General features: G+C 69.5%; 198 protein-coding genes, 2 tRNA genes, 1 other RNA gene, 5 pseudogenes, 2 riboswitches and 1 other annotated feature (2 of these 209 running past the window's edge). Of the genes and pseudogenes, 90 read left to right on the top strand and 116 right to left on the bottom strand.

From position 1 onward, the window contains the following. The 5 genes and pseudogenes from GGQ91_RS08060 to GGQ91_RS08045 all read left to right on the top strand — a co-directional run. Window positions 1-5191, top strand: partial view of an amidase family protein gene (locus GGQ91_RS08060; RefSeq protein WP_182591728.1) — the 3' portion only. It extends 1718 nt beyond the left edge of the window; 5191 of the gene's 6909 nt are visible here — the last part of the coding sequence; its start codon lies off the left edge, out of view; its stop codon occupies window positions 5189-5191. Window positions 5192-5243: 52 nt separating this feature from the next. Next, window positions 5244-5405, top strand: a pseudogene (locus GGQ91_RS08055) (IS5/IS1182 family transposase); the annotation flags it as partial. Between the two features lie 590 nt (window positions 5406-5995). After that, window positions 5996-6324, top strand: a pseudogene (locus GGQ91_RS28070) (IS3 family transposase); the annotation flags it as partial. 289 nt (window positions 6325-6613) lie between these two features. Beyond that, window positions 6614-7373: pseudogene (locus tag GGQ91_RS08050) on the top strand (IS5 family transposase). A gap of 179 nt (window positions 7374-7552) precedes the next feature. Continuing rightward, window positions 7553-7690 (top strand): hypothetical protein, encoded by a 138-nt coding sequence (locus tag GGQ91_RS08045; protein ID WP_170867468.1) that lies wholly within the window; start codon window positions 7553-7555, stop codon window positions 7688-7690. Between the two features lie 395 nt (window positions 7691-8085). On the opposite strand, the gene GGQ91_RS08040 is transcribed toward GGQ91_RS08045, so the two are convergent. From GGQ91_RS08040 to GGQ91_RS08025, 4 genes and pseudogenes are all read right to left on the bottom strand, one after another. Continuing rightward, a complete protein-coding gene (locus GGQ91_RS08040; RefSeq protein WP_043347259.1) occupies window positions 8086-8268 on the bottom strand; it encodes a hypothetical protein in 183 nt (60 codons plus the stop codon). A 27-nt stretch (window positions 8269-8295) separates the two neighbouring features. After that, window positions 8296-8997: a GntR family transcriptional regulator gene (locus GGQ91_RS08035; RefSeq protein ID WP_051044669.1), complete on the bottom strand. Its 702-nt coding sequence runs from the start codon at window positions 8995-8997 to the stop codon at window positions 8296-8298. 287 nt (window positions 8998-9284) lie between these two features. Then, on the bottom strand, window positions 9285-10586 hold the full coding sequence (gene oxlT, locus GGQ91_RS08030; protein ID WP_051044668.1) for an oxalate/formate MFS antiporter: 1302 nt from the start codon (window positions 10584-10586) through the stop codon (window positions 9285-9287). A 238-nt stretch (window positions 10587-10824) separates the two neighbouring features. Then, window positions 10825-11277: pseudogene (locus GGQ91_RS08025) on the bottom strand (pirin family protein); the annotation flags it as partial. Between the two features lie 189 nt (window positions 11278-11466). Here GGQ91_RS08025 and GGQ91_RS08020 point away from each other — a divergent pair. After that, complete coding sequence (locus GGQ91_RS08020) at window positions 11467-12102, top strand: NAD(P)-dependent oxidoreductase (protein ID WP_182591727.1); 636 nt, start codon at window positions 11467-11469, stop codon at window positions 12100-12102. Window positions 12103-12201: 99 nt separating this feature from the next. Then, window positions 12202-13632: an 8'-apo-carotenoid 13,14-cleaving dioxygenase gene (locus tag GGQ91_RS08015; protein WP_182591726.1), complete on the top strand. Its 1431-nt coding sequence runs from the start codon at window positions 12202-12204 to the stop codon at window positions 13630-13632. A 252-nt stretch (window positions 13633-13884) separates the two neighbouring features. Here the strand turns inward: GGQ91_RS08015 and GGQ91_RS08010 are convergent, their stop codons facing one another. Together GGQ91_RS08010 and GGQ91_RS08005 are read right to left on the bottom strand one after the other, a co-directional pair. Next, a complete protein-coding gene (locus GGQ91_RS08010; protein WP_182591725.1) occupies window positions 13885-14613 on the bottom strand; it encodes an SDR family NAD(P)-dependent oxidoreductase in 729 nt (242 codons plus the stop codon). Next, the gene (locus tag GGQ91_RS08005; protein WP_182591724.1) at window positions 14610-15245 is read right to left on the bottom strand and encodes a DUF938 domain-containing protein; all 636 of its coding nucleotides are present in this window, start codon (window positions 15243-15245) and stop codon (window positions 14610-14612) included. Before GGQ91_RS08005 ends, GGQ91_RS08010 begins: the two co-directional genes overlap by 4 nt. Before the next feature lie 456 nt (window positions 15246-15701). Here GGQ91_RS08005 and GGQ91_RS08000 point away from each other — a divergent pair, with 456 nt between their 5' ends. Both GGQ91_RS08000 and GGQ91_RS07995 read left to right on the top strand, forming a co-directional pair. Next, the gene (locus GGQ91_RS08000; protein ID WP_075381955.1) at window positions 15702-16709 is read left to right on the top strand and encodes a formylglycine-generating enzyme family protein; all 1008 of its coding nucleotides are present in this window, start codon (window positions 15702-15704) and stop codon (window positions 16707-16709) included. After that, the gene (locus GGQ91_RS07995) at window positions 16706-19237 is read left to right on the top strand and encodes an arylsulfatase (protein WP_182591723.1); all 2532 of its coding nucleotides are present in this window, start codon (window positions 16706-16708) and stop codon (window positions 19235-19237) included. Before GGQ91_RS08000 ends, GGQ91_RS07995 begins: the two co-directional genes overlap by 4 nt. 468 nt (window positions 19238-19705) lie before the next feature. Here the strand turns inward: GGQ91_RS07995 and GGQ91_RS07990 are convergent, their stop codons facing one another. The 9 genes from GGQ91_RS07990 to GGQ91_RS07950 form a co-directional block, all read right to left on the bottom strand. Beyond that, on the bottom strand, window positions 19706-20719 hold the full coding sequence (locus GGQ91_RS07990; protein ID WP_182591823.1) for a SphA family protein: 1014 nt from the start codon (window positions 20717-20719) through the stop codon (window positions 19706-19708). Between the two features lie 399 nt (window positions 20720-21118). After that, on the bottom strand, window positions 21119-22387 hold the full coding sequence (locus GGQ91_RS07985) for an MSMEG_0569 family flavin-dependent oxidoreductase (protein WP_182591722.1): 1269 nt from the start codon (window positions 22385-22387) through the stop codon (window positions 21119-21121). Between the two features lie 37 nt (window positions 22388-22424). Continuing rightward, entirely contained in the window at window positions 22425-22706 is a 282-nt protein-coding gene (locus tag GGQ91_RS07980) for an MSMEG_0570 family nitrogen starvation response protein (protein ID WP_043378887.1), read from the bottom strand. Further along, the gene (locus tag GGQ91_RS07975) at window positions 22699-23874 is read right to left on the bottom strand and encodes an MSMEG_0565 family glycosyltransferase (RefSeq protein ID WP_182591721.1); all 1176 of its coding nucleotides are present in this window, start codon (window positions 23872-23874) and stop codon (window positions 22699-22701) included. The genes GGQ91_RS07980 and GGQ91_RS07975 overlap by 8 nt, the downstream gene beginning before the upstream one ends. Further along, on the bottom strand, window positions 23871-24866 hold the full coding sequence (locus GGQ91_RS07970; RefSeq protein ID WP_182591720.1) for a sll0787 family AIR synthase-like protein: 996 nt from the start codon (window positions 24864-24866) through the stop codon (window positions 23871-23873). Before GGQ91_RS07970 ends, GGQ91_RS07975 begins: the two co-directional genes overlap by 4 nt. After that, window positions 24866-25411 carry an MSMEG_0567/Sll0786 family nitrogen starvation N-acetyltransferase gene (locus tag GGQ91_RS07965; RefSeq protein WP_043378882.1) on the bottom strand — a complete coding sequence of 182 codons (546 nt, stop codon included), beginning with the start codon at window positions 25409-25411 and terminating at the stop codon, window positions 24866-24868. The genes GGQ91_RS07970 and GGQ91_RS07965 overlap by 1 nt, the downstream gene beginning before the upstream one ends. Beyond that, window positions 25408-26511: an MSMEG_0568 family radical SAM protein gene (locus GGQ91_RS07960; protein ID WP_182591719.1), complete on the bottom strand. Its 1104-nt coding sequence runs from the start codon at window positions 26509-26511 to the stop codon at window positions 25408-25410. Before GGQ91_RS07960 ends, GGQ91_RS07965 begins: the two co-directional genes overlap by 4 nt. Beyond that, window positions 26465-27541 carry a Nit6803 family nitrilase gene (locus GGQ91_RS07955; protein ID WP_043378877.1) on the bottom strand — a complete coding sequence of 359 codons (1077 nt, stop codon included), beginning with the start codon at window positions 27539-27541 and terminating at the stop codon, window positions 26465-26467. Before GGQ91_RS07955 ends, GGQ91_RS07960 begins: the two co-directional genes overlap by 47 nt. Before the next feature lie 82 nt (window positions 27542-27623). After that, window positions 27624-28106, bottom strand: a complete 483-nt coding sequence (locus tag GGQ91_RS07950) for an MSMEG_0572/Sll0783 family nitrogen starvation response protein (RefSeq protein ID WP_012317268.1) — start codon at window positions 28104-28106, stop codon at window positions 27624-27626. Window positions 28107-28462: 356 nt separating this feature from the next. Here GGQ91_RS07950 and GGQ91_RS07945 point away from each other — a divergent pair, with 356 nt between their 5' ends. Together GGQ91_RS07945 and GGQ91_RS07940 are read left to right on the top strand one after the other, a co-directional pair. Beyond that, window positions 28463-29902 carry an aminotransferase-like domain-containing protein gene (locus GGQ91_RS07945; RefSeq protein ID WP_182591718.1) on the top strand — a complete coding sequence of 480 codons (1440 nt, stop codon included), beginning with the start codon at window positions 28463-28465 and terminating at the stop codon, window positions 29900-29902. A gap of 93 nt (window positions 29903-29995) precedes the next feature. Further along, window positions 29996-30142, top strand: a pseudogene (locus GGQ91_RS07940) (IS3 family transposase); the annotation flags it as partial. 828 nt (window positions 30143-30970) lie between these two features. On the opposite strand, the gene GGQ91_RS07935 reads toward GGQ91_RS07940, so the two are convergent. From GGQ91_RS07935 to thiC, 3 genes are all read right to left on the bottom strand, one after another. Further along, window positions 30971-31045, bottom strand: a tRNA-Gly gene (locus GGQ91_RS07935). 528 nt (window positions 31046-31573) lie between these two features. Continuing rightward, window positions 31574-31912, bottom strand: a complete 339-nt coding sequence (locus tag GGQ91_RS07930) for a FlaG family protein (protein WP_043378685.1) — start codon at window positions 31910-31912, stop codon at window positions 31574-31576. Window positions 31913-32676: 764 nt separating this feature from the next. Further along, window positions 32677-34563 carry a phosphomethylpyrimidine synthase ThiC gene (gene thiC / locus GGQ91_RS07925; RefSeq protein WP_043352437.1) on the bottom strand — a complete coding sequence of 629 codons (1887 nt, stop codon included), beginning with the start codon at window positions 34561-34563 and terminating at the stop codon, window positions 32677-32679. A 71-nt stretch (window positions 34564-34634) separates the two neighbouring features. Beyond that, window positions 34635-34740, bottom strand: a riboswitch (TPP riboswitch). A 119-nt stretch (window positions 34741-34859) separates the two neighbouring features. Here thiC and GGQ91_RS07920 point away from each other — a divergent pair. The 3 genes from GGQ91_RS07920 to GGQ91_RS07910 all read left to right on the top strand — a co-directional run bounded on the left by GGQ91_RS07920 (window position 34860) and on the right by GGQ91_RS07910 (window position 37256). Then, window positions 34860-35690, top strand: coding sequence for an alpha/beta hydrolase (locus tag GGQ91_RS07920; protein ID WP_182591717.1), 831 nt, complete (start codon window positions 34860-34862; stop codon window positions 35688-35690). A gap of 13 nt (window positions 35691-35703) precedes the next feature. Continuing rightward, a complete protein-coding gene (locus GGQ91_RS07915; RefSeq protein ID WP_043352432.1) occupies window positions 35704-36078 on the top strand; it encodes an HNH endonuclease family protein in 375 nt (124 codons plus the stop codon). A gap of 107 nt (window positions 36079-36185) precedes the next feature. Continuing rightward, window positions 36186-37256 (top strand): acyltransferase family protein, encoded by a 1071-nt coding sequence (locus GGQ91_RS07910; protein WP_043761276.1) that lies wholly within the window; start codon window positions 36186-36188, stop codon window positions 37254-37256. Window positions 37257-37267: 11 nt separating this feature from the next. On the opposite strand, the gene GGQ91_RS07905 is transcribed toward GGQ91_RS07910, so the two are convergent. Then, a complete protein-coding gene (locus tag GGQ91_RS07905) occupies window positions 37268-37513 on the bottom strand; it encodes a pilus assembly protein PilZ (RefSeq protein ID WP_182591716.1) in 246 nt (81 codons plus the stop codon). 115 nt (window positions 37514-37628) lie between these two features. After that, on the bottom strand, window positions 37629-38096 hold the full coding sequence (locus GGQ91_RS07900; protein ID WP_182591715.1) for a hypothetical protein: 468 nt from the start codon (window positions 38094-38096) through the stop codon (window positions 37629-37631). A 184-nt stretch (window positions 38097-38280) separates the two neighbouring features. On the opposite strand from GGQ91_RS07900, the gene GGQ91_RS07895 reads away from it, so the two are divergent. The 3 genes from GGQ91_RS07895 to GGQ91_RS07885 all read left to right on the top strand — a co-directional run bounded on the left by GGQ91_RS07895 (window position 38281) and on the right by GGQ91_RS07885 (window position 42800). Further along, on the top strand, window positions 38281-38664 hold the full coding sequence (locus tag GGQ91_RS07895; RefSeq protein ID WP_043378674.1) for a hypothetical protein: 384 nt from the start codon (window positions 38281-38283) through the stop codon (window positions 38662-38664). Between the two features lie 140 nt (window positions 38665-38804). Further along, the gene (locus GGQ91_RS07890; RefSeq protein ID WP_182591714.1) at window positions 38805-40997 is read left to right on the top strand and encodes a transglycosylase domain-containing protein; all 2193 of its coding nucleotides are present in this window, start codon (window positions 38805-38807) and stop codon (window positions 40995-40997) included. Window positions 40998-41249: 252 nt separating this feature from the next. Next, window positions 41250-42800, top strand: a complete 1551-nt coding sequence (locus GGQ91_RS07885) for a GGDEF domain-containing protein (RefSeq protein ID WP_182591713.1) — start codon at window positions 41250-41252, stop codon at window positions 42798-42800. 13 nt (window positions 42801-42813) lie between these two features. Here GGQ91_RS07885 and GGQ91_RS07880 read toward each other — a convergent pair whose 3' ends face one another. Continuing rightward, on the bottom strand, window positions 42814-43653 hold the full coding sequence (locus GGQ91_RS07880) for an aldo/keto reductase (protein WP_182591712.1): 840 nt from the start codon (window positions 43651-43653) through the stop codon (window positions 42814-42816). A 281-nt stretch (window positions 43654-43934) separates the two neighbouring features. Here GGQ91_RS07880 and GGQ91_RS07875 point away from each other — a divergent pair, with 281 nt between their 5' ends. The 3 genes from GGQ91_RS07875 to GGQ91_RS07865 are packed head-to-tail and all read left to right on the top strand — an operon-like array spanning window position 43935 to window position 45714. Continuing rightward, the gene (locus GGQ91_RS07875; protein WP_182591711.1) at window positions 43935-45008 is read left to right on the top strand and encodes an adenylate/guanylate cyclase domain-containing protein; all 1074 of its coding nucleotides are present in this window, start codon (window positions 43935-43937) and stop codon (window positions 45006-45008) included. Then, window positions 45008-45211, top strand: coding sequence for a hypothetical protein (locus GGQ91_RS07870; RefSeq protein WP_043378658.1), 204 nt, complete (start codon window positions 45008-45010; stop codon window positions 45209-45211). Before GGQ91_RS07875 ends, GGQ91_RS07870 begins: the two co-directional genes overlap by 1 nt. Further along, window positions 45208-45714 (top strand): YaiI/YqxD family protein, encoded by a 507-nt coding sequence (locus tag GGQ91_RS07865; RefSeq protein ID WP_043354907.1) that lies wholly within the window; start codon window positions 45208-45210, stop codon window positions 45712-45714. The genes GGQ91_RS07870 and GGQ91_RS07865 overlap by 4 nt, the downstream gene beginning before the upstream one ends. A gap of 31 nt (window positions 45715-45745) precedes the next feature. Here the strand turns inward: GGQ91_RS07865 and GGQ91_RS07860 are convergent, their stop codons facing one another. The 7 genes from GGQ91_RS07860 to GGQ91_RS07830 form a co-directional block, all read right to left on the bottom strand. After that, window positions 45746-46006, bottom strand: coding sequence for a BrnA antitoxin family protein (locus GGQ91_RS07860; protein ID WP_043378655.1), 261 nt, complete (start codon window positions 46004-46006; stop codon window positions 45746-45748). A 6-nt stretch (window positions 46007-46012) separates the two neighbouring features. After that, a complete protein-coding gene (locus tag GGQ91_RS07855; RefSeq protein ID WP_053611446.1) occupies window positions 46013-46342 on the bottom strand; it encodes a hypothetical protein in 330 nt (109 codons plus the stop codon). Window positions 46343-46641: 299 nt separating this feature from the next. Then, window positions 46642-47637: an energy transducer TonB family protein gene (locus GGQ91_RS07850; RefSeq protein ID WP_182591710.1), complete on the bottom strand. Its 996-nt coding sequence runs from the start codon at window positions 47635-47637 to the stop codon at window positions 46642-46644. Between the two features lie 4 nt (window positions 47638-47641). Then, the gene (locus GGQ91_RS07845; RefSeq protein WP_043354910.1) at window positions 47642-48124 is read right to left on the bottom strand and encodes an ExbD/TolR family protein; all 483 of its coding nucleotides are present in this window, start codon (window positions 48122-48124) and stop codon (window positions 47642-47644) included. Between the two features lie 53 nt (window positions 48125-48177). Beyond that, entirely contained in the window at window positions 48178-48867 is a 690-nt protein-coding gene (locus GGQ91_RS07840; protein WP_043354911.1) for a MotA/TolQ/ExbB proton channel family protein, read from the bottom strand. Between the two features lie 132 nt (window positions 48868-48999). Further along, window positions 49000-49473 carry a hypothetical protein gene (locus tag GGQ91_RS07835; protein ID WP_043354914.1) on the bottom strand — a complete coding sequence of 158 codons (474 nt, stop codon included), beginning with the start codon at window positions 49471-49473 and terminating at the stop codon, window positions 49000-49002. 73 nt (window positions 49474-49546) lie between these two features. Next, window positions 49547-50038, bottom strand: a complete 492-nt coding sequence (locus GGQ91_RS07830) for a hypothetical protein (RefSeq protein ID WP_170861845.1) — start codon at window positions 50036-50038, stop codon at window positions 49547-49549. A gap of 407 nt (window positions 50039-50445) precedes the next feature. Between GGQ91_RS07830 and GGQ91_RS07825 the strand changes: the two genes are divergently transcribed. Together GGQ91_RS07825 and GGQ91_RS07820 are read left to right on the top strand one after the other, a co-directional pair. Continuing rightward, complete coding sequence (locus GGQ91_RS07825; RefSeq protein ID WP_012320108.1) at window positions 50446-50874, top strand: Hsp20 family protein; 429 nt, start codon at window positions 50446-50448, stop codon at window positions 50872-50874. A 98-nt stretch (window positions 50875-50972) separates the two neighbouring features. Next, window positions 50973-51257 (top strand): BQ00720 family protein, encoded by a 285-nt coding sequence (locus GGQ91_RS07820; protein WP_043354930.1) that lies wholly within the window; start codon window positions 50973-50975, stop codon window positions 51255-51257. Window positions 51258-51278: 21 nt separating this feature from the next. Here the strand turns inward: GGQ91_RS07820 and GGQ91_RS07815 are convergent, their stop codons facing one another. After that, window positions 51279-52046 (bottom strand): alpha/beta hydrolase, encoded by a 768-nt coding sequence (locus GGQ91_RS07815; protein WP_075380533.1) that lies wholly within the window; start codon window positions 52044-52046, stop codon window positions 51279-51281. Window positions 52047-52153: 107 nt separating this feature from the next. Here GGQ91_RS07815 and GGQ91_RS07810 point away from each other — a divergent pair, with 107 nt between their 5' ends. The 3 genes from GGQ91_RS07810 (at window position 52154) to GGQ91_RS07800 (ending at window position 55059) form a co-directional block, all read left to right on the top strand. Next, window positions 52154-53440: a glycosyltransferase family 4 protein gene (locus tag GGQ91_RS07810; protein WP_236952958.1), complete on the top strand. Its 1287-nt coding sequence runs from the start codon at window positions 52154-52156 to the stop codon at window positions 53438-53440. A gap of 208 nt (window positions 53441-53648) precedes the next feature. After that, on the top strand, window positions 53649-54170 hold the full coding sequence (gene infC / locus GGQ91_RS07805; protein WP_020092802.1) for a translation initiation factor IF-3: 522 nt from the start codon (window positions 53649-53651) through the stop codon (window positions 54168-54170). A gap of 103 nt (window positions 54171-54273) precedes the next feature. Beyond that, on the top strand, window positions 54274-55059 hold the full coding sequence (locus GGQ91_RS07800; RefSeq protein WP_043356462.1) for a HesA/MoeB/ThiF family protein: 786 nt from the start codon (window positions 54274-54276) through the stop codon (window positions 55057-55059). Here GGQ91_RS07800 and GGQ91_RS07795 read toward each other — a convergent pair. The 5 genes from GGQ91_RS07795 to rpmI all read right to left on the bottom strand — a co-directional run bounded on the left by GGQ91_RS07795 (window position 55048) and on the right by rpmI (window position 60329). Then, window positions 55048-55929: a DUF1186 domain-containing protein gene (locus GGQ91_RS07795; RefSeq protein ID WP_182591709.1), complete on the bottom strand. Its 882-nt coding sequence runs from the start codon at window positions 55927-55929 to the stop codon at window positions 55048-55050. The two genes, GGQ91_RS07800 and GGQ91_RS07795, sit on opposite strands and share 12 nt — an antisense overlap. 9 nt (window positions 55930-55938) lie before the next feature. Further along, complete coding sequence (gene pheT / locus GGQ91_RS07790; protein ID WP_182591708.1) at window positions 55939-58359, bottom strand: phenylalanine--tRNA ligase subunit beta; 2421 nt, start codon at window positions 58357-58359, stop codon at window positions 55939-55941. Window positions 58360-58457: 98 nt separating this feature from the next. After that, complete coding sequence (pheS, locus tag GGQ91_RS07785) at window positions 58458-59540, bottom strand: phenylalanine--tRNA ligase subunit alpha (RefSeq protein ID WP_182591707.1); 1083 nt, start codon at window positions 59538-59540, stop codon at window positions 58458-58460. A 156-nt stretch (window positions 59541-59696) separates the two neighbouring features. Then, window positions 59697-60074: a 50S ribosomal protein L20 gene (rplT, locus tag GGQ91_RS07780; protein ID WP_043355811.1), complete on the bottom strand. Its 378-nt coding sequence runs from the start codon at window positions 60072-60074 to the stop codon at window positions 59697-59699. A 51-nt stretch (window positions 60075-60125) separates the two neighbouring features. Continuing rightward, window positions 60126-60329 carry a 50S ribosomal protein L35 gene (rpmI, locus tag GGQ91_RS07775; protein WP_007561407.1) on the bottom strand — a complete coding sequence of 68 codons (204 nt, stop codon included), beginning with the start codon at window positions 60327-60329 and terminating at the stop codon, window positions 60126-60128. A gap of 647 nt (window positions 60330-60976) precedes the next feature. On the opposite strand from rpmI, the gene GGQ91_RS07770 reads away from it, so the two are divergent. From GGQ91_RS07770 to dapE, 3 genes are all read left to right on the top strand, one after another. Continuing rightward, complete coding sequence (locus GGQ91_RS07770; protein ID WP_182591706.1) at window positions 60977-62107, top strand: glycosyltransferase family 4 protein; 1131 nt, start codon at window positions 60977-60979, stop codon at window positions 62105-62107. A 148-nt stretch (window positions 62108-62255) separates the two neighbouring features. Further along, on the top strand, window positions 62256-64601 hold the full coding sequence (locus GGQ91_RS07765; protein ID WP_043378625.1) for an amylo-alpha-1,6-glucosidase: 2346 nt from the start codon (window positions 62256-62258) through the stop codon (window positions 64599-64601). 82 nt (window positions 64602-64683) lie between these two features. Beyond that, window positions 64684-65862 carry a succinyl-diaminopimelate desuccinylase gene (dapE, locus tag GGQ91_RS07760; RefSeq protein ID WP_043378621.1) on the top strand — a complete coding sequence of 393 codons (1179 nt, stop codon included), beginning with the start codon at window positions 64684-64686 and terminating at the stop codon, window positions 65860-65862. Here the strand turns inward: dapE and truA are convergent. The 4 genes from truA to recR all read right to left on the bottom strand — a co-directional run bounded on the left by truA (window position 65844) and on the right by recR (window position 68767). Beyond that, on the bottom strand, window positions 65844-66605 hold the full coding sequence (gene truA, locus GGQ91_RS07755; RefSeq protein ID WP_182591705.1) for a tRNA pseudouridine(38-40) synthase TruA: 762 nt from the start codon (window positions 66603-66605) through the stop codon (window positions 65844-65846). The genes dapE and truA overlap by 19 nt on opposite strands. Beyond that, window positions 66605-67534, bottom strand: a complete 930-nt coding sequence (gene fmt / locus GGQ91_RS07750; RefSeq protein ID WP_182591704.1) for a methionyl-tRNA formyltransferase — start codon at window positions 67532-67534, stop codon at window positions 66605-66607. Before fmt ends, truA begins: the two co-directional genes overlap by 1 nt. Window positions 67535-67541: 7 nt before the next feature. Further along, complete coding sequence (gene def / locus GGQ91_RS07745; RefSeq protein ID WP_043378612.1) at window positions 67542-68057, bottom strand: peptide deformylase; 516 nt, start codon at window positions 68055-68057, stop codon at window positions 67542-67544. A gap of 104 nt (window positions 68058-68161) precedes the next feature. Continuing rightward, window positions 68162-68767 carry a recombination mediator RecR gene (gene recR / locus GGQ91_RS07740; protein ID WP_053611458.1) on the bottom strand — a complete coding sequence of 202 codons (606 nt, stop codon included), beginning with the start codon at window positions 68765-68767 and terminating at the stop codon, window positions 68162-68164. Window positions 68768-69170: 403 nt separating this feature from the next. On the opposite strand from recR, the gene GGQ91_RS07735 reads away from it, so the two are divergent. Further along, on the top strand, window positions 69171-70790 hold the full coding sequence (locus tag GGQ91_RS07735; RefSeq protein ID WP_043758414.1) for a phosphoenolpyruvate carboxykinase: 1620 nt from the start codon (window positions 69171-69173) through the stop codon (window positions 70788-70790). Window positions 70791-71004: 214 nt separating this feature from the next. On the opposite strand, the gene GGQ91_RS07730 is transcribed toward GGQ91_RS07735, so the two are convergent. From GGQ91_RS07730 to GGQ91_RS07715, 4 genes are all read right to left on the bottom strand, one after another. Continuing rightward, entirely contained in the window at window positions 71005-71328 is a 324-nt protein-coding gene (locus GGQ91_RS07730; RefSeq protein WP_043347589.1) for a YbaB/EbfC family nucleoid-associated protein, read from the bottom strand. A gap of 73 nt (window positions 71329-71401) precedes the next feature. Continuing rightward, a complete protein-coding gene (locus GGQ91_RS07725; protein ID WP_182591703.1) occupies window positions 71402-73267 on the bottom strand; it encodes a DNA polymerase III subunit gamma/tau in 1866 nt (621 codons plus the stop codon). 35 nt (window positions 73268-73302) lie between these two features. After that, window positions 73303-73401: signal recognition particle sRNA small type (gene ffs / locus GGQ91_RS07720), an RNA gene on the bottom strand. Between the two features lie 41 nt (window positions 73402-73442). After that, on the bottom strand, window positions 73443-73703 hold the full coding sequence (locus GGQ91_RS07715) for a PepSY domain-containing protein (RefSeq protein ID WP_043347585.1): 261 nt from the start codon (window positions 73701-73703) through the stop codon (window positions 73443-73445). A gap of 146 nt (window positions 73704-73849) precedes the next feature. Here GGQ91_RS07715 and GGQ91_RS07710 point away from each other — a divergent pair, with 146 nt between their 5' ends. Then, window positions 73850-75388 carry a YifB family Mg chelatase-like AAA ATPase gene (locus GGQ91_RS07710; RefSeq protein ID WP_182591822.1) on the top strand — a complete coding sequence of 513 codons (1539 nt, stop codon included), beginning with the start codon at window positions 73850-73852 and terminating at the stop codon, window positions 75386-75388. After that, complete coding sequence (locus tag GGQ91_RS07705) at window positions 75385-77142, top strand: bifunctional protein-serine/threonine kinase/phosphatase (RefSeq protein ID WP_210281159.1); 1758 nt, start codon at window positions 75385-75387, stop codon at window positions 77140-77142. The genes GGQ91_RS07710 and GGQ91_RS07705 overlap by 4 nt, the downstream gene beginning before the upstream one ends. Before the next feature lie 10 nt (window positions 77143-77152). On the opposite strand, the gene GGQ91_RS07700 is transcribed toward GGQ91_RS07705, so the two are convergent. From GGQ91_RS07700 to GGQ91_RS07680, 5 genes are all read right to left on the bottom strand, one after another. Further along, the gene (locus GGQ91_RS07700) at window positions 77153-77872 is read right to left on the bottom strand and encodes a glutathione S-transferase (protein WP_053611462.1); all 720 of its coding nucleotides are present in this window, start codon (window positions 77870-77872) and stop codon (window positions 77153-77155) included. A 47-nt stretch (window positions 77873-77919) separates the two neighbouring features. Next, window positions 77920-78369: a hypothetical protein gene (locus GGQ91_RS07695; protein WP_043347577.1), complete on the bottom strand. Its 450-nt coding sequence runs from the start codon at window positions 78367-78369 to the stop codon at window positions 77920-77922. 135 nt (window positions 78370-78504) lie between these two features. Continuing rightward, on the bottom strand, window positions 78505-78879 hold the full coding sequence (locus tag GGQ91_RS07690; RefSeq protein WP_043347575.1) for a hypothetical protein: 375 nt from the start codon (window positions 78877-78879) through the stop codon (window positions 78505-78507). 40 nt (window positions 78880-78919) lie between these two features. After that, on the bottom strand, window positions 78920-80809 hold the full coding sequence (locus GGQ91_RS07685) for a methylmalonyl-CoA mutase family protein (RefSeq protein ID WP_053611463.1): 1890 nt from the start codon (window positions 80807-80809) through the stop codon (window positions 78920-78922). 303 nt (window positions 80810-81112) lie between these two features. Beyond that, complete coding sequence (locus tag GGQ91_RS07680) at window positions 81113-81916, bottom strand: undecaprenyl-diphosphate phosphatase (RefSeq protein WP_053611464.1); 804 nt, start codon at window positions 81914-81916, stop codon at window positions 81113-81115. A 253-nt stretch (window positions 81917-82169) separates the two neighbouring features. Between GGQ91_RS07680 and GGQ91_RS07675 the strand changes: the two genes are divergently transcribed. From GGQ91_RS07675 to GGQ91_RS07665, 3 genes are read left to right on the top strand one after another with little or no spacing between them, the layout of a single operon-like run. Beyond that, a complete protein-coding gene (locus GGQ91_RS07675; protein ID WP_043347569.1) occupies window positions 82170-82862 on the top strand; it encodes a glutathione S-transferase family protein in 693 nt (230 codons plus the stop codon). Next, a complete protein-coding gene (gene queG, locus GGQ91_RS07670) occupies window positions 82859-84037 on the top strand; it encodes a tRNA epoxyqueuosine(34) reductase QueG (protein WP_182591820.1) in 1179 nt (392 codons plus the stop codon). Before GGQ91_RS07675 ends, queG begins: the two co-directional genes overlap by 4 nt. Next, on the top strand, window positions 84034-84897 hold the full coding sequence (locus GGQ91_RS07665) for an SDR family oxidoreductase (protein WP_182591702.1): 864 nt from the start codon (window positions 84034-84036) through the stop codon (window positions 84895-84897). The genes queG and GGQ91_RS07665 overlap by 4 nt, the downstream gene beginning before the upstream one ends. Here GGQ91_RS07665 and GGQ91_RS07660 read toward each other — a convergent pair whose 3' ends face one another. From GGQ91_RS07660 to GGQ91_RS28390, 3 genes are read right to left on the bottom strand one after another with little or no spacing between them, the layout of a single operon-like run. Continuing rightward, window positions 84898-85722: a metal ABC transporter permease gene (locus GGQ91_RS07660; protein WP_051044682.1), complete on the bottom strand. Its 825-nt coding sequence runs from the start codon at window positions 85720-85722 to the stop codon at window positions 84898-84900. A 47-nt stretch (window positions 85723-85769) separates the two neighbouring features. Beyond that, entirely contained in the window at window positions 85770-86570 is an 801-nt protein-coding gene (locus GGQ91_RS07655; protein ID WP_043378579.1) for a metal ABC transporter ATP-binding protein, read from the bottom strand. Then, window positions 86567-86701, bottom strand: coding sequence for a hypothetical protein (locus GGQ91_RS28390; protein ID WP_257787422.1), 135 nt, complete (start codon window positions 86699-86701; stop codon window positions 86567-86569). Before GGQ91_RS28390 ends, GGQ91_RS07655 begins: the two co-directional genes overlap by 4 nt. 124 nt (window positions 86702-86825) lie before the next feature. Here GGQ91_RS28390 and GGQ91_RS07650 point away from each other — a divergent pair, with 124 nt between their 5' ends. Further along, on the top strand, window positions 86826-87311 hold the full coding sequence (locus GGQ91_RS07650) for a Fur family transcriptional regulator (protein WP_043347562.1): 486 nt from the start codon (window positions 86826-86828) through the stop codon (window positions 87309-87311). Window positions 87312-87423: 112 nt separating this feature from the next. Here GGQ91_RS07650 and GGQ91_RS07645 read toward each other — a convergent pair whose 3' ends face one another. Both GGQ91_RS07645 and GGQ91_RS07640 read right to left on the bottom strand, forming a co-directional pair. Then, window positions 87424-88929, bottom strand: coding sequence for an undecaprenyl-phosphate glucose phosphotransferase (locus GGQ91_RS07645; RefSeq protein ID WP_043378576.1), 1506 nt, complete (start codon window positions 88927-88929; stop codon window positions 87424-87426). A gap of 334 nt (window positions 88930-89263) precedes the next feature. Further along, window positions 89264-89602 (bottom strand): heme-degrading protein HmuQ, encoded by a 339-nt coding sequence (locus GGQ91_RS07640; RefSeq protein ID WP_043758394.1) that lies wholly within the window; start codon window positions 89600-89602, stop codon window positions 89264-89266. A 356-nt stretch (window positions 89603-89958) separates the two neighbouring features. Between GGQ91_RS07640 and GGQ91_RS07635 the strand changes: the two genes are divergently transcribed. After that, entirely contained in the window at window positions 89959-90393 is a 435-nt protein-coding gene (locus GGQ91_RS07635) for a helix-turn-helix domain-containing protein (RefSeq protein WP_078947404.1), read from the top strand. A 59-nt stretch (window positions 90394-90452) separates the two neighbouring features. Here GGQ91_RS07635 and GGQ91_RS07630 read toward each other — a convergent pair whose 3' ends face one another. Genes GGQ91_RS07630 through cbiE form a run of 4 tightly spaced genes read right to left on the bottom strand, consistent with a single transcriptional unit; the run spans window position 90453 to window position 94178 of the window. Beyond that, complete coding sequence (locus GGQ91_RS07630) at window positions 90453-91772, bottom strand: cobyrinic acid a,c-diamide synthase CobB (protein WP_043758391.1); 1320 nt, start codon at window positions 91770-91772, stop codon at window positions 90453-90455. Next, a complete protein-coding gene (cobM, locus tag GGQ91_RS07625) occupies window positions 91769-92545 on the bottom strand; it encodes a precorrin-4 C(11)-methyltransferase (RefSeq protein WP_043378566.1) in 777 nt (258 codons plus the stop codon). The genes GGQ91_RS07630 and cobM overlap by 4 nt, the downstream gene beginning before the upstream one ends. Continuing rightward, on the bottom strand, window positions 92542-92964 hold the full coding sequence (locus GGQ91_RS07620) for a cobalamin biosynthesis protein (RefSeq protein WP_043345283.1): 423 nt from the start codon (window positions 92962-92964) through the stop codon (window positions 92542-92544). The genes cobM and GGQ91_RS07620 overlap by 4 nt, the downstream gene beginning before the upstream one ends. After that, window positions 92943-94178, bottom strand: a complete 1236-nt coding sequence (gene cbiE, locus GGQ91_RS07615) for a precorrin-6y C5,15-methyltransferase (decarboxylating) subunit CbiE (protein ID WP_403090980.1) — start codon at window positions 94176-94178, stop codon at window positions 92943-92945. Before cbiE ends, GGQ91_RS07620 begins: the two co-directional genes overlap by 22 nt. 28 nt (window positions 94179-94206) lie before the next feature. On the opposite strand from cbiE, the gene GGQ91_RS07610 reads away from it, so the two are divergent. Continuing rightward, complete coding sequence (locus GGQ91_RS07610; protein ID WP_246410598.1) at window positions 94207-94974, top strand: cobalt-precorrin-6A reductase; 768 nt, start codon at window positions 94207-94209, stop codon at window positions 94972-94974. Here GGQ91_RS07610 and cobJ read toward each other — a convergent pair. The 9 genes from cobJ to GGQ91_RS07565 all read right to left on the bottom strand — a co-directional run bounded on the left by cobJ (window position 94941) and on the right by GGQ91_RS07565 (window position 104329). Beyond that, window positions 94941-95702 carry a precorrin-3B C(17)-methyltransferase gene (gene cobJ, locus GGQ91_RS07605; RefSeq protein WP_043345289.1) on the bottom strand — a complete coding sequence of 254 codons (762 nt, stop codon included), beginning with the start codon at window positions 95700-95702 and terminating at the stop codon, window positions 94941-94943. The genes GGQ91_RS07610 and cobJ overlap by 34 nt on opposite strands. Further along, window positions 95699-96478, bottom strand: coding sequence for a precorrin-2 C(20)-methyltransferase (locus tag GGQ91_RS07600; protein WP_043758383.1), 780 nt, complete (start codon window positions 96476-96478; stop codon window positions 95699-95701). The genes cobJ and GGQ91_RS07600 overlap by 4 nt, the downstream gene beginning before the upstream one ends. Beyond that, the gene (locus GGQ91_RS07595) at window positions 96478-97170 is read right to left on the bottom strand and encodes a precorrin-8X methylmutase (protein WP_257787421.1); all 693 of its coding nucleotides are present in this window, start codon (window positions 97168-97170) and stop codon (window positions 96478-96480) included. The genes GGQ91_RS07600 and GGQ91_RS07595 overlap by 1 nt, the downstream gene beginning before the upstream one ends. Then, entirely contained in the window at window positions 97167-98507 is a 1341-nt protein-coding gene (gene cobG / locus GGQ91_RS07590) for a precorrin-3B synthase (RefSeq protein WP_182591700.1), read from the bottom strand. The genes GGQ91_RS07595 and cobG overlap by 4 nt, the downstream gene beginning before the upstream one ends. Then, complete coding sequence (cobN, locus tag GGQ91_RS07585; RefSeq protein ID WP_182591699.1) at window positions 98504-101896, bottom strand: cobaltochelatase subunit CobN; 3393 nt, start codon at window positions 101894-101896, stop codon at window positions 98504-98506. Before cobN ends, cobG begins: the two co-directional genes overlap by 4 nt. A gap of 71 nt (window positions 101897-101967) precedes the next feature. Beyond that, the gene (gene cobW, locus GGQ91_RS07580; RefSeq protein WP_043758374.1) at window positions 101968-103002 is read right to left on the bottom strand and encodes a cobalamin biosynthesis protein CobW; all 1035 of its coding nucleotides are present in this window, start codon (window positions 103000-103002) and stop codon (window positions 101968-101970) included. Next, window positions 102999-103400, bottom strand: coding sequence for a DUF1636 family protein (locus tag GGQ91_RS07575; RefSeq protein ID WP_182591698.1), 402 nt, complete (start codon window positions 103398-103400; stop codon window positions 102999-103001). Before GGQ91_RS07575 ends, cobW begins: the two co-directional genes overlap by 4 nt. Then, on the bottom strand, window positions 103393-104130 hold the full coding sequence (locus GGQ91_RS07570) for a CbtA family protein (RefSeq protein WP_043348846.1): 738 nt from the start codon (window positions 104128-104130) through the stop codon (window positions 103393-103395). The genes GGQ91_RS07575 and GGQ91_RS07570 overlap by 8 nt, the downstream gene beginning before the upstream one ends. Window positions 104131-104146: 16 nt before the next feature. After that, the gene (locus GGQ91_RS07565) at window positions 104147-104329 is read right to left on the bottom strand and encodes a CbtB domain-containing protein (RefSeq protein ID WP_043348844.1); all 183 of its coding nucleotides are present in this window, start codon (window positions 104327-104329) and stop codon (window positions 104147-104149) included. Window positions 104330-104365: 36 nt separating this feature from the next. Then, a riboswitch (cobalamin riboswitch) is annotated at window positions 104366-104558 on the bottom strand. 166 nt (window positions 104559-104724) lie between these two features. Here GGQ91_RS07565 and GGQ91_RS07560 point away from each other — a divergent pair. Beyond that, window positions 104725-106083, top strand: coding sequence for a discoidin domain-containing protein (locus GGQ91_RS07560; RefSeq protein WP_182591697.1), 1359 nt, complete (start codon window positions 104725-104727; stop codon window positions 106081-106083). Between the two features lie 63 nt (window positions 106084-106146). Here the strand turns inward: GGQ91_RS07560 and GGQ91_RS07555 are convergent, their stop codons facing one another. From GGQ91_RS07555 to secG, 4 genes are all read right to left on the bottom strand, one after another. Then, entirely contained in the window at window positions 106147-107742 is a 1596-nt protein-coding gene (locus GGQ91_RS07555; protein ID WP_210281158.1) for a S10 family peptidase, read from the bottom strand. Continuing rightward, the gene (locus GGQ91_RS07550; RefSeq protein WP_043758368.1) at window positions 107742-108194 is read right to left on the bottom strand and encodes a DNA polymerase III subunit chi; all 453 of its coding nucleotides are present in this window, start codon (window positions 108192-108194) and stop codon (window positions 107742-107744) included. The genes GGQ91_RS07555 and GGQ91_RS07550 overlap by 1 nt, the downstream gene beginning before the upstream one ends. A gap of 57 nt (window positions 108195-108251) precedes the next feature. Beyond that, window positions 108252-109880 (bottom strand): CTP synthase, encoded by a 1629-nt coding sequence (locus tag GGQ91_RS07545; protein WP_043348836.1) that lies wholly within the window; start codon window positions 109878-109880, stop codon window positions 108252-108254. 156 nt (window positions 109881-110036) lie between these two features. Then, entirely contained in the window at window positions 110037-110456 is a 420-nt protein-coding gene (gene secG / locus GGQ91_RS07540) for a preprotein translocase subunit SecG (RefSeq protein ID WP_043348833.1), read from the bottom strand. 308 nt (window positions 110457-110764) lie between these two features. Between secG and GGQ91_RS07535 the strand changes: the two genes are divergently transcribed. Next, window positions 110765-111211: a nuclear transport factor 2 family protein gene (locus GGQ91_RS07535; protein WP_043758365.1), complete on the top strand. Its 447-nt coding sequence runs from the start codon at window positions 110765-110767 to the stop codon at window positions 111209-111211. Between the two features lie 144 nt (window positions 111212-111355). On the opposite strand, the gene tpiA is transcribed toward GGQ91_RS07535, so the two are convergent. Next, on the bottom strand, window positions 111356-112117 hold the full coding sequence (tpiA, locus tag GGQ91_RS07530) for a triose-phosphate isomerase (RefSeq protein ID WP_043348827.1): 762 nt from the start codon (window positions 112115-112117) through the stop codon (window positions 111356-111358). A gap of 187 nt (window positions 112118-112304) precedes the next feature. Here tpiA and GGQ91_RS07525 point away from each other — a divergent pair, with 187 nt between their 5' ends. The 7 genes from GGQ91_RS07525 (at window position 112305) to GGQ91_RS07495 (ending at window position 120136) form a co-directional block, all read left to right on the top strand. Further along, window positions 112305-114206 (top strand): peptidylprolyl isomerase, encoded by a 1902-nt coding sequence (locus GGQ91_RS07525; RefSeq protein WP_182591696.1) that lies wholly within the window; start codon window positions 112305-112307, stop codon window positions 114204-114206. A gap of 3 nt (window positions 114207-114209) precedes the next feature. Further along, window positions 114210-115733 carry an anthranilate synthase component I gene (gene trpE / locus GGQ91_RS07520; RefSeq protein WP_043758359.1) on the top strand — a complete coding sequence of 508 codons (1524 nt, stop codon included), beginning with the start codon at window positions 114210-114212 and terminating at the stop codon, window positions 115731-115733. Window positions 115734-115843: 110 nt separating this feature from the next. Then, window positions 115844-116458 (top strand): anthranilate synthase component II, encoded by a 615-nt coding sequence (locus GGQ91_RS07515; RefSeq protein ID WP_043761266.1) that lies wholly within the window; start codon window positions 115844-115846, stop codon window positions 116456-116458. A 35-nt stretch (window positions 116459-116493) separates the two neighbouring features. Further along, window positions 116494-117531 (top strand): anthranilate phosphoribosyltransferase, encoded by a 1038-nt coding sequence (trpD, locus tag GGQ91_RS07510; protein WP_182591695.1) that lies wholly within the window; start codon window positions 116494-116496, stop codon window positions 117529-117531. After that, window positions 117528-118415, top strand: a complete 888-nt coding sequence (trpC, locus tag GGQ91_RS07505; RefSeq protein ID WP_043378522.1) for an indole-3-glycerol phosphate synthase TrpC — start codon at window positions 117528-117530, stop codon at window positions 118413-118415. Before trpD ends, trpC begins: the two co-directional genes overlap by 4 nt. A 3-nt stretch (window positions 118416-118418) precedes the next feature. After that, entirely contained in the window at window positions 118419-118910 is a 492-nt protein-coding gene (gene moaC, locus GGQ91_RS07500) for a cyclic pyranopterin monophosphate synthase MoaC (RefSeq protein WP_043351646.1), read from the top strand. Next, window positions 118907-120136: a molybdopterin molybdotransferase MoeA gene (locus tag GGQ91_RS07495; protein WP_182591694.1), complete on the top strand. Its 1230-nt coding sequence runs from the start codon at window positions 118907-118909 to the stop codon at window positions 120134-120136. Before moaC ends, GGQ91_RS07495 begins: the two co-directional genes overlap by 4 nt. 3 nt (window positions 120137-120139) lie before the next feature. Here the strand turns inward: GGQ91_RS07495 and GGQ91_RS07490 are convergent, their stop codons facing one another. Further along, window positions 120140-121927 (bottom strand): hypothetical protein, encoded by a 1788-nt coding sequence (locus GGQ91_RS07490; protein ID WP_182591693.1) that lies wholly within the window; start codon window positions 121925-121927, stop codon window positions 120140-120142. Window positions 121928-122118: 191 nt separating this feature from the next. Between GGQ91_RS07490 and GGQ91_RS07485 the strand changes: the two genes are divergently transcribed. From GGQ91_RS07485 to GGQ91_RS07475, 3 genes are all read left to right on the top strand, one after another. After that, window positions 122119-123621 (top strand): NAD(P)/FAD-dependent oxidoreductase, encoded by a 1503-nt coding sequence (locus GGQ91_RS07485; RefSeq protein ID WP_182591692.1) that lies wholly within the window; start codon window positions 122119-122121, stop codon window positions 123619-123621. Between the two features lie 114 nt (window positions 123622-123735). Next, window positions 123736-125019 (top strand): PQQ-dependent sugar dehydrogenase, encoded by a 1284-nt coding sequence (locus GGQ91_RS07480; RefSeq protein ID WP_043351653.1) that lies wholly within the window; start codon window positions 123736-123738, stop codon window positions 125017-125019. A 223-nt stretch (window positions 125020-125242) separates the two neighbouring features. Next, window positions 125243-125560 (top strand): c-type cytochrome, encoded by a 318-nt coding sequence (locus GGQ91_RS07475; RefSeq protein ID WP_043351655.1) that lies wholly within the window; start codon window positions 125243-125245, stop codon window positions 125558-125560. Window positions 125561-125718: 158 nt separating this feature from the next. On the opposite strand, the gene lepA is transcribed toward GGQ91_RS07475, so the two are convergent. From lepA to GGQ91_RS07460, 3 genes are all read right to left on the bottom strand, one after another. Beyond that, a complete protein-coding gene (gene lepA, locus GGQ91_RS07470; protein WP_043351666.1) occupies window positions 125719-127521 on the bottom strand; it encodes a translation elongation factor 4 in 1803 nt (600 codons plus the stop codon). Between the two features lie 373 nt (window positions 127522-127894). Beyond that, window positions 127895-128131 (bottom strand): hypothetical protein, encoded by a 237-nt coding sequence (locus GGQ91_RS07465; RefSeq protein WP_236952957.1) that lies wholly within the window; start codon window positions 128129-128131, stop codon window positions 127895-127897. 25 nt (window positions 128132-128156) lie between these two features. Continuing rightward, window positions 128157-128942 (bottom strand): HugZ family pyridoxamine 5'-phosphate oxidase, encoded by a 786-nt coding sequence (locus GGQ91_RS07460; RefSeq protein WP_051975902.1) that lies wholly within the window; start codon window positions 128940-128942, stop codon window positions 128157-128159. 304 nt (window positions 128943-129246) lie between these two features. On the opposite strand from GGQ91_RS07460, the gene GGQ91_RS07455 reads away from it, so the two are divergent. The 4 genes from GGQ91_RS07455 (at window position 129247) to GGQ91_RS07440 (ending at window position 132800) form a co-directional block, all read left to right on the top strand. Further along, a complete protein-coding gene (locus GGQ91_RS07455; protein ID WP_020094607.1) occupies window positions 129247-129957 on the top strand; it encodes a response regulator transcription factor in 711 nt (236 codons plus the stop codon). Between the two features lie 71 nt (window positions 129958-130028). Next, window positions 130029-131783, top strand: a complete 1755-nt coding sequence (locus tag GGQ91_RS07450; protein WP_051975922.1) for a sensor histidine kinase — start codon at window positions 130029-130031, stop codon at window positions 131781-131783. Further along, window positions 131783-132223 (top strand): HPr kinase/phosphorylase, encoded by a 441-nt coding sequence (locus tag GGQ91_RS07445; protein WP_182591691.1) that lies wholly within the window; start codon window positions 131783-131785, stop codon window positions 132221-132223. Before GGQ91_RS07450 ends, GGQ91_RS07445 begins: the two co-directional genes overlap by 1 nt. Before the next feature lie 175 nt (window positions 132224-132398). Next, on the top strand, window positions 132399-132800 hold the full coding sequence (locus GGQ91_RS07440; RefSeq protein WP_043351658.1) for a PTS sugar transporter subunit IIA: 402 nt from the start codon (window positions 132399-132401) through the stop codon (window positions 132798-132800). Between the two features lie 9 nt (window positions 132801-132809). Here the strand turns inward: GGQ91_RS07440 and GGQ91_RS07435 are convergent, their stop codons facing one another. The 7 genes from GGQ91_RS07435 to GGQ91_RS07405 form a co-directional block, all read right to left on the bottom strand. Continuing rightward, window positions 132810-133697 (bottom strand): EamA family transporter, encoded by an 888-nt coding sequence (locus GGQ91_RS07435; RefSeq protein WP_111473828.1) that lies wholly within the window; start codon window positions 133695-133697, stop codon window positions 132810-132812. A gap of 214 nt (window positions 133698-133911) precedes the next feature. After that, window positions 133912-135225, bottom strand: a complete 1314-nt coding sequence (hslU, locus tag GGQ91_RS07430; RefSeq protein ID WP_043351661.1) for an ATP-dependent protease ATPase subunit HslU — start codon at window positions 135223-135225, stop codon at window positions 133912-133914. Window positions 135226-135326: 101 nt separating this feature from the next. Then, entirely contained in the window at window positions 135327-136823 is a 1497-nt protein-coding gene (locus tag GGQ91_RS07425) for a SulP family inorganic anion transporter (RefSeq protein WP_075380504.1), read from the bottom strand. A 60-nt stretch (window positions 136824-136883) separates the two neighbouring features. Continuing rightward, window positions 136884-136939 (bottom strand) — a sequence feature (sul1 is cis-regulatory element that is thought to sense ions involved in sulfur or methionine metabolism; They are found in Alphaproteobacteria). 64 nt (window positions 136940-137003) lie between these two features. Further along, entirely contained in the window at window positions 137004-138674 is a 1671-nt protein-coding gene (locus tag GGQ91_RS07420) for a methyl-accepting chemotaxis protein (RefSeq protein ID WP_043351674.1), read from the bottom strand. A 135-nt stretch (window positions 138675-138809) separates the two neighbouring features. Then, window positions 138810-140498, bottom strand: a complete 1689-nt coding sequence (locus GGQ91_RS07415; RefSeq protein ID WP_182591690.1) for a methyl-accepting chemotaxis protein — start codon at window positions 140496-140498, stop codon at window positions 138810-138812. Window positions 140499-140994: 496 nt separating this feature from the next. Continuing rightward, on the bottom strand, window positions 140995-141522 hold the full coding sequence (gene hslV / locus GGQ91_RS07410; RefSeq protein ID WP_043351688.1) for an ATP-dependent protease subunit HslV: 528 nt from the start codon (window positions 141520-141522) through the stop codon (window positions 140995-140997). A 128-nt stretch (window positions 141523-141650) separates the two neighbouring features. After that, window positions 141651-142460: an SGNH/GDSL hydrolase family protein gene (locus GGQ91_RS07405; protein ID WP_043758336.1), complete on the bottom strand. Its 810-nt coding sequence runs from the start codon at window positions 142458-142460 to the stop codon at window positions 141651-141653. Between the two features lie 289 nt (window positions 142461-142749). Between GGQ91_RS07405 and GGQ91_RS07400 the strand changes: the two genes are divergently transcribed. From GGQ91_RS07400 to GGQ91_RS07390, 3 genes are all read left to right on the top strand, one after another. Beyond that, on the top strand, window positions 142750-143988 hold the full coding sequence (locus tag GGQ91_RS07400; RefSeq protein WP_043351689.1) for an MSMEG_0565 family glycosyltransferase: 1239 nt from the start codon (window positions 142750-142752) through the stop codon (window positions 143986-143988). After that, a complete protein-coding gene (locus GGQ91_RS07395) occupies window positions 143981-144259 on the top strand; it encodes an MSMEG_0570 family nitrogen starvation response protein (RefSeq protein WP_043351680.1) in 279 nt (92 codons plus the stop codon). Before GGQ91_RS07400 ends, GGQ91_RS07395 begins: the two co-directional genes overlap by 8 nt. 156 nt (window positions 144260-144415) lie before the next feature. Continuing rightward, on the top strand, window positions 144416-144715 hold the full coding sequence (locus tag GGQ91_RS07390; RefSeq protein WP_043351682.1) for a hypothetical protein: 300 nt from the start codon (window positions 144416-144418) through the stop codon (window positions 144713-144715). Window positions 144716-144759: 44 nt separating this feature from the next. On the opposite strand, the gene selB is transcribed toward GGQ91_RS07390, so the two are convergent. After that, window positions 144760-146697 carry a selenocysteine-specific translation elongation factor gene (gene selB / locus GGQ91_RS07385; protein ID WP_051044814.1) on the bottom strand — a complete coding sequence of 646 codons (1938 nt, stop codon included), beginning with the start codon at window positions 146695-146697 and terminating at the stop codon, window positions 144760-144762. A gap of 360 nt (window positions 146698-147057) precedes the next feature. Between selB and GGQ91_RS07380 the strand changes: the two genes are divergently transcribed. The 9 genes from GGQ91_RS07380 (at window position 147058) to GGQ91_RS07340 (ending at window position 156606) form a co-directional block, all read left to right on the top strand. After that, complete coding sequence (locus GGQ91_RS07380) at window positions 147058-148575, top strand: CYTH and CHAD domain-containing protein (protein ID WP_182591689.1); 1518 nt, start codon at window positions 147058-147060, stop codon at window positions 148573-148575. A gap of 675 nt (window positions 148576-149250) precedes the next feature. After that, the gene (locus tag GGQ91_RS07375) at window positions 149251-149712 is read left to right on the top strand and encodes a tellurite resistance TerB family protein (protein ID WP_043351693.1); all 462 of its coding nucleotides are present in this window, start codon (window positions 149251-149253) and stop codon (window positions 149710-149712) included. Window positions 149713-149819: 107 nt separating this feature from the next. Next, a complete protein-coding gene (locus GGQ91_RS07370) occupies window positions 149820-151085 on the top strand; it encodes a Zn-dependent hydrolase (protein WP_403090967.1) in 1266 nt (421 codons plus the stop codon). Window positions 151086-151272: 187 nt separating this feature from the next. Continuing rightward, window positions 151273-152556, top strand: a complete 1284-nt coding sequence (locus GGQ91_RS07365) for a beta-ketoacyl-ACP synthase (protein ID WP_043378480.1) — start codon at window positions 151273-151275, stop codon at window positions 152554-152556. Beyond that, the gene (locus tag GGQ91_RS07360; protein ID WP_182591688.1) at window positions 152553-153320 is read left to right on the top strand and encodes an SDR family oxidoreductase; all 768 of its coding nucleotides are present in this window, start codon (window positions 152553-152555) and stop codon (window positions 153318-153320) included. Before GGQ91_RS07365 ends, GGQ91_RS07360 begins: the two co-directional genes overlap by 4 nt. 3 nt (window positions 153321-153323) lie before the next feature. Further along, window positions 153324-153641 carry an SH3 domain-containing protein gene (locus GGQ91_RS07355; RefSeq protein WP_078947411.1) on the top strand — a complete coding sequence of 106 codons (318 nt, stop codon included), beginning with the start codon at window positions 153324-153326 and terminating at the stop codon, window positions 153639-153641. 11 nt (window positions 153642-153652) lie between these two features. Continuing rightward, window positions 153653-154675, top strand: a complete 1023-nt coding sequence (locus tag GGQ91_RS07350; protein WP_182591687.1) for a zinc-binding dehydrogenase — start codon at window positions 153653-153655, stop codon at window positions 154673-154675. Between the two features lie 139 nt (window positions 154676-154814). Then, window positions 154815-155831: a lipid A biosynthesis lauroyl acyltransferase gene (locus tag GGQ91_RS07345; RefSeq protein ID WP_111473833.1), complete on the top strand. Its 1017-nt coding sequence runs from the start codon at window positions 154815-154817 to the stop codon at window positions 155829-155831. A gap of 7 nt (window positions 155832-155838) precedes the next feature. After that, on the top strand, window positions 155839-156606 hold the full coding sequence (locus GGQ91_RS07340) for a DUF1223 domain-containing protein (RefSeq protein ID WP_051975901.1): 768 nt from the start codon (window positions 155839-155841) through the stop codon (window positions 156604-156606). 20 nt (window positions 156607-156626) lie between these two features. On the opposite strand, the gene GGQ91_RS07335 is transcribed toward GGQ91_RS07340, so the two are convergent. Next, on the bottom strand, window positions 156627-156848 hold the full coding sequence (locus GGQ91_RS07335; RefSeq protein WP_043758316.1) for a hypothetical protein: 222 nt from the start codon (window positions 156846-156848) through the stop codon (window positions 156627-156629). A 243-nt stretch (window positions 156849-157091) separates the two neighbouring features. Between GGQ91_RS07335 and GGQ91_RS07330 the strand changes: the two genes are divergently transcribed. The 5 genes from GGQ91_RS07330 (at window position 157092) to GGQ91_RS07310 (ending at window position 163511) form a co-directional block, all read left to right on the top strand. Then, window positions 157092-157808, top strand: a complete 717-nt coding sequence (locus GGQ91_RS07330) for a DUF1194 domain-containing protein (RefSeq protein WP_043352785.1) — start codon at window positions 157092-157094, stop codon at window positions 157806-157808. 32 nt (window positions 157809-157840) lie between these two features. Then, entirely contained in the window at window positions 157841-159349 is a 1509-nt protein-coding gene (locus tag GGQ91_RS07325) for a M81 family metallopeptidase (RefSeq protein WP_182591686.1), read from the top strand. A gap of 120 nt (window positions 159350-159469) precedes the next feature. Continuing rightward, on the top strand, window positions 159470-160540 hold the full coding sequence (locus tag GGQ91_RS07320) for a malate/lactate/ureidoglycolate dehydrogenase (protein WP_182591685.1): 1071 nt from the start codon (window positions 159470-159472) through the stop codon (window positions 160538-160540). Between the two features lie 107 nt (window positions 160541-160647). Beyond that, entirely contained in the window at window positions 160648-161958 is a 1311-nt protein-coding gene (locus GGQ91_RS07315) for an MFS transporter (RefSeq protein ID WP_182591684.1), read from the top strand. Between the two features lie 29 nt (window positions 161959-161987). Continuing rightward, window positions 161988-163511: a UxaA family hydrolase gene (locus GGQ91_RS07310; RefSeq protein ID WP_182591683.1), complete on the top strand. Its 1524-nt coding sequence runs from the start codon at window positions 161988-161990 to the stop codon at window positions 163509-163511. Between the two features lie 51 nt (window positions 163512-163562). On the opposite strand, the gene GGQ91_RS07305 is transcribed toward GGQ91_RS07310, so the two are convergent. Beyond that, window positions 163563-164609: a saccharopine dehydrogenase family protein gene (locus tag GGQ91_RS07305; protein ID WP_043378461.1), complete on the bottom strand. Its 1047-nt coding sequence runs from the start codon at window positions 164607-164609 to the stop codon at window positions 163563-163565. Window positions 164610-164828: 219 nt separating this feature from the next. Here GGQ91_RS07305 and GGQ91_RS07300 point away from each other — a divergent pair, with 219 nt between their 5' ends. After that, complete coding sequence (locus GGQ91_RS07300) at window positions 164829-165563, top strand: DUF4163 domain-containing protein (protein ID WP_246410597.1); 735 nt, start codon at window positions 164829-164831, stop codon at window positions 165561-165563. 37 nt (window positions 165564-165600) lie between these two features. On the opposite strand, the gene GGQ91_RS07295 is transcribed toward GGQ91_RS07300, so the two are convergent. Continuing rightward, a complete protein-coding gene (locus GGQ91_RS07295) occupies window positions 165601-167520 on the bottom strand; it encodes a hypothetical protein (RefSeq protein ID WP_246410596.1) in 1920 nt (639 codons plus the stop codon). Window positions 167521-167924: 404 nt separating this feature from the next. Between GGQ91_RS07295 and putA the strand changes: the two genes are divergently transcribed. Further along, window positions 167925-171611, top strand: coding sequence for a trifunctional transcriptional regulator/proline dehydrogenase/L-glutamate gamma-semialdehyde dehydrogenase (gene putA / locus GGQ91_RS07290; protein WP_182591681.1), 3687 nt, complete (start codon window positions 167925-167927; stop codon window positions 171609-171611). Window positions 171612-171627: 16 nt separating this feature from the next. Here the strand turns inward: putA and GGQ91_RS07285 are convergent, their stop codons facing one another. The 3 genes from GGQ91_RS07285 to GGQ91_RS07275 form a co-directional block, all read right to left on the bottom strand. Next, the gene (locus GGQ91_RS07285) at window positions 171628-173220 is read right to left on the bottom strand and encodes an ABC transporter substrate-binding protein (RefSeq protein ID WP_053611497.1); all 1593 of its coding nucleotides are present in this window, start codon (window positions 173218-173220) and stop codon (window positions 171628-171630) included. A gap of 162 nt (window positions 173221-173382) precedes the next feature. Continuing rightward, window positions 173383-173676: a DUF2218 domain-containing protein gene (locus GGQ91_RS07280; RefSeq protein ID WP_043352813.1), complete on the bottom strand. Its 294-nt coding sequence runs from the start codon at window positions 173674-173676 to the stop codon at window positions 173383-173385. 258 nt (window positions 173677-173934) lie between these two features. After that, window positions 173935-175383 carry an FAD-binding oxidoreductase gene (locus tag GGQ91_RS07275; RefSeq protein WP_182591680.1) on the bottom strand — a complete coding sequence of 483 codons (1449 nt, stop codon included), beginning with the start codon at window positions 175381-175383 and terminating at the stop codon, window positions 173935-173937. 137 nt (window positions 175384-175520) lie between these two features. Between GGQ91_RS07275 and GGQ91_RS07270 the strand changes: the two genes are divergently transcribed. The 3 genes from GGQ91_RS07270 to GGQ91_RS07260 all read left to right on the top strand — a co-directional run bounded on the left by GGQ91_RS07270 (window position 175521) and on the right by GGQ91_RS07260 (window position 176877). Further along, window positions 175521-176216, top strand: coding sequence for a fumarylacetoacetate hydrolase family protein (locus tag GGQ91_RS07270; protein ID WP_043758285.1), 696 nt, complete (start codon window positions 175521-175523; stop codon window positions 176214-176216). Between the two features lie 13 nt (window positions 176217-176229). Then, complete coding sequence (locus tag GGQ91_RS07265) at window positions 176230-176694, top strand: NUDIX domain-containing protein (protein ID WP_043378448.1); 465 nt, start codon at window positions 176230-176232, stop codon at window positions 176692-176694. A 108-nt stretch (window positions 176695-176802) separates the two neighbouring features. Beyond that, window positions 176803-176877: transfer RNA gene (locus tag GGQ91_RS07260), tRNA-Gly, on the top strand. Window positions 176878-177045: 168 nt separating this feature from the next. Here GGQ91_RS07260 and GGQ91_RS07255 read toward each other — a convergent pair. The 5 genes from GGQ91_RS07255 to GGQ91_RS28065 form a co-directional block, all read right to left on the bottom strand. Next, window positions 177046-178038: a DUF808 domain-containing protein gene (locus GGQ91_RS07255; protein WP_043388102.1), complete on the bottom strand. Its 993-nt coding sequence runs from the start codon at window positions 178036-178038 to the stop codon at window positions 177046-177048. Window positions 178039-178122: 84 nt separating this feature from the next. After that, window positions 178123-178788, bottom strand: coding sequence for a response regulator (locus GGQ91_RS07250; protein ID WP_043346486.1), 666 nt, complete (start codon window positions 178786-178788; stop codon window positions 178123-178125). 13 nt (window positions 178789-178801) lie between these two features. Beyond that, window positions 178802-180880 carry a sensor histidine kinase gene (locus tag GGQ91_RS07245; protein WP_182591679.1) on the bottom strand — a complete coding sequence of 693 codons (2079 nt, stop codon included), beginning with the start codon at window positions 180878-180880 and terminating at the stop codon, window positions 178802-178804. Between the two features lie 164 nt (window positions 180881-181044). Further along, complete coding sequence (locus tag GGQ91_RS28505; RefSeq protein ID WP_343066775.1) at window positions 181045-181263, bottom strand: ribosome modulation factor; 219 nt, start codon at window positions 181261-181263, stop codon at window positions 181045-181047. Window positions 181264-181598: 335 nt separating this feature from the next. Continuing rightward, on the bottom strand, window positions 181599-181796 hold the full coding sequence (locus tag GGQ91_RS28065; RefSeq protein ID WP_246410595.1) for a hypothetical protein: 198 nt from the start codon (window positions 181794-181796) through the stop codon (window positions 181599-181601). Window positions 181797-181820: 24 nt separating this feature from the next. Here GGQ91_RS28065 and GGQ91_RS28060 point away from each other — a divergent pair, with 24 nt between their 5' ends. Further along, window positions 181821-181979, top strand: coding sequence for a hypothetical protein (locus GGQ91_RS28060; RefSeq protein ID WP_246410594.1), 159 nt, complete (start codon window positions 181821-181823; stop codon window positions 181977-181979). 803 nt (window positions 181980-182782) lie between these two features. Here the strand turns inward: GGQ91_RS28060 and GGQ91_RS07235 are convergent. Next, window positions 182783-183154 carry a hypothetical protein gene (locus GGQ91_RS07235; protein ID WP_182591677.1) on the bottom strand — a complete coding sequence of 124 codons (372 nt, stop codon included), beginning with the start codon at window positions 183152-183154 and terminating at the stop codon, window positions 182783-182785. 666 nt (window positions 183155-183820) lie between these two features. On the opposite strand from GGQ91_RS07235, the gene GGQ91_RS07230 reads away from it, so the two are divergent. Next, window positions 183821-184870: a hypothetical protein gene (locus tag GGQ91_RS07230; RefSeq protein ID WP_182591676.1), complete on the top strand. Its 1050-nt coding sequence runs from the start codon at window positions 183821-183823 to the stop codon at window positions 184868-184870. A gap of 554 nt (window positions 184871-185424) precedes the next feature. On the opposite strand, the gene GGQ91_RS07225 is transcribed toward GGQ91_RS07230, so the two are convergent. The 3 genes from GGQ91_RS07225 to GGQ91_RS07215 all read right to left on the bottom strand — a co-directional run bounded on the left by GGQ91_RS07225 (window position 185425) and on the right by GGQ91_RS07215 (window position 189754). Further along, entirely contained in the window at window positions 185425-186642 is a 1218-nt protein-coding gene (locus tag GGQ91_RS07225) for a flagellin N-terminal helical domain-containing protein (RefSeq protein WP_043346491.1), read from the bottom strand. Window positions 186643-186901: 259 nt separating this feature from the next. Further along, complete coding sequence (locus GGQ91_RS07220) at window positions 186902-188329, bottom strand: hypothetical protein (RefSeq protein WP_343066767.1); 1428 nt, start codon at window positions 188327-188329, stop codon at window positions 186902-186904. Between the two features lie 147 nt (window positions 188330-188476). After that, window positions 188477-189754: a lipase family protein gene (locus GGQ91_RS07215; RefSeq protein WP_182591674.1), complete on the bottom strand. Its 1278-nt coding sequence runs from the start codon at window positions 189752-189754 to the stop codon at window positions 188477-188479. A 261-nt stretch (window positions 189755-190015) separates the two neighbouring features. Here GGQ91_RS07215 and GGQ91_RS07210 point away from each other — a divergent pair, with 261 nt between their 5' ends. Further along, window positions 190016-190966, top strand: a complete 951-nt coding sequence (locus GGQ91_RS07210; RefSeq protein ID WP_244539019.1) for an SGNH/GDSL hydrolase family protein — start codon at window positions 190016-190018, stop codon at window positions 190964-190966. An 83-nt stretch (window positions 190967-191049) separates the two neighbouring features. Next, complete coding sequence (locus GGQ91_RS07205) at window positions 191050-191319, top strand: hypothetical protein (RefSeq protein ID WP_043346497.1); 270 nt, start codon at window positions 191050-191052, stop codon at window positions 191317-191319. A 100-nt stretch (window positions 191320-191419) separates the two neighbouring features. On the opposite strand, the gene GGQ91_RS07200 is transcribed toward GGQ91_RS07205, so the two are convergent. Then, complete coding sequence (locus GGQ91_RS07200) at window positions 191420-193039, bottom strand: methyl-accepting chemotaxis protein (RefSeq protein WP_043346512.1); 1620 nt, start codon at window positions 193037-193039, stop codon at window positions 191420-191422. A gap of 336 nt (window positions 193040-193375) precedes the next feature. Between GGQ91_RS07200 and GGQ91_RS07195 the strand changes: the two genes are divergently transcribed. After that, complete coding sequence (locus GGQ91_RS07195; protein ID WP_182591673.1) at window positions 193376-195709, top strand: putative bifunctional diguanylate cyclase/phosphodiesterase; 2334 nt, start codon at window positions 193376-193378, stop codon at window positions 195707-195709. A 7-nt stretch (window positions 195710-195716) separates the two neighbouring features. Here the strand turns inward: GGQ91_RS07195 and GGQ91_RS07190 are convergent, their stop codons facing one another. Beyond that, window positions 195717-197483, bottom strand: a complete 1767-nt coding sequence (locus GGQ91_RS07190; protein ID WP_343066766.1) for an acyl-CoA thioesterase — start codon at window positions 197481-197483, stop codon at window positions 195717-195719. Between the two features lie 281 nt (window positions 197484-197764). After that, entirely contained in the window at window positions 197765-198646 is an 882-nt protein-coding gene (locus GGQ91_RS07185; RefSeq protein ID WP_182591671.1) for a LysR family transcriptional regulator, read from the bottom strand. A 173-nt stretch (window positions 198647-198819) separates the two neighbouring features. Between GGQ91_RS07185 and GGQ91_RS07180 the strand changes: the two genes are divergently transcribed. From GGQ91_RS07180 to GGQ91_RS07155, 6 genes are all read left to right on the top strand, one after another. Then, a complete protein-coding gene (locus GGQ91_RS07180; RefSeq protein WP_043758232.1) occupies window positions 198820-200130 on the top strand; it encodes a dicarboxylate/amino acid:cation symporter in 1311 nt (436 codons plus the stop codon). A 51-nt stretch (window positions 200131-200181) separates the two neighbouring features. Continuing rightward, on the top strand, window positions 200182-201021 hold the full coding sequence (locus tag GGQ91_RS07175; RefSeq protein WP_182591670.1) for a bifunctional allantoicase/(S)-ureidoglycine aminohydrolase: 840 nt from the start codon (window positions 200182-200184) through the stop codon (window positions 201019-201021). Further along, entirely contained in the window at window positions 201018-201530 is a 513-nt protein-coding gene (locus GGQ91_RS07170; protein WP_182591669.1) for an ureidoglycolate lyase, read from the top strand. The genes GGQ91_RS07175 and GGQ91_RS07170 overlap by 4 nt, the downstream gene beginning before the upstream one ends. A gap of 257 nt (window positions 201531-201787) precedes the next feature. Next, the gene (locus GGQ91_RS07165; RefSeq protein ID WP_053610830.1) at window positions 201788-202822 is read left to right on the top strand and encodes a TRAP transporter substrate-binding protein; all 1035 of its coding nucleotides are present in this window, start codon (window positions 201788-201790) and stop codon (window positions 202820-202822) included. Further along, a complete protein-coding gene (locus GGQ91_RS07160; RefSeq protein WP_182591668.1) occupies window positions 202822-204459 on the top strand; it encodes an acyl-CoA synthetase in 1638 nt (545 codons plus the stop codon). Before GGQ91_RS07165 ends, GGQ91_RS07160 begins: the two co-directional genes overlap by 1 nt. 349 nt (window positions 204460-204808) lie before the next feature. Further along, window positions 204809-204973: a hypothetical protein gene (locus tag GGQ91_RS07155; protein WP_164706377.1), complete on the top strand. Its 165-nt coding sequence runs from the start codon at window positions 204809-204811 to the stop codon at window positions 204971-204973. Window positions 204974-204988: 15 nt separating this feature from the next. Here GGQ91_RS07155 and tkt read toward each other — a convergent pair whose 3' ends face one another. From tkt to GGQ91_RS07100, 11 genes are all read right to left on the bottom strand, one after another. After that, window positions 204989-206983, bottom strand: coding sequence for a transketolase (gene tkt, locus GGQ91_RS07150; protein ID WP_182591667.1), 1995 nt, complete (start codon window positions 206981-206983; stop codon window positions 204989-204991). 157 nt (window positions 206984-207140) lie between these two features. Then, window positions 207141-209033 carry a TRAP transporter large permease gene (locus GGQ91_RS07145; protein ID WP_043353068.1) on the bottom strand — a complete coding sequence of 631 codons (1893 nt, stop codon included), beginning with the start codon at window positions 209031-209033 and terminating at the stop codon, window positions 207141-207143. Between the two features lie 137 nt (window positions 209034-209170). Further along, window positions 209171-210187, bottom strand: a complete 1017-nt coding sequence (locus GGQ91_RS07140; protein WP_043353067.1) for a TRAP transporter substrate-binding protein — start codon at window positions 210185-210187, stop codon at window positions 209171-209173. A gap of 131 nt (window positions 210188-210318) precedes the next feature. Then, complete coding sequence (locus tag GGQ91_RS07135; protein ID WP_182591666.1) at window positions 210319-211206, bottom strand: NAD(P)-dependent oxidoreductase; 888 nt, start codon at window positions 211204-211206, stop codon at window positions 210319-210321. Beyond that, window positions 211197-212219 (bottom strand): transketolase C-terminal domain-containing protein, encoded by a 1023-nt coding sequence (locus GGQ91_RS07130; RefSeq protein ID WP_182591665.1) that lies wholly within the window; start codon window positions 212217-212219, stop codon window positions 211197-211199. Before GGQ91_RS07130 ends, GGQ91_RS07135 begins: the two co-directional genes overlap by 10 nt. Beyond that, entirely contained in the window at window positions 212216-213079 is an 864-nt protein-coding gene (locus GGQ91_RS07125) for a transketolase (RefSeq protein WP_182591664.1), read from the bottom strand. Before GGQ91_RS07125 ends, GGQ91_RS07130 begins: the two co-directional genes overlap by 4 nt. 10 nt (window positions 213080-213089) lie before the next feature. Beyond that, window positions 213090-213839, bottom strand: a complete 750-nt coding sequence (locus GGQ91_RS07120; protein WP_043758211.1) for an SDR family NAD(P)-dependent oxidoreductase — start codon at window positions 213837-213839, stop codon at window positions 213090-213092. A gap of 225 nt (window positions 213840-214064) precedes the next feature. Next, window positions 214065-214961, bottom strand: a complete 897-nt coding sequence (locus GGQ91_RS07115; RefSeq protein ID WP_182591663.1) for a LysR substrate-binding domain-containing protein — start codon at window positions 214959-214961, stop codon at window positions 214065-214067. 108 nt (window positions 214962-215069) lie between these two features. Next, window positions 215070-215300, bottom strand: coding sequence for a hypothetical protein (locus GGQ91_RS07110; RefSeq protein WP_182591838.1), 231 nt, complete (start codon window positions 215298-215300; stop codon window positions 215070-215072). A gap of 398 nt (window positions 215301-215698) precedes the next feature. Next, window positions 215699-215839 carry a hypothetical protein gene (locus GGQ91_RS07105; RefSeq protein ID WP_164706378.1) on the bottom strand — a complete coding sequence of 47 codons (141 nt, stop codon included), beginning with the start codon at window positions 215837-215839 and terminating at the stop codon, window positions 215699-215701. 660 nt (window positions 215840-216499) lie between these two features. Continuing rightward, entirely contained in the window at window positions 216500-217717 is a 1218-nt protein-coding gene (locus GGQ91_RS07100) for a flagellin N-terminal helical domain-containing protein (protein ID WP_043353054.1), read from the bottom strand. 220 nt (window positions 217718-217937) lie between these two features. Here GGQ91_RS07100 and GGQ91_RS07095 point away from each other — a divergent pair, with 220 nt between their 5' ends. Both GGQ91_RS07095 and GGQ91_RS07090 read left to right on the top strand, forming a co-directional pair. Next, a complete protein-coding gene (locus tag GGQ91_RS07095) occupies window positions 217938-218648 on the top strand; it encodes a glycosyltransferase family 2 protein (RefSeq protein ID WP_236952954.1) in 711 nt (236 codons plus the stop codon). An 83-nt stretch (window positions 218649-218731) separates the two neighbouring features. After that, window positions 218732-219529, top strand: a complete 798-nt coding sequence (locus GGQ91_RS07090; RefSeq protein WP_182591662.1) for a glycosyltransferase family A protein — start codon at window positions 218732-218734, stop codon at window positions 219527-219529. 93 nt (window positions 219530-219622) lie between these two features. Here GGQ91_RS07090 and GGQ91_RS07085 read toward each other — a convergent pair whose 3' ends face one another. Continuing rightward, the gene (locus tag GGQ91_RS07085) at window positions 219623-220834 is read right to left on the bottom strand and encodes an ATP-grasp domain-containing protein (RefSeq protein ID WP_182591661.1); all 1212 of its coding nucleotides are present in this window, start codon (window positions 220832-220834) and stop codon (window positions 219623-219625) included. 197 nt (window positions 220835-221031) lie between these two features. Next, window positions 221032-223350 carry a Tex family protein gene (locus tag GGQ91_RS07080; RefSeq protein WP_182591660.1) on the bottom strand — a complete coding sequence of 773 codons (2319 nt, stop codon included), beginning with the start codon at window positions 223348-223350 and terminating at the stop codon, window positions 221032-221034. A gap of 285 nt (window positions 223351-223635) precedes the next feature. Here GGQ91_RS07080 and GGQ91_RS07075 point away from each other — a divergent pair, with 285 nt between their 5' ends. Next, window positions 223636-223836 carry a hypothetical protein gene (locus GGQ91_RS07075; RefSeq protein ID WP_043352604.1) on the top strand — a complete coding sequence of 67 codons (201 nt, stop codon included), beginning with the start codon at window positions 223636-223638 and terminating at the stop codon, window positions 223834-223836. Window positions 223837-223875: 39 nt separating this feature from the next. On the opposite strand, the gene GGQ91_RS07070 is transcribed toward GGQ91_RS07075, so the two are convergent. The 3 genes from GGQ91_RS07070 to GGQ91_RS07060 form a co-directional block, all read right to left on the bottom strand. After that, window positions 223876-224043: a hypothetical protein gene (locus GGQ91_RS07070; RefSeq protein WP_164706379.1), complete on the bottom strand. Its 168-nt coding sequence runs from the start codon at window positions 224041-224043 to the stop codon at window positions 223876-223878. A 158-nt stretch (window positions 224044-224201) separates the two neighbouring features. After that, a complete protein-coding gene (gene mdoH / locus GGQ91_RS07065; RefSeq protein WP_182591659.1) occupies window positions 224202-226361 on the bottom strand; it encodes a glucans biosynthesis glucosyltransferase MdoH in 2160 nt (719 codons plus the stop codon). A 56-nt stretch (window positions 226362-226417) separates the two neighbouring features. Next, window positions 226418-227986: a glucan biosynthesis protein D gene (locus GGQ91_RS07060; RefSeq protein WP_182591658.1), complete on the bottom strand. Its 1569-nt coding sequence runs from the start codon at window positions 227984-227986 to the stop codon at window positions 226418-226420. A 155-nt stretch (window positions 227987-228141) separates the two neighbouring features. Between GGQ91_RS07060 and GGQ91_RS07055 the strand changes: the two genes are divergently transcribed. After that, window positions 228142-228596, top strand: partial view of a ribosome hibernation promotion factor gene (locus GGQ91_RS07055; protein ID WP_043380150.1) — the 5' portion only. 142 nt of this gene lie beyond the right edge of the window; only the first 455 of its 597 coding nucleotides appear in the window; the start codon lies at window positions 228142-228144; the stop codon falls past the right edge of the window.

Raw genomic sequence — 228596 nt, 5'->3', positions numbered from 1 at the left:
CCCCTACGCCTCCATCGACGAATTCAATCGCGCCTATGCGAATTGGATCCGGATCTCGACGACGCTGATGTCGAATGTCCGCAAGGCACTCGGTGTCGATGCGGTGGTCGGCTTCCTCGGCACGGACGACGACACCAACGACGGCCTCGGCATATTTACCTTCTCGACGGAACAGACTTCCTCATCGCCCCAACTCAACGTGCCCTTTCAGGTGGGTGGGGCGCCGGCGAACATCCTCATCGACGCCAATCCCTATCAGGAGCAGACGCTGCTGAGGATCGGCCAAGCCCTCCAACAGCAACTGAGCTCCGATGCGTTCCGGCAGTATCGGGTTGTGGCGCCCAATCCTCCCGCGACAGGCTATGGCGACGATCAGCCGAACGATAACGGGCCGCTCCTGCCGCTCGTCCTCAAGAACCTCGACGATCATGGCCGCGCCACCAGGGCCCATCTGCTGACGACCGAGATGGCGCCGCTGGTGCTCGACGTCACTGACGCGAGCATGGCGCCGCACTTCGACGGGCGCATCTCCGGCATTGGCGGCTTGATCAAGGACGGGACCGGCATTCAGCTCCTGACCGGGACGAGCGACTTCACCGGCAGGGTCCTCGTCTGGCAGGGCGGGCTCGCCGTCGACAAGACGGAGGCGCTCGGCGCCCCCAGCAACACCGTGACGCTGGAGAACAAGAGCGCGTTGATCGCCACCCGGAGCTTCGCGCTCGGGCGGCCCGTCATCCTCCGCGACGGCGGTACCCTCGGGGTGCTCGCCGGTGCGACGCTGACGGAGGATGCGGTCGTGTCCGGCAATGGCGGCCTGTCCAAGACGGGCCTGGGCCGATTGAGCCTTCGGGCCGACAACACCTATACGGGCGGCACGCAGATCCTGGCGGGCACCGTTTCGGTACCGCGGGAGGCGAATCTCGGCCAAGCCTACGGGGCTGTCACGATCGGCGACGGGGCCGCCCTGGAGGCGACGGCGAGCTTCACGACCACGCGTCCCTTCACCCTGGAGGGTGCCTCGGGTCTGGCAGTCGATCCGGCGCAGACCCTGACGGTGTCGAACGTCTTGTCCGGTCCGGGGACCTTGTTCAAGCTCGGGCTGGGCACGCTGACGCTCTCCGGCACGAACACCTTCTCGGGCGGTGTCGTGCTCGCGGGCGGCACCCTCTCGGTGGCGCGCGACGCCAACCTCGGCGCCGCCACCGGTTCGCTCGCCTTCGACGGCGGAACCCTCCAGATCACCGGAACCGCCTTCTCCTCCACGACCCGCCCGATCACCTGGAGCCGGAACGGCGGCGGCCTCGACATCGCCGATCCCGCCAACACCGTCACCCTCGCACAGGCCCTCTCCGGATCCGGCGGCCTGACCAAGCTCGGACCCGGGACCCTCGCCCTGGCAGGCACCAACACCTACACCGGCGCCACCACCCTCGCGGAAGGCACCTTGCTCGCCCGCGGCGGGCAGGCCATCGGCGACCGCAGCGCCGTCACCATCGCGGCGGGGGCCACCCTGGCGCTCGCCGACAGCGAGACCATCGGATCCCTCGCCGGACAGGGCCGCGTCTCGCTCGGCAACGCCCGCCTCACCGCCGGAGCGGACGGCACCTCCACCACCTTCGCCGGCACCCTCGACGGAACCGGCGGCCTGACCAAGGCCGGCGCCGGAACCCTGACGCTGATTGGCGCCAGCACTTACACCGGCGGCACCACTATCGCGGCCGGCACCCTCAACCTCTCCGCGACCGCCCGTCTCCTCGCCCCACTCGTCAGCCGGCCCGACACCGTCCTGGTCAACGCCGGAACCCTGGTGGGCGGGCTCACCAATGCCGGCACGGCGTTCAATAGCGGCGCCATCACGGGCGGCGTCGCCAATATCGGCAGCCTGACCACCTCCGGCACGGTGGCGGGCGGGCTGACCAACACCGGCACGGTGCTGGCCAGCGCCGGCCGGATCGACGGCGCCATCCGCAACGACGCCGGGACCCTCGCCGTCACCGGAACTGTGGCCAGCGACGGAACCTTCGCTAACGCCGCCGGTGCGACGCTGGCGGTCACCGGCGCCTACAGCCTCGCCGGGCCGCTCACCAACGACGGCACGGTCGCGGTCGCCCGGGCCGCCAGCCTCACGGCGTCCGCCGGCCTCGGCAATGCCGGCAGCCTCACGAATGGCGGGACGATCACCGGAGGTGTCGCAAACACCGGCTGGCTCACGACCAGCGGAACCATCGCCGGCAGCCTCATCAATGCCGGCTGGACCCAGAACAGCGGCGCCGTCACGGGCGGCGTGTCGAACAGCGGTACGCTCGCCACCTCCGGCACGATCGCGGGCGGGCTGACCAACACCGGCACCGTCACGGCCAGCGCCGGCCGGATCGACGGCGCCATCCGCAACGAGGCCGGCACCCTCGCCGTCACCGGCGCGGTGGCCGGCGACAGCACCTTCACCAACGCCGCAGGCGCAACGCTCGCGGTCACCGGCGCCTACAGCCTCAGCGGGCCCCTCACCAACGCCGGTACGGTCGCGGTCGCGCGGACCGCGAGCCTCACGGCCGCCGCCGGCCTCGGCAATGCCGGCAGCCTCACGAATGGGGGGACGATCACCGGCGCGGTCGCGAACACCGGCACGCTCACGAATAACGGAACCATCGCCGGCGGCCTCGCCAATGCCGGTCAGGCAGCCAACAGCGGCACCATCACGGGCGGTGTGTCGAACAGCGGCAACCTCGCGACGAACGGGGCGATCTCCGGCGGCCTCGCCAATGCCGGCTGGACCCAGAACAGCGGCGCCATCGCGGGCGGCGTGTCGAACAGCGGTATGCTCGCCACTGCCGGCACGATCGCGGGCGGGCTGATCAACACGGGTACCGTCACGGCCTCCGCCGGCCGGATCGACGGCGCCATCCGCAACGGGGCCGGCACCCTCGCCGTCACCGGGGCGGTGGCCAGCGACAGCACGTTCGCCAACGCCGCGGGCGCGACCCTGGCGGTCACCGGCGCCTACAGCCTCAGCGGGCTGCTCACCAACGTCGGCACCGTCACGGTCGCCGACGGCGGCCGATTCCTGGCCGGCGGCATCGCCAATGCCGGCCTGCTCACCGTGGCGCAGAATGCCAGCGTCGTCGACGACCTGCTCAACACCGGCCGCCTCGTCAACGCCGGCAGCTTCACCGCCGACGCCGTCAACGCCGCCGGCGCCACGCTCGTCAACACCGGCACCTTCACCACGGTCTCCGCGCCCTTCGCCAATGCCGGCACCCTGATCAATTCCGGCACCCTCACGGGTGGGCTGGCCAATACCGGCATCGTCCAGGCCTCGGGCGTGCTCGCGGGCGCTGTGAGCAACGCCCCCGGCGCCACGTTCGCGCTCACCGGACCGACCACCGGCATCACCCGGCTCACCAACGACGGCAGCCTCGACCTCGGCCGCACCGACCTCGCGGTCGGCTCGCTGGCCGGCTCAACGCCCGAAGCCGTGCTGGGCAACGGTCAGCTCACCGTCGGCGGCGACGGCGCCTCCACCCTCTATGCCGGCCGGATCGTCGACGGCGCCACGCAGACCAGCCTGACCAAGGTCGGGCCCGGCACCCTGACGCTGTCGGGGCTCAGCACCCTGTCCGGGCCGGTCCGCGTGCTCGGCGGCGAACTCGCCGTCACCGGGGCGCTGCCCAACGCCACCCTCGCGATCGGGCCCGGCAGCCTCCTCACAGGCGAGGCCCGGTTTGGCAGCCTGAGCCTCGGCACCGGCGCGACGCTCGCCCCGGGCATCGGCGCGGGGGCGCTGGGCCGGATCAGCGTGGCCGGCAGCCTCGTCCTGGCGCCGGGGGCGCTCTACCGGGTCGATGCCATCGCGGACGGCCGCGCCGACCGGGTCGACGTCGGCGGCAGCGCCACGGTGACGGGCGCCACCGTCCATGCGGTTGCCGGCACCGGCCAATATGCGCCGCGTACGCGCTACACCATCCTGACCGCGGCGGCCGGCGTGCAGGGTCGGTTTGCCGGGGTGAGCAGCAACTTCGCCTTCCTGACCCCGTTCCTGGGATACGCCTCCGACGCGGTGACGCTGACGCTGGCGCGCAACGACCTCGACTTCGCCGCGGTGGCGCAGACGCGCAACCAGCGCGCGGCGGCTGCGGCCGCACAGGCGGGCGCGGTCGGTTCGCCGCTCTACGACGCCGTGGCGATGCTCTCGGCGCGTCAGGCGCAGTCAGCGTTCGGCGCGCTTTCGGGGGACGGGCATGCCACCCTCGCCACGACCGTGTTCGCCAATGCCGGCCTTCTGCGCGAGGCGGTGCTCGACCGTCTGCGCTGGGACGCGGCTCCGGGGGCGCGGCCGGGCGATGGGTCGGAGCCGGCCGTGAGCCTGTGGGGACAGGGGCTCGGCAGCGTCGGGCGCGTGCGCGCGGATGGCAACGCCGCCGGGCTGTCTCGCCACAGCGCCGGCTTCCTGCTGGGCCTGGACGCGCGGGTCGGCACGTCGCTTGGCGCCCTGCGCATGGGCGCGGTCGGCGGCAGCCTGGAGTCTGGCTTTGCCAGCCCGGCCCAGGTCCAGGCTGGCGCGCTCACGAGCACGTTCGGGGGCGTCTACGGCAGCCTGGAGGCGGGATCGGCCATACTGCGGTTCGGGGCGCTGGCGGCGGACGATCCGGCCCAGCTCCGGCGCGTGGTCGCATTCCCGGGTCTGTCGGACAGCGCCACGGCGCGGCTGGGCGGGCATAGCGTGCAGGGCTTCGGCGAGGCGGGCTATCGGATCGGCCTGAGCGCGGCGGTTGAGCTGGAGCCGTTCGCGGGCGGGACGGTGGTCTCGGTCACCCGCGAGCGGTTCGCAGAGCGGGGCGGAGCGGCCACGCTGACCGGCTTCGGGCAGGAACACACGGTGCCGAGCGCCATCATGGGCTTGCGGATGCAAGCGCCACTGGACCGCGACGTTCCTGCTCTGGCGTTCGTGCATGGGATGATCGCCTTCCGGCGGTCGTTCGGCGACTTGGCGCCGAGTGTGCCGCTGGCCTTCCGGGGGACCGGGGCGCGGTTCGCGAGCCGGGGTCTGCCGCTCGACCGGGACGTGCTGGTGAGCGAGGTCGGGCTCGGGCTGATGCTCGCGCCGGGCCTGAGCGCCGGGCTGTCCTACACCGGGCAGATTGGGGCACGCGCCCAGGACCACGCTGCCAAGGGAAGCTTGGTGTACAATTTTTAGAAATTATTCCCCAATTAGACTGCAATTTGGACGGCGTCCCGGAGTTATTACTGAGCGCCCGTTCGGAACACTAAAGATCTGGATGGGATCAGCGCACTTCCTGGCCTGGATCCTAGCGAAGGTCAGGGCGGGAATGAGCTTGCAGGTTCTGGCCTACACCATGAAGCGGATGATCCAGATCTTTTGGGTCCGTCCGCTGATGGCGGCGATCTGAACCTGAGGCCCGCCACCGCGCTCCGGGAGGCTACTCCGAGCATCTCCCAAACCCTGGGGATCCGCGTTCTCACACGGCCTCGGTCGATAGAGGCCGTCCGCCTTCTGGCAGACCGAACATCTAGCCGCTCTCAGCCACAACCATGCGCCAGAGCTCATCGCGACTGTCGGCCGGCAGGGCAGCACGCCCTTTCAATTGGCGGTGGAGATACACGACCAGGTGGGGAGCAGGGCACGGGAGGTGGCCGAGCGACTCACTTGATGGACAGCAGACTCAGCATCGGATTGAAAGAATAACAGATAAGAAAGGGCGAATCCGAATAAAATCTAGGATACCGGCTATTAATTCTGTATATTTGCATAAAAATATTATAGAATTTGCTTTATGTTTGTCGATATAGCGTCGAGCAATCGATTATATACTTTAAATCATGATTACTCCCAGAGGACAATTTTGATGCGGTCACCCATCGAAGCAGCAGGGCAGGGCGCTTTCGTCGCGAGAAAACGTGGTGCCCTCCCCTGAACATCTGAGAGCGAATCTGCCCATCCGGCGGTGACTCGATTTGGTGGCCCGCACGCAGGTGGGTTGGACGCTACGGCTACCCCGCCGCGTCACGGCGCTACTGCAAGCAGATCGCTGGCAGGCCGGCAAGGATCGGAGCCAGCGTTACCCACGCGTCGCGAGGCGCTTAAGGTCCCCAAAAGCACAGGCCGCACAGCCGACTGTGGCTCAACGACGGCTCGTGTACGCGCCTGCGGCCGCTCTGTAGCGACCATGTCTGGAACTTCGAATTGGTCGCTGGCGCGCCCATCTCCGGCTCGTGCAGACGCACGACGGGCAGAGCCGACGAGCCTGACGCTGATCAACGAACACTGCTGGGCCGCCCTGGCTGAAGGCGGCACAGCGGATCAACAGTCAGGAGGTCTGCCGCGGCTAGCGCCATCGGACGGAGCGCGCGACGTTTCGAAGCCGCCGAGCTTCCGTCGCCAACTTGATCGCACGACATGGCGAGTGGGTGCCTCGCGATGAACTTACGACAAGGCGACACCGAGGCCGGTTCAGAGCTTCGTGAGAGGGCGATGTTGTGCACGGCGGCCGGCTGGCGCTACTCTAGGTCGTTGCCTTAGGGCGTGAACCGAACCAAGCCATTGCTACGGTTTGGCGGTTTATTATTCCAGGCGGCCGTTTGCGGCCTGGAGGTGCCGATGGCGAACCTGTTCTGTTTCTCGGATGAGCAGTGGGCGGTGATCGAGCCGTTCATGCCCAGGGACCAGCCCGGACCTGAGCGGAAAGACGACCGGCAGATCATCTCGGGCATCCTGCATGTCCTGACGTGAGGCTGCCGCTGGCGCGACGGCCCGACCGCGTATGGCCCGCGCACCACGGTCTACAACTGCTGTAACCGCTGGTCGCGGCGCGGCTTCTGGAAGGCGATGCTGACCGCGCTGGCCAAGGCCGGGTGGGCTGGCGATCCGGCCGCTCTCGACAGCAGCTACGTCCGGGCTCACCGGTCCGCCCAGGGCGGGAAAGGGGGGGGCAAGGGCGCAGGCCATCGGCCCGTCGCGCGGTGGTCAAACGACCGAGATCCACACCCTCACCGATGTCCTCGGCCGGCCCGCCATCCTCCTGCTGACGCCGGGCATCGCCAGCGACGTGACGACTGGCCCAGCGGTGCTGGCCGAGGGGCCGGGCCGGATCCGCCGTTTGAGCGCTGACAAGGGCTACGATGCCGACTGGCTGCGCACCGGCCTCCGCAACAGCGGGGTCGCCCCAGTTATCCCGGGCAAACGCGGTCGCAAGCGTCGGATCCACCATGACAAGCCCCGCTGTCGGGAGCCTTGGCGCATCGAGGCGATGTTCAACCGCCTCAAAAACCTCCCTCGCATCGCCACGCGCTACGACAAGCTCGCCCGCAACCACGCCTCAGCCCTCGCTCTGGCCGCCGTCGTCGCGTTCTGGTGCTGATCGCGTCCGGACCCTAGCGTCACCCCGACTTGACGCTTCGCATGACGGCACTCGGCAGACGCCCCTCATCCCGATCTGCTCATGCAATCTCTGCATATCGGGCTTGAGGTATGTGGCATACCAGGCAAGGCGTGCAGTGCGATATCGCTTCTTGCGCACCGCACAACAGGACGCCGCCGATGACCCTGCTCGCCGCTCTCGCTCTCCTCCCCGTTGCCGCCATCGCCAACTTCGCAGTCGTTGTCGCGCTCGCCAATCACTTCGACGGCGACAAGCCGGCCGCGGGTTTCACCGGCCCGGTCCCGACACTGGCCTGAGTCATGACGGGCCGCGTCACGCGGCCTCGCTTGAGGATGTCCCGGAATTCGATTCGGCCGGCAGGTGAGGCTCCGGGATTGCTCCGCCCACCTGCGTGACCGCCTCAGCGAACGCCCGGGGCGTCAACGGACGGGAGGCTGCCCGTGCACGGAAGCCGCCTCAATCCTGGTCTTTCACGTCTATCCCCGACGAAGCAGCGTTGGCTTGAACTCAGGCGCGGAGACGCCGTCCGCTTTAGGGCATGTCTGTCCCGGAAGCGGTGTGACGGACATCTCACTCCGCAGACGCCGGAAGGCCCTTCAGACGTATCGGGAGCAGACCGATCGACCGTCGGAGGCACTGGGCTGGTTCGCTGCCGCACGCGAAGAGGCCGATCCTGCTTGCGCTGTGTCTGTCATTCGGCGAGCACGAAGGCGAGGCCGAGGATCGCCACAAGCACCGCTCCGCCCGCGAGTTCCTCACGCGGCTCTTCTGCAAAACGCGGCGACCGGCTTGCGCTGGCAACGCCCGCTCCGACGAGTCCGATGATCAGGAAGCCGAGGCCGAGCAGGTCGGTGGTCTGAACGGACGGTAGCATGGGTCGATCCTCCGTCAGAGATGTCCCTTATTCTTCTGGCCACGCCCAATGTGCTTCGACGTGGGCGATCAAACCAAGTGCATGATCGCGAACGAGGACCGCAGCCTGATCGGCGTCGCGTTCCTGCAACGCGGTGATGATGGCGGCATGCTCGCGCATCGAGACTTCATACCGCCCCGACCGATGGAGGAAGGCCGATCGAACCGCCCGCATGTGGATGAACAGGTTGGTCGTCATCTCGACCATCAATCCACAGCCGCCGAGACGGATGATCATCTGGTGAAAATCGAGGTTGGCTTCCTCATAAGCGGTCAAATGAACAGGCAATGCCGAGGGATCGAAATCCTGGAAGACTTTGCTCAGGTCGCGGAGATCGGCGTCCGTGGCGTGCGTGGCGGCGGCATGAGCTGCCGAGCCCTCCAGCGCGGCCCAGACCCTGATCATCTCGATGACTTCGCGCTTGGTCTTGCGCGTCACGAAGAGTCCGCGGCGTGGCACCGTGCTTACGAAGCCCTCCCGTTCCAGAAGCGTCAGGGCTTCTCGGACTGGCGTTCGGCTGATGCCGAGATCTTGCGCAATCTGGTGTTCGTTCAGCCGGATCTGTGCCGATCCGTCGTAGAGATCCATCGCGAGGATCGATCGCTTGATGCGGTCGTAGGCCTGCTCACGCAGGCTCACAGTCTGTCCGATCGAGATTAGACCCAAAGAGGTCTCAGGTGGCTGCAGCACAGTCGAGCTCCGAGAGCGCCGAAAAATCGATCTTGGCATCAAATCCGAGGAACGCGCCGGAGCGCACCTGGGAGGCCGCTTGAAAACGGGGGCCTGGAAAGCGGTGCCTGACCCGATGGTGGCTGGAGGCCCGAGTGTTCCAGGCTGTCTGCGACGTGGATGCGTCCTGGAGATGCGATAGGCATGCGGGTGCCGCAACTTGGCCGGTCAGCACGACCCCGGCTCCGGAATTCCGGAGCCGGGGCCTTGAGGCTTTCGCCGGGCCGCGCCGCGGCCGAGCCCGACGCTCAGGCGTGAGCCAGCGCCAGCTTGGGAGCCGCCGCGTCGTTGTTTGCCTTGTGGTGCTGCTTGAGCATCGGCCGCAGCACCGCGATCGCCAGCAAGGCGGCGATCAGGTCCATGCTCGCCACCGTGTACAGGACCGTGGCCCAGGTGCCGGTCGCCTGCATGATCAGGTTGCCCACCGGCACGAACAGCGCCGCGAAGCCTTTGGCGCAGTAGAGCACGCCGTAGATTTTGCCGATGTGCTTGGAGCCGAACGTGTCGGCAGCGGTGGCGCTGAACAGCGAGTAGACCTCGCCCCAGGCCAGGAACACCACCCCGGACAGGATGACGAAGGCCCACGGATTGGAACCGAAATAGCCCAGTGCCACGATGCCGATACCCTCCATCGCGAACGCGATGAACATGGTCTTCTCCCGTCCGATCCGGTCCGAGATGAAGCCGAAGAGCGGGCGCGAGATGCCGTTCATGATCCGGTCGAGCATCAGCGCAAAGGGCAGCGCCGCCATGGCAAAGAAGTACAGGTTGACCTGGAAGTTCTTCACCCCGAGATCCTGCGCGATCACGCCGAGCTGGGCCACCGCCATCAGGCCGCCCGTCACCGTGCAGGTGAACATCAGCAGCATCACATAGAAGACGGGGGTGCGCAGCGCCTCGGCCAGCGTGTAGTCGCGCCGCGACTGAAGGACCTTAGTGGAGAATGGCACCTGGTTCTTGAGTGGCGCGCGCATGGCGATGGCGGCGGCCATGATGATCGCGCCCTGGATCAGACCGAAGATGAAGAAGGCCTGGGCGTAATTGCCGCCGTCGATCATCTTGGCGATCGGCAGGATGGTGAGTGCGGAGCCGGCGCCGTAGCCGCCCGCCGTGAGGCCGACCGCCAGGCCGCGCTTGTCGGGGAACCACTTGAGCGCGTTGTTGACGCAGGTGGCGTAGACGCAGCCGACGCCGATACCGCCGGCCACGGAGCCGAGATAGAAGCCGCTCAAGCTCGTGGCGTAGGAGTTGATGACCCAGGCCAGGCCCGTCATCAGACCGCCGAACATGACGACGCGGCTGGGACCGTACTTGTCGATGAAGTACCCCTCGATCGGGGTCAGCCAGGTCTGGACGACGACGAAGATCGTGAAGGCGACCTGGATCGCGGCGCGGTCCCAGTTGAAGGTCTTCTGGATCTCGGGGACGAACAGCGTCCAGGCATACTGGATGTTGGCCGCTGCAACCATGCAGATCACGCCAAGCACAATTTGTAGCCATCGATTGGTATTGGGCGTTGCCGTACCCGGCACGGCATCTGGCATGGCCATGAGCTTCCTCCCTCGTCCCTGCGCTGACATTCGGCGACGTGCTGTAGTATTGGCGTGCACGTCGGCGGGTTGCTTGCCCGTGCCGGAACCATCTCGCGGGTTCCGAGATTGACTTGGCGGCATGCATTATTCTGTGTGCCAGGATCATATGGCAAGCGAAATAATTCATTTTTTGTTGTCGACAGCGCGGGATGAAAAGTCGGTTCTGCGCGTGCATCCCGATCGGAGATCGCGACCCGTCACCGTGATCCGCGAAGGTCGACGCCGCGTCCTCGTGGCTCTCCGGCAGAGCGAACCCAGTCTGGATCCGGAACAGGCTGTTCGGCCCGCCGCGCGCCGTCGCCGTAATGCGCTCCGAATGGGCGACTCGGCGGCCCGCGACCATCCAGTCCAATGCGCCCGGACGGATGACTCGATCGGCCCCGGGGCGGGTCCGGCGATGGACGTCGCCGCGGCAGAGGCCGGTCACGGTGGCGAGACCGATCTGCGGATGCGGCCAGACATCGATACCCTGGCCCGTCAGACGTGCGGCGGGGCCGGCTTGGTGGAAGACCCTGCATGGCGGGACCGTGCGGCGATCCGGTGCCGGCACGGCGCGTCGAATTTCGAAGCCGCCGAGATCCCTTGCACGGAGACTGATGAGCGTCTCGATCGCGTCGACGCCCACCTCATTGCGGCAACGCGGCTCCAGAACTTGATCCCGCTCATGGCGTCATACTCTCGGTCTGGTTCGGCCGCCCACGATCGTTGCCAAAGGCTTGTGAAAAAGCGCGATCCCCCTTCGGGCCACTCAGACCCGACAGGCCCCGGTCAAGGGGCCACATAGCGCGGCTTCCCGCCATGCGGTCTTGTCGAACACCACGGTGGTGAGGAACCAAGCATGGCACATGTTCTCGTCATAGGCGCCAGCAAGGGCATCGGGTTGGAGACCACAAAGGCGGCTCTGGCGGCCGGGCACCGTGTGCGCGCCTTCGCGCGGTCCGCAGCCGGCATCGGTCTGTCGGATCCGAGCTTGGAACGGTTTACGGGCGACGCGGTGAATGCGGCCGATGTCGCCGCCGCCCTCGATGGCATGGATGTCGTCGTGCAGGCGCTGGGCGTACCGACCAGGGATCTCATCAGGCCCGTCCGCTTGTTCTCGGAAGCGACCAACCTTCTCGTGCCCGCAATGGAGACCGCCGGGGTGAAACGGCTGATCGCCGTCACCGGTTTCGGTGCGGGCGACAGCCGGGATGCGATCGGACTTCTCCAGCAACTGCCATTCCGTTTGGTGTTCGGACGCGCCTACGACGACAAGGACGCGCAGGAGATGCGCATCCGCAGGAGCAGCCTCGATTGGACGCTCGTCAGGCCCGGCGTCCTGACGCCCGGCGCCGCGACAGGCCGCTACAAGGTCCTGACCGAGCCCGCGTCCTGGCGAAACGGCCTGATCTCTCGAGCCGACGTGGCAGGGTACATCGTCGCCCAGATCGACCATCCGTCCCACGAGCGGAAAGCCGTCGTCCTGGTCCGGTAGGCCGGAGGTCGCAGACTTGCCCGCTCCGCATCGTCGGAGCCGGGTCGCCCTCGACATGAGGGCATCTCTGCCCATGACGCACCCAAGGGATAGCTCCCGATGCCAAATCCCATTCGATCCGCCGTCCGCGCTGTCCTCGAAGGCGGCGTCGAACTGGTGGCTGCCTACAACCGGGCGCGGCTGCCAAAGACCCCGAACCCCTTCGTGATCGGCATCCACGAGCCGATGCGGGAGGAGCTGACGCTGCAGGACCTCGCCGTGATCGGCTCGATACCGACCCAGCTCGACGGTCGGTACCTCAAGATGGGCGCGAACCCCGTGCGGCCCGCGTCGGGCGGTCACAACTGGTTTCTCGGCGACGGCATGGTGCACGGTCTCGCCATCAAGGATGGCAAAGCCTTGTGGTACCGCAATCGGTGGATCGGCTCGCGCACGGCCGCCGCCGCCCTCGGTCGGCCCGCCGCACCCGGCCCGCGTCGGGGCGCAAACGACACCGTAAACACCAACGTCGTCGATATCGGGGGCCGCGCCTTCGCGGTCGTCGAAGCAGGCAGCTTCCCTGTCGAACTCTCCGACACCCTGGAGACGCAACGCTACAATCCGTTCGAGGGCACGCTCGCCGGATCCTTCACGGGGCATCCGCACCGCGATCCGATCACTGGCGAGACCCACGCGATCGCCTATGACGGGCGTGTCTGGGACGCCATCCGCCACGTCGTCGTCTCGGCGGCCGGCAAGGTGGTCCGCGACGTACCGATCGCGGTCCAGCACGGTCCCTGCGTCCACGACTGCGCGATCACGGCACGCTTCGTGATCGTGCTCGACCTTCCCGTCACCTTCTCGATGCGGGCCGTGCTCGCCGGCCACCGCTTCCCGTTTCGCTGGAACAGCGCTCACCACGCCCGGGTCGGGCTGCTTCCTCGTCACGGGCGCGCCACCGACATCGTGTGGTGCGACGTCGAGCCGTGCTTCGTCTTCCATGCCGTCAACGCCTTCGACGGTGAGGATGGGCGCGTGATCCTCGACGTGATCGCCTATCCGACGATGTTCACCTCGGAGGGCGGCGAACTCGACACGCTGGGTCGGCTTGAGCGCTGGACCCTGGACCCCACGACGCAACGCGTCGAGCGTCGCGTGATCGACCAGGCCGCGCAGGAGTTTCCCCGCATCGACGAGCGCCGCTTCGGGCAGAGATATCGATACGCCTACACGGTGTCCGTACCCGCGGACGGCAATCCGCAGCTTGCCGGCGCGACGACGCTCTACAAGCATGATCTTGAGAAGGGTGAGCGCCGCGTGCACCCGTTCGGCGAGCATCACGTCCCGGGCGAGTTCGTGTTCGTGCCTGCAAGCGAAGGTGCTGGTGAGGACGAAGGCTGGCTGATGGGCTTCGTGATCGACACGGCGCATGAAACGACGGACTTTGCGATCCTCGATGCTCGCTCGTTCGAGGCGCCCCCCTTGGCGATTGTCCGGCTCGGGCATCGGATCCCGCCATGTTTCCACGGAAACTGGTTTCCGACGCCCTGAGCCGGACAGGCCGCACACAGGCAAGGCTTGCAGGTCCGACCCACGGCCCGAGCCAGCGTCGATGTCCCCCGACGAGACAGTGCCGACGACAACCGAGGGGCCCCGGCCGCTTCAGGGTACGAAGGACTTCGCGTCACAAAACCGAAAGGGGCACATTCTGGAGGCGAATATGCTGGCAACACGAAGACCAGACTTCGGCGTCTGCTATCACCCCGGCATAAACCGTATGACGCGCGTCAGCGGGTGCCGCGCCTAGGCTGGGATACGCGTGCCGTCCCAGGCGAAGACGCCTCCGGTATCCTTCACTTCGAGGTCGCCGAGCACGCGCAGGAGATGAGCCGCACTCTCATCGGGCTGAAAGACACCCTCGGCACTCGGGTCGGGCCGGAAGGGCCGCGACAGGTTGGAGGCGACTGTGCCCGGATGCAGGCCGACGACGATTGCGTCCGGTCGGCTGCGGGCCACCTCGATCGAGAGGGTCCGTAGGATCTGGTTCAAAGCCGCCTTCGAGGCGCGATAGGCGTACCAGCCACCGAGCCGATTATCTTCGATGGATCCGACCCGCGCCGACAACGCCGCGAACACGCACCGTCCCTCCCGCGCCAGCAACGGCACGAAATGCTTGGCGACGAGCGCAGGGCCGATCGTGTTGATCGAAAGGACGGTGGCCATGGCGGCGGGATCGAGCGCCTTGAGCGCCTTCTCGGGCAAGACGCCCTCCTGATGAAGGATGCCGGTCGCGACGATGATCAGACCGGCTGATCCGGCCTCACCGACCTTGGCCGCGGCCGCGGCGATCGACGCCTCGTCGCCCAGGTCGATCGGGTGGGTGCGGACGCCGCGCGGGACTGACGGCTGCGAGCGGGAGAGCGCGAAGATCGGCGCATAGGCCTCACTTGCGGCGAGTCGGGAGACCAGGGCTTGGCCGATGCCGCCGGAAGCGCCGATCACGACCGCGCTGGTCGAGGTCGATGAGGTCAAAGCGATGCCTCCCGGACAGGCGCAGGGGATTGGCCTGTCTTACGGAAGATCAGGCTCAGATTGTTGGCCGGCATCGCGACGCGCTCGAAAAGGTGTAGCCCCTGCGTCCCGGCGGCAGCCGCGACGGCCTCGATGTCACGCACACCCCAGGACGCGTTCCTCGCTCGCAGGCTGTCATCGAACGCTGTGTTGCTCGGCGCGGTGTGGGCACCATTCTCTCGGAACGGACCGTAGAGATAGAGAACGCCCCCCGCCGGAAGCGTTGCGCCCGCGCCGGCCATCAACCCGGTGGTGGCGTCCCAGGGCGCGATATGGATCATGTTGATCGCGACGAGCGCATCGGCCCGCGCCACCGGCCATGGCGGACGGGCCGCATCGATCGCGAGCGGCGAACGAATGTTGGACAGGCCCGAGGCCCGCGCATGGGCGCCGATGCTGCGGCGCGCCGCTTCGTCTGGATCGCTGGGCTGCCAATCGAGCGCGGGCATCGCATTGGCGAAGTGAACGGCGTGCTCACCAGACCCGCTTGCGATCTCGAGAACGAGGCCGTCGGGCGGCATGACGCGCTTCAGGACTTCGACGATGGGTCCGGCGTTGCGCGCCACGGCCGGCGAAAACAGAGCGTCTGACATGGAGCGCCTTTAGCGCCTTTCCGTAAGGGCCGCACGGCTTACCCGCACGGCGCGCCCGTTCTCCGCCGATCAAGCGCGGCACCCGAAACTGCTATCGTAACACGAGGCAGCCCGCCGGATTGGGCCGAGATCTGAACGGCGGCTTTTGGGCGCCCCAGCGGGCTAGACAGTCGTCCCATATCGGCCTGTGCCGCCCCTGAACGGGCCGTCGAAAGGGGCTCTTTCGATCGGGGCTGAAGCGAAGAGTATCCGGAGAACCGGTATCTCGGCCTACGGGTGCGGACCGTGGCACGCAGGCTCAGGGAAACTTCCATCAGATCTAGCCGGATGGGACAGTGCGCTTCCGAGCCGAAACCGATCCCCTGTCCCATTCGGTCAAGCTGCCGTGCGCAGACTTGATACGTTGCTTCACGCCTTCAGCAGGCATTCTCGTTGGTCCGCGTTGAGGCGCGCGCGATGCCGAGAGTTCCCATCCTCCACCGGTTCGCCATGTCGTCAGATCCCTCGCCGGACATGGTCTTTGTGCCTGGAGGGACGTTCCGGATGGGTTCGGACCGGCACTATCCGGAAGAGGCCCCGGTTCATCGAGTCTGCATAGACGGCTTCTGGATCGACCGCACGCCGGTCACCAATGCCGATTTCCGGACCTTCGTGCGCGCCACCGGCTACGTGACGATGGCCGAGCGCCGGCCCGACCCGAAGGACTACCCCGGCGCGTTGCCGCACATGCTGAAGCCCGGCTCGCTCGTGTTCAAGCCGCCCAGGGGCGCGGTCGAACTGCACGATTGGAGCGCGTGGTGGCGCTTTAGATTCGGCGTGCATTGGCGGCGGCCCTACGGGCCGGGCTCCTCGATCGCCGGCCTTGACGATCACCCGGTGGTGCACGTCGCCTACGCCGACGCTGATGCCTACGCAGCCTGGGCCGGCAAGGTCCTTCCGACCGAGGCTGAATGGGAATACGCCGCGCGCGGCGGTCTCGACGGGGCCGAATTCGCCTGGGGCGACAAGCTCACGCCGGGCGGCCGGCACATGGCCAATACCTGGCAAGGCGCCTTCCCGCACGAGAATCTCGCCCTGGACGGCTACGAGCGCACCTCGCCGGTGACCGCGTTCCCGCCCAACGGCTACGGCCTGCACGACATGATCGGCAATGTCTGGGAGTGGACGACCGACTGGTACGCGCCAAGGCATGAGGGCGATGCGCCCAAGGCTTGCTGTATCCCGATGAATCCGCGCGGCGGATGCGTGGAAGGCAGCTACGACCCTGGTCAGCCGGAGATCAACATTCCCCGGAAGGTGATCAAGGGCGGTTCACACTTGTGCTCGCCGAACTACTGCCAACGCTACCGTCCGGCGGCGCGACATGCCGAGGCAGTCGACACTTCGACGAGCCATCTTGGCTTTCGTTGCGTCGTCAGATCCGGGCATCGAACGCGATCGGCCTCAGCGGGAGGACTGCGATGATCAAGAAAAGCGAGCCCTCCGAGACAGCGCCGAATATTGATTTGCCGACCCCCCCCGAAGGCGCAACGTTCCGTCCAACCCGCCGTGCCCTGCTCTCCGGAACGGCCGCTCTGGCTGTGACAGGAACCGCTGTGCACGCGCAGCTCCGCGGAAGCCCGGGCGCGCCGAATGCCGTCGAGTTCCCGAACAGCCGTGTGTTGCCGACGCCAACGCCGCAATTCAGCGGCACGATCATGCCGACGGCAAAGGATAGCGTTGCCGCTTGGCCGCCCGCGGTTGCTGCCCCGGAGGGCGCGCCCAATGTACTTCTGATCCTGACCGACGACGTCGGTTTCGGCGCGCCGTCGACCTTCGGCGGCCTCATCCCGACCCCCGCGCTCGACAAGATCGCTGCGGCCGGTCTTCGATACACGGCCTTCCACACCACGGCCCTTTGCTCGCCCACGCGTGCAGCCATGCTCACCGGCCGCAACCATCACTCGGCAGGGACCGGAAATATCTCGGAAATGTCTTCGGGCTTTCCCGGATACAACTCGATTATTCCGCCGGAGAAAGCCACGGTGGCGCAGACGTTGCGTCTGAACGGTTATTCCACCGCCTGGTTCGGAAAAAATCACAATATCCCTGCGTGGGAAGCCAATCCCGTCGGCCCGTTCGGCAATTGGCCTGTCGGCATGGGCTTCGACTATTTCTTCGGGTTCGTCGGCGGCGATACGAGCCAATGGCAGCCGGGCAACCTTTTCCGCAACACAACACCGATCCATCCTTACGTCGGACGGAAGGATTGGAATCTCGGGACCGCGATGGCCGACGATGCCATCAGCCACATCAGGACGCTTGCGGCGGTCACGCCCAACCGTCCCTGGTTCATCCACTACGCGCCAGGCGGCACGCACGCGCCGCACCAGCCGCCGAAAGACTGGATCGAGACGTTCAAGGGCAAGTTCGACGCCGGTTGGGAAACGCTTGCCCGTCAGATCTTCGACAATCAGAAGACGCTGGGCGTGATTCCGGCGAACGCGCAATTGCCGCCGTGGCCGGATTTTCTGAAGCGGTGGGATAGCCTGTCGATCGACGAGAAGAGGCTCTTCACGCGGCAGGTGGAGGTCTATGCGGCCTATCTCGCCTACACCGACCACGAGATCGGTCGCGTCATCCAGGCGGTCGAAGATCTCGGACAGTTCGACAATACGCTGATCATCTACATCAGCGGCGATAATGGCAGCAGTGCTGAAGGCTCTATGAACGGCACGCCGAATGAGGTCGCCTATTTCAATCTTCAGTCATTCACGGTCGAGCAGCAGTTGCCGTTGATCGAAGCCTGGGGCAGCGACCGCACCTATAATCACATGGCCGTGCCATGGACGTTCGCATTCAATACGCCTTATCGCTGGACCAAACAGGTGGCGTCGCACTTCGGCGGCACACGCAATGGTATGGCAATCTCCTGGCCAAAGCGTATCGCCGATAAGGGCGGAATACGAATGCAGTTCCATCATGTGATTGATATCGTGCCAACGCTGCTCGAAGCGATCGGCATTCCACCTCCCACCATGGTGAACGGGATTGCACAAGCGCCGGTGGAAGGCACCAGTGTTGTGTACACCTGGGACAAGCCCAACGCGGATGCGCCGTCCCATCGCAAGACCCAGTATTTCGAAATCTTCGGCAACCGCGCGATCTACCACGACGGATGGGTCGCGTGCACGACACCCATAGCCACGCCGTGGAATCCGGGCGCCCCGGTTCCCGATGATGCGATCAACGGCTACAATTGGGAGCTGTACAATCTCGCGCAGGATCCCACAGAGTTGAACGATCTTGCGAGACAGGAGCCTGAGCGACTGCGTGTCATGCAGGAGCTCTGGCTTGTGGAAGCGACCCGCTATCAAGTGCTTCCTGTAAACAATTCGGTGATCACGGGTATGATCACGCCACGACCGGGCTCGGCCGCCGGCCGCAAGCAATTCATCTATACAGCGCCGGTCTTCGGCATTCAGGCGAATTCGGCGCCCAATATCCTCAATCGCTCATATCGAATTTCGGCCGAAATCGAGGTGCCGCAGGGCGGGGCCAACGGGATGCTGATTACCCAAGGCGGCCGCTTTGCCGGCTGGGGCCTGTACCTGCGCGAGGGCAAGCCTGTGTTTACAATGAACCTGCTGGGCATGGAGCGACCGAAATGGGAAGCCGCGGTCGCGCTGTCGCCCGGTCGGCACACTCTTGTCTTCGACTGGCAGATGGACGCGAACGGCGCCCCGTTCTCGCGAGGCGGATCGGGTACGCTTTCCGTCGACGGCCAGGAAGTGGCACGGCGTTCCCTGCCGCGTACGCTGCCCTTCACCTTTGCCTGGGATGAAACCCTGGATGTCGGTCTCGATACCGGTACCCCTGTCGATGACTCTGACTATCAGGTTCCATTCAACTTCACCGGCAAGCTGAATCGGATCATTGTGGACCTCGGGGAGTCGAGCGTGACACCTGAAGCGCTCCGCGATTTTCAATCGCAGGCGCAAAAGCGCGCATGAACGATCTGCAAGCTCTGCCTGCGGCGGCATCAAACGCGCTGCAGGACTTCTCCCAATCTGCCCGCCCTTGAAGAAGCCCGTGGTGCGGCCTTGCAGGGCATGACTCATTCCTCCCCGGACGCGATTGGCGCAGGTGGAGGCCTGGCTTAGATCGGCGTTCGGGGACGTTGTCCTTCAGCGCAGTGACCAGCGATGCACGCTGCTCCCACGCTCGAAGTCCGTAGGCTGCAGGCGTCCACGCAGCTTTGGCTTGTCACCGGTCGTGTTCTGGCGCGGTCCGGGAACGCGCCAAGCAGGCTGCATGCTTGAAGAACAAGCCTGTCTGCATCGCATATCCGGGTTCTCACTACCGGCCGATGACGACGCCCGGTGTCTGACCCCTCACCGCCCCACTTGGCCAAATCGACCTCGGATGTGAGGCTAGCCCGTGTGGCCGCGTTCTTGGGCAGAGATAATCCGTAACCGACGTCAGAGCTTCGTCACGAGCGGCTTATGGTCCGCCGGCTGCTGTGCCGGAGCGACCCAGAGTGGCGCAGAGATTGTTAGATACGTTGCCGTGCCGGCGAAGCGGTTCTTGACATCGAACTCGCGGAAGAAGCGCACATTCGTCGAAACCGGGATTTCGCCCAGCTTGAAGGTGTAGCCAATCTGGGCACCGAGTGCCGTGACTCGACCTTTGAACGAGCCGATCCTGTCGCCCGAACCGCTGTCGCCGGTGAGCTGGTTGTAATAGTAGCCAACGAGACCGACCGACAGTTCCTTGCTCAAGTACTTCGACGCCGACCATTCCAGATGGAACTCCGTGCCAGTGAGGTATTGCGTCGCTGGATTGATCCAATTGAATGTGATGCCCGGCACGACCGAGAGCTCGTAGCCGAGAAGCGGATCGAGGTAAGTGAGCGCGGCGCTCAGATCGATCGCCGGGCGATTGAGCGCGATATTGGAGAGCTGGCCGTTCTCGAAACTGCCGGACGGGACGACGCCGAGGAGCGTGCCGCTCCAGTGGAAGTTGCCGGAATGCCAGCCTACGAACGAGGCGAGATAGATGTCGCCGACGGTAAAGTTGGCGTCCCGCTCGCGGCCGGCAATGATACGGTCGATGCGCGGCGAGGCGAGGACGGCCCCGGCACTGACATTGGGTGTGCCGAACGGAATAGTGATGGAAAAGCCGAGATTGCCGCCCAGGATCTCGAACGGCGTGACCCAGATCGGCGTTACGAAGTTCGCGCTCGTGTCGTTCTTGATGTTGGCGGCGACGACGCCGCCGCCCTGGAAGAGGCGGTTTCCGCCGAAATTGCCGGAATAGTAGTAAGTCTCGCTCTCGAAGTAGAAGCCCGGCGGCGGTGTCACCCCCGCGAGCGGGCCGCGGTTGCCGAGAACGTAGATGCCTTGCGCATACTCCGCCGCCTGTGCATCCGGCGCAGCAACGAGCCCCGCGGCGCAGGCGATGGCCAAATAAAATATTCGCCAAGCCCTGCGCATCGCAACGCCCTCGGTATATTCGACGTTGCTGAAGCGTCTCACAAATCGAATGCAGTGGCAATGGCCAAGCTAGGATGCTGGCGCCCCGCTCGTCGCGACATTATTTATTTTCCTGGGGCGAGACGGATGCAAAATCTATCTTCCCGCAGGTCGATATAAAATGATCGCCCGATGTGCGCGATTCGGATCCGGGTGGCCGATCGGGCCAGGATGCTTCGTTTGCAGGAACACAGGCATCGACCGACGTGAAACATCTTTCCTTCGAGCCGCCTACGCGAAACCCGGCAGGCGAATTCAAGATAAATCTCGGGAAGTGGCGCGACTAAGACTTACAAGCCGGGATGCAGCAATGTCCGCGCGTCATCGCACCGACTGTCGGAAAGTGGATGGGGTGGATGGCTACACGGCGAATTTCAGAGCGAACCGCTCGGTACCGAGGCGCTTCTGGATGGCTTGCGCGACGAACTCGGCATCGCGGCCGACCGCGCCGAAGCGGCCCGAGCCCCAGGTGTGCAACCAGGGCAGGCCGATGAAGTAGACACCGTCCTCCTTCGTCACCCCGCGCTTGTGCTTGGGGCTTCCTGCGCCGTTGAAGACGGACGCATCGAGCCACCGGAAATCCGGCGTGAAGCCGATGCACCAGATGATCGACGTGATGCCGGAGCCCGCAAGGGTGAGGCTGGTCACGGGCTCGCCCGGCTCCCAAACGGGTGTGTAGGGCTCCTGAACCGGAGCTTGGATGTCGTTCTCGGCGATGTACTTGTCGATGGCCGCGTTGATGCCGTTGTACGTCCGGTCTGCCCCGTCGAGTGAGCGCTTGAGGTTGTCGCGGAAGCGCAGCGTACCGTCGTGGTAGTCGTCCAACGCGCCGTAGAGCTTCATGCCCTCGCGGGCGAAGCGGCGCAGGTCGATGTCGCGCCCGCCGTCGCGGCCGGTCACGTAGTGGTTGGTGTTGTCGCGGACGCCGTCGCGCAGCGGGTGGTTGTCGACCGTCATCTCGTAGTAGCCCATGTCGGCGAGCCACGTGACGACGTCGCGGCCCCGGTAGAACCGGGCGCAGCGCGGCGCGTCGCCGACCGCGAGATGGACCGTGCGGCCGGCGAGATGAAGGTCTTCGGCGATCTGGGCGCCGGATTGGCCCGAGCCGACCACCAGAACCGCGCCCGCGGGCAGTTGCGCCGGGTTGCGGTACTGGTTCGAGTGGATCTGCGTGACCGAACCCGGCAGCTTCTCGGCCATGCGCGGGATGATCGGCGTATGATATCCGCCCGACGCGACCACGACCTCGCTCGCCGTGTAGTCGCCGTCCGAGGTCCGGACCGAGAAAAGACTATCTTCGCGTCGTTCGACCCGTGTGACCGCGACACCCTCGCGGATCGGCGGGTTCACCTTGGCGACGAAGCCCTTCAGGTAGGCGACGATCTCGTCCTTCTTCATGAACCCGTGAGGATCCGGCCCATCGTAGGGGTGCCCCGGCAGGTCACACTGCCAGTTCGGCGTGACCAGGCAGAACGTGTCCCAGCGCTGCGAGGACCATGTATGCGCCGCGGATTCCTTCTCGAACACGAGGTGCTCGATGCCGCGCTGCTTCAGGTGGTAGCTGACCGAGAGGCCGGCTTGGCCGCCACCGACGATGGCGACAGGGACGTGACGGGACGTGGACGTCATGGCTCTGACTCCCGGATGTTCCTAAGGACGCTCTGGTTCAGGGCTCGAAGGTCTCGACCGTGACGAGGCCGCCCGGGGCCTGCCGCTTCGCCGCGGCCTCGATCCGGGCGAGTTGGGCCATCGCCGACGAGCAGGCGAAGCCGTACCTCTCGCGCACCCGCTCGCTCGCGATGTTGAGGGCCGTGCGGGTCTTCTCGACAAAGTCGTCGAGGGCGTAGCTCTCGCCTGGGGCGAGGAAGTCCTTCACGACGAGGGAAGGTGAGTAACAGGCCTCGCGCCGGCCATCGGGCCAGCGGATGTGGAAATGCATCTCAGGCATGGATCGGCTCCCGTTCGACGCGGGCGCAGGCCGCGTAGGTCGCGAGGTGTCGCTCGGCGCAGGCGCGCCAGGAGTGGGTGGCGGCCCGGGCCGACCCGGCAGCGTGCAGGCCGGCGCGGGTCATCGGGGCCAGGGCGGCCGTCATGGCGTCGGCGATGTTCCGGGGATCGCCAGGATCGACGAAGAGGGCGTCGTCGCTCCGGAGATACTCGGTGAAGGGCGGCCGGCGGGAGACGATCGCCGGAAGGCCGCAGGCCATCGCCTCCAGCACGCAGAGGCCGAAGCCCTCCGTCCAGGAGGGAAAGGCGAGAACGTCCGCCGTCCGATAGAAGGCCGGCATCTCCTCCTGAGAGACCGGCCCGGTCTCGATGACTGCCTCGCCGCGCCCGACCACAAGTCCGTGGGCGCTGAGCGCGGCGCGGCATCGGGCGCCGTAGGACGCATGATCGAGGAGCGATGCGCCGCCCACGACCACGAGCTGCGCCTGCGGGTGGCGACTGCGCAGGAGCGCGAAGGCCTCGATGATGCCGGCGGTGTTCTTGCGCTCCTCAAATCCGCCGACGCTCAGGACGATCGGCCCGCCACCGAGGCCCCAGCGCGCCCGCACGATCGCGTCGGCTTCGGTCGGCATCGCTCGGTAGATCGACAGGTCCACCCCGTTCCCGACGACGGGGATCTCCGTACCGAGATCGCCCGCGATCCGGTCCGCCCAGGCGCGGCTCACGCAGAGCAGGCGCGTGGCCTCACGAATCGAGCGATCCTGCCAATCCGCCAGCACCGGGTCGGAGAAGCTGTCGAGGTGATGGACCGTGCGGACGAAGCCGGGGATCAAGCGGCGGTGCTTGAGCGTCGCGAGGGCATTTCCGCCGATGCCGCAATGGGCGTGAAAGACGTCGAAGTCGCAGGCGGCGGGGGACGCGAAGTGGCGCAGGTAATCGTCGATCCGAGCCCGGACGAGGTCGACCGTCGTGCCGGCGACCGGCCTTGCGGCCACTGAGACCATCGGGCAGGCGGCAGGGCGAAAGAAGCCGCGCCCGGACGGATCGGGCGCGTGGACCACGGCCTCATGCCCGAGCGCGCACAGGGCCTCGGCCAGGGCGAGGCAATGCGCGACCCCGCCCCGCGGATTGGTGGAATGCGTCAGGACGGCGATGCGCAGGGCCGTCATCGGACGGCATCCTTGTCGTCCTGGCCGCAGCCGATCAGCGGGCCGATCGAGAAGTCCCAGACCACGGCTTCCTCGCCGGGCGCATCGCGCACCCGGGCGACGCGGCTTGCATCGAGCTGACCGACCATGGCGACCGCGATGCCCCGCTCGGCGAACCGCGCGCGCACGGCGGCCGTGCGCTCAGGGCGAACGCTCAGGAGGTAGCCGAAGCTCGGAAAGGCGTTGAGCCAGCGGGCGAGCGGTATATCCGCAGGCCGCGGGATCGCGTCGAGGTCGATGACACCGCCGACCTTCGAGCATTCCAGCAGCATCAGGGCGGTGCCGACGACGCCCGCCATGCTGATGTCCTTGGCCGCCCGGCAGAGCCCGTCCTCCGCGAGGCCCGGCAGCAACGCGAGATCACCGCGCAGGCGCTCGCCCGCCGTGCCGGTCGAGGCGTCCCAGTACGGGTAGGGTTCGCGGAAGCGTCCGCGCAGGTCGATCGCCGCGACGAGGTCGTCGCCGGGCGCCGCGTCGAAGCTCGTGAGCAGGCGCGGCCCGGCCCGGCCGAGCACGGCGACCGCCAGGTTGCCCGCCTGGGCGCGCGTGTTGGTGTGACCGCCGACGATCGGGACCCCGTAGAGCGTTGCAGCGTCGGACAGGCCTGCCAGGATCGGGTCCGCCGCCGCGGCATCCCGGCTCCACAGCGCGTCGACCACGGCGAGCGGCCGCCCACCCATGGCGGCGATGTCGCTGAGGTTGACCATGACCCCGCAATAGCCGGCGAAATACGGATCGGCCGCGACGAAGCTGTCGAGAAAGCCTTCGATGGCGAACAGCAGGTGGCCGTCGCCATCCGGTAAGGCGGCACAATCGTCACCGACCGGCACCGCGGCGCGCCGGCTGGTCAGGCCGAGCCGCGCGACCACGGCATCGATGTCGCGCTTATGGGCGACGCCGCGCGCGTCACGGATCTGGCCGGCCAGGGCCTGGAGGTCGAAGCCCGCCGTCATCACGCGGCCTTGCGGAACGTGACGAGCCCGTGCTCCGGATCGTGCATCGGCGGGTAGGCCGCGAGGTCCGCCTGCATCAGGTGATGGGCTCGCCCGTGCAAGGCGACTTCCTCGAGGCTCGTCCAGTTCAGGGCCCGGAACAACGGGACGTTCCGGTCCTGCACATGGGCCAGGAACCGCGTGCAGCCCCGCGCATGGGCCGAGGCGACCGCGACCTGGATGAGCCCGGCGCCCAGCGCGGCGGTGCCGCGGAACGGTCCGGCGACGGCCAGGCGCGAGCCCCACCACTCGCCGGGACGCTCCGATCCGTGGTGGATGCGAACGGTGCCGACGACGGCATCGGCGTCGCCGCCGAGCGTCGAGAGGGCACAGATCGGGATGGCGTGCGCGTCGACGGCGTCCCGGTCGTCTTCGGTGAAGATGCGCTGCTCCGCGCAGAAGACCTGGCGGCGCAGCGCCTCGCAGGCGCGCCGCTCCCACGCACTCGTGGCGAACTTGATGCGGAAGTGGCTTGGCCAGTACGGCGGTACGGGTTCGAGGATCATGAGGTCGCCCTCGCGCGCTCGTAGGTGGAAAGCGCCGAGCAGGCGCCGCAGCGACCGCAGCCGGCCTTGATGTCGGTTGCGCGGAGATTCGCGCCGACCAGCATGTCCGCGAGGGGTTTGAGGATGCCGTGCATGAATTCGGGGCCGGGCGCCGGGTGGCTCTCCAGCGGCGTGCCGGAGATCGGCACGAACGGCACCACGAACGGGTAGACGCCCATCCCGATGAGGCGCTCGGCCATCTCCAGGATCGCCTCCGGCGCGTCGCCGAGGCCGGCCAGGATGTAGGTCGAGACCTGGCCCCGCCCGAAGACCGGAACGGCCGCCTCGAAGGCCGTATAGTACCGCTCCAGTGGCACGCTCGCCTTGCCGGGCATGATCCGGGCCCGGACCTCGGGCGTGACCGCCTCCAGGTGCATGCCGAGGGCGTCGATGCCCGAGGCCTTCATGCGCTCGAACCAGCGGTCGTCATCCGGCGGCTCGCATTGCGCCTGGATCGGCAGGTCGACCGCAGCTTTGACGGCGAAGGCGCTCGCGCAGAGGACGGCGGCGCCCCGGTCGGTCGCGTTCGGGGTGCCTGTGGTCATGACCATGTGCTTGACGCCGTCGAGGAGCACGGCCGCGCGGGCGACCTCGGCGAGCTGTTCGGGTGTCTTGTGCGCGACGGTGCGACCGGCGGCGAGGGACTGGCCGATGGAGCAGAACTGGCAGGTCTTCGTGCGACTGGCGTAGCGGATACAGGTCTGGAGCACGGTGGTGGCGAGCACGTCCCGCCCGTGCAGAACGGCGATCTTCGCGTAAGGCACGCCGTCGAGGGTCGAGAGCGCGTAGAAGCGCGGCTTGCCCGGGAAGGTCGCCTGCCCGATCACCACGCCGTCATGCTCGATCGCCGAGACCCCGTTCGCGTCCGGGTGACGGACCAGGAAGGGCGAGTCGAAGGCGGCCTCGGTGTGGACCGGCACCATCACGGTGCGGCCCGCGATGGTCATGGCCTTGTGGTCCGACGGTCCGGCCCCGCCCCGACGGCTCGGCGCCCCGGCGCGGGTGTCGGCGAGCCTAACGCCGTAGGACTGCAACGCGTTGATCAGGCGCTCCGTCGGCATCCCGACCAGTCCCGCTACCACCGGCGGACACGCGGGACGGCTCGTCGGAAGCGGAGAACGGCTCATGGTCGAGGCTCCGGAAATCGGTCTGGGAATGGATCGGCTGGTGCACGAACGAGGCCGGACGGTCGTCGTGGAGGAGGCTGAGCAGTTCGGGCCTCGCGTAGTGGCCGACCGCGTCCATCATCCGCTTGCGCTTGGTCACCAGCGCGAGGTCCATGTCGGCGACGAGGATGCCTTCGCCGGGCCCGAGGGGATCCGCGAGGTGCTTGCCCTCCGGCGAGACGATGGCGGTGCAATTGCCTCCCCGGCAGGCGCCGCGCAGGCGCTCGTCCGGGCACACCTGTGCCACCTGCGCGTCGGTGAGCCATCCGGTGGCGTTGACCACGAAGCAGGCCGCCTCCAGCGCGTGGTGGCGGATCGTCACCTCCATCTGATCGGCGAAGATCTGGCCCACGAGCGAGCCCGGGAACTGCGCCGCGTGGATTTCCTCGTGGCGCGCCATGAGGGCGTAGCGGGCAAGGGGGTTGTAGTGCTCCCAGCACGCCAGCGCGCCGACGCGGCCGACCGCCGTCTCGACCACGGTGAGCCCGGCGCCGTCGCCCTGACCCCAGATCATGCGCTCGTGGTAGGTCGGGGTGATCTTGCGGCGCTTGAGCTTCAGGGAGCCGTCCGCATCGAAGATCAGCTGCGCATTGTAGAGCGAGCCGTGGTCGCGCTCGTTGACCCCCAGCACGATCACGGCGCCGTGGCGGCGCGCGGCGGCCGAGACGGCCTGCGTCACGGGTCCCGGCACGGCCACCGCGCGCTCGTAGAGGCGGAGGTGCTCGGCGCCCTGCAGCGCGGGCGGCAGCACGAAGGAGAAGTAGGGGTAGTAGGGGACGAAGGTCTCGGGGAAGACCATGAAGCGCGCGCCCTTCGCGGCGGCCTCGTCGATGGCGTTCAGCACCCGCTCCAGGGTCCCCTCCGGCCGGTCGAGATCCGGCGCGATCTGGACGGCGGCGGCCCGCACGATCCGGTTCTCTGACATGGTTCAACCTCCGGCTGTGACGGCGGCCACGTCCCGCATGGCCGCCGGATGCGACGTCCCGGATTGGGGGCCGAGGGCCCGGTCAGACGGTCCAGGTGTCGATGATCACGGCGTTGTCGCGCTTGTGCAGGAGGATGCAGTCGAGGACGTCGAGGGGATTGATCATGCGGATGCCTTCGATGAAGGCGGCCTCGCCGTGTCCGTAGAGCGCCTGGGTCGAGAACCGGCAGGCATAGACCTTGCCGCCCTCGGCCATGAACTTCTCAAGCTGGTTGTTGAAGTTGAGGTGACCTGGAAAGGCCTCGTCGCCGAGCCTCGGGAAGCCGCGCTGGACGCCCAGCGTAATGCCCGGGCCGTAGAGAAGGATGGACGTCTCGAAGCCCTTGCGCTGCAGGCGGGTCGCCTGAAGCAGGTTGACGAGGCCGATGGAGCCCTCGAACGCGACGGTGTGGAAGGTGACAAGCGCCTTCTGGCCCGGCTCGGCTTTGACGTCCTCGAAGACCTTCTCCTCGTAATCGACCAGGACATCGCCCTTCTTGTGAGGCTCGCGGTTCACAGCAGGCATTGATCGTTCTCCTCGATGGATTGAACCGCGGCAGACTGATCTTCGAGCGGTCGCAGTCCATTCATGGCAAGCGGTGTGCCAGAGGGCTTCGATCAATGGGCCATACAAAGCGCGAGTGTCATATTCATACAATAATGCGATCAATAATCACGGATTAGGTTCGCCGGATCTGTATCCGGCGCCTACCAGATGGGCGTGACGTGGACAAAAAATCGCCAACGCGTGCGCATTCGCGGATCTTCGATTATATGGATTGTATGGAAATCACCTAGGGAATGTTCGAGGTATGGCCGCGGTATGGCTATTGCTAGCCATACAATCACGCATTGATCGCATCATGATCTGGACCGCCACGCATGACTTCGCCGGAGCGAGACGCACGACCCAACCCGCAGACGGGTGGGGTCGGACTCTGGGTGCCGGATCTGAAGCGGTGGGGTAAGCCTCGTTACCTCGCCATTGCAGAGGCGTTGGCCGATGACATCCGGACCGGGCGTCTGACGGCGGGGACGCGCCTCCCGACCCAGCGCGCACTCGCCGAGGCGCTCGACCTGAACTTCACGACGATTTCGCGCGGCTACGTCGAGGCCCACAAGCGCGGGCTGATCGAGGGGCGCGTCGGCCAGGGGACCTTCGTGATCGATCCGGCGCGTCCGCCCCGTTCGAGCGGTGCGGCGGCAGCGCGTCGGATCGGGCCGGTCGACTTCACCATGAACCTGCCCCCAGAGCCCGACGCGCCGGCCCTGCAAGCCCGCATGCAAGCCGCGTTCGTGGACCTGTCCGGCGATCTCACCAGCCTGCTGCGCTACCAGGGCTTCGGCGGCACCGAGGAGGATAAGGAAGCGGCTCTGCGCTGGCTGAAAGGCCGCGGAATCGTCCCGCCCCGGGAGCGTCTGCTGATCTGCCCCGGTGCGCACAGCGCCCTGTTCAGCATACTGGGTCAGGTCGCCCAGGCGGGCGATACGATCTGCGCGGAGCGGATTACCTATCCAGGCATCCGCGCGCTCGCCGCGCATTTGCGGCTGCGCCTCGTCGATCTGCCCATGGACCGATTCGGGGTCGACCCGGATGCTTTTGCCGCCGCCTGCACCAAAGTCGCACCGAAGGCCATCTACCTGAATCCGTTGCTGCAGAACCCCACCACCGCGACCCTGCCCAGGGCGCGGCGCGAGGCCATTATCGCGGTTGCGCGGCGATACGCCGTCACCATCATCGAGGACGACGCCTACGCGCGCATCTGCCCGACTCCGCCACCGAGTTTTGCGGAGCTTGCTCCGGAGATCACCTACTACGTGGCCGGTCTCGCCAAGTGCCTGGGTGCCGGACTTCGCCTCGCCTTCCTGGTCGCCCCGAGCGCCCGTTCCGCCCTGCCGCTCGGCGGCGCACTCCGGGCCGCGACCGTGATGGCCTCGCCGATCGCGACGGCCTTGGCGACGCGCTGGATCATGGATGGCACGGCGGAGGCCATCGTCCAGTTCGTTCGCGAGGAATCGGCCGCGCGCCAGCGCATCGCGGCCGCGATGCTTCCAGCCGGGACCTATACTGCCGACCCGCATGCCTTCCACGTTTGGATCACGCTGCCGGAGGGCTGGACGCGCTCGGCCTTCGCCAGCCAAGGTCGGTCGGCCGGGCTCGGCGTCATCGGCAGCGACCCGTTTTGCATCGCGGGGACGCCGCCGGAGGCGGTGCGTCTCTGTCTCGGCGGCCCCTCGACCCGGCAGCAGATCACGCACGGATTGGAAGTGCTCGCCCACGCGCTCGAAGGCTCGCCGGCCCTGGCCTCCGCCTATATCTGACCCGTCCGAGCCGCGCACAGGTCGAAGTGACCTGACCGGCCGGCTTTGGGCCGGGCTGGTTGAGGGGATCGGCCAGGACCGGAGGAGTCGGACATGCGGCGAGGCCAGAAGACGAGCGCGCAACAGATGGTGCTGAAGGTGCGCCAGATCGAGGTGCGGATAGCCCAAGGCAAGAGCTTGGCGCCGGCGTGCGAGGAGGCGGAGATCTCCGCGCAGAGTGATAACTGCTGGCGCAAGGAGTGAGACGTCTCAAGAAACTGGCTGCGGCCCTCGTCGAGCGCCGATGGGTGTGCGCCATCGGCTTTCCGGGATCCGGCTTGCTTCGACGTCGCGCTCCGCAAGCATCGCTGGCGCGATCACCCGGACGATGATTGGCTTGCCGGATTGGTCCGCCCGACGCTGACAGTCCAGCGCACTTGGTCAGGAAATACGGAGTTGATGGTCGTTCGAAACTGACCATCATCTTTCGGATAGGCGGCAGGTGATCCAAAAAGATCGCCTATTGCCGACATCGGCCCACGAGCGCGATGAAAACCTGGTCGCTGTACTTCGTTCGTATCGATAAACAATCGGAGTCGCGAATAAAATCTAAGAACTGACTTGGTCGTCTCGACTTTCAACCAAGCCTTCGTTCCGGCAGGAAGGCCTGCCGTCCCATTCTCCGGCGTGCGGAACCTTCCGGGCCAGCTTTCCTACTTCCGGCTCGAAACAATGGCGCCAGCCTTCCTGCGGAACGAACGAAGGTACGAAGTCAGGATGACCGAATGCTTTGAAGGAACGGGCTCGCAGTTGAGGGGAGGGGATTGCTGCAGCCTCGCGTCCGGTCAGACGATCAGCCACGGCCCTCGCGCGGCTCCTTTGAGCCCGGTGGTCCCTCAGGCCCATCGGACGATGGTTATTCCTTCGCGGGACGTGCTTTGCAGCCGCCGAACATTAGCAGCTACCCCAGACGAAATGCCGCACTGGAGAGGCTGGGTCTATTGTCCAATCGTTGTACGAGAACAGTCGCCGGCTGATGAGCAGCGAACGACGATGCTGCCTTATACCTTGGACAAGTGAAAAAATCTTTGGAGCGGGCGATCGGGATCGAACCGACGACATTCAGCTTGGGAAGCTGACGTTCTACCACTGAACTACGCCCGCCCACATGACTGGTCCGGATCCGGCGTTGACGACGGTCGATCCGTCCGGTCCCAGGCCTTCATGTGCACCAACCGTCTAGCAGTTCGACGGTGATGGCGTCAAACGCATGGGAACCTCTCAGAGCGGCTCCGAGGCCCGAAAAATCTCACGCGACCTGACCGCGGCACGTGAAAGGATCACGGTTCCGAAGGCGATCTTCCTTGCGCTGCATGGCGAATGCTCGACGGGTTTGGATGCACCTTGCGATCTGGTGGAAGCGCTGACCCGGATCACAGACTTCGCGGCCCGGCATCCGACCCCTGCATGGCCATGCGCGCGAATCAGCGCGATTTCTGTGTGCCCTGGACGGCAGTGAGCTCGTCGTCTCGAAGCCGGTCGATCGGAATCCCGGCACCAAGAGCCGCCTGTCGAGAACAGCCTCCTCATCGCATGGCGGCTTGCTCTGGTGGCTCTCCTGTCCCTGGCGCGGTTCAGCCCGGGCCCCGCCCGCTGCGTCGGGCCGCTGGCTACGCGTCTGACCGACGGCGTTCAGGCGACGCGGGAGAGGCTGCCTGTCTGTGCCCCCTGCGTGCCGCGGGCGGAATCGTAAGCGCGATTGCGCAGAGCGGTTTCGCTGGGGAGTTGATCGATCACGTTGCCGGACGCAGGATCAACCACCTGGAAGACGATCGTGCTCGTGTCCGGATCCTGAATGTAGCGCGCCTTACCGCCGTTTGCGCCGATGTCGAGCTTCACCGCGGGTTCGAGGGGCGCGGATGTGCTCTGGGGCACGGGGGCCTCCTGCGTCACGGCGGCGGCGGCCGTCGCGCCTAGGGCGTCGAGGCCCTGCGGCCCCGACGTCGGGGGTGTCAGCGGACGGATCTCCATGGCCGGTCTCCTGCGATCCTGTGATCGAAGGATTGAGACGGGCGGCTGCCTAACCAGCGGTTAACAGCAGCAGGCGATCCACCGGATGGTGGCTCGCGGTCCGAGATGCGATGAACATCCCGTTAGCGTTGCGACACAAATCCGTGCGGCTTTCTCCCCGAGAGGCGGCTCGTCGGGCATCTGATCCATTCAGTCGCCACGGTACCGCGGGCCATCCCGTGTCGTCCGGAGTGCGGTTCAGGCAGGTATCTTCCGATGCTCGCCATCGCGAGCCGGGTGCTCGCCGTGCAGGCGACCGGAGACGATCGGGGAAGCGTGACCCGTTTGTCCGCAAGCCTCGCTGCAAGATCGTTGCGCGGCTCCATGCCATCCACGGGCGCGCACCGGTCGACGTCGGACGCGCCCGCATCATCGTGATCGCATGCGCAGCCGCAGTGCTGCATCCGGTGCCCATTTTCAGGCTCGGGATACCCGCTTGCTCAGCAAGGCTGCGTCGGGCGGCTACGGGGCACCTGACAGGAAGCGCCTGCGACTGGAAGCGCTCCGCTCTGTCCAGGCGGATCAGAGAAGGATTTGCGCCCCGATCGTCGAACTGGGCACCCCGCGCGCCGTCGGCATCGCCGCGGATCAGATGCGTGAGGCGATGCGCGGTACCAATGGCGCCCGACCCGGAGCGGTCCTCGACATTGAGGCCCCGTGCGGTGGAACGCCGGGGCGGAACGGCGGCACGCCCGCATCCGGATCGGACCGGGCGTGCCTTGGCCTCACTCGGCGGCGTCGACGTAGAGCTTGCCGCCCTCGGCCAGGAACTCCTCCGACTTGGCCCGCATGCCGGCTTCGGCCTCGGCCTTGGACATCGCGGGCGACGCGCCCACGACTTCGCCGGCTTCCTCCATCGCCAGCACCTCGGCGCGCAGATCCTGCGTGATCTTCATCGAGCAGAATTTCGGCCCGCACATCGAGCAGAAATGCGCGACCTTGTGGGCGTCCTTCGGCAGGGTCTCGTCGTGGTAGCGGCGGGCCGTATCCGGATCGAGGCCTAGGTTGAACTGGTCCTCCCAGCGGAAGTCGAACCGGGCGCGGCTGAGCGCGTCGTCGCGCAGCTGCGCGGCCGGGTGGCCTTTGGCGAGGTCGGCGGCGTGGGCGGCGATCTTGTAGGTGATCACGCCGGTCTTCACGTCGTCCCGGTCGGGCAGGCCGAGATGCTCCTTCGGGGTGACGTAGCAGAGCATCGCGGTGCCGAACCAGCCGATCATCGCGGCGCCGATGCCCGAGGTGATATGGTCGTAGCCGGGGGCGATGTCGGTGGTCAGCGGGCCGAGGGTGTAGAACGGCGCCTCGCCGCACTCCTTCAGCTGCTTCTCCATGTTGACCTTGATCTTGTGCATCGGCACGTGGCCGGGGCCCTCGATCATCACCTGGCAGCCCTTGTCCCAGGCGACCTTGGTCAGCTCGCCCAGCGTCTCCAGCTCGCCGAACTGGGCGGCGTCGTTGGCGTCGGCGATCGAGCCCGGGCGCAGGCCGTCGCCCAGCGAGAACGACACGTCGTAGGCCCGCATGATGTCGCAGATCTCGTCGAACCGCTCGTAGAGGAACGATTCCCGGTGCCCGGCCAGGCACCAGCGCGCCATGATCGAGCCGCCGCGGGAGACGATGCCGGTGACGCGCCGGGCGGTCAGCGGCACGTGGGCCAGCCGCACGCCGGCATGGATGGTGAAGTAGTCGATGCCCTGCTCGGCCTGCTCGATCAGCGTGTCCTTGAAGACCTCCCAGTCGAGCTTGAGCGGGTCGCCGCCGACCTTCTCCAGCGCCTGATAGATCGGCACCGTGCCGATCGGGACCGGGCTGTTGCGGATGATCCACGAGCGGATGTTGTGGATGTTGCGGCCGGTGGACAGGTCCATGACCGTGTCGGCGCCCCAGCGGATCGACCAGACGAGCTTCTCGACCTCGTCGGCGGCCGAGGAGGTCACGGCCGAGTTGCCGATATTGGCGTTGATCTTGACCAGGAAGTTCCGGCCGATCGCCATCGGCTCCAGCTCGGTGTGGTTGATGTTGGCCGGGATGATCGCCCGGCCGCGGGCGATCTCGTCGCGCACGAATTCGGGGGTGATGAAGGGCGGGACCGAGGCCCCGAAGCTCTGGCCGTCGGCGAGTGCGGCCTCGGCGCCCGCGAGCATCTTCTCGCGGCAGACGTTCTCGCGATGGGCGACGTAGATCATCTCCTCGGTGATGATCCCCGCGCGGGCGAACTCGTACTGGGTCACCCTCTGGCCCGGGGCCGCCTTGCGGATGGTCCGCTCGGCGGGGCAGGGGGCCACGAGCTTGTCGCCCGCGAAGCCGTTATCCTCGGGCTTCACCGCCCGTGGGGCGACGGCCGCGTAACCGCGGGCCGCGATCCAGGGCTCGCGCACGCCGGGGAGGCCGGCATTGAGGTCGATCCGCGCGTCGGTCTCGGTGTAGGGGCCCGACGGGTCGTAGACCCGAACCGGTTCCTCCTTCGGATCGGAGAGGACGATCTCGCGGTAGGGGACGCGGATGTCCGGCCGTCCGGCCGGGCTCGCATAGGCCTTGCGCGATCCGGTCACCGGACCCGTGGTCACGGTCTCCGGGCTGCCTTTCACATCCTTGGGGAGAACGGGTGCGTTCATCGTGGGCCTCTCCTCGTGCTGGAGCAGTCCGGTCCACGCGATGGCCGAGATGAGATGGGGCCGCGCGACATGCGACCGCAGGTTCCCGTCCCTCCGCCGGTATGAGCCGGATCAGGTTCAAGGGTCAGGGCAGCGTGCCCAATCTCAGCCCCCTGCGGGGCTCCCCTCGGAACGGTTCCAGACTCAGGCGCGCGGACGGCTTTGTCAATGCTGACCGGGCGCCCTAGAAAACACATCCCGAAAACCGTTCGATCGAACGCATCCGCTTCTCAACCCCACGGCCTCCCCCGCATCGCATGCGACTCCTCGCCGGCCTCCTGCTCGCCGTGCTCCTGCTCTGCGGGTTGGCCTGCGCCGCGCTCGCCCTCGGACAGCGCCGCTTCCTCTATCCGGGCGCCTTCAGCCCGCCGACACCCTGGCCGGTGCCGCCCGGGGTCGCGACGATCACGGTCGCGACCTCGGATGGCGAGACCCTGCACGGACTGTGGCGGCCGCCGCGGCCGGGCTGCGGCGTCATCGTCAGTTTCCACGGCAATGGATCCCGCCCGGAACCGCACGCGGAGCGCTTCGCCGCGGAGCCGTGGCGGGCGCGCGGCTGGGGTCTGCTGACCGTGGCCTATCGCGGCTATCCAGGCTCGACCGGCAGCCCCAGCGAAGACGGCCTGATCCGCGACGGCCTGGCGGCCGCGAACGCCGCGCGGGCACAGGCGCCCGACGCGCCGATCCTGCTGCACGGCCATTCGCTGGGGGCGGCCGTCGCGGTCGCCGTCGCCGAACGGGTGCCGACGATCGGGCTTTACCTGGAGGCCCCGTTCGACTCGATGATCCACACCGTGCGGCTGCATGTCCCGCTAGTCCCCATCTGGCTCCTGCGCGACACATACCGCTCGGACACGCGCATCCGTGGCGGAACTGCGCCGGTTCTGATCGTGCAGGGACGCGACGACACGGTGGTGCCGCTCAAGTTGGCGCAAGGCCTCGCCGCAGCAGCCGGCCCGCGGGCGCGGATCGCCGTGATCCCGGGCGACCACGTGTCCATCCTGGGGGGCCGGGACCGAGAGGCCGAGGCGATGTTCAGAGAGCGTGTCGGTCCGACCTGCCCGCAGCCGGTCGATCAGCAAGGATAGGAGAGGGGGGCGCGTGGTCGGACGGCGCTCGCAGCGCTGGAGCGCCGAGGATCCGGACGCACCGGGTGCGCAGGGCCGGCCCGAGCCGGTCTGCCCGCTCTGTGAGCGCCCGATTCCGCATCGCGCTCGCTCCAGCCTCCATCACCTCACCCCGAAGCTGAAGGGCGGAACCCATCGCGGTACCGTCCGCCTGCACCAGATCTGCCACTCGGCGATCCATGCACGCTACAGTGAGGCCGAGATCGCCAAGCGCCTGGCCGATCTCGAAGCCCTGCGGACCGATCCGGAGATAGCCCGCTTCCTCGCCTGGGTGCGCGGCCGGCCGGACGATTTTCACGCCGCGACGCGCATGACCCGCGCGCGGCGGTCGGCGCGGCGCAAGGTCTGACCGCCGGCGTTTACCGACCGTTCGTCACATCCGCAGGTTGCGGCGATCACGTTCATCGCCGTCAACCCAAACCGGTCCAGGATCCCTCCGATCGCGAGGGTGGGACGATGGCCGGGGTCGGGGATACGGGTGATCGGCTCGCCTGGGTCGATATCGCCAAGGGGATCTGCATCCTCCTGGTGGTCATGATGCATTCCGTCACGGGCACCGGCGACGCCATGGGCGGGGAAGGTTTCCTCCATCCGGTCGTGGCCTTCGCGAAGCCGTTCCGGATTCCGGACTTCTTCCTTCTGTCCGGCCTGTTCATGGGGCGGGTGATCGACCGCGACTGGCGCCTGTTCTCCGACCGCCGGGTGGTCCATTTCGCCTATTTCTACCTGCTCTGGCTCGTGATCCAGTCGGCCGCCAGATACGGCAAGATCGCCGGCGATGACGGCCCCACGGCCTTCGCGGCGCATCTCGCCCATGCCCTGATCGAACCCTACTCGACGCTGTGGTTCATCTATCTGCTCGCGGTGTTCTCGGTCGTCACCAAGGCTCTGCGCCGCGTGCCCGACGCCGTGCTGCTCGCCGGTGCCGCCGTGCTGCAGATTGCCGACATCCGCAGCGAGTCGACCCTCATCGAGGAGTTCTGCGCCCGATATGTCTTCTTCGTCGCCGGCTATCTGTTCGCCGGCCGCATCTTCGCCCTCGCGGACGCGGCCCGGCACCGGGTCCGGCTCGCCCTGTGCGGCCTCGCCGCATGGGCGTTCCTGGAAGGTTGGCTCGCGCTGACTCCGTCGGGCCTTCCGAATCACCCGACCCTCGCCAGCCTGCCGCTGGTGAGCCTCGCCCTCGGCGCCGCCGGCGCGCTCGCGATCGTGGTGGCGGCGTCGCTCCTCGGCCGCGTCGGGGGCCCGATCGCCGAGGCGGTCCGAACCTGCGGGCAGCGCTCGATCGTGATCTATCTTGCCTTTTCGCTACCCATGGCGGCGACCCGGGAGATCCTCGTGCGCACCGGAGCCATCGCCGATATCGGACTTGCAAGCCTCATCGTCATGACCGTGGCGGTGCTGCTGCCGCTGGTCCTGGAGCGGCTGGTTCGCGGCACGGCGCTCGATCTGCTGTTCGTGCGGCCGCGCTGGTGCCGGCTCGTGGGGTCGGAGTCCCGGACCCGCCCGGTCCTGCAGGCGACCTGAGACGGGCGGCTTCAGCCCTCGAAGGCGATGCCGATCCGGCGGCTGCGCCGCCATGCAACGGCCGCCGCGCGCGGCTCGGCGCCGGCGCTCACGCGGAGCGGGAAGCGGTCCGGCACCACATGATCGCCGTCGACCTCGATCTGGGCGCCGACCTCGGTCGCGTCCCAGACCAGGCAACTGACTTCGCCGCCGTCGAGCAGGACCGAGCCGAAGGTGAAGGCGTTCTTCCGGAAGACGCCGCGGCGATTCTCCCTCATCGACTCCCCCATCCGCACCCGCGGGTCCGCGGAGACGATCTCCGCGGTCCGGGACGATGCCGGATGGGGGTTAACAGGGCAAATACGATCCGTTGCCTGCGCTCTCAGATCGAGATCAATAGTCGTCCGGATCACCCCTGTAGCGGCGCGGCCCAGGCTCATAATCGTCGTCGTACGGGCGGCGTGCGCGCGGCCGGTCGTAGTCGCGGCCATAGCGATAGGCGTCGCGCCGGTCGTCGTAATCGTCGCTCCGGTACCCGCCACCGCCGTAGCCGCCACCGCCAGAGCCGCCCGCAGTGATGCGCGGTGCGTACCAGCAGCTCTTCGCCTGGCCCGGTGCGGGATCGCCAAAGGTCTGGCTGTTACAGGGCACGGCGCCGCCCTGAGGAAACGGCCGACCGTTGGTCCGGCCGGGCACGCCGTAATAGACGTTGGTCGCGTAGGGCATCCGGCAGACGCCGCCTTCCTGGGCGCAGCCGACCAGATTCACCGTGTCGAGCTGATAGGCCCGGGCCGGCGCGGGCATCACCGTGCCGGCTCCCAGCATGATGGCTCCGAAGGCCAGAGCGATCCGAATCTGCACGTCCCCGATTCCCCATTGCGTCGCGGTCCGCGTGCCGAATAATCCGGTCGGCGGCTTCCGGCCAGCGGCCGCGCTCGCTATGGCGTCGCGCACGGATCTGTGCGGGCTGTTTTGGCACCGCCATGACGATGATCGGGCGGAGCCACCCGTGGTCGAACGGGATAGGGCGCCCCAGGAGGCCTTGATGAGGGATGCGTCCGCGCAGGAGCTTCTGTTGCTCAGCGCGCTGCAGGAATGCCGGATCCAGCTCGACGCGGCGCGCAAGGACGAGGCGGCCCGCGCCGCCGTCCGGGAGGAGCTGGAGGCTGCCCTTCGCCGCGAGGCGGCGCTCTCGGCTGTGGTCGCCGAGGAGCGCGAGCGGACGGAGGCCGTCCGTCTCGTGCTTCAGGCGCTGCTGATGAGCATCGGCTGGTTCGGCCTGCGCCGACGCCTGTTCCGGTCGCGCATCGCCCGGCTGGGCCGCGAGACGCCGGATTCAGGTCCGCAATCGGCCCGCCATTCCGTGCTGCTCGCGGAGGCCCGACGGGTGCTCGGCGCGCCGGTCGTCCAGCCTCCTGCCCAACGCTAGGGCGTATCGGCGCGCGGGATGGGGAACGGGCGCCGAACGCTTCGATAACGGCCCCTTAAACCGCCGCATTTAGCGTGCGGAAACCGTCCTGCGGCGCGCCCGACAGACGCGCTGCGGCGGAACATTCGTAGACGGGATGCATGGCCAAGGGTCGGGGCAGGATTGAGCCGAACTTCGACGTGCCCGAGGGGCGTGTCCGGGATCGCGGCGAACTCGATCTGCGCCTGTCCCGGGAGGACCGTCCCGGGGGGGCAGGAGACGGCGTGGCGAAGCGATCGGGCGGCGGAGGAGCGCGGCAGCCGAACAAGGCGCCGGCGCGGACCACCGGGCGGGCGAAGGCCTCAAGTCGCGGCCGACGCCGGCGGTCCTGGCTCGGCCGCATCGTCTACGGCACCGTCGTCCTCGGTCTCTGGGGGGTGATCGGGCTTGCCGGGCTCATCGCCTACCACGCGTCGCAATTGCCGCCGATCGACCAGCTCGCGGTGCCGAAACGGCCGCCCAACATCGCCATCCTGGCGAGCGACGGCTCGCTGCTCGCCAATCGCGGCGAGACCGGCGGCCGGGTGGTCTCGATCAAGGAGCTGCCGCCCTACCTGCCGCGCGCCTTCGTGGCGATCGAGGATCGGCGCTTCTACCAGCATTTCGGCGTCGATCCGGTCGGCATCCTGCGCGCCATCGGTCAGAACCTGACCCGGCGCGGCGTCGCGCAGGGCGGCTCGACCCTGACGCAGCAGCTCGCCAAGAATCTGTTCCTGACGCAGGAGCGGACCGCCTCGCGCAAGATCCAGGAGGCGATCCTCGCGCTTTGGCTGGAGCACAAGTACACCAAGGACGAGATCCTCGAGCTCTACCTGAACCGTGTCTATTTCGGCGCCGGCGCCTACGGCGTCGAGGCGGCCGCGCAGCGCTATTTCGGCAAGCCCGCCAAGGAGGTGAGCCTTGCGCAGGCCGCGATGCTGGGCGGCCTCGTTCAGGCGCCGTCGCGGCTCGCTCCGAACCGCAACCTCCCGGCTGCCCAGGCCCGCGCCGCCCAGGTGCTCGCCGCGATGCAGGAACTCGGCTTCGCCGCGCCGCAGGACGTGAAGGTGGCGCTCGCCCAGCCGGCGAAGCCCACCAATGCCCGCGGCGGCGGTTCGGCCAATTACGTCGCAGACCTCGTGATGGACGTGCTCGACGACTACGTCGGCAAGTTCGACACCGACATCACGGTCCAGACGACCGTCGATCCCGTCCTCCAGGCCGCCGCCGAGAAGGTGCTCACCGACGAGCTCAACGCCAAGGGCGCGCGCTTCAATGTCGGCCAGGGCGCGCTGGTCTCAATGCGGCCCGACGGCGCGATCCGAGCGCTGATCGGCGGGCGCGACTACGCCCAGAGCCAGTTCAACCGTGCCACGACCGCGAAGCGCCAGCCCGGCTCCTCGTTCAAGCCCTTCGTGTACCTCGCTGCCGTGGAGCACGGCGCCACGCCCGACACGGTCCGCGAGGACGCGCCGGTCCGGATCGGCAACTGGGCCCCGGAGAACTACTCGCACCGGTACGAGGGGCCTGTCACCCTGCGGACGGCGCTTGCCCATTCGCTCAATACCGTCGCGGTGCGGCTCGGCCAGGAGGTCGGCCCGAAGACCGTGGTGCAGACCGCCCAGCGCCTCGGCATCACCTCGCCGCTCCAGGCCAACGGCTCCATCGCCCTGGGCACGTCCGAAGTGACGCTGCTGGAGATGGTCGGCGCCTACGGGGCCTTCGCCAACGGGGGCACCGGCGTGATCCCCTACGTGGTGACCGCCGTGAAGAGCCAGGGCGGCAAGGTCCTGTACAAGCGCTCCGACAACGGTCTCGGCCGGGTCATCGATGCCAACGCCGACGGCATGATGAATGCCATGATGCACGAGGTCTTCGTCAGCGGCACCGGCAAGAAGGCGGACATCCCGGGCTGGGACCTGGCGGGCAAGAGCGGCACCACGCAGGACTACCGCGATGCTTGGTTTATCGGCTTCTCGGGCAGCCTCGTCACCGGGGTCTGGCTCGGCAACGACGACGGCGAGCTGACCAAGAAGGTCACCGGCGGCAATCTGCCGGCGGAGATCTGGAAGTCGTATATGACCCAGGCGCTGAAGGGGCAGACCCCGGTCCCGCTCCCCGGCCTCAACCGCTGGCGTAGGCAGCCGGAGACAACCGCCTCGGTGGCGAGTGCCGCGCCGCCTGCACCGGGCGGGCTCCTCGGGCAGATTCTGGGCGAACCGGAGGCACCCGCGCCGCGCCAGTCCGCCCCGGCACGGCGCGCTCAGAAGGATGACCGCAACTTCATCGAAAAGCTGTTCGGGATCGGCGACTGACGCCGCCGATCGGTGACGGCCCGGCGCTCGCCACCCCATCGCGGGCCTGATCGACGGTGCTCAAAATCCGGCTGACCGCTGACTTGAAGCGGCAGCGCTTACAGACCTAGTGCCGATTGATCTATATTGGCGCAAATCGGACGCTTCTTAATTCCTAAAATAACTCCTTTTTCAATATTCGGGACTCAGAATTCGGGTCGATAGCAAGTCCGCTCTCCGGTTGCCGGGGCCGGCGGCAACCCGATCGAGCCCATGGTCCCGCGCGCGACTGCCACAGCGATCCGAGTCCACCTCGCCGATCGCGCCTCGCGTCTGATCGCGCTGGGGGGCACGTGCCTGCTGCTCTGCCTGACGCTGCTCGGGGTCTATCTCTGCCTCGATCTACGCGATGTCGCTTGGCACAATGCGCGCCGCAACGCTGCGAACCTTCTGGCCGTGATCGAGGAGGGGGTCGGCCACAGCCTGCGGGTTTACGATCTCTCCCTGCAGAGTTCCGCGCGCTTGGCGCACCGCGCGGATATCATAATTCTGGACCCGGAACTCAGACGCTTGGCCGTGTTCGACACCGCCGTCGCGGGCTCCGGTCTCGGCCCGATCACCGTCACGGATGCGGCGGGTGATGTCCAACTGACGAGCGATCCCAACCTGCAGAACCGGCCCAACTTGAGCACGCTGCCGGAATTCCAGATCCACAAGTCCAATCCCGATGCGGGTCTGATCCTCACTGGACCGACTCAGTTCCGTCTGACCGGGGAGAGCATTATCCGCATGACCCGGCGGATCCAGACGGCAGACGGTTCCTTCGCGGGGATCGTGTACGGATCGATCAGACTCGCGCATTTCCGGGCGCTCTTCGACCGGCTGCGCTTCGATGACGGTATCGCCCTGAACGTGTTCCATCGGGACGGGACGCTCCTGATCCGCGCGCCGGCCCGGCCGCAACTGCTCGGGCAGAGCATCCGTGCAAGTCCGGCCCATGCGTTCTATCAGGCGCATGCCCGCGGCGAGTTTCAGGGACGGTCGGCCTTGGACGGCGTTGACCGGGTCTACAGCTTCGCGAATCTCGACGACCTGCCGCTGATCGTGACGGTGGCTACGGATGTCGACAGCATCCGCGAGGTCTGGATCTATAAGGCGGCGATCGTCGGTATCCTGATCCTCAGTCTCTGCGTCCTCACCTTCGGGCTGACGGTTCTGCTTCACCGGGAGGTGGGTCGCCGGGCGGCCGCTGAGGCCTCCACGCGCGAAGCGAATGCTGCACTCGCGGTGCTCGCCCGGACCGACGGCTTAACCGGGCTGCCGAACCGGCGCAGCTACGACGAACACTTCGCCGTGGAGTGGACCCGTGCCGCGCGACTGCGGACTCCTTTGGCCCTGATGATCGTCGATGCCGACCACTTCAAGCAGTTCAACGACCGCTTCGGCCACCAGCGCGGCGACGAGGTGCTCAAGGCGGTGGCGCTGTGTCTGCAGCAGACGCTCGATACCGGCGGGCTGAGCTTCCGGATCGGCGGCGAGGAATTCGTCGCGCTGCTGCCGGGACTCGATGCGACGGCGGCGGGGGCGGCGGCGGAGCGCATCCGCCGCGCGGTGGTGAGCCTCGGGATCCCCCATGCTCCGGACGTCGGCGGCAGCGCCACGGTCAGCATCGGCGTGGCCTCCGCCGATCCGGCCAGCGGGGATCCGCCCGATGGCCTCTTCACGGCGGCGGACGCGGCTCTCTATGCCGCCAAGAAGGCCGGCCGCAATCGGGTGCGGGCCGCACCGCCGCCCGCACCCCCGACCCTCGCGATGCGGGCCTGAGCCGGCCCGCGGCTCACAGCATGGGCAGGATCCGGGGGCGTGGCCCCCGAGGGAAATGCGCGTCGATCAGGGCGATCTCGGCCGCACCCAGATGCAGGTCCGCCGCGCCGGCATTCTCGATGGCCCGGTCCGGGCGACCGGTCTTCGGAATCGTGAAGGTGCCGGGCAGCCGGGTCAGGAAGGCGAGGGCCACGGCGTAGGGCGTCGTCCCATGGCTCCGCGCGATGCCCGCCAGGACGCGGCCGCCAGCACTGTCCGGATCGGGAAAGTCGCCGCTGCCGAAGGGCGAATAGCCGACCATCGCGACGCCGTGCTTCTCGCACCAGGGCAGCACAGCATGCTCGATGGCCCGCTCGTTCAGGTGGTAGAGAACCTGATTGCAGGCGATCCGGTCCGGCCCCGCGATGGCGAGGGCGCGGTCGAGATCCTCGACATCGAAATTGCTGACACCCCAGGACAGGATCTTGCCCGCCCGGCGCAGATCCTCGAAGCCCGCGATCGTCTCTTCGAGCGGGTGCTGGCCCGGCCAGTGCAGCAGATAGCTGTCCAACCGATCCGTCCGCAGGCGTCGGAGCGAAGCCTCGCAGGCCCGCGCCACGCCGCGGCGCGTCGCATTGCCAGGGACCACCTTCGAAACGAGGAAGACCTCCTCGCGGCAATCCACGATGGCGGCGGCGACGATCGCCTCGGCGTCGCCGTACATCTCCGCAGTGTCGATATGGGTCATGCCGGCGTCGATTCCGTCCCGCAACGCGCGGATCGCATCCGTCCGGTCCGAACTGTCGATGTGCCACGTGCCCTGGCCGATGACCGGGACCGAGACGCGCATCGCGCCGAAGCTCCTGGCATACATGGCAGCGCTCCCTTTTCGCTGTCACAGGGGTTGCTGACGGCGATCCGGTCGGGATCGGGCCGCCGACGTGTCATGGGTCCGCCGTTCAACTCCCCGGCACGCCTTACTCGCGCCATCTTGGGGCGTTGAGCAATGGCTGGCGGCCTTCCGCGACGCTAAACTTTAGGCCCAGGCTCGAGGTCAGGCTGCGCGGGTATGCCGAGCCTGCGCCTCCCGCAGGGCGCCGCCGCGCCCGGCCACGCGACACCCGGTCCGTCAGTGGCCATGCTGGAGATGTGTCGATGCTGCCGGCCCATCGGATATTCTGGGGTCTGATCCTGCTGGCGGCGGCCGGCGCGGGGTTGCTCTACAACATCATCTTCGCGGCTGGCGCCTCTCCCCTCGCCGGATTCACCTACGGCCTCTGCATGGGTGCCACGGTGCTGGCTTTCGACCGCGGGCTGATCCTGGCCGGCCTGCAGACGCGGATCCGCCGCCTGCCGGCGTGGCTCTACGTGCTGGCCGCGGAACTCGCCTACGTCCTGATGATCATGGCGGGCAACGCCCTCGGCGGCTTGGTCGTCTGGGCCTTCGCCCTGACACCGGACGATCTGACGACCGCGACCCGGATGACCGCGCGGGTCCTCGCCTACGCCTTGGCCGTGTCCGGCCTCCTCGTCTTCGTGATCCGGATGCGCGATCTGATCGGCGGCGAGGTGTTCGTGAACTTCATGATCGGCCGCTACCACAAGCCGGTGGCGGAGGAGCGGATCTTCCTGTTCCTCGACGTCGTCGGCTCCACCGCCTTCGCGGAGGCGCACGGGGACCTGCGCGCCCAGGAGTATCTCGGGGCCGTGTTCGCGACGCTGGCCGAGCCGGTGCGGCGCAACGGCGGATCCGTGGACGACTATGTCGGCGATCTCGCCATGGTGACCTGGCCGATGGCCCGCGGCCTCAAGGACGCGCGCTGCATCACCTGCCTGTTCGACGTGCTCGACCGGATCGAGGCTGATGCCGCGGCCTGGACCACCCAATTCGGGACGGTGCCGCGGCTGCGGGCGGCGCTGCATGGCGGCTCGGTGGTCACGGCCGAAGTCGGAGTCGACCGCCACAAGATCGCGTATTTCGGCGACGCCGTGAACGTGACGTCGCGGATCGAGGCCCTGTGCCGCCCGCTCGGGGTCGGCATCCTGATCTCGCAGGATCTCCTCGGCCGTCTTCCGCGCCTGCCAGCCGGCGTCCGGGCGCGCTCTCTCGGCGCCCATGCCCTCCGCGGCCGCGGCGCGCCGTTGTCCGTGGCGACGCTGGAGCGTGGTCCTGCCGAGAGTGCCGCCGTGGCGGATCTGGCGCCGCGCCGCGCTGCGGTCGCCCGCTGATGGCCCGTGTCAGCGCCGCCCGCGCCAACACCCTGATCGCCGTCAAGATGGCGCTCCGTTTTGGCCTGCCGCTGATCGGGGTCGTGGTCTTCGGCCGCGCCATCGTGCTGTCGGTGGGCGGCGATATCGAGCGCTGGCAGTTCGGCCTGGGTGTGCTTCTGATTTTGGCGGGCTTCATCTCGAAGGTCGTGCCCCGGTCATGAGCGCTGCCACGAGCGACCCGACGCGTGCCACCCCGACCGGCCCGGCGATCTATCTCGACGCCGATGCATGCCCGGTGAAGGACGAGACCTACCGGGTGGCCGCACGCTACGGCCTCACCGTCCACGTCGTCGCCAACAGCGTGCTGAACCTCCCGCGCGAGCCCTGGATCGAGCGCGTGGTGGTCGGTTCGGAACTCGACGCCGCCGATGACTGGATCGCCGCGCGGGCCGGACCCGGGAGCATCGTGCTCACCGCCGATGTTCCGTTGGCTGCGCGCTGCGTGAAAGCCGGCGCCACGGTTCTGGCCTTCACCGGTAAGCCGTTCAGCGAGTCCGGGATCGGCCTCGCGCTCGCCACACGCGACCTGATGCAATCGTTGCGCGAAGCCGGAACCATCACGGGCGGGCCGAAGCCGTTCTCGCGCGCAGACCGATCGGCCTTTCTGTCCGCCCTTGACCGGGCGGTGAACCGGATCCTGCGTGACCGGCCGAAGCCGGGCTGAGACCCGGCCGCCCTCCGATCAAATGGACGATTCAGGCGTCGTCCGCCGGGACGAGGCTTCTGAGCGCCTCGTTGATGCGGTCCTGCCAGCCCGGCCCGTCCTTCTGGAAATGCGCGAGCACGGCGCTGTCGAGACGCAAGCTCACCACCTCCCGCGAGCCGGGGATCGTCGTCGGCCGTGCGGCCGGTTGCGGCGGCGGGGCAGCCGGCTTCGGGGTCGTGGCGGCCCGGAAAGCCGCCTCGGCGGTCGCGCGCGGATCGGTGAAGCGACGGCGGTTGCGGTCCTCGGCCATCGACCCCTAACCCTTCGCGGTCGTCTTCTTCGGTGCCGCCTTCTTCACGGCCTTCTTCGCGGAGCCTTTGGCGGCCGCCTTGGCTTCCTTCTCGGCCGCCTTGGCCTGCGCGTCTGCGGCCTCCTTGGCGAGGCGCAGCGAGCGCAGCCGAAGCGTCCGCTCATCCACAGCCTTGATGGCCGCGTGATGCTCCGCCATGGCCTGGGCGCCTTCGCGCGCCATACGCTCCGCACGTTCCGCACGCTCGGCGCGATTCTCGGCACGCGTCTTCGCTTCCGCTTCCGCGTCGCGGACGGCATTTACCTCGTCGAGGTCAAACTCAGTCTCGTCGCTCATCCTGTCCCTTTCACCCCGGCTCGACGGATCCGACCCGACGCATCCTGCGCGAGACGGTGTCTGAGCGGGTCCGGCCTGTTCGACGGGCGGAGGGCAAGGCCGGATCATTCGCCCTCCCGCACCGCCGTCAGGCGCGCAAGGAGAGCAGCTTCGCGAAGGCTTTAGCATGCCCGCGACGCCGATGGCGAATCCGGATCGACGGTCGGGACTGACCGCGCACACTCTTCGTGCGGGTCCACCTGTCCATGCGGCCCGGGTCCGCGTTCTGACGAAGGATTTCGGCCCCGATCGTCGTTCGATCAGCGCACGCCGAACCGAAGCGGGATGGAGACCGTCAGGTTCGACAGCGTGACACCGGGCGGCGCCGCCGGCATGCTGCCGCGCACCGCCGCGAGGGCGGCGCTGTCGATCTGGCCGATCCCGCTTGAGCGGGCCAGGCCCGCGCCCGTCACCTGGCCCGAGCGCATCACGGTGAAGCGCACCACCGCGGTCCCACCCCCGGTTCCGACGGCCGCGTTCACGTTCATCCGGCTGTGGATCGCTGCGCTGATCGCGCCCTGCCATTGCCGCATGGCGCTCGGATCGTTGCCTGCGGCGGCCCGGCCGACCGCATTCTGACGCGAGGCCGAGGCCGAACTCCGCTCGGCGCCCGCCCGGGCCTTGGCCTCACGCGCCTTCGCCTCGCGTGTGGCCTTGGCTTTCGCCTCCCGGATCTCCTCCAGGCGCTCCTGACGTGCCTCTTCGCGCTTCTGCTCGCGGAGCTTCTCCTCGCGGATCTTTCGCAGCTTGGCCTCCCGTTCCGCCTTGAGCTTGGCGGGGTCCGGTGTGGGCTTCGGCGGTTCCTCGGTCTTGGCGACCTCGGTCGGCGGCGCCGCCAGCGGCTCGGCCGCCTCCGACGTGGAGGTGATCACTTGGTTCTGCGCCTCGACCGGCTGCGCCTCCGCCGGCGCTTCGACCGGCTGGGTGTCCTCCGGCTTAACCTCGGTCATCTCGGTCGGCGGCGGGGGCTGGACGGCCTCGTCGGGCGGCGCGTCCACCGGCTTCGTCTCCGGCGGGGCCTCCTGACTCATCTGCTGCTCCGCCGGAGCTTCGGTGGTCGCATCCGTCATGAGCGGCGCGAGGTCGACGGTGATCTGCTGCTCGCCAGGCGGCGCGGGCGGGGCCAGCCGCAGGAACATCATCGCGGCCAACGCAAGCGCATGCAGCCCGAGGGCGACCAGGAAGGCGGCGACCAGCCCGGACGGGCGGCGCTCGCCGGCCCCGACCGGCAGATCCGTCGACGTGAAGGTGCTCATCGGTTCAGCGCGCGGTCCCTGCGGAGGCGGCCGGAGCGGCGGCCGCTGCCGGAGCGGCGCCGCCGGGCGACTGCGCGATCAGCGACACCTTGGTGAAGCCGGCCTGGCCGACGAGGCCCATCACCTCCATCACCTTGCCGTAGGGCACGTCACGGTCGCCGCGCACGAGGATGACCTGATCCTTGTCGGCAGCCGCCATCTCGCGCAGGCGCGGCACGATGCTGTCCATCGTGAACACCTCCTTGGCGATGGACGGGTTGCCGTCCTTGTCGACCGTCACCTCCGCGGGCTTCTTCGACTGCGCGACTTTGGGGGCCGCCGTCTTCGGCAGCTGGACCGGCACGCCGGTGGTCATCAGCGGTGCGGCGACCATGAAGATGATCAGGAGCACGAGCATCACGTCGACCATCGGCGTGACGTTGATGTCTGACATCGGCATGTCGTCGAGGTCGTCGTCGTCGTTCGCGCGAAGGGATCCCATCGCCATGGGGCGTCTCCGGTACCGTTACGTTCGGTTCTGTGCGGGCGGGCGCGGCGGCTCTATTCGGCAGCCGCCCGATGGGCGCCGGCGCGGTCGCGCGCGAGACGGTTGCCCAGAACCGAAATGTAGGACGAGAAGGTGCTCTGGATGCCGCTCACGTCGCTCGACAGCTTGTTGTAGGCCATCACCGCCGGGATCGCGACGACGAGACCGATCGCCGTGGCGAACAGCGCCTCCGCGATGCCCGGGGCCACCACGGCCAGCGACGTGTCCTGGCTCCGGGCGATCGACGAGAACGAGTTCATGATGCCCCAGACGGTGCCGAACAGCCCGACGAACGGGGCCGTCGAGCCCGAAGTCGCCAGCAGCGACAGGCCGGTGCGCAGGCGCTTCACCTCGAGGGTGAGGGCGCCCTTCATCGCCCGCTCGATCCGGTCGCGGCGCTCGGCCCGGGTCTCGGAGGAATCCTGATCGCGCCACGCGTCGATGGCCGCCTTCACCACGTGGCCGGCGATGCCGCGATGCTCGCCGTCGAGGCTGCCGCCGGAGCGGACCAGCGTGGCGAAGGCCTTGGCCTGACGCCGGGCGGCGGCCAGCCGGATGATCTTCTCGAACACCACCGTCCAGCAGGCGATCGAGGCGATCACCAGCAGGATCATCACGCCCTTCACGATCGGGTCGGCCTGCAGGAACAGACCGAGGAAGGAGAAGTCGTGGGCCGCCTCGATCGGCGCTTGTGTCGGGTCCATCGCGGGCTCCTGGCGTCTTGGTCTCACGCGGCCTTGCGCCGCCGTCATCTCGGGGTGCGGCGAAAGCCGCAGGCCGCCCGGCGACCCTCGCCGCCGGGCGGTTTGGTCTGATCGACCGTCAAACCATCCGCATCAGCGGTCGAACGGGAGGCCGGCCTTGCTGTCGGTCTCGGTCCGCTCGAGGCAGGCCTCGCGCGCGGAATCACCGCCGTCGCAGGCCAGGACGTCGTTCAACAGGACGCGCCCGACCTTGTTGCAGGCGATGCCGGGGAAGTCGAAGATCTTGACGGTGGTCTTCTTCGGCGGCAGCGGACCGAGCTCCACCGCGACACGCTTCTGCGCGACGCCCTCCGGGTCGAAGGCGAAGAGATCCACCTTGTAGGATTTCAGGCCGGGCCCCTTGTTGTCGATCACCATGGTGATCCGGCAGGCCTCGCCCGCAGTCTCGACCTTGTTGAGCTGCAGCTTGATCGGCGCGGACTTCTCCGCGGCATCCTGCGCCAGGGCCGATACCACGAGGAGCGCCGAGAGCGCGAAGCAGGCCGCCGTGTCGAGGGCGATACGCCCGATCCGCCGACGGTACAGGGGGGCGCGCAGGGCAATCACCGTGACCAAGTCCTTTTCAAGTATGTGCCGGCCGGCGTTTCGCGCCGCGCCGGCCGGGCGGGTTGGGGCCGGATCAGTGAAGCACCGCGCCTGCGGGGCAGGACGCCGGGGCGAGGCGTTGGGCCGCCGCATCCAGCGGCCCGACGGCGGCGCGGACCGCCGCCACGAGGCGGGGCGCCGCCTCCCGTCCGGTGATCTCGGCGGCGGCCGCCTCCAGATCCGTCCAGAGGCGCTGACGCCCCCGGTTGATCAGCGTCACCAGGGCGCATTCGTGACCGGTCACGCGGCAGCAACTCGCCGGCATGAACGACCAGTCGCCGTCGCGCTCCGCCCGCAGTGCCCGGATGATCGCGACCACACAGGCGACGAAGCGGCAGCCTTCGGTCGGCCCGAGCAGCTGCTCGGCGCCGTCGAAGGCCGCGTTCCAGCAGGCGACGTCGCTGGTCATGTAGCCGGCGGCCACGAAACGGGCCACCGACAGGGCCAGGATATCAGCCTCATCGCCGCAGATATCGGCGACGCGCCGCATCGCCGCATGATCAGTCCGGGTCAGGGGCGCGCTCATGGACTGCGGTGCCTCGCGTCGCAGGACAACTTGCATAGACCGACCGTCATGGTCGGATCATCTTCTTTCGCGGCAGTATCCAGGCCGGCCGCCCGGATCAAGGCCCAGCGAGAAAATCAGAGCAGTTCCAAACTGTTAGAGGAAAGCGTGGCCGTTCACGTCTTTGCCTATGCGTCCCGGTAATTTTTGCCTAATTATCCTGGATTGGATCGGACCACGCCGTCCGGACGAAACCCGCGGCCTCCCTTGATGGCCCGGACGGCCTTGGCCATATCTCGTTGTTGCCGGCGACGTCTCGTCCGGCGGAGCGCTACTTCGGTGGGCTCCCTGTCGACGAGGTGCTCAGGCATCCCGGGATTGCGGCGGATCCCGGGGTCGGAGGCCTCGCTTTCTGGATGATGGCCGCGATGACCCGATCCTCGCCCTTCGGGCACCCGTTCCTGCTCGGCTTCGACGAGATCGAACAGGCTCTCGACCGGGTCTCAAAGGCCGCCAATGACGGCTATCCACCCTACAACATCGAGCGGCTGCCCCGCACCGAGAGCGAGCCCGAGCGCCTGCGCATCACGCTGGCGGTCGCCGGCTTCACCCGCGACCAGTTGGACGTCATGCTGGAGGAGAGCCAGCTCGTCGTGCGCGGTCGCCAGGTCGACGAGCGCGAGAGGCACTTTCTTCACCGCGGCATTGCGGCGCGCCAGTTCCAGCGGGCCTTCCTCCTCGCCGACGGCATGGAGGTCCTCGGGGCCGACCTCGCCAACGGCCTGCTGTCGATCGATCTGGTCCGTCCGGAACCGGATCGCATCGTGCGCAAGATCGATATCGGCGCCCGCGGCTGAGACCGATTGATTGGACGGCGCGGATCCCCACATCAGTGGGGAGCCGCCGAAGCCTTCAGGATCGGCGGCGCACGCTCTGCCACCCCAGGAGGGCTTTGATGACCAATCTGAACCCGTCTCCGTTGACCCCGGCCGATCTCGACCCGGCCGATTTCGCGCCCGCCGATCTCGCGGCCTTGGGCGAGGGTCACATCGCCTATGTCCGGCCCATCCGGTCCGACGAGGTCCGCCGTTTCTTCCCACAGGCGCCCGAGCTGCTGCCCGGCCTCGATCTGTTTGCCCTCCTCTCGGCGAGTGGCGCTCCGATCATGCTCGCCGATTCGCGGGACGTCGTCCTGGCGAATGCGGTCGCGCAGGACCTGCAGCCGGTCAGCCTCCACTGACCGCTCCGGCCGAGGAACCGGTCAGGCGATCTCGTCCACTGCCGCGACCAGGCGCGCGATGTCCTGCGGCCGCGACAGGCGGTGATCCCCGTCGGCGATGAGCGTCAGCACGGTGCCCTCGGCCGGCAGCCGGCCGAGGATCTTCAGGGCGTGGGTGTAAGGCACATCGGTGTCCCGCATGCCCTGGAGGATGTGGACCGGGCAGGCCGGATCGACCGTGTCGCCGAGCATGCAATGGCGCCGCCCGTCGTCGATGAGGTTCAGGGTGATCGGGTCCGGTTCCGACCCGTAGTCGCTGGGCCTCCGCAGGATGCCGTCCCGGATCAGCATGGCGCGGGCCGCCTCGCCGAGGCGGTTCCAGATCAGCTCTTCGGTGAAATCCAGGGCCGGGGCGATGAGCACGAGACCGGCGGTCGCCTGACCTCCGTTCGCCCGGTCGCGGGCGGCCAGGCAGGCGATCCATCCCCCCATCGACGAGCCGACGAGAATCGGCGCCTCCGTGGCGTAGGCGGCCAGGACGGCCTGCGCGTCCTCGAGCCACGAAGAGATCGTGCATTCCGTGAAGGTGCCGCTCGAGGCCCCATGCGCGGCATAATCGAAGCGGATGAGCGTGCGGCCCCTCTGCGAGGCCCAGGCATCCAGCGCCGTCGCCTTGGTTGCCGTCATGTCGGAGCGGAATCCGCCGAGCCAGACCACCGGTGGCCCGCCCCCCTGACGCACCCGCACGGCGATGCGCCGGGCGGCCTCGCCCGTGCCGACGGTGAGGAACTCGGGGCCCATATCCGACATCGTTCTCTCCGATATCCCTGTCTCGACGTGGAAGAAGTCCGGACCTGAACGGTTCGGCTTCAACTCTCGTTTACCGGACCGTAAAGCCCGGCGGCGATGCTGGATCAATGGTAGCGAGCATTTGGCAGATACCGGTCGGGGGCCTGCGCGTCCTCGCCGATGGACCGCGGACGGGCGAAGGTACACACGCCTTGTCGGGTTTTCCCGCGGAAGTCGGGGCCCTTGCGGGCGCTCGCGTCCTGCAGATCATTCCCGAACTCGACGCCGGGGGCGCCGAGCGCACCACCGTCGATGTCGCGGGCGGCCTCGCGGCCGTGGGCGCCCGCGCGCTGGTGGCGACGGAGGGGGGGCGGCTCGTCGGGGAATTGCAGGCCAAGGGCGGCCACTGGCTTCGCTTCCCGGCCGCCGCGAAGAATCCGGCGCTGATGGCCGTGAACGTCCTGCGGCTCATGGCCCTCTGCCGCCGCGAGCAGGTGCAGATCATCCATGCCCGCTCCCGTGCGCCCGCTTGGGTCGCCCTCGGAGCGGCGCGCCGGCTCGGCCTGCCGTTCGTCACCACCTATCACGGCAGCTATTCCGGCCGGACCAACGTCAAGGTGCTGTACAATTCGGTGATGGCCCGCGGCGACGTGGTCATCGCCAACTCGCACTACACCGCAGACCTGATCCACCGGCTGCATGCCGAGCAGGCTGGCGACCGCGTGCGGGTCATCCATCGCGGCACGGATCTCGGCGTGTTCAACCCGGTCGCCGTCGGCGCCGTGCGGGTCGAGGCGCTGCGCCGGAGCTGGAACGTCGCGCCGCACGAGCGCGTGATCCTGCTGGCCGCCCGCCTCACGGCCTGGAAGGGCCATCGGGTGCTGATCGAGGCGGCCGCGCAGATGCGCGACCGCGGCGTTCCCGATCTGGCGGTGGTCCTGGCGGGAGACCCTCAGGGACGCGCCTCCTACGAGCGCGAACTCGATGCGCTGATCGCCGCGCGCGGGCTCGAAGGCATCGTCCGGCGGGTCGGTCACTGCACCGACATGCCGGCCGCCTTCCGGGCCGCCTCCGTGGTGGCGGTGCCGTCCGTCGAGCCGGAGGCCTTCGGCCGTTCGGCCGTGGAGGCGCAGGCGCTCGGTACACCGGTGGTGGTGTCCGATCTCGGGGCCGTACCGGAAACCGTACTGGCGCCGCCGGAGACGCCAGCGGGCCAGCGTACCGGATGGCGCGTCCCGGCCGGCGACGCGGCCGCGCTCGCCACATCCCTGACCGAGGCCCTTTCCCTCGGCGCCAGCGCCCGCGACGCCCTTGGGCGGCGGAGCCGTGCGCATGTCGCGGCGCATTTCTCCCTCGAGCGCATGGTCGGCGACACGTTGGCGGTCTATGCGGGGCTGCTCGGCCGCTTGCCCTGAGCGGCCGGCTGACCCGGAAAGCGGACCGAGACGCCGCGGCCGATTATTTTCGGCACCGCGGCTTCAGGCGGTTGACTCTGGTCGCGGTTCCACCAACGTTGTACGTCCGGAAGAGACCGGGGCGGCAGGCGGCCAGGAGATCCTTCTGGGAACCGCCGTTTCGCCGTTGCAGCAGGAGACCTAAGCCATTCGTAGACCGATGAGAGCCATGCCGGCCCCGCAGAAGGACGGGCCGCGCGCCAACCGCGACATTCGCGGTGTGCGGGAAGTGCAGCTGATCGACGATACCGGGCAGAACCGCGGCGTCGTCCCCTTCTTCGACGCCCTCAATCTGGCTGAGGAAGCCGGTCTCGATCTCGTGGAGATCGCGCCGAACTCCGTGCCGCCCGTCTGCAAGCTGCTCGATTACGGGCGCTTCCGCTTCAACGAGCAGAAGAAGCAGAACGAGGCCCGCAAGCGCCAGAAGACCGTCGAGGTGAAGGAGATCAAGCTCCGCCCCGGCATCGACAAGCACGACTACGACACCAAGATGAAGTCGGTGCACCGCTTCTTCGAGGAAGGCGACAAGGTCAAGGTGACCCTGCGCTTCCGCGGTCGTGAGATGGCTCACCAAGATATCGGTCTACGCCTCCTGGAGCGCGTGAAGAGCGAGACGGCGGAGATCGCCAAGGTCGAGAGCGAGCCGATGCTCGAAGGCCGCCAGATGATCATGATCCTGGCGCCGCGCTGAGCGGCACCGATCCCGAGACGCGAGACCCGCGCCGCCTCCTCACCGGGGCGGCGTTGTCTTTTCAGCGCTTCCGATTGGCGGCGCCGCGGATTAAGGGGCAGCCATGGCCCTCGCTCCCGATGAGATCGAACGCTACGCCCGCCACCTCGTCCTCGCCGAGGTCGGCGGCCCCGGCCAGGCCCGGATCAAGGCCGCCCGGATCTTGGTCGTCGGGGCCGGGGGGCTCGGCGCGCCGCTGATCCAGTATCTCGCCGCCGCCGGAATCGGGACGATCGGAATCGTCGACGACGATGCGGTTTCCCTCTCGAACCTCCAGCGGCAGGTGATCCACGGCACGCCGGATCTCGGCCGGCCGAAGGTCGAGAGCGCCGCCGACGCGGTGGCGCGGCTCAACCCGCACGTGACCGTCGTCCCGCATCCGGTCCGGATCGATCCGGACAACGCCGTCGACCTGATCGCCGGCTACGACCTCGTGGCCGACGGTTCCGACAATTTCGCCACGCGCTACGCGGTGTCGGATGCCTGTTTCCGCGCGCGCCGCCCGCTGGTGACGGCGGCGCTCGGCCGCTTCGACGGCACGCTGACCACGATCCGCGCCCACGAGACCGGGCCGGACGGGACGCCAAACCCGACCTATCGCTGCCTCTTCCCGAACCCGCCGCCGCCCGGCAGCGTGCCGGCCTGCGCGGAGGCCGGCGTGCTGGGAGCCCTGGCCGGAGTGATGGGCTCGCTGATGGCCATGGAGCTGCTCCGCGCGGTGGCGGGCTTCGGAGAGCCCCTGGTCGGGCGCCTCCTGATGGTCGATGCCCGCGCCATGCGGTTCGAGACGCTGAGCTACGGCTGGGATCCCGACAACCCGCTCAGCGGCACCGGCGCCTCAGCGGCCTAGGGAACCCGGCGGCATCCACGGGCCCTCGACGGTCTCGGCGCCGAGGCAGCACTTCTTGAACTTCTTCCCGGAGCCGCAGGGACACGGATCGTTGCGGCCGACGTCCTTGAGCGGATTGCGCTGCGGCTCCCCCGCGCCCTCCTCGGCCCAGTCGAGGGCTTCCACCGGCTCGTCGAGGTAGCCGTACTGGTAAGGGCCGAGCCGGTCGCGGTCGTCCGGATTGGCCTCGGCCTTGCGCAGAGCGTCCTTGAACCACCCGGCGTCGCTGATCTCGTCGGTGAGGCGTCCGTCGGCACGGGCCGCAGCCGCCCGAGGTGCGAAGTCCCGGAAGCCGAGATGGGCGATCGTCTCCTCCCAACCGACCCAGGCCGGCGCCTCTTCCACGGCCGCCTGGGCGTCGTCGAACCGGACCAGCAGGTCGTGCATCGCGGCCCGGTCGATCCGACCCTCCAGGGTCAGGAAGGTGCAGGCGCTGAGCAGCGCCATGCGCACGTAATCGTCCACCGTGCTGTCCAGGATCAGGCGGAACAGCGGCTGCGGATCGCCGTCGAACAGGCTCGCCAACACCTTGGCAAGGGTCGCCGTGACGGCATCGCCGAGGAGGGCGTCGAGGGTTTCCTCGTCGTGCCGGAGCAGCCTCAGAAGCGGTGCCAGGGCGCGCGTATCCCGGGCATGGGCCAGGACGTGCAGCCCCCAGAAGAGGAGGTTCGTCTCCTCCGGCGTCAGCTCACGTCCGTCGGCCGCGCCCTCCAGCAGCGGCAGCGTCGCCTCCGCGACAGCGGACGGGTGCTTGAGCGCTTCCCGCAACGCCGCCTTCGGCCGGTATTCGGCCGCCGCGAGGTCTTCGATCAGCAGGGCGATCCGGTCCATGGTGGCGCCTCAGGTCCGAAGGGTCGCGCCGGTTTTGCGGGACACCTCGGCGACGATCCTGGCGCTCACCGCCTCGATCTCCGCGTCGGTGAGGGTCCGCTCGACGGGCTGCAGGCGCACCGCGATCGCCACCGACTTCGCGCCGTCCGGCACGCCGGGTCCCTCGTACAGATCGAACACGTCGACGCCGGTGACGAGCTTGCGCTCGGCGTTCTGTGCGGCCTTCACGAGGTCACCCGCCGGCACGTCGCGGCCGACCACGAAGGCGAAGTCCCGCGACAGCGGCTGGAGCTCCGACAGCACCAGGGCTGCCTTGGCCTTGGTCGGCTTGTGCTTGGGCAGGGGCAGGGCGTCGAGGACGATCTCGAAGGCCACGAGGGTACCCTTCAGGTCGAGGGCCTGGAGCGTCCGCGGATGCACCTCGCCGAACCAGCCGATCTCGGTCTTCGGACCGAAGCGCAGGGTGCCCGAGCGGCCGGGATGAAGCCAGGACGGGCCGCCGGCGGTGATCTGGAGGCCGCCGGTCGGAACGCCGAGGCTGCCCAGCAGGGCCAGGGCGTCGGCCTTGGCGTCGAAGGCGTCGACGGTCCCGGCCGTGCCGTGCCAGTGGCGCCCGGCGCCCGACAGACCGGCACTGCCGCGCCGGACCGCCGCCGCCCGGATCGTCTGGCCCTCCGGCGCATCGGAGGCGAAGCACTGGCCGACCTCGAACAGGGCCGCGTCCGGATAACCCCGGTCGGCATTGCGTTGCGCAGCCCGCAGGAGCCCCGGCAGCAGGCTCGGCCGCATGTCAGACAGTTCCGCGGCAATGGGATTGGCCAGGACCAGATCGGCACCGCCGCCGCCGAACAGTTCGGCATCGCCATGCGGGACGAACGACCACGTGACCGCCTCCATGAGGCCCCGGCTCGCCAGGGCCCGCTTCGCGGTGCGGGTCCGCTTCTGCATCACCGTCAGCAGCGGACGGCCGATCCCTTCGAGCGGGGGCAGGGGCTTGGCCTCGATCCGGTCCAGCCCGGCGATGCGCACGACCTCCTCGACGAGGTCGGCCTTGCCTTCGACATCGGGCCGCCAGGACGGCGTCAGCACCTTCACCCGGTCGCCGGTCCCCGAGATGTGGAAGCCCAAAGTCTCCAGGATCACCTTCATCTCGACACGCGGCACGTCGAGGCCGGCTAGGCGGCGGACCTCGGTCCACGGGAAGTCGATGATCCGCTCGGATTCGGGAGGCTCGCCGACGATATGCGCCTCGGTCGGCGTACCGCCGCACAGGTCCACCACCAAGCGCGTCGCGAGATCGAGGCCCGGCAGCGTGAAGGCCGGATCGACACCCCGCTCGAACCGGTAGCGCGCGTCGGTGATGAGGCCGAGGCGGCGGCCCGTCTGGGCGATGTTGGCCGGGTCCCAGAGCGCCGATTCGATCAGCACATCCGTGGTGCCGGCGTCGCAGCCGGAGTCCTGGCCGCCCATGATGCCGGCGATGGATTCGACGCCGTTCCGGTCTGCGATCACCACCATGTCGTCGGTGAGCGCGTGGGTCCGGCCGTCGAGGGCGAGCAGGCTCTCGCCCTCGCGCGCACGGCGCACGGTGAGCGGCCCGGCGACCTTGGCGGCATCGAAGACGTGGAGCGGGCGACCGCGATCGAAGGTCACGTAGTTGGTGATGTCGACGAGCGCATTGATCGGGCGCAGGCCGATGGCCCGCAGCCGGGCCTGCATCCAGCACGGCGACGGCCCGTTCGTGACCCCGCGGACGAGCCGCAGGGCGAAGAGCGGGGCGAGGTGCCGGTCGGCCGGCTCGAAGGCCAGCTCCACCGCGACCGGGCAGGGGCCCTCGCCGCGCACGCCCGGCAGCGTCTCGCGCTTGAGCGTGCCGAGGCCGGCGGCCGCGAGATCGCGGGCGATGCCGTGGACCGAGGTGCAGTCCGACCGGTTCGGCGTCAGGTTGATCTCGATGACCGGATCGTCGAGCCCGGCATAGAGGGCGTAAGCCTGGCCGATCGGTGCGTCGGTCGGGAGCTCCATGATGCCGTCATGGTCGTCGCCGAGGCCGAGCTCGGCGCCCGAGCACAGCATGCCGCGGCTCTCCACGCCGCGGATCGTGCCCACCGACAGGGTGATGTTCTTGCCCGGAACGTAGGTGCCCGGCGGCGCGAAGACCGAGACGAGACCGGCCCGGGCGTTCGGCGCTCCGCAGACCACCTGCACGGGCGCGCCCGCGCCCGTCTCGACGGAGCAGACCCGCAGTCGGTCGGCGTTCGGGTGCTGCTCGGCCGTCAGGATCTTCGCGATTACGTAGGGCTTCAGCGCGGCGGCCTTGTCCTCGATTCCCTCCACCTCCAGGCCGATCCGCGTCAGCGTCTCGGCGACGGTGTCGAGGGTGGCCTCGGTGTCGAGGTGGTCCTTGAGCCAGGAGAGGGTGAATTTCATGATGGACCTTCGAGAGCCCGATATCGGCTCGACCGTCGGAGGAACAGGATGGCGGGGCCATCACCGGAGCCGGAGGGCCCCGGTGAGGCCGGTGCGGCTCAGCCCGTAAGGCCGCCCACGAGGCTCGGAACGTCGAGCGGGCGGAAGCCGTAATGGTCGAGCCAGCGGACGTCGGCCTCGAAGAACGGCCGCAGGTCCGGCATGCCGTATTTCAGCATGGCGATTCGGTCGATGCCGACACCGAAGGCGAAGCCCTGCACGGCATCCGGGTCGAGCCCGCAATTGCGCAGCACGTTCGGATGCACCATCCCGCAGCCCAGGATCTCCAGCCAGTCGTCGCCCTCGCCGAAGCGGATCTCGCCGCCCTTGCGCGAGCACTGGATGTCGACCTCCGCGGAGGGCTCGGTGAAGGGGAAGAAGGACGGGCGGAAGCGCATCTTCACGCCCTCCACCTCGAAGAACGCCTTGCAGAACTCCTCCAGCACCCATTTCAGGTTGGCGATGTTGGCCGCCTTGTCGATCACCAGCCCTTCGACCTGATGGAACATCGGCGTGTGGGTCTGATCGGAATCGTGCCGGTAGGTCCGGCCCGGGATGATCACCCGGATCGGCGGGGTTTGCGCCCGCATGGTGCGGATCTGGACCGGCGAGGTGTGGGTGCGCAGCACCTTGCGCTTCCCGTCGCGGTCCGGCGCCAGGAAGAAGGTGTCGTGCATCTCGCGGGCCGGGTGCCCGGGCGGGAAGTTGAGCGCGGTGAAGTTCAGCTCGTCCGTCTCGATGTCCGGACCCTCGGCCACCGCGAAGCCCATATCGGCAAAGATCGCGGTGATCTCGTCGATCACCTGGGAGATCGGATGGATCCGGCCGCGCACCTCGGGGGCCTCGCGGACCGGCAGGGTCACGTCGACCCGCTCGGAGGCGAGGCGGGCCTCCAGGGCGGCCTCGGCGAGGGCGGTCTTGCGCGCGGTGACGGCGCCCTGGACCCGGTCGCGCAGGCCGTTGATGAGCGGGCCGCGCTCCTTGCGCTCCTCCGTCGTCATCGCACCGAGGGTCTTCAGCAGATCCGAGACACTGCCCTTCTTGCCGAGCGCGGCGACGCGGACCGCGTCGAGGGCCGCCTCGTCGGACGCCGCGCTCACCTGGGCCAGGAGATCGCGTTCGAGGGTATCGAGATCGGTCATCGCTGTCTTCGAGCAGGGTTGGCGGAGTCGGCCGTCGGGCCGTGCTCTCGCGCGTTGTGCGCCCGCACGCAAGCGCGGGGCAGGGGACCTCGTAAACGACGAAGGCGCGGCTCCCCGGGGAACCGCGCCTTCCGTACGTCTCGCCTCAGGCCTGGATCAGGCGGCCTTGGCGGTGGTCTGCGGCAGTGCGGCCTTCGCCTTCTCGACGACGGCGGCGAAGCTCGCCGGCTCGTGGATCGCGAGCTCCGACAGGGCCTTGCGGTCGACGACGATGCCGGACTTCGCCAGACCGTCGATGAAGCGCGAGTAGGTCAGGCCGTGCTCGCGGACCGCCGCGTTGAGACGCTGGATCCAGAGGGCGCGGAACGTGCGCTTCTTGTTCTTGCGGTCGCGGTAGGCATACTGCATGCCCTTCTCGACCGCCTGCTTGGCGATCCGGATCGTATTCTTGCGCCGGCCGTAATAGCCCTTGGCGGCCTTCAGAACTTTCTTGTGCTTCGCGTGACTGGTCACGCCGCGCTTGACGCGGGCCATCGGTTATCTCCTGGATTCGACGAAAGACAGTGGCAACGGGTGTTGAAGGACTTACCGCGCGTTCGGCAGGAAGTACTTCTTCACGTTGGCGGCATCGCCCTCGAACAGGGTCGTGGTGCCGCGCAGGTTGCGGATCTGCTTGGTCGTCCGCTTGATCATCCCGTGGCGCTTGCCGGCCTGGGCGTACATCACCTTGCCGGTGCCGGTGATCTTGAAGCGCTTCTTCGCGCCCGATTTCGTCTTCAACTTGGGCATTTGGCTCTCCGTTGCGCGAAATGATCCCGGACCGCCCCGCAAGGGTCGGATGGGGTTCGCGCGCTGATGCTTCTGGTGGAGCAGCACGAGCCGCCACGGCAGCCCTATCGGCCGGGCGGTTCGACGCGGTGCGGCTTATGACAGAAAGCTGACGCGGCGGCAACGCCCGTGAGGCGTGACGCGGGCCTGGGGGGCGGAGGGCCCTGGACATCCGCGTCGCCGGTCCGGAGCGCAGCGGGCGAGCCCGGGATCCAGAAGCGCCGACACCGCCGTTTCGGGCGCCCGGTCCGTATCCAGGTCCGGGATCTGCTGCGCCGTCCCGGAGTACGGGTTTGTCGGGTCCGGGCGCAACCTGATCCCGATAGCCGGCGTTCGTGATCCTGTGGCGCATGGAGGCGATGCGCGTGTCCGGACCGGAGACGGGCCGGCTCCGCGCGACTGCCCCGCGAGCAGCGGATTGGGCGCCGGTGACCATGTCGCGGCCGCTGATTCGGAGGAATTCGGGGACAGCGAGCGCGCTGCACAAAACGGTGAGCGACAACGGGGGTCGCCAGGAACCATAACCTTGGCCGTCCGTTTCATTCATGTCCCGCTCAGGCCGGCAGGGTTAGACCCCCCGTCAAATTCGGCCAACCAGGAGACACTTCGTGCGCATTGCCCAGATCGCTCCGTTGTCGGAGGCCGTCCCTCCGAAGTTCTACGGCGGCACCGAGCGCGTCGTCAGCTGGATTACAGAGGAACTGGTCCGCCAGGGTCACGAAGTCACGCTGTTCGCCAGCGGTGACTCCGAGACGTCTGCCAAGCTCGCAGCCTGCACGCCCGAGGGCCTGCGCCTGCTCGGCTACCGGGATCACACCGCCAGCCACCTGGCGATGCTGCATCAAGTGCACCGCCGCGCGCACGAATTCGACATCCTGCACTTCCACATCGACCTGCTTCAGTATCCGATGTTCGAGGATCTGAACCACAAGTGCATCACCACGATGCACGGTCGCCTCGACGTGCCGGACTTCATGCCGGTCTACCGCACCTTCACGGGCATGCCGCTGGTCTCGATCTCCGACAACCAGCGCCTGCCCATGCCGCCGACCTCCAACTGGCTGGCGACCATCCATCACGGCCTGCCGGCCGAGAACTGCCCGTACTACCCGGACGCCAAGGGCGGCTACCTCGCCTTCCTCGGCCGCATCTCGCCCGAGAAGCGCCCCGACCGCGCGATCGAGATGGCGATCCGCTCCGGCACGCCCCTCAAGATCGCCGCCAAGGTCGACAAGGCGGACCAAGATTACTGGGACGAGGTCATCGAGCCGATGATCCATCACCCGCTCGTGGAGTATATCGGCGAGATCAACGAGGAGCAGAAGAAGGAATTCCTCGGCAACGCCCTGGCGCTCGCCTTCCCGATCGACTGGCCGGAGCCCTTCGGCCTCGTGATGATCGAGGCCATGTCGGCCGGCACCCCGGTGATCGCCTTCCGCAACGGCTCCGTGCCGGAGGTGATCAAGGACGGCGTCGGCGGCGTTCTCTGCGAGAACATGGACGATGCCGTCGCGGCCGTCGCCAAGGTCAAGACCATGAGCCGCGCCGGCGTGCGCCGCCACTTCGAGAGCGCCTTCACCGCCGAGTGCATGGTGAAGAAGTACGTCGCTGCCTACGAGGACCTGCTCGGCCGTGGCGCCGACGTGATCAAGCTGCCGAAGTCCGGCTACAAGGCGCAATACGGCGAGGTGAACGGCTCCGCACGGCCGGCGATCCCGGTCGCCGCCATGCCGGCCTGAAATCCGGCCCCGGGCTTGCGAGGCAGGTCCGGCTCGGCCTAGCGTCTTAAAGGCGACTCATCCGTAGGATGAACAGGGGCTGCCGCATCGAATGGATGCGGCAGCCCTCTCGATTCGCACCTCTCACTTGCACCCGGAGATGCCCTGCATGGCGGCGGACAACACGGCAGCGGCCCACGATGCGAAGGCCCGGACCGCGGAGAGCGCCGGAAGCGTGGCGCACGGTTTCCAGGACGCGGACGACGTCCTGCCGACCTATCACATCGAGGCGCACACCTCGCTTGTGGAGCGGCCACTCCGCTCGCTGAAGTTCGGCGAGGCCTTCGGCGTTCTCGATTCCTACGGAGATATCGGCGTCCAGCCCGGCCCGGAGGGCCTGTATTTCCAGGACACGCGTTACCTGTCGCGTCTGGAAGTGACGGTGGAGGGTCAGCGCCCGCTGATGCTCTCCTCGGTGATGCAGGACGACAACGGCGCGCTCAGCGTCGACATGACGACGCCCGACATCCGTCTCGATGCCCATGACGAGACCTCGATCCCGCGCGAGACGATCGCCATCGAGCGCACCAAGTTCCTGTTCCGCGGGGCCTGCTACGACCGGATCGGTCTGCGCTCCTACGATTCGAAGCACCGCCGCCTGCGCATCGTCGTGACGTTCGACGCGGATTTTCGCGACCTGTTCGAAGTCCGCGGGACCGACCGCCAGGAGCGCGGCAAGCGCGGCGTCCTGGTGGCAAGCGATCGGGAGGTGCAGTTCCGCTATGTCGGCCTGGACGAGATCGTCCGGACGACGGCGCTGCATTTCGGCCCGAAGCCCAACTCGATCGAACCCGGCAAGGTGGTTTTTGATGTCTCGCTCCCGCCGGAGGGCCGGGCCTCGCTGTTCATCCGCGTGACCTTCGAGGCGCACCGGGCCTTCACCAAGCCGCCGACCGACACGATGGTCGGGGAGGACGCGGCCGCCAAACTGACGCTCGCGGCCAATGCCGGAGGCGCCCGGCGCGAGCCGAAGGACCTCGCCGAGGGCACGATCTTCGCCCGCGCGTATCGCGACTCGCGGCGCGATCTCCGGAGCCTCACCGCCGGGATCACCACGATCATCTCGTCGAACGACCAGTTCAACGAGGGCCTGTGCCGGGCCACGGCCGACCTCTACATGCTGGCGAGCCGCACCCCGGAGGGCATCTACCCCTTCGCCGGCATCCCCTGGTACTCTACGGTGTTCGGCCGCGACGGCATCATCACGGCGATGATGGCGCTCTGGATCGACCCGAAATTCGCCCGGGGCGTGCTGCGCTACCTCGCCTCGACGCAGGCCAAGGCGGTCGATCCGGCCGCCGACGCCCAGCCCGGCAAGGTGCTGCACGAGACCCGGCGCGGCGAGATGGCGATGCTCGGCGAGGTGCCGTTCCGGCACTATTACGGCACCATCGACGGCACCCCGCTCTTCGTGATGCTGGCCTGGGAGTACTACGCCGTCACGGGCGATCTCGACACCGTTCGGGCGATCTGGCCCGCGCTGGAACTCGCCCTGGAATGGATGGACCGTTACGGCGACCGGGACGGCGACGGCTTCGTCGAGTACGCCCGCGACACCGACAAGGGCCTGGAGAATCAGGGCTGGAAGGACAGCCACGATTCGATCTTCCACACCGACGGTCACCTGGCCAAGGGCCCGATCGCCCTTTGCGAGGTGCAGGGCTACGTCTACGCGGCCAAGAACGGAATGGCGAAGCTCTCGGCTCTGCTGGGGCACGACCCGATGGCCGAGCGTCTCACGCAGGAAGCCGTGGCGCTTCGCGAGAACTTCGACGCGGCGTTCTGGAACGAGGAGATCGGCACCTACGCCCTGGCCCTGGACGGCGCGAAGAAGCAATGCGCGGTGCGCTCGTCCAACGCGGGCCACGCCCTGTTCACCGGCATCGCCAAGCCCGAGAGGGCGTCACGGGTCGCCGAGACCCTGCTCGGCAAGGACGGCTTCAACGGCTGGGGGGTGCGCACCATCGCTAAGGGCGAGGCGCGCTACAATCCGATGTCCTACCACAATGGCTCGATCTGGCCGCACGACAACGCGCTGATCGCGATGGGTCTGGCGCGCTACGACCGCAAGCACGAGGCCGCCCGCATCTTCCAGGGCATGTTCGACACCTCGCTCTACCAGGACCAGAAGCGCCTGCCGGAACTGTTCTGCGGCTTCATGCGCCGCAAGCAGCGCGGGCCGGTCTCCTATCCGGTGGCCTGCAGCCCGCAGGCCTGGGCGGCGGCGGCGCCCTTCGCCTTCCTGGCGGCCTGCCTCGGTCTCGAACTCGACCACGAGCGCAACCGCGTCCGGCTCAAGAACCCGATCCTCCCGGCGTTCCTCGACGGTGTGACGCTCTACAACGTCAAGCTCGGCGGTTCGCGCCTGGATCTCCGCTTTCAGCGCTACGACGACGATGTCACCGTCTCGGTGCAGCGTCGCCACGGCGACGTGCAGGTGGTGGTGACCAAGTAGGGCCGGGCACACGGGAGTTCCGGGGCGGCCCGCTTCGGGGTAAGCGGGCCGCGCGGCACGTCACGCCGCCGAGGACGGGTTCATGCCGGCTGATCATCACGCCCCCGACGCGGCCCTGCGCCTTGCACAGGCCCTGATCCGGTGCCCGTCCGTGACGCCGGAGGACCGGGGCGCCCTCGACGTTGTCGCCGACGCCCTCCGGCCTGCCGGCTTCGCCGTCGAGCGGCCGGTCTTCTCGGAGCCCGGCTATCCCGACACGCCGAATCTCTACGCGCGCATCGGACGGGACGGTCCCTGCCTCGTCTTTGCCGGCCATACCGATGTCGTTCCGGAAGGCGAGGGCGCCTGGCGCCACGGACCCTACGCGGGCGAGGTGGCCGACGGGATGCTGTACGGCCGGGGCGCCGCCGACATGAAGGGCGGCGTCGCCTGCATGCTGGCGGCGACGCTCGCCTTCCTGGAGCGGCGGGGCGACGGCTTCGCCGGCTCCATCGCCTTCCTGATCACCGGCGACGAGGAGGGGCCTGCGGTCAACGGCACCGTGAAGCTGCTCGACTGGGCGCGCGCGCGGGGCGAGCGGTTCGACCATTGCGTGCTCGGGGAACCGACCAATCCTGGCCGGCTCGGAGAAATGATGAAGATCGGCCGGCGCGGGTCGCTGACCGGCAAGCTCACCGTGATGGGGCGGCAGGGCCACGTCGCCTACCCCCATAAGGCCGAGAACCCGATCCCGGGCCTGCTGCGCCTCGCCTCGGCGCTGGTCGGCGAGCCGCTGGATCGTGGGACCGCGCATTTCGATGCTTCGAACCTGGAATTCACCACGATCGACGTGGGCAACCCGGCCAGCAACGTGATCCCGGCGACCGCGCGGGCGACCTTCAACGTCCGCTTCAACGACGACTGGACGGCCGAGACTCTCGGGGCCGAGATCCGCAGGCGCCTGGAGCAGGCGGCCGGGAACGCGGTGCGCTTCAGCCTCGACCTTCAGCCTTCGAACGCCCCGGCCTTCCTCACCCGGCCGGACGCCTTCGTGGATCTCGTCTCCGAGGCGATCCGGGCGGAGACCGGCTTGACGCCCACGCTCTCGACCACCGGCGGCACGTCGGATGCGCGCTTCATCAAGGATGCCTGCCCGGTGATCGAGTTCGGGCTCGTCGGTGAGACCATGCACCAGATCGACGAATGCGTGGCCGTCGCCGATCTGGAGCGGCTCACGGCGATCTACGAGCGGGTGCTCGAGGCTTATTTCCCGAGCGCGTAGTCGACGCCCACGAAGGTCAGCCCCGCGGCTGGAGCGAGCGGTCCGCACCGGCGCTTCTCGCCCGAAGCGAGGATCTCGGCCACGTCTTCCGCCGAGAGGCGTCCACAGCCCGCGAGCATCAGCGTGCCCACCATCGCCCGCACCTGATGGTGCAGGAAGGAGCGCGCCGCGGTCGCCACCACGATCTCGTCGTGCAACGCCATCGGAGCCCGGGCGACGTCGAGCTGCTCCAGCGTGCGGATCGGGCTGTTCGCCTGGCACTCGGCGGCCCGGAAGGCCGAGAAGTCGTGGCGGCCGACGAGGCGCTGGGCGGCGGCGTGCATGAGACCGACATCGAGGGGCCACGGCACGTGCCAGACATGGGCCCGCGTGAGCGCGGCGGGGCTGCGCCGGTTGAGGATGCGGTAGCGGTAGTGCCGGCGGATCGCCGAGTGGCGGGCGTCGAAGCTCTCCGGCACGATCTCCGCGGACAGGACCGCCACCGGCTGTGGCCGGAGATGCGCGTTCAGCGCGTCCCGTACCGTGTCGGTCCGCCAGTCCTTGGCGAGATCGAGATGGGCGACTTGATGAATGGCATGCACGCCGGCATCGGTCCGGCCCGCGCAGGTGAGCCGGACATGCTCTCCCGAGAAGCGCGTGACCGCCGTCTCGATCGCGCCCTGGACGGTGAGGTCGTCGGCCTGCCGCTGCCAGCCGCAGAACGGGCCGCCGTCGTACTCGATGACGAGCTTGTAGCGGGGCATCAGCCGAGGCGGGCGCCGGGCGTCAGGCGGGCGCCGCGGACGAACTCGGCCCCGCTCGCGCTGCCGCCCTTCCCGGCGCGTCGCAGCTCCATGAGCCGCACGGCGCCGTCGCCGCACGCGACGGTGCAATCGGTGTCGCACAGCGTGCCGGGTGTGCCCGCACCCTCTGCCGGGGCGGCTCGCAGCACCTTCACGCGCTCGGGTCCCTTGCCGAGATCGACCTCGAAGAAGGCGCCGGGGAAGGGCGACAGCCCGTTGATCCGATTGGCGATTTCACCGGACGACCGGGACCAGTCGATCCGCGCCTCGTCGTTGGTGATCTTGTGCGCGTAGACGACGCCGTCCTCCGGCTGGGGTGTGAACGTCAGCGTGCCCGCATCGAGCCGGACGAGGGCCTGCGCCATCAGGTCGGCGCCGAGGGGCATCAACGCGTCGTGCAGCTCGCCCGCAATCATACCTGGCGCGATGGGTATTCTCGCCTCCAGGGCCACGGGGCCGGTGTCGAGGCCCGCCTCCATCCGCATCACGCCGACGCCGCTCTCGGCATCGCCCGCCATCACGGCGCGCTGGATCGGCGCCGCGCCGCGCCAGCGCGGCAGCAAGGAGCCGTGCAGATTCAGGCAGCCGTGCTTCGGTGCGTCGAGGATCGCCTGGGGCAGGAGCATCCCGTAGGCCACCACGACGGCGACGTCGGCCCGGTGCGCCGCGAAGGTCTCGGCCGCTTCAGGCGTGCGCAGCGTCGCGGGCGTCAGGACCGGTACGCCGAGGGTGTCGGCGAGGGCGTGGACCGGGGAGGGGCGCAGGCTCATGCCGCGGCCCGCCTTCGCCGGCGCACGGGTATAGACCGCCACGATGTCGTGCCCGTCCTGCGCGAGCCGCGCGAGCGTCGGCACAGCGAAGTCCGGCGTGCCCATGAAGACGACGCGCATGGCCGGGTCAGGCCGCGTCGCGCTTGGCCGCCTTGGTGAACTTCTTGATCACCCGGTCGCGCTTCAGCTTCGACAGATGGTCGATGAACAGCACGCCGTTCAGATGGTCGATCTCGTGCTGGATGCAGGTCGAGAGCAGGCCGTCGGCCTCGATCTCCTGCTCGTTGCCGTCGATGTCGCGGAACCTCACGCGCACCCGGTCCGGACGCTCAACTTCGGCGTAATAGTCCGGGATCGACAGGCAGCCCTCGTCGTAGACCCGCCTTTCCTCAGAGGACCAGACGATCTCGGGGTTGATGAAGACCCGGGCGTCGCGGACGCCCTCCTCCTTCGACGTGTCGATCGTGACCACGCGCTTGGCCACGCCGATCTGGATCGCGGCCAGCCCGACGCCGGGGGCATCGTACATCGTCTCGAACATGTCGGCGACGAGGGTGCGGATCTCGCCGGTGATCGGGCCGACCGGTTCGGAACCCAGGCGCAGGACGGGATCGGGGAGGATGACGAGCGGGCGGATGGTCATGGCGGAAACCGGCAGGGAAGGCGCCGGGACGGGTCCAGGCTCAGCGTCGAATAGGATGCGGCCGAAGACCGGTCAAATACCGGCTCGATCCGCGTGATCGCCCGTCAGAAGGCCGTGCGGCTGCGGATCGCCGCCGACAGGGTGCCCTCGTCGAGATAGTCGAGTTCGCCGCCGACCGGTACACCGTGCGCGAGGCGCGTGACCTTCACGTCGCAGTGCCGGATCGACTCGGTGACGTAGTGGGCGGTGGTCTGGCCGTCGACGGTGGCGTTGAGAGCCAGGATGACCTCCGTCACCTCGGGCCGGGCCACGCGCTCCACGAGGCTCGCGAGGTTCAGGTGCTCCGGCCGCACGCCGTCCAGCGCCGAGAGGACGCCGCCGAGCACGTGGTAGCGCGCCTTCACGGCGCCCGAGCGCTCCAGGGCCCAGAGATCGGAGACATCTTCCACCACCACGAGCGTCGTCGGGTCGCGCTCCGCGTCGCGACAGATCGTGCAGGGGTCGGACGTATCGACGTTGCCGCAGCTCGAGCACACGATGATGCGGTCGGCCGCCACCCGCATGGCGTCGGCGAGGGGGCCGAGCAGCGTGTCGCGCTTCTTGATGAGCTGGAGGGCGGCCCGCCGCGCCGAGCGCGGTCCGAGGCCGGGCATGCGGGCCAGCAGCTGGATCAGGCGTTCGATCTCGGGGCCGGCGACGGCTTGGGGCATCGTGCCTCTTGATGAGGAAGGGGCTGTCAGGTCCGGATGGGCATAGACGCCGCCGGGCAGCGCGCAAGGGTGCACGCGTGCGTGTCCGGCATATGGGTATTCCAGAGCCGCTCCGCCGATAGCGTTACGCTGTGCGATGGACGGAACTGCTTACAGACCTGGGTTCCTGAGTCCACAACTGTGCTCTAATCTGTTTGTCCACGTTGCGGGCCCCTGGCGGAGCCCATAATGACAGCGAAGCTTCGCCGCCTACTCGATGGAGAGACGGGAAGCAGCCGGGAACGGAGATCCTGCGTGCGGCGGTCCTGTACGACCGCACGGACGTCTCCCGGGCAAACCCGGACGGCGGAGCCGTCCGGCACAATCGCGTCGACGGTCGAACAGGGGCCCGGGAGATACGATCTTGACCAACATCGGTGATCACAACGCGGCCCACGGCGCCGAGGCGACCGGCTTCCGCGACCTCAAGGCCGTCCACTGGAATTTCGAGGCGCCGCGTCTCTACGAGGAGGCGCTGGCCCGCAAGGAGGCCCAGCTCGCCCGCGGCGGCGCCCTCGTGGCGACCACCGGCAGCCACACCGGCCGCTCGCCCAAGGACAAGTTCGTGGTCCGGGACGCCGGGACCGAGAGCGAAGTCTGGTGGGACAACAACGGTGCCATCACGCCCGATCAGTTCGAGACCCTGCGCCAGGATTTCCTGAAGCACGCCGAGGGTAAGGAGCTGTTCGCCCAGGACCTCTACGGCGGCGCCGATCCGGCCTACCGGGTCAAGGCCCGGGTGTTCACCGAGTTCGCGTGGCACTCGCTGTTCATCCGTAACCTGCTGATCCGGCCGGACCGCTCCGAGATCGCGTCCTACGTGCCCGACATGACGATCATCGACCTGCCGAGCTTCCAGGCGGATCCCGCCCGGCACGGCTGCCGGTCGAAGACCGTGATCGCCATCGACTTCTCGAAGAAGCTCGTCCTGATCGGCGGCTCCGCCTACGCGGGCGAGATGAAGAAGTCGGTCTTCACCTATCTGAACTACATCCTGCCCGGTCAGGGCGTGATGCCGATGCATTGCTCGGCCAACGCGGCCCTCGACGCGGAGGGCGGCTCGGCGATCTTCTTCGGCCTCTCGGGCACCGGCAAGACGACGCTGTCGAACGATTCCTCCCGCCAGCTCCTGGGTGACGACGAGCACGGCTGGTCGAATTCCGGCATCTTCAACTTCGAAGGCGGCTGCTACGCCAAGACCATCCGCCTCTCGCGCAACGCCGAGCCGGAGATCTACGCCACCACCGAACGCTTCGGCACGGTGATGGAGAACGTCGTGATCGATCCCGCCACCCGCGCGCCGGATTTCGACGATTCCTCGCTCACCGAGAACACCCGCTGCGCCTATCCGCTCGATTTCATCGCGAATGCCAGCGCCACCGGCCGGGCCGGGCATCCCAAGAACATCGTGATGCTCACCTGCGACGCCTTCGGGGTGATGCCGCCGATCGCCAAGCTCACGGGCGCCGAGGCGATGTACCACTTCCTCTCGGGCTACACCGCCAAGGTGGCCGGCACCGAGCGCGGCCTGACCGGGCCGGAGGCGACCTTCTCGACTTGCTTCGGTGCGCCGTTCATGCCGCGGCACCCGAGCACCTACGGCAACCTGCTGCGCGACCTGATCGCCAAGCACAGTGTCGATTGCTGGCTCGTCAACACGGGCTGGACCGGTGGCGGCGTCGGTACCGGCCGGCGCATGCCGATCCGGGTCACGCGCCGTCTGCTGAGTGCGGCGCTGGACGGCTCCCTGGCCCAGGCCGAGTTCCGCCGCGACCCGTATTTCGGCTTCGCGGTGCCGGTCTCCGTGCCGGGCGTCGAGCCGCACATTCTGACCCCGGTGAAGACCTGGGCCAACAAGGGGGCCTTCGTCGAGACGGCGGCGCGTCTGGTGAAGATGTTCGACGACAACTTCAAGCGGTTCGAGACCCATGTCGATGCCGACGTGCGTGCCGCAGGGCCGTCCGCTCAGGCGATCGCGGCCTGAAAACGCGATCGGGCGGCCCGAGGGGCCGCCCGCCTTCATCGGGCCGGAGCGACCCACGCATGTCCGAACCGCGCCGGCCTCGCGAGGTGCCGCAAGGTCGCGGAGGCCGCCGAAGAGACCTTCAGCCGGCCGCGCGAGCCCCGAAAGTCTCCGCGATGGCGCGGCCGCACCGCCGGATGCGGATCGGGGACGGGATGAACGGCAATAGACCGACCTAGAACGGCAGTTTCATCCCGGGCGGCAGGGGCAGATCCTTGGTCAGTTCCGCCATGCGCTGCTGCATGGTCGCCTCGGCCTTGCCGCGGGCGTCGTTGCAGGCCGCCACGATCAGATCCTCGAGGATCTCGCGCTCGTCCGCCACCATCAGGGACGGGTCGATGCTGACGCCCGTCATCTGGCCCTTGGCCGTCATCGTCACCCGGACAGATCCCCCGCCGGAGGCGCCGGTAACCTCGATCCCGTCCATCTCGGACTGCAGGTTGGCCATCTTCTCCTGCATGGCCTGAGCCTGCTTCATGATGCCCATCAGGTCGCGCATGCGGCTCTCTTTCCATTTCCTCGTCTGATCTGGGTACGATGCGGCTCCGGCGCCACCGTCGGTCGGGCGCGCCTCAGGCGTCGTCGTCCTCGGCCTCGCCGACCGGCGCGGCATCGCCGTCCGCGGAAACGTCCGGCTCGGCGGAGGGCAGGGCCTCGGGCGCGGTCTCGCGCACATCGACGATCTCAGCCCCGGGGAAGCGTGTCAGCACCTCGCGCACGAAGGGGTCGGCCGCGGCGTTCTCGCGGCGCGTCTCGGTCGCCGCCCGAGCGGCTGCATCGAGGGTCGGCGCACCCTCTTCCTTCGACAGGGCCACCGACCAGCGCCGTCCGGTCCATCGGTCGATGGCGGCGGCGATATCGGTGGCGAGGCTCGGGCGGCCGCCCGGGGCGAGGCGGAACTCGATCCGACCTTCCTCGAAGCGCACCAGATGCACGTCGCGCTCCAGCGCGGTGCGCAGCAGGATGTCCCGATTGGCGTCGGCCAGAGCGATCAGGTCTTCGAATCGCCCAAGACGCGGCGCCGGGGGGGCTGCGGGCACCGGTCTCGGAGACGGCACGCTCATGGCGGTCGGCGCTGTCATAGGCGCCGGCTCCACCGTCGCCGTCCGGGGTGCGGCGGCCAGCGCCGCGGAGCCGCCGCCACGCAGGTCGGGGATCGGCGGCAGCGGCGGCCGCGCCGGCACGGGAGGGGGCTCGTGCGCGGGCGCAGCGGCCGCCTCAGCCTTGAGCTGGCGCAAGGCCTCGTCGGGGGTGGGCAGGTCGGCCGCGTAGGCGAGGCGCACGATCGCCATCTCGGCCGCCGCGAGGGGCCGGGGTGCGGCCTGGACCTCGGGGATCGCCTTCAGCAGGATCTGCCACGCCCGCGACAGGGCGCGGATCGAGAGCTTCTCGGCGAATTCCGCCCCGCGGACGCGCTCCGTCTCGCTGAGCGTGGGGTCGGCGGCCGTCTCCGGAACCACCTTGAGCCGGGTGACGAGATGCGTGAACGCCGCGAGATCGGAGAGGACCACCGACGGGTCCGCGCCGGAATCGTACTGCGCCCGCAATTCCGCAAAGGCGGCCGGGACCGAGCCGCGCATCACCGCCTCGAACAGGTCGAGGATCCGGGCGCGATCGGCGAGGCCCAGCATGTCGCGCACGCTCTGCGCGGTGATCGTGCCGGCGCCGTGGGCGATCGCCTGGTCGAGGAGCGAGAGCGCGTCGCGCACGGAGCCTTCCGCGGCGCGGACGATGGCGCCGAGAGCCTCGTCCTCGACGGAGACGCCCTCGGCCGCGCAGACCTTCGCGAGATGCGCATGCAGGGTCGGCGCCTCGACCCGGCGCAGGTCGAACCGCTGGCAGCGGGACAGGATCGTCACCGGGACCTTGCGGATCTCCGTGGTCGCGAACACGAACTTGGCGTGGGGCGGCGGCTCCTCCAGCGTCTTCAGGAAGGCGTTGAACGCCTTCTCGGAGAGCATGTGGACCTCGTCGACGATGTAGACCTTGTAGCGCGCCGAGACCGGCCCGTAGCGGATGCCGTCGATGATCGCCCGGACGTCGTCGATGCCGGTATGCGAGGCGGCATCCATCTCCAGCACGTCCATGTGCCGGGATTCCATGATCGCCGCGCAGTGGAGGCCGAGTTCCGGCATCGACACGGTCGGGCCGGTGTCGGGCTGGCCGGCGCGGGCATAGTTGAGGCCGCGGGCGAGGATGCGGGCCGTGGTGGTCTTGCCGACGCCGCGGACGCCAGTGAGCATCCAGGCCTGCGGGATGCGGTTGGCCGCGAACCCGTTGGCGAGGGTGCGCACCATGGCATCCTGGCCGATCAGGTCGCCGAAATTGGTGGGGCGGTACTTGCGCGCGAGCACCCGGTAGGGCGTCGCCGCGACGGCGGGCGCTGGAAACCCGGGCAGGCCCGGCTCGTCGTCAGGCGTGCCGGTCGTAGCGTCCATGCCGTGTCGGGATCGAGCTTCCGCGCGCGGGAATGAGGTGGGAGGCTGGACGAAGACCCGCTCGGTCTCGTTAGGGCTGCTTCCTTCCGGACCTGACCCGGTTGGCGAGTGAAACGTCCCTCGCCAACCCCCCGACGGCTATATGGCCGTGCCGTTCGCCGAACGCAAGCGCCGCCTACTCGGCCTTGCGCTTCACGATGGCCAGGGTCTTCGGATCGAGATGCAGATCGAACTGCTTGCCGTTCGCGTCAATCGCATCGTCGACCTCGATCATGCCGTCGTCGAGCTCGATCTCCTTCCACTTGGTGAAGCCCTCCTGCTTCAGCATCGCCTCGACCTTGGCCTGCTGGTCGGGAGGAAGTTTCTCGTCGGCGTGGGCTGCGAGGCCGGTGCCGGCGATCAGGGTCAGGGCGAGGAGGGGCGTGGTCAGACGCATGGCTTTCTCCAGTCCGTCGAGGGTTTCCGGCTTTGAACAGGAATGCGGCACCGGAGTTCCGTCGCGGTGGCGGTCCCCTTGAGCCGCTCCCGAATCTGCCGCACATCTTGGCCGCACCGGAATATGGCGGCGAGGGCAGTGCATCGATGGTCACCCGCGTCGCCACCGTCGCCTTCGAGGGCATCGAGGCGCGGGCGGTGGACGTGCAGATCCAGATCATCCCGGGCTCGGTGGTGTTCACCATCGTGGGCCTGCCCGACAAGGCGGTGGCGGAGTCCCGCGAGCGGGTTCGCGGCGCGCTCATCGCCTCCGGACTGGCGCTGCCCGCCAAGCGCATCACCGTCAATCTCGCGCCCGCCGACCTGCCCAAAGAGGGCTCGCACTACGACCTGCCGATCGCGCTCGGCGTCATGGCGGCGATCGGCGCGATCCCGGCCGACGCGCTCGCCGGCTACTGCGTGCTCGGCGAACTCGCCCTCGACGGCAGCATCACGGCGGTCAGCGGCGTGCTGCCGGCCGCCATGGCGGCGGGGGAGCGGGGGCTCGGGCTGATCTGCCCGGCCTCCACCGGTCCGGAGGCGGCCTGGGCCGGAGGCGAGCTGGATGTGCTCGCGCCGCGCTCGCTCATCCAGCTCGCCAATCACTTCAAGGGCAGCCAGGTCATGGCCCGGCCGGAGCCTGCCGTCGCCGCGCTGGCGGGACCGCTCCCGGATCTCGCCGACATCAAGGGCCAGGAGGGCGCCAAGCGTGCCCTGGAGATCGCGGCGGCCGGCGGCCACAACCTCTTGATGAACGGGCCCCCCGGCTCGGGCAAATCCATGCTGGCGGCGCGCCTGCCCTCGATTCTGCCGCCGCTCAGTCCGCGCGAACTCCTCGACATCTCCATGATTCAGTCGGTGGCGGGCGAACTCAAGGATGGGGCCCTCTCGAATCGCCGGCCGTTCCGGCAGCCGCACCATTCCGCCTCGATGGCGGCGCTGGTGGGCGGCGGGCTCGGGGCGCGACCGGGGGAGGTATCCCTCGCCCATGGGGGAGTCCTGTTCCTGGACGAGCTGCCCGAATTCTCGCCCCAGGTTCTCGACAGCCTGCGTCAGCCGATGGAATCCGGCGCGGTCATGATCGCCCGCGCCAACCACCGGGTCACCTACCCGGCGCGCTTCCAACTCGTCGCCGCAATGAATCCCTGTCGCTGCGGCCAGGGCCTCGAGCCGGGCTACGCCTGCCGCCGCGGCCCGAACGAGCGCTGCATGGCGCAGTATCAGGCGCGGATCTCCGGCCCGTTGCTGGACCGCATCGACCTGCGCATCGAAGTGCCGGCGGTCACGGCCGCCGACTTGATCCTGCCGGCCCCGGCGGAGGGCTCCCGCCAGTCCGCGGCCCGGGTCTCGGCGGCCCGCGCGTTGCAGGGGAGCCGCTATGCCGCGCGGGGCCTGCCGGATTCCAGCACCAACGCGACCTGTCCGGCCAACCTCATCGAAGAGGTCGCGAGCCCCGACGCGGACGGCACGGCGCTGATCCGGCAGGCGGCCGAGACCATGCGCCTCTCCGCACGCGGCTTTCACCGCACGCTGCGCGTCGCCCGGACCCTGGCCGATCTCGACGGCGAGACACAGGTGCGCCGGCTCCATCTCGCGGAGGCCCTCTCGTACCGCGGGCGCGGCGCGGGCGCGGCAGCCGCCGCTTGAGCACCGGATCGGACGTCTCCGGCGATCTGACGGTCACGATCGGCCAGTACAGCAGCGCCGGCCGCAAGGCGGCCAACCAGGACTTCAACGGCATATTGGTGCCGGTTCAACCCGCTCTGGGTCTGAAGGGGATCGCGGTGGCGCTCGCCGACGGGATCAGCAGCAGCGCGGTGGGCGCGGCGGCGAGCGAGACCGCGGTCAAGAGCTTCCTGAGCGACTATTACGCCACGCCGGACACGTGGTCGGTGAAGACCTCGGCCCAGCGCGTGATCGCGGCGGCGAATTCCTGGCTCTACGCCCAGACCCGGCGCGGCGCCGATCCGAACGATGCCGACCGGGGCTACGTCACCACCTTCGACGCCCTCGTCCTGAAATCGCGCATGGCCCACCTCTTCCACGTGGGCGATGCCCGGATCTGGCGCGTGTCCGGCCGGTCCCTCGAACAGCTCACCGAGGACCACCGCGTCGTCGTCTCCGCAGAGGAATCCTATCTCGGCCGCGCCCTCGGGGCGAATGCCCGTGTGGAGATCGATTACCACGTCGTCGGCATCGAGGCCGGCGACACCTTCGTGCTGACGACGGACGGCGTCCACGAGCATGTCCGGCCCCACGACGTGGTTGCGGCGATCGCGCGAGCCGCGACGCTCGACGCGGCGGCGCGGGCGATCGTCGAGGCAGCTCTGGCCGCCGGCAGTCGGGACAACCTGACGATCCAGATCGTGCGGGTCGAGACCGTACCGGCCGGCGCGCCGGCGGATCTCCTCGGGGAGGCCGAGGGGCTGGACCCCGCGCCCCTCCTCGACCCGCCCGCCGAACTCGACGGCTTCCGTCTCGTGCGGATCCTCCATTCCGGACCCCGCAGCCGCGTCTATCTCGCCGTCGAGGCGGAGACGGGTGCCCAGGCCGCCCTGAAGGTGCTGTCCCTGGACCTGCGGGACGACCCGGCCCAGCGGAAGCGGTTCGTGATGGAGGAGTGGATCGCGCGGCGGATCGACAATCCTCACGTGCTCAAGGCGCATCCCCGGGCCGGCCGCCGCAGCCACCTCTACACGGTCATGCGCTACGTGGAGGGCCAGACCCTGACCCAGTGGATGCGAGACCACGCGACCCCCGATCTGGAAACGGTGCGCGGCCTCGTCGAGCAGCTCGCCCGGGGCGTGCAGGCGTTTCACCGGCGGGAGATGGTCCATCAGGATCTGCGGCCCGACAACGTCCTGATCGATACCGCAGGGACCGTCCAGATCATCGATTTCGGAGCCACGACAGTCGCGGGCGTCGTCGAGGGCGATCCGCGGATCGATCCTGCGGAGATCCTCGGCACGGTCCAGTACACGGCGCCCGAATGCTTCCTCGGCGCGCCAGCCAATGCCGGGTCCGACATCTTCGCGGTCGGCGTCATCACCTACCAGATGTTGACGGGACGGCTGCCGTACGGCGACGCCGTTCCGCGGGCGCGCACGCGCGCGGCGCAACGGCGGCTTCGCTACACGTCGGCTCTCACGGTGCGTCCGCTGCTTCCCGTCTGGGTCGACGGGGCGCTTCGCAAGGCCGTTCATCCCGATCCGCTGCGGCGCTACACGGCCGTGTCCGCCTTCGTCCACGACCTGCGGCATCCCAATCCGGCCTTCACGGACGGACGGCGGGCGTCTCTGCTGGAGCGCGATCCGCTGCTGTTCTGGCGCCTGCTGTCGCTGGTGCTGGGGCTCGTCGCGCTGACGCTCGCGGCGATCCTGATTGCCGGGCCGCGGCGGTGAGGCCTGCGCCTCAGGGATCGAGTTCGGGATAGCGGCGAAAGATGCCGTCCTCGTTGAACGGGATCCGGCGGTCGCTGGCGAGATAGGCGGCAATCCGCGGTCGCCGGGCCACGGTCTCGTGGAGCCGCGCCACGTTCGGGTTGGGGCGCAGGGCTGCGGCGGTGGCTTTGGGAAAGGCGTAGCGCAGCCCGTCGACGAGCTGGAACAGCGACAGGTCCGCGTAGGACAGATCCGCGCCGACGAGCCGACCGCCGCCATTCCCCGCCAGAACGCGCTCGAAATAGCCGAAGAATTTCGGCATGCGCTCGGTGCGGAATTCCGCGGCCCGGCGCAGGGCCTCGGGCTTCTGATCCGCGTAATACAGGCCGACACCCAAGGGATGGTGCGTGTCGTGCGCCTCGTCGACCGCGTCCGCGATGGTGAGCTGGAGCTGATGGGTCCAGATCCGGTCGCGCTCCGACGCGCCGACGAGACCGAGCCGCGGCCCGAGATAGAGCAGGATCGCGGCACTCTGCCCGATGACGGTGTCGCCATCGCGCAGGAAGGGCGGCGCCAGGGGCGGCCGCTGGTCACCGGGATCGGACAGGCGATCGAGCATGGGGCCGATCCCGCCATCCTCGTCATCCTGGCGGGTGACGTCGATGTAATCGGCGCCGGCTTCCTCGAGGGCGAGGCGGACGAACTCGCCGCGCCCCTGGATCATCGGCCAGTAATGCAGTTCGTAAGGCATCGCCGTCTCCGCCTCGGGGAAGACACGGACGCCCGGACGGTTCCCGCTCAGTTGCCCTCGGCCGAGTCCTCTGCCGAGGCTTTCTCCACCGGCGGCTCGGCGCTGGCGACGGCCTTGCGGGCGAACATCGGCTGGAGCCGCTCGGCGAGTTGCTGGTCGAGATGCTTGACGTAGGCGCCCTTGAAATAACGCTCGCCCGTCTTTGCGCCGTACAGGCGGTCATGAGCCTGGATCATCGCGGCGACTTCCGGGCGGCAGAGGAAGCCGGTGATGCCGACGGCCTCGTACCAGCGGCCCGCCCGCGCCTCGGCGGTGGCCTTCGGGTTCGACAGCACCGTGTCGGCGAAGCATTCGGTGGCGGCCTGCCGCAGCGGCGCCAGCACCTTCTCGGCCTCCGCCGTGTTCACTTTCGACGCAGCCGGAAGCCGGTGAGGACGCGCCTCGGCCCCCGAGACGAGAGCGAGGACAGCGAAGGTGGCGAGGATCGAAGTCTTCATGCGGGCGGCCTCGTCGGGTGTCCGAACGGTGTTCAGGTCTCGCTCATGATTGCGTCGGGATCGGGGCTTTCGGCCCGGTCGAGCTGCCCGATTCAGGGCGAGATCCGGACTGTTTCGCGACGGCCACACGCGGCCTCAGCCGCGCCGCTCGGCGTTCCAGTGACCGCGGCAGGAGAGGGCGCCGGACGCGACCCAGGTGCCGGCCCCGAATCCGTTCCGGTCAAGCCGTCCCCGCACGTCGGCGGTGGCGGCCCCGTTCGAGATGGATCCCCGGATCGCCCCGTTCCGGGTCACCCCGCCCTCGACCACGAAGGCGGTCCCGATGAAGCGCGCCCGTCCGTTCTCGATCCGCACCGGATAGCGATAGGCGCGGTCGCAGCTCCCGGTCTCGGTGATGATCTCGACGCTCCAGGTGCCGTCGAACCGGTCGGGCGGGGCCGCTTGGCGCGGCGCGGCGGCGGCGGGACTCATGCCGACGAGGAACAGGGCGAGAGCGAAGCGAGACGTCATCGGATCTGGGACGAGGCGGGTTCGCGAGGATTGGCGCCTTTCAGCGTGGGGTCTGCGGCGCAGGACCCCGCATAGCCGCGCGCAAGGCCGCGTTGAGGAGGGCGAGCAGGTCGCAGCCGACATGCAGGAAGGCGGCCACGCCCGCCTGCTTCAGCGGCTCGGCGAGGTCCGTCGGCTTGCCCGCGAGGTAGATCGGACCGGCGCCGGCCTTCGCCAGGGCTTCCGCCGTCGCGACGGCGTGCTCGGCGTAGATCGCGTCGGTGGAGCAGATGCAGGCCAAGCTGGCACCGGAGTCCCGGAACGCCGCCGCCGCCGCCTCGGCGTCGGAAAAGCCCTCGTTCGACAGCGCCTCGATCCCGCCCGCCGCGAAGGCGTTGGCCGCGAAGGTCGCACGGGCGTTGAACGACGCCACAGGGCCGAGATTGGCGAGGAACACCGCCGGCCGGCGGCCCGTCTTGGCGAGACAGGCATCCGAGGCGTCCCGCAGGGCCTCGTAGGGCTCCGCGAGGCGCAGGGACGGCAGCGCGTCGCAGGCGACGGCCGAACCCGCGCCGAAATTGGACCCGCGCGGCCCGGCCACGGGCGGCACGTCGAGGACGGCCGCGGGCTTCTCGGAGAGGTTGGGGAATTCGCTCGCGCCCGTGAGCGGTTCACGGCGGTTCGCCACGGCCTTGGCCCGGGCCTCGCGGGTCAGCTCGATCCGCCGCTGCAGCTTGCCGACGCTGAGCGAGGCGACGATGCCGCCCTCCGCCTCGATCGCCTGGAACGCCGCCCAGCCCGCCTCGGCGAGTTCGGCGGTCAGGGCCTCGAATCCCCCGGCGCCGGCCGCGGGGTCGCTGACGCGCGCGAGATGCGATTCCTCGATGAGCACGATCTGGCTGTTGCGCGCGACGCGCCGGGCGAAGGCGTCGGGCAATCCGAGGGCCTGGGTGTAGGGCAGCACCGCGACGCTGTCCGCGCCGCCCATGCCGGCCGAGGCGGCCGCCATGCCGGTGCGGAGGATGTTCACGAAGGGATCGCGCTTGGTCATCATCCGCCACGCGGTCTCGGCATGGAGCCGCAGCGGCTTGGGATCGAGCCCGCAGGCCTGCTCGACCCGGGCCCAGAGGCGTCGCATCGCGCGGAACTTCGCGACCGTGACGAACTCGTCGGCATCGGCCGTCAGAAGCATCGCGATGCGGTCACGGGCGGTGGAGAGGTCGTGACCGGCATCCTCCAGGGCGCGCAGGTAGGCGACGGCGGTGGCGAGCACAGCCCCGAGTTCCGCCGCCTCTCCGGCGCCGCCCTCGTGATAGGGCCGTCCGTCGGCCAGGAAGGCTCGGCCGGTGAAACCCGCCGCTTCCAGCTCCGCGACGGTCTCGGCGAGACGGGGGGCGATGTCCTTCCAGACCGCTCCGAGGCTTCCGGTCGCCGCCAGAACGCCGACCGGATCGATGCCGAGATCGAGGTCGTAGGTCGAGAGATCCTCGCCCCGGCGCTGCGCCAGCGCGCTCACCAGCCGGGCCACTTCCAGGCCGCGCCCGCCGGCGTCGATCCGCAGGGCGATCAGGGGCAGCATCACGCCCTTCAGCGCCGCGTCGAGGTCTTCGACGCTCGCGGCGGTCAGGCCGTAGCCGCGGGCGCCCGCGGCGCCCGCAAAGGCCAGGACGAGGGCGTCGGCCCCGCCTTCGAGGTCGATGAGCGCCTGTGCGTTGGCGGCGGCGAGATCGGGGTGATCGACCCGTTGCGCGATGCGCCAGGGGCCCGGCTCACGCACCGGCTGGGCCGCCGGGGCGGCGGGTCCGTAGAGGGGTTCGATCCGCAGGCCGTCGGCCGTGTGCGACACCAGCCGCTTCTCGAAATCGGCGCCCTTGAGGACGCCTTCGACGAGGCCGAGCCAGCGCGCCCGGTCTACGGGCTCGAAGAGGTCGGCGAGCGGTGTGTCTTCCATCGGAACGTCCCAGAGCGCGGCGTCTTCTGCACCGCTTCCATGCGTTTGCCTCGCACGCCGCTCCGCCGCTGGCAATCGCCCGATGGTTGAGGAAAGCTGAAGCCGCCCATCACCGATTTTTGATGGTCCCGGCGGCGCGACGGGGAGCCCGGAAACCGGACATGCCGACCCGGCAGGCTTCGGCAAAGCCAGCATTTCCGGATTGCGGGCCCGTCTACGGCGCCCGGACCGACGACCGGACGGATCAAGCCGCCGAGGCGGATCCGCCGATCCGGTCGTCCGGGCCCGAGAGGGACCGGCCCGTCAGCCCAGGATGATCAGGCCGGCGAAGCCGAGGGCGCCGACGATGATCCGCCACCACGCGAACAGCCAGAAGCCGTGGCGGGAGACGTAGTCGAGAAGCACCCGCACCACGAACAGCGCCGAGATGAACGACACGACGAAGCCGATCACGATCAGGCCGACATCGTTGCTCGAAAGGTACTTGTAATTGTCGAGCAGGTCTTTGGCGAAGGCGCCCGCCATCGTCGGCATCGCCAGGTAGAACGAGAACTCGGTGGCCGAGCGCTTGTCGGCGCCCATCAGCATCGCGCCCACGATGGTGGCGCCCGAGCGCGACACGCCGGGGATCATGGCGAGGCACTGGAAGATGCCGATCTTCAGGTCCATCGGCAGGGTGAAGTCGTAGACGTCTTTTTTCTTCACCTCGAGGTCGGTGTCGTCGATGACGAGCAGCACCAGGCCGCCGGCCACCAGGGTCGCGCACACGATCCACGGATTGAACAGGTAGGCTTTGATCAGCTTGGAGAAGAGGCCGCCGATGATCGCCGCCGGCAGGAACGCCACCAGGATGCCGAGCACGAACCGGCGCGCCTTCGGATCGGACGGCACCGCCGTGGCGATCGCCAGCAGGCGGCGGAAATACACCAGCAGGATCGCCAGAATCGCGCCGAGCTGGATCAGCACCTCGAAGGTGTTGTTGGGCGAGTGGAAGCCGATGAAGTGGCCGACCAGCAACTGGTGGCCGGTCGACGAGACCGGGATGAATTCGGTCGCCCCCTCCACAAGGGCGAGCAGCACTGCCTTGCCGATGCTTGCCGGATCCATCGTGACGCCTTGTGCCGTGGGCGCTGCGGCCCCCGTCGAGCCGCCGCCTGCCACGCGAAATGGTTGAGCCCGAGGCTTCGCCCATTAGGGTTGACGAGCGGTTACCGGGCCGGGCCGGGCGTGTTAAGGGCTCGGAAACGGTCGGGCAATAACGCTCGGTCCGAAGTCCTGCGCGCCGAACACCTGCGCATCAGGGCCCTCGACGAGCGCGGGACAGGCCGCGTTGGCAGACCGAACGTCCTCCACGGCCTCGATGGCAACCCTCTACCACTTCCCCTTCTGCGCGAATTCCCGGTTCATCCGTCTCGTACTCGCCGAGATGGGCATGGAGCCGACGCTGTTCGAGGAACGGCCCTGGGAACGGCGCGACGACTTCCTGCTGATCAATCCGGCGGGCGTCACACCCGTGCTGCTGGAGCAGAACGGGCTCGTCGTCCCCGGCGCCGGCGTCATCGCCGAGTATCTCGACGAGACCCGCGGCCTCGGGCTCTCGGGGCGGCGCATGCTGCCGGAGGACACCGTCGAGCGCGTCGAAGTCCGGCGCCTGCTCGACTGGTTCCTGGTCAAGTTCGAGTCCGAGGTGACGGCCTACCTCGTGAACGAGAAGATCTCGAAGCGCTTCATGTCGGCCCATGAGGGCGGCGGCCCGCCCGACATGAACGCGATCCGCGCCGCGCGCTCCAACGTGCGCTACCACCTCAAGTACATCGGCTACCTGATCGCCAGGCGGCGATGGATCGCCGGCGACAACCTGACCTATGCCGATCTGGCGGCGGCCGCCCATCTGTCTTGCGTCGACTACCTGGGCGACGTGCCCTGGGACGAGGACGAGATGGCCCGGAACTGGTACGCGCGGGTCAAGTCGCGGCCCTCGTTCCGCGCTTTGCTCGCCGACCGCGTGCCCGGCATGGCACCGGCCGCCCATTACGCGGATCTGGATTTCTGACCGCCCGACGAACCTATTTCGGCGCCGATCTCCGCCGCCTCGTCGAGACCCGGGCCCGGACGCTCGGCTTCTGCGGCCTGCGCGTCACCCGTCCCGACAGGCTCCCGGACCTTCCGGGCCGCCTGTCGACCTGGCTCGCCGAGGGCGCGCACGGCACCATGGAGTGGATGGCGGAGCGGGCCGACCAACGGGCGAGCCCGGTGGACTTGTGGCCCGGCCTGCGCAGCATCCTGGTGCTCGCGATGAGCTACCGGCCCGAGCACGATCCCCTGGACCTCGTGGCCCGGCCGGATCGCGGGGCCATCGCCGCTTATGCACAGCGGCGGGATTATCACGAGGTTTTGAAGGGTCGTCTGAAAGAATTGGGGGGGTATCTCTCCGCCAAGGGCGACGTGCGGGTGAAGGTTTTCTGCGACACCGCCCCCGTCATGGAAAAGACCCTCGCCGAGGCGGCCGGCCTCGGCTGGCAGGGCAAGCACACGGTGCTGATCTCCCGCGGGCACGGCAACTGGCTGCTCCTCGGGGCGATCTACACGAGCGCGGAATTCGAGCCCGACCCGCCGGAGCGCGACCATTGCGGCTCCTGCCGCGCCTGCCTGGACATCTGCCCGACCGACGCCTTTCCGGCCCCCTACAGGCTCGATGCCCGCCGGTGCATCTCGTATCTCACGATCGAGCATGCCGGTCCGATCCCTGCCGCGTTCCGGCCGGCGATCGGAAACCGGGTCTTCGGTTGCGACGACTGCCTCGCCGTCTGTCCCTGGAACAAGTTCGCCCGTACGGCGGCGGAGAACCGGCTCGCCGCGCGCGCGGATCTGGCGGCCCCGGCGCTGGCGGATCTCGCCGGTCTCGACGATGCGGCGTTCCGGTCGTTCTTCGCCGGCACGCCGGTGAAGCGCACGGGGCGCGACCGCTTCCTGCGCAACGTCATGATCGCGATCGGCAATTCCGGCGATCCCGATCTGGCGGGCGCGGCCGTCGCGGCCCTCGATGACGCGTCTCCCCTGGTGCGCGGCATGGCGGTCTGGGCCTGCGGCCGGCTGCTCGCGCCGGATGCCCTGCACGCGCTCGGCCGCCTTCATGGCGACCGCGAGACCGACGCCCATGTCCGCGACGAGTGGACGGCCGCCGCCGCCTTGACGGAATCGCCCGTGGGCGAGACATCCGCCCCATGAATCTCTTCGTCTTCGGGCTCGGTTTCACCGGCCGCCGTTTCGCCGAACGGGCGCGAGCGCGTTTCGGGACCGTCCGCGCCAGCGTCACGGATCCCGCGGCCGCCGACCGCGTCGCGGCGGAGACCGGGTTCGCCATGCGCGCCTTCGGGCCGGAGGCCGACGATCCCCGGATCGCCGCGGATCTCGCCGACACGGACGTGCTGCTCGCCTCGGCCCCCCCCGGCGAGGCCGGCGACCCGGTTCTCGCCCGCTACGGGGACGCCATCGCGGCGAGCCGGATCGGCTGGATCGGCTATCTCTCGACGATCGGCGTCTACGGAGACCAGGGCGGCGCGTGGATCGACGAGGCGACACCTGCGGCGCCACGCAGCGCCCGGTCGAAGGTGCGCCTCGAGGCCGAGGCGGCGTGGCTCGCGCTCGGCGCCGAGACCGGGAAGGCCGTGCAGATCTTCCGGCTCTCGGGCATCTACGGACCCGGGCGCAACCCGATCGTGAAACTGCGCGAGGGTCGTTCGCAGCGCATCGTGAAGGCCGGGCAGGTCTTCAACCGCATCCATGTCGATGACATCGCCACGACGCTGCTGGCCTCCATCGACCGCCCGCGGCCGGGGGCGATCTACAACGTCACGGACGACGAGCCGACCGCGCCCCAGACGGTGACCGAGCACGCCGCCTCCCTCACCGGCCTGCCGCTGCCGCCCGAGATCGATTTCGAGACCGCCGACCTGTCGCCGATGGCGCGCAGCTTCTACGGCGAGAACAAGCGCGTGCGGAACCGGCTGATCCGCGAGGAGCTCGGCGTGGCCCTCGCTTATCCGACCTACCGCGAAGGTCTCGCGGCCCTGAAGGACCAGCCCTGATCAGGCTTCGAGGTGACGCGGCCGCACGAGGCGGCGCAGCAGGCCGCCGCGCGGCCCCACCATCATCGAGGCGACATAGAGGGCCCCCGCCGCCAGAACGATGGCCGGGCCGCTCGGCAGGTCGTACTGGTACGACAGGCTGAGCCCCGAGACGCTCGCGAGGGCGGCGATCAGCATCGAGACCGGGATCAGTCCGGCCAGGTCGCGGGCCCAGAACCGGGCCGCCACTGCGGGCAGCAGCATCAGGCCGACCGCCAGCAGGGTCCCGAGGGCCTGGAACCCGCCGACGAGGTTGACCACCACGAGCGCCAGGAACGCGAGGTGCACGGGACCGCCGCTGCGGCTGACACTCCGCAGGAACAGCGGGTCGACGCATTCCATCACGAGCGGCCGGTAGATCACGGCGAGCGCCAGCAGGGTCAGCGTGCTGATGCCGCCGAGCAGCCAGAGGGCGGAATCGTCCAGGGCCAGGACCGAGCCGAACAGGAAGTGCATGAGGTCGATCTGCGATCCGCGCAGGGAGACCAGCAGCACGCCGGCGGCGAGCGAGATGAGGTAGAAGGCCGCGAGGTTGGCGTCCTCCCGGATCGTGGTCGCCCGGGTGACGGCGCCCGCGAGCAGGGCCACCGCGAGGCCGGCGACGAGGCCGCCCAGCGTCATCGCCGGCAGGGACAGGCCGGCGACCAGGAAGCCGACCGCAGCCCCCGGCAGGATCGCGTGGCTCATCGCGTCGCTCATGAGGCTCATGCGGCGCAGCGTCAGGAAGACGCCGATGGGCGGTGCCGACACCGACAGGGCGAGGCAACCCGCCAGCGCCCGGCGCATGAAGCCGAATTCGACGAACGGCGCAAACAGAGACCCGAACGGATCGGTCACGCGGCGTCCTCGTGATGGTGATGCGCAGCCCGGCCGTGATCGTGCGCCGGCTCCGCGGGCTTCCGCGGTCCTTCGCAGATCGCCGCGCCCTCGTCCCAGGCCTCGGACAGGTTGCGGGCGCGGGCCAGATTCTCGGCGGTCAGGACCCGCGCGGTCGGCCCCCAGGCCACGGGCTCCCGGGCGAGCAGCAGCGTCGTCGGGAAATGCGCGCGGACCTGCGCGAGGTCGTGCAGGGCGGCGATCACGGTCCGCCCCTCCTTGTGCCAGGTCGCAATCAGCACCAGCAGATCGTCGACCGTCCGCGCATCGATCCCGGTGAACGGCTCGTCGAGGAGCACGACGGGGCAATCCTGCAGGATCAGCCGGGCGAACAGCGCGCGCCGGAACTGACCACCCGACAGGGTGCCGATCGGCCGCGCCGCGAAGCCCTCGAGGCCGACCGCCGCCAGCGCGGCCTCGATGGCCGGCCGCCGCCGGACGAGGCTGCGCCACGCCCCCGCCTGCCGCCAGAGACCCATCCCGGCGAGATCCATGACGGTGAGCGGAAAGCTCCGGTCGATCTCGTCCGCCTGCGGCATGTAGGCCAGGGCGCCCGCACGTTCGATGCGGCCGTCGAGGCAGCGAATCTCTCCGGCCATGCCCTTCAGCAGCGTCGACTTGCCGGCGCCGTTCGGTCCGACCAGCGCGAGCAGGTCGCCCGCTCGCACGGTCCCGTCGAGGTGGTGGACCGCTGGATGCCGGTCGTAACCGAGGGTGAGGCCGACGAGGCGGATCGGATCCGGATTTCGGCCGCTCATGCCGAAAGCGCCCAGGCGATGGTCAGCCAGACCAGCGCCGCGAGCGTCGCGGCGAGCGCCAGCCGCAGGCCGATCCCGCTCTGGAACAGCGATCGTCGGGCCGCGCGTCTCGGGCTGGGAATAGTCGGCAAGGAATCCTCGTCGCGCACTGACACCGGCGCGGGCACCACGCAGAGCTACTGGTGCGGTCCTGGGCCGCGGTGATACACTGTAACAAACCCGCGGGACAACCTGCGGATCATGTTTGGAGCAATCATGCACCGTCACGAGGGTCACGACGCGTGCCACGCCGGCACCGGTGACATTCTCGCGCGGGCCGAGGCCCTCTGTCGCGAGCGCGGTCTGCAGTTCACGCCCCTGCGCCGCGAGGTGCTGGAGGCCGTGGCCGAGGCCGGGAAGGCTCAGGGCGCCTACGACATCGCCGAGCGGCTGAGCGCGCCGGGCAAGCGTGTGGCCCCGGTCTCGGTCTACCGCGCCCTCGATTTCCTGATGGATCAGGGGCTGGTCCATCGGATCGCGAGCCGCAACGCCTTCATCCCCTGCGCGCACGGCCACGCGCCCGGGGAGGGGGTGATTTTTTTGATCTGCCGGACCTGCGGCGGCGTCGACGAGGCCTCGTCGGAGGAGGTCGAGGGCAGCCTCGGGCGCACTCTGGAGCGGGCCGGATTCACGCCGACCCACAGCATCCTGGAGGTCGAGGGCGATTGCGGCACCTGTCGTCAGCGGAAGCTGGCACCCTGAGCCGCGAGACCGAGTTGCCTGGTCCAGCCCGTCCGCGCTGACGGCGGGGAGCAATCCACGAGCGTGCCACGCCTGCGGGCATGGCGCCTCCCGACCGCCTCGCGCCCGCGCCTTAGAACGCGTTCTGGTATGCGCGGCGCGAAATGACCGTCTGGATCATGATCTGGATATCGAACCAGATCGACCAGTTGTCGATGTAGTGCAGATCGCAGGCGACGCGCTGCTCCATGGCGAGGTCGGTCTGGGTCTCCCCCCGGTAGCCGTTGACCTGAGCCCAACCCGTGATCCCAGGCTTCACGTTGTGGCGGCGTGCATACAGGGCGATCCGCCGCTCGAAGCTCCGGTCGTGGGCCAGCGCATGCGGGCGGGGACCCACCAGCGACATCTCCCCGCGCAGGACGTTGATCAGCTGGGGCAGCTCGTCGAGATTGGTCCGGCGCAGGATCGCGCCGACCCGGGTGATCCGACTGTCGTTGCGGGTCGCCTGCCGGAAGGCGGCATTCGCATCCGTGCGCATCGACCGGAACTTGAAGACGCCGAACGGCTGCTGATTGAAACCGTAGCGCTTCTGCCGGAAGAAGACCGGGCCGGGGCTGTCGAGCTTGATCGCAACGGCGATGGCCGCCAGCAGCGGGGACAGCGACACCAGGGCGATGGTCGCCAAGGTCAGATCGAGGAGGCGCTTCAGCATCACCTCGCCCAGATTGAGCGGCCGACGACCGATATTGATCCCCGAGACTCCGCCGACCCGGGCGACCTGCAGATCGGGAAAGCGATCGAGGACGGCGCCGGGGCGCAGATGCAGGGCCGAGGGCACCCGCAGGAACGCGTCGATGCACCGCTCGACCTCCGCGGTGTCGGCCCACGGCACGAGCACGAAGACGTCGTCCGGCCGGAGGAATCGCACCACCGAGACCGCGAGGTCGAGATCCTCCTGCAGCTGGTCGTATCGGGTGGCCACGTCGGCGCCGGGATCGACCCGTCGAAGGTAGCTGGTCCCGATGATCCGCGAGCCGAGATGATCGGCTTCCTTGCCGGCGTAGAAGCGCGCGATGTCCTCCTCGTAGCCGACGAGGTGGATCCGGCTGGCCGTGGCCGAGCCGGCACTGAGCCGCGCCCGCACGAGGCGCCGCACCGATGCCCGGGCCGCGATCAGGACCGGAAGGCCCACGGCGAACGTCCCGAATGAGATCAGGCGCGAATAATCGTTGGTCGTCTTGGTCATGAAGCTCACGACCAGCACGGCGGCCCAGGCGACCAGCCAGAGGGAGGCCACCCGTTGAACGCCCGGCTTCTGCGCCATGACGTTCTCGAGGCTGTACTCCTCGCGCAGGACGTTCGCGGCGATGATCACCAGTCCCAGCAGCGCCGACAGGCGCAGGCCGCGAACGCTGCTCGCCCAGAATGCGCTGTCCTGGGCGAGGGCGTGGTAGGCGAACTCGACGCCCAGGGCCACCATCACGATCGCCACGAGATCGGTCGCGGCGAGCGTCGTCGACAGGGCGATCCGCGCCAGCGCACGACCGCGCCGGGGCAGCAGCGCCGACCATACGTTGCGTCGGCGCTCCGCCGAGGTGGGCAGCGCCTGAAACGTCTCCGGAAGCCGATCGTGAAACATCTGACCCGCAACGTCCCGTCTTAGTCGGACTCTGTACCAGTCTGAGACACGAAAGGTTTCGGCGCCGCCTGGTGACGGTGACGGAGCAAGCCGCGGGCCCGGCAGGGTCGCATTCGCTGTCACGGAGGGAGGCTGCGACCTAGAGCGCGCGCCCAGCCGTTGCAATACATGATTAATGCTGAGCGCCGGCATGACGCATGCGGCGGCCGCCAATGTTGGAGTTCGGCCGTCATCGAACGCGTCGTTTCAATTCAAGCGCGTTTCTTCGTCCGAAGTTTCAACCGGCCCTGCGCCCGCCCCGCATGCGGAACGGGCAAGGACTCTCGGTTGAGCTTTAAGACGTCGCCTCGGCGTCGGCGGGTCTGGCGACGGTCTGGATCGTCTCGAAACCCTCGAACTGGGGATGACCGAGATACAGGGGTTTGGTCGAAGGCACGCGACCGTGCGCCTTGCGGAACTGCTCGGATCGGGTCCAAGCTTCGAAATCCGCGTGCGACCGCCAGATCGTGTGCGAGGCGTACAGGACGTGGTCTTCGTGCTCGGGGCCGCGCAGGAGGTGGAATTCCACGAAGCCGGGCATCTCGCCGAGATGGCTGTCGCGGCCGAGCCAGACGGCCTCGAAGTCGGCCGTCGCGTCCTTGACGACCTTGAAGCGATTCATCGCGATGAACATGCGTCTCTCCTGCGCGCTACCAATCCTACAAGCATCGGCGGTCCTAAGGGGAACACCTGCGCGGCGACAAGGCGCACCACTTAAGCTGCCCAATCATCGCCATCGACATTTCCGCAACAATGTTGCAAAGATGTGTGTACTTAAACTAGAAGCTGTAACCTTTGACTTGCGAAGCTTGACAACTTGGTGTCCAACTGCGGTGCACGCCACCTGTGTCGGGATCAGGGCTATAGCCGCATGAGCGGCAGGGATGACCGGCCACACGGCGTGCACGACATGCGACTTAGGGGCGGGCGGTGAAGCGGCGCGATAGCGAGGCGAAAACACCGCATTCGCAGGAGGATGCATCCCACTCCATGGAGAAGGATTCCCCTGGGCAAACGATGCCGAAGCAGACCACCGACGTCGATCGTCTCGTCGGGATTCGCATCACAGCCCTGCGCAAGGCGCGGGGCATGAGCCAGACCGCTCTCGGCAATGCGGTTGGGGTGACCTTTCAGCAGGTCCAGAAATACGAGAAGGGTCAGAACCGGGTCGGCGCCGGCCGGTTGCGGGAGATCGCGCGCCTTCTCGAAGTTCCGGTTTCCGCGTTCTTCGAGGAGACCGAGCCCCGCGAGAACGCCCAGGAGGACGTGTTCGGCTTCCTCAGCGCCCACGGTGCCATCGAGCTTCTGCGCGCCTACGCCCAGATCGAGGATGAGCAGATGCGCCGCGATGTGCTGGCGCTGGTCCGCAGCGCCGCGCGCCTCGCGCAGAACCGCACGGCGGCGCCGGCGGCGGATCCGGCCTGACAGGCGGGCTGGCGGGCCTCGCCCGGCGCGCCCCGGAGGCGGCTGCATCCGGGACGGTTTCAGGGTGCGTCAGACGCGATCAGGTGGAAGAAGCTGCCGGTGACGGGGCCGACCCGATGTCCGGCAAACCCCAGGTCCACACCCTCCGCATCCGAAACGCGAGCGAGCGCTGATGCCTCCGGTGCGATCGGCGAGAGCTCGGTGGCGTAGTGGAACTCGTGGCCGATGAGGCGCGCCCCGTCTTCTCCGAGCATGCCGGATCCGCAGAGCCGCGCGACGCGATAGCCGAGATGCAACTTGCGGCGGTGATAGGATGTCGCCACCGGGAGGAGGCCCGCCATGGGATGGGTGGTGCCGTCGGCGTCCTGAAGCGTCTGCCCGAGGACCATGTAGCCGCCGCACTCTCCGTGGACGGGGCGTGTCCTGGCGAAGTCGCGCAGCCCGTCCAGGAAACGGACGGCGCCGGCGATCCGGCCCGCATGCAGTTCGGGATAGCCCCCCGGCAGCCAGCAGACGTCGCAATCCTCCGGTGGGCCTTCGTCGGCGAGGGGTGAGAAGGGGACGAGTTCGGCACCGGCCAACCGCCACCCGGTCGCAAGGTGTGGATAGAGGAAGCTGAACGCCGCGTCCCGAGCGACCGCCACGCGTTGTCCGGGCGGCCGCGGTAGCCGGCCGCCGGAGGCCGGCACGGTGCCGCCCGCACTGGCCGTGACGGCGTCGAGGTCGATACCGGCTTCCGCGAGGTCGGCCAGCCGGTCGAGGCGGGCGGTAAGATCCGCGGTCTCGCCGGCCTGGACGAGCCCGAGATGGCGTTCGGGCAGGACCAGCTGCGCGTCGCGCATCAGGGCGCCGAGCACCGGCAATCCAGCGCGTTCCATGCCGGCTTCGACGAGCCGGCGATGGCGGTCGCTCGCCACCTTGTTGAGGATGACCCCGGCGATCCGCACGCGGGGATCGTAGAGCGTGCAGCCCAGCGCTACTGCAGCCGCCGATTGCGCCGCGCCCGACACGTCCACCACGAGCACGACCGGCCAGCCGTAGCGCGCCGCGATGTCGGCATTCGCCCCGGTCCGGTTCTCGGCTGCCCGGACGCCGTCGAACAGGCCCATGGAGCCCTCGGCGATCACCAGATCCGCCGCCGCCGCCGTCTCGCCCGCGAGCGTGTCGAGGAGGGGCGTCGCCATGGCGAAGCTGTCGAGATTGAAGCTCGGATGGCCGGTGGCGGCTTGGTGAAAGGCCGGGTCGATGTAGTCTGGACCGCATTTCGCGCCGCGGACCCGCAGGCCGCGCCGGGTGAGGGCGCGCATCAGGGCGAGGGTCACGGTCGTCTTGCCGGAGCTGGAGCGCGGCGCCGCGACGAGGAGGCCGGGGGCGCTCACGACGGCTGGCCCACGGTGCCGCCGGGCCGGTATCGCCGGTCGTAATCGGGCGCGTAGAGCGCGCTCTCGCGGAAGCCCGCGGCGCTGAGGGCGGGCCCAACCAGGATCAGGGCGGTGCGCTCCAGGCCGGCCGCCGCGACGAGGCCGGGCAACGTAGCGAGATCGCCGACCAGCGCCCGCTCGTCGGGCCAGGAGGCCCGGAACACAGCCGCCGCTGGGCAGGACGGCCCGTAGAACGGGATCAGTTCCGCGGCGACCGCCTCGACCGCATGAATCGACAGGTGGATCGCCAGGGTCGCCCCGGTGGCCGCATAGGCCGACAGGGTTTCCCCCTCGGGCATGGCACTCGCGCGGCCTGAGGTCCGGGTCAGGACCACGGTCTGCGCCACGCCGGGGACCGTCAATTCGCGGCGCAGCAGGGCGGCTGCGGCAGCGAAGGCCGGGACGCCCGGCGTAACCGTGTAGGGAATCGCCAGCGCGTCGAGCCGGCGCATCTGCTCTGCCAGCGCGCTCCAGATCGACAGGTCCCCGGAATGGAGGCGTGCCACGTCCTGTCCGGCCGTGTGCGCCGTCCGGATCTCCGCCATGATGGCGTCGAGGTCGAGGGGGGCCGTGTCGACGATCCGGGCGCCGGGCGGACACCAGCCCAGGATCTCGGGGGCCACGAGCGATCCGGCGTAGAGGCAAACGGGACAGGCCGCGATGCGGTCGCGCCCGCGCACCGTGATCAGGTCGGCCGCGCCGGGTCCGGCGCCGATGAAATGAACGGTCATGTGTCCCGTGTCGTGTCGCATCGGACGGCCAGGGCGCAAGTGGCGCCGGCGCTCGTGATCCGCGGCAGGGCGAGGCGGCTCTGCGGCCCGGCGCCGGCCAGGGCCGTCGCCTCGGCCAGCGAGCCGACGCCGCGCAGCTGTTCGATCCGCGCCGAGCGGGTGACGATCTCGGCGTCGCGCGCCTGCAGCGCGGCGGCTGCCACGGGCTGGGGCGACAGGCCGAACCGTGCCGTCGCCGCGCGGATCGCCGGCTCTGCGGCCCGGTCGGCCGCCGTGGCGACGGCCGTCAGGCTCGACCGGTCGGCACCGAGCGCCGCGAGCGCGCGCTCGATCAGCGCCGCGATCTCGTCGGCGTCGGTCCCCCGACGGAAGCCGATCCCGGCGACCAGCAATCCGGTCACGGCTTGGTCCAGGCCCATTGGGTCACCGGCATGGCGGTGCGCCAGCCATGCATCCCGCCGACCGGGCTCGCCCGCTCGACACCGTAGCGACGCAGGCTTCCGCCCTGCGCCGCGAAGGCCGCGAGCAGCGCGGCCTCGCCTTCGAGGGTGACGGCATTGGCCACGCAGCGACCACCGCTCCGGAGGGCCGCAAGCACCGCTGGCAGGACCCCGGGCTCGGAGACGCCGCCACCGATGAAGACCGCATCCGGCGTCGGCAGGCCCTCGAGTGCCCCGGGGGCGGTGCCGACGACGACGGAGAGGTCCGGCGTCCCCAGTGTGACGGCGTTGCGACGGATGCGCTCGGCCCGGTCCGGGCGTCCCTCGATCGCCGTGGCGCGCAGGCTCCAGTGACGGAGCATCCACTCGATCGCGATCGAGCCTGCGCCGGCGCCGACATCCCAGAGATGCAGGCCCGGATGCGGACGGAGCGCCGATAGGGTCAGAGCCCGGATCTCGGCCTTGGTGAGCTGGCCGTCATTCTCGAACAGGCCGTCGTCGAGGCCCGGGGCGAGGGGAAGGGCGTGACCGGGCCCCGCCACCGCGATCGCCACCGTGTTCAGCGCGTCGATGTCGGCGCGGTCGAACGCGTCCGCGCGGGTCGTACCGACCCGTTCATTCGGACCGCCCATCGCTTCCAGCACCGTCAGCGTCGACGCGCCGAAGCCCCGCGCGCAAAGCAATGCGGCGAGCGCGCCGGGGGTCGTGCCGTCCCAGGACAGCACGAGCACCCGCGCCCCGGGCTGGAGATGCGGCACGATCCGGGTCAGCGCGCGGCCATGGAGCGTGACCAGCGCGCATTCGGCCAGCGGCCAGCCGAGCCGCGCACAGGCGAGGCTGAAGGCCGAAGGCTGCGGGAAGGCGCGGATCTCGGCCGCCGGCACCATCCGGGCGATCTCGGCGCCGATGCCATAGTGGAAGGGGTCGCCGGTAGCGAGGAGGCAGGTCGGCTGCCCCCGCCGCGCGAGAATCTCCGGATAGGCCTCGTGGATCGGGCTCGGCCAGGGCCGCGTCTCCGCATCGAGCGGACCCGCGAGGGCGAGATGGCGTCGGCCGCCATAGACCACGCGGGCGGCATCAAGCGCGGCGGCGGCGGCCGGCGTCAATCCGGCCCGCCCGTCCTCGCCGATGCCGACGATCGACAGCCAGGGTAAGCTCGACAGCGCCTCAGGGCTCATGGACAAGGCGTCCATGGACACGGCGTTCCCGACGAGCGGCACGATGCGGATTCTGATCCTCGGCGGGACCGGCGAGGCGAGCACCCTGGTCCGGTCGCTCGCTGGTCGGGCGGATCTGTCCGTGACGCTCTCGCTGGCCGGCCGGACGGCCGCGCCGAAGCCCGAGCCCGTGCCGACCCGGATCGGCGGATTCGGCGGGATCGAGGGCCTCGCCGACTACCTGAAAGCCGACGCGATCGATTGCCTGATCGACGCGACCCATCCCTTCGCCGCGACGATGTCGCACCATGCGGCGTGCGCAGCCGCCCTGACGGCGGTGCCGATCCTCGCGATCCGCAGATCCGCCTGGACGCGCGAGCCCGGCGATCTCTGGATCGAGGTCGACCGGATGGATGAGGCGGTCGCCGCCCTCGGATCCGCGCCGCGGCGCGTGTTCCTGACGATCGGCCGGCAGGAGGCCGGGGTCTTCGCGGCGGCCCCCCAACACACCTATCTGGCGCGCACGGTCGAGCCGTTGGGCGGGATCCTGCCGGTGCCGCACCTCACCGCCCTGGAAGCCCGCGGGCCCTTCGATGTCGCGTCGGAGGCTGCGCTCATGCGCACGAGCGGCATCGAGATTCTCGTCAGCAAGAATGCCGGCGGGGCGGCGACCTACGGCAAGATCGCGGCGGCGCGCACCCTCGGAATCCCCGTCGTCATGGTGCGCCGGCCGGGCAAGCCCGACGTGCCGAGCGTCCCGGACGCTGCGGGCGCCCTCCGCTGGCTGGAGGCGGGCGATCACGCCGGTTCCTCAACCTTGCGGGCCGTGTAGACGAAGGGCGTCCGGCCGGCGCGCGGGATCAGCCGCGTCGTCGAGGCGCCCAGGATGACCATCGTGGCCATGTCGGCCGGCACGTCGCGCGCCTCGGCGAGGGTCGCGACCCGGATCGCCTCGTCCGGCCGGCTGATGGCGCGGGCGAACATCACCGGCGTGTGGGGCGCGCGGATCCCGGACGCGATCTCCAGAGCCGCCCCGAGCTGCCAGGGCCTGGCGGCGGAGATCGGATTGTAGAGCGCGATCACGAAGTCGGCGCGCAGCACCGCCTCCAGCCGCGCGGTCACCACCGGCCAGGGCTTCAGGTTGTCCGAGAGCGACAGCGCGCAGAAATCGCCGCCGAGGGGCGCGCCGAGCCGGGCAGCGGCGGCCAGCATGGCGGTGACGCCCGGCTCCACGGTGATCGCGAGGTCGCGCCAGTCAGGCTCGCCCTGCTCCACCGCCTCGAACACCGCCGCCGCCATGGCGAAGACCCCCGGATCGCCGCCGGAGACGACCGCGACCCGTCGTCCGGAGGCGGCGAGCTGCAGCGCGTGGCGCGCCCGGTCGACCTCCACCCGATTGTCGCTGGCATGCCGGACCAGGCCGGGTCGCTCGGGCACACGGGCGACATAGGGGAAGTAGCCGACGACATCCTCCGCCGCATCCAGCGCCCGGCGGGCGGACTCGGTCAGCAACGCGGCGTCGCCCGGGCCGAGGCCGACGACGGCAAGGCTTCCGCTCACGGCCGCCGTCCCTCTCCGGGCAGAAGGACCATGGAGAAGTAGGGTGCGTCGTCGTCGGCCTTGTCGGCCAGCATCACCACCCGTTCGCCCGCCATGGTGCCGCGCTCCACATAGACCGCACGGGCGAGCAGCCCGGCGGCCGACAGAGCGGCGCGCACCTTCGGCAGATGGCGCCCAAGCTTCATCACGACGGCGGCGTCGGTGCCGCGCAGGCGCTCCGTCAGGGCCTCGAGCGAGAGGGTCGCCGGCAGGACGGTGAGGACGTCGTCGCCCCAGGTGATCGGCGTGCCGGCCCGAGTCCAGCAACCCGACATCCCGGTGACGCCCGGAATCACCTCCACGGGGAAGCGGTCCTTCAGGCGCCGCCACAGGTGCATGAACGAGCCGTAGAAGAACGGGTCGCCCTCCGACAGGATCGCGACGTCGCGCCCGGCGCCGAGGTGGTCGGCGAGTTTACCGGCCGCCTCGTCGTAGAAGCCCGCCAGCGCGGTGACGTATTCCGGATGCTCGGGATGAATCTCGGTGGTGTAGGGATAGGCCAGTGCCATCTCGCGGGCCGGATCGCGCAGGATCGCGTCCGCGATGGTGCGGGCGTTGCCCCGCCGGCCGCGCTTGCAGAAATGCACCAGCACCGGCGCGCGCATCAGGATGCGCTGCGCCTTCACGGTCAGCAGATCCGGATCGCCCGGGCCCATGCCGACCCCGTAGAGCGTTCCCGTCATCGCCGCCGCGGACAGCTCCTCGGTCGGGCCGTCGAGGCGTTCGAAACCGTCCATCACTCGACCTCGCTGGCGAGCGCGTTGATAGCGGCGGCCGTCATGGCGCTGCCGCCGCGCCGCCCGTGCACGACCACGAACGGCACGCGACCGTCCCGGGCCAGCGCCTCCTTCGATTCGGCCGCGCCGACGAAACCCACCGGGATACCGATCACCGCGGCCGGAGGCGCGACGCCGGCGTCGAGCAGCTCCAGAAGGCGGAACAGGGCGGTCGGCGCGTTGCCCACCGCCACGACGCTACCCGGCAGGCGTTCGCGCCACAGCTCCATGGCGGCTGCGGACCGCGTTGTGCCGAGGCTCCGGGCGAGCTCCGGCACGCGGGGATCGCCGAGCGTGCAGACCACGTCGTTATCGGCGGGCAGCCGTGCCCGGGTGACGCCGTCGGCGACCATGCGGACATCGCACAGGATCGGCGCGCCGGCCTTCAGGGCCGCGACGCCCGCTTCCGCGAAGCCCGGCGACATCTCCACATCGGTCGGCAGGTCGGTCATCCCGCAGGCATGGATCATGCGCACGACGACGCGCTCGGCGGCGCCCGACCAGCGTCCGAGATCCGCCTCGGCGCGGATCATCGCGAAGGAGCGCGCGTAGATCGCGCCGCCGTCGCGGATATACTCATAGCGGGACGGGGATTCGTGGGCCGCGGCCGGCTCCGATCCTGTCTGGCGCAGGGCGTTCTGGCTCGCGCTCATGCCGGTCTCCTGGTCCTCCCGCTGTCCGTCCAGGTCGTCTCCGGCGCGAAGGCGGCGGACAGCCCGACGATCTTGGCTCTTCCTAACCGCTCCGGCACGGCCTCGATAGGGAGATGCATCGCCGGCTCATCGGCGGGGGCACCGCCGATCACCACGCCGTACAGACCATCGCGACCGACGAGGGTCAGGTCGGCCGGCCCCGGTCGGGCGCATCCCTTGGCGCATCCCGAGACGTGCGCGGCGCGGCCCAAGGCCGCCAGGGGAGCGAACGCCGCCGCGAGGCGCGCCGCATCGGTGAGGGTCCGGGTCGACCCGGAGGCGCAGCCCGGGGCACCCGTGCAGGCATCGATCGCCCGCCGCGGGTCGTCGGCGGCAACGATGAAGTCCACCGACAGGGCCTCTCGCACCGCCGCTGCCGGGACGTCCGGGGGGGCCAGGAGCATGAAACCGCGGGTCGGCGACAGTCGAAGATCGTCCGCGCCGAGCGTGACCGCGGCATCCGCGAGCCGGTCGAGGGCGTCGGCCGTACAGCGACCGAAGGGCGCGTCGATGGCGAGGATCTGAAGGTCCTGTCCGCCTCGTGGCTGCCGGGCTTGGCCGGGCCATAAGCTTTCGCCTCCGCGCGCTGCGACGCGTGGTCGCTCTCCGGTCCGCAGCGCCTCCGTCAGCGTCGCCCTTTCGTCTTCCGACAGATCGCGCATCCGGCGCCGGCCGGTCCGCGCGAAGGCGGTGAGCACGGCGGCCACCACGTCGGGCGCTTCCCGTTCCCCGCAGGTCAGAAGATCCTGCCGCCCCTCGCCGCAAGCGATCGTGATCGCAATGCGGCCGGGTCCGTTAGCGATCACGGCGCAATCGGCCTCCGCGGTCGCCCGATCGACGCGTCCCTCGATCACGACCAGGGTCTTGGCCGGCAGGCCGGGAATCGTCAGCCCCGCCGCTTCGACGGCACGGGCCAGTCCCGGCACGTCAATGGCCTCCTCCGGATCGCAGCCTGCCAGCGGGCTCGTGAGTGTCAAGCGCTGAGGCCCGCCATCGGCCCGCACGTCGCCGAGGCCCTGGGCCGAGAGCCACGCGGCAAGGGAAGCCTGCGTCGCCTCGGTGACGCCCCGGATCTGGAGATTGGCCCGCGCGGTGAGATCCAGGTGCCCGTTCCCGAAGCGTCGGGCGCCCTCCGCCACGGCGCGGGCCTGACCGAGCGTCAGGACGCCCAGGGGCGGGTGTACCCGCGCCAGCAAGCCGTCGCCCGTGGGCATCGGCCGGGTCAGGCCGGGGCACCAGCCCCGACGGCTGGCCGCCTCGGGCAGCGCACGTCCATGCAGGCGCGGAGCGACGCTCATTCGGCGGCCTCGTGCAGCAAGGCGTCGGCCGGAAGAGCGTTGCGCCGGCTGTGCCAGAGTCCCCGGTCCCGGGCGGCGTCGAACCGTTCCAGGATCGCCCGGGTGGCCGCGGGGTTGGCGGCCCGCAGGCGCTCGAACACCTCGGTATCGGCGATCCAGGCGGCGTACAGCGTCTCGAAGCCGGCATCGGACACCGCATCGCTGGCGGCGGCGAGGACGAAAACCGCATCGAGCCCCTGAGCCAGCTCCTGCGCGCCGCGATAGCCGTGACGGAGCTGGGCGGCGATCCAGCGGGGATCGGCGAGGCGGCCTCGGATCAGGCGGGCCGCGTCCTCCCGGGCGGTTCGGGCTTTCGGTCGCTCCGGCTGCGAGACGTCGAGGCTGTAGAGCGCGGGGCTCGCCCCCTCCAGGGCAGCGGCGGCCGCGAAGCCGCCCATCGCGTCCACAGCGGCATCCCCGTCGAACAGATCGCGCTCGGCCACGTCGAAGGCGTGGAGATAGGCGTCGGCTCCCGCCACCCGGGCGGAGAAATCCGCATCCGGCGCCTCGCGGTCGCCATAGGCGTGCGTGCTGGCCGCAAGATAGGCGCGACCGAGATCGGCGCGGCCATCCCATGTGCCGTCGAGGGCCGTCGCGGCGGTACCGGCGCCGTAGCGGCCCGGCGCAGCGCCGTAGACCCGCACGGCCGTCTCGCCCCGTCGGCGGGCCGCCGCCAGCGGGTTCTCGTCGTCGGCCTCGTCCCTGTCGGCCACGGCGCGGGTCGCCCGGTCGAGCAGCGCCAGGGTCTCGGGGAACGTGTCGCGGAACGCCCCGGAGACCCGCACGGTGACGTCGATCCGGGGCCGGTCGAGCATGGCCAGCGGAAGGATCTCGAAACCGGTGACGCGAGTGCTGGCATGGTCCCAGACCGGCCGCACGCCCATGAGGGCGAGGGCATGCGCCACATCCTCGCCGCCGGTGCGCAGTGTCGGCGAGGCCCAGAGATCCATGACGATCCGGGCCGGATAGGCACCCTCGTCCTGAAGGTAGCGGGTCACCACGGCGGCGGCGGCCCTCTCACCGAGGAGCGCGGCGGCGCGGCTCGGGATGGCCCGTGGGTCCAGGGTTGCGAGGTTGCGTCCGGTGGGGAGCACGTCGCTGCGCCCGCGGGACGGCGAGCCGGAGGGCCCCGGCCGGACGAATCGGGCGTCGAGGGCCGCGAGCAGCCCGGTCCGCTCGGCGGCGGCGCTTGCCAGCACCGCCTCCGCGGCCTCGCCCGGGGCTCGGGCGAAAACGTGGAGACCGTCGCGGAAGACGGTCTCGCCGAGGTCGCAGAGGTGCGCGTCCAGCCGGGTCAGCGCCTCGTCCATCGGCGTGTCCGCGCCGATGCCGGCGCCGTCGAGCAATCCGGCGGCCTCGGCCTCCTCGAGGATGGTGCGGGCCACCAGTTCGGCGCGGCGGGGATCGAGCACGCTCGCGGCGGCGTATTCCTCCACCAACTCGCGCAGGCGTGCGGCCTCCGGCTTCAGCGCGTGGACGGCGACGTCCGGCGTCAGGTGACCGAGCGCGACGCCGCCGAGGCGCCGCTTGACCGGCGCGGCCTCGCCCGGATCATCGACGATGAAGGGATAGACCACCGGCAGGCCGCCGACGCACAGCGCCGGCAAGCAGGTGGGAGACAGGGCCACGGCTTTGCCGGGCAGCCACTCGGTTGTCCCGTGCGTACCGAGCTGCACCAGAACGTCGAAGTGCTGCTGCAGGCCGAGATGGAACGCCAGATAGGCATGGGTCGGAGCCCGGTCGAGATCGTGGTAGCCGGCCTTGCGATCGGGATCGCGCCCGCGGTCCGGTTGCAGGAAGACGTCGAGCCGACCGCGGTCACGGATCGCCCCGTCCCCGGTTCGATCCGGAGCGACGCTCCGATCGGATGCGGTCGTGCCCGTCAGCATCCGGAACCGGAAGGCGCCGTCGACGCAGGCCGGATCGGATTCGGCCTCGCCCCAGACGGCGGTGATCGAGGCGCGCGTCTCTTCGGGGAGGGTGTTCCACCAGGCCTGGTAGGCGGGGAGGGGCACGCGGAACGCGGCCGGACCCTCCGTGAGATCCGCCATCAGCGTGCCGGCTTCCGGAAGCGCCCCCGTCGCGTAGCCCGCGGCGGCGAGGTCGGCGGCGATGGCGCGGGCGCTCTCGGGCGTGTCGAGACCGACGGCGAAACCGGCCCGGCCGCCCCGGGCCGGATAGTCGGACAGGACCAGGGCCACGCGGCGCGCCGGCCGGGGCAGGGCGGCCAGCCGCAGCCATCCCGCGGCCCGGTCTGCCAGGGCGGCGATGCCTGCGGGGTAGGGCACCGCCCGCCGCTGGGTGAAGCCGGCGACCTCCGGGCTTTCCTCCTTGAAGGAGATCGGAAAGCCCGAGAGCCGGCCGTCGAATTCCGGCAGCGCGATCTGCATGGCAAGATCGGAAGCGCCGAGGCCGCGGGCCGACGCCTCCCAGGCCGCGCGCGGTGACCCTACCGTGAACGCCTGAATGACCGGGCAGCCGGCGCCGTCGAGAACGAAGTCGGTGCCGTCCTCACGCGCGGAGAACGCCGTGGCTGCGATGACGAGGTCGGGTCTGCGCGCCCGCACCGCATCGGCGACCGCCGCGGCGGCCTCGGGCTCCTTCAGGCTCGACACGACCATCGGCAGCGCCCCGATCCCGCGGGCGCGCAGGGCGGCTGAGAGTGCGACGAACGGCTCGGTGTCGCCGCCGAGCACGGCGGAGCGATAGATCAGCAGCAGGGCCAGCGGATGGGCGGGCGACGGCGCGCCGTCGAGCGGGATCGCCGTTTCAGCCGCGGCAATGGCTGTTTCGAGGGGGAGAGCGCCGCAACCCGGACACCAGGGAAAGCCGCGGGGCAGGGGCTGCGGAGGCTCGACCGCCCCCTCGGCGCCCAGCCGGATGGCCAGGGATCGCAGCATGCGCCGGAGATTGCCGGGACCGCCGGCACGGAAATAGGCGTCGAGTTCCCCGGCGAGGGCGGGATCGGTGGAGAACGGCGCGAGACGGGGGTCCGGCCGGTCGTCGCCCGGCAGGACCGCGAGCACGACGCCGTGCGCCCGCGCGGTTTCGGCGCAGCGCTCGATCCCGTAGCGCCAGTAATCCAGTCCGCCCAGACAACGGATCACCACGACCTTGGCGTGCGCCACGACGCGTTCGACGTAGAGGTCGACCGACAGCGGATGCCGCAGTTTGGCGAGCTTCGCGAGCCGGAGACTCGGCAGACCGGGCTCTGCGGCGTGGGCCTGACCGACCGCCGCGAGGTCGCTGTCGGTGAACGACAGCACAACCAGATCGCCGGGCTCCTGCCCGAGATCCACCGCCGCCTCACCCTCGTCGAGCGAGACGGTATCGATGCGCACGAGATGCATCGACGGCCCCTAAACCGCGGCCGCGCGCACCGGCGCGCCGCCGTCAGCCGCGCAGGCGCGCGCGGCGGCCGTCATCCCGCGAGGGCCGCAGCGACGGCGCGCTGGTCGAACCCCTTGAGGCCGATCACCACGAGGTTGCCGTCCCGGGCCTCCCCGGACTTCCACGGCCGGTCGAAATGGTGGGCCACGCGCCGGCCGACCCCCTGCACCACGAGGCGCATCGCCTTGCCCTCGACCTCGGCGAAACCCTTGATCCGCAGGACGCCCGGGATCTCGGCTGCCTTCTCGACCCGGGCCGCCAGATCGCCCGCCGTGATCGCGGGGCGGACGGGCAGCGCCACGGTCTCGAAGTCGTCGTGGTCGTGATCCTCGCCCTCGCCGTGATGCGACGGACGGGAATCGAGATCGTCCTCGGCGGCCGCCGCGAGACCGAGCAGCACCCGCGGGTCGATGACGCCGTTCTCGGTCTCCACCACCTTCACGGCCCGGGGCAGGTGGCCTTCCACCTCGGCACGCACCCGAGCGCGGGTCGGGGCATCGATGAGGTCGGCCTTGTTGAGGACCACGAGGTCGGCGCAGAGGAGTTGGTCCTCGAAGACCTCTTCCAGCGGATTGTCGTGATCGACCGATTGGTCCGCGGCCCGCTGGGCGGCCAGTGCCTCCGGATCGTCCGCGAAGACGCCGGCGGCGACGGCCGGGCCGTCGACCACTGCGACGACCCCGTCGACGGTGACCCGCGAGCGGATCGCCGGCCACTGGAACGCCTGAACCAACGGCTTCGGCAGCGCGAGGCCCGAGGTCTCGATCAGGATGTGCTCCGGCGGCTCGGCGCGGCCGAGGAGAGTCTCCAGCGCCGGAACGAAATCGTCCGCGACCGTGCAGCAGATGCAGCCATTCGGCAGCTCGACGATAGCTTCTTCGGTGCAGCCTTCGACCCCGCAGGCGGCGAGGAAGGACTTGTCGAAGCCGACGTCGCCGAACTCGTTGACCAGGATGGCGAGGCGGCGCCCCCTGGCGTTCTCGACCACGTGGCGGACCAATGTCGTCTTGCCGGCTCCGAGGAAGCCCGTGACGATGGTGCAGGGGATCTTGTTCACGATGGTCATTCCGCGGCCTCCAGGGTGCCGGCGGGGAGCGGGCGGGGTTCAGGGAACGGGGGGATGCGGGCGATCACGCCCTTGCGGAAGGCCTCCGGACGCTCGCGCCAGGGCACGATGCCGTCCGAGGTCGCCGCATAGGCCGCGAGCCCGGCGAGGATGGTCTCCGCCGAGGCGGCCGGATCCATGTCGCCGTAGACGTAGGTCCAGCGGTCGGCCGAGGCGACCGCCACGGTGCAGGGCCGCTTGCAGACCGACAGGCATTCCACTGCCTCGACCCGCAGGTCCGGCGTGCCGGCGCTCCCGGCCTGCAGCGCCTCCAGAAGGCGTGCTCCGGCGCGCGGTCCATCCGGATCGTCGTCCGGAAGGCGGCAGGTCGTGCAGACGTACAGGACGGTCTCAGGCACGGGCCGTTCCCCGTTGCGTGTCGCGGGAAAACGCCTGCCACGCCCAGCCGAGCCCCAACCCGATCAGGATCCAAAAGACGAAGCTGATCGCCAGCGACCGGGCGGCGAACTGTGCGGCCAGTGCGGCCGGAAGCTCCGACGCGCCCTCCGGTGCCTGCGGGGCGCCGACGACGTGGGGGGTTATGATCAGGACGAGGCCACCCAGGATCGTGATCAGAGCACGGCGGATCGTGATCAGGTAGAGTCCCATTCCGGTCGCCGCCGCGGTCATTACCCACCAGGCCTGCCGCGCGGCCAGCGGTGCAGCGGCGCTGCCGGGCAGTTCCGGCGGCAGGCCGAGGCCCGGCGCGAGGGCGACGCTGGCGAAGCCCGCCACCGCGAAGGCGAGACCGACCTGTGGCGTCGGCTCGCGGCCGCAGGCGATCATCACCGCGCCGAGCAGCAGGGCGTAGCCGACGCCGCCGACGAGGGTCGCAAGACCGGTGAAGGCCATCCGCGGCAGGCCGGGGCCGGGCTGCCATTCCGGTGCCGCGTCGGGCGCGGCATGGTCATGCCCGGCATGGGCCAGCACGATCGGAAGGGCCTTCGCGGCCTGATGCGAGGGTTCCTGCTGCTCGTAGCGCTCGGCCGCGACGATCAGCGGCGAGGTCAGCGTGAGTTCGAGGCCCGTCACAACGGCAGCCGCGAAGAAGCCGGCGGCCAGGGCCGCCGACAGAAGCCGAATGATCATCCCTGCGCCGAGGGCGTCAGTGACAGGGGAAGTTCTGGGTATGGCGGAAGTCGTGCGCCGCGTTGTGGAACGCGATCGCCGGCGAGAAACCCGCCATGAACAGCAGGCCGAGGCCCAGCATGGCCGCGAGCGCGACGGCGACCGGACGCTCCGACGAGCGGGTACCGGCGGCGACGGGGGCGAGGGTCTGAGCGGTCATCGTCGAGTGTCTCCAGCCGCCCCACCGGCGGCATTGCGGGATCCTGTTGCGACGGCAGGTCTCCTGGCTCGCGGCTCGGCGCGCCCACTGCCTTCCCGGATCGCTCCGGTGGCGCTTGGCAGGCGCTCGCCGCTCACAGTTGCGGGGGCAGCCGCGGAATCGGGGTGAAACCCCTCACCGCATTCCCTTTTCACCCCGTTGCCGGGGCACCGTCACCGGCACGTTGTAGACGCATGCCGGCGACGACACAACGGAGCGGCGCCAGATCCGTTCGGATTCCCGTGCGTCCCTTCGCGGGTGGCCGGGCTTGACGTCCGCGCCCCGATGCGGGCACCGCCGCACCGGATGCCCGGCCGGCCCGGCATGGGCGCCTCCGCTCAGTTCTCGGAGACCCGATGGCCCTCGCAGACGATCCGAGCCCGGTCCTCGTCGATCTCGCCACTGGCCGCGCCCCCCGGATCGTACAGGACGAAGGCACCGCCTGGCTCGAGTTCGATCTGGACGGTCGCTTTCCGATCCGCGCCGTCGCGCTGCGACCCGTACAGGATACTGTCGCGCCCGAGGTCGGCGATGTGGCCGTCGAGGTCTCGCAGGACGGCGTCACGTGGTCCGCGCCCGACATCGTCGGCTGGACCGCCAAGCCGGGCGCCCTCGTGGCCGCCATCGGCGCCGACGAGCGGGCCTGGGCGCGTCTCGTGCGGATCGCGGTGCCGGATCCGGCGCTCGTCGCAGGCGTCGACATCCGCGCCGATGAAGCCGCCATCGACCTCATCGCCCTGCGGGCGCTGCTCGGGCTCGACATCACGCTCCTGAATGAGAAGCCCGGCGCTAACGTCTACGTCACCTACAATCTCGAAGCCGCGCCTGGCCGGGCTAGCCGCAACCTCGTCGGCCTGTCACTGTTCGAGAACGGCGCCTTCGGCAACTGCCTCGTGCAGTACATCATCGCGGTCTCGATCGCGAAGGCGCTCAACCTGAAATACATCAAAGTCCCGAAGGTCGACCGCAGCAAGGTGATCTTTCTGACCGAGAGGCTGACCTGCGACGGCATCACGTTCATTCCGCCGGACGAGCCGCTTCCGCCGGACGGCTACTTCCTGTCAGGGCTGTATTTCGATCCGACGCAGTTCGAGCGGGTGACGGCTCTGCAGGGCCCGATCGACTCGCGCGCGATCGTTCAGGATGTGATCAGGCCCCTGTTCAACGGCCTGCCGCGGACATTTGCGGCCAAGCCCGACGATCAGCTCCTGATCCATATCCGGTCGGGCGACATCTTCAGCACCTGGGTCGACCCGCACTATCCGCAGCCGCCCTTCGCCTTCTACCGGATGGTCATCGACCGGCTGCAGGCCGAGGGCCGCATTCGTTCCGTCAAGCTTGTCTTCGAGAACCGGCTGAACCCGGTCATTGCAGAAGTGGAGGCCTATGCGGCGCAGCGCGGCCTGCCCGTGGAGATCCAGAGCGAATCGCTGATCTCCGATGTCGCCGCTCTGGTGAACGGCCGCTACCTCGTCTTCGGGCTCGGAACCTTCGGGCCGGCGATCTGCCACCTCTCGGAGCGCGTCGAGCAGGTGTTCTACTTCGCATCCAATTGGCCGCAGGGCTTCCAGTCGATTCCCACGATCGGGAAAGTGGTCGAGGTTCGCGATCGCGAAGGCCGGTACATGAAGGTCGGCGAGTGGCAGAATACCGACGCTCAGCGCCGGAGCATGGTGGAGTACCCGGCCGAAGCTCTCGCCTTCGACGATGTCTGATCGGTCGCGCCGGTCACGATCCGACCGGCGACGACCCCGCTGCCTGCATCCCGACCGAACACGTCACGGTGCGGTCCTGAGACGTTCCGCGGGTGCGCCGGCCGAACGCGCCGAGCCGCCATCGCGGACCTTCAGGGCGTCCGTGTACATCCGTTCGACATCCGCCTTGAAGGCGGCGCGGGAATCTGGACGCGTGTAGAACATGTGGCCTCCGGGATAGACTGCGAGGCTCAGGCGACCGGCACTGTAGGCCGGGACCTGCGCCAGCAGGAGCTTCGAGGCGAAATACGGGGTTACGAGATCGGTGAATCCGTGCGCCACGAGGACACGCAGGTGCCCGTCGAGGGCCAGGGTTCCCTGAAGGTTCGAGAGCACCTCCGGTGCCTGTCGTCCCGAGCCCCAGCTCCAGCCCCGATTGACCGCATTGTTCAGGAGCTCGTAGCGCATGTTGGCCACGGGCCATTTCAGCGTGCGCGCGTAGAGATCGAGCATCGCGCTGGTCAGCGGCGCCTGGAGCGCGGTGAGCTGCGGATCCTCGAAGCTCGATTGCGCGGCGGCCGGATTCGGGTCCCAGCCGGTGATGCCGGTATCGTAGGCGCTCGTCACGCGACCTTCGGCACGATCGATCTCCCGCTGGACGCTTCGGGTCGAGAGGCGCGCCGCCTGTGCGCGGACCAGGGCGGGATCGAGCCCGACCAGCGGGGCGACCTTCTCGGTCATCCGCGCAACCGCCGCGGAATCGCTCGGCCCCTTCAGGAGATCCGTTAGATAGGCACCGGATGCGTAAGCTTCGGCATCCCCCAGCAAGGCCGGCGTGGGTACCGTCCCGGCCCGCTCCAGCGCGCCGGCCGCCAGCGACGGCAACTTCAGCACGTAGCCCCAGGGATTGGCCCGCGGGGTCTCCAGCCACCCGAAGTCGAGCACCGGCGAGAGCAGCACCATGCCCGACAGGCCGACGCCGATCTCTTCCTGGAGCTTCTCCGTGATCAGCGGGCCGCGGAACCCGCCATAGCTCTCGCCGACGAAGAACTTCGGGCTCGCTAGACGATCGTTGTTGCGCAGGTAGCGGGCGATGGCTGCCGAGAGGGTCGCGGCGTCGGACTCGATCGACCAGTAGGCCTTGCCGTTGCCGTCCGCGGCCCGGCTGTAGCCGGTGCCGACGGGGTCGATGAAGACGAGATCGGTGAAGCCGAGCCACGTCCCGTCGTTGGGCGTGAGCGTGACCGGCTGCGACGGGCTGATGCTGTCGCCGCCGACGGGCAGCCGCCAGGGGCCGATCGCCCCGATGTTGAGGTAGGCCGACGCGGCGCCCGGGCCGCCATTGACCGCGAAGGTCACCGGGCGCTCCTGGCCGTCCTTGGACGCCACCGTGTAGGCCACGAAGGCGATCTCGGCCTGCAGCTTGCCAGCCTCGTCGACGAGCGGCAGGCTGCCGGCCGTGGCGGTGAAGTCGAGGACCCTGCCATCAGGCAGCGTGACGCTCTGCTTCGTGACGGAATCCGGCGGCAGGCGTCGTCCGTCCGGCCCGCGCGGTGCCGGCTTGCTCTCCGCGGGCGGATGTCCGTGCGGCGCCTCCTCTGCCCAGCCGGCGGAGGGCAGGGCGATGAGCATGCCGAAGGCGAGCGCGGCGCGCGCGAGACGTCTGTTAAGGGCCACCATCACGCCTTCTTGTTCCAGCGTCCGGAATCGTCCTGCTGCCAGTAGGCGACCGTGTGGCCCGCCTCCTTGGCCTGCTTCCACTGCTCGCGCGCCCTCAGGAGGGCGTCCTGATCGGTCCCGTCGAACAGGATACAGATCCGCTCATACGCGCCGGCATCGGGCGGCAGGTCGGCGCCCTCGACGAGGAAGCGGATCGAGGCCGCGTTCGGGTTCACGTCCCGAAGGGTCAGCACCACCGGCTGGCTCGCCGCGTCGGGCTCGCGATCGGTCCCGTGCGGCAGGAAACTCTCGTCGGAATAGGTCCAGAGGTGGTCGTCCAGCGCCTGCAGGCGCTCCTCGCTGGCGGCCTGGATCGCGGCCTGCCAGCCGCGGTCCAGCGAGCGCTCGACGAGGCTCGGCAGCACCCGTTCCAAGGGCTGCCGCTGCATATGGTAGAAGAGGATCTCGGTCACGATGCCGAGGATATAGGGCTCCGGCCCGCCGCGCGAGCAGCGGCGCGCCGCCGCGGCTCAGACCAGCCGGCTCTGTTCGATCGCGGCGCCGACGAAGCCCTTGAACAGCGGGTGCGGCTCGAAGGGGCGCGACTTCAGCTCCGGGTGGAACTGCACGCCGATGAACCACGGATGCCCGACATGCTCCACCGTCTCGGGCAGGAGGCCGTCGGGGGAGACGCCGGAGAAGCGCAGGCCCTTGGCCTCCAACCGCTCGCGATAGGCCATGTTGACCTCGTAGCGGTGGCGGTGGCGCTCCGAGATCTGCTCGGACCCGTAGATCTGGGCGATCTTGGATGTGGGATCGAGTTTCGCCTCATAGGCACCGAGCCGCATCGTGCCGCCGAGATCGCCGGCCGCAGCCCGCCGCTCCAGCTCGTTGCCGCGCAGCCACTCGGTGAGCAGGCCGACCACCGGCTCGGACGTCTCGCCGAACTCCGTGGAATTGGCGTCCGGCATTCCCGCGAGCGAGCGGGCGGCCTCGATGACGGCCATCTGCATCCCGAAGCAGATCCCGAGATAGGGGATGCGCTTCTCGCGAGCGTAGCGGGCCGCGCGGATCTTGCCCTCGGCGCCGCGCTGGCCGAACCCGCCCGGCACCAGGATCCCGTTCAGGCCCTCCAGGAACGGCGCGGGATCCTCGCGCTCGAACACCTCGGCCTCGATCCATTCGAGGTTGACCTTGACCCGATGGCTGATGCCACCGTGGGTCAGCGCCTCGGTCAGCGACTTGTAGGCGTCCTTGAGCCCCGTGTACTTGCCAACGATGGCGATGGAGACCTCGCCCTCGGGGTTGCGCACGCGCTCGGAGATCGTCCGCCAGCGGCCGAGATCCGGCTCCTCGCCGTGCTCCAGGCCGAAATGGCCGAGCACCTCGCGGTCGAGGCCCGCTGTCCGATAGGAGAGCGGCACCTCGTAGATCGACGCCACGTCCCGCGCCTCGATCACCGCGGTCTCGCGGACGTTGCAGAACAGCGCGAGCTTACGGCGCTCATCGACCGGGATGTCCCGGTCGCAGCGGCAGAGCAGGATGTCGGGCTGGATGCCGATGGAGCGCAGCTCCTTCACGGAATGCTGCGTCGGCTTGGTCTTCAGTTCGCCCGCGGACGGGATGTAGGGCAAGAGCGTCAGGTGGACGTAGCAGCAGGTGCCGCGGGGCAGTTCCTGGCCGAGCTGGCGGATCGCCTCGAAGAACGGCAGCCCTTCGATGTCGCCCACGGTGCCGCCGATCTCGACGAGCACGAAATCGAACGCGTCGTTGCCGTCGAGGACGAAGTCCTTGATCGCGTTGGTGACGTGCGGAATCACCTGGATCGTGGCGCCGAGATAGTCGCCGCGGCGTTCCTTGGCGATGATGTCCTGGTAGATCCGGCCCGTGGTGATGTTGTCGGCCCGGCTCGCCGGGACCCCGGTGAAGCGCTCGTAATGCCCGAGGTCGAGATCGGTCTCGGCGCCGTCGTCGGTGACGAACACCTCGCCGTGCTGAGTCGGGCTCATCGTGCCCGGATCGACGTTCAGATAGGGGTCGAGCTTGCGCATCCGGACCCGGTAGCCGCGGGCCTGCAGCACCGCCGCCAGGGCTGCGGAGGCGAGCCCCTTGCCGAGGGAGGAGACCACGCCGCCGGTGATGAAAACGTACCGCGTCATGGGCCTCGGTCCATAAAGAAGCTGCTGCCGTTTGCCAAACGACCCGTGCCCCGGCCCGCGCATGGGCTGGGGATCATGGAACGCATGGCACGGACCGGCTGAGTGCCGGCCCGTCGGAGATGGAATGAGACGCTGCGCCGTTCCGGGCGCAGCCCGTCAGCGGGATTGCGGCGCGTCCGGGACCGCCGGCTGGGCGGGCGCGGCCGGCTGGGCCGGCGCCGTGGCGGGCACCCGGTCCTGTTGCTGGCGGAGCGTGTCGAGCAGGTTGTCGGCGCCGGTCGGCTGCTTGGCGGGCTGGCCCGACGTCTGCGGCGCGCCGGTATCGAGGATCGATTTCGGCGCCGCGGAGCGATGCGACAGGATGGCGAGCGCCAGGCTGGTGGTGAAGAACAGGGCCGCCAGGATCGCCGTGGCCCGGGTCAGGGCGTTGGCCTGGCCACGGCCGGTCATGAACCCCGCGACGCCGCCGCCGCCCCCGCCGCCGAGCCCGAGGCCGCCCTCGGAGCGCTGAAGCAGCACGACGCCGATCAGCGCGAGGACGATGATGAGGTGGACGACGATCAGGACGGTCTGCATCGGTGTTCCGGGATCTTCTTCAGCGCCGCGCGCCGGCAGCGGGCACCGGGAGACGAACGCACGAGGGCCGGAGCCCGCCGCCGCTTCCGGTGCTCCCCGGCACGCATGCGTGCAGCGGAAGCCTCGTGGGCGACTTTGCGGGCGGACCGGCCGGAATTGGGCGACGGCATACACCACCGGCCGCCCGCCGCCAACCTGACGCGCGCGGCCGGCTGTCGGCGGCGCCCCTCGCCTTCGGCCGCGCCGCGTGGTTTCTGGACGGGAGAGAGCGGCCGATCGAACGCGCCGCCCCGTCCGGGAGGCCAACCATGTCCGTGTCACGCCGGGTGGCGCTCGTTGCCGCCATCGCCGCGCCCGTTCTGATCCGCGCCGTCCCCGGCACGGCCGCCGGGCCCGACGCCGCCGCCGTGGAGCAGGCCGTCGACGCTCTGACCCAAGCCTTGCTGGCCGCGGACGGGCCTGCCCTCGACGCCCTGGTCCTCGACGGTCTGAGCTACGGACATTCCAGCGGTCAGGTGCAGGACAAGACGGCGTTCGTCGAAACGCTCACCAGCAAGCGCTCGGCCTTCCCGAGCATCACCCTGTCGGACCGCTCCGTCTCGGTGGTCGGCGACGACGCCGTCGCCCGCCATGTCTTCACGGGCGAAGTCGTCTCGGGCGGCAAGACGGCGCCGGTGCATATCGGCGTGATGCAGGTCTGGCACCGGGATCACGGCCGCTGGCGGCTGCTCGCCCGTCAGGCCTTCAAGATCTGACAGCGCCTCCGTGCGATCGCCGCTCCGCCCGCGCCAGCGGAGCAGTCCGGTGCCGCTCCACTCAGGCCCTGCAAAGACTGAAGTCTCTTTGCAACGCGTGACGACGGCAAGCGCCGCGAGCGCATCGAACCGTCAGAGGCGCGCTCAGGCGTAGGCGGCGCAGATCCCCAGGAAATCCGCAGCCACGAGACTCGCGCCGCCCACCAGGGCGCCGTCGACGTTGTCCACCGACAGAAGTTCGCGGGCATTTCCGGGCTTCACCGAGCCGCCATAGAGGATGCGGATCTTGTGCGCCTCGTCGCCCACGAGCTTGTCGAGCATCTCGCGCAGGGATGCGTGGACTTCAGCGATGTCGCGCGGCGTCGGTGTCCGGCCCGAGCCGATCGCCCAGACCGGCTCGTAGGCGATCACCGTGTCGGCCGCCGTGGCGCCCTTCGGCAGGCCGATGGCGAGCTGCGCCCGGACGATGTCGAGGGCGCGGCCCTGCTCGCGCTCCTCGATGGTTTCGCCGACGCAGATGATGCCGCACAAACCGGCACGCCGGGCACCCAGCGCCTTGGCGTGGACGCCGTCATCCGTCTCGTGGTGGTAGGCCCGACGCTCGGAATGACCGACGATCACGTATTGCGCGCCGAGATCGGCGAGCATCTCGGCCGAGATCGAGCCGGTGAAGGCGCCGCTGGGGCGGGCATGGAGGTTCTGGCCGCCGATGGCGATGGGCGAGCCGGCGGCCGCCGCCACGCAGGAGCCGATCAGAGTCGCGGGCGGGCAGATCAGCACGTCGATGCGGGCCGCGAGGTCGGGCGAGAGCCCGTCGCGAATCGCTTCGACCACCTGGATGGATGCCCGGGTCCCGTTCATCTTCCAGTTGCCGGCGACAAGCGGCCTGCGCCCCGATTGCGTCATTCCTGCCCTCGCTCCGCCGCGGCGTTTCCCGAAGTTGCCGGGGCCTACCAGAGCGAGCTTGAGCGCGCAAACGCGCCGAAGCGCCTGAGTCTTTGCCTGTGGACGCGAATGGTCTATCGCGGTCGGCTCTCAGGAACAGCGCCGGCCCGGCGACGGGACGGCTGCCGAAGGTACTCGATCACAGACCATGCTTCAGGGCATCCGCAACGCCAGCCAGCACTGGCTCGGCAAGATCGTCTTGACGATCATCTTCACGCTGCTGATCGCCGGCGTCGGGATCTTCGGCGTCGAGGAGTTCTTCCGCGGCGGCGCGAGCAACAAGGTGGCGACCGTTGGCAGCACGCCGATCACCGCCGAGCAGGTGCGCCAAGCCTATCAGAACCAGCTGCAGCGCTATCAGACGCAGTTGAAGCGTCCCCTCACGCCCGATCAGGCGCGGATGCTCGGCCTCGACCGGCAGGTGATGTCCCAGCTGATCACCGAGGCCGCCCTCGATCAGAAGACCCACGATCTCGGCCTCGTCGTGCCGGATTCCGCGGTGATCAAGGCGATCCACGAGGAGAAGAGCTTCCAGAACGCGCAGGGCCAGTTCGAGCCGCAGCTCTTCTACCAGACCCTGCAGCGGGCGGGTCTCAACGAGGGCATGTTCGTGCGCGAGCAGCGCTCCGTGATCGCCCGTCTGCAACTCGCCGAGGCGGTGTCGTCGGACCTGCATGTGCCGGTCGCCATGCGTGAGGCGGTCCATCGCTACACCACCGAGCGCCGTGCCGCCGCCTACCTGATGCTGACGCCCTCGGTCGCCGGGCAGATCCCCGAGCCGACCGACGACGAATTGAAGACCTGGTACGAGGCCAACAAGTCCGGTTTCCGGGCGCCGGAATTCCGCGCGGTCAACCTCCTCGTGGTCGAACCCGAGGCGATGGCGAAGCCGGACGCGATCACCGAGGCCGACGCCCGCGCCGCCTACGCGCTCAACAAGGATCGTTACGGCGCGCCCGAGAAACGCACCATCCAGCAGATCGTCTTCCCAGACCCGGCCGCCGCCGAGGCGGCCCGCAAGGCGATCACCGAGGGCGCCAAGACGTTCGAGGCGGTGGCGACGGAGCGCGGCACCGACGACAAGGATCTGACCCTCGGAACGCTGACGAAGAGCGAGCTGTTCGACAAGGCGGTGGCCGACGCGGCCTTCGCGCTGCCGGAGGGCGGTGTGAGCCAGCCCGTCCAGGGCCGCTTCGGCACGGTGTTGCTGCGTGTCACCAAGATCGAGCCCGGGACGGTGAAGCCCTTCGAGGCCGTGGAGGGTGAGATCCGCAAGGGCCTCGCCCTGGCCCGCGCCCGCGACGCGATGGAGACCACCCGCGACGCGATTGAGGATCAGCGGGCCGGTGCAAAGCCCCTCGCCGACATCGCGGCGGAGCGTGGCCTCAAGATCGTCAGCGTCAAGGCCGTGGACGTGAACGGCAAGGGACCGGACGGGCAACGGGTCGCCGACATCCCCGATCCGGACACCACTGTGCCGGCCCTGTTCCGCGCCGAGATCGGCGGCGACAACGAGCCTCTGCGCACCAAGACCGGCGGCTATGTCTGGTACGACGTCACCGGAATCGATGCCGCCCACGACAAGCCCCTCGACGAAGTCAAGGACGGCGTGAAGGCCGGCTGGACCGCGACCGAGATCGCCAAGCGCCTTCAGGCCAAGGGCCGCGAGCTGGTCGAGAAGATCAACAAGGGCGAGACCATGGAGGCCGCAGCGCAGGAGGTCGGCGTCAACCTGCAGGAGGCCCAGGATCTCGCACGCAATCAAGCCAAGGACATGCTCAAGCCGGATGACGTGAACCTGATCTTCGCGACCCCGGTCGGCAAGGCCGGTACGGCGGCGGCCGGAGATTCGCGCGCGGTGTTCAAGGTCACGGCGGCGACGGTTCCGGCCTTCGTTGCCGACAGCCCCAGCGACAAGCAGATCACGCAGAGCTTCCAGGCCGCTCTCGCCGACGACGTCCTGTCTCAGTACATCAGCGAGGTTCAGAAGAACGCGGGCGTCAAGGTCGATCCGGCGGCCCTGCGCCGCGCCATCGGCGGCGAGTATTGAGGCATGGCCGAAGCGCCCGATTATGCGGCCTTCGCGGCGCGCTACGAGGCCAGGCAGCCGAGCCTCGTCGCGGTCAGCCTCGTCGCGGATCTGGAGACGCCGGTCGCGGCGTTCCTCAAGCTGCGCGCCGGCCATTCCGGTCCGGCCTTCCTCCTCGAATCGGTCGAGGGTGGTGCCGTGCGCGGCCGATACTCCATGATCGGCCTCGACCCGGACCTGATCTGGCGCTGCCGGGATGGCGCGCCCGCGATCGCGCGCGGTGCCGACCTCACCCGGTTTGAGCCGGATGACCGGGCACCGCTGGCGAGCCTGCGGGCGCTGATCGCCGAGAGCGCCATCGGCGAAGAAGCCGACGGCCAGGATCTGCCGCCGATGGCGGCCGGTCTATTTGGCTATCTCGGCTACGACATGGTCCGCGCCATGGAGCGGCTGCCGGAGCCGAACCCGGATCCCCTCGGCGTGCCGGACGCCATCCTGATGCGTCCGCGGGTCATGGTGGTTTTCGATTCCATCCGCGACCTGATCACCGTCGTGTCGCCGGTGAGGCCCACGGCCGGGACGACGGCCCGGGCCGCCTATGAGGAGGCGCTTCAGCGTCTCGACCGGGTCGCCGCTGCCCTGGAAGGTCCCTTGCCGATCGAGGCGCGGGTGGACCTGTCGGCGGTCGCCCATCCCGAGCCGGTCTCCAACACGTCGCCGGACGCGTTCGCCGCCATGGTGGCGCGCGCCAAGGAGTACATCGTCGCGGGCGACGTGTTCCAGGTGGTGCTGTCCCAGCGCTTCTCGGCGCCGTTCACCCTGCCGGCCTTCAGCCTGTACCGCTCCCTCCGGCGCACGAATCCGGCGCCGTTCCTGTGCTATCTCGATTTCGAGACGTTCCAGATCGTCTGCTCGTCGCCGGAGATCCTCGTCCGGGTGCGCGAGGGGACCGTCACGGTTCGCCCGATCGCCGGAACCCGCCGCCGCGGCGCAACCCCGGCCGAGGATGCCGCGCTCGCCGAGGAACTCCTTGCCGATCCGAAGGAGCGGGCCGAGCACCTCATGCTGCTCGATCTCGGCCGCAACGATGCCGGCCGGGTTTCGCGGATCGGCAGCGTCCGGGTAACCGACTCGTTCTTCATCGAGCGCTACAGCCAGGTCATGCACATCGTGTCGAATGTCGAGGGCGACCTCGATCCACGCCACGATCCCCTCGACGCGCTGGCGGCGGGCTTCCCGGCCGGGACGGTCTCGGGGGCGCCGAAGGTGCGGGCCATGGAAATCATCGACGAGCTGGAGCGCGAGAAGCGCGGGCCGTATGCGGGCTGCATCGGCTATTTCGGCGCCCGGGGCGAGATGGACACCTGCATCGTCCTGCGCACCGCGGTGGTGAAGGATGGTCAGATGCACGTCCAGGCCGGGGCAGGGATCGTGTACGATTCGGATCCTGCCTCCGAGCAGCAGGAATGCGTCAACAAGGCCAAGGCGCTGTTCCGCGCCGCCGAGGAGGCGGTGCGGTTCGCCGCGCAGGCGAAACGGGGGCAGTAGGCGGGGCCGCGAACTGGTTCCGCGCCCGATCCGATTGCCGAACGACGGGGATGGTTGACCGCGCGAATGCGAGCGGTCACATCGCCTGCATGCCCGAGCGTGCCGCCGCGATGCCCAACGTCCTCGTCATCGACAACTACGATTCCTTCACCTGGAATCTCGTGCACCTGATCGGTCCGCTCTGCGGGACCGTCGATGTCGTGCGCAACGACGCGCTCACGATCCCCGACATCCGCGCCAGGGCGCCGGACGCGATCGTGCTGTCGCCCGGGCCATGCACGCCCACGGAGGCGGGTATCTGCCTCGACGTGGTCCGTGATCTGTCCGAGGAGATCCCGATTTTCGGCGTGTGCCTGGGTCTCCAGGCCATCGGACAAGCGTTCGGCGGCGATGTCGTGCGGGCGCCCCTGCCGCTCCACGGCAAGGTATCGACGATCCGGCACGGAGCCCGCGGCCTGTTCCGCGGCCTGAACGACAGCTTCGAGGCGACCCGCTACCACTCCCTCGTGGTCGATCGTGCGACCTGCCCGGCCGCGTTGCGGGTCACCGCGGAGGCGGACGGCCTGATCATGGGGCTCGAGCATGCCGAGCGTCCGCTCCATGGCGTCCAGTTCCATCCCGAGAGCATCCGGTCGCAGCACGGCACGGAGATCGTGAAGAACTTCCTCGATCTTGCCACGGCCTGGAATACGGCGCGTGACAGGACGCGTGCCGACGTGCATTGACGCCGGGAGGCCGGGGCGGCCCTCCGTCAGAAGCCATGGATCGTTTCAGACCCCATCTCGCGAAGGTCGCCGGGGGCCTCGCCCTCGACCGTGCCGAGGCCCGTGCCGCCTTCGACGACCTGTTGTCGGGCGAGGTGACGCCGGTCCAGGCCGGCGCCTTCCTCACCGCCCTTAAGGTGCGCGGCGAGACCGTCGACGAGATCGTCGGCGCCGCCGAGGCCATGCGGCAACGCATGACGCGCGTCGCGGCGCCCGCGAACGCTATCGACGTCGTCGGCACCGGCGGCGACCATTCCGGCAGCGTCAACGTCTCGACGCTGGCCGCCATCCTGGTGGCCGCTTGCGGCGTGCCGGTGGCCAAGCACGGGAATCGCGCCGCGACCTCCCGGTCGGGCGCGGCCGACGTGCTCGCGGCTTTGGGCGTCCGTCTGGGCCTCGATCCGGCCGGGCAGGTGCGCTGCCTCGACGAGGCCGGTCTCTGCTTCCTGTTCGCCCAGGCCCATCACCCGGCGATGCGACACGTGGCGGCGGTTCGCTCCGAACTGCCTGTCCGGACGATCTTCAATCTGCTGGGCCCGCTCAGCAACCCGGCCGGCGTCGGCTATCAGCTCTTCGGCGTCGCCCAGGAGGCGCTGGCCGAACCGCTGACGCGCGTCCTTTCGGAACTCGGCAGCCGCCGGGTCTGGACCGTCCACGGGTCCGACGGGCTCGACGAGATCACCGTCACGGGTCCGACGCGGGTGGTGGCCCTCGATCAAGGCAGGCTGTCTCGCTTCACCATCGACCCGCGGGAATTCGGGCTGGCGCTGCGCGCCCCCGAGGAACTGCGCGGCGGCGATCCGGCCGACAATGCCCGGGCGCTTGAGGCCGTTCTGGCCGGCGCCCGCAACGCCTACCGGGATATCGCGGTTCTCAATGCGGGGGCTGCCCTCGTCGTCGCGGGTGCCGCGCAGGCCCTGGCGGACGGCGTCGCGCGGGCGCAGGATGCCGTCGATTCCGGGGCGGCCCGGGCGACGCTCGCCCGCCTTGTCCGGGCTTCGAACGACCACTCCAACGGGGAGGAGGGCCGATGAGCTCGCTGACGCACGACGCGACCCAGCAGACCGGCGCCGAGGCGCCGCCCGAGCGGCCGAACGTCCTCGCGCGGATCGAGGCCTACAAGCGCCGCGAGATCGCCGAAGCGAAGCTGCGCGTTCCGCTCGCCAAGCTGGAACGCCGGGTCGCGCAGGCGGAGCCGGTGCGCGGTTTTGCGGCGGCGATCCGCGCCCACCTCGCCGAGGACCGCCCGGCGCTCATCGCCGAGGTGAAGAAGGCCTCGCCTTCCAAGGGTCTGATCCGCGCCGATTTCGATCCGGCCACCCTGGCCGCCGCCTACGAGGCCGGCGGCGCGACCTGCCTGTCGGTGCTCACCGACGAGCCCTCGTTCCAGGGCCGGCCCGAGTACCTGACGGCGGCGCGCGAAGCCTGCGGGCTTCCGGTGCTGCGCAAGGACTTCCTGTTCGAGCCCTATCAGGTCTACGAAGCGCGGGCCTGGGGCGCCGACTGCATTCTGGTCATCATGGCCTGCCTCGACGACGACGAGGCCGTGGCCCTGGTTGAGACGGCGAATCTCCTCGGCATGGATGTCCTGGTCGAGGTGCATGACGCGGCTGAGCTGACCCGGGCGATCCCCCTCGGTACGGCCCTGATCGGCATAAACAACCGCAATCTCAAGACCTTCGAGGTGTCGTTCGAGACCGCGATCGGGCTCGCGCCGGGCATACCGGCCGATCGCATCGCCGTGGCCGAGAGCGGGATCGGCGACCATGCCGACGTGGTGCGTCTCCGGGACAACGGCCTCGGCGTGGTGCTGGTCGGCGAGAGCCTGATGCGGCAGCCGGACGTCGCGAAGGCGGCCCGGACCCTGCTGTTCGGCGATGCGGAGACCAAGGGCGGCAAGCCGCGGAAGAAGGCTTAAGCGATGGAGCCGGGCTCGACGCTGACCCATCTCGACACCAGCGGCGCGGCCAACATGGTCGACGTCACCGACAAGCCCGCCACCGACCGGACCGCCCGGGCGGAAGGCCAGATCGTGATGAGGCCCGAGACCCTGGCGCTGATCCGCGAGGGCGACGCCAAGAAGGGGGACGTGATCGGCACGGCGCGACTCGCCGGCATCATGGCGGCCAAGCGCACCCACGAGTTGATCCCCCTCTGTCACCCGCTGCTGCTGTCGAAGGTCCGAGTCGAGTGCGAGCCCGACGCGGCGCTGCCGGGCCTGCGCATCGCCGCGGAAGTCCGGGTGCAGGGTCCGACGGGTGTCGAGATGGAGGCCCTGACCGCGGTCTCGGTGGCCTGCCTGACGGTCTACGACATGGTGAAAGCGGTCGATCGCGGTATGCGCATCGAGGGCATACGCCTCATCGCAAAGGACGGCGGTCGCTCGGGCGCGTATCGGGCCCCGCAGGAATGAGCGACCTGATCCCGGTCGCCGAGGCGCTGGCGCGCGTTCTCGCGAGCGTCGCCGGTCCGGTCGAACCCGAAACCGTGCCGCTGGCGCAGGCTGCCGGCCGGACGCTCGCCGCGGATGTCGGCGCCTCCCGCACACAGCCGCCGTTCCCGGCCTCGGCCATGGACGGCTACGCCGTGCGCAGCGCCGACGCCTCAGAGGTGGGGGCATCTCTGCGGATGATCGGCACCAGTGCGGCCGGACACGGCTTCTCGGGACGCATTGGCGCAGGCGAGACGGTGCGGATCTTCACCGGCGCGCCGGTTCCGGAGGGTGCGGATGCGATTCTGATCCAGGAGAATGCGTCCGCGGAGGATGGGACGGTGCGCGTCCTCGAGCCGGTCGAGCCGATGCGGTTCATCCGTCGGGCGGGCCTCGATTTCATCGCGGGCGAAACCCTGATCCCGGCCGGCATGAGCCTCGACGCCCGGCGCTTGGCGCTGGCCGCGGCGGCTGGCCATCCACGCCTCTCCGTGCGGCGGAGGCCGCGGGTTGCGATTCTCGCCACCGGTGATGAGTTGGTGGAGCCCGGGGCGACGCCCGGCTGGGACCAGATCGTCGCTTCGAACAGCCTCGCGCTGGCGGCCCTCGCGGCGGAGGCGGGTGCCGACATCATCGATCTCGGAATCGCGGCCGACGACCACGCCGCCCTGGCGGATGCGTTCCGTCGGGCCCGCGAGGCGCGGGCCGACCTGCTCATCACCCTCGGGGGCGCCTCCGTCGGCGACCACGATCTGGTTCAGAGCGCGCTCGCCAAGGAGGGACTGGAACTCGGGTTCTGGCGGGTCGCCCTCCGGCCGGGCAAGCCGCTGATGCACGGCCGCCTCGGCGACATGCTGGTGATCGGATTGCCGGGCAATCCGGTCTCGTCGATCGTCTGCGGGCTGCTGTTCGTGGTTCCGGCCATCCGTGCGCTCCAGGGGGATCCGCAGGCGGGCGCCGACCGCAGCGAGCCGGCGAGGCTCGGCCGCGACCTTTCGGCGAATGACGGCCGCGCCGACTACATGCGCGCGAGCCTCACCGTGGAACCTGGCCAGCTGCCCATCGCGACCGCCGAGCAGCGCCAGGATTCCTCCATGCTGGGCGTTCTCGGACGCTCTGAGGCCCTGCTCATCCGCGCGCCGCACGCGCCGGCCGCGACCGCCGGCGATCTTTGCCGGATCATCCGTCTCGATCGTCGCCTGTTCTGACGCTCAGGGCATCACGCGCCACGCCTTGAGAGGGCCGGGCAGGTCCAGCGGCATCAGGCGGGCGCTCCGGACCTCGCCCTGGGCGAGTCGCGTGGCGAAGGCCGTCTCGGCCTGAAGATCGTCGGCCGGCCGGGCCGGGCAGGCGACGAGGTATTGAACGCCGAACTCCGTCAGCACCCGGTCGAGGTCGGCCTCGGTACCGCCCAGCCCTTCGATTGCGGCCGTGAGTCCGGGAATCGCCCGGTGATACGGCGCGGCCACGATCTTATGCGGTGTCCGCAACAGGATCGACGGTCCCAGGACGATCGGCGCCAGCACGGTGCCCTCCGGCAGGGCCGCGAGGGGGCGCACGGCGGCATCGCTGAGGCAGGCTGTGACCTCGGCCGCATCCGGCGCGGTGCGCAGGTCCGGCGCCAACGCTCCCAACAGGAGCGCCGGGATCATCCAGAGGCAACTGATCATTCCGGCGCCGAGGAGCGCGATCTGCCAGCGTGGGCCATCGGCAGGCGGGCCTGCGGCGCGCGCCAGCGCCCGATCGAGGATGATGCCCGCCACCAGCGGCACGAAGCCGGAGGCGATGTAGAGGCCGCGGAACTGAATGATGCCGAGGATCAGCCCGGGCCACAGGAACAGCGCCATCACCGACCAAGCCCGACGCTCCGGCCCGCGCCAGGCCATCCCGGATGCGGTGAAGGTCGCGAGGATCACGACGGGATAGAAGACCAGCGCCTCCCACTGGCCGCGCGCCACGAATTTCGTCAGTGGCGCCATCTCGTTGACGGTCAGCAGCCAATGGATCCGCACGAGAGGCGGCATGTCCGGGAAGGGGCCGCCGAGGCAGGCCGGGAAGGCGGCGACGAACCCGACCAGAAGGACGCATCCGGCCAAGCCTGCGAGGGCGAGCCGGGCGCGGATCGTCGCCATGCGCTCTCCCGCGACGGCGACTCCGGTGGCGAAGACGAGGCCGCCCACGGTCAGCCAGAGCCACGGTGGCGAGAGCGCGTCGCAATGCGAGACACCCCAGAGGGAAGGCGCTGTCTGCACGGCGAACAATGCGGGCGCGGCGGCCCCGAGCCCGAGGCCAAAGCCCGCCAGCGGGGCCCGGGCGGGCGCTCCGCGCAGGCACCAGTCGCCCGTGAGATACAGGGCGGCCAGCGCCACGAAGGGCAGCCCCTCAAGCCCGATCGCCAGGGAGACGGCGGCCAGAATCCCACCGATCACGCCCCGCTTCAGATCGCCGCCGATCATGCAGAAGGCGAGGCCGAGGATCGCGATGATCTGCAGATTGTGATGATCGACCCGGCCTGCCTGGAACTGGATCGTGACACCGAAGGTCTGCGTCGCCGCCACCAGGGCCAGGAGCGCGGCCCGGCTCCCGAAGCTGTGCCGGACGCCGCGATACAGAACCCAGCCGTAGAGCCCGAACAGCACCATGGGCCAGAAGGCGGCTGTGAGGCCTTCCGCCAGCGCGCGACCTGTCAGGGGCGTGAGTCCCAGGATCATCGCCGCGATGGGTGCGTCCACGAGGCGCGACCAGTGGCTGGGCGTGCCGGCCGGGGCCAGGAACCGGTACTGGACGTTGTCGAACCAGCCCTGTCCGGCCAGCAGGTCGCGGACTTCCACGAGGCGCATGGCGTCGTCGGTATCCGGAACCCGCAGGTGCCGGATCGTCTCCCACACCGCGTGGGGCGCGTTCATCGTCGCGATGCAGAGGGCAGCGAGCACCCACAGGAGCGTGCGGGTCTCGATCCGCCGGCGCGGTCGGGAGGGCAGGGGCGCCGGAGCCGGCATGGTTGGATCACCCGGGCGGGCGGTCGATGCCCTCGCCGTCATGCTGGCGCGGTTCGGCTTAACGCGCGGTCAAGGGACATCGGCCGCGCGTTCCCGCCGCCGCGCCAGCGATTCCTTAACCACGACCCGGCATCCTGCCGTCCGGTCGGCGTCCTGCGCGTCGCGCGCCGCACCAATCGCCGGAGCATGGGATGAGCCACCACACCGAGACGCTGGTGATCGGCGCGGGGCCCGCGGGTCTGACCGCCGCCTACCTGCTGTCGAAGAAGGGGCGCTCCGTCACCGTCCTGGAGCGGGATCCGGCGCAGGTCGGCGGGATCTCGCGAACCGTTTCCCACAACGGCTACCTGTTCGATATCGGCGGCCACCGCTTCTTCTCGAAGTCGCAGGCCGTGGTCGATCTCTGGGACGAGATCCTTCCCAACGACTTCATCGAGCGGCCGCGCCTGTCCCGGATCTACTACCGCGGCCGGTACTACGCCTACCCGCTCAAGGCCTTCGAGGCGCTCCGCAACCTCGGCGTCTTCACCAGTGCGGCCTGCGTCGCCTCCTACCTCTATGCCCGCCTGCGGCCGATCGAGGAGCCGAAGACCTTCCACGCCTGGGTGCGCAACCAGTTCGGCGAGCGCCTGTTCGCGATCTTCTTCAAGACCTACACCGAGAAGGTGTGGGGCATGTCCTGCGACGCGATCTCGGCCGACTGGGCGGCGCAGCGCATCAAGGGGCTCGACCTCGGCGCGGCGATCCGCGACGGCATCAAGCGCTCCCTGGGCCTGCGCAAGCGGGCCCCGGCCGGCGGACCCGTCATCAAGACGCTGATCGAGTCGTTCCGCTATCCGCGCCGGGGACCCGGCATGATGTGGGAGGCCGCCGCCGCCAAGATCGAGGCCCAGGGCGGCCACCTGCGCCTCGACCGCAGCGTCGATTCCCTAAGCTACGATGCCGGGACCGGCATCTGGACGGTGGCGGCCCGCCGCGCCGACGGCAGCCGCGAGACCTTCACGGCCCGCAACGTCATCTCGTCCGCGCCGGTCCGTGAGCTGGTCGACGCGATCCGCCCGCGGCCGCTCAGCACCTTCAACGCCCGGGCGCTGAAGTACCGCGATTTCCTGACGGTGGCGCTCATCGCCAAGTCCGACAAGAACTTCCCGGACAACTGGATCTACATCCACGACCCGTCGGTGAAGGTCGGCCGGGTGCAGAACTTCCGCTCGTGGTCCCCCGAGATGGTGCCGGACGCGGACCATACCTGCCTGGGCCTCGAATATTTCTGCTTCGAGGGCGACGGCCTCTGGAACGCCGACGATGCCGAGCTGGTGGAGCTCGCCAAGCGCGAGATCGGTCAGATCGGCCTGATCGACCCGGCCGACGTGGTCGATGCCTGCGTGGTCCGCCAGCCGAAGGCCTACCCGGTCTACGACGAGGAGTATGCCGGCCACGTCGTCACCGTGCGGCGGGAGCTGGAGCGGGATTTCCCGACCCTGCACCTCGTCGGCCGCAACGGCATGCACAAGTACAACAATCAGGACCACGCGATGATGACCGCGATGCTGACCGTGGAGAACATCCTCTGCGGCCGGCGCCGGCACGACGTCTGGCGGGTCAACGAGGATGCCGAGTACACCGAGGCTGGCGTGTCGGGGGCCGACGCGGCGCTGGGCAGCGAGCGTCTCGTGCCGCGCAAGGTCGCCTGACGCGCAACAGCACCGGGCCCGCGTCACCGAAGCGGCTTGCCGGTCTCTCCCGCGCCCCTATCGTTCCCTTCCGGTAATGCCCTGAACCGAGGGCCGCCGGGAGGATTTGTTTCGATGCGATCTCTGCTTCTCGCCGCGCTCGTCGCGGGCGTGGCCATGCCGGCGGCGGTTCTGCCCGCCCTGGCGCAGGGCGCCGCCCCTGCCGAGACCAAGGCCAAGACCGACGATCTGGAGAAGCTCGAGGGCTTCCACAGCACGGACACGCAGGCCGCCGCCGAAATCCCGCAGACCGGCCGGCGCGCCGACGCGATCCGCAAGAACCTGTCGAAGATCAAGCTGCCGGACGGCTTCAAGATCGATCTCTATGCCGTGGTGCCGGATGCCCGCGCCATCGCGGTCGGCCCGAATGCCGGGGTGCTGTTCGTCGGCACGCGCAAGAGCAAGATCTTCACGGTCACCGACCGCGACAAGGACCGGGTCGCCGACGAGGTCCGGCCCTTCGCGCCGGGCATCGCGTTCAAGATCCCCAACGGCGTCTGCTTCTCGAAGGACGGCGTGCTCACCGTGGTGGAGCAGAACCGCGTCCTGGCCTTCCCGGCCGCCGAGTTCTTCTACGAGAATCCGGACGTCGCTGCCGGCGTGCTGGTCAAGCAGGGTGCGCTGATCCCGGCCTCCGAGGAGAGCTTCAACCACACCGCCCGGGTCTGCCGGGTCGGGCCGGACGGCAAGACCTACATCGCGCTGGGCCAGCCCTACAACGTGCCGCCGCCCGAGAAGATGGATCTCTACAAGAAGACCGGCATCGGCGGCATCATCCGCATCGATGCCGACGGCAAGAACCGCGAGGTCTACGCCACCGGCATCCGCAACTCGGTGGGGATGGACTTCAACACCGACAAGTCCCTCTGGTTCACCGACAACCAAGTGGACGGCATGGGCGACGACAAGCCGCCGGGCGAACTCAACCGCGCCACCAAGGCCGGCGAGAATTTCGGGTTCCCGTGGTTCGGCGGCGGCGCGGTCCGCACGGTGGAGTACAAGGACCAGACCCCGCCGGCCGACGCCGTCGCGCCGCAGGCCGAGCTGCCCCCGCATGCGGCCGATCTCGGCATGACCTTCTACAACGGCAAGCAGTTCCCGGCCTCCTACAAGGGCGGGATCTTCATCGCCGAGCACGGGTCCTGGAACCGCACCGAGCCGGTGGGCGCCCGAGTGATGTTCGCCAAGCTCGGCGCCGACGGGAAGGTGGAATCGGTGAAGCCCTTCGCCGAGGGCTGGCTCACCGGCGACGGCGAGTATCTCGGCCGCCCGGTGGACGTGGCGGTGATGCTCGACGGCTCGCTGCTGGTCTCGGACGATTCCGCCGGGGCGATCTACCGGATCTCCTACGAGAAGTAGTGTCTTGTGACGGGGCGCCCCTCACCGAGAGGGGCGTCCCGTCGCGAATGGGCGCGACGCACCCCCTCTCCCGTCCGGGAGAGGGTTGGGATGAGGGGTGCGCCGTCTCCGGAAAGATCCGATCCCTCACTCTGTCCCTCTCCCGCACGGGAGAGGGGACCCGCGCCCCGTCCGGAGGCGCGGGTGCCAGTCTCCACCGGTCCGAGAGTTCGAGCCCGCCCCGATGATCCGCTTGCTTCTCCTCCTTGCCGCCACGCTCGTCCCGCTCTCGGCCGAGGCCGGCGACGCCGCTGCGGGCAAGAAGCGCGCGACCGCCTGCCAGACCTGCCACGGGATGGACGGGCTCTCGAAGCTGCCGGAGGCGCCGAACCTCGCGGGTCAGGTCGAGCCCTACCTCGTGAAGGCGCTCACCGAGTACCGCGACGGCAAGCGGCAGAACGAGATCATGAACGTGGTCGCGAAGGAGCTGTCGGACGCGGATATCGCCAATCTGGCGGCGTATTATGCGGGGATCCAGATCGACGTGCTGCCGCCGGGGTAGACGCTCTTTTTGCGCCCCGCAGCGTCGCTGCGCTCGCAACGACGGAAAAGGCCGGTTCCCATTTCAGAACCGGCCATCACGTTCGAACGCAAAAGCAAGATCGGCTCTCGCGTCTTCCTCGTGACAGATGACGGAAAGCGCCTCACCAACGCGGCGCCTCAATCGTCCATCTTCAGCGCCGCGATGAACGCTTCCTGCGGGATCTCGACGCGCCCGAACTGGCGCATCTTCTTCTTGCCTTCCTTCTGCTTGTCCAGAAGCTTGCGCTTGCGCGAGATGTCGCCGCCGTAGCACTTGGCGGTGACGTCCTTGGACAGAGCCTTGATCGTCTCGCGGGCGATAATCTTGCCGCCGATCGCCGCCTGGACGGGGATCTGGAACAGGTGGCGGGGAATCAGGTCCTTGAGCTTCTCGCACATGGCCCGGCCGCGCGATTCGGCGCGGGTGCGGTGGACCAGCATCGACAGGGCGTCCACCGGCTCGGCATTCACCAGGATCGACATCTTCACGAGATCGCCCTCGCGGTAATCCGAGACGTGGTAATCGAAAGAGGCATAGCCCTTCGAAATCGACTTCAGCCGGTCGTAGAAATCGAACACCACCTCGTTCAGGGGCAGGTCGTAGACCACCATGGCGCGCTTGCCGACGTAGTTGAGGTCGATCTGGACGCCCCGACGGTCCTGGCAGAGCTTCAGCACGCCGCCGAGATACTCGTCGGGCGTCAGGATCGTGGCGCGGATCCAGGGCTCCTCGATCGATTCGATCTTCATGATGTCCGGCATGTCGGCCGGGTTGTGGAGTTCCTTCACCTCCCCGTCGCGCATCTTCAGGCGGTAGACCACCGAGGGCGCGGTCGAGATCAGGTCGAGGTTGAACTCGCGCTCAAGCCGCTCCTGGATAATCTCCAGGTGCAGGAGGCCGAGGAAGCCGCAGCGGAAGCCGAAGCCCAGGGCGGCCGAAGACTCCATCTCGTAGGAGAAGGAGGCGTCGTTGAGCCGCAGCCGGCCCATGGCCGAGCGGAGGTTCTCGAACTCGGCCGCGTCCACCGGGAACAGGCCGCAGAACACCACCGCCTGGACTTCCTTGAAGCCCGGCAGCATCTCGGTGGTCTGGCGCTTGTCCTCGGTGATGGTGTCGCCGACGCGGGTGTCGGCCACTTCCTTGATCGAGCCGGTGAAGAAGCCGACCTCGCCCGGGCCGAGGGCGTCGATATCGGCCATCTTCGGCCGGAACACGCCGATCCGGTCGACGCCGTAGACCGCGTCGGCACCCATCATGCGGATGGTCATGCCCTTCTTGAGGGTGCCGTCGATGATCCGCACCAGCACGACGACGCCGAGATAGGCGTCGTACCAGCTGTCCACGAGGAGCGCCTTCAGCGGCGCGTCGCTCTTGCCCTTCGGCGGCGGCAGGCGGGTGACGATCGCCTCCAGCACCGCCTCGATGTTCAGCCCGGTCTTGGCCGAGATCGGCACCGCGTCGGAGGCATCGAGGCCGATCACCTCCTCGATCTGCTCCTTCACCCGGTCCGGCTCGGCCGCCGGCAGGTCGACCTTGTTGAGGACGGGCACGATCTCGTGGTTGGCGTCGAGCGCCTGATAGACGTTGGCGAGGGTCTGCGCCTCCACGCCCTGCGAGGCGTCGACCACGAGGAGGGACCCCTCGCAGGCGGCGAGCGAGCGCGACACCTCGTAGGCGAAGTCCACGTGGCCGGGCGTGTCCATCAGGTTCAGGACGTAATCCTTGCCGTCCTGCGCCTTGTATTCCAGGCGCACGGTCTGCGCCTTGATGGTGATGCCGCGCTCCTTCTCGATATCCATCGAGTCGAGCATCTGCTCGCTCATGTCGCGGAGCGCGACGGTGCCGGTGGCCTGGATCAGCCGGTCGGCCAAGGTCGATTTGCCGTGGTCGATATGTGCGACGATCGAGAAATTGCGGATGGATTCGATCGGGGCTGTCATCGGCATTCCGTTCGGGCGCACGCTGGCGCGCACCCTCTGACGTCGGGACGTATTCGAAAAGATCGGCTCCCGCGCGAGATAGCAGCGCCGCGGGAAGGCGCCAAGCGCGGCCTAAGCGCCTGAGGACCGGCGCCGTCGCGATGAGGGTCCCGTCCCGTCATTCCGGGCGGGCGCAGAAGGGCCCGAATACCAGAACCGCACCGGCTGGCACCGTCGGATCCCGCCGGGTGTCCCGGTCGCGGGCTGCGCGTCGCGGTCCCGGGATGACGGAGGGCATGGACCCGGTCGTCCGGTCCACGGACAAACGACGGGGGCCGGAACGTGCCGGCCCCCGGGTGAACGACGGGACTGTCGCCGACGATCGTCCGTCCGATCAGCGACCGCGGTCGCGGATCAGGCGCTCGATCTCGGCCTCGCCATGGGAGCGCGCCTTGGCCTCGGTCGGATGTTTCCGGTCCGAGCGCTGGTGCAGCTTGCCGTGCTTGCGGATGCTCCACTGGAACAGGGAGCCGCTCTCGCCGACCGGCTCCACATCGAGGCTGAAGGGGTAGGTATCAGTCTGGGTATCGCTCATCGCCCCGATATGGGGCACGCAGCGACTTTTCGCCATGCCTGATCGTGAAGTCCTTGCGCGTTCACGCGTCCGCACCGGTCGCGCGCGCCCGCGCGGCCATGGCAACGAGACTTTTGCGCAGCGCACCCATGTCGGTGACGCGCTCCGGATAGGGGGCCCGGACGGTGCGATCGCCCGCCATCAGGTCCATGCCCTCGGGGTCGAGGCCGGTGAGCCGCCAGGGCAGCCCGGCCTCGCCGCCTGCGCCCGCGGCGTAGAGCGCCAGCGCGTCCGCATGGTCGGCGTTCATATGCTCCACGGCGCCGCGCTCGCCGGCCACGATCGGCTGCGCGTCCGAGAGATCGAGGAGGAGCTGGTCCCGGGTCAGCGTCGCGGCCTTGGCGAAGCCGCCGTTGAGATGGCCGGCGTCCGGCGCGAGGGCGAAGAAGCCGAAATCGGGGAAATCGGCGTAGAGCTTGGCCTTCGGGTGGCGGGCCAGGAACCGCTCGCGTGCCCGCGCCTCAGGTGTCTGGACGGCGCGGCCGACCACCGTCAGCCGCGGATGGGCGAGGGGATCGCCCTTGCCGCCCTGCGCGAACAGCAGCGAGCAGCGCGGCTCGGCGAGCAGGTTGCGGGTATGGGCCGACAGCCGCGACAGCAGCATCAGCGGCGTGCCGTCCACGTCGGTGGCGATGGTGACGAGGGACGCGAAGGGCGTGCCGTCCGGATCCAGGGTCGCGAGGGCACCCGAACGGATGCTGCGCAGGAGCATCCGCGACAGGCCGATCGCGTCGAACGGCGCCGCCTCGGCGGGCAGCGGACGGGCCGGTCCGCCGGGACCCGGACCCGTGTCCATCGTCTCGCCCATCCGCGATTCCTCCCCGGTCCGAATTGCCGCCGCATTCCGCCGCCATGTTAGCGATCTGCCGCAGCGCGCGCGAGGCGTCCGAACCGCGTCAGATGGGCCGCGGCATGCCGCTGTTACGGCCAAGCTATGACCGCCGCTCGCTTTTTCCGATCGGTCGTACTAAAGCACCTGTCCCTTTGCGTGTGCCGGGCTGCGCCGAAACTGCCCGGTTCGCGTTTTCGTCTGCCCCTCGTGGGCCGGGATGCGGCGCGGCCTGTGCGTAGAGCCGGGACCGCGCCTGAGCCCGTTCAGTCAGGGACCGCGCATGCCGACCATCGCCCTCGTCGACGACGACCGGAACATCCTCACCTCTGTGTCGATCGCGCTGGAGACCGAAGGTTACCGCATCCAGACCTACACGGACGGCGCCTCCGCCCTGGACGGTCTGCGCCATTCGCCGCCCGATCTCGCGATCTTCGACATCAAGATGCCGCGCATGGACGGGATGGAGCTTCTCCGACGCCTGCGGCAGAAATCCGACCTTCCCGTGATCTTCCTGACCTCGAAGGACGAGGAGATCGACGAGCTGTTCGGCCTCAAGATGGGCGCGGACGACTTCATCCATAAGCCGTTCTCGCAGCGGCTCCTCGTGGAGCGGGTAAAGGCGGTGCTCCGGCGCTTCGCCAAGGAGGCCCCCGGCAGCACGCCCCGGGGCGAGGCCGAGGTGGCGGCGCGGTCGCTGGAGCGCGGCGCGCTGATGATGGATCCCGAGCGCCACACCTGCACGTGGAAGGGCGAGCCGGTGACCCTGACGGTCACGGAGTTCCTGATTCTGCAGGCGCTCGCGCAGCGCCCCGGCGTGGTGAAGAGCCGCAACGCCCTGATGGACGCGGCCTACGACGATCAGGTCTATGTCGATGACCGGACCATCGACAGCCACATCAAGCGGCTGCGCAAGAAGTTCAAGGTCACCGACCAGAGCTTCGACATGATCGAGACGCTCTACGGCGTCGGCTACCGCTTCAAGGAGGCGTGATCTCCAGGATCCGCCCCGTGACCGCCCGGACCACCCAGCCCCAGACCGAGGATGCCCCGCCCCGCGCCTCCCTGGCCCAGATTCTGTCCCGACCGCTCGGCCTGCCCCGCGCCGTGTGGGACGCGATCGGTCAGCGCGCCTCGTCGAGCCTGACGCGCCGCATCGTCGTCCTCAACCTCGTCGGGCTGATCGCGCTGCTCGTCGGGTTCCTCTACCTGAACCAGTTCCGCCAGGGCCTGATCCAGGCCCGGATCCAGAGCCTCGCCATCCAGGGCGAGATCATCGCGGGGGCGATCGCCGCCTCCGCGTCGGTGGACACCGACACGATCCGCATCGATCCCGACAAGCTGCTTCAGCAGCAGGCCGGCGAGGCGGCGGAGGAGGAATCGCAGCCGCTCGCCTTCTCGCTCAACCCCGAGAAAGTGGCGCCGCTCCTGTCGCGCCTCGTGACGCCGACGGGCAACCGCGCCCGGGTCTACGATCAGGAGGGCGGCCTCCTGTTCGACACCCGCACCCTGTTCAAGCGCGGCGACGCCAGCCGGCCCGATCCGCTGGAGCCCAAGCCCCACAAGCCCGGGATGCTCGAATCGGCCTTCGAGACGATCCAGGCGAAGCTCGGCGGCCTGTTCCGCAGCCGGACCGAGACCGCCGAGGAGACCGGGCCGGTGAACGGCCACTCCCTCCGGGAGGTCCAGGCGGCGCTCGGCGGCAACCGCGGCAGCCTCGTGCGCCGCAACAAGCTCGGCGAGACCACCGTGTCGGTGGCCGTGCCGATCCACCGGGCCGGCTCGGTCCGCGGCGCCCTGCTGATCTCGACCCAGGGCGACGCCATCGACCGGGTCATCGCCTCGGAGCGGTTCGGCCTGCTCCAGGTCTTCCTCGTCGCCTCGGCGGTGATGGTGGTGCTGTCGTTCCTGCTGGCCGGCGCCATCGCGGGGCCGGTGCGCCGCCTCGCCGAGGCCGCCGAGAAGGTCCGGATGGGCATCAAGACCCGCGAGGAGATCCCCGATTTCACCGAGCGGACCGACGAGATCGGCCATCTGTCCGGCGCCCTGCGCGACATGACCCAGGCGCTCTACCGGCGGATCGACGCCATCGAGAGCTTCGCGGCCGATGTCAGCCACGAGCTGAAGAACCCGCTCACGTCGCTGCGCAGCGCGGTGGAAACCCTGCCGCTCGCCAAGACCGACGAATCCCGCGGCCGCCTGATGGCGATCATCCAGCACGACGTGAAGCGCCTCGACCGGCTGATCAGCGACATCGCGGACGCCTCGCGGCTCGATGCGGAACTCGCGCGCGCCGAAGCCCGGCGCGTGGATCTCCGGCGGCTTCTCACCACCGTCGTCTCCGTGGCCAACGAGCGGCGGCGCCCGAAGGACTGCCTGATCCAGCTCGACGTCGAATCGATCGGATCGGAGCAGGATGCGCCGTTCACGATCATCGGCCACGACAGCCGGCTCGGCCAGGTGGTCAACAACCTCCTCGACAACGCCCGTTCGTTCTCGCCGAGCGACGCGAAGGTCCGGGTGGTGCTGCGCCGGGTGCGCGGTGAGGTGGAGATGATCTGCGAGGACGAGGGTCCGGGCATCCCGGAGCATGCCCTGGAGCGGATCTTCGAGCGCTTCTACACCGACCGGCCCGAGCAGGGCTTCGGCCAGAATTCAGGGCTCGGCCTGTCGATCTCCCGCCAGATCGTCCAGGCCCATCGCGGCACGATCCGCGCCGAGAACCGGCCCGGCGCCCCGGATGAGGATGGCGAGCCCACCGTGCGCGGCGCCCGCTTCGTGGTCCGCCTGCCGGCGGCCCCGCGGCAACTCCACGCCTGATGCTCACCCTTCACGGCGCTTGTATCGCGCTGTGCGAGACCGGGATCCTGATTCGCGGCCCGTCGGGCGCCGGCAAATCCAGTCTCGCGCTCCTGCTCGCCGACGCGGCCGACGGGGCCTTCGTGGCCGACGACCGCGTCGTCTGTACGGTGCGCGAAGGGCGACTCGTGGCCTGTCCCCATCCGAGCCTCGCCGGACAGGTCGAGATCCGGGGGCAGGGGATCCTGCCCGTGGCCGAGCTCGGCATCCCATTCCGCCCGGAGGTGGTTCTGGACCTCGCCGTCGATCTCGTGGAGACGGCACCGCGCCTGCCGGAGCCCCCCGAGGCGGCGGCGCTCCTCGGCCTGACCCTGCCGCGCCTCGTTCTCGACCGGGGCGTGCGCGCCGCCGGCCTCGCGCCGCTGCTCATCCGTGCGGCACTGCGAAAGCATCGGCCGTGACTTCGCAGCCGCACAGGCGGTTCGATTCGCCTAAGACTGGTATACCCCCATGGCGCAGCCGCTGCGGCCGTGGCATGATCGCGGAAATGTCCGGGCAAAAAAGTCGCGTTCGCCTTGTGGGGGGCTGTGCGATGCACAACATGGCGGCATTCACAGGACGTTGGAACACGTGTCGATGATTGGCATGGTGCTCGTAACTCACGGGCTACTGGCGACCGAGTTCAAGGCCGCTCTGGAGCACGTGGTCGGCCCGCAGGATCAGATCGAGACGATCACGATCGGGCCGGAAGACGATATGGAATTGCGACGGCGGGACATCATGTCCGCGGTCTGTCGGGTGAATACCGGTGAGGGCGTGGTCGTGCTCACCGACATGTTCGGCGGCACGCCGTCGAACCTCGCCCTGTCCTGCATGAACGGCGGATCGGTGGAGGTCGTGGCGGGCATCAACCTGCCGATGCTCATCAAGCTGGCCAGCGTCCGCGACGAGGAGAAGCTCGGCGACGCCGTGCTTCACGCCCAGGAAGCGGGCCGCAAATACATCAACGTCGCCTCGCGGGTTCTGGCGGGGAAGTAGTCTTCACGATCAGGCTTCCAGTACGGCCGCGGTCGGGGTCGTCCGCCGCGTGCTCACGGTGATTCCCACGGAGGCCGCGATAACCAATCCGATCGCCAGCCATTGGATGGGACTGATTCGCTCCCCCAGGAGAACGAGGCCGGCGCAGGCCGCCACGGCGGGTTCCAGGCTCATCAGGACGCCGAAGCTCTTCCGGTCGAGCCGGCGCAGGGCGAACATCTCCAGGGAATAGGGCAGGGCACTCGACATCACTGCCACGCCAAGGCCTGCGGCCAGGATGCCGGGGGTGAGCAGGGCCGGTCCGGCCTCCGACAGGCCGAAGGGTGCCACCACGATGGCCGCCGTGAACATGCCGAGGGACACGGCCTGGCCGCCGTCGATCCGCCCCGCGCGCTGTCCGAACAGGATGTAGAGCGCCCAGCACAGGGCCGCGCCGAGATCGAGCAGGATGCCGATCGGATCGAGTCCGTCCTGACCGGAGATCGGCAGGAGCAGCGCGAGTCCGGCGACCGCCACGCCGATCCACAGGAAATCCGACCGGCGGCGCGACGCGATCAGCGCGACGGCCAGCGGCCCGACGAACTCGATGGCCACGGCCGGTCCGAGGGGCAGCCGTGCCAGTGCGAGATAGAACAGGAGGTTCATCAGCCCGAGAGCCGTCCCGTAGAGGGCGATCCAGCCGGCCTCGCGCGCCGGGAGGCTGCGCCGCCACGGCCGCCAGACGGCAACGAGGATCAGGGCCGAGAAGCCGACCCGCAGGGCGGACGTCCCGGATGCACCGACCGCCGGAAACAGGCTCTTGGCGAAGGTCGCTCCGCTCTGGAGGGAGACCATGCCGGTCACCAGCGCGGCGACCGAGAGCATCGTGTCGCCGAGGCCGAATCTTATGCGTGACACGCGTCGACATTCCCCAGCACCGCGCCCCGGCGCGGGCCTAGCAGACGCGGCGGCCGCGAAGGGCCGCGCCGGGCCGCATGGCTCACGCCACCCTCAATCATGACTGGAGGTTCCGGGACCGCGTCGCGAAGCCCGGGCTCGCCTCTGGCGCTCCGGCGCGGCGCTCCGGAATGACGGCGTGGCCGCAAACCGGAGCGCGGATGACGTCCAGGTCCTAGAGGATGAACCGACTCAGATCGGCGTTGGACGCCAGGTCCTGAACCCGCTCGCGCACATAGGCCGCGTCGATCGGCACCGTCTCGCCGGAACGGTCTGTCGCGGTGAAGGAGATCTCGTCGATCACCCGTTCGAGAACCGTCTGGAGCCGGCGGGCACCGATGTTCTCCACCGAGGAATTCACCTCGACCGCGACCCGGGCGAGCGCGTCGACAGCGTCGTCCGTGAAGGACAGGGTCACGCCCTCCGTTTCCATCAGCGCGACCGTCTGCTTGATCAGGCTCGCCTCGGTGGCGGTGAGAATCTGCTTGAAGTCATCCACCGTCAGCGGCTGCAACTCCACGCGGATCGGCAGGCGGCCCTGCAGCTCGGGCAGGAGGTCGGACGGCTTCGAGACGTGGAAGGCGCCCGAGGCGATGAACAGGACGTGGTCCGTCTTCACCGGGCCGTGCTTGGTGGCGACCGTGGTGCCCTCGATCAACGGCAGAAGGTCGCGCTGTACGCCCTCGCGGGACACGTCGCCGGAGGACCGGCCCTCGCGGGCACAGATCTTGTCGATCTCGTCGAGGAACACGATGCCGTTGTTCTCGACCTCGCCGATCGCCTCGCGGACCAGCGCCTCGTCGTCGACGAGCTTATCGGATTCTTCTGCCATCAGGGGCGCATAGGCGTCCCGGACCAGGATCCGGCGCGGCTTGCCGCGCTGGCCGCCGAGTGCCTTGCCGAGCATGTCGCCGATGTTGATCGCGCCCATGGAGGCCCCCGGCACACCGGGAATCTCGAACATCGGCATGCCCGTGGGGGCGCCGGAGGTCAGCTCCAGCTCCACCTCCTTGTCGTCGAGCTCGCTGTTGCGGAGCTTGCGTCGGAAGCTGTCACGGGTGGCCTGGCTGGCGGTCGGCCCGACGAGGGCGTCGAGGAGGCGGTTCTCGGCCGCGGCTTCGGCCTTGGCCTTCACGCCCTCGCGCTTCACCTGCCGGGTCAGGCCGATCGCCACTTCGACGAGATCACGGATGATCTGCTCGACGTCGCGGCCGACATAGCCGACCTCGGTGAACTTGGTGGCCTCGACCTTGAGGAACGGGGCGTTGGCGAGCCGGGCGAGGCGGCGGGCGATCTCGGTCTTTCCGCACCCGGTCGGCCCGATCATCAGGATGTTCTTGGGCGCGACCTCCTCGCGGAGCGGACCGATCAGCTGCTGGCGTCGCCAGCGATTGCGCAGCGCGATCGCCACGGCGCGCTTGGCGTCGTGTTGCCCGACGATGAAGCGATCGAGTTCGGACACGATCTCGCGCGGAGAGAACGTCGTCACCGCTGTGCCATCCCTGTTCCCGGCCCGAAATCGGCCCCGCGCCGGGAATGGGGTCCCACGCGGCCCCGCGCAAGGGGGCGCCGCGTGGGCCGATAGCCGCCTCAATGCGCTGCCGGCACCGCTGCGACGCCGGGCTTGTCGTGCTGGCCGAACCGCTCGACCAGGGTCGAGCTGGCGGCGTTGAGGCCGACGACCTCGACGAGGCGCCCGCGGGCGCGGGCCTTCAGCACCACCCGGTCGAGGGCTGCGACCGCCGAGATATCCCAGAAATGCGCCGCGTGGACGTCGATCACGAGACGCTCGACCGGCTCCAGCACGTCGATCGCCTCGGAGAACGTGCCGGCGGAGGCGAAGAACACCTGCCCGGTGATGGCGTAGGTGCGGGTCCGGCCATCGGCCGAGAGGCTGGAGGTGATCCGGTTGAGACGGGAGACCTTGCCGGCGAAGAACACGCCCGAGAGCAGCACGCCGACCAGCACGCCGATGGCGAGATCCTTCGTGGCCACGACGACCAGGACGGTGGCCAGCATCACCGCGGAGGATGGCAGCGGGTTGGTCCGCAGGCGGGCCAGGGAACGCCAGGAGAAGGTGTTGATCGAGACCATGATCATCACGGCGGTCAGGGCCGCCACGGGCACCACGGCGAGCAGATCCTGCAGCGCCACGAGGAGCAGCAGCAGGAAGGCCCCGGCCACCAGCGTCGAGAGGCGGCCGCGGGCGCCCGAGGAGACGTTGATCACCGACTGGCCGATCATCGCGCAGCCGCCCATGCCGCCGAACACCGCGGAGGCCATGTTGGCCACGCCCTGGCCCATGCATTCGCGGTTCTTGTCGCTGCCCGTGTCGGTCAGGTCATCGACGATCTGCGCGGTGAGCAGGCTCTCCAGCAGGCCGACCGCGGCCAACGTCGCCGCGTAGGGCAGAAGGATCCGCAGGGTCTCGAAGGTGAGGGGCACGTCCGGCAGGGCGAAGCTCGGCAGCGCCGAGGGCAGGGCGCCGAGATGGGCGACCGTGCGAACGTCGAGGTGGAAGATCGCGGTGATCGCCGTCAGCACCGCGATGGCGATGAGCGGGGCGGGGATCGCGCGGGTGATCCGCGGCACGCCGTAGATGATCGCCAAGCCCAGGGCGATGAGCCCGTAGGTCGCCGGCGTGACGCCGGTCAGTTCGGGCATCTGCGCCAGGAAGATCAGGATCGCCAGGGCGTTGACGAAGCCGGTCATCACCGACTGCGAGACGAACCGCATCAGCCGGCCCAACCGGAGGAGGCCGGCCAGGATCTGGATCACGCCCATCAGGATGGTGGCGGCGAAGAGGTACTGCACCCCGTGGTCGCGCACGAGCTCGACCATCACGACGGCGGTGGCGGCGGTGGCGGCCGAGATCATGGCGGGGCGGCCGCCCGCGAAGGCGATGGTGCAGGCGATGACCACGGAGGCGTAGAGGCCGACCTTCGGGTCGACGCCGGCGATGACCGAAAAGCCGATGGCCTCAGGGATCAGCGCGAGGGCGACGACGATCCCCGAGAGGGTGTCGCCGCGGATGTTGGATGTCCACGACCGGAGAAACCCAGTCTGTCCGGGTGAGCTGAGTGACATGCTTGATTCCGCACGAGCGGCGTGCCCGCGTCGCTGGCGGGTCATGGCGCGTCTCGAATGCGTGGTCCGGCGGATCGGCGGCCGGAAGAGCCACCCGGGCTTTCACCGGGTCCTTGCGAATGCGCGGACCCTAGGGGCCTGCGCGCTGCAATGCAACATCCGCGCGCGGCGGCGGGACCGTCAGGCCGCCCGGACCTGCGCCACGAAGCCCGCCACCTCGCTCCCCAGCCCGTTGGAGCGGCGGGCGATGTCGGCGGCGGCCGCCAGCACCTCCGCGGCGCTCGCGCCGGTCTCGCGGGCTGCACCCAGGACCAGCGCCATGGTCTCGGTGACGGAGCGGGTGCCGCTCGCGGCCTCCGAGACGCTGCGGGCGATTTCCTGCGTGGCCAATTGCTGCTCCTCGACGGCCGCGGCCACACCGAGGGCGATGCCGTGGACCTGCTCGATCGTGCCGCCGATCTCCTCGATCGCGGCGACGGCCTCGTGGGTCGCCGCCCGCATGGCGGCGATCTGCCCGGCGATCTCTTCGGTGGCCTTGGCGGTCTGTGTGGCCAGATCCTTGACCTCGGTGGCGACGACCGCGAAGCCGCGCCCGGCCTCGCCGGCGCGGGCGGCCTCGATCGTCGCGTTGAGCGCCAGCAGGTTGGTCTGGCCGGCAATCGTGGAGATGAGGGAGACGACCTGCCCGATGCCCTCGGCGCTGCGGGCGAGGGCCTGGACGCTCGTCCGGGTCCGCCGCGTCGCTTCGACGGCCCCCTCGGCCGCGGTGGAGGTCTGCGTGACCTGAACGCCGATCTCGCTCGCCGTCGCGGCGAGTTCCTCGGTGGCGGCGGCGACGGCCTCGACGTTGTAGGCGGTGGTCTCGGCGGCGCGGGTCACGGCCTGGGACTGCGTGCCGGCGTGATCGGCGTTGCCCGCCATGGTGGCGGCGGCGCGCTCCAAGCCGGCTGCCGCTCCGGCCAGGTGATCGACCAGCCCGCCGAGGTTGCTTTGGAACTGATCGGCGAGCCCGGCCATCTCGGAACGCTTGCGCGCCGCCGTATCGACCCGCATCCGCTCGTGCTCGTGCCGGAGGGTCTCGGCCTCGCGCATCGTGTCGCTGAAGACCTGCATGCTGGTCCAGATCGCCCCGATCTCGTCGCGCCCCGGCTTGATCGCGGGCAGGGTCAGGTCGCCGCGCGAGAGGCGCTGGATCGCCTCCGAGACCGCCCGCAGCGGCCGGGCGATCTGCCGCTGCCCGATGAGCAGGCCCAGAGCGCAGCAGATCGCGGTTCCGGCCAGCGCGAGGCCGAGGAGGAGCAGAGTCCGCGCCTGGAACAGCGCCTGGGTGTCCGACTTGATCGCCGCCATCTCGGTCCGGCCCTGCTTCACCAGGGCATCGATGCTCGCCTGGAAGACCTTGCGGTTGGCGCGGTTGGCGTCGTTGAAGCCGAGTTCGGCGGCCGCCTTGGGGCCGGTCGTGTCGCCAGCCTCCGCGAGGGCGCTGCGCAGGGTCCGGAACGCCTCGGCATTGCGCACCATGGCGTCGAAGAGCGGGCGCTCGGCCTCGGTGACGCGCGGCGCCCAGTCCGCCCGGAGCGCGTCCATCTCGGCCAGACCCTTGCGGATGCCGGCGGTGTACTTGGCCGCCTCCGTCCGGTCTGCGGAGGCGTAGACGCCCCGCGAATCCATGGTCACTTCGGCGGCGAGGCGGTTGAAGTTGGCGGCGTCGAGCGCCCGGATCGAGGCGTTCTCGACGCTCGTGAGGGAGTGCTCGAAGCTTCTCAGCGTCGCGACGCTGACCCCGGCTACGATCAGCGTCGTCAGGCTGCACGCGCCGACGAAGCCCAGAAGTTTTCCGCCGATTTTCATTGAGATCCAACCGCAGAGGCTCGATTGGCGCTAAAATGCCGGTTATTCGTCAAAGCCGCGTAAACTAATCGCCGTCGGCATTATTTGTTTTGACGAACGGGCCTCCGTCGCCGGAAGCCCGCTGCGCGGCACCGCTCACGCCGCGCGGACGCTCACGAGGAACCGGTCGACCTCGGCGGTCAGCTTCTCCGATTGCCGCGAAAGCTCGGACGCCGCGTCGAGCACCTGGCCGGCCGCCATGCCGGTCTCCTCGGCGGCGCCCGCGACACCCGAGATGTTGCTCGTCACCTCGCCGGCGCCGACCGCCGCCTGCGCGACATTCCGGACGATCTCCTGCGTGGCCGCGCCCTGTTGCTCGACTGCGGCGGCGATCGAGGTGGCGACGCCACTGATCTCCCGGATCCGCTCGGTGATGCCGCCGATCGACGTCACGGCCTGACCGGTCACCGCCTGGATCTGCGCGATCTGGCCGGAAATCTCGTGGGTCGCCTTCGCGGTCTGCTCGGCCAGCGCCTTCACCTCGGCGGCGACGACGGCGAAGCCCTTGCCGGCGGCACCGGCGCGGGCGGCCTCGATGGTGGCGTTCAGCGCCAGCAGGTTGGTCTGGCCGGCGATGTTCGAGATCAGGCCGACCACGTCGCCGATCCGCGATACGGAATTGCTCAGCTCCTGGACCAGGGCGCCGGTCTGGTCGGCGTCCGAGACGGCGCGCTGCGCCAGATGGGCCGAACCGTCCACCTGCCGGCCGATTTCCTGGACCGAGGAGCCCAGCTGCTCGGCCGCCGCCGCAACCGTGTTCACGTTGGTGGCCGCCTCTTCGGCGGCTGCCGCCACCGTGGTCGACTGGCTCGACGTCTCGGAGGCGGTCGCCGACATGGTCCGCGCGGTCGCCTGCAGCTCCGTGGCCGAGGACGACACCATCCCGACGATCCCGCCCACGGCGCGATCGAAGCTGTCGGCCAGCTCGATCATGGTCCGGCGCCGCTCGGCCGCCGCCGCCGTGTCGGCGATCCGCTTGATCTCGGCATCCTCGGCCGCCTTCCTGGCGACCATGGTCTTGATTCCCTCCACGGCCCGCCCGACCGCGCCGATCTCGTCGCCGCGTCGGGCCTCCGCGATCTCGGCCTCGATCTCACCCCGGGCCATCCGCTGGAGCACCGCGACGAGCCGGCCAAGCGGGCGGGTCAGCATCGCGAAGACCAGGAACGCCAGAAGCGCTGCGATGACGACGCTGGCCACGCTGCCGAGAAGACTGGCGAGATAGGCGGCGCTGAACGAGCGCCCCTGTTCGTCGCTGCGGGCTCCGAGGAGCTCCCGCTCGGCCTGGTCCGCGTCGGCAAGCTTCGCGCGCAGGGCGTCCATGGACGCCTTCCCGGCCCCGCTCGCCTCGATCTGGCGCGCCGCGTCGAGCTGGCCCGCCTCGACGAGGGCGATCTCGTTCCGGGCGATGTCGTTCGACCAGGTCGCGGCCAAGCTGTTCACGGCCGCCAGGCGCGCCTGCTGCGCCGCGTTGTCCACCGTGAGCGCCTGCGCGGTCTCCAGCGCCGCCTTGTACGCCTTCTGGCCGTTGCGGAACGGCTCCAGAAATTTCGGGTCGCCCGAGAGCAGGTAGCCGCGGAGCCCCGTTTCCTGGTTCAGCATCGACTGCGTCACGCCGTCGAGCGCAGAGATGACCTGGTAGGTATGCTCTGTAAGATGATTGACCCGCTCGATCGACGTTAGATGACTGTATCCGATCGCGCTGATCCCGATCGTTACCGCCGCTAAGCTGCCGAAGGCCGCGGTCAGTTTGGTCACGATCCGGACGTCATTAATCGATCGCATAATTCAGCCCTCAGCGCGCATGTTGCGCGACGAATTTTGCTTATTATGGGCCGACTATGCATTTTACAGCGTGAAAATTCCCTTACCGATGCAGTCGTCGTCGTAAGTTTCGGCTGGAGCTGCGCCGCGAGATGGCGGGTCCGGCGCTCAAATTTCAGTGATGGATCCGGAAGCTCTCGTGCTCGGTAGATGAAGCGCACGAAATTTAGCCAATCTGATCGTTTTTACATCAATAAATTGATTGATCGTCGAATTTCCATTTTAGAATTTAGGATTGAGAGGATCTCCTGAAGTCGGCTGGAGCCGCTTCTTTTCCTCATTGCACGCGAATACGACCTGCATCGCAGAGTCCGCTGCGGGTGCGATGAGGATGCGCCGCGTAGCCCGCCCCGGCGGGGCATGCGCGCCCCGACGATCCGGATGCGGGCAGCCACGGTGCGAGAAGCGGCGTCGATCGTACGGTGTCGACGCCGGCTCAGGCCGCAGCCGCGGGAGGTCAGGCTTCGAGGGTCTCGATCACCAGATTGCCGTTCGTGTAGACGCAGATCTCCGCGGCGATCCCCATGGCGCGCCGGACGATCGCCTCTGCATCGAGGTCTCCGTCTTCCAGCGCGCGGGCGGCCGCCAGGGCGTAATTGCCGCCCGAGCCGATAGCCATGACGCCGCTTTCCGGTTCCAGAACGTCGCCCGAGCCCGACAGAAGCAGGCTGACATCGCGGTCGGCGACCAGCATCATCGCCTCGAGGCGGCGGAGGTAGCGATCCGTCCGCCAATCCTTGGTGAGTTCGACGCAGGCCCGCGTCAGCTGACCGGGATATTGCTCAAGCTTGGCTTCGAGGCGTTCGAACAGGGTGAAGGCGTCCGCCGTGGCGCCGGCGAAGCCGCCGATCACCGCGCCCTTGGCCAGGCGCCGGACCTTGCGGGCATTCCCCTTCACGATGGTCTGGCCCAGGCTGACCTGACCGTCGCCGCCGATGACGACACGGCCGCCCTTGCGCACCATCAGGATCGTGGTCGCGTGCATCTGGGGCACCGCGCCCCGGTCTTCATACCTGAATGCATCCTGGCTCAAGGTTCGGCTCCGCTCTCGATCGCGCCGAGATGGGGAGCTTCGCAGGCCGAGTCCAGCCGGAAGGGGCGGTGGGGCGCCCTCTATTCGGCCACAGGCTCGAAGCTCCGCACAGGACCCGCATCCTGCAGGATCGATTGCGCCGCGGCCTCGGCCAGGAGGGCGTAGCCGCGATCGGCCATGTGCAGCCCGTCAGCGGCGAAGAGCTGCTTGGTGGTCAGCTTACCCTCGCGCACCCAGCCGTGCATGAGATCGGCACGGCGGATCACCGGAACGTCGAGGTCGTCGCCGATGCTGCGGACCGCGTCACGGAAGCGGGAGGCGCCCGGCGTGGCTTCCAGCTTCGGGCACCATTGCGGCTCCATCAGCACCACGTCGATCCCGGCCTCGCGGATCCGGCGGATGGCCGACACGGTGGCCTCGCGGAAATGTTCGACCGAGACCCCGCGCAGCGGGTCGTTGCTGCCCGTCTGCCAGATCACGAGCTGCGGTTCGGCCGCGATGACGTCCCGGTCGAGCCGCGCCAGCATGTCGTCGACGTGCTCGCCGCCGATCCCGCGATTGATGACCGCGACGTCGATTCCGTGCAGCTTCTTGCGCAGGTCGATCTGGAGGCGGGCCGGGTAGGCGTTGGCCGGGGTCGACGCGCCGATACCCTGCGTCGAGGACGAGCCGAAGGCCACGATCTTCAGCGGTGCGCCGATGGCGATCTGACGGGCGACGTGCGGCAGGTCTGGGCTCTCACGCAGGTCGAGACCCAGCATGTCGAGCGATTCGGGCAGGAGGTCCGCATAGGCCAGAACCGCCGTCGGCAGGACCAGCAAGGCGCTGAGCAAGCCCAGACGGCGCAGCAGTTTGCGGGCGGGGAAGGCAGTGTTCAGCGACTTGGACACGGGACCGACGGCTCCGGCTCTCGTGAGCGTTAGATACAGTCTGACACACGGTGCTGAAAAGAGCGGTTCCGTGCCGAGCTTGAAAACACACTGAATTCGTAACGCAAAATTAGGCGGCTTTTGGGGCTGGCGACCGGCCGGCCCCCGAAACGGCGCCGACGCGACGTTTCGGCAGGATGCTGCCGCATCCGGCATGAACCATGCGACCGGTGCTGGGCGCATCTCCGTGAGGGCGGCGGAGCGCGTGGTCAGGGTTTCGGGCGCGATCCCCGACCGGCTTGAGGCCTCCATGAACCGTCCCCCGGTCGGCCGCTTGCGCATCGCGATCCTCACGCACTCGACCCATCCGCGCGGCGGCGTGGCCCACGCTCTGGCTCTCGGAGAGGCCCTGTGCCGGCTCGGCCACGAGGCGGTCGTCCACGCCCCCGATCCGACCGGACGCGGCTTCTTCCGCGCGGCGCGATGTCCGGCGATCTCGGTCGCGGCTAAGCCGGTGGGCGGATCGGCTGCCGCGCTGGTCGGTGCCCGGATCGCCGACTACCTCGCCCATTTCTCCACCCCCGCCGCCTGCGACTTCGATGTGTTTCACGCTCAATGTTGCATCAGCGGCAACGCCCTCGCCACGTTGACCCGCCGCCGCCTCATCCCGGGCTTCGTGCGCACCGTCCACCACATCGACGCGTCTACGGATGCGCAGCTTGCGCAGTGGGAGGAGCGGGCGATCCTCGATGCCGGGCGCCTGCTCTGCCTCAGCCGGACCTGGGCGGCGACGCTGGCCGTGGAATACGGCGCCCGGGCCGAGGTGGTCGGCACCGGCGTGGATAGCGCGACCTACACGCCCGATCCCGGACCGGAGGACGAGGCTCTCCGTCGAAGCCTCGGTCTCGGCGGCGGCCCGGTCTTCCTCAGCGTCGGCGGGTTCGAGGCGCGCAAGAACACGTTGGCGGTGATCGAGGCCTTCGCGGCCCTGCGCCGCGCCCATCCCGGCGCGCAGCTCGTCGTGGCCGGGGGCGCCTCGCTGCTCGACCATGCGGGATACGAGGCCCGCTGCTGCGCCGCCCTCGAGCGCGAGGGGCTCGCGGTCGGCACCGGCCGTCCGGTGATCCGCACCGGCCCGGTGGACCAGGCAGACATGCCGAGCCTCTACCGGATCGCCGATACCCTGGTATTTCCCTCGCTCATGGAAGGCTACGGCCTGTGCGTCCTGGAGGCCATGGCCTGCGGCACGCCGGTGATCGTCTCCGCCCGTCCGCCCTTCACCGAGTATCTCGCCCCCGGCGAGGCCCTGTCGGTCAACCCGGAAGACACGGGCGCCATCGCGGCGGCCATGGAGGCGAGTCTCGAACCGGGCCGGCGGGGGCGCCTGCGCAATGCCGGCCGGGAGGTCGCCCGGGCCCATGTCTGGGACGCCTGCGCCGCGCGCCACTTGCCGACCTACGCGGAACTGGCGCCCCGGGACGCACCGGTGCTGCCGGCCGCGACGGGGGCGGCGGCCTGGAACACCCTTCGGATCCCCCGCGATGCCTGAGATGCGTTTCCATATCCGCTGGCCGGATGGCACCCGCGAGGCCTGCTACGCGCCCTCGCTGGTGATCAAGGAGCACCTCGCGGTCGGGCAGGACTATCCCGTCGCGGAATTCGTCGCCCTGAGCCGCCTTGCCCTGGGCATCGCCAGTGCGCGCGTCCGCGCCCGTTACGGGTTTCCCTGCGGCCGCGCCGAGGCGCAGCTCGCCCGGATCGAGGAAACCGCGCGCCGGCAGGCGCCGGGAACCGTGCACGTCGAATCCTTCGAGGTCTGACGCCGGGCTTCGATCGGCCCGGCCGCGGGGCTTCGGATCACAGGGAGACGGGAGCGCCGTCCCCGACGAGCGGCCTTGCGGCGAGGCGACGCAGGACGGGTGAGCGTCCCCGGCGGGTTGTCCGCAGGATCGATGGGACGAGGACAGGCGTCGGCGATGATGACCCGGATTGTGGCGGCCCTGGTCCTGGCCGCGTCACCCGCCGCGGCGCAGACGCGGCCGTCCAGCACGGCCATGACCTGCCAGCAGACGATCCGCCTCGTTCAGGCCCGGGGCGCCCTGGTCCTGGGGACCGGCGGCATGACCTACGACCGGTTCGTCCGCGACCGGTCGTTCTGCGAGCCCACCGAGATCGCCAAGCGCGCCTTCCGTCCGACCCGCGACAACCCGAACTGCCTGATCGGCTACACCTGCTACGAGCCGGGGGCCGGCGACTGGTTCGGCGCTGACTACTAGTCCGCTTACTGGTCCGCGGCGTCGTTGGAGCGCCCAGGCGGCCGTCAGCCCGCGTCCGGTGCGGCGCGCGCGGGTTCGAGGGCCACGATCACCCGGCGATCCCCGGCCCGGCGGGTGAAGCCCGTCGCGTCGAGGTGCTCCAGCAGGGGGATCGAGAACTTGCGCGAGATTCCCAGCGTGGCGCCCGCTTCCCGGGCCAGGAAGCCCATGTCCGGCGTCCCGGCCTCGGGGAAGGCCTCCACGAGGCGGGTCTTGGCGGTGGCGACCGCCTCCCGGTGGAACAGGACGGCGCGGCGCTGGACCCGGTCGACGGCGCGGATCACCGTGCCGGCGCCCACGAGGTAGGTGAGCGCTTCGCGCCGCCGCACGTCGCGTCCGATGGCCTCCGCCTCGTCGGGCGGGCTGAGTCCCGCGCGGCGGAAGACCTGTTCCAGCCGGCGGGCGGCCTCGCTCTCGTTGCGGGCCGGGTCGAACTCGGCTCGCCGCCACAGGGCGCCCGCCTGGGCGACAGCGCCCGCGGCCGCGAGGTCGCGCAGCACCGCACCGGTCACCGTCTCGGGCAGCGCCAGGGCACGGGCGAGTCGCTCCAGGGCGATCCCGTGATCCATCGGGTTGTCGCGGTGATGGTGGGCGAGGGCCGCCAGCGTGCCGCTGCGCAGGGCCGCGAAGGCTGCGGCGCCGATGTAGCGGTCGCCGATCGCGCGGGCGCCCGCTTCGGAGAGAATCTGCCGGGCGCGCTCCGGCGCGATGCCGGCGATCCGGGCGAGTTCGATGAGGGGTGCCCCGGCCGCGCCCAGCTGACCGAGGCGGACCGTGATCGCCTCTCCGGCATGGCCTGCCGCGAGTGCGGCCAGGTCCGCCATGACCCGCGGGTCGTGGCGCCGACGGCGGCGGCTCGCCGGATCGAGGATCCGCCCGCCCGCCACCGTGACGGAGGGCGAGTCGAGCCGCAGCACGAAAGGCTCCCGTGCCGGGACGGCGACCGGTTCGCCGAGATGGAGTTGGGCCTGGGTGCTGGCGCCGGGCTCCAGGGCATCACGGTCGAGCAGGCGCAGCCGCGCCTCGACCTCGGTGGTCCCGAACAGAAGGCGACAGGCCGAGCCGCCCGCCAGGGCGTCCGCACCGGCCGCCGCGGTGATCGTCACGTCGAGCCACGCGCTCGGGGCGAGCAGGCCCGGCGGCGACAAAGCCTGCCCGCGGGCGACCTCGTCGAGGTCGATCCCGCGCAGGGCGACCGCGGTGCGGCGCCCGGGCTCGGCGCGCTCCACCGCACGTCCGTGAATCTGGAGGCCACGCACCACCGCCGTGCGGCCGCCGGGCGCGATCTCCACCGTGTCGCCGACGGCGAGCGGTCCGCGCCGCAGCGTCCCGGTGACGACGGTGCCGAATCCCGGCCGGGAGAAGACCCGGTCCACCGGAAGATACGGGAAGCCGTCGTCGCGGCCGGGCTCCGTCTCGTCCAGCAGCCCCGACAGGGCGGCCGACAGCTCCGGCAGGCCGGCGCCGGTGACGGTCGACGTCGCGATGACCGGACCGGCCGCGATCCCCGCGCGGGCGGCGGCGGCGGCGATCTCGGCCGCGCGGGCCGCCACGGTCTCGGGCGTCGCCAGGTCCGCCTTGGTCAGAGCCAGCACGCCGCGGCGCACGCCGATGAGGCGGGCGATCTCCAGATGCTCCACCGTCTGCGGCTTGATGCCCTCGTGCGCGTCCACCGCCAGCAGGACGGCCCGCATGCCGGTGGCGCCGGAAATCATGGCGCGGACGAACCGCTCGTGGCCCGGCAGATCCACGAGGTCGATCTCACCGCGATCGGACGCCAGCAACGCGAAGCCCGGCACGATGGATACGCCGCGGGCGCGCTCCTCCTTCAGCCGGTCGGTCTCGACGCCCGTGAGCGCCCGGACGAGGGCCGTCTTGCCGTGATCGACGTGCCCGATCACGCCGACGAGGAGTGTCTTCAATGCAGTCACCGACCGGACCATCTCCGCGGTGCCGCCGTCCACCCGGGGCGCACCGCTCGCGCGAAAGGAGAATCCGCCGCGCCGGCGCGTTGCGGCGCCGTTGGCCGCCGGACGGTCGGGGCGGGGGCGTGCGCGGCAGATGGATTGTGGACAATTTGTCTTGCCACGTCGTGCCGTTCCGGGAAAGTGCGTTTTTAACGCAGTGCAGCATGGGGCTTCCGTGCCGGAGTGCCGCGCTCTCTGCTTGACGCCGGGAGGCCTGCCGCCTTTGGTGGATCGGGTGCGTCGGACGGTCACGCCCCGATGCCGATGCCGCGCGGGCCGATGCAACCCAGGGGCATCTGTGCATCGTTAGGCGAGGCAGGTCATCAAGAGGAGCGTATGAGCGACACCGAGAGCCACGCCGCCGAGGAACCCCGCGAGGTCGAGTTGAAGCTCGACTGCGCCGGTGCGGACCTGACGGCGCTCGCGTCCCACCCCCGGCTGAAGCAGGCGGCGACAGCCGAGCCCGAACGGTTGGTCACCACCTATTACGACACCCCCGACGGCGCGCTTCGCGAGGCCGGCTTGACCCTCCGGGTGCGCGCCAAGGGCGGCCGGCACGTCCAGACCGTGAAGGCCGGGAGCGGCGGCGTCGGCCTGTTCGACCGGGCCGAGTGGGAAACCGAGATCGCCGGGGAAGCGCCCGACCCGGCCGCCTGGGCCGACACGGCGGCGGAGCGGATCCTGCGCAAGGCCGACGCCCCGCTGGAGCGGGTCTTCTCCACCGTCGTGATGCGCCGGGAGATCCCGGTGGAGGAGGGCACGTCCCGGATTCTCGTCACGCTGGACGAGGGCCAGGTCGAGACTGCGCGGGGCCATGCACCGCTCTGCGAAGTCGAGCTGGAACTCCAGGACGGCGACCCGGCCGACCTGTTCGTCCTGGCCCAGTCCCTCGCCGAGACCGTGCCGCTGCGCCTCGGCGTGCGCGCGAAGAGCGCGGTCGGCTACGCCCTGCTCGACGGGCGCGGCCCGGCGGTGGTGAAGGCCGAGCCGGTGGACCTGCCGGAGGGAGCGAGCGCCGGGGACGTCTTCCGTCACGTGGCACGCGCCTGCCTGCGCCACATGCGCCTCAACGAGACCGCCTTCCTGGAGGGGGGGCGCCCGCCCGAGGCCCTGCACCAGATCCGCGTCTCCCTGCGGCGCCTGCGCTCGGCGCTGTCGCTGTTCGGTCCGATGCTGCAGGCCGATCCCCGGGCAGCGGGCTTCAACGATTCGATCAAGCAGGTCACCGAGCCATTCGGTCACGCCCGCAACCTCGACGTGTTCCTCAGCGACACGCTTCCGGATCTCGCGAAGCAGCGGCCCGACGAGCCAGGCCTCGACGCGCTGCGCCAGCGGGCTGAAGCGGAGCGCGCCGTCGCCTACGAGGCGGTGATGGCGACCCTGGAAAGCCCACGATGGCGCGCGCTCATCATCGACTTGGCCGGCTGGGTCGAGGCGGGGTCCTGGGCCGACGGGCCCGACGCCGCCGTCGACGGGCGTCACTTCGCGGCGCAGGTGCTCGACAAGGCGCGGTCGCGGCTGAAGAAGCGCGGGCGCGGTCTCCGACACCTCGACCCGCATACCCGCCATCGGGCCCGGATCGCCGCCAAGAAGCTGCGCTACGGCGCCGAGTTCTTCGCCGATCTCTACCGGAAGAAGAAGGCGGTCCGCCGGCAGGAGAAGTTCGGCGCCGCGCTTTCGGACCTGCAGGACCATCTCGGCGCACTCAACGATCTGGAGACGGCCCGGTCGATGACCGAGAGCCTGTCCGGCCCGCCGATGCCGGGACCGGACGACCCCGGGGCGCAGAAGCTGCTCGACGCCGCCGCGGAGGCCCGGTCCGACCTCCTCGACGTCAAGCCGTTCTGGCGCTGACGCGATCCGGGCCGCCCTGCGAGCCGGAGCCGGGTCTGCACGGCTCCCCTCGTGAGGGCGGTGCCGCGCAGGCCATCCTGACCTGCGCGCCCGGCATCTCGTCGTCTCCGGGGGGGCGTCTGATCCGGAGAGGCGGATTCGGGATCTTCGAGAACTCTGACCGTCGGGGGAGCCCGGCGCCGCAACGGCAACCCGCGTCGACGGGGCGAGCGCCCGAACCGTATCGGAGGCCGAACGGGTCGATCCGCGTCGCGCCGAGCCACGGAACGCGCTTTTTGACGGATGGAGCGCCGACCGACCCCGGGCGTTTATCGGCGCGGGATACAGATCCGGCGCCCGCCGGCCCGCGGCCCTGTCGATAGCGGCGGAGTATTGCCCGGGGGAGACCGCCGCCGGCTCGAAGCGCGGGCCTGGGGGGCACCCGAACTTCGTTCCGGCGGCGTGACGACGTGCACGGCTTCCGCGGAGGGGGAATCGCTGAAGCCGCATTTCGCCGGCCGCGCTTTGGAACGCGGTCGACCGAAAATCTCGCATGGCCATGTTGCCGAAGGATGTCTGGTCTCGGGAGCCGACCCCTTTTATGGGCTGACCTTCGGGGATGGGTTTCCTCCGCGCCGCCGTCTGCTATCCCTCCCGATCACTCCCGACGTCCGACCCTGCCGCCGACAGTCCCGAATGAGCCTTCTGCGCGATCTCTTCGGCCATGTCGGCCGTACCGTGACGGCCTATGCCGGTGACAAGGCGCTGATGCTCGCGGCAGTCTCGGCTGCGGCCAACGTCATCGTCGCCGACGGCGAGGTCGCCGGTCCGGAATTCGACGCGGCTCTGCTCGGCCTGAAGGCCGACCCGGTCCTGATGAAGGGCTACGACGCTTTGATGCTGGAGACCGAACTCTACGAGGGCATCGCCCGGGCGAGGACCCGGCTCGGCCGGGCCGAGAATCTGCGCCATGTGGCGGCGGTCGCCGAGCGCCCCGCGAACCAGCGCGAGAACGTCTTCCTGATCGCCGCGGACGTCGCCGATCAGGACGGGATCAGCAACATCGAGGCGAGCGCCCTCGGCGAGATCGCCGTAGCCCTGCGGGTCGACGCGATCGGACTGCTCCGCGCGAATCCGGTCCGACGCCCGCCGGTCTGACAGATCCGGTTGGCATCGCGGTTGCTCGGCGCGGACGCGCTGCCCAGCCGGCCGCGCCCGCCTATAAAGACCCCGTCGCACGGCGACCCGCCGTGAAAGGAACCGGCATGGCCGAGATGAGCCTCAGCAAGACCCACAACCTGCGCGCCGATGGTGCGCGACTCTGGGCCACGATCTTGGAGACCGCGGCGTTCGGCGGCACGCCGGCCGGCGGCATCAACCGCCTGACGCTCTCGGCCGAGGACGGCCAGGTCCGCGACTGGTTCCGGGAGGCCTGCGAGGCGGCCGGGCTGACGGTGTCGGTCGATGCGCTGGGCACCCAATACGCCCTGCGGCCGGGCCGGGACATGGCCCGCAAGCCGATCGCCTTCGGCTCGCATCTCGACACCCAGCCCACCGGCGGCAAATTCGACGGCGTCCTCGGCGTCCTGGCGGGCCTCGAGGTGATGCGCAGCCTGAACGATGCCGGGATCGAGACCGACGCGCCGCTGCTCGTGGTCAACTGGACCAATGAGGAAGGCTCGCGCTTCGCCCCCGCCATGATGGCCTCGGCGGCCTATGCGGGAGACTTCACCACCGACGAGATCCTGGCCAAGCGCGACGCCGCCGGCACGACGGTGGCGGAAGCCCTCGACGCCATCGGCTATCGCGGGGTCGAGGCCGTCGGCACGCGGGAGATCGGCGCTTTCGTGGAACTGCATATCGAGCAGGGCCCGATCCTGGAAGCCGAGGGCAAGACCATCGGCGTGGTCGAGGGCGGCCAGGGCATCATGTGGTTCGACGGCGTCATCACCGGCTTCGAGAGCCATGCCGGCACCACGCCGATGCCGCGCCGCCGGGACGCGCTGCTCGCCCTCTCCGAGTTCGCCCTCGCGGCCGAGCGGATCGCCCTGGCGCACGCGCCCTCTGCCGTGGCCACGATCGGCGAGGCCGCGATCCTGGCGCCGTCCCGCAACGTCGTGCCGGGCCGGGTCGCCTTCACGGTGGATTTGCGTGACCCGCGCTCAGCGACCCTCGACGCCATGGAGGCGGACCTGGCCGAGGCGGCCGCCGAGATCGCTGGACGCCGTCGCCTGGAGATCGCGCTGACGCGGATCTGGCGGAAGGAGCCGGTGCCGTTCGATCCCGCCATCGTGGCGGCGATCGATGCGGCCGCCGAGAGCCTGGGGCATGCGCGGCGCCGAATTATTTCGGGCGCCGGCCACGATGCCTGCAACCTCGCCGCCAAGGTGCCCGCCGCGATGATCTTCGTGCCGTGCAAGGACGGGATCAGCCACAACGAGGCCGAATCCGCCACACAGGCCGACTGCGCAGCCGGCGCCGACGTGCTGCTGCAGACCGTGCTCCGTCTCGCCAACGCCCCGCGCACCTAGAAACCTGCAGCCTGGTGGTTCCGGCCGCACAGGAGAAGCGGCGCGCCGGGTCTCGGACGTCGCCGATCCGAGACCGCGTTGCCATCGTCCCGGCCTCGCCTCCGGCGCCTCGGAATGATGGCAGCGCGGCCGCAAGCCCCTCGGTCCGGAGGTGTACCGCGGCGGAAAATCCCGTAAGGACCGCTCCATGAGCGCGCGATCCTACCGCGACGCCAAGGGCCGGCCGCTCGTCGCGGTTACCGGCATCGGCGTCGTTTCCTCCCTCGGTCGGGGACAGGCCGATACCTGGACGGCCATGACCGAGGGCCGGTCCGGCATCCATGCCATCGCGCGGTTTCCCACCGACGGTCTGCGCACGCGCATCGCCGGGACGGTGGACTTCCTCGACACCGATCCCCTCGTCGCGCCGCTCCTGTCGGAGCGGTTCGCCGCCGTCGCCGCCGAGGAAGCGGTGGCGCAGGCCGGGATCGGCACCAGCGGCGATTTCCCGGGCGCGCTGTTCATCGCGGTCCCGCCGGTGGAGATGGAATGGCCCCAGCGGCAGGCCCTGGCCGAGGCCGCGGGCGGCGACGGTCCGGTCGACTATGCCGGCCTGCTGCGGGCTGCCGCGACGCGCCGCTTCGATCCCTGGCACGACCTGTTCATCTTCGGCACGGTCGCCGACCGCATCGCCGACCGTTTCGGCACCAAGGGCTCGCCGATCTCGCTCTCCACCGCCTGCTCGTCGGGGGCCACGGCGATCCAGCTCGGCGTCGAGGCGATCCGGCGCGGCGAGACCGCGGCGGCGCTCTGCATCGGCACCGACGGGTCGGTGAACCCGGAATCGCTGATCCGCTTCTCGCTGCTCTCGGCGCTGTCCACCCGCAACGATGCGCCGGAAGCGGCCTCGAAGCCGTTCTCGAAGGACCGGGACGGCTTCGTGATGGGCGAGGGCGCGGCCGCTCTGGTTCTTGAGGACGCCGAGGCCGCGATCGCCCGGGGCGCCGCGATCCTCGGCTACGTCCTTGGCTGCGGCGAGAAGGGCGACGGCTTCCACCGCACCCGCTCCAGTCCCGACGGCGCGCCGATCATCGCGGCGATCCGGGCCAGCCTGGAGGATGCCGGCGTCGCGGCCGAGGCGATCGACACGGTGAACGCGCACGGCACCTCGACGCCGGAGAACGACAAGATGGAGGCCCTGGGCCTGGGGGCCGTGTTCGGCGCCCGCGCGGCCAGCCTGCCGGTGACCTCGAACAAGTCGATGATCGGCCACACCCTGACCGCGGCGGGCGCCATCGAGGCCGCGGTCTCGCTGCTGACCATCCGCCACGGCCGGATCCCGCCGACCATCAACCACCGGGTGCCGGACCCCACCATCGCCCTCGACATCGTCGAGACCGCCCGCGACCTGCCGGTGCGCACGGTGCTGTCGAACTCGTTCGGCTTCGGCGGCCAGAACACCTGCCTGGTCTTCGGCGCGGAGCCCGCGTGAGCGCCGCACTTGCCCAGAGCCGCGTCCTCGTGACCGGCGGCGCGTCCGGAATCGGCGCCGCGATCGTCCGCGCCCTGGCCGAGGCCGGGCTGAGCGTCGACTTCACCTATCGCGCCTCCGCCGAGGCCGCGCAGGCCTTGCTGGCCGACCTGCGTGCGGCGCATCCGGACCGGGCCTTCGCGGCCCATTCCGTCGATCTCGGCGATCGGGGGGCGCTGGAGGCGTTCTGCGAGATCGCGGAAGCGGCGGGCTATTACGGCCTCGTCCACAATGCCGGCCAGTCCTGTGACGCCCTCGCGGCGATGCTCGATCAGGAGCGGGCCGAGGCGGCCATGCAGGTCAACTTCTTCTCGTTGACGCGGCTCGCCAAGTCGCTCGTCCGGGAGATGACCCGGGCGCGGTCGGGCCGCATCGTGGCGATCGGGTCCGTCGCCGCCCTGCGGGCGAATGCCGGCAACGCGGCCTACGCGGCCACCAAGGGCGCGCTCATCGCCTATTGCCGCACGCTGGCGATCGAAACCGCCAAGCGCGGTGTGACCGTCAACGTGATCGCCCCGGGCTTCGTCGACACCGCCATGATGGAGCGCTACGCCGCCTACCGGGACGGGATGGAGCGCCAGATTCCCGCCGGCCGGTTCGGGCGGCCCGAGGATGTCGCGGCGCTGACGGCCTTTTTGATGGGCGAGGGGGCCGCCTACATCACGGGGACCGTGCTGCCCGTCGATGGCGGCCTGACCGCCATGATGGGTGTCCACCGGTCCTGACCGGTGGCCCCGCCGAACCGGACCATCCTGACGATGCGCGCCAGCTTCGCCCTATCCGCCGCCTTCTGCTGTGCGGCCGTCCTGATCCCGGGCCACGCCCGGGCGGAGCCGCAGGTCTACCGGATCTCCGGCCTGCCGCCGGGCGAGCCGCTCAGCATCCGCGCCGAGCCGGATCCGTCCGCCGAGCAGATCGGCGAGATCCGCACGCGTGCCCTGGTCTTCGGCTGCACCAACGATACGCCGAGCCGCACCACGTGGTGCCGGGTGAAGGCCGGACGGGTCCTGGGCTGGGCGCGGCGGCGATATCTGGCGCCGGAGTGATGAGAGAGACGATGAAAGCCCTGCAGCTGTTCGGCGACCGCGACCTGCGCCTGACCGAGATCGAGCCGCCGCCCGCACCGGGCGCCGACGAGGTCCGGATCCGCATCCGCGCCGTCGGCCTCAATTTCATCGATGTCTGGGGCTTTCGCGGCATGGCCTTCGCCAAGCGGAAGATGCCGCTGATCGTCGGCGCGGAAGCGGCCGGGATCGTCGAGTCGGTCGGAGCGGCGGTCACCGGCCTCGCGGCCGGGGACCGGGTCGTGCCCTACGGGGCCATGACCTGCGGCCGATGCCGGGCCTGCCGCGAGGGGCGCGACAACCTCTGCGAGGACGTGTCCGGGGTGATGGGCTTCCATCTCGACGGCTTCGCCCGGGAGTTGGTCACCCTGCCGGCCCGCCTCGTCGTGAAGGTGCCGGACGGGGTCAGCGACACCGACGCCGCCTGTGCGGGCATCGCCTTCGGCACGGTCCAGCACATGCTGTTCGACAATGCCCGGCTGGAGCCCGGCGAGAGCGTGCTGGTCCATGCCGGCGGCTCTGGCATCGGCACCGGGGCGATCCGCATGGCCAAGGCGATCGGCTGCACCGTCTACACGACCGTCGGCGACGACGAGAAAGGCCGCAAGGCCGCGGAACTCGGCGCCGACCACGTCATCAACTACCGCACCGAGCGCTTCGAGGGCGAGGTCCGCCGGCTGACGAAGCGCAAGGGCGTCGACGTGGTGTTCGAGCATGTCGGCGCCGACACCTGGAACGGCTCCCTGCTCTGTCTGAAGCGCGGCGGCCGCCTCGTGACCTGCGGGTCGACCTCGGGTGTCTCGACCACCATGAACCTGATGCAGCTGTTTCAGCAGCAATACCGCATCACCGGCTCTTTCGGCTGCTCGCTCGCCAATATCGGTCAGTCGCTCGCGAAGATGGAAGCCGGCATCCGGCCGGTCGTCGACACGGTGTACCCGCTCGCCGATTTCGCGCAGGGTCTGGAGCGGCTCGAATCGCGCCGGGTGTTCGGCAAGATCCTCGTCAGCCTGTAGCGCCGACGGCGGCGCGCCCGTCGGGCGCTGCAATGTCTCCGGGTGTCGCGATCAACATTTCGCGCCGCGAGAGACTTGGCGTAAACGTCGCCGTACGGGTCGCTGGGGGGCCGCCCGGACCGTATCCCTGGAATCGATTGTGCTGCGTCTCGCCCTCCTGCTGAAACGATCGTACCCGCGCCTCGCGGGTTTCGCCATGGTGCCGGTGATCCGGGCCCTGGTCCTTCTGGCGCGCCTCCTCGGGCCGGTGCGGTCCACGGCATTCGCGGCGCTGCTGCTGCGCACCCTCGGACCGCTCCTGCCGGCGCACCGCACCGCGATGGCGAATCTGCGGGCGGCGTTCCCCGACTTGCCGGACGCGGAGCGGAGACGGATCGCCCTGGAGGCCTGGGACAATCTCGGGCGGACGGGGGCCGAGTACGCCCATCTCGACACCCTGTTCGATTACGATCCCGCCGCGACGGGCCCGACGCGGACCGAGGTGTCGGGCATCGAGCACTTCTACGCCCTGCGCGACGACGGCGAGCCGGGTCTCATCTTCTCGGCGCATCTGGCGAATTGGGAGCTGCCGGCGATCTGCGCGGCCCGGTTCGGCCTGGACGCCACCGCGGTCTTCCGCCCGCCCAACAATCCGGCCGCGGCGCGCCTGGTCCAGGAGGTCCGGCGCAAGACGATGGGCGGCTTGGCCGCATCTACGCCGGGGGCCGTCTTCGCCATGCGCGACGTGGTCGAGAATGGCGGCCATCTGGGCCAGCTCATCGATCAGCATTTCACCCGCGGCGTCGTGGTGAACTTCCTCGGCCGGCCCTGCCTCGCCAACCCGCTGCTCGCCAAGCTCGCCCGCCATTACGACTGCCCGGTCCATGGCGTGCGCGTCGTGCGCCTGCCGGAGGGCCGCTTCCGCCTGGACCTGACCCCGCCCCTCGACCTGCCCCGGGCCGCCGACGGGACCATCGACGTGGCCGGCGCCATGCAGGCGATGACAGCCGTCGTGGAGGGCTGGGTGCGCGAAAATCCCGGGCAGTGGCTGTGGATGCATCGCCGCTGGCGGCCCGACATGCTGCCGAGGGCAAGAGTGACCCCAGCACTATCTCAACCGACGGTAGAGGCTTCTCAAGCCAACGTGATTTCACCTTCGGCCTCCCAGACGGTCTGATGGATCGATGACGCCCCGGCCCCGCGCCCCGATCCGCGACCGCCGCGCGCTCCGCGCCGCCGTGTTGGCCTGCGCGGCGCTCGCCGCCATGCCGGCGCGGGCCGAGCCGGTCCGCGCCGTGGTGGAATTGTTCACCAGCCAGGGATGCGGCGCCTGCCGGGCCGCGGATCCGGTTCTGCGCGATCTGGCCCGCAAGCCCGGCGTCGTCGCCCTGACCCTGCCGGTGACCTACTGGGACTATCTCGGCTGGAAGGACACGCTGGCGCTGCGGCCGTTGACCGAACGCCAGCGGGCCTACGCCCGGGGCCGGGGGGCGCGGCAGGTCTTCACACCGCAAGTGGTGGTTGACGGCAACGGGTTCGCCGTGGGCTCCGACCGGCCGGCACTGGACCGGCTGATCCGCGAGGCCTGCCAGCACGGCGGGCTGCCGGTCCCGGTGCGGGGGGAGATGAAGGGCGACCGGATCCTGGTGGAGGTCGGGGCGGCCCCGGAGGCCAAGACCGAGATCCGCGGCGATGTCTGGCTCGTGCCGGTGCTGCGCAGCCGCGCCATCGCGATCCAGGCCGGGGAGAATGGCGGCCGGACGGCGACCTACGTGAACGTCGTGCGGGGCATGCAGCGCCTCGGCCACTGGACGGGCCAGCCAATCAGTTTCGAGGTGCCCGATGCCCAGGCCCACATCGCCGACGCGGACAGCTGGGTCGTCCTCCTGCAGGGCGCGGCCGATGGCAGGCCGGGCCGCATCTTCGGCGCCGCGAAGGGACCCGGGCTGTAGCGCCCGGGTGCCGGCTACGCCTATTTCAGCGAGATCGGGTCGATCTGTCGGCGGCCCTCGCGCTCGTGGCGTGCCCGGGACTCGCGCGCCAGCGCCGCGAGCCGGCCGTCGAGCCGGTCGGACAGGCGGCCCACCAGCCCGATCGCGCCGTCGATCGTCCGGCTGACGAGCGCGACGGTACCGGTGACGGCTCCGACGATCCCGCTCTCGATGGCGCGACCGATTCGGCGAACAAGCTTCATGTCGACGGACTCTGGAAAGGCGGCGCCATCAGCGCCTCTATCCGCGGCAGGTAGGGCAGCGCGTTCGGAGCGTGATGCGGCGGAAAGCGGCGCAGATCCGCGTGCCGGGGGCGGAACTTTTCCGCGCCGCGGCCCCCATTTGCGCAGTGCGGCCGGACGGCCTGAACCGGCGGGGTGGCAGGCTCGTTGCAGAGGTGTGAGCGTCCGCCGTTCCGCACAGGCGCTTGCCATCGAGGGTCGACCATGCGGCGACGCCCGTTTCTGTCCGGGATGCTTGCCGCCCTGTCGCTGGCCGGTCGCCGCGCCCATGCGGCCGATCCGGGGGTCGACCTCCTCCTCGTCCTGGCGGCGGACGTGTCGCTCAGCATCAGCGCGGCCCGGTTCGAACTCGAGCGCAGGGGCTACGCGGAGGCCTTCGCGGATCCGCGCGTGCTCCGCGCCATCGGCGAGGGCCCGACCGGCCGCATCGGTGTCGCCCTGTTCGACTGGGCCGGCCCCGGCGAGCAGCAGGTGGCGGTCGACTGGATGGTGATCGGCTCGGCCGGCGATGCGGCCGCCTTCGCCGCCCGTCTGCTGACCGTACCGCGCCCGTTCTATGGCCGCACCGCCATCGGCTCGGCGATCGCCTTCGCCACCGATCTGCTGGCGCGGGCGCCGTTCCGCGCCGACCGGCGGGTGATCGACATCTCGGGCGACGGCACCGGCAATGCCGGGCGCTCCATCGCGGAGGCCCGGGACGCCGCCGTGGCATCCGGCATCACGGTGAACGGCATCGTGATCCTCAGCGATCCCGAGGGGATGCCGGACTTTCTGAAGGAACACACCAACCCGTCGGGCGGTCTGGCGGCGTATTACCGGGCCGTCGTCATCGGCGGCGAGGGCGCCTTCGTGATGACCGCCGAGAGCTTCGCGGCCTTCGGCCGCGCGCTCATCGCCAAGCTCGTGCGCGAGATCGCCTGATCGTCACCCGGATCCCAGAGGGCCCACCATCGATGCGCCTCGCCGTCCTCCAGTTCACGCACGAGACCGTGACGTTCCTGCCGAACGACACGACCCGGGACGACTTCATCTATCCCGGTTCGCCGGCCGCCGGAGACGCGCTGCTCGCCACCGATCCCAAGGGCTACATGGGCGGCTTCGTGCAAGTGGCGCGGGAATACGACGGCGTCGCGCTGGTCGGCATCACCTCGCCGCTCTGGCCGCGCACCGGCACCGCCTCCGGCTGGATCACTGCGGACGCCTACGCGCATTTCCTCGGACGGATGATCTCGGAGTTGCGGGCGACGGGTCCGTTCGACGGCGTCTACCTCGCGCTGCACGGCGCGATGGCGGTGCGCGGCGTTCCCCGGCCCGAGGCCGACATCGCCCGGCAGGTCCGCGCGGCGGTGGGCGACGCGGCGGTTCTCGTCGGGACCTTCGATCTGCACGGGAACGAGGATCAGGCCTTCCTCGACCATGCCGACCTGGCCTTCGCGGTGAAGTATTTCCCGCATTACGACGGCCACCTTCAGGGCCAGCGGGCCGCCCGGATGCTGGTCCGCGCCGTGCGCGGCGATTACCGGCCGGCGCATCGGACCCTCAAGGTGCCGATCCTGTCACCCACCGTGGTCCAATGGACCGGTGCCACGCCCTGGGCCGACCTCGTGCAGCGCGCCCTCGTCTGGGAGGCGCGCGAGCCGGACGTGTTCGTCAACGTCTTCTTCGGCTTCCCGTGGGGCGATGCTCCGGATGGCGGGATGACCGTGCAGGCGATCACCAACGGCGATCCGGAACTCGCCGACCGCGTGGCGCGGGACGTCGCGGATTTCGCGTGGCGGCAGCGGCGTTCGCTGCTCGAGGCGACGCGGATCCATACGATCGCCGAAGGCGTGCGCCTCGCCCGGGCGGCGGTCGCGGAGGGCGCCGTTCCGGTCGTCCTCGCCGACCACAGCGACCGGTCCGGCCGGGCGACCTGGCTGCTTAGCGAGATCCTCCGGCAAGGTCTCACCCGCACCCTGGTCGCCACCGTCGCGTCGCCCGCGGTCCTGGCGGCGGCGCGGGAGATCGCGGTGGGCGACCCGTTCGACGCGCCGGTCGGCGGCGGCGGCGACCCGTCCGCGGGCGATCCGGTACGGATCACCGGAACCGTGCTGCGCGTCGTCGCGGCACCGGAGCCCGGTGTCGCCGGCAGCGGCGGTGGCGGCGGAACCTGGATCTGCGTCGCCTTCGGAGGCGGCAACGTGCTCGTCCTGAGCCCGCAGCTCGCGCAGATCGTCGACCCGGAGGAGCTGTGGCGTCTCGGCCTGGAGCCGGCCGATTTCGACGTCGTGGCGATCAAGTCGCGGGTGCATTTCCGGCGCGGCTTCGACGACAGCGGCTACGCCCGCACGATCCTGCTGGTGGAGCCCCCGGAGCCGTTCCTCGGGACGGTGCGGCTCGGTCATCTCCCCTACGCGCAGATGCGGGCGGCCGACTTCTATCCCTACGGCGATCCGCCCGGCCCGGTCCCGTCGGATCGTTGACCGAGCCCTCGGGGACGACAGGTGGCGTCTCCCGTCACCCCCGGGTGCTCGCCCTGCACGTCCGAGACCGCTAGGTTCATCCCGCACGCGCTCGGTGAAGCGCGGCGAGGGAGGAACGGAATGCGGATTTCGGCCGACAGGCTGTCCGCCTATGTGCGGGACATCTTCGTGCGCGAGGGCTGCGCCGAGCCGGAGGCCGAACGGATCGGCCGGTTCCTGGTGGCGGCCAACCTCACCGGCCACGACAGCCACGGGGTCGTCCGCGTCACCCGCTACGTCGAATGGCTGCGCGCGGGCGAGGTCGAGGCCGGCCGCACGCCCGAGATCGTCACCGACGCGCCGAACTTCGCCCTCGTGGACGCCCATTACGGATTCGGCCAGACGGCCGGCCCCGTCGCCGTCGATCTCGGGATCGCCAAGGCGCGGGAGAACGGTGTTGCGATCATTGCCCTGCGGCACGCCGGGCATATCGGCCGGATCGGCGAGTGGGCCGAGCGGGCGGCGGCGGCGGGGCTCGTCTCGGTGCATTTCGTCAACGTGGCGGGCAGCCTCCTCGTGGCGCCTTTCGGCTCGGTGGAGCGCCGGTTCTCGACGGCGCCGTTCGCCGCCGGCTTCCCGGTTCCGGATTCCGAGCCGATCATCCTCGACTTCGCCACCTCGCTGGTGGCCGAGGGCAAGGTGCTCGTCGCGTCCCGGGGCGGCAAGCCGCTGCCGGAGGGCGCGCTGATCGAGCCCGACGGCCGCCTGAGCGCCGATCCGGTGACGCTGTTCGGACCGCTGGAGGGCGTCGAGCGCGACAACCAGCGCGGCGCCGGGGCGATCCGGGCCTTCGGCGAGCACAAGGGATCGGGCCTCGCGCTGATGTGCGAGCTGCTCGCCGGCGCGCTCACCGGCTCCGGAACCGCCGGCCCCGGACAGCGGCGGATCTGCAACGGCATGCTGTCGATCTACGTCACGCCCGCCGCCCTCGGCACCGAGGATGTGCTCGCCGCCGAGACACGGGCCTATCTCGATTTCTTCAAGAGCGCCAAGCCGATGCCCGGCGCCGAGGTTCTGCTGCCGGGCGAGCCGGAGCGGCGGATGCGCGCCGAACGCCTCGCCGAGGGCGTGCCGCTGCCCGAGCCCGTCTGGGAAACCCTCCTGGCCGCCGGCCGGCCGCACGGCCTCGACGGGAACGCCTACCGCGACTGAGCCGGACAAGGCCCGGCGCCACACCACGATCGGCGGCGACCCCCGGCCAAAACGGGGGCGCCGCACGGCCCGGGGACGCCATCCCCGGCATTCGGGAGGAGAACGCGATGCCTCGTTTGCGCTGGCTCATGATCGGCCTCTGCATGGCCGCCAACGCCATCAATTACATCGACCGCGCCAATCTCGCGGTCGCGGCGCCGTCCATGTCCAAGGAACTGGGGCTCGACGCCACCGATATGGGCCTGATCCTGTCGGGCTTCTTCTGGACCTACGCGATCATGCAGCTGCCCTTCGGCTACGTGGCCGACCGGGTCGGCGCGCGGCTCTCCCTGGTGGTCGCGGTTGTCTGGTGGTCGGCCTGCACGGCGCTGACCGCGGCCGGACGGGGCTTCCTGTCGCTGCTCGGCCTGCGCATGCTGCTCGGCATCGGCGAGGCCGGGGCCTATCCGTCCTTCGCCAAGGTCGCGGCCTCGTGGTTTCCCCGCGGCGAGCGCAGCTTCGCCAGCAGCATCTTCGACAGCGGCTCCCGGGTGGGCTCGGCGCTGGCGATCCCGCTGGTCTCCTGGGTGATCGCGACGCTCGGCTGGCGGGAATCCTTCATCGTCACCGGCGTGCTGGGCTTCGTCTGGGCGGTGTTCTGGATGTGGCTCTACCGCGAGCCGGAGAACCACCCGAAGGTCTCGCCGGAGGAACTGGCCCGGCTCCGCGCCGCGCAGGACCGGCCGAAGACCGTCGATGCCGCCGACGCCCAGAATCAGGTGCCGTGGCTGTCGCTGTTCCGGTACCGCACCGTCTGGGGGATGATGGCAGGATTCTTCTGTCTGAACTTCGTGATCTACTTCTTCATCACGTGGTTTCCGACCTATCTGGTCAAGGCGCGCGGCTTCTCGCTGGCCGAACTCGGCACGCTGGGCAGCCTGCCGGCCCTGGCCTCGATCCCCGCGGGCTGGCTCGGCGGCTTCGCGTCGGACGCGCTCTACCGCCGCGGCTGGAGCCTCACCGCGGCCCGCAAGACCTGCCTCGTCGGCGGCATGCTGATGTCGTCGGTGATCACGCTGTCGATCATCGCCCCGAACGTCTACGTGGCTCTGCTGTGCTTCGCGGTCGCCTATGGCAGCCTCGCCTTCACGGCGGCGTCGATCTGGGCGCTGCCCGGCGACGTGGCGCCGACGCCGGCCCATGTGGCCTCGATCGGGGGCATTCAGAACTTCGCCTCGAACGTCGCGGGGATCGTGACCACGACCTTCACGGGCATCATGCTCACCGTCACCCAGGGCTCGTTCGTCATCCCGCTGATCGTGGCCGGCGGCTTCTGCCTGCTCGGCGCCTTCATCTATTTGTTCGTGATCGGCGAGATCGCGCCGCTGCCGGTGCGGGAGGCCCGCGCCCCGGCTCTCCGGCCCGAGGCGGCCCGATGAGCGACACGACGGATCGTCAGGAGAGAGAGATGTCCGCCTATCCCGTCATCACCCTGCGTCCGGACGACGGCGTCGTCGTCGCCCGCGGGACCATCGAGCCCGGAACGCCGGTCGCGGAGGGCGTGGTCGCCGCCGAGCGGATCCCGGCCGGCCACAAGGTCGCGGTGCGTCCGCACCGGAGCGGCGAGCCGGTGACCAAGTACGGCCAGATCATCGGCTTCGCGAAGGAGGACATCGCGGCCGGCCGGCACGTCCACGTCCACAATCTCGGGATGGGCGAATTCGCCCGCGACTACGCGTTCGGCGTCGACGCCAAGCCGACGCGGCTCGTCACCCCGCCTGCGACCTTCCAGGGCATCCGCCGCCCCGACGGGCGCGTGGCCACCCGTAACTACGTCGGCATCCTCACCTCGGTGAATTGCAGCGCGCACGTGGCCGACCTGATCGCCGACGCGTTCCGCCGCCACCCGATCCTCGGCCTCGACCCGCTCGCCCCCTATCCCAACGTCGACGGGGTCGTGGCGCTGACCCACAAGACCGGCTGCGGCATGGCGATGGGCGAGCCGCTGCGGCTCCTGCGGCGGACGCTCGCGGGCTACGCGCGGCACGTCAACTTCTCGCACATCGTGATGATCGGGCTCGGCTGCGAGGTGAACCAGATCGGCGCGTTCCTGGAGGAGCAGGGGCTCGGCGACCGGATCCGCAGCATGAACATCCAGAGCCTCGGGGGCACGCGGAAGACCGTCGAGGCCGGCATCGACTTCGTGAAGGGGATCCTGGCCGAGGCGAACGTGGTTCACCGTGAGCCGGTGCCGGCGAGCGAACTGATCGTCGCCCTGCAATGCGGCGGCTCGGACGGGTATTCCGGCGTCTCGGCGAATCCGGCTCTGGGGATCGCCAGCGACCTCGTGGTGCAGAACGGCGGCACGGTGATCCTGTCGGAGACCACCGAGACCTACGGGGCCGAGCACCTGTTCACCCGCCGTGCCGTCAGCCCGGAGGTGGGCCAGAAGCTCGTCGACCTGATGCACTGGTGGGAGGACTACACCCGCAAGGAGGGAGCGGAGATCGACGCGAACCCGTCGCCGGGCAACAAGGCCGGCGGCCTGACCACGATCCTGGAGAAGTCACTGGGCGCCATGGCGAAGGCCGGCAGCACCAACCTCGTCGACGTACTGCGCTACGCCGATCCCGTCACCGCCAAGGGCTTCGTGTTCATGGACACGCCCGGCTACGATCCGGTCTCGGCCACCGGGCAGGTGGCGGGCGGGGCGAATCTCGTCTGCTTCACCACCGGGCGCGGCAGCGTATTCGGCTGCAAGCCGTCGCCGTCGATCAAGATCGCCACGAACTCGGCCATGTACCGGCGGCTCGAGGAGGACATGGACGTCAATTGCGGCACGATCCTCGACGGCGAAGAGAGCGTGGAGCAGGCCGGGCGCTGGATCTTCGACCTGATCCTCCGGGTCGCGAGCGGGGAGCGGACGAAGAGCGAGCAGTTCGATTTCGGCTCCTCGGAATTCGCCCCCTGGCAGATCGGCGCGACCGTGTGAGCCCCGGGCGGCTCGCATCGGATCGAGCGCTGCGCCAGTCCTAAGCGCCGGTCAGAGATCCGTCCGCGTCACATGCGGAAAGCCCAGGATGAAGTCGGCGCCGAAGGCGGTGACGGGCGTGTGGAAGCCCGGCGCGACCTGTCCCGCGGCGACGCGCCGGGCGATCTCCAGGGCGGTCCAGACCGTCAGCGTGTAGCCCTCGGCGGTCTCCATCCGGCTCGCCGCGCGGCGGCCGGCGCCGTCCCAGGCTTCCGCCAGGAAGGTGCTGCGGGCTTTTTCCCGCGCGGCGGCGGACGGGCCGGCGGGCAGCCGGTCGATACCGCGGTTGATCAGGCGCTGCGCGGTGCCGCCGGCGATGATCCGCCGGATTCCGGCGGGCAGACCGGCCGCCGCCGCCATGGCGGGGAAGGCCTCGAAGTAGACATCGATGTTCGGCACCCCGGTCGAGTACCACGCGCTGGACACGTCGCCCCAGCCGAGCCCCACGGTCCGGCGCGGGCCGGCGCCGAAATCGGCGGTGCCGCGGGGCGGGCTCGGCAACTCGACGATGCGTCCGTCCCGGCGCACCCGCGTCCCCCAGGCGATGCCCTCCACCATGGTGCGGGCGGTGCCGCGGCTGAAGCCGCCGAACCCGCCGATGGAGATGCGCAGATGCGTCGCGCCGGGCAGGCGCCCGGCCACGTGGGCGGCGAGGCAATCGCTCGGCACCACATCGAAGCCGGCGGCCGGCAGGAGGACAAGGCCGGCCGCCTTCGCCGCCGCATCCTGCGCGGCGAGCGCCTCCAGCACCGCGATCTCGCCGGTGATGTCGACGTAATGCGCGCCCGCGGCGAGGCAGGCCTCCACCATCGGCCGCGCCGTCTTCGAGAACGGGCCGGCCGCGTGGATCACCGCCGCCACACCTGCGAGCGCGGCGCGCAGGCCGTCGGCATCGTCGAGGCGTGCGACCCGCATCTCCAGACCGAGCCGGGAAGCAAGCGGCCGCAGCGTGTGCGCGTCGCGCCCCGCCAGGATCGGATGCAGGCCCTGCCCGACGGCCTGCGCGGCCAGGAGCTGGCCGGTATAGCCGGTGGCGCCGTAGATCAGGATCGCGGTCATGCGGGGCTTCTGCCACCGCTTCCGCAGGTGTCAAAGCGCGCGCCGAACGGCGTTCGCCGATGGTAGGGACGGACACATCGAATCGCGACACGGCGGGCGGCCCCGGATGTCGGACCCGCCGCCATCGGGAGAAGCGGCACCATGTCCAAGCGAACCGTCCGGCCGAGCGTATGGCGAGCTCGCGGCAGGGCTGCGGGTTGGACCGCGATCCTCCTGGCTTTGGCCACACCCGCCTGGGCCGCCGACGGACCCGTGGTCCTGAAGGCGCCGGCCGACCTGATCCCCGGCCTCGCGGCCATGCCGCAGATCGCTGCGCCGGCCGACGACGCCGAGCGGCGGATCAACGCGGCGGTGAAGCGCCTCGACACGAAGGCCCTCGCGGCGGCGCGGGACTGCAAGGCGCAGGATGGGAAGAACGGCTCCTGGGAGCGGACCGTCGAGACCCCGATGCGCGGCCCGCGTTTCCTGAGCTTCGTGATCTCCGACAGCATGTATTGCGGAGGCGCGCATCCGAACTCCGGCACGATGTCGATCGTCTACGACCTCACGACCGGCGCCCCCGTGGATTGGACCACCCTGCTGCCCGCATCCCTGACCGGCACGCTCGCCCTCGCCGAGGGCGCGGGCGGCACCAAGATGGTGACGCTCGCCTCCAAAACGCTGCACGAACTCTACCTCGCGGGCTATCGGCCGAGGACGGGCGATCCGAAGTCCGTCGATGCGGACAAGGAATGCCGCGAGGCGGTCACCGAGACCTACGACGGCCAGCCACCGGCCATGATGGCGTGGCTCGACGCCAAGGTCGGAGGCCTCGCGGTGCAGTTCGACCTGGCGCACGTCGTCCAGGCCTGCGCCGATCCGGTGGTGATCCCCACCGCCACCCTGCGCCGCAAGGGCGCCCAGCCCCTCCTCACCGAGGCGATCGAGGCCGCCCACGCCCAAGCCATGAAGTGACGGGATCGCGCGACGGACCGTTTCGCGTCCCGCGGCCTCAGGTCGGGCCGGGCGGTGCGGCCGGCCGGTCCGCGAGCGCCGCCAGGACCCGTCGGCCATAGGCGGTGGTCGCGAGGCTGGCTCGGAGTTCGCGAGACAGGGCGTCCGGGCCGAGGTGGCAATCGAGATCGGGCCGCGCGGCGAACCCGTCGAGTTCTTCGCGGATGAGCACGGCGAAGTCGGCGGGATCCAGCAACCCCTCGGCGGCATCGAGGACACCGTGTTCCTCGAGGAAGCCTCCGCCCAGGCTGATCACGCCGTCCCTGTACCGGATCAGCGCAAAATAGACGCCGAACCCGATCATGGCCCTGTCCCGCCAGCCCGTCGCGGCGATGTAGGTCTGCATCATCACCGTGGTGGAGTAGTCCTCGTGCTCCCCGTCGCGCTGGGCGAGATAGTCGCGAAACACGTCGTGGGCCGCCGGATCGAGATGGAGCAGCGCCTGCATCGCCGGCGCCAGCGCTCCCTGGTTGTCATCGGGCCCCCAGATCTGCCGGTACAGGTTCCTGGCGGCCACGAGTGCGGGCTGGACTTCGAGATAGGTTGTCAGGAGCTCACGCAGCACGGGCGCCACCGCGATGCGCTCGCGCGCGATCCGCGCGAAGAAGGCCGGTTCCGTCAGTGCCTTCCCGCCGACCCTGAAGGTCAGCGCCAGGGCGTCGCTCCGCAGAAGGGCGGCGAGATCCGCCCGGATCTGGCCTGTGAGCCAGCCCAACGATTCCGCGATGGCCGCAGCCGAGAAATCCGCCACGGTGACCACCGGTAGCGAGCGCGCCAGGAACCGCCCGACCGCAGACGCGCTCGGCCCCGCCGACGCCTGAGGGCGATACCCGTCCTCGTCCTGCGCGATCAGCCGCGCGGGCCCCGAATCGGCGCACCAGGGTCGCGGAATGAAGACGGCGTCGCTGTAGAAGCGGATCTCGACCCTCTCGGCATCGGCCACGTCGCCGAATGTGGAAACGGCCTTGGCGCCCGCATAGCGGCCGAACGCGAAGACGGGCGAGCGGGCGCCGTCCAGGCCGATGCACTGGAACTCTGTTTTCTGATCCCAGAAGAACCCGTACTTGACCCAGAGCGCCCGCTCGTCCGGTTCCCAGGCCACCTCCGTCATGACGCGGTGCGGCTCGGGGCCCGGGCGCGCGACGAGGGTCGCGACGTGGGCGACGGGTTCGGTCGTCCAGAGTTCGACGGCCTGTGCGCGGTGTCGGGGATCGTCCCCCACCGCATCCGCTGCCGCTTCGGATTCCCTGGGCGAAGGATCGAGGCGCGGCGTGACTGCGTAGCGGCCGCTCGGGCTGAACCAATACGGTTTCACCGCGTCCGGAAGCGGATCGTAGCGCACCGACCCGTCGGTTCGCTCCAGGCGGCAAAGCCCGTAGGACGACCCGCCCGGCCCACATCGGAGGCCGATGAAGGCCAGCCTTCCCTCCGGATCCTCGAACAGATCGCCGTGAATCGTCAGGATGGCCGGTCCACCCGGTCGCGGCGGATAAGCCTCCTCGGCGGAAAGACGTCCGATCGGACCGTCGGACGGCCAGGTGATCCCCCGCCCATCCAGCAGGATTTCGAGATCCGCCGCCCGCAGGACGACGAGGCGGTGGAGGTATTGGGTCTCGTCGCTCGGAACATGGCTCACATAGGCTGCGATCAGCTCGGCATCGCGCGTGACGAACAGCCTACGGGCACAGGAATCCCCGCGCGGCAGGCGCCGCCGCACGACATCCCGGCGCGAGCGCCACGCGATCAGGCAGAGTTCCCCGTCTTCGGACAGGCAGATCAGCCTCTCATCGCCGACAAGGGCGGCGGCGCGGATCGAAGCCCGCGGAAAGGGCATGACCATCTGCCACGCACCGTTGTCTTCGATGGCTGCGACCGTGTTGTAGCGTCGTTCGGTGCCGGTGATCTCCAAACGCGGCATGCGGCGTCCTCATCGAGACGTGGGCTCTGACCTGAGCGGTCCGCAACCGAGGGCGGACAATCCGAATGTGCAAAACGATTGAATGCCCTAATATATCTCAATATAGTCTAATGTAACTCGCGGCTAGCGGACCAATAGACGGCCAAAACATACGACAAGACCTTATGCGGGCGGAAGCCTATGGATTGACCTAGTTCATCGCCGGGGCATCCCTGCATACGGGATCCGATCTCGCGCAGGCGCAGGCTTCGCTCCTGAAAGGTGAGGCCGCGTGACCGTGACCGCCCGGGACGGGCCGGTCGGGCCAAGCCTTTCCGTCGGCACCCCGGCTTCGACGCGGCGCCCGGATTGTGTAGCCTGAGGTCGCAACGGCGCGGCATTGTGCCGTGTCGGAGGGACGGATTATGTCCGGGACCGGCGTCGTCGAAGCTGCGGCCGTCCGGGCGAGCGCTGCCTTCCGCCGGCTCGCCGCCGACCTGCCGGACCGGTCGCCCCTGAGGCAGGCCGTGACCGCGGCCTGTCTGCGCCCCGAGAGCGAGTGTGTGGCGGCGCTCCTCGATCAGGCCCGCCTGTCGCCCGAGGCCGCCCGGCGCGTCGCCGAACATGCGGGACACCTGGTCGAAACCCTGCGTCGGCAGGGGCGCCGCGGCGGCGTCGAGGGGCTGATCCACGAATATGCGCTGTCGAGCCAGGAGGGCGTGGCGCTGATGTGCCTCGCCGAGGCGCTGCTGCGAATCCCCGACACGGCGACGCGGGACGCGCTGATCCGCGACAAGATCGCGGGCGGCGACTGGGCGGCCCATCTCGGGCACAGCCCGTCGCCTTTCGTGAACGCGGCGACCTGGGGCCTGCTCGTCACCGGCAAGCTCGCCGCGACCCGGGACGAGGCCGGCCTGTCCGCCGCGCTCACCCGCCTGATCGCCCGCGGCGGTGAGCCGGTGATCCGCACCGGCGTCGATCTCTGCATGCGGATGATGGGCGAGCAATTCGTGGCCGGGCGGACGATCGCCGAGGCCCTGCGGCATGCCGGGCGGCGCGAGGCCAAGGGCTTCACGTACTCGTACGACATGCTCGGCGAGGCTGCCGTGACCGCCGAGGATGCGGAACGCTACCGGCGCGCCTACGCGGAGGCGATCCGGGCGATCGGGGCGGCCTCCGCCGGCCGCGGCGTGCTCCTCGGACCCGGCATCTCGATCAAGCTGTCGGCGCTCCATCCCCGCTACGTGCGGTCGCAGCGCGACCGTGTTCTGGCCGAACTCCATCCCCGTGTGTGGGACCTCGCCCGCCTCGCCAAGGGCTACGGGATGGGCCTGAACATCGACGCCGAGGAGGCCGATCGCCTCGACCTGTCTCTCGATATCCTGGAGCGGCTCGCCCTCGATCCGGACCTCGCTGGCTGGGACGGGCTCGGCTTCGTGGTCCAGGCTTACGGCAAGCGGTGTCCCTTCGTCATCGACGTGCTGATCGATCTCGCCCGCCGAAGCCGTCGGCGGCTGATGGTGCGTCTGGTCAAGGGCGCCTATTGGGACAGCGAGATCAAGCGGGCGCAGGTGGACGGTCTGGCGGACTTCCCGGTCTTCACCCGGAAGCTTCACACCGACGTCTCGTATCTCGCCTGCGCGCGTCGGCTCCTCGCGGCTCCGGACGCGGTCTTCCCGCAGTTCGCTACCCACAACGCCCAGACCCTGGCGAGCATCGTCGAGATGGGAGGCCCGGATTTTCGGCCCGGCCAGTACGAGTTCCAGTGCCTGCACGGCATGGGCGAGCCGCTCTACGAGGCCGTGGTCGCCGGAGAGCGCCTGCGCCGCCCCTGCCGGATCTACGCGCCGGTGGGCACGCACGAGACCCTGCTCGCCTATCTCGTCCGGCGGCTTCTGGAGAACGGGGCGAACACCTCCTTCGTCAACCAAGTCGCCGACGCGGCCGTGCCGATCGCGGCGTTGATCGCCGACCCCGTCACCGCCGTGGAGGCCATGCCAAGTCCCGGAGCGCCGCATCCGCGGATCGCGGCTCCCCGGGACCTGTACGGTTCGCACCGCATGAACGCCGCCGGTCTCGACCTCGCCGACGAGGTAGCCCTCGCCGATCTCTCGGAGGGGTTGCTGGCGAGCGAGCGCACCGTCTGGCGGGCGGTGCCGTCGGGCGAGGACGACGCGGCGGCCGACGAGCCCGTGCGCAATCCCGCCGACCACCGGGACGTCGTCGGTTTCGGCCGGGCGGCGACGGCTGCGGCGGTCGTAGGCGCCGTGGCCCGGGCGGAAGCGGCCGCCGCCGGCTGGGCGGCGACGCCGGCGGCCGCGCGCGCCGTCTGCCTGCGGCGGGCCGCCGACGCCTTCGAGGCGCAGATGCCGGCGCTGATCGGGCTCATCGTGCGGGAGGCGGGCAAGACCTACGCGAACGCCGTGGCGGAGATCCGCGAGGCGGTCGATTTCCTGCGCTACGACGCCGCCGAGGCCGAGCGAATCCTCGGCGACGCGCACGCGCCGCTCGGCCCGGTCGCCTGCATCGCGCCGTGGAATTTCCCCCTGGCGATCTTCGTCGGGCAGGCCGCGGCCGCCCTCGCGGCGGGGAACACGGTCCTGGCCAAGCCCGCGGAGGAGACGCCCCTGATCGCCGCCGCGGCGATCCGCGTGCTCCACGCGGCCGGGATCCCGGCGGATGCCCTTCACCTGCTGCCGGGGGACGGCCGTGTCGGCGCCGCCCTGGTCGCGGATCCGCGCGTGCAGGGCGTGATGTTCACCGGCTCGACCGCGGTGGCCAAGGCCATCCAGCGCGCACTCGCGGGGCGGCTGAACCGCTTCGGCGAGCCGGTGCCCTTCGTCGCCGAGACCGGCGGCCAGAACGCCCTCGTGGTCGATTCCTCCGCGCTTGCCGAGCAGGTGGTGGCCGACGTGATCGCCTCGGCCTTCGATTCCGCTGGCCAGCGTTGCTCGGCGCTGCGGATCCTGTGCCTGCAGGAGGAGATCGCCGACCGGACGCTGCACATGCTCAAGGGCGCCCTGCGGGAGCTGCAGGTCGGCGACCCGCGGCGCCTCGCCGTCGATGTCGGACCGGTCATCACCGCCGACGCCGCCGCCCGCCTCGCCGATCATGTGGCGAGCCTGCGCGCGCGGGGGTTTCCCGTGGAGCAGTTGCCCCTGCCGCCCGCGGCCGGCGCCGGGACCTTCGTACCGCCGACGCTGATCGAGATCGGGGCGGTCGCCGATGTCGAGCAGGAGGTGTTCGGCCCGGTGCTGCATGTGCTGCGCTACCGTCGGGATACCCTCGACAGGCTCCTCGCGGCGATCGATGCCACCGGCTACGGGCTGACCTTTGGGCTGCACAGCCGCGTCGACGAGACCATCGACCACGTCCTCGGCCGAGTGCGGGCCGGCAACCGTTACGTGAACCGCAACATCATCGGCGCGGTGGTGGGCGTGCAGCCCTTCGGCGGCTCGGGCCTGTCGGGGACGGGCCCCAAGGCCGGGGGCCCGCTGGCCCTCGGCCGGCTGGTGCGGAGACCGCCCGCCGCCGCCCGCGACGGGCTGCCCGCCGACGAGGCGGCGCTGCGCCCTTACGTGGCGTGGCTGCGGTCGCGCCGTCGCCACGATCTCGCGGAGAGGCTGGAGACCGTCCGCTATCCCGGATCCGCCCCGATCGCGCTGGCCGGACCGGTGGGTGAGCGCAATCTGTACGCCCTGCGTCCGCGCGGGCGCGTCGCCGCCATCGCGGCGACGGAGACGGCGCTCCTGCTCCAGCTCGGGGCGATCCTCGGCACCGGCAACGCGGCGGTTATCGTCGCCGCCGGCGGCAGCGGTGCGGCCCTGGACGGTCTGCCGGCGGTGTGCGCGGCCCGGATCGCCTGGGCTCCGGATCTCGACCGCGCGGGCGACGTCCAGGGCGTCCTGTTCGCGGGCGATGCGACAGCCCTGCGGGATCTCAACGCCGCCATCGCGGCCCGCGACGGAGCCATCCTGCCGCTCCAGGCCCGCGAGCCGGAGGCGCTGGCGGCCGGCGATCTCTACGATCCGGCGGGCTTGGTCGAGGAAATCTCCACAGCGATCAACACCGCGGCGGCCGGCGGCAATGCCAGCCTGATGAGCGTCGGGTGACCCGGCGGCTGCGCGCTCAGGCCGACCGGCGCAGGTTCCAGAACAGCGGCAGCCCGGTCAGCATGCCTTCGAGGTCGCGCCGGTAGGCGGTCGGCTGGAAGTACTGGCCGCAGGGGAGATAGGCGCCGACCTCCAGGGCGCGCGCCTGGATCCGCGCCGCGAGCGCCTTCTGGGCGGCGAGGTCCGGCGCGGCGAACCACGCGCTGCGCATTTCCTCCAGGGGGGCGTCCGTGAGCCAGCTCGGGACGCCCGCGCGGCCGTTCCCGCGGGCGGCCAGATGGTAGGCCGGCGAGAGATGGTCCAGCCCGCCGGAGAAGATCCCGAACATTGACCAGCCGCCCTGGTCCAGGGGCTTCGCGTTCAGGATCCGCTGGTTCACGGTCCCCCAATCGGTGGCGACGACGTCGAGGTTCATCCCGAGCTTGCGGCAGGCATCGGCCATCACCTCGCAGATCGCGTTGATCCGCGGCACGTCGGTCCCGGAGAGCAGCACCACCCGCTCGCCCTTGTAGCCCGCCTCGGCGAGCGCCCGCTTCGCGGCGGCGAGGTCGCGAGGGCCGGTGAGCACCGCCATGCCGGCCGATGACGCCATCGGACCACCCGCGGTGAAGATCCCGACGGGCCCGCGGCGGATCGCCGGGTCGCTGCCGGCGACCGCATCCATCATCTCGGTCTGGTCGACGGCCGAGAGCAGCGCGCGGCTGATCGCGGGATTGTCGAAGGGCGGCAGGGTGTGGTTGAGGCGGATCTGTCCGATCAGCCCGGCGGTCTCCACCAGATCCACCCGCACGGCCGGCTGGCGCATCAGGTCGGGCACGAGATCGACGAGGGGCTGCTCCCACCAGTCGATCTCGCCCGAGCGCAGGGCGCCGGCCGCGGTCGCGCCGTCGGGGATCGTGCGCCACTCGATGCGGTCGAAATGCGCGATGCGCGGTCCGGCGGTGAAGCTCGCCGTCCCGTCCGGACGGGGTCGATACTCCTCGAACCGGCGGTAGACGTTGAGCGAGCCCGGAACCCGCTCGGCGGCGACGAACCGATACGGGCCGCTGCCGACGATCTCCGGCACCGCCTGCGTCGCCGGCGTCGCGCTCAGGCGCTCCGGCATGATCACCGGGACATAGGAGGTCGGCTTGGCGAGGGCGTCCGGCAGGAGCGGGAAGGGCCGTTTCAGGCGGAACTGCACCATGGTGTCGGAGGGCGCCGAGAGGTCGTCCACCGTGTCGAACAGCGCCCCACCGTAGGCGTCCCGCTGCGACCAGCGTTTGAGGCTCGCCACAACGTCGCGGCCGAGGACCGGCGTGCCGTCATGGAAGCGCAGGCCGTCCCGCAGGGTCAGGCGCCAGGTGAGGCCGTCGGCCGTGACCTCGTGGCCCGCCACCATCTGCGGCTGGGCCCGGTAGGCGGCATCCAGGCTGTAGAGTGTATCGAACACCATCAGCGCATGGGTGCGCGTGACGTAGTTCGTGGTGATGATCGGGTCGAGAAGCGCCAGATCCGCGTAGGGCACGAAGCGCAGCGTCGTCGCGGAGGCCGCCCGCACCAGGGCCGGACGGGCGAGCGTCCCGGCCACCAGCGCTCCGGCGCCTGTCAGCAGGGTGCGTCGCTTCATGGATCGATCCCGGTCTCGGCGGCGACCGATCTGGCCGCAAGCCGGACTCGCGTGCAAGTGGTGCGCCACCTGGTGCGCCACCGCCGCGGGCCGTTCCGGATCGCGAGACCCCGCCCGGGCCAGGGGCCGGACGGGTCGAACGTGACCGCGCTGCGCGGGCCGTCAGGCGGCGCGCGACCAGCGGATGTCGCCGAGGCTCTCGCGGAATGCGAAGCGGGCGAGGTGGTCGGCCACGACGTTCTCGAGCCGGGTGAGGTTCACCGGGTCGGAGCTGTCGATGCGCATCACCAGGGCGTCGGGCTCGGCGTCGAAGGTGCAGACGCGGTCCTCGCCGAACGGCACGGTGCCGTGCACGGGCGTCGCCTCGACCTTGAACTTGTGGCTCCAGTGCCGGCAGAGCTGCTGCAGGTAGCGGCTCGCCTCGTTGGTCTGCACGCGGGCCTGAGAGGTGGGCATTCCGTCGGTCTCCAAAGAGATATGAAAACAGCCTGTCGGTGACGGTTCGTCGCTCGATCTCGCATCTGCGAGATAGGAAGGCCTCTGAGCAATTGCCATGCCTGGCGCCGAAGGACCCGTCTTTGTCGTCTACGGTGAAGGTCTGTCCGAAGCGTTAGCAGCGGCTTAACGCAGCGGGCCACCCCGGCGGATGACGGCGCGGCGTTGCTGTCCTGCACCCGGCTCCGCGCCGAATTATGGCGCGATGCACAAAATTCCTCAGCGCGCCGTCGAGGCGTCGCGGTCGTCCCGGATGATGACCTTGCCGGGGTTGAGCAGGTCCTCGGGGTCGAGGGCGGCCTTCAGGCGCCGCATGAGGTCGAGCCCGACCGGATCGCCGTAGCGGGCGAGTTCCTCGCGCTTGATCAGGCCGACCCCGTGCTCGGCGGCGATGGAACCGCCGAGGTCGTGCACGATGTCGTGAACGATCCGGTTGAATCGGCCCCATTCGGCCAGGAACTCCGCCGCCGCCATGCCGGACGGCTGGGACAGGTTGAAATGGATGTTGCCGTCGCCGAAATGGCCGAATCCGCAGGGTCGCAGGCCGGGCATCTCCGCCGTGCAGGCCGCGCCTGCCTGCTCCAAGAACGCGGGGAGCCGCGACAGCGGTACCGACACGTCGTGCTTGATCGACGCGCCTTCGCGGGTCTGCGCCTCGGGAACGCCCTCCCGCAGACGCCAGAGCGCGGCGTTCTGGGCGCCGCTGGTGCCGATCGTGGCATCCGCGATCACCCCGTCCGCCAGGGCCTGCCCGAGGGCGGATTCCAGCTCGGCCTGCGTGTCGGCATCCGGGCGCGCGGACGCGACCTCGATCAGCGCGTAGGCGCCGTGCGCGCCATGCAGCGGCTGCACCGTCCCCGGGATGTGGCGCAGCACGATCTCCAGGGCGAAGGGCGGGAGGTATTCGAAGGCCGTCAGGTCGCGGTCCATCCGCGCCCGCAGGAATACGAACAGGTCGAGGGCGGCCCTGGCCGAAACGAGCCCGACGAAGGCGACGCTCGTGGAGCGCGGCCGCGGGAACAGCTTCAGCACGGCCGCGGTGACGATGCCCAGCGTGCCTTCGGAGCCGATGAAGAGCTGCTTCAGGTCGTAGCCGGCATTGTCCTTGCGCAGGGACTTGAGCCCGTTCCAGACCCGTCCGTCCGCGAGCACGACCTCCAGCCCCAGGACGAGGTCGCGGGCGTTGCCGTAGGCGAGGACCGCGATCCCGCCGGCATTGGTGCTGACGCCGCCGCCGATCCGGGCCGAACCGCAGGACGCATAGGAGAGCGGAAACAGCATGCCGGCCGCCTCGGCCGCGTCCTGCACGTCCTGAAGGATCATCCCGGCCTCCACCGTGATGGTGGCATCCACCGGATCGACCGCCCGCAACCGGGTCATGCGCTCCAGGGACAGCACCACGCCTCCTTGCGGCACCCCGGCGCCCGTCAGGCCGGTATTGCCGCCGAGCGGCACGACCGCGATGCCGGCCTGCGTGCAGGCGCGGACCGCGAAGGCGACCTCCTCGGTGCTCCCGGGCCGCAGCACGGCGAGGGCCGATCCGGTGAACAGGCGCCGGCTCTCGGTCAGGTAGGGCGCCAGGGCGTCCGGATCGGTCAGCACGTGCCGCGCGCCGAGCCCGTCCCGCAGGGCGGTCAGCAGGGTGTCGAGGGCGGCTGTCGGGGTCATCGCAAAGATTCTGTAGGCCAGGGGCGGGGGTACGCAAGCTCCGGTATGGCGCGCGCCGGTGCGGACCTTACAACGATGATGTAGGGCCCGGGCGTCGTCGCGCCGGGCCGTCCGGACGATCCACCGCAGAGGCAGAGATGCTCTCCGTCATCCAGAACCCGCAACGCATCGCGCTCCCCATCGTGGGCAGCAGCGACCTGTTTCCCGTGCGCCGCGTCTACTGCGTCGGCCGCAACTACGCCGCCCATGCCCGCGAGATGGGGGCGGACCCCGACCGGGAGCCGCCGTTCTTCTTCATGAAGCCCGCGGACGCCCTGCAGATCGTCGGTTCCGAGCCGACGCCTCACGCCTACCCCCCGAAGACCGGCAACTACCATTTCGAGGTCGAGATGGTGGCGGCCCTCGCCAGCGGCGGCAGCGACATCCCGGCGGAGACCGCCCTCGACCACGTCTACGGCTACGCGGTCGGCCTCGACATGACCCGGCGCGACGTCCAGGACGAGGCCAAGAAGATGTCGCGGCCCTGGGACACCGCCAAGGCGGCCGACGGGTCCGGCCCGATCGGCGCGCTGCATCCGGTCTCCGTTTTCGGCCATCCGGCGCGGGGCGCGATCACGCTGTCGGTGGACGGCGAGATTCGTCAGAAGGGCGACCTGGCCGACATGATCTGGTCCGTCGCCGAGCAGATCGCCTACCTGTCGGGTTACTTCGCCCTGCAACCGGGCGACCTGATCTTCACCGGCACGCCCGCCGGCGTCGGCCCGGTCCAGCGCGGTCAGCGCATGGTCGCGGCGATCGCCGGGCTCGGCGAGATCACCCTCGACGTCGTCTGAGCCGCGCACCCGCATGCTCCTCGACCGGCCGCTCCTGCGGCGCCTGTTCCACCTCGGGGCTCTCGCGTCCCGGGGCATGACCCTCGGCGTGCGCGGCGTCGCCCTGGACGGGGCGGGACGTGTGGCCCTCGTGCGCCACACCTATGTCAGCGGCTGGCACCTGCCCGGCGGCGGTGTGGAGCGCGGCGAGGCCGTGCGCGACGCGATGGTGCGGGAATTCCGCGAGGAGGCCGAGATCGTGCCCCAGGGGGAGCCGCGCCTGCATGCCCTCTACCGGAATGTGGTGGCCGCCCCCCGCGATCACGTCGCATTGTTCGTCCTGCCGGCCTTCACGGTGCTGCGTCCCAAGGCGCCGGACCGGGAGGTCGCCGAATGCGCCTTCTTCGCGCTGGACGCATTGCCCGAGGGCACCACCCGGGGGACCCGCGCCCGGCTCCGCGAGATCCACGAAGGCCTCCCGCCGGACCCGAATTGGTAAATCGTCACGGTTCGCGAAAAGGGCGCTTGCGTCGTCCGCCGGAATGGTGTTTAGAGAGCCGCGCCGGGGGCCGCCGGCACGAAAGTCCAGGCGGCGCGGCACTAGTGAGCGGGTGTAGCTCAGGGGTAGAGCACAACCTTGCCAAGGTTGGGGTCGAGGGTTCGAATCCCTTCGCCCGCTCCAGTTTTCCCAACCATACGATCGACTTACAAGGCCGCAGCTCTGCGGCCTTTGTCGTTTCTGGGTCCTGCAGAAGCATCCTCGACCGCCGGGCCATGGGGCTCCGGAGGAGGCCGAGCAATACGGTGACCGTCGGGACCACCGTACCGCTTGGCCTCGACGTTTCTCGGATCAGGCAGTCTGCTTCCGCAGGGCCGACAGGGCGTGCCACGTCGGCGCCAGCACGAAGCTCGTGAGCGGAATCAGCAGGCCGCCGACCACCAGCCCGATCAGGCCCGACGCGAGGGCGGTGACCAGCCATTCGACGAAGCCCTTGGCGAACGGCAGGCGCGCGGACGCTGCCGTCGCCGCGTCGTGGGCGGCGTGCGCGGGCCATGCCAGGCCGTAGGTCTCCAGGCCGTGCATCAGGATCCCGCCGCCGACCCAGATCATGGCCGCCGTACCGACGACCGCCAGGAGACCGAGCAGGATCGGCATGCCTTTGACGACGCCGCGGCCGAGCCCGCGGACGAGGCTTCCGAGCGGCGGCCCGGCCGTGCTGCGGGCCAGAGCGAGGCCCGCGTCGTCAGCCTTCACGATCACAGCGACCACGCCGTAGACGCCCACGGTGATGCCCAGAGCAACGATGGCCAGGACGGCCGCCCGCATCCAGAAGCTGCCCTCCGGCAAGGCCGCGAGGGTGATGGCCATGATCTCGGCCGAGAGGATGAAGTCGGTCTTGATGGCACTCGCCACGCGGCGCTCTTCTCCGGCCGCAGCGCCACCGGCGCCGTCCGCGTGGTCCGCCGCGTCGCCGTGGGCGCGATGGGGAAAGAGGCCCTCGTAGACCTTCTCGGTGCCTTCGTAGCAGAGATACGCACCACCCAGCATCAGGAGCGGCGTGATCGCCCAAGGCGCGAAGGCGCTCAGCGCCAGGGCGCCCGGGAGCAGGAACAGGAGCTTGTTGCGGAGCGATCCGACGGCGATCTTGCCAACGATTGGCAGCTCGCGCTCTGCCGCGAAGCCGACGACGTAGCGGGGCGTGACCGCCGCATCGTCGATGACGACACCGGCCGCTTTGGTTCCGGCTTTCGCGGCCTGGCCTGCCACGTCGTCGAGGGACGCCGCCGCACTCCTGACCATGAAGGCGACATCGTCCAGCAGGGCAATCAATCCGACGCTCACACGTCTCCCCTCATCCGTATTCGGTCCGCCAGACAGACGAACCGCGCCGCGATTTGATCCGTCGCGCTCAAAGAATCGCGGCTCCTAGCGCAGGGCCAGGGCATCGAGCCATCCGTGCGCGGCCGCGTAACGGATGATCTCCGCACGCGTGCGCAGGCCGAGCTTTTCGGCGGCCCGCGCCTTGTAGGTCTCCACGGACTTGACGCTGAGATCGAAGCGGCGCGCGATCTCCTTGTTGCTGAAGCCCTGGGCGATCAGGCGAAGGACGTCCGTCTCGCGCGGGCTCAGCGCGTCTGCGGCAGGCTCGGCCACCGAGATCCGGGAGTCTGCTGCAGGATGCGCCAGGGCATGGCTCGCCACCGAAGGGTCGAGATAGACGCCGCCTGCGGCGACGGCGCGGACCGCGCGGAGCAGATCCTCCGCGGCCGAGCGTTTGAGCAGGTATCCCCGGGCGCCGGCCTTGAGCAGCGGCTGGACGTAGGCCGCATCCTCATGGACCGTCAGAACCAGCACGCGCGTCCGCGGGCACGCATCCGCCACGCGCTCGGTGAGCTCGAGCCCGTTGAGACCGGGCATCGAAACGTCGACCACGGCGACGTCGGGGTCGGCCGCATGAATCATCGGCAGCGCCTCGCTGCCATTCGTGGCCTCGCCCACCAGCTCGATCTCGGGGTCGGCGTTCAGGAGCGTCCGGATCCCGGCGAGGACGATGGGGTGGTCGTCGGCCAGGGCGACGCGAATGCGATCCATCGGGCGCTTCTCCTCAGGGTTCGGGATGGTGCGGTACGGGAATGGTCACGAACAGGGTTGTGCCGACATCCGGGGACGATTCCAGCGTGAGTGTCCCGCCGAGAAGGGACAGGCGCTCGCGGATCCCGGACAGTCCCAGCCGCAGCTTGGCCTGTCCATCGCTGCCGGAACGGTCGCGAAGGTCCTCGGCGTTGAAGCCGACGCCGTCATCCTCGATGACGACCCGCATCTCGGTGGTGCGCTTCTCCACGGAGACGCTGACGCTCGCGGCGCGGGCATGCTTGAGCACGTTGGTGAGGGCCTCCTGCACGATCCGGTAGACGGCCGTCTCGATGGCGGCCGGCAGACGGGTCGCCTCGTTCAGGCATTCCAGATCGGCGCGGATCCCGTGCCGCTGGCTCCAGTCGCGTAGCAGGGTCGCGAGCGCCTCGCGCAGGCCGAGATCGTCGAGGGCGGTCGGCCTCAGGTCGACGGCAGCCCGATGGATGTCGCGTCCGATCTCCCCGGCAAGCGCTTGCAGCCACTCCATCTGCCTTCCGGCTTCGGCTGTGGCACCGCGGGCCAGGAGCCGCTCCATGCTCTTGAGGCCCAGCGACAGGCCGGTCACCGTCTGGCCGACCTGATCGTGGAGTTCCCGCGCGATCCGGCGCTGCTCGTTCTCCTGCGCCTCGCCGAGGCGGCGGAGCAGCGCGGACCGTTCGGCCTCGGCGCGCTTGCGCGGCTCGATATCCGAGACCACGCCGTAGATCAGCCCATCCGGGGTGTCCTCGTGAAGCTGTGGCACGCGACCGGCCACGCGGACCCAGCGCGGTTCCCGATCGAGCCGGTTCACGCGGAACTCGACGTCGAGCGGCGTACCCTCCGCGAGGCTCCGGCGCAGGGCTTCGCTCAGGCGCCCGCGATCCTCCGGCTCGACCGCCTGCAGGACGGTATCGGCGTCCACGGCGCTGTCGCGCCCTTCCGCGGCCGCCCGCCACCCCAGAAGCTCGGCCGCGCGCGCAGAACCCGTCACCCGGCGCGCGACGGTGTCCCAGCGCAACGTGCCGAGTTCCGCGGCCTCGGCGGCGACGGCGCCCTGCTCCTCGCTGGACCGGAGGGCGAGGGAGAACCGGGCCTGCTCGCCCGCACGGCGCTGCGCCATGTCGCGGCCCACCAATCCGACCAGCGCCAGGGCGAGACCGATGCTGACGAAGCTGCCGCCGCCCAGCACGACATACGACCGTGACACCGGGGCGTTGAGGGTGGCGACCGGCATTCCGAAATGCACCGACCAGCCGCCGGTGTGCTTCAGCGTCCGGTAGACCACCTCGACATTCGCGCCCTCCAGCGTCGGGCCGGTGTAGAATCCGTTGGGCGCGTGCCGGATCGCCGCCTGCAAGGCGGGATTCGCAGGGTGGCCGAGTTCCTCGACCTCGGCCCGGGTCCGGGCGATGGTGTTCCCGTCCGCATCCACGATGGTACCGACCCAGCCCTCGGGGGCACCGGCATCCCGCAGGATCGAGCTCACCGCGTTTGTGGCAAGCCGGACCGACAGCACGTAGCGGAGGATCCCGTCGCGGATGACCGGGACGCGAAGGGCGACGAGGCGCTTGCCGGAGATCAGGCCGGCCGGACCGATGCCGCCGATCACCGGCTGACGCGTCTGCACCACGGCGTCGAAGCTCTGCCGGTCCGAAGTCGGTCCCAGTTCCTCTTCGAGGGAGCGGAGCAGGTTGACGATCTGAGCGCCGTCCGGACCGGCGAGTTCCACCGTCTCCCAGAGCGGATGCGCCTGCCTCAGCCGCTCGGCCTCGGCGTAGAAGGCCGCGAGATCCGGTCGGTCGAGGGTGGCGGAGGCGGCCTCCGCTTCGAGAACCGCGATCTGGGCCGCAATGTCCGAGGCGACGCGCTCGGCCACACGGGTCGCGCTGGCGACCGCAGCGTTCCGGGCGAGGTCGCGCTGCTGCTGCGCCATGAGCGTGGCGACCCAGCCGCTCAGCAACAGGACCGGTATGGCCGCCGCGAGGGCGAGGGCGATGAAGGTCCGGCGGCTGCCGCGGCTCAGCGGGGGCTCAGACCCGTGTATGGCGGCGTCGCGGGGTCGGATGTTCATGGGCCCGGGCGCGGGCACGCAGCGCGCCAGCCCGAACCCGGCCTCCATCGCTCGGGCGGCTCGGCCTTCCTGTCTCGCCGTCCCGAGCGCATCGCCACCCGTCTCCCGAGTCCCCGTCCCGGCCCGTGTGCCACGCGCTCTGTCGCGGAAAAGTCGCCCTGCGATCAAGCCGGCGGGAGCGCGTCCGAAGCGAGGGAGGTGTCGCAGAGCGCAGATCCGGGCAGCATCCGGGCCGGATGCGGCAGCCGCGTCGCAACGGCCCAGGAGGAGCCGTCATAGCCTTCGAACCACGCGCGGCGCTCGCGCGACTCGCCGGGATACGGACAGGCATCGCGGGGCCGACCGACGGAACGCGCGCGGGCCCCCTGTTTGACGATGTCCATGAGCATGGGCGCTGATCTCTCCGGCTGCTCGGGATGATGTCCCGCACCGTGAGAAGCGCGCAGTTCGAACGGTCGAGCAAGCTGTTTCAGGTCGCGATGCTGCTCTCACCGACGCGTGTCGGGTTTATCCCGACACGCTGTGAAGACGATCATCCGTTGACCATTGCGCGAAAGCGGCACCCAAGCGGCAAATCATGCGACCGTTGAGCGTCGACGCTTGTCGGGACGCCCGCAGTTCCTTGCTGGATCCTGCGCAGGGGTCACGCGGACAGCCTTCATCGCCCGCGGATCCGGGAGGCTGCCGCACGTCGGCTTCCCGGATCCTGAGGGGCTTCCTAGAAGCCGCAGCCGTAGCCGGCCGGCGCGTAACGGTAGCCGTAGGGACGGCTGTAGACCGGCCGATAGAGGTTCGGCCCGGCAGCCGCCGCCGCAAGGCCGAGGCCGGTGGCGAAACCCGGCCCGCGGTACCCACGGGGACCGCTGTAGCCGTAGGCGTGCGGCCGGTAGCCATAGGCGGAGGGGCGGAAGGTCACACCCCGATATCCACGATACCGCCTGTGGTGTGGGCGGAACCGGTGGATGTGGTGCCGGTGGAGGCGGTGATGGTGCAATCCGTGGCGTCGCCCTCTCCAGGCGCCATGGCCCAGATGGTGGTGCCCGTGATGGAGGCCGGGGCCATGACCGTAGGGCCGCGCTTCGCTCGACGGCGCAAATAGAACGAGGCTCGAGAGCGCCGTCAGGGTGATCGCAAGACGTTTCATGGGCTGAACTCCACGGAAGAGGAAGGACGACCGTGCGGCCACGGTCGGACGGGGAACCGAGCCTTCGCCGCCGTCGAATGCGGCCGCGTGCCCCGAAGGCGGCGGACGAAGATCGAAGTCTCCCGCCACTGTCCCGCCGTCCCATCTGTGGTCCGCTGCACCGATCAGCAGTCGGAGAGATCGGAAGGCGTGTCAGGGTCGGCCCGACATGCTTGCGCTGAAGGCCTGGCTTAGCTTGGCGGTAGGGAGCCCCGGTCGACGGGGCTGAGGGCGCCTCGCCGCATGGTCGCGCCAGGGGGAACGGCATGAAGCTGGCGGTGGGCCTGCCCGTGCGGCGCGCGCGGAACTGGTATCGGCGTTGTGGGCGCGTGGGATCCTCGCTGAAGATCACGCGGGAGCGGCACGGTCCGCAGGCCGGCCGGACGCGTACGCTGGAAGACTGGGCGCGATTCGGAGGCGGCCTGCTCGCGTCCGATCTGTCCGAGGTCCCGCGCGCGCACAGTCCGGTCTGGACCGAGAGACGGTGGCACGGCCTGGACTGGCCTCAGGCCAACGGACCCTGGGCGTAGCCGGGCGTTTAGAATTGGGAGAAGCCTGCGGATGGCCGGAACCCAGGGAGAGCCGTCACCGAGGCGGATGCCCCGCGTGCTCGGCCGCCGGACGACCTCGTAACCCCATGTGCGGCGGCGCGGCCGGGCCGACGTCGGAGACCCGCGGCCTCCGCGAAGCCGGCGCCTCGACCAATCGCGCTGACGCCTTCATCCTCCACGAAGATCATGGCGCGCCCGATCGTGCGTCTTAAGACGCGTCTCTCCTCTCCGCCGCAACGCCCCGACCAGCATCAGCAAGCCCTGCCCGGCGGCGAGCAGCAGGGTCAGGGCCATGAACGGCAGGAAGGCGATCAACACCCAGCCCGTCATCATCAGCCCGTACAGCAGCTCGCCGATATCGTGACCGGCGACCGGGCAGGGATACGTGTTTGCCTCGTTGACTTGGCAGCCGGTGAGGCTGGTCAGCGCGGCACCGGCGGCGAAGGGCAAAGCCGGCAGCCACGCGACGACCATAAGGATCAGGATCACGCGCAGACGCCGGCGGGACCGGTCCGGCCGTCCAGTCTCGAGGGCGCTCATCGGACATCCTCCTTCGGGCGGGGGCGGATCGGTCGGTGCCCGCCTGCACCGGTCGCGCCCCATGCGAGTTCCCGTTGCCGCGGCGGTGGCGGGTCGTCGCGCCGGCCGTGACGGGCAGCGCCAGGGTTTCCCCGACCGTCGTACTCTGCCTCACGCTGTTCTTGCCGATCGCCACGGCTGCGCCGTGGGCGGTGTCGGCCAAGGCCGCCGGATCGGGTGCTGCCCGGGCTGGTCGTATTCGGTTCTGGCCGATCAGGCCGAACGGAAGGATCGCGGTGCGGGCGGCGGACGTCCGGGCAGATCCCGGTTCGGCTCTCGGCAAGAACGTCCTCCTGCCCCGGGTCGCGGCCCGAGCTCATGATCCTCGAGACGGGGTGCACCCAGTTCGGGCGCACGACAGGATTATCCGCCGCCGGATCAGGACACAATGTCACACCGTGGATGCACGGATCGGCGCTGCCGTTCAGCCGGCGCGGGCTCGCCGCCCATCAAGGGCGCGTGGATTGAAGTGTTGCCCGGAAGGGCCGAGCATGTGAGCGGGATCGCTCAGATATCGTCCCGCGGAGGACCGGCATGCGGCAGGCTTTGCAACGTCCCCGCGGCAACGCTCAGGCGCGCGGTCACGGGGCAAGATCGGGTCTGGCTGTCCTGAGCGCGGGTTTCGCTGTGGCCGGGCTCCTCGGACCGGCCAAGTTCGCGAAGGCCGAGGACGGCCCGAGCTATCTGGAGGACCGGCGTGGCGTGTTCCTGCCTTTCCTGAATGCACCGCAACCCGGCGACGCCATCGCGCAGTCGCCGCGGCTCGGGCTCTCCCTCGGCGGCGCGCCCCGGCCCGTGTTGGTGGATACCGGCTCGACCGGCATCGTGGTCTCGGCCAGCCGCATCCCCGACAACGCGACGCTGCCCAGCCAGCCTGGGCGCATCACCTACACGAGCTCCGGTCGCATCATGATCGGCCGCTGGATACGCGTCTCGGTAGTCCTGTGGGGCCGCGACGGCGAGAACGTGGCGACGCGGCCGATCCCGGTCCTCGCGGTCGACCGCATCGCCTGCATCGCGCAGGCCCGCCACTGCACCCCGGAAGAGGCGCCGGAGCACGTGGCCATGCTGGGCATCGGATTTGGCCGCGAGGACGACAGCCAGAGCCAGAGCACGCCCGACACCAATCCCCTGCTCAATGCGGAGCCGTCCGGCCCCGGTGCGATCCGGCGCGGCTACGTGCTCACCGCCCGAGGCGTCCATGTCGGCCTGACGCGCGCAAACACCCAAGGCCGCTACCGCTTCGTCAAGCTCGATCCCCACCCGCGCGTGCCGGGCGACTGGCTGGGCGTGCCCGTGTGCATTTCCGTCGACGGTCGGGAGCCGGGCGCCTGCGGCCGGGCACTGCTCGACACCGGCGTCACCGCCATGTTCCTGACCCTGCCGCCCGCGGAGCTGGCCACCAGCCTTCAGACCGACGCGACCGGTCACAGTGCGCTCCTTCCCGGAACGCGACTGCGTTTTCGCTTCGGCGCCGCCGCCGCTTACACGGTCATCGTCGGCGACCACGCCACGGGACTCGCACCGGAGCGCATCGTTCTGAACACCACGCGCCCGCAACCCTTCGTCAATACGGGGCTGCACGTCCTGAACGGTTTCGATGTCCTGTTCGACGCCGACCGCGGATATTACGGCTTCCGCGCCCGCGGCGCGGTCCCGGACGCCGACCAACCGTGAGCCGACGCCACGACGCCGGGAAACAACGGCAGCCTCGCCCCGATGCTTGTCGGGGCATGCAAGATCGCTTTGACGCGCCAGCGTCTTCAGGACTTGGCCGCGCAGATCAGGTGGCCGGGCGGCGACCTCGCCTACCCGCCGTAGGGAAGATGATCCCTTCTCTGCGCCCCAGTCACAGGGCTTGTTCGAAGCCGTGCGAGCCGACAGACGAGAAATCCGTCGGGTTGTCCGATCTCTAAGCCGCAACGCATCCTGGAGACGATCGGGTCCCTGCCGCTGAAAGCGTAATCGACACGATTCCCGCATCCTCGGGGACCGCACCCATGGATCCGCCCCGGTCCAGGCTGGCGGGCTGTCGAATGGTTTCGAGGACGCGCTTGCCGAAGCGCGTCGGTATTCGGGGCGTGGCGCAGCCTCTCACGCCGTATCGGCTGCGTCCCGCGATGCCATCGGCGTTCGAAAGGAATCCGTCGTTGTCCGACGCTTCTCATGCAAACGGCCGGAGCGTCGCTCCGGCCGTCATGGCGATGATGTGACGAAGGCTTAGCGCAGGATTAGCGCAGGAGCTGGAGGACGCCCTGCTGCGCGGAGTTGGCCAGGGACAGGGCGGAGATGCCCATCGACTGCCGGGTCGACAGCGCCTGGGAGTTGGCCGCTTCCTGGTTCAGATCGGCGTTGGTCAGGTTGGCCGAGCCGGTCTGCAGCACGTTGATCAGCTGCTTGGAGAAGTCCTGGCGGTTCTGCACGACCGACAGGTTCGAGCCGAGCGCGCTCGCCGCGGAGTTCAGCGTGTTGCCGGCGCTCGTCAGGGTCGACAGGGTCTTGTTGACGTCCGAGTTCAACAGGAAGTTGCCGAGGCCGTTCTGGCTGGACGTGCTGTTCGAGTTGGTGATCGACGACAGGCCCAGGCCGCTGGACGTGGCATCCACCGAGGCGACGTTCAGGTTCGAGCTGCCGGTGTCGTTGAACTTGATGTTCATGTCATTGCCCTTGCCGGCAATGAGGTTGACGCCGTTGTAGCTGGCATCGCCGGCGAGCTGCGTGATCTGGTTGAGCAGGTTGTTGTACTGGCTCGCCAGAGAGGCGCGCTGCGACACGCCGGAGATCGAGAGGTCGCTGGAGACGACGGTGGTGGCGGCGGTGCCGTAGGTCGAGGCGGTGGTGCTCGATCCGGTGAAGCCGAGCGCCGTCTGGCTGCCGGAGTTCTGAAACTCCACATCGGCCTGGGCGTTCAGGACGATCTTCGTGCCGGTGCTGTCAGCCGAGAAGATCGCGCCTGCGCCGAACGAGCCGCTGGACGAGGTCGACGCCGAGCTGACGGCGGCGTTCAGGGCCGCGACGGTGGCGCTGATGCTCGACGAGGCGGCGATGGTGGCCGACACGGAGGTGCCGTTGATGGTCAGGAGCACCGTCTGGGAGGCGGTGCTGGCGCTGTAGGCGTTGGCGGCGGTTCCGGTGGTGGAGAGCTGGGTCGAGAGGGCCTGGTTGGCGATGGACTTGGCCTGATCGACCAGCTTCTGGATCGAGGTGATGCCCTGGTTGGCGGCCTGGATCGTCTGGACGCCGTTGGAGATGCCGTCGAGCAGGGTGTTCAGGTTCGAGGACCGGGCGTCGAGGGACTGGGAGGTGAAGAAGTTGGTCGGGTTGTCGAGGGCGGAGTTGACCGTCTTGCCGGTGGCGAGGCGGTTCTGCGTGGTCGCCATCAGCTGGGCGGTATCCTGCAGGGAGAGCAGGTTCTGGCGTGTCGCGGCCGACAGGGTGATGGAAGACATGGATCGCTAACTTTCCAACCGGAGCAACCCGATTCTCGGGGATCGCTTAAGAATACCGCTTAAGGTTAAATACGGATTAACTGCGCGAGTATTTTCAGCGCCCCGCCGCTCCTTCCGAAACCCTGTGCCGGCGCTAGGCTCATCTGCCCGCTGCAGCACAGGCCGGTATCGGCTGATTGGAGACTTGATCACGCGCGGTCGCTCATGCCGCCTGATATCTCAGCGGTCGGACCGGTACGGCGAGCCGCGCGAAGGGAAGTCAATCGAGTGCGTAGCCGAGCAGGCCCTCGGTCGTGTGCCCTTCACAGCCCGCGAGGGTCGATACGAAGTGATCGCGACCGCCGGCATTGCAGCGGTAGATGGGGTGGCTGCCGGGCCTGGGGGTCTCGAAGACGTAGCCGGTCTGCCCCAGCGGGGTCTGCCCCTCGCAGCGCACGTCCCGGCTGAGGAAGTGATCCTGTCCCGCCACGCAACTCATCAGTCTTGCGGTCCCGGGGGCCGAAAGCGTCAAGACGCTGCCGACGCTGCCCTCGGCCCTGTAGGCGGGCGCGACATAGCCCGTCGTGACCCAGTGTCCGGCGGGACCAATGGCGCGCCGCAAGGGCAAACGGTCGGCACCGCGGGTCGCGCGCGCCTCGGCGATCCGCCACGTGCCCGGGTAAGGGTCGCCGCCCGAGAAGAAGACGGTGATGTCAGGCAGGAAGGGCGTGAGACTCCCCGTACCGTCCCGCCGGAAGCCCGGACTGTGATTGAGATAGAAGCCGGTCACGTCGGAGTTCAGATAGCCGAGCGGCGTCCAACGTGCCGGTGACCCGCTCAACAGGACCTTCAAGGGCATCTTGAACAGGCCCATCTGGTAGGTTTCGCGGTCGGGGTTGCGGGCCGGATCCTTGCAGGCCACCTGATGGCACACGCGACCCGGAAGCCCGGTGATGACGTAGACGTCTCCCGTCTTGGCATCGTACGCGAAATCGGAGTTCGGATTGATGGTCGCTCCATCGGTCGTCCCGTTGGGGATTCGCACCGGCGCCCCGAAATGGATGCCGTCCGCGGTGTGACGGACGTAGAGATCGCCGAAGCCGGCAACGCCCTGTGGTCCGGTGAGGTCCGTCGTGAAAACGAAGAGACCGGACTTGCCGTCCGTGAACGACGCCGGCTGACCGGTGCCGTAATTGCCCTGCGCCACCGCCGGGTTAAGCGGCCTGATGACCGGTTCAGGATAGTCGACCCACGTCACCTTGTCGTTCGAGAATGCGAGACCGGTCTGATTGTTGTTCCCAGGCTGGTTGTCCGCGCCCGAATAGTACATCGCATAGGTGTAGGTCTGGCCGTCCCCTGGGTTGACGAAGCGGCCCCGGATCACGCTGGGATCACAGACGTATTGGCGGTTCCAGGAGCCGGGCGTCGGCTTGAACACGATCCGGGCCGGCGAGAAGCCGGTCTGCGGGTCGTAGGATCGATGGAAGATGACATCGGTCTGGCCCTGACCGCACCACCAGAAATCGGTGACGCCGTTCTCCGAGATGATGCTGGGCGCGTAATTGTAGCCGGCCGGATTCGCCTCGTTGACGAAGAGGGGCTGCGCGTCCGGTCCCTTCCAGTCGGCCTCGACCCGGGCCGGCAGGGCGAGCGACGCCAGCACCAGGGCGAAAAGGGCGCCGATGCGCAGGGTAGAACCGGGCTTCACTCTCACGATCTCCCGCGATGCGCGCCGTCCGTTTCAACGCCGGCCGGAGCACCTGTCCCGAGACTGGCGACCTGAATAAGGCGGCCCTGCAGCCGACGGCCTGAACGCCTGGATCGCGGGTGGGTCGGCATCCGACCGGCGCCGACCCTACGGGTCCTGCGCAGGGGCGACGGGGCGTCGGCAGTTCGGACGGAGGGCGCGACCCAGGAGCGATTGCCGGCCCAGGATCATCTCGAAGAAATCGTATTCTCCGGGCCTGAAATTGGCTTTCAGGAACTGGAAGTGCATGTGGAACGGCCGAAGACGCAAGCGCTTGTAGTCACATTGCGGTATCCGGTCCTTGACCCCAGCCGATCGTATCAATGGATTGTGGGCGAGAAAGGCCGGTCTCTCGAGACCGATGTCGAAAATGGGGTTGAACCCGTAGCAGTTGAGCCAATCCTGCGGCGCCTGATAGTCACACCAGACGATGCGGTCGCTGTAGACGAGCGACGCGATGCGTGCGCGGATTCCCACGGCTTCTTTCGGCAACGCGACGAAGGGAAGCCCCGAGCCCAGCGTGACCAGGGACAAGCGGGGTAGGGGCTGATCGTCCGTACCGAGGCGCGCGAGGATCCGGGCGGCGACCTCCACGGCCATGGCAGCGCCGAGGGAATGACCGACGATCATGACCTCATCGGGCGCCTCCGCCGGATGCGCACGCCATTGTGCCAGTTCCGTCAGGATTCGCTCGCTGAAGAGCGCGATTCGCGCCTCGTAATCCGGTCGCCGGCCCGTGGCATGCTGCCAGAAGAAGATGCGGATGCTCAGGATATGCCAGAAGAACAGCCGGCCCAGCGCCTTGCGGATGGCGTAGAGACCCGCGCCCGCGGCCACGGCGCAGATCAGCGCCGCCCCGACCGTTTCCATCGGCGATAACGGTTTCAGGACGGCGAAGAGCGCCGTGCCGGCCGAGATCAGCAGGGCCGGGACGACGAAGACGACGAAGAACGGAAAAGCGCTCAGCAGGGTGTAGGGCCATCCGAAGCGCGCCGTCTTGAAAAACAACCCCTGTGCGAGCCCCGAAACGACGCTTCTTGCCAGCAGCGCCAGCTGGCGGAGCACGGGCCGGGAGAGATCCGCGTGGACGATGTCGCTCCAGATCAAGGTCTCGCAACAGACGGCGGCGCCGTCGCCATCGGCCGGCGGGCCGACCGTCCAGGTCCGGCTGAGACCGTCGGCGCTGGTCCGGATCTCCGAGACCGCGCGCGGCATGGTCCCGAACCGGGCCGTATGCCGGCCGAGTTCCCGTTTGAAGAACGCAGGAAACCGGATCCCGCTGCGGGCGTCGAAGCCGTGAATGAAGAAAACGTGCCGTCGCCCGACCGGTGGCGGATGAAGGTCTCTCAACTTGAATGGGGTGAACGATAAGTAGCCGCGGACCATAGGATCGGACAAGGACCTGAGCACGCGAAAGCATTGTGGCGGTCGACGGCGCCGATGGGCGCGCGCTCCATTGCACGACCGAGCGGGCTCCTCAACAGCCCGCCGCGGAAGACGGTTCCGCCGCGAGCCATCATTCATCATCCGGACGTCCTGGGGATCTCCCTCCCATGACAGGGGGGGCGAGGTCAAAAGGCGCTGGCAGGCTGGAGAAAGACTGGACTTGTGAAAACTGAACCTCCTACGGTGCGAGACGCGGGGGCAGTGTTCAAGATTCGCATGCGCTTTTCGGGGGCCTTGAGAGCGTTTCGCACCGGCGCCCTCCGACGTCACGGGCTCGGCCACATCCAGGCTGGCTTCGATGCTGCGCCGAGCGGCTGCATCGTTCTGGTCGGAGACGCGCATGCGGCGCTCATGCCGCGACCGATCGTTCCGCGCCCCGTCCTGAACGCGGGCATCGCCGGAGCGACGGCGCGCTCCTGTGGCCGCGCCCTCGATCTGTTGCGCGCGCCCCTGCCGGCTCTGCTCGCCGTCCTGATCATCGGGACCAACGACATCCGCGCCCGCTCGGCGCTGTCGAAGGCGGCGACCGACGACTTCTTCGGGCAGACAGACCGGATCGTCGATCGCCTCCAGGCCTGGACCCTCGATACGCTCGTGGCGGCGTTACCCCCGACCCCTGCCGCGAAGGCATCGGAACGCGACCCTGCCGCGGTCGAAGTCTATTCGGATTGCCTCCGCGCTGTCTGCGTGCGCCGCGGCGTCTCGTTCTTCGATCCGTTTGCGGGATTGCGCGGCGCCCGTTTCGGCTTGGCCGAGGATGACGCCTTCGTCGATGGCACCTACCTGCGGGATTACACGGCCGTCGCCGCCCGCATCGCCAGCCACGTCCGGACGCACTTCAAATCCGAGCCCTACCTGGACAGCGCGCTCCCGGGTTTCGATGAAGAATATTACAGGAGCTGGTACGCCGACACGTGTCGGTATCCCCACGGGTTGGCGCGGCACTACCTCGATCTGGGATGGCGCGAGGGGCGAGACCCGAGCGGACAGTTCAGCACCGACGGCTATCTCGAAGCCAACGCCGATGTCCGCGCCGCAGGCGTCAATCCGCTGATCCACTTTCTTGAAGTCGGCTTCGCGCAAGGGCGGACGGGTTGGCAGAAGCCGCACCCGCGTCCGACCCGCTCCCCCCACGGCGACCCGGACGCCTGAACCGAAGACGGCCCGACAGCCCGGGACGCGCTCGTGACGGCAACCGTCGCAAAGCTGCCGCAGATTGGCGGCCAGATGCTTCCATGCGCCTCCTCCTCGCCGCCCCTGTCCTCGTCCTCATCGCCACGGGCGCAGCAGCCGGCGATACGCGCCTGGACGGAGCCGTGGTTGCGGGCAGTTTCGGAATGGGGGGGTCGGACTATTACGGCGATGTCCGCAGTCGCATGCCGTTCACCCGCGACGCGCCGCCCAGTCCGGTCGGGATAACCGACATCGAGCGCGTCCGGGCCGCACGCCGGCGTGCGGATGCCGGCGCCCGCCGGCCGGCCCATCGCTCCGCCCGTCGCGGCTGAACCGCCCCGGGCCTGACACTCGTCCCACTCGGTCCGTCCGAAGCGAAGGGCCGGGTCGGCAGAACCGGGACTGGACGATCCGGCCAAGGGGCGCGCCGCCTCAGTTCCGGTAGCGTTCGGCGAGGGCCATGAGGGCCTGGGCGAGTTCGGTGAGGTTGGCGGAGGCGGCCTCGACCTGCCGGGTGCCGGCCGCAGTCTGCTGGCTGGCCTGGCGGATGTTCTGGAGCGCGCCCATCACCTGCTCGATGCCGAGCTGCTGCTGGTTGGTCGAGGCGACGATCTGCTGGAAGGTCTGGACGTTCTCCTCCACCCGGGCGGTGATCTCCTCGATGGTCCGCTGCGTCGTGTCCGAGCGCGTCTTGCCGGCGGCGGCGCGCTTGACCGCCTCCTCGGTGAGCATCACCGAGGTGTTGATGCCCCGCTGGATCTCGCCCAGGATCCCCCGCACCTGGCCGGTGGCCGCCTTGGCCTGATCGGCCAGGAGCTTCATCTCGGAGGCGACCACCGCGAAGCTGCGCCCGCTCTCGCCGGCCGCCGCCGCCTCGATGGCGGCGTTGAGCGCCAGCAGGTGCGTGCGCTCCGAGATGTCGTTGACCGTCTCGATGATGTCGCCGATCGTCTGGGTCTTTTCCGACAAGCTGACGATGTTGCCGGCCACCGCCTCCGCCTGCTCGCGGATCGCCTCCATGGCCTTGGCGGTGTCGGACACGGCGCGCAGGCCCTGGCGGGAGGTCTGCGCGGTCGCCTGGGCGGTGGCGATCACCTCGGTGGCCCGCTTGCTGATCTGCGCGCCCGAATGGGTGATCTCGTCGACCGTCGCCGCCGTCTCCTGCACCGCCGCGAATTGCTGCTCCACCGAGGCCGCCTGCTCCTGCGCCGAGGCGCGGATCTCTGCCGCCGCCGCGTTCAGATCCGCCGTCGCCGCCCGGTTGGTCCGCGCCAGATCCGACAGACCCGCAACCATCGTGTTCAGCGTCGCTGAAAGTCGGCCCACTTCACCACCGGCGCGAACAGCCAACTGGCTGGACAGGTCGCCCTCGCCGACGCGGCCGACGAAGGCCATCACGCGCACCAGCGGCTGGACGATGAGGCGGTTAATGGCGATTCCGATCCCCAGGCAGATCAGGAGGGTGATGAGCGTTCCGCCCCACAGGGCGATGCTCTCGTTGCGCTCGCCCCGGGCCACGCGCTCGGCCAGAGCCGTCCGTACCACCTCTTCGAGGCCTTCGATGGCCGACAGCTTCTCGCGGAAGGTATCGAACAGCTGCTTGCCCTGACCGTCGGCTTCGATGCGGACCGCCTCGGCCCGTTTCGCCGGATCGGCCGCCATGCGGATGGCCGCCTCGCCGACCTCGGTCTGCCAGCTGCGAGCCGCCGCCACTGCGGCGGCGAGCAGGCGTGTCCGCTCCGCATCCTGACCGACGAGGCCCCTCAGCCGGTCGATCGCCTCGTCCAGCGTCTGACGGCCGGCTCGGTACGGTTCCAGGCTGCCGTCGCGCCCCGTGATCAGGTAGCCGCGCAACCCGGTTTCCTGGTTGAGCATGGCCGCGCGGAAGCTGTCGAGGGCGCGAACCAGCTGGTTTGACCGGCTTCGCGCGTCCGTCGCGTCCCGCAATTGATCGCCCGTAACCAGGACCGCACCGCTGCTGAGGACCGAGACCAGCGCGATGATCCCGATGGCACCGCCCAATATGCGGTTGAGACCCAGCGATTGGGGCATGGTCTGCTTCATCCTGCTCGGAGCTGCGGACGGCGCCGGATGGGCCGCGATCGAGGCATCGGGGCCTCTTAGCGCCGTCGCCCGGTCGATGCGAGGGACGGCCCTCCGTCCCGCCCCCGGCAAATGGCGCAACGACGGTCGCCTGGCCCGGACACCGCCGCCTGGGCGCCGTGATCACCGGAGGGGCGGCTGCCGAACTCCAGGCCGGAATTTACGAATTGTTCACCATCTAGCAAGTTGAACTTGTGCGGGCGAACCAATTCGTATGCATCTAAGCGCTGATATCCGGTGTTCTTGATCGTAACGGTTTTGCAACGAGCATTTGTGTCGCGGGAGATGCTGATTTCTTTCCTGATCGATACCGATCGCAAGGCTGATCCACTCGACGCGAACCTCAGGGCACGCGCGCGGATCGAGCAGCTCGACGTCGCCCTTCGTCTGGTGCCCTTCACGATTCTCGTGAGCCTGAGCGTCGTACAGGTCATCGTCTACCTGTTCTGGCAGCCCGGGAACCGCGCCTATCTCGCGGGCCTGGAAGCCCTCGTCCTGCCGCTGGCGGTCGTCTCACTCCGGCAGTGCTGGCGCTGGCGCTCGCAGCCCAAGCCGCTCGAGGTGCCATCCTCCTTCGTCAAGCGGCTCGTCCTCGCCGCGCAGATCTATGGCCTTCTCCTGGCCTCCATCCCGGTGATGCTGTTCGCCGGGGCCGATCCGAATGGGCGGCTCCTGATTGCCTCCAGCATGGCGGGCCTGATCGCGACGGGGATGAGCGCGGCGGTGCTGCCCCGAGTCGCCATCGGGTATGCCGGCCTGATCATCCTCGGCTCGTTCATCGCCCTCGCGGCGACGGGCGAGGCCTTCTACATCTATGTCGGCGTTCTGCTGTTCTTCTATGCGAGCTTCATCTGCTTCACGATCCTGCACCTCAGCCGTCTGCTCACGATGCGCGTCATCGCGCAGATCGAGCTGGAGCGGCAGCAGGAATTCACCCATCTCCTGCTCAACGAGTTCGAGGAGAGTGCCAGCGATTGGCTCTGGGAGACGGATGCCGACCTGCGGCTGCAGCACGTCTCGCCGCGCCTGATCGAGGTCGCCGGTTCCTCCGAGCGACAGCTCATGGGCCTGCCGCTGGAACGCCTGCTGCTCCCGCCGTTGGCGCCGCCCAAGAGCCATTCGAGCACGGCTCTCTGGAGCTGCATCGCGAAGCGGCGCGTCTTCCGGAATCTCCACCTGCAACTCGACATTGCCGGTGAGCGGCGGACCTGGTGCCTCTCCGGAAAGCCGACCTTCAACCGGGCCGGCGTGTTCTCAGGCTATCGCGGCGTCGGCTCCGATGTGACCGAGAAGCGGCGCTCCGAGGAGCGCCTGTCCTATCTCGCCCTGCACGATTCCCTGACCGATCTCCCCAACCGGGTTCTGTTCCACCAGCTTCAGGAGACGGCCCGGGCACGACTCGCGCAGGGCGACCGGTTCGCCGTGCTCGCCCTCGACCTCGACGAGTTCAAGAGCGTCAACGACACGTTCGGCCACGCCGTCGGCGACAAGCTCCTCACAGCCGTGGCCGAGCGGCTGCGGGGCTTCGAGAGCGCCGACGTGCAACTCGCCCGCCTCGCGGGCGACGAGTTCGCGGTGCTCGCGGCCGGGCGGAGCGCCCGGGACCTGCACGCCATCGAGTCCCTGGCGAGCGGCATCGTCGAGGCGCTCGCCTCGCCATTCACCGTCGACGGCATTCGGCTGACCGTCAGCGTCAGCATCGGGATCGCCATCGCGCCGCAGGACGGATGCCAGGAGATCATGCGGCGGGCCGATCTCGCTCTCTACCGCATGAAGAGCGAGGGGCGGAACGGTTACCGGTTCTACGAAGCCGAGATGGACGAGCGGATCGAGGCGCGGCGCGCCCTGACGTCCGATCTGCGGGGCGCGCTCGATCGGAACGAGTTCGTCCTCTACTTCCAGCCGATCGTGTCGGCCAAGGAGTGCCGCGTGGGTGGTTTCGAAGCACTCCTGCGGTGGAAGCATCCCGCACGGGGCTTCGTCTCGCCGGGCGACTTCATTCCACTCGCCGAGGAGACCGGCGTCATCATCCCCCTCGGGGAATGGATCCTCCGAGAGGCCTGCCGGATCGCCGCCGGCTGGCCGGAGGATGTCCGGATCGCCGTCAACCTCTCCCCCCGCCAGTTCCGGCATTCGGATCTGCCGCACCTCGTGCGCTCTGCCTTGCGGACGAGTGGACTGGCCGCCGCCCGCCTGGAACTGGAGGTCACCGAGTCGGTGTTCCTGGAGGCGACGCCGGCGATCAACGCCACCCTGTCCAGGCTGCGTGAGATGGGCGTGCGCCTGTCCCTGGACGATTTCGGGACCGGCTATTCGAGTCTCAGCTATCTGCGCCGGATCGCCTTCGACAAGATCAAGATCGACCAGAGCTTCGTCCGCGACCTGCCGCACGAGGGCAGCGCCGCCGCGATCGTGCGGGCCATCATCGACATGGCGACGCGCCTCGACATGACGATCACGGCGGAAGGGGTCGAGACGGACGCGCAGCGGATCTGCCTGCTCGACCAGGGATGCCACGAATTCCAGGGCTATCTCTTCAGCAAGCCGCTGCCGGCCGAGCAGGCGGCGGTTCTCGCGCGCAGCCGCAAGTTGCTTCCGACCGCCGTCCAGGCGGCGTGAGGTGCCGTCAGGCGCCGAGGGGCGCCACGCCGGCCGGGCTGGGCTCGCCCGTGACCGCGTGGGGCGACACCTTCGGCCAGTAGGGCAGGAAGCCCTCGACGATGGTGCGCGGGATATCGAGGGGCCGGTAGTGGACGGTATCCACGAACATCAGCGACTGCTCGCCGCGGCCGAGCAGGCCGTTGACCTCGCTGTGGATCTCGTGCGCCAAGGTCACGAATTTCCGGTTGTGGCTCGCGATGGAGATCCGGACGGTGACGGGCTCGAACTCCATGGCCTCCCGCCGGAAGTCGTGATGGAAGGACTTCGTCAGGATGTAGAAATCCGTCGATTTCAGGTCGAAATCCGGCATGCAGACGTTGAAGAACAATTCGCGCGCCTTGCCGACCCAGCGCACGTAATTGGCGAAATAGACGTTTCCGACCGAATTCGTATCGTCATAGGTCGGAATCAGGCGCAGGACGAACCAGTGGCCGTCGAAGCCGTGGGAGGCGACGGTGTCGGGCCGGTCGAGCGCGACGGGCACGGGCGCCGCCCGCGGCGCCCGCTCCGCCGCCGGAATCAACTGGTCGGCCGGCTGCGTTGCGCGCCATCCGAGGATCTGTGCGATCATCGGCAGGGCACCGATCAGCCCGATGAGCGGCGCGATGGCCAGGAGCGCCCAACTCGGCGCCAGATAGCCGGTGACGAAGATCAGGCACGCCGTCGCCCCGATCATGGCGTTGAGGACCGAGTCGTACCGCCGCGTCGCGCCGAGCGTCTCGCAGACGAGACAGGCCGCCGCGCCGACGAGGAGCGTGGCGAACGGCATCATCAGGTAGAGGAGCGAGAGATTCGCCCAGATCGCCGCCGCCGCCGTGGCGAGCGCCGCGCCCAGGATCCAGACCGGTGAGGACACGAGTCCCGCCGGCACGAAGGCGAGAAGCGGCGAATTGCTGCGCGCCGTGACCGAGGTCCCGAACCACCGCGTGGCGTTGTAGAAGCTGTCGATCGTGGTGGCGGCCGCGATCGCCGTCCAGACCACGAAGGCGGCTGTCGCACCTGCCACGGATTCCCGCCCGATCGCCTGCGCCACGGCCGCATAGGCCCCCGGCAGCCCGTCCGACGAGACGACCGGCACGCCGAGCCCCGCCCGCGCTGCGAGTAGGGCATTGAGCGTCAGCAGTCCGAGGAACAGGACGGCGCCGGTGACATAGGCCACCCGCACGGATCCCCCCGAACGCCGGATCTCGAGGGCGCGCTGCCAATGCTGGATGTCCATCCACGGGCCGAGCAGGAAGCCGACCAGGGAGGGCACGACCAGACCGTAGAAGCGCTCGTCGAAGGCGTGGACCGGGACCGTCCAGCCGTCCGGATGCCGGGGCAGGTCAACCAAGAGCAGCGCGCAGGCCGACAGTCCGAGGACCAGGGCGACGCCGTGGATCGTCCGGAGGCCGCGCAGCGGAACCGCATGCGCGATCGAGCAGGCGATGAGGATCAGGGCGACCAGGCCGACCACGGAGTCGCGGCCGAACAGCGGAAGCCACGCATAGGCGGCGAAGCCGAAGATCGTGATGGCGACGGCGAAGAACTGGGCCCCGAGGAACAGGAGGGCGTAGGGACCCTGCACGGACGCGACAATCGTGTCGATGCGCCGCCGGGGAGCGCCGAGTAGCCATCCGAACAGGCCAAGGCCCGTGGCATTCGGCAGAGCGAAGGCAAGAAACCCGAGCCATCCATACGTGAGGGTCACGTGGATCGCGTAGAAAAATCCGAGCCCCCAGAACCACGACAAAGCAATCGTCGGCGCCCAGGTCGCTGAGCGAATGAATTGGGAAGGCATTGTGGCCGCGAGCGCTCCGTACCGAGTGTTGCAATAGCGTATCAGACTCGTTTCGGGAATATGTCCGGCAAAAAAGAAGGCGAATATAAGATCTTACCTGCACGAAAATGCATCGACCTGTCGACAAGCCGCGGCTGCGGCTCAGCGCGGGCACATTTCCGCTCGCCGCGTCCCGATGGACACGCGTTTGGGCCTCGGGCGCACGACCCGTCGCGGATTCCCGGGCGATTTGCCTAATCGGCGGGCGCCGGGCCGCTGCGAACCAGATCGACGAAATTGGCGATCAGCGGAGCCTTCGGGGCCATCCACAACGCGAAGACGTCGGCGCGGATGGGCGGCCCTTCGAGGGGCCTGTAGACCACATCCGCATGCGCCAGACGGGCGACGAATTCCGGGATGATGGCGATGCCGAGCCCCGATGCCACCAAGCTCGTCAACGAGGCCGCCTCGACGGCCTGATAGGTGATGGAGGGGACGAACCCGGCCTCTGCGCAGCAATCCCACAGGTAGTTGGCGAACAGGGAATCCGAGAGCCGCAGGAAGACGAATCGCTCGTCGCGAAGGTCGGAGAGGCGGAGCGCGCCCGTCGCCAAGCGGTGGCCCCTCGGCAGGACGACCCGTACGGTCTCGGTCCACGCGCAGACGCGGATTAGATCGGCATCCTCCGGGGGGCACCGCAGGAAGCTCAGGTCGGTCTGACCGGACTTCAGCATCGCGATCTGCCGATCCGGCGACATCTCGTGGATTCGGAGATCGACCGCCGGATAGGTGCGGGCGAAGTCCCGGAGCGCCGGGCCGAGCGGGCCGGCCAACATCGAGCCGGTCAGGCCGATGTTGATGATGCCGGCGGTGCCTGCGCCGATGGCACGGGCCCGTTCCACCGCTTCGCCGGCCCGCTCCAGAATGTCGAGCGCCTGGACGTGGAAATCGTGGCCGGCCCGGGTCAGCGTCACCCGCCGCGTGGTCCGCTCGAAGAGGGCAGTGCCGATCTCATCCTCCAGGTCGCGGATCTGCTGGCTGAGGGGTGGTTGCGCCACGCCGAGGCTCTCTGCGGCGGCCGTGAAGCTCAGATATTTGGCGACAGCCACGAAATAGCGGAGATGCCGAAGTTCCATCCCGCCATCTATATGCCCCGCCTATCAATTGGAATGAAAAAGATATTTGACGTCTAGATCGGCCGGAACGATTTTGCAGCTCGGCAAATCGAAACGATGCTGCGCGTCACGATCGCCCCGCGCGCCGCCATCGGGCTTCGGTCGCCAGTCCGAGGCTGCCCAGGGGAATTGCGATGCAGCGCGTGTTCGGGTCGCTTTTCGGGCAGGTGGTCGCGGCCCTGGTCCTCGGCGTCCTCGTCGGGCGGCTGTGGCCGGACTTTGCAGTCAGCCTGAAGCCCCTCGGCGACGTCTTCATCAAGCTCATCAAGATGGTCGTCGCGCCGCTGGTGTTCGGTGTCGTGGTGCATGGCATCGTCGGCGCCGGCGATCTGCGGAAGGTCGGGCGCGTCGGCCTCAAATCCCTGATCTACTTCGAGGTGGTGACGACCATCGCGCTCGCGCTCGGGCTGGTCCTCGCCTACGTCTTCGCGCCCGGCCAGGGCATGAACGTCGACCTGGCGAAGCTGGATGCCAATTCGCTCTCCAGCTACACCGATCGGGTCGGACAGGTCACGGGAACCGTCGATTTCTTGATGAAGCTGGTGCCGACGACCTTCGTCGACGCCTTCGCGAAGGGCGACATCCTCCAGGTTTTGCTTCTCGCGATCCTGTTCGGGTCCGGCCTCTCGCTCCTCGGCGAGCGCGGCAAGCCCCTGGCCGACAGCCTGGAGCGCATCACCGAAGTCCTGTTCCGGATCATCGGCTTCATCGTGCGGCTCGCGCCGCTCGGCGTGCTCGGCGCCGTCGCGTTCACGGTCGGCAAGTACGGCGTCGGATCCCTGAAGCAGCTCAGCATGCTGGTCGTGCTGTTCTACGGGGGCGTCGCGGCCTTCGTGATCGTCGTGCTCGGCGGCATCATGCGGCTCGCGGGCTTCAGCATCTTCAAGCTGCTCGCCTATCTGCGCGAGGAACTGACCGTCGTGGCCGGCACCGCATCCTCCGACTGCGTGCTGCCGCAGGTCATGCGCAAGATGGAGCGGCTCGGCATCAAGGAATCGACCGTCGGCCTCGTGATCCCGACCGGCTACTCCTTCAACCTGGATGCCTTCTCGCTCTACCTGACCCTGGCCACGGTGTTCATCGCGCAGGCGACCAACACCGACCTGTCCTTCGGTCATCTGATGCTGATCCTCGGCATCGCCCTTCTGACGTCCAAGGGCGCCCACGGCGTGCCCGGCTCGGCGATCGTGGTCCTCGCCGCGACGCTGTCGGCGGTCCCGGAGATCCCAGTGATCGGTCTGGTCCTCGTCCTGTCGGTCGACTGGTTCGTCGGCATCGCCCGTGCCCTCGGAAACCTCATCGGCAATTGCGTGGCGACCGTCGTCATCGCAGCCTGGGAGGGCGATATCGATCGCGCCCAGGCTCACCGGGTCCTGAACGGCGAGGACACGGCCGACACCGCGGCAATCCTCGAGGCCCCCGTCGCGCAGCCGCACACCGCGTGACCGATCCGGGGCAGCCGATTACAGCTTGAAGCCGAATCCCGGAGACCGACCATGAGCGCTGGAGCCTACAACCCCCCGTGCGGCGGCCTGCCCGGCCAGACGGCGCTGATGACCGGCCGCGCCGTGTTCACCGAGGCCTACGCGGTCATCCCCCACGGGGTGATGAGCGACATCGTCACGAGCCTCCTGCCGGGCTGGGACGGGACCCGGGCCTGGATCCTGGCACGGCCGCTCTCGGGCTTCGCCGAAACCTTCGCCCAGTACCTCATGGAGGTCGCCCCGGGCGGCGGCAGCGAGACTCCCGAGCCGGAGGCTCAGGCGCAGGGCGTGCTGTTCGTGGTCGCTGGCACGGCGAGCCTCACCCTCGACGGCGCCCGGCACGCCCTGCGGCCGGGCAGCTACGCCTATCTCTCCCCCGGCGCGGCCTGGTCCCTGCGCAACGACGGCGACGGGCCCGTGCGCTTCCACTGGATCCGCAAGGCCTACCAGCCGGCGGCGGGGCTGGACGCGCCGCCCTCGTTCGTGATGCACGAATCGGCAGTCGAGCCGACCGGCATGGCCGGCACCGACGGCGCCTGGGCGACCACCCGATTCGTCGGCTCCGACGATCTGCGCCACGACATGCACGTCAACATCGTCAGCCTGCGGCCGGGCGCCTCGATCCCGTTCGAGGAGACCCACGTGATGGAGCACGGGCTGTTCGTGCTGGAGGGCAAGGCGGTCTACCGGCTCAACCGCGACTGGGTCGAGGTCGCGGCGGGCGACTTCATGTGGCTGCGCGCCTTCTGCCCGCAGGCCTGCTACGCGGGCGGGCCCGGCCCGTTCCGCTACCTCCTCTACAAGGACGTCAACCGCCATCCGGCGCTCGCGCCGCGCGGACTCGGCCGTTGAGCGCGGACGCGCGCAGGATCGTCGCCCAGCCTCTGACCGCGGCGGCCTTCGCCCCGTTCGGCACGGTCATCGACGCGGCTGCCGTGGCGCCGCGGCCGATGAATGCCGGGATGGCCCGCCGCTTCCACGATCTCGCCGAGATCGAGGTCGTGGGGGAGGGCGCGCGCGTGGTGATCGGCTTGGTGGAGGCGCAGCCCTATCCGCTGCCGCTGCGCCTCGGCCTGGTGGAGCGGCATCCGCTCGGCGCGCAGGCGTTCCTGACGCTGAGCGCGGCGCCGTTCCTGGTCGTGGTCTGCCCGGACGAAGAGGGCCGGCCCGGGCGGCCGCAAGCCTTCGTCACCGCGCCCCGCCAGGGAATCTGCTACGCGCGCAACACGTGGCACGGGGTGCTCACGCCCTATGGTCAGCCACAGGATTTCGTCGTGGTCGACCGCGGCGGCCCAGGCGTGAACCTCGAGGAACACACCTTCGCCGAGCCCTGGACGGTCCATCTGCCCGGCCTGGACTGAAGGCGGACGCAGACCGCGCCCGTGGCGCGCCGGAACGACGGCGATTCCGTCGCGCAGGCGGTCTCGCGCGGTCGGGACCGCTTTTGGCGGCGCTCGGCGTGTCAGGGGCGCCCAGATGCAATCAATCCCGGGGGTGGGGCCGCGAAAGTCCGTTGACTGGCACCGGTCAGCGGCTATCGAAGCCGCAACGATGGAGTCCGCACCAACGCGGACCCGAGGAAACGCCGGGCCTGCGGGCCCGCACCGGAAAGGCCGCCATGTCCCTGTCCCGCACGCCCCTGTCCCGCCGGCGATTCCTCGCCACCGGCTCGACGGCGCTCATCGCCGGCACCGTGGCGGCGCCGCACGTGGCGCGGGCGCAGAAGGCGGAGTTCACCTACAAATACGCCAACAACCTTCCCGACACGCACCCGATGAACATCCGCGCCCGCGAGATGGCGGAGGCGCTCCGCACCGAGACCGGCGGCCGGTTCGACCTCAAGATCTTCCCGACGAGCCAGCTCGGCTCCGACACCGACACGTTGAGCCAGCTGCGCTCGGGCAGCGTCGAGTTCTTCACGATGTCGCCGCTGATCCTCTCGACCCTGGTCCCGAACGCGTCGATCAACGGCATCGGCTACGCCTTCCCGAGCTACGACGCCGTCTGGCCGGCCATGGACGGCGAGCTCGGCGCCTGGGTCCGCCAGCAGATCGCCAAGTCCGGCCTCGTCGCCATGGAGAAGATCTGGGACAACGGCTACCGCCAGACCACTTCGTCGACCCGGCCGATCGCCACGCCCGACGACTTCAAGGGTTTCCGGATCCGCGTCCCGGTCTCGCCGCTCTGGACCTCGATGTTCAAGGCCTTCGACGCCGCGCCCGCCTCGATCAACCTCAACGAGACCTACTCGGCCCTGCAGACCAAGATCGTTGAGGGCCAGGAGAACCCGCTCGCGGTCATCTCCACGACGAAGTTCTACGAGGTGCAGAAGTATTGCTCGCTCACCAACCACATGTGGGACGGGTACTGGTTCCTGGCGAACCGCCGCGCCTGGGAGCGGCTGCCGCCGGATCTGCGCGAGACGGTGGCCCGCCACATCAACGCCGCCGGGATGAAGGAGCGGGCCGACGTTGCCCAGCTCAACGCCAACCTGCAGGCGGAGCTCTCGAAGAACGGCATGGTCTTCAACAAGCCCGATCCGGAGCCCTTCCGCGACAAGCTGCGCAAGGCCGGCTTCTACGCCGAGTGGAAGGGGCGGTACGGCGACGAGGGCTGGTCGCTGCTGGAGAAGGCCTGCGGGAAGCTCACCTGATGAGCGCCGCGGGGGCGCCGCGCGGCGGGGTCGCGCCGTGCTCCCGGCGGGTGATGAACCTCGCGCACTTCCTGCGCCGGGCCGCGCGCCGCTTCCCGGATGCGGTGGGGCTCGCCTGGGGCGCGCGCAGTTGGACCTGGGCCGAGCTCGACGCCCGTGTCGACGCCATGGCGGCGGCGCTCGCCGCCCGCGGCGTGACCAAGGGCGACCGCGTCCTGGTCCAGGCGCGCAACAGCAACCAGCTGTTCGAGTCGATGTTCGTCTGCTTCCGGCTCGGCGCCGTCTGGGTGCCGACCAACTTCCGGCAGACGCCGTCGGAGGTCGCGTATCTCGCGAGCGCCAGCGGTGCCTCCGCGCTCATCTGCGGGGCCGGCTTTCCGGACCATGCCGCCGCCGTGCGCGCGGCCTGCCCGGACCTGAACCGCGTCGTCGAGATCGGCGGCACGGCCTTCGGGGCGGATTACGACGCGCTGGTCGCCGAACATCTGGGCCGCGCCGCGCCCGTTTCCGGCGTCGAGCACGACGATCCGTGCTGGTTCTTCTTCACGTCCGGCACGACCGGCCGGCCGAAGGCGGCGGTGCTCACACACGGCCAGATGGCCTTCGTCGTCACCAATCACCTCTGCGACCTGATGCCGGGCACCACCGAGGCCGACGCGTCCCTGGTCGTGGCCCCCCTCTCGCACGGCGCCGGCATCCACCAGCTCGCGCAGGTCGCGACCGGTACGAAGACGGTGCTCACCGCCGGCGAGCGGCTGGATCCCGAAGAAGTCTGGGCGCTCGTCGAGCGTTGGCGCATCGCGAACCTCTTCACCGTGCCGACCATCGTGAAGCTGCTGACCGAACATCCGGCCGTGGAGGCGCACGATCATTCCAGCCTGCGGCACGTGATCTACGCGGGCGCACCGATGTACAGGGCGGATCAGCAGCACGCGCTGCGTGTGCTCGGCCCGGTGCTGGTGCAGTATTTCGGCCTCGGCGAGGTGACCGGCAACATCACCGTGCTGCCGCCCCGCCTGCACGCGGCCGAGGACGGCCCCGCTGTGAAGGTCGGCACCTGCGGCGTCGAACGCACGGGCATGCAGGTCCAGATCCAGGACACGGAGGGGCGCGAATTGCCGCCCGGTGAGACCGGCGAGATCTGTGTCTGCGGCCCGGCCGTCTTCGCGGGCTACTACGACAACCCGGAGGCCAACGCGGCGGCGTTCCGCGACGGCTGGTTCCGGACCGGGGACCTCGGCCATTGCGACGCGGAAGGCTTCCTGTTCATCACCGGCCGCGCCTCGGACATGTACATCTCGGGCGGCTCGAACGTGTATCCGCGCGAGATCGAGGAGAAGCTCCTGACGCATCCGGCGATCTCCGAGGCCGCGATCCTGGGCGTGCCCGACCGCGCCTGGGGCGAAGTCGGTGTTGCGGTCTGCGTCGCGCGTCCCGGGGCGTCGGTGGAAGAGGGGGAATTGATCGCGTGGCTGTCCGCCGCGGTCGCCCGCTACAAGCTGCCCCGGCGTGTGTTCTTCTGGGAAGCCCTTCCGAAATCCGGCTACGGCAAGGTGACGAAGCGCGCGATCCGCGCGGAACTCGAGTCGCGCGGTGATCTGCCCCTCGAAAAGCCGGCCCAGGCGTCGGATCGGTAGACGTCTGGCGGACGGCTCTCACGGCATCGTCGCGCGCGCGGCGACGCAGATCGGCGTCGCGGGAGATCGGCGGCCGTGGCACCGCTGGATCGCTTCGCTGCCCGCGGAGACGTCCAGACCCACCACAGTGCAGCTTGCGCATTGAGCGGGCCGCGCAGACCGCACTGCACACGTCGCCGAGATCGCCACACCGTCCTGATTCCGGCGTCTGTTAACATCCCATCCCGAAAGCATGTTTTCGCTGCATGACAGCCCGAACGCGCAGCCTCTGACACGCGCTCGCAAACCGGCTCATATTGCATCGCAATACGCCGGGCGCCCCGCCCGGGCATGACCGGGATCGGGTACGATGACCACCCTCGCGAATCTCGTCGGCTTCCGCACCCAGAGCGGCGGGCCGCTCCTCGCGCAGATCGCCGGGCGCTTCGGCGTCGCGATGCGCCGCGCCGCGGCCGGGCGCTACGCCGAGCAGCGCGACCGCATCGTGCGCACCGGCGGCGCCGGCATGATCTGAGTCCTCAGGCGCGTCTCAGCGCAGGCGCGCCCGTGCAGTCTCCGCCACCGCCTCCGCGGTGATGCCGAAATGGCGGAACAGGTCTTCCGGCGCTCCCGAGGCGCCGAAGCCGGTCATGCCGACGAAGCCGCCATCCTCGCCGATCCAGCGGTCCCAGCCGAAGCGAAGAGCGGCTTCGACTGCCACCCGCACGGTATCGCGGGGAATGACGCTCGCGCGATACGCGGCATCCTGCGCGGCGAAGGCTTCCCAGGAGGGCATGGAGACGACGGCGGTCGGCACACCCTCGGCCTGCAGCATCGCGCGGGCCGTAAGCGCCAGCGCGACCTCCGAGCCGGTCCCGATCAGCGTCACCCGCCGGGGACCCGAGGCCTCCGCCAGAACGTAGGCGCCCCGCGCGCTCCGGTTCTCCTCGATGCCCGGCCCGCGGAGTGCCGGCAGCGCCTGGCGCGAGCAGACGAGCGATGTCGGGCCGGTCCGGTTGGCCAGGGCCATCTCCCAGCATTCGGCGGTCTCGACCGCGTCGGCCGGGCGCAGCACCAGCATGTTGGGGATGGCCCGCAGGGACGCGAGGTACTCGACCGGCTGATGGGTCGGTCCGTTGCGGCCGATGGCGATCGAATCGTGGCTGTAGACGGTGATGACCGGCAGGTTCATCAGCGCCGCCATGCGCAGGGACGGCCGCATATAGTCGGAGAAGACCAGATAGGTCGCGCCCACCGGCACCAGCCCGCGATGGGCCGCGATGCCGTTCATCATCGCGCCCATCGCGTGCTCGCGGATGCCGTAATGCAGGTAGCGGCCCGACCGGTCCTGGGCCGTGAAGGCGTGGAGCGCGCCCTTGTGCTTCGTCGGCCCCTCCAGATCCGGGGCGCCCGAGAACAGTTCGGGCATGCCGTCGGACAGGGCGGCGACGATCTCGGCGGAGACCTCGATGCTGGGCCGCGCCGCCCCGGCCTCGGCGAAGCGGTCGCGCAGCCCGCGGAGCGGCGCATGCCAGACCTCAGGAAGGCGGGCGTCGGAAACTCGGTCGAATTCCGCCCGCACCTCGGCCGGCAGGGCGTCCCGGCGCCTCGTCCAGGTGGTGTAGCCGTCGCGGTTGCGGCCGGAAACGCCGGCCTGCCACGCCGCGGCGACATCGTCGGGCACGGTGAAGGGCGGGTGATCCCACCCCCGGGCAGCCCGCGCCTCGGCGCAGTCGCTGGCGAGCACGCGCCCGCCATGGGCGCCGCGCTGGCCCTCGAGGCGCGGCAGGCCCCGCCCGATCACGGTGCGGCAGGCGATCAGGGTCGGGCGCGGGTCGCCCTGGGCGAGCCGGATCGCCGCCGAGACCGCCTCGACGTCGTGCCCATCGGCGTCGATCACCTGCCAGTCGGCGGCGCGGAAGCGCGCGCGGACGTCCTCCGAGATGGACAGGTCGGTGGCGCCGTCGTCGGTGATGCGGTTGTCGTCCCACAGGAAGGTGAGCTTTCCCAGGCGCAGATGGCCGGCCAGCGAGATCACCTCGTGGGCGATGCCTTCCTGCAGGCAGCCGTCGCCCACCAGGGCGTAGGTGCGGTGATCCACCAGATCGGAGCCGAAGGTCGCCGCGAGCCTGGCCTCGGCCACCGCCATTCCGACGGCGTTGGCGATGCCCTGTCCGAGCGGGCCGGTGGTCGCCTCGATCCCGAGTTCCGGGGCGATTTCCGGATGGCCGTGGGTGTGGGCGCCGAGCTCGCGGAACCGCCGGATCTGCTCCATCGGCAGGCCTTCATAGCCGGCGAGATGGAGGGCCGCGTAGAGCAGCATGGAGCCGTGGCCGTTCGAGAGGACGAAGCGGTCGCGGTCGGGCCAGACCGGGTCGGCGGGGTTGCAGCGCAGATGGCGGGTGAACAGCGCCACGGCGATCTCGGCGCAGCCGAGGGGCGCGCCGGGATGCCCGTCCCCAGCCCGCTCGATGGCGTCGAGGGCGAGGAAGCGGATTGCGTCGGCCATCCGGGCCGTGAGCAGGGCATCGGGCGTGTCGGGCATGGGTCTGGCTCGGGCGGTGCGAATTTTCGGCGCGCGAAGGCCGCCCGGGCGGCACCGCGGCGGCCCGGGATGGATCTCACTCAGTGTTCTGACCCGCCGTCCCGCGCCGATCCGGCATCCGCCGGGGCGCAGAGCCTTCAGGTTCGCGCAGGCGCCTTCAGAGGAAGCCGATCGAGAACCAGGGGACGAGGATGATGGCGAGGAGGCCGATCAGCAGGGCCACGATGTAGCCGACGATCGGGCGCATCCCGGCATCGGGGTGGATCCGGCTGATCGCGCAGGCCGCGTAGTAGCCGACGCCGAAGGGCGGGGCGAACAGGCCGATGCCCATCGCGAGGATCACCACCATGGCGTAGTGGACCTCGTGGACGCCCACCGCCCGTGCGATCGGGAACAGCAGCGGCCCGAAGAGGACGATGGCCGGGATGCCCTCCAGCACCGAGCCCAGGATGATGAAGGCGACGGCCGAGACGAACAGGAAGCCGAGGGCTCCGCCGGGCAGACTCTTCATCACCTCGGCGAGCGTCTGCGAGAAGCCCGACTGCGTCAGCGCCCAGGCCATGCCGGTGGCCGCCCCGATGATCAGCAGGATCGCCCCCGACAGGGTCGCGGTGGTCACCAGCATCGGGTAGAGCCGCCGCCAGTCGAACTGGCGGTAGATCAGCAGGCCCGCCAGCGCCGCGTAGACGATCCCGATGGTCGAAACCTCCGTGGCGGTGGCGATGCCCTCGACCACGGCGAAGCGGATCACGAAGGGCAGCGCCAGGGCCGGGATCGCCACCAGGAAGGCGCGACCGATGATCCGCCCGGACGGCCGGGCGACGTGGCTCAGGTCCTCCCGGCGGTAGCGCCACCAGACCAGCGCGCACAAAGTCACGGCGAGGACGAGGCCCGGCAGGAGGCCGCCGGTGAACAGGGCGGTGATCGATACGCCGGTGACCGAGCCTATGGTGATCAGCACGATCGAGGGCGGGATCGTCTCGGTCTGTGCGCCCGTGGTGGCGAGAAGGGCCACGAGGTCACCCTCCTTGGCGCCGCGGGCCTTCATCTCCGGGAACAGCACGGGCGCCACCGCCGCCATGTCGGCGGCCTTCGAGCCGGAGATGCCCGAGACGAGGTACATCGCCCCGACCAGCACGTAGTGCAGGCCGCCGCGGACGTGGCCGAGCAGCGAGGCCAGGAACCCCACCATGGCGCGAGCCATGCCGGTCATCTCGATCAGGAGGCCGAGGAAGACGAAGAGTGGCACCGCGAGCAGGATCAGGTGGCTCATGCCCTCGTCCATGCGGCCGACCACCACCATGGAGGGCGCGTCGGTGGTGAGCGTGATGTAGGCGAAGGTCGAGAGGCCGAACGCGAAGGCGATCGGCACCCCCGAGAAGACCAGGGCGCCGACGCCGAGGACGAAGAACAGCAGCAGGTTGAGATTGCCGAGGTCCCTCAGCCAGGGTTGAAGCGCCAAGAGGCCGGCGGCGACTCCGCCGCCCAGCACGAGCGCCCCCGCGGTCAGCCGCCAATCGGCGGATTCCAGGAGGCGGATCACCGCGACCACGAGCATGAGGCCGAGGCCGATCGGCAGGGCGGCGGCGCGCCACGCGTTGTTCAGCTCCAGCGCCGGCGTCTGGACGAAGGTCTCCTCGCTGGCGAACTCGAAGGCCGGTTCCAGCAGCAGGGCCACGAAGATCAGGCCGGCCACCAGCGCCACCGTCTCCAGGAAGGCGCGCAGGCGCGGGCCGCTCATCGCCACGAAGGCGGTCATGCGCATGTGCTCGGCGCGCCGGAAGGCGACCACGGCGCCCAGCATGGCGAGCCACAGGAACAGGATCGAGGCGAGTTCGTCCGACCAGACGAGGGGTTCGCGGAACACGTAGCGACTCACCACGCCGCCGAGCAGCACCGCGATCTCGGCCAGGACGAGCAGCGCCGCGGGGATCTCCACGAGATAGCCGAGCCCGGCATCGAGCCGGCGCAGCCAGCTTCCGGCGCGCAGGGGCGGACCGGACAACTCTACCCCTGCCGTCGTCTCGACAGCCGCAATATCGATCTGCATGGCGCCCTCCCGTCGGAACCGCTCCCGATGCCGCTGCCGGCGGGAACGTCTCCGAGTGCGTCTTCGCGTGTTTCTTGTGGTGCGTCTCGGCGCGCCTTCGTTCTCCGATACCGTTACCCGATCCGGCGGAAAGCGCGTCAGGTCAGTTTGCCCGACACGTCCTCAAGATGCGACCACGCCACGTCGCCGTACTTGGTTTTCCAGTCCTTGTAGAAGCTCGTCCGCCCCAGGGCCGCGCGGAATTGCGCGCGGTCGACGTCGATGAAGGTGATGCCCTTCGCGGCCAGGCTCTCCCGGAGGGAGACGCTGAGCTTGGCGACGTCGGCCCGCTGGGCGTCGGCCGACCGGTCGAGTTCCCGCGAGACGATGGTGCGCAGATCCTCGGGCAGGCGCTGCCACGCCCGCTTGTTGCCGAGGATCCAGTAGCCGTCCCAGACATGGCCGGTCAGGCTGCAGGATTTCTGCACCTCGTACAGCCGGGTCGTGGCCGTGATGGCGAGCGGGTTCTCCTGGCCCTCGACCACCTTGGTCTGGAGCGAGGAGTACAGCTCGTTGAAGTTGATCGGCGCCGCGCCGGCGTCGAAGGCCTTGAACAGCGAGGTGAGCATCGGCGCGGGCGGGACGCGGATCTTGAAGCCCTTCAGATCCTCCGGCGTCCGGATCTCGCGGGTCGAGGAGGTGATCTGCCGGAATCCGTTATCCCAGACCTTCGACACGGTCAGGATCGGCGTCTTGGCGATCTCGGACCGGACATAGGTGCCGAGGCCTCCGTCCATCGCCGACCAGACGGCGTCGTAATCCTTGAAAGCGAAGCCGGTGTTGGGCAGGCTCGCGGCGGGCACGAAGGTGGCGAGGATCGAGGTCGCGAGGTTGAAGAACTCGACGCTGCCGTTGCGGACCTGCGCCAGCAGGTCGGTGTCCGAGCCGAGCTGGTTGGCGGGGAACAGCTTGATCTCCAGGCGGCCGTTGGTGGCCTCGCGGATCCGGTCGAGGGCCTCCTGGGCCCGGATGTTGACCGGATGGGTCGGGTCCTGGCCGCTGGCGAGCTTGTAGGTGAACTCGGCAGCCTGCCCGCGCCGGGTGAGGATGCCGAAGGCCGGTAGTGCGGCCGCGCCCACGAGCAGGCTGCGGCGACTGAGACGGGTGTCGCGCATGGTTTCACTCCCTGGGTGGTCCAGGCCGCCCGATCCCCGCCGTTGACCGTCGGTGGAGCGTGCGACCCGCATTGCTGTCCGGGGCGGCGGGTGCGGACCCGGCGCCGTCGTCGCGCGCCCTGCGCGGCGCGTCAGGCGCCGTCGCCGTTGAGCAGGCGGTAGGCGCGGATCACCTGGCTGTCGTCGGCGGCGCCGTCGCCGCGCCCGGAGGTCGAGACGAAGAGCTGATGGGCGAGCGCCGCGAGCGGCAGCGCCGCCCCGGCGCCGCGGCCGGCCTCCAGCACGATGCCGAGGTCCTTCACGAAGATGTCGACCGCGCTGGTGACCCGCGGTTCGTCCTCCAGCATCCGGGGGCCGCGGTCCCGCAGCATCCAGCTCGCGGCGGAGGAGCCCGTGAGGATCTCGAGGACCACGGCGCGGTCGACGCCGACGCGCCCGGCGAGGGCCAGCGCCTCGGCGGCGGCGGCGATGTGCACGCCGCACAGGAGTTGGTTGACGGCCTTGACGGTGGCGCCCTGTCCGGGCCGCTCGCCGACATGGAAGATCCGGTCGCCCAGGGCCTCCAGCACCGGTCTCAGCGCGGCCAGCGTCTCCGCGGGCGCCGCCGCCATGATCGTGAGCGTGCCGGCTTGCGCGCCGACGACGCCGCCCGAGACTGGCGCGTCGACGAAGCGGCGGCCGGTCGCCGCCACGCGCTCGACGAGGTGCTCCACCGCTTTCGGCGGACAGGTGGCCATCAGGACCACGATGCCGTCCGGTTTCATTGCGTCGAGGGCGCCCTGGGCGAACAGCACGTCCTCGGCCTGCGCGGCGTTCACCACCATGAGGAGGAGCGCGTCGGCGCCCTGGGCGACAGCGGCCGGCGTTTCGGCCGCAACTCCGCCGGCCGCCGCGAAGGCCGCGCGGCTCTCGGGCCGCAGATCGTAGCCGCGGACCGCGAAACCTGCCGCGACCAGGTTGGTCGCCATCGGCAGGCCCATGGCGCCGAGGCCGACGAGGGCGATGCGGGTCAGAGCCATGCGCGGATGCTCCGCGCCATCGCGGCGGCCGAAATGCCGTAGCGGTCGTGGAGCGTCGGCAAGGCGCCGGCATCGAGGAATTCGTCCGGCAGGCCGATCTGGCGGAAGCCGCGGCCCGGCATCACGCCGTTGCGCATCAGGAGACCGGCCACCGCCTCGCCGAGGCCGCCGATCACGCTGTGGTTCTCGGCCACCACCACGAGCCGGCCGCCGCGCCCGGCTTCGTGCAGGATCGTCGCCGTGTCGAGAGGCTTGATCGTCGGCACGTGGAGCACCGCCACGTCGACCCGGTCGTCGCGCAGGGCCTCGGCGACCTCCAGGGCGCGCATGGTCATCAGGCCCGATGCAATCACCAGGACGTCGCGGCCGTCGCGGATCGTCTTGGCCTTCCCCAACTCGAACCGGTAGCCGTACTCGTCGAGCACCAGGGGCACGTTCCCGCGCAGGAGCCGCAGGTAGACCGGCCCCTTATGGGCCGCCATGGCGGGGACGACCTGCTCGGTCTCGTGGGCGTCGCAGGGGTCGATGATCGTGAGGTTCGGCATCCCGCGGAAGATCGCGAGATCCTCCGTCGCCTGGTGGCTCGGGCCGTAGCCGGTGGTCAGGCCGGGCAGGGCGCAGGCGATCTTGACGTCGAGATTCTCCTCCGCGATCGCAAGGCAGATGAAGTCGTAGGCGCGCCGCGCCGCGAAGACCGCGTAGGTGGTGGCGAAGGGCGTGAACCCCTCACGAGCCAAGCCCGCGGCGGCGCTCATGAGGAGCTGCTCGGCCATCCCCATCTGGTAGAACCGCTCGGGATGGGCCTGCGCGAAGATGTGCAGGTCCGTGTATTTCGACAGGTCCGCCGACAGGCCGACGATGTCGGGCCGGGTCTCGGCGAGCTCGACCAGGGCGTGGCCGAAGGGCGCGGCCTTCGTGCGCTGTCCGGGGGCGGCGAGCGAGGCGATCATCGCCGAGGTCTTGGCGCCGCCGCCGGTGCGGGGGGCGGGCTTCTCGTATTTGGAGCGTCTCACCGCACCCTCCCTTCATCCAGGATCGCCAGGGCCCGCTGCCACTCGTCCGGCTCGACCCGCATGAAGTGGTTGCGCTCGCGCGCCTCGAGGAACGGCACGCCCTTCGCCATGCGGGTGTCGCAGATGATGATCCGGGGCTGCGGGCCCGGATGGTGGCGCGCGGCGTCGAAGGCCCGGACCAGCGCGTCGATGTCGTTGCCGTCGACCCGCTGCACGAACCAGTTGAAGGCCTCGAACTTCGGCGCCAGCGGCTCGAAATCGAGCACCCCGTGCGAGGCGCCGTCCGCCTGCATGCCGTTCACGTCCACGAGGCCGATCAGGTTGTCGAGCTTGAACGAGCCGGCCGACATCGCCGCCTCCCAGGTCGAGCCCTCGTCGAGTTCGCCGTCGGAGAACAGGTTGTAGATGAAGCTGTTCGAGTTCTTCCGCTTCAGCCCCAGCGCCATGCCGACCGCGATGCCGAGCCCGTGGCCCAGCGACCCGCCGGTGATCTCCATGCCGGGCGTGTAGGCGGCCATGCCGGACATCGGCAGGCGGCTGTCGTCGCCGCCGTAGCTCGTCAGCTCGTCCTCGGGGAGGATCTCCGCCTCGATCAGGGCGGCGTAGAGGGCGATGGCGTAGTGGCCGATCGACAGCAGGAAGCGGTCGCGGCCTTCCCATTCGGGATCCTCGGGCCGGTAGGTCAGCGCGTGGAAGTAGCTCACCGCCAGCACGTCGGCGATGCCGAGCGCCTGGGCGATGTAGCCCTGGCCCTGGACCTCGCCCATGCGCAGGGCGTGGCGGCGGATGCGGTAGGCGCGCTCGCTCAGCGGCACGTTGGAGCCGGCGCGCGGCCGCTCGGTCGGGACGTCGATCGCCATGGCGACCTCCTCAGTGGATCAGCATGCCGCCGTTCACGTCGATCACCGCGCCGGTGATGTACGTGGACAGGTCGGAGGCGAGGAACAGGCAGGCATTGGCGACGTCGTCCGCCACGCCGAGGCGCCCCAGCGGGATGCCCTTGGCGATCTCGACCTTGAGCTCGGGCGTGAGCTTGCCGCCGGTGATGTCGGTCTGGATCAGGCCGGGGGTTACCGAGTTCACCCGCACGCCGTCCGGACCCAGCTCCCGGGCCATGGCCTTGGCGAGGCCCAGCACACCGCCCTTGGCGGCGCTGTAATGCGGGCCGCCGAAGATGCCGCCGCCCCGCTGGGCCGAGACCGACGACATGCACACGATCGCGCCGGAGCCCTGGCCGCGCATCGCCGGGATCACGGCCTGGCTCATGTAGAGCGTACCGCGCAGGTTCACGTCGGTGACCGCGTCGTAGTTCTCCGGCCCGATCTCCATGATCTTCAGGGGCTGGGTGATGCCGGCATTGTTGACCAGCACGTCGATGCGCCCGAGGCGGCCGATGATCTCCTCCGCCGCCGTCGAGCAGGCCGCCCGGTCGGTGACGTTGCAGGCGAGGCCGATATGGCCCGGGCCGATGTCGCGGGCGGCAGCCTCGGCCTGGCCCGCATCGAGGTCGAGAACGGCGACGCGGGCGCCGTGGCTTGCGAAGAGCCGCGCAGTGGCTTTGCCGATGCCGCGGGCGGAGGCCGCCCCAGTGATGACGCACACCCGGTCGTTCAACAGCATGGATCCCTCCCGGCGACCCGCGACAGCGCGGGATCAGACCTGTCGTCGCGACGGAAGGGGCGTCCGGCCGGCGGCTGCGATTCCAGATACCGAGCCCTTGGATCGAGCGGCCTGCGGCGTCGTCTCCTCCCGCCTGTTTTGTTGCGACGAGAGTGCCGACGCGCTGCCTCCGCGACAAACGCGGAATTTGCACGCGCAGGTGAATCCCAGTCACCTGTCGCCGCGTCAGGCGAGGTCGGGACTCAGCGTGATCCCGAGTTCCTCGGCCAGCCACCGCGCGAAGACCCGCAGCGGCGCGCGCCGGCGCACATCGGCGGGGCAGACGAAATGGTGACCGACGTAGCTGATGTCCTGAGACCGTCCGGCCAGCGGCGCGACGAGGCGGCCGGCCGCGACCTCGCGCTCGGCGAGGCGGGTGGATTCCAGGGCGACACCGAGCCCGTCGGCGGCGGCAGCCAGGGCCAGGAAGCTCCGATCGAAGCGGATGCCCGCGTTCGGCTGCGCGGCAAGCTGATTCCGCTCGAACCAGTGCGTCCAGCGCACCTGCTTGTTGTCGCTTTGGATCAGGGTATGCGCCAGGAGGTCGGCCGGCTCGCGGATCCGGGCGGCCCGCGCGGGATCGCAGAGCGGCGTCACCGTCTCCGGGCCCAGCGGCATGCGCAGCAGACCTTCCCCGCGGGGCGGTCCGTAGACGATGTCGGCGTCGAATTCGTCGGTGATGAAGCGGGCGTAATCCATGCCGGCGGCGAGGCGGACCTCGAAGCCCGGATGGGCGCTGAGGAACCGGGCGAGGCGCGGGGCGAGCCACTGCGCGGCGAAGCTCGGCGCGCAGTGCAGCCTGAGCAGCTGCGGCCCGCGATTCGCCACGAGGTCGAAGCCGCGGTTGAGCTCCGCGAAGGCGCGCCCGACATGATCGCACAACGCCTCACCGGCCGGCGTCGGCACGATGCCCTGCCCGACGCGCTCGAACAGAACGACGCCCAGGGCTTCCTCCATCTTGCGGAGGGCGTGACTGACCGCGCTCGGGGACAGGTTCAATTCGCCGGCTGCGGCTTTGAACGAGCGTCGCCGGGCAGCGGCCTCAAAGATCCGGATCGCGGAGAGGGGAACGGGTGGCCTCATCCCGAGCAGAATGGGCTTTGGTCCCCGATCCTGGCAATGGTGCCGATCTCGCGGGCAGGCTGCGGCCCGGCGCGCGACCCCGCAGCGGCGCGACGATCAAGTCGACCGTCAGCGATGGATACGCACCGGCGCGACCGCCATCCCATCGGACCGTGCCCGGCTGCCGTGACGATCGGTATCCTCGTGAGCGCCGCGCCACGCGATGGAGATGCCCGCGAAAATGGCCGACGCACTGGCCGCGAGGGGCACGAGGATCAGCGCGGCCAGACCGCTGACCGGCGCGAGAATCGCCGCCGTCGCGAGTCCACCGGCGATCGCCGCCGCAATCAACACGATCATCGGAGCCTCGCCCGATCGACGTGGCCTGGATCATGTGCCGGGCCATGGCAGGATGATCCTGCCGTGAGGATTAAAAATTCGTTACCCGAAGAACTCCGAGATTCGCTGATCTTCCCGACGATCTTGCCCGTCGCGCGCCGATCGTTGCGTCTGAAGACGTCGTGCAGCATGGCCAGCGACGGGCGTCCGAGCCTCCCGGATGAACGGCCGCACAGAGATGTCCGATCGGTCAACGTCCGCACGCGATGCGCGCGTTCGAGGCCATCGACGACATCGCAGCGGGAAGGCCCGGATCAGGCGCCGATTTCGCTTGGAATAGATTTCGCCGATTGCGGAGGGCGCCCGGGCCGACAGAATCCGTGCAGAGGCGGGGGCGGCGAAGGGCTGTGGCTGCGTCCTCAATGACCCTGCGCGATCCAGCCGAGCACTGTGGCGCAGCGCTCGGCCTGCCAGCGGGTCAGACCAGAGGCCACGACCGCGCCATTCCGATAGACCACGAAGGTTCCGTCATCGGTTGCACGGATCTTGATGGACGCCATCAGTGAGCTCCCGACGTCAGCATCTGAAGCTGGACCAGTCCGGCTGGGGTGATCTGCCAGACGGCGACCGTACCCTCCGAATCTCCGCAATGGTCGACCCGTCGGAGATGACCGGTGCTTTCGAGCGCGAGGAGCCGGCTGTGGTCGCCGGGCCAGGACGCGTTCGCCTGTCTGCAGACCGCAATCCGGTGTCCCACAGTCTCGGCTGCTCGGATGAGAAGGCGGCGCTCGTGATTCACCAGCATCGGCGCTCCGGCTCGGATCGATCCGTATGAACTGCGTAGAGGCTGGCGCATATGGTCAAGCTTGGCAAGCCTGCGGGCGTATCGCGCTTTGGATCACGCCGATCGGTCCGTCGGCTTCGATGCTGTGCGAGCGCCGGGTTCAGGGTGCCGTGCACGGGCCGACGGAGACCTTCGCCACCTGGAGCGGATGGCGATGGCAGGTGCAACCGGGACCGTGCGGGATCGCGGGATCGCGATGTGGATTGCGGCCGAAGCCGCGGACATGCCGGGTCCGGGCTCGATGGGCGGTTGGCCGTTGCGAGAGCGGACGGAGCGGATCCGCATCTCGTCCGTCCGGTCAATTTATTTGATCGCGCCCAAACGAAAACGGCCGGCCAGGAACCCTGGCCGGCCGTCGTTTCGAACCGCGTGCCGGTTAGCGCAGGAGCTGGAGGACGCCCTGCTGCGCGGAGTTGGCCAGGGACAGGGCGGAGATGCCCATCGACTGCCGGGTCGACAGCGCCTGGGAATTGGCCGCTTCCTGGTTCAGATCGGCGTTGGTCAGGTTGGCCGAGCCGGTCTGCAGCACGTTGATCAGCTGCTTGGAGAAGTCCTGGCGGTTCTGCACGACCGACAGGTTCGAGCCGAGCGCGCTCGCCGCGGAGCTCAGCGCGTTGCCGGCGCTCGTGAGGGTCGACAGGGTCTTGTTGACGTCCGAGTTCAACAGGAAGTTGCCGAGGCCGTTCTGGCTGGCCGTGCTGTTCGAGTTGGTGATCGACGACAGGCCCAGGCCGCTGGCCGTGGCATCCACCGAGGCGACGTTCAGAGTCGAGCTGCCGGTGTCGTTGAACTTGATGTTCATGTCATTGCCCTTGCCGGCAATGAGGTTGACGCCGTTGTAGCTGGCATCGCCGGCGAGCTGCGTGATCTGGTTGAGCAGGTTGTTGTACTGGCTCGCCAGAGAAGCGCGCTGCGACACGCCGGAGACCGAGAGGTCGCTGGAGACGACGGTGGTGGCGGCGGTGCCGTAGGTCGAGGCGGTGGTGCTCGACGCGGTGAAGCCGAGCGCCGTCTGGCTGCCGGAGTTCTGAAACTCCACGTCGGCCTGGGCGTTCAGGACGATCTTCGTGCCGGTGCTGTCGATCGAGAAGATCGCGCCTGCGCCGAACGAGCCGCTGGACGAGGTCGACGCCGAGCTGACCGCCGAGTTCAGGGCCGCGACGGTGGCGCTGATGCTCGACGAGGCGGCGACGTTGGCCGACACGGAGGTGCCGTTGATGGTCAGGAGCACCGTCTGAGAGGCGGTGCTGGCGCTGTAGGCGTTGGCGGCGGTTCCGGTGGTGGAGAGCTGGGTCGAGAGGGCCTGGTTGGCGATGGACTTGGCCTGATCGACCAGCTTCTGGATCGAGGTGATGCCCTGGTTGGCGGCCTGGATCGACTGGACGCCGTTGGAGATGCCGTCGAGCAGGGTGTTCAGGCTCGAGGACCGGGCGTCGAGGGACTGGGAGGTGAAGAAGTTGGTCGGGTTGTCGAGGGCGGAGTTGACCGTCTTGCCGGTGGCGAGGCGGTTCTGCGTGGTCGCCATCAGCTGGGCGGTATCCTGCAGGGAGAGCAGGTTCTGACGCGTGGCGGCCGACAGGGTGATGGAGGACATGGGTCGTATCTTTCTGATTTGATGCGCCCGTTTCTCGGGCACGCCAGTAATCGCGCTCCAGATGTTTCGTGGGGGTTAATCCGATTGTCGACACTCAAGTCGACCGAAGTGATCCTTAATGAATCGCCATCGAAATCCATTAAGTATTGATGGAAGACGGCGCCGTTCAAGATCCATTAACCATCCGCGGCCATAACCGACGGCGCTCGCCAATTCTGTGGTGCCTGCCCGGCCGGTCTCGATCCGGCGTGGCAGGCGAAGGGAAATGGGGCACACCCTAGTACGGAGCTCAACTGTGATCGCTCAAGCGTCCGGTGATGTTGGCGACCCGGCCCCCTCCGCGCCGACGAAATTTCCCCATGTGGCGATCGCGATCCCCTGCGGGACCATGGTCCACGCGGATTTCGCCGTCAGCCTCGGATCCATGATGCATTCCCTCGGCGAGATGCCGATGTCGATCGTGGTCGGGAAATCATCGATCGTCGCCGACGCGCGAAACCTGGGCCTGGAATACGCGCAGAAACACAATGCGGAATACGTCCTGTTCATCGACAGCGACATGACCTTCCCGAAGGACGCCCTGCTCAAACTGCTGGTGCGGCAGGTCGACATCATCGGCGCGACCTATTCCCGGCGCACGGCGCCCTTCCATTTCCTCGGCGAAATCCTGCCGGAGCAGCCGGCCGACGCCCCCAAGGGCCTGCTGGAGATGGCTCGAATCCCCACCGGCTTCCTGCTGATCAAATCGACCGTCTTCGAAAGCCTCAAGCGGCCGTATTTCCGGTTCCGCGTCGATGAGGAGGCCGGGGTGAACATCGGCGAGGACTTCGACTTCAGCGACCGAGTCCGTGCAGCCGGCTACCGGATCTGGTGCGATCCGTATCTGAGCAAGGAACTCGGACATATCGGCGAACAGTCCTTCAAGCTCTGAGTGACGGCCGGCAATCCGATCGGCCGCGACGCAACTGCGCGCCGCGCTTCCGCGAGCTGCGCTCCAAACGATGAGGCGTGGGAATGCGGATTGCGATCATCACGCCGTCCCGGATGAAACCTTCGACTCTGGCCGGCAAATCCGGCCAGTACTTTCTGGAACACGCGGTCGAGAGCGCGAACAGCCAGGAACTCGACAGGCCGGCGACGATCCATTTCTTCGTCGGGACCGACCCCGAGACCGAGATCCCGGCGCGGCTCGCCGCGCATCCGCAGATCACCTTCGTGCGCGGCGAGCGCAAGGGGCAGATTCCCGCCCTGAACGCGGCCATCCGGGCCGTCGATGAAAGCTGGGACTTCGTCGGCTTCCTGGAGGACGACGACCATTGGCTGCCGCCCTATCTCGGTTTCGCGCTTCGGACCCTGGACAGCTTCGATTTCGTCTCCTCGACCCAGGTCGAGACGGACGAGGCCGGCGAGGTCGTCCGGATCAACGACTTCCCGACGCCGTCGGGCTGGCTGATGCGTCGGTCCACCTTCGCGCAGGTCGGCGCGATCAACCCCGCCTCAAAATGGCATTACGACAACGAATGGCTCGGCCGCCTCGCCGAGACCGGCCTGCGCCGCGCCCACCTCGTCGAGGCGACGGCGCCCGGCACTCTCGAGAACGCCGTTCCGGTCCGCCCGTGGCTCGCCAACGTGCTTCGGTTCGGCGGCCCCAACACGCACCTCGTGCGCCACGGCTTCATCCTGCCGCTGGTGTGCCGTCTGGTGCATCCCGGCTCCGGAACCTCGGATGTCGGACAGGGCGGGACGTCGAAAGTCGAGAGCGACGCCGAGTATCAGCGGCTGATCGACCGCTTCGGCCGCATCCCCTGGTGACAGGGCGGCCCTGTCCGCCGTTCGAACTCCCGCAAGGCCTGGATCGGGGCCCGCCCCCTTCGGAAAGGGCGTGAATGCCCGACCGTGCGCGTCCTAGGCGGGTCGCGTCTGAGCGCGCCCGCGGACGGCCTGCTGGAATGCGGAGAACACCCTGCGCATCTGCGGCAGCTTGTAGGGAAACAGGTCCACGGGATCCATGTCGTGGACGACCATCCCGGTATCCGCCTCGAAGATCAGCAGCCGGCCATCCGAGCTCTCCGCGCAATCGAGGATCAGGTAATCGAGCCCGATCCTTCGGTGGATCTCGGCGAACGCGGCGCGATGGCGCTGCGCGAACGCGGCGTCGAACGTGGCCATGGCGGTGGCCTCCGCCGTCCGCTTCTCGGCATCCTCGAGCATTCCGGCGTTGAGGTAATGAATCATCCAGTGGTCGCGGATGGCCAGGTGACACAGGAACGGGACACCGTCGATCAGAACGACCCGGAGCTTTCGGAATAGTCCATCGGGGCCACGATAGTCGCAGAACTGCGTGACGTAGAATCGCTCCGTGGTCGCGTGATCGAGGTAGCGCGTCAGATCCTCGGCCCGATCGACCTTCTGGAGGTCGTTGCCGGCATGGGTATCCAGGGGGCGCACCAGCACCGGATAGTCCAGGCCCTCGGGAAGGCGGGACGCCGAGGCGCTCAGCGCCGCCCGGTCCAGGAGGGCGACGGCAGGCGCCAAGATCCCCTCGGCGCCGCGGAGCGCATCCGCGATCCCGTGCCGGGACGTCTTCAGAACCGCGCGCGGGTGATTGACGATCGGCCGCGACCACCCTTCGGCGGCTGCCGCGACGGCTTCCAAAAGCGGCTCGGCGCCACTCGAATACGCGATGCCCGTGATCAGCACATCGTGCTCCGGCAGGTCGCGCGGCATGTCTTCGCCGGGGCAGAGGAAGAAATAGGTGAGGCTGAAATCGTGGTCGTTCAGCAGAAAATCGATCGGCGTGTTGGCCATGAGATCGCCGGCCGTGACGAGGATGAGCACACGGACCCGCGCCTGATCCGGGTTCGAACGCAGCGAGAAGAGCCGTTGGCCCTGAAGGATGTCGGTCTGGAGCTGCAGCGCCTCGTCGGTGCGGTGCATCAGCAACAGGATCGTCGCCAAATCCATCGCCGCCCCGGCGTCGATGACGCCATCGGGCGATCTGGCGAGGATCTCCTGGGCCAGCGCGGCCATGTCCGAAGCTTCGAAGGCGGCTCTGATGAGGCGTGCCGGGCCGATCATCGGGCTCGGATTGTCGATCCCCGCAGCACGCGCTTGCATCACAGCCTCCGAGAAGGGGAGCCGCCGCTGCGATGCGGCCGCCGGTATCCGGCCACAGGGATCGCACAGGGCGGCACGATCCCCGATCTGTGGCCGGAGGGAGGTTTACGAAGCGCTAACCATAACGGGGCGCATGCAGGACGTCAGCCGAGGCGCTTCCCGTTCCGCGCCGGCGGCTGCCGCGTGTCTCGCGATGGTCAGCTGCGCCGCGCCGATGCGGCGGCGCGACGGAGCGCTTCCGCGAGCGGTCCGGTCGGCGCGGATTCCGCGGTGGCGTTCGGCCGGGTTCGCGGCGCGTCGATCTTCGATTCGCCCCCGCGTCGGGCGGGCTGAGCCGGGTCGATCGGATCGTCGAGCCGCATCGACAATGCGATGCGCTTGCGCGGCACATCGACCCCGAGGACCAGCACCCGAACGACCTCGCCGATCCGGACGATCTCCGTCGGCGACGCGATCCGGCGCCGCGCCATCGCCGAGATGTGGACGAGCCCGTCCTGATGAACGCCGATATCGACGAAGGCACCGAACGCGGCCACGTTGGTCACGACGCCCTCCAGCTGCATGCCGGGCTTGAGATCCCCGATCGTCTCGACACCCTCCTGGAAGCGCGCCGTCTTAAAGGCCGGCCGCGGATCGCGCCCCGGCTTCTCGAGCTCGGCGATGATGTCGCGGACCGTCGGCAGGCCGAAACGCGCGTCGACGAACGGCTCCGGCGCCAAGCGGCCAAGGAGGGCGGCATTGCCGAGCAGGACGTGGATGTCGCTCTTCGTCGCCTGGAGGATGCGGCGGACCACCGGATAGGCTTCCGGGTGGACGCCCGACCCGTCGAGCGGGTCGTCGCCGCCCTGGATGCGGAGGAAGCCGGCGGCGAGCTCGAAGGTCTTCGGGCCGAGCCCCGGGACCTTCTTCAGCGCCGTGCGCGTCCGGAACGGGCCCTGGGCGTCGCGATGGGCGACGATCCGCGCCGCCATCGCGCCGCCGAGGCCGGAAACCTGCGCCAGCAGGGCCGGGGAGGCCGTGTTGACGTCCACCCCGACGGCGTTGACCGCATCCTCCACCACCGCGGAGAGCGAGCGCGACAGCTTCGCCTCGCTCACGTCGTGCTGGTACTGCCCGACGCCGATGGACTTCGGATCGATCTTGACCAGTTCGGCCAGGGGATCCTGAAGGCGCCGGGCGATCGACGCGGCGCCGCGATGGGACACGTCGAGATCGGGCAATTCCCGCGCGGCGATCTCCGAGGCCGAATAGACCGAGGCGCCGGCCTCGGAGACCATGACTTTCGCGAGCGGAAGATCCGGGTTCGACGCGATGATCTCCGCGGCGAGGCGTTCGGTTTCGCGGGAGGCCGTGCCGTTGCCGATGGCCAGAAGCTCTACGTTGTGAAGGCGGCACAGGCGCCCCAACGCCGCCACCGCTTCGCGCCAGCGGCGCTGGGGCTCGTGCGGATAGGTGGTCTCCACCGCGACGACGCGGCCGGTGCGATCCGCCACCGCCACCTTCACGCCGTTCCGATAGCCGGGATCGAGCCCCATCGTGGTGCGGCCGCCCGCCGGAGCGGCCAGGAGCAGGTCCTTCAGGTTTCCCGCGAAGACCGTCACGGCCTCATCCTCGGCCCGCTCGAACAGGTGGTTGCGCAGATCCTGCTTGATGCCCACCCGGATCTTCGTCCGCCAAGCCGCGCGGACGGTTTCGACGAGCCAGGAATCGCCGGGGCGGCCCCGCAGGGCGATGTCGAAGCGGCGGCAGATCGCGGTTTCGAACGGTCCGGGAATCCCGGGCGCGGAATCCTCACCCTCCGCGGTGAAGCCGACCTCGAGAATCTCCTCCCGTTCGCCGCGGAAGATCGCCAGGATGCGGTGAGAGGGCATCCGCTCCAGCCGCTCGCTCCAGGCGAAGTAATCCGAAAATTTCGCGCCCTCGTTCGCCTTGCCCTTCCGGACCTGGGAGACGAGCTGGCCGCCCCGCCAGTAATCCGTGCGCAGGCGCCCGACGAGGTCGGCGTCCTCGGCGAAGCGCTCGATCAGGATCGCACGGGCACCGTCCAGTGCGGCGTCGACATCGGTGATGCCATGGGCGTCCGACAGGTAGCGCGCCGCCACCGTCTCGGGCGCGTTATCGGGCCGGCGCAGGAGAAGCTCGGCCAACGGTTCGAGGCCGGCCTCCCGGGCGGCGTGGGCCTTCGAGCGTCGCTTGGGTCGGAACGGCAGATACAGGTCTTCCAGGCGCGCCTTCGTATCGGCGGCCTCGAGGGCTGCGGCGAGAGGCGGAGACATCTTGCCCTGCGCGGTGATGCTCGCGACGATCGTGGCGCGCCGGTCGTTGAGATCGCGCAGATATGAGAGCCGTTCTTCGAGCCGGCGCAACTGCGTGTCGTCGAGGCCGCCCGTATTCTCTTTCCGATAGCGCGCGATAAACGGCACGGTCGCACCGCCATCGAGGAGCGCGACGGCGGCGGCAACCTGCGCCTCTCCGACACCGAGCTCATCGGCGATCAGCGCGTTGACGGCTTTCATGGAAACTCCGGCGGGAAGCGCAGCAGGGATGCGCCGTCTGCCTGAAACCCCAAGCCGTCGGAAACAAGGCGTCCGTCAGGCCCGTTCGCATGCCGCCGCTTCTGCAGCCGGATCCCGCACGCGCTTCGGCATGGTTTCCAGCCGGCGACGCACCGAACCCGGTGGAAGACTTCGCTGAACCGGACGGGCGGCTCGAAAGCCGTGACGATCATCCCGTGTCGTCATCGGGATGTCACCGGCTGATGCGAGCCTTTCCCTTCGCATGTCCCGGAAAGGCAGGCGCCCGTGCAATTCGAGATCCGTGAGCACAGCCGGTCGCTTTGGTCGTGGGTTCTCGTCAACGAGACCGACGAGCCGGTGCTCGAATCGCGGCGTAGCTTCCCGTCCCGCGCGCAGGCGACGGCGGCGGCGCTCGCCTTTTCCCAGCTGGTTGCGCGGGCCGGGCGGAGTTTGACCGGCGGTCCGCGACCGGTGGGCTTCCTCTAGGGAAGCGATTCCCGGCTTCGGGCCGGACGGCGATTCCTCTCAGGTCGGCCGCGCCCGGTGGCGGAGGAGGCTGGCCACGCTCAAGCAGGCGATCACGCAGCCCACCCCCATCGCGCCGAGGCAGCTGATGGTGCGGACCGGCTCGCCGCGGGCCAGAACGATGGCAAGCGCGAGCGGCAGGAGCAGGAACACGAACAGCAGGGTCATGACCGGATCCGAGTGACGATGGCCGAGTCTAGGATCCGAATGGTTAACCCCTTCTCTCGACACCCGGCCGCGCCCTTGAGCCGGTGCCGCGACGGCTGCGCACAGCGCGAGGACGTGATCGCCGAACGCCCCGCCCGAGATCCCGGCGCGAACCGCGATCAGGCGTGGCTGGTCTCGAGACGCACGAGGCGGTCCACGAGGGCCCGGTCGTGAAGCAGGGCCATCCGCTCCTTCTGGGAGAGCCACAGCTGCGCCTCCGCCACCGTCTCGGCCTCGCAGATCTTGGCGGCCGCCAGGGTCTGGTCGGCGTCGATCGCGCCCCGGGGCCGCCGCTGTCCCTTCGGAAGCATCCGGCTGTGGGCGTGCGCAAGGGCGGGATCGGCGTGGATCGCCACGAGGGAATCGGTGTCGTCGTAGCCGCGAGCGGCATTGCGGGTCGCAAGCGCCGCTGCCCGCAGCGCGATCTCCGGCGGCGATGCCTCTTCGGGCGTGGCGAGTAGCATCCGGCGCTTGAGCGCCAGGCCCAGGGTCAATTGTCCGCTCGCCCAGGAAATCGGGATCGCGAGCACCAGACCCAGGATCGTCGGGCTCATCCAGAGGAACAGCGACGTCGCGATCGCGAAGGCCGCGATTCCCGCCACGAGCCCCAGAACCGTGTGCCAGCGGTGACGGCGGACGATGTCCCGCAGCGGGATCGAGCCGTCGTCGCGGCGCTGCGGATTCCAGCCCGTGTCCCGTCCCAGCAGAATACCGATCACCGAGCCGGACTGGATGACCATCGCCACCGGCGCCACCAGCGCGGAGAGCAGGATCTCGACCAGGCTCGACAGGATGAGCCGCCCGGCGCCCCCGCAGGCGCGCCGCACCGGAGCATCCAAGAGGGCCAGGATCAGGCCCAGAACCTTGGGCGCAAGCAGAACCGCCATGGTCAGGCCGAACAGCTGGAGCGCGCGGACCGGATCGAATCGCGGGAAAACCGGCGAGAAGCCCGCCCCCCCGAAATAGTCCGGCCGTTCCGTGGCGGTCTGCAGCACAAGCAGGATGCCGACCACCAGCTGCATCAGCCAGAGTGGCGAGGCGAGATAGCCGGCAATGCCGGTAGCGAAGTGCTGGCGGGTCGCGGGATGCAGCCCCGCGGCGCCGATCACTCGCGCATGCTGGAGGTTGCCCTGCGCCCAGCGCCGGTCGCGCACCGCGACGTCGATCAGCGACGGCGGGCTCTCCTCGTACGAGCCCGGCAGGCGGTGGAGCATGTACACCGCCCAGCCCGATCGGCGGATCAGAGCCGCCTCCACGAAGTCGTGCGACAGGATATGGCCGCCGAAGGGGGGCTTACCGGGCAGATCCGGCAGGCCACAGGATTCCGCGAAGGCGCGGGTGCGGATGATCGCGTTATGCCCCCAGTAGTTGCCGTCCCGCCCCGACCACGCGGAAAGCCCGGCCGCGATCACGGGGCCGTAGATCCGGGCCGCGAATTGCTGAAGCCGGGCGAACAGGGTGTTGCGGTTGATGATCAGCGGCAGGGTCTGGATGATACCGGCATCCGGATCCGCCTCCATGGCGTAGGCCAGCGCCACGATCGCCGATCCGCTCATCAGGCTGTCGGCATCCAGCACGAGCATGTGCTCGTAGTGGCCACCCCACCGCGTGACGAAGTCGCCGATATTGCCGGCCTTGCGATGGTGATTCTTCGCCCGGTGGCGGTAGTAGAGCCGGGCATCGGGACCCAGGCGGCCGCGCAATTCGAGGAAGGCGCGCTCCTCGGCGATCCAGGCATCGGGCTGGGTCGAATCCGACAGGACGTACCAGTCGAAATGGTCTCCCAGTCCGGTGGCCTCGACCGCCTCGCGCATGGCCTCGACACCCGCGAAGGTGCGGGCTGTCGCCTCGTTGTAGACGGGCATCAGGACCGCGGTCCGCGTGGTCAGGGCCGTCGGAGCCGACATCGGACGCGGCCGCCGCAGCAGCATCCCGAAGCCGAGCACGGCGCTGGTGAAGGCGAGCGCGATCCACGAGAACGTCAGGCAGAACAGGACGACCAGCACGAGCTGGAGCGCGGTCGGATTGCCCGAGACCGACACGGTCTCGACCATCTGCCAGCCGCCGAAGGCGGTGAGCGCCAGCGCGCCGCCGAAAACCAGAATCCGCGCCGGCCAGGGATCACGGCCGGGTCGTGCGGGCCGATGGCCCTGGCCCATATCCCAATGCGACAGATCTTGGACGGGCATGGCCAGCGGCGCTTCGCGCGGCATGCCGCCTCCGTCATCGGGGCTCGCCTCGGCCACGCGCGCGGCGTCGATCGCGGGCGGCACGGTCATCGTCTCGTCCAATTGCACGGTGCAGGCCGGTCCTTGATGTTGAGGCGGATCGGGGATCACGGTGTCCAGCGGAACAACCACGACTCGCTGACCCGGGCTTGGCCGCGCCGGAGGGCGAGGCGCAGCTCGCTCGCGCGGGCGCTGCCGGGATCGAGTTCGAACAGGATCCGCAACGTCTTGCGCTCGGGATACCGAAACCGGTCCTGGCGTGTGATCGTCCCGGCCGACGCGCTGAGATCGACGTCGATATCGCCGGGCTGAAACAGCGTGTCGCCCTCGAAGTCGACGGCGAAGAGGCGGCGGCTGCCGGTGCTGCCATGGCCGCAGCGGCTGTCGCGCACCCGTGCGATCTCCGGAGGCAGTGGATCCGGCCAGCCCTTGGACCAATGCTGACGGCACTGGAAGCGCATCTCCACGCCCTTCGCCAGCTTCGCCTTGGGTCGCCAATAGGCGAAGACGTTCTCGTTCAGCTCGGAATCGCTCGGGATCTCAAGCAGGGTGACGGCACCCTCGTTCCAGTCATCCAGCGGCTCCAGCCACAGGGATGGGCGCTGTTCCCAATGACGCCGGTCATCCTCGAAGTCATCGTACGCGCGGGCGCGCTGCATGAGGCCGAACCCTTTCGGACCGCGATCCACGAAGGCCGAGACCTGGAGGGCCTCCGGATTGTGAACGGGCCGCCAGATCGGCTCGCCGTAGCCGTTGTGGATCGCCAAGCCCTCTACCGAGAAGGCCGCGGCGCGCAGATCGTCGACGCGGTTCCGGTCGAGGGGTCCGAACAGGTAGCTCCCCTGCATGCCGCCGAGCCCGATATGGTCGAGGTCGGCGCGGGCGAAGACCGTTCCCTCGATCGCCGCCGTGGAGACGTCACGGCCGGGCGTGAGCGTGATTTTGAACGCCGCCGTCGCCGACTCGGAATCGGCGAGGGCATGAACGACGACCGGCTGGCCGGGCGCGGGCGTCTCCACGAACAGGGCCCGAAAGAGCGGGAACTCCTCCCCGCGGGAATCGGCCGGCCGCAGGGCCAGCGCGCGGGCGTTGATGCCGAAATCCTGGCCCTCCGCGACGAGCCGGAAAAACGAGGCGCCCTGGAACAGCGCGAAGCTCGATACGTCCTCCGCACCCTCGAACCGGGCCCGGAGGCGGAAGCCCGAGAAGGCGGCGTCGGGTTCGAGATCCGGCAGATCGAGGCCGGGGGCGACGAACGCCGTCTTGTCGTACGCGACGGGCTGAACCAGCCCGTTCTCGATGACGAACAGCGACACCGGCGTCTCGAAGATCGATCCGCGCAGGAGCGGCTCCAGAACGTAGCCCACGTTTCGGTCGGCCCAGAGCGCGCGGCCCTCCGCCGGGTGGATCGCGTCGTACGCCTCCCGGGACAGAGCCTTCAGCACCGCCGGGACGTCGCCGGTCTTCGGCCCCGCATAGGGTGCTGCGGCACGGGCGCGGGCCAAGTCGGTCAGGGTGTTCGCCTCGAAGGCCTCGCCCTTGCCAGGCAGCGCGGGCGCTTTGTCCGGCTCGGCCGAACGGGCCACTGCCGGAAGCAGTCCCGCGGCAGCACCCAGCGTGCCGACCAGCAGGGCGCGGCGTGTCGGTGCGGCGGAAGGCACGGCGTCGATCGTCATGCAGGCAGTCGTCTCACGTCTCGGGAGCCTCCCTGTATACGGACAGGCCGGCTGAACCCAGGGTTAAGCAACCGCCTGAACCGCAAGTGGCTCCGTTGACTTAACCCGAGCCGGCTCTCTAAGTCGGCCGTCTGCATCGAAACGGGGGAGGCAGCATGGGATCGTTGCGAGTCACTGGCCACGGCGTGGATCTCGGAGAGAGCCTGCGCGGCCGCGTCGAGGAGCGGATGTCCGCGATCCAGGCCAAATATCTCGACTCGCACATGCACGATTCCTGCAACGGCCATGTCACGCTCCGGCGTGACGGCACCGCCTTCCGGACGGATTGCGTGCTGCACCTCGTGTCCGGCCTCACGATCGAGGCCAACGGCTTCGCCCACGATGCCCGGGCGAGTTTCGAGCAGACCGCCGAGCGCCTGGAGACGCGGCTGCGCCGCTACAAGCACAAGCTCAAGCAGCACGCCACCGGACCGGGGGACGACGCGGCGATCGAGGCCGCCTATGCGGTGTTCGCTGCCCCGCCGGAGGAGGACGACGAGGACGCCGTCGAGGGTGACGCCCATCCGCCGATCGTCGCCGAAAGCACCAAGACCCTCCAGCGCCGCACCAT

Source organism: Methylobacterium fujisawaense, from assembly GCF_014138435.1.
GTDB classification, from domain to species: domain Bacteria; phylum Pseudomonadota; class Alphaproteobacteria; order Rhizobiales; family Beijerinckiaceae; genus Methylobacterium; species Methylobacterium fujisawaense.
The sequence above is the reverse complement of the archived record's forward strand: the minus strand, read 5'-3'. Positions and strand labels throughout refer to the sequence as shown.

Coding starts and splice junctions, on each gene's coding strand:
- GGQ91_RS08045 (WP_170867468.1), top strand. CDS start 7,553: ATGACCCTGCTCGCCGCTCTCGCTCTCCTCCCCGTTGCCGCCATCGCC.
- GGQ91_RS08040 (WP_043347259.1), bottom strand. CDS start 8,268: ATGCTACCGTCCGTTCAGACCACCGACCTGCTCGGCCTCGGCTTCCTG.
- oxlT (WP_051044668.1), bottom strand. CDS start 10,586: ATGGCCATGCCAGATGCCGTGCCGGGTACGGCAACGCCCAATACCAAT.
- GGQ91_RS08020 (WP_182591727.1), top strand. CDS start 11,467: ATGGCACATGTTCTCGTCATAGGCGCCAGCAAGGGCATCGGGTTGGAG.
- GGQ91_RS08015 (WP_182591726.1), top strand. CDS start 12,202: ATGCCAAATCCCATTCGATCCGCCGTCCGCGCTGTCCTCGAAGGCGGC.
- GGQ91_RS08005 (WP_182591724.1), bottom strand. CDS start 15,245: ATGTCAGACGCTCTGTTTTCGCCGGCCGTGGCGCGCAACGCCGGACCC.
- GGQ91_RS08000 (WP_075381955.1), top strand. CDS start 15,702: ATGCCGAGAGTTCCCATCCTCCACCGGTTCGCCATGTCGTCAGATCCC.
- GGQ91_RS07995 (WP_182591723.1), top strand. CDS start 16,706: ATGATCAAGAAAAGCGAGCCCTCCGAGACAGCGCCGAATATTGATTTG.
- GGQ91_RS07990 (WP_182591823.1), bottom strand. CDS start 20,719: ATGCGCAGGGCTTGGCGAATATTTTATTTGGCCATCGCCTGCGCCGCG.
- GGQ91_RS07985 (WP_182591722.1), bottom strand. CDS start 22,387: ATGACGTCCACGTCCCGTCACGTCCCTGTCGCCATCGTCGGTGGCGGC.
- GGQ91_RS07980 (WP_043378887.1), bottom strand. CDS start 22,706: ATGCCTGAGATGCATTTCCACATCCGCTGGCCCGATGGCCGGCGCGAG.
- GGQ91_RS07975 (WP_182591721.1), bottom strand. CDS start 23,874: ATGACGGCCCTGCGCATCGCCGTCCTGACGCATTCCACCAATCCGCGG.
- GGQ91_RS07970 (WP_182591720.1), bottom strand. CDS start 24,866: ATGACGGCGGGCTTCGACCTCCAGGCCCTGGCCGGCCAGATCCGTGAC.
- GGQ91_RS07965 (WP_043378882.1), bottom strand. CDS start 25,411: ATGATCCTCGAACCCGTACCGCCGTACTGGCCAAGCCACTTCCGCATC.
- GGQ91_RS07960 (WP_182591719.1), bottom strand. CDS start 26,511: ATGCCGACGGAGCGCCTGATCAACGCGTTGCAGTCCTACGGCGTTAGG.
- GGQ91_RS07955 (WP_043378877.1), bottom strand. CDS start 27,541: ATGTCAGAGAACCGGATCGTGCGGGCCGCCGCCGTCCAGATCGCGCCG.
- GGQ91_RS07950 (WP_012317268.1), bottom strand. CDS start 28,106: ATGCCTGCTGTGAACCGCGAGCCTCACAAGAAGGGCGATGTCCTGGTC.
- GGQ91_RS07945 (WP_182591718.1), top strand. CDS start 28,463: ATGACTTCGCCGGAGCGAGACGCACGACCCAACCCGCAGACGGGTGGG.
- GGQ91_RS07930 (WP_043378685.1), bottom strand. CDS start 31,912: ATGGAGATCCGTCCGCTGACACCCCCGACGTCGGGGCCGCAGGGCCTC.
- thiC (WP_043352437.1), bottom strand. CDS start 34,563: ATGAACGCACCCGTTCTCCCCAAGGATGTGAAAGGCAGCCCGGAGACC.
- GGQ91_RS07920 (WP_182591717.1), top strand. CDS start 34,860: ATGCGACTCCTCGCCGGCCTCCTGCTCGCCGTGCTCCTGCTCTGCGGG.
- GGQ91_RS07910 (WP_043761276.1), top strand. CDS start 36,186: ATGGCCGGGGTCGGGGATACGGGTGATCGGCTCGCCTGGGTCGATATC.
- GGQ91_RS07905 (WP_182591716.1), bottom strand. CDS start 37,513: ATGAGGGAGAATCGCCGCGGCGTCTTCCGGAAGAACGCCTTCACCTTC.
- GGQ91_RS07895 (WP_043378674.1), top strand. CDS start 38,281: ATGAGGGATGCGTCCGCGCAGGAGCTTCTGTTGCTCAGCGCGCTGCAG.
- GGQ91_RS07890 (WP_182591714.1), top strand. CDS start 38,805: ATGGCCAAGGGTCGGGGCAGGATTGAGCCGAACTTCGACGTGCCCGAG.
- GGQ91_RS07885 (WP_182591713.1), top strand. CDS start 41,250: ATGGTCCCGCGCGCGACTGCCACAGCGATCCGAGTCCACCTCGCCGAT.
- GGQ91_RS07880 (WP_182591712.1), bottom strand. CDS start 43,653: ATGTATGCCAGGAGCTTCGGCGCGATGCGCGTCTCGGTCCCGGTCATC.
- GGQ91_RS07875 (WP_182591711.1), top strand. CDS start 43,935: ATGCTGCCGGCCCATCGGATATTCTGGGGTCTGATCCTGCTGGCGGCG.
- GGQ91_RS07870 (WP_043378658.1), top strand. CDS start 45,008: ATGGCCCGTGTCAGCGCCGCCCGCGCCAACACCCTGATCGCCGTCAAG.
- GGQ91_RS07865 (WP_043354907.1), top strand. CDS start 45,208: ATGAGCGCTGCCACGAGCGACCCGACGCGTGCCACCCCGACCGGCCCG.
- GGQ91_RS07860 (WP_043378655.1), bottom strand. CDS start 46,006: ATGGCCGAGGACCGCAACCGCCGTCGCTTCACCGATCCGCGCGCGACC.
- GGQ91_RS07855 (WP_053611446.1), bottom strand. CDS start 46,342: ATGAGCGACGAGACTGAGTTTGACCTCGACGAGGTAAATGCCGTCCGC.
- GGQ91_RS07850 (WP_182591710.1), bottom strand. CDS start 47,637: ATGAGCACCTTCACGTCGACGGATCTGCCGGTCGGGGCCGGCGAGCGC.
- GGQ91_RS07845 (WP_043354910.1), bottom strand. CDS start 48,124: ATGGCGATGGGATCCCTTCGCGCGAACGACGACGACGACCTCGACGAC.
- GGQ91_RS07840 (WP_043354911.1), bottom strand. CDS start 48,867: ATGGACCCGACACAAGCGCCGATCGAGGCGGCCCACGACTTCTCCTTC.
- GGQ91_RS07830 (WP_170861845.1), bottom strand. CDS start 50,038: ATGAGCGCGCCCCTGACCCGGACTGATCATGCGGCGATGCGGCGCGTC.
- GGQ91_RS07825 (WP_012320108.1), top strand. CDS start 50,446: ATGACCCGATCCTCGCCCTTCGGGCACCCGTTCCTGCTCGGCTTCGAC.
- GGQ91_RS07820 (WP_043354930.1), top strand. CDS start 50,973: ATGACCAATCTGAACCCGTCTCCGTTGACCCCGGCCGATCTCGACCCG.
- GGQ91_RS07815 (WP_075380533.1), bottom strand. CDS start 52,046: ATGTCGGATATGGGCCCCGAGTTCCTCACCGTCGGCACGGGCGAGGCC.
- GGQ91_RS07810 (WP_236952958.1), top strand. CDS start 52,154: ATGGTAGCGAGCATTTGGCAGATACCGGTCGGGGGCCTGCGCGTCCTC.
- infC (WP_020092802.1), top strand. CDS start 53,649: ATGCCGGCCCCGCAGAAGGACGGGCCGCGCGCCAACCGCGACATTCGC.
- GGQ91_RS07800 (WP_043356462.1), top strand. CDS start 54,274: ATGGCCCTCGCTCCCGATGAGATCGAACGCTACGCCCGCCACCTCGTC.
- GGQ91_RS07795 (WP_182591709.1), bottom strand. CDS start 55,929: ATGGACCGGATCGCCCTGCTGATCGAAGACCTCGCGGCGGCCGAATAC.
- pheT (WP_182591708.1), bottom strand. CDS start 58,359: ATGAAATTCACCCTCTCCTGGCTCAAGGACCACCTCGACACCGAGGCC.
- pheS (WP_182591707.1), bottom strand. CDS start 59,540: ATGACCGATCTCGATACCCTCGAACGCGATCTCCTGGCCCAGGTGAGC.
- rplT (WP_043355811.1), bottom strand. CDS start 60,074: ATGGCCCGCGTCAAGCGCGGCGTGACCAGTCACGCGAAGCACAAGAAA.
- rpmI (WP_007561407.1), bottom strand. CDS start 60,329: ATGCCCAAGTTGAAGACGAAATCGGGCGCGAAGAAGCGCTTCAAGATC.
- GGQ91_RS07765 (WP_043378625.1), top strand. CDS start 62,256: ATGGCGGCGGACAACACGGCAGCGGCCCACGATGCGAAGGCCCGGACC.
- dapE (WP_043378621.1), top strand. CDS start 64,684: ATGCCGGCTGATCATCACGCCCCCGACGCGGCCCTGCGCCTTGCACAG.
- truA (WP_182591705.1), bottom strand. CDS start 66,605: ATGCCCCGCTACAAGCTCGTCATCGAGTACGACGGCGGCCCGTTCTGC.
- fmt (WP_182591704.1), bottom strand. CDS start 67,534: ATGCGCGTCGTCTTCATGGGCACGCCGGACTTCGCTGTGCCGACGCTC.
- def (WP_043378612.1), bottom strand. CDS start 68,057: ATGACCATCCGCCCGCTCGTCATCCTCCCCGATCCCGTCCTGCGCCTG.
- recR (WP_053611458.1), bottom strand. CDS start 68,767: ATGCCCCAAGCCGTCGCCGGCCCCGAGATCGAACGCCTGATCCAGCTG.
- GGQ91_RS07730 (WP_043347589.1), bottom strand. CDS start 71,328: ATGCGCGACCTGATGGGCATCATGAAGCAGGCTCAGGCCATGCAGGAG.
- GGQ91_RS07725 (WP_182591703.1), bottom strand. CDS start 73,267: ATGGACGCTACGACCGGCACGCCTGACGACGAGCCGGGCCTGCCCGGG.
- GGQ91_RS07715 (WP_043347585.1), bottom strand. CDS start 73,703: ATGCGTCTGACCACGCCCCTCCTCGCCCTGACCCTGATCGCCGGCACC.
- GGQ91_RS07710 (WP_182591822.1), top strand. CDS start 73,850: ATGGTCACCCGCGTCGCCACCGTCGCCTTCGAGGGCATCGAGGCGCGG.
- GGQ91_RS07700 (WP_053611462.1), bottom strand. CDS start 77,872: ATGCCTTACGAACTGCATTACTGGCCGATGATCCAGGGGCGCGGCGAG.
- GGQ91_RS07695 (WP_043347577.1), bottom strand. CDS start 78,369: ATGAAGACTTCGATCCTCGCCACCTTCGCTGTCCTCGCTCTCGTCTCG.
- GGQ91_RS07690 (WP_043347575.1), bottom strand. CDS start 78,879: ATGACGTCTCGCTTCGCTCTCGCCCTGTTCCTCGTCGGCATGAGTCCC.
- GGQ91_RS07685 (WP_053611463.1), bottom strand. CDS start 80,809: ATGGAAGACACACCGCTCGCCGACCTCTTCGAGCCCGTAGACCGGGCG.
- GGQ91_RS07680 (WP_053611464.1), bottom strand. CDS start 81,916: ATGGATCCGGCAAGCATCGGCAAGGCAGTGCTGCTCGCCCTTGTGGAG.
- GGQ91_RS07675 (WP_043347569.1), top strand. CDS start 82,170: ATGGCAACCCTCTACCACTTCCCCTTCTGCGCGAATTCCCGGTTCATC.
- GGQ91_RS07665 (WP_182591702.1), top strand. CDS start 84,034: ATGAATCTCTTCGTCTTCGGGCTCGGTTTCACCGGCCGCCGTTTCGCC.
- GGQ91_RS07660 (WP_051044682.1), bottom strand. CDS start 85,722: ATGCGCCGGGCGCTGGCGGGTTGCCTCGCCCTGTCGGTGTCGGCACCG.
- GGQ91_RS07655 (WP_043378579.1), bottom strand. CDS start 86,570: ATGAGCGGCCGAAATCCGGATCCGATCCGCCTCGTCGGCCTCACCCTC.
- GGQ91_RS07650 (WP_043347562.1), top strand. CDS start 86,826: ATGCACCGTCACGAGGGTCACGACGCGTGCCACGCCGGCACCGGTGAC.
- GGQ91_RS07645 (WP_043378576.1), bottom strand. CDS start 88,929: ATGTTTCACGATCGGCTTCCGGAGACGTTTCAGGCGCTGCCCACCTCG.
- GGQ91_RS07640 (WP_043758394.1), bottom strand. CDS start 89,602: ATGTTCATCGCGATGAATCGCTTCAAGGTCGTCAAGGACGCGACGGCC.
- GGQ91_RS07635 (WP_078947404.1), top strand. CDS start 89,959: ATGGAGAAGGATTCCCCTGGGCAAACGATGCCGAAGCAGACCACCGAC.
- cobM (WP_043378566.1), bottom strand. CDS start 92,545: ATGACCGTTCATTTCATCGGCGCCGGACCCGGCGCGGCCGACCTGATC.
- GGQ91_RS07620 (WP_043345283.1), bottom strand. CDS start 92,964: ATGGGCCTGGACCAAGCCGTGACCGGATTGCTGGTCGCCGGGATCGGC.
- cbiE (WP_403090980.1), bottom strand. CDS start 94,178: ATGGACGCCTTGTCCATGAGCCCTGAGGCGCTGTCGAGCTTACCCTGG.
- GGQ91_RS07610 (WP_246410598.1), top strand. CDS start 94,207: ATGCGGATTCTGATCCTCGGCGGGACCGGCGAGGCGAGCACCCTGGTC.
- GGQ91_RS07600 (WP_043758383.1), bottom strand. CDS start 96,478: ATGGACGGTTTCGAACGCCTCGACGGCCCGACCGAGGAGCTGTCCGCG.
- GGQ91_RS07595 (WP_257787421.1), bottom strand. CDS start 97,170: ATGAGCGCGAGCCAGAACGCCCTGCGCCAGACAGGATCGGAGCCGGCC.
- cobG (WP_182591700.1), bottom strand. CDS start 98,507: ATGAGCGTCGCTCCGCGCCTGCATGGACGTGCGCTGCCCGAGGCGGCC.
- cobN (WP_182591699.1), bottom strand. CDS start 101,896: ATGCATCTCGTGCGCATCGATACCGTCTCGCTCGACGAGGGTGAGGCG.
- cobW (WP_043758374.1), bottom strand. CDS start 103,002: ATGACCATCGTGAACAAGATCCCCTGCACCATCGTCACGGGCTTCCTC.
- GGQ91_RS07570 (WP_043348846.1), bottom strand. CDS start 104,130: ATGATCATTCGGCTTCTGTCGGCGGCCCTGGCCGCCGGCTTCTTCGCG.
- GGQ91_RS07565 (WP_043348844.1), bottom strand. CDS start 104,329: ATGACCGCTCAGACCCTCGCCCCCGTCGCCGCCGGTACCCGCTCGTCG.
- GGQ91_RS07560 (WP_182591697.1), top strand. CDS start 104,725: ATGGCCCTCGCAGACGATCCGAGCCCGGTCCTCGTCGATCTCGCCACT.
- GGQ91_RS07555 (WP_210281158.1), bottom strand. CDS start 107,742: ATGGTGGCCCTTAACAGACGTCTCGCGCGCGCCGCGCTCGCCTTCGGC.
- GGQ91_RS07545 (WP_043348836.1), bottom strand. CDS start 109,880: ATGACGCGGTACGTTTTCATCACCGGCGGCGTGGTCTCCTCCCTCGGC.
- secG (WP_043348833.1), bottom strand. CDS start 110,456: ATGCAGACCGTCCTGATCGTCGTCCACCTCATCATCGTCCTCGCGCTG.
- GGQ91_RS07535 (WP_043758365.1), top strand. CDS start 110,765: ATGTCCGTGTCACGCCGGGTGGCGCTCGTTGCCGCCATCGCCGCGCCC.
- tpiA (WP_043348827.1), bottom strand. CDS start 112,117: ATGACGCAATCGGGGCGCAGGCCGCTTGTCGCCGGCAACTGGAAGATG.
- GGQ91_RS07525 (WP_182591696.1), top strand. CDS start 112,305: ATGCTTCAGGGCATCCGCAACGCCAGCCAGCACTGGCTCGGCAAGATC.
- trpE (WP_043758359.1), top strand. CDS start 114,210: ATGGCCGAAGCGCCCGATTATGCGGCCTTCGCGGCGCGCTACGAGGCC.
- GGQ91_RS07515 (WP_043761266.1), top strand. CDS start 115,844: ATGCCCAACGTCCTCGTCATCGACAACTACGATTCCTTCACCTGGAAT.
- trpD (WP_182591695.1), top strand. CDS start 116,494: ATGGATCGTTTCAGACCCCATCTCGCGAAGGTCGCCGGGGGCCTCGCC.
- trpC (WP_043378522.1), top strand. CDS start 117,528: ATGAGCTCGCTGACGCACGACGCGACCCAGCAGACCGGCGCCGAGGCG.
- moaC (WP_043351646.1), top strand. CDS start 118,419: ATGGAGCCGGGCTCGACGCTGACCCATCTCGACACCAGCGGCGCGGCC.
- GGQ91_RS07495 (WP_182591694.1), top strand. CDS start 118,907: ATGAGCGACCTGATCCCGGTCGCCGAGGCGCTGGCGCGCGTTCTCGCG.
- GGQ91_RS07490 (WP_182591693.1), bottom strand. CDS start 121,927: ATGCCGGCTCCGGCGCCCCTGCCCTCCCGACCGCGCCGGCGGATCGAG.
- GGQ91_RS07485 (WP_182591692.1), top strand. CDS start 122,119: ATGAGCCACCACACCGAGACGCTGGTGATCGGCGCGGGGCCCGCGGGT.
- GGQ91_RS07480 (WP_043351653.1), top strand. CDS start 123,736: ATGCGATCTCTGCTTCTCGCCGCGCTCGTCGCGGGCGTGGCCATGCCG.
- GGQ91_RS07475 (WP_043351655.1), top strand. CDS start 125,243: ATGATCCGCTTGCTTCTCCTCCTTGCCGCCACGCTCGTCCCGCTCTCG.
- lepA (WP_043351666.1), bottom strand. CDS start 127,521: ATGACAGCCCCGATCGAATCCATCCGCAATTTCTCGATCGTCGCACAT.
- GGQ91_RS07465 (WP_236952957.1), bottom strand. CDS start 128,131: ATGGCGAAAAGTCGCTGCGTGCCCCATATCGGGGCGATGAGCGATACC.
- GGQ91_RS07460 (WP_051975902.1), bottom strand. CDS start 128,942: ATGGGCGAGACGATGGACACGGGTCCGGGTCCCGGCGGACCGGCCCGT.
- GGQ91_RS07455 (WP_020094607.1), top strand. CDS start 129,247: ATGCCGACCATCGCCCTCGTCGACGACGACCGGAACATCCTCACCTCT.
- GGQ91_RS07445 (WP_182591691.1), top strand. CDS start 131,783: ATGCTCACCCTTCACGGCGCTTGTATCGCGCTGTGCGAGACCGGGATC.
- GGQ91_RS07440 (WP_043351658.1), top strand. CDS start 132,399: ATGATTGGCATGGTGCTCGTAACTCACGGGCTACTGGCGACCGAGTTC.
- GGQ91_RS07425 (WP_075380504.1), bottom strand. CDS start 136,823: ATGTCACTCAGCTCACCCGGACAGACTGGGTTTCTCCGGTCGTGGACA.
- GGQ91_RS07420 (WP_043351674.1), bottom strand. CDS start 138,674: ATGAAAATCGGCGGAAAACTTCTGGGCTTCGTCGGCGCGTGCAGCCTG.
- GGQ91_RS07415 (WP_182591690.1), bottom strand. CDS start 140,498: ATGCGATCGATTAATGACGTCCGGATCGTGACCAAACTGACCGCGGCC.
- hslV (WP_043351688.1), bottom strand. CDS start 141,522: ATGCACGCGACCACGATCCTGATGGTGCGCAAGGGCGGCCGTGTCGTC.
- GGQ91_RS07400 (WP_043351689.1), top strand. CDS start 142,750: ATGAACCGTCCCCCGGTCGGCCGCTTGCGCATCGCGATCCTCACGCAC.
- GGQ91_RS07395 (WP_043351680.1), top strand. CDS start 143,981: ATGCCTGAGATGCGTTTCCATATCCGCTGGCCGGATGGCACCCGCGAG.
- GGQ91_RS07390 (WP_043351682.1), top strand. CDS start 144,416: ATGATGACCCGGATTGTGGCGGCCCTGGTCCTGGCCGCGTCACCCGCC.
- selB (WP_051044814.1), bottom strand. CDS start 146,697: ATGGTCCGGTCGGTGACTGCATTGAAGACACTCCTCGTCGGCGTGATC.
- GGQ91_RS07380 (WP_182591689.1), top strand. CDS start 147,058: ATGAGCGACACCGAGAGCCACGCCGCCGAGGAACCCCGCGAGGTCGAG.
- GGQ91_RS07375 (WP_043351693.1), top strand. CDS start 149,251: ATGAGCCTTCTGCGCGATCTCTTCGGCCATGTCGGCCGTACCGTGACG.
- GGQ91_RS07370 (WP_403090967.1), top strand. CDS start 149,820: ATGGCCGAGATGAGCCTCAGCAAGACCCACAACCTGCGCGCCGATGGT.
- GGQ91_RS07365 (WP_043378480.1), top strand. CDS start 151,273: ATGAGCGCGCGATCCTACCGCGACGCCAAGGGCCGGCCGCTCGTCGCG.
- GGQ91_RS07350 (WP_182591687.1), top strand. CDS start 153,653: ATGAAAGCCCTGCAGCTGTTCGGCGACCGCGACCTGCGCCTGACCGAG.
- GGQ91_RS07340 (WP_051975901.1), top strand. CDS start 155,839: ATGACGCCCCGGCCCCGCGCCCCGATCCGCGACCGCCGCGCGCTCCGC.
- GGQ91_RS07335 (WP_043758316.1), bottom strand. CDS start 156,848: ATGAAGCTTGTTCGCCGAATCGGTCGCGCCATCGAGAGCGGGATCGTC.
- GGQ91_RS07330 (WP_043352785.1), top strand. CDS start 157,092: ATGCGGCGACGCCCGTTTCTGTCCGGGATGCTTGCCGCCCTGTCGCTG.
- GGQ91_RS07325 (WP_182591686.1), top strand. CDS start 157,841: ATGCGCCTCGCCGTCCTCCAGTTCACGCACGAGACCGTGACGTTCCTG.
- GGQ91_RS07320 (WP_182591685.1), top strand. CDS start 159,470: ATGCGGATTTCGGCCGACAGGCTGTCCGCCTATGTGCGGGACATCTTC.
- GGQ91_RS07315 (WP_182591684.1), top strand. CDS start 160,648: ATGCCTCGTTTGCGCTGGCTCATGATCGGCCTCTGCATGGCCGCCAAC.
- GGQ91_RS07310 (WP_182591683.1), top strand. CDS start 161,988: ATGTCCGCCTATCCCGTCATCACCCTGCGTCCGGACGACGGCGTCGTC.
- GGQ91_RS07305 (WP_043378461.1), bottom strand. CDS start 164,609: ATGACCGCGATCCTGATCTACGGCGCCACCGGCTATACCGGCCAGCTC.
- GGQ91_RS07295 (WP_246410596.1), bottom strand. CDS start 167,520: ATGCCGCGTTTGGAGATCACCGGCACCGAACGACGCTACAACACGGTC.
- putA (WP_182591681.1), top strand. CDS start 167,925: ATGTCCGGGACCGGCGTCGTCGAAGCTGCGGCCGTCCGGGCGAGCGCT.
- GGQ91_RS07285 (WP_053611497.1), bottom strand. CDS start 173,220: ATGAAGCGACGCACCCTGCTGACAGGCGCCGGAGCGCTGGTGGCCGGG.
- GGQ91_RS07280 (WP_043352813.1), bottom strand. CDS start 173,676: ATGCCCACCTCTCAGGCCCGCGTGCAGACCAACGAGGCGAGCCGCTAC.
- GGQ91_RS07275 (WP_182591680.1), bottom strand. CDS start 175,383: ATGACCCCGACAGCCGCCCTCGACACCCTGCTGACCGCCCTGCGGGAC.
- GGQ91_RS07270 (WP_043758285.1), top strand. CDS start 175,521: ATGCTCTCCGTCATCCAGAACCCGCAACGCATCGCGCTCCCCATCGTG.
- GGQ91_RS07265 (WP_043378448.1), top strand. CDS start 176,230: ATGCTCCTCGACCGGCCGCTCCTGCGGCGCCTGTTCCACCTCGGGGCT.
- GGQ91_RS07250 (WP_043346486.1), bottom strand. CDS start 178,788: ATGGATCGCATTCGCGTCGCCCTGGCCGACGACCACCCCATCGTCCTC.
- GGQ91_RS07245 (WP_182591679.1), bottom strand. CDS start 180,880: ATGAACATCCGACCCCGCGACGCCGCCATACACGGGTCTGAGCCCCCG.
- GGQ91_RS28505 (WP_343066775.1), bottom strand. CDS start 181,263: ATGGACATCGTCAAACAGGGGGCCCGCGCGCGTTCCGTCGGTCGGCCC.
- GGQ91_RS07235 (WP_182591677.1), bottom strand. CDS start 183,154: ATGAGCGCCCTCGAGACTGGACGGCCGGACCGGTCCCGCCGGCGTCTG.
- GGQ91_RS07225 (WP_043346491.1), bottom strand. CDS start 186,642: ATGTCTTCCATCACCCTGTCGGCCGCGACACGCCAGAACCTGCTCTCC.
- GGQ91_RS07215 (WP_182591674.1), bottom strand. CDS start 189,754: ATGGTCCGCGGCTACTTATCGTTCACCCCATTCAAGTTGAGAGACCTT.
- GGQ91_RS07205 (WP_043346497.1), top strand. CDS start 191,050: ATGCGCCTCCTCCTCGCCGCCCCTGTCCTCGTCCTCATCGCCACGGGC.
- GGQ91_RS07200 (WP_043346512.1), bottom strand. CDS start 193,039: ATGCCCCAATCGCTGGGTCTCAACCGCATATTGGGCGGTGCCATCGGG.
- GGQ91_RS07195 (WP_182591673.1), top strand. CDS start 193,376: ATGCTGATTTCTTTCCTGATCGATACCGATCGCAAGGCTGATCCACTC.
- GGQ91_RS07185 (WP_182591671.1), bottom strand. CDS start 198,646: ATGGAACTTCGGCATCTCCGCTATTTCGTGGCTGTCGCCAAATATCTG.
- GGQ91_RS07180 (WP_043758232.1), top strand. CDS start 198,820: ATGCAGCGCGTGTTCGGGTCGCTTTTCGGGCAGGTGGTCGCGGCCCTG.
- GGQ91_RS07175 (WP_182591670.1), top strand. CDS start 200,182: ATGAGCGCTGGAGCCTACAACCCCCCGTGCGGCGGCCTGCCCGGCCAG.
- GGQ91_RS07165 (WP_053610830.1), top strand. CDS start 201,788: ATGTCCCTGTCCCGCACGCCCCTGTCCCGCCGGCGATTCCTCGCCACC.
- GGQ91_RS07160 (WP_182591668.1), top strand. CDS start 202,822: ATGAGCGCCGCGGGGGCGCCGCGCGGCGGGGTCGCGCCGTGCTCCCGG.
- GGQ91_RS07155 (WP_164706377.1), top strand. CDS start 204,809: ATGACCACCCTCGCGAATCTCGTCGGCTTCCGCACCCAGAGCGGCGGG.
- tkt (WP_182591667.1), bottom strand. CDS start 206,983: ATGCCCGACACGCCCGATGCCCTGCTCACGGCCCGGATGGCCGACGCA.
- GGQ91_RS07145 (WP_043353068.1), bottom strand. CDS start 209,033: ATGCAGATCGATATTGCGGCTGTCGAGACGACGGCAGGGGTAGAGTTG.
- GGQ91_RS07140 (WP_043353067.1), bottom strand. CDS start 210,187: ATGCGCGACACCCGTCTCAGTCGCCGCAGCCTGCTCGTGGGCGCGGCC.
- GGQ91_RS07135 (WP_182591666.1), bottom strand. CDS start 211,206: ATGGCTCTGACCCGCATCGCCCTCGTCGGCCTCGGCGCCATGGGCCTG.
- GGQ91_RS07125 (WP_182591664.1), bottom strand. CDS start 213,079: ATGGCGATCGACGTCCCGACCGAGCGGCCGCGCGCCGGCTCCAACGTG.
- GGQ91_RS07120 (WP_043758211.1), bottom strand. CDS start 213,839: ATGCTGTTGAACGACCGGGTGTGCGTCATCACTGGGGCGGCCTCCGCC.
- GGQ91_RS07115 (WP_182591663.1), bottom strand. CDS start 214,961: ATGAGGCCACCCGTTCCCCTCTCCGCGATCCGGATCTTTGAGGCCGCT.
- GGQ91_RS07110 (WP_182591838.1), bottom strand. CDS start 215,300: ATGATCGTGTTGATTGCGGCGGCGATCGCCGGTGGACTCGCGACGGCG.
- GGQ91_RS07105 (WP_164706378.1), bottom strand. CDS start 215,839: ATGGCGTCCATCAAGATCCGTGCAACCGATGACGGAACCTTCGTGGTC.
- GGQ91_RS07100 (WP_043353054.1), bottom strand. CDS start 217,717: ATGTCCTCCATCACCCTGTCGGCCGCCACGCGTCAGAACCTGCTCTCC.
- GGQ91_RS07090 (WP_182591662.1), top strand. CDS start 218,732: ATGCGGATTGCGATCATCACGCCGTCCCGGATGAAACCTTCGACTCTG.
- GGQ91_RS07085 (WP_182591661.1), bottom strand. CDS start 220,834: ATGCAAGCGCGTGCTGCGGGGATCGACAATCCGAGCCCGATGATCGGC.
- GGQ91_RS07080 (WP_182591660.1), bottom strand. CDS start 223,350: ATGAAAGCCGTCAACGCGCTGATCGCCGATGAGCTCGGTGTCGGAGAG.
- GGQ91_RS07070 (WP_164706379.1), bottom strand. CDS start 224,043: ATGACCCTGCTGTTCGTGTTCCTGCTCCTGCCGCTCGCGCTTGCCATC.
- mdoH (WP_182591659.1), bottom strand. CDS start 226,361: ATGACCGTGCCGCCCGCGATCGACGCCGCGCGCGTGGCCGAGGCGAGC.
- GGQ91_RS07060 (WP_182591658.1), bottom strand. CDS start 227,986: ATGACGATCGACGCCGTGCCTTCCGCCGCACCGACACGCCGCGCCCTG.